Below are 222,475 nucleotides of genomic sequence, written 5' to 3'. Positions count from 1 at the left end.
GTGGCGGTGTCGGAGGAGTGCACGCTCGAGCAGCAGACGGTGATCGCGAGCACCGTGGCCGAGGCGGCGGGGGAGGCGCTCGACGGCGTCCCCGCCTGGCGCACCTCGAGCGAGTACACCCAGCGCGTCGGCGACGACGTGCTCGCGGTCGGCGACGTCCACACCGCGGGGCCGGCGCTCGTCGCCGCGCTCGAGGGCTGGGACGCGCTGCGCCGCGACGTCGACGGGAGCGTGTCGGTGCGGACGTCCGCGGGCGACGCCGCGATCGACGTCGAGCTCGCGGCGACCAGCGACGACACGGCGATCACGGCGCTCGCCCGGCTCCTCGCGAGCGACACGGCGATCACCCGCGGTGTCCCGGAGTGGACCATCGGCCGGCCCGCCGGCGGTGGGCGTCCGTCGTCCGAGGTCGTCGTGCACGACGACCGGCCCGCCGACGAGCTGGTCCGCCTCGCGCAGGAGGTGGAGGCCGCCTTCGTCGGCGCCACCGCGGTCGAGACGGGCCCGTCGGTCCTGAACATCGAGGTGCGGGGCCCGCAGGGTGGCGACGGGGCCCGCTCGCTGGTCGACTCCGCGGTCTGGCCGTCGGTGCTGGCCACCATGACCGCGATGACCGATCGGGGTGCGGGCTACGCGATCGGGGGAGTGATCGACGCCGAGGCGGCGGACGGCTCGGGGCGAGTGGTCGACGACTTCGCGTCGTCGAGCATGATGTGCGCCGCGCCCTCGGGAGGCGGCGCGACGACGCGGGCCGCCTTCGCGCACCTCGACGCGGTGATCCGCCCGGCGCACCCGGGCGAGTCGTTCCCGCACAGCGGTCTGAGCGCCCCGACGTGCCGGTGAGCGCCGGAACGTGCTCACAACTAAGGCTGACAGGCGGATTCCCCTGAATTCTCAGCACTTCCGCCTGGTCAGCCTTGGTTGTGCGGCCCGCTCACCCGAGATGCCGCAGGTACCGTCGCGGATCCTCCAGGAACCCGCGCCACGTGCGCACCAGATCCAGCTCGTCGTACTCGCACCGCCGCATCCCGAAGTCGCCCAGCTCGTACAGGTCGGCGCCCGGCAGAGCGGCGAGGATCGGCGAGTGCGTCGACAGGACCACCTGCGAGCCCACGGCGGCGAGGTCGCGCAGCAGCCCGATCAGCGCGAGGCAGCCCGAGACCGAGAGCGCCGACTCCGGCTCGTCGAGCAGCCAGAGCCCGCGGATGCGCGAGCGATTCGTGACGATGTCGAGGAACGACTCGCCGTGACTCCGCTCGTGGTAGCCGCCGTCGATGCCGACGTCCTCGAGATACGAGAAGAAGCCGTGCATGGTCTCGGCACGGAGGAAGAAGCCGCGCTTCGAGGCGCCGGCTCCGCGCACGAGCTGCAGCTGCTCGGCGAGATCCGACTCCGAGCCGCGCGTCGCGTGCATCGCGCCCGTCGAACCGCCCTCGGCGTTCAGCCCGAAGGCGAGCGCGAGGGCCTCGAGCAGCGTCGACTTGCCCGCGCCGTTCTCGCCGGTCAGCACCGTCACGGTGCCGAGGTCCCAGCCGTCGGCGAGCACCTGGCGCACCGGCGCGAGGGTCGCGGGCCAGACGTCGAGCGGCGCCTCCGATGCCGGATGGCGCTGCACACGGCGCACGGGAAGGCTCGAGAACACTGCACGCCTCCGATGCTCGACCCGGTCAGTCAAGCACCCGAGCGCTCAGACCGCCCAGCCCGCCTCGGCCAGCGCGAGCGCCGCATCGGCGCGGGGCGAGTAGGGGAGGTCGGCGCCGAGCACCACGCGGTAGTCCGTGTCGCCGGGGCCGACCCAGAGGATTGAGTCGTCGGCGCGCGCGTCGCCGAGCGCGGCGCGGACGGCTCGCGCCGGCTCGGCGACCTCGCGCACCTCGCAGCCGCGCCCGAGAGCGCCCTCGAGCAGCGCCCGGCGGATCTGTGCCGGATCCTCGAAGCGCGGGTGGTGGTCGGTGACGATCACGAGGTCGGCGCGGTCGGCGGCGGCGCGGCCCATCGGCGCGCGCTTGCTGGGGTCGCGGTCGCCGTCGGCTCCGAGGATGACGAGCACGCGGCCGGGGGTCACCTCGCGGAGGGCGTCGACGGTGCGGGCGACCGAGTCGGGGGTGTGCGAGAAGTCGACGTAGAGGCGCGGGCCCTCGGCGCCCGAGACGAGCAGCGTGCGGCCGGGCACCGAGACGGCGAGTCCGGAGGCGAGGGCCGCGGCGATCGCGGACCGCGAGTAGCCCGCCTCCACCAGCATCACGATCGCCAGGGCGGCGTTCGAGGCCATGTGCCGCCCGATCAGCGGGACGGCGGTGGTCATCGACCAGCCGTCGGGGGCGACGAGGCGCAGGCGCGTGCCGGTCGCGGTCGACGAGAGGACGTCGACGGTCCAGTCGGCGTCGCGCGTGCCGACGGTGACCACGGGCACCTCCGCCTCGGCCGCGACCGTGCGACCCGCCGCTGTGTCGACGACGACGACTCCGCGGCGGCTCCGATCGGGCCGGAACAGCCGCTGCTTCGCCCGGAGGTAGGTGCTCAGATCGCCGAAGTCGTCGAGGTGGTCGTGGCTGAGATTGGTGAAGCCGGCGACGTCGAAGACGAGGCCCTCGACGCGCGAGCGGACCAGCGCCTGAGCGCTCACCTCGATCGCCGCGGTCTCGACGCCGTCCTCGGTCATGCGCGCGAGGAGCGCGTGCAGCTCGGGCGCCTCCGGAGAGGTGAGCCGGCTCGCGACGACGTGCTCGGCGCTGCGGCGCTCGGCCGTGGAGCTGTAGCCCGAGGGCACGCCGAGCCGGCGGAGGATCGCGTCGAGCAGGTGCACCGTGCTGGTCTTGCCGTTGGTACCGGTCACGCCGAGGAGCGTCGGCCGCGCGCGATCGGTGCCGTAGACCGCCGCCGCGACGGAGCCCAGCGCCGCTCTCGGGTCGGCGGCGAGCAGCACGGGCAGTCCGGAGGCGCGCGCCGCCGCGCTGCCCGCCTCGTCGGTCAGCACCGCGACGGCACCGGCCGCGGCGGCCTGCACGGCGAAGTCGGCCCCGTGCATCCGGCGGCCGGGGAGCGCGGCGAAGAGCGCCTCCGCCCGCACCTCTCGATGCGACACGGTGACGCTCCCGGCCACGACGTCGCCGCGGCCGTCGAGCTCCAGCCCGACGGCGCGCGCGATCACGTCGAGCCGGGCCCCCTCGCAGCGTCGCGGCTCGAGGAGCCGGAACACGGGCACGCGGGGACCCGGTCGTCCGCTACTTCGCGGTCGGCCCGTAGAAGGAGCTGATCTCGTCGAGCTCCATCTCGGCCGTCGTCTGGATGAGCTTGAGCAGATCGGGGTCCAGACCCGGCGCGTACTCCTCGAAGCGCTCGGGGGCGATGACGGAGGGGACGCCCTCGGGCGCCTGCTCCTTCGACTCGAGGTCGGTGCCGTCGTTCGACGGCGAGGCCCCGCGGAAGATCTTGCCCGCCTCGGACGCGCCCTCGAGATCGAAGGTGTACTGCTTGCTCTGCAGGCCCAGGTCGAGGAGCTTCTTGACCTCGGGGAACTTGTCGGCGTTCGTCTTCGGGATCGGCAGGGTCTTCTTCCAGTCGATGCCGAGGGTCTCGAGCGCCTTCGCGTAGGCGTTCTCATGCGCCTGGTCGCGGACGATGAGGTACGCGATGGTCGAGCGGGCCGTCTTGTTGGCCGTCATCTCGTAGATGCGCGACTTCTGCAGGCGACCGGTCGACTCGAGCATGAGGTTGTAGAGCAGGTCGAGCACGAGGTTGCCCGAGTTGTAGACGTAGCTGCCGCTCCACGGGTTGCCCACCGAGTCGACCGGCAGTGCGCCCTGCGCGCCGACGAGGTAGTGGTGGATGTTGCCCGTGTCGAGGGCGATGTTGAGCGGAGTCGCGCCGCCGGCACCGGGCTTGTCGAGCGGGTCGGTCGGCTTGCCCTGGTACTGCGGCGAGCCGTCGAGCAGGCGCGAGATGGTGGTGCCGATCAGCTCGACGTGGCTGATCTCCTCGGTGCCGATGCCCTGGATGAGGTCGCGGTAGGGCTTCGCGTCGGCGCCGCGGAAGTTCATCGCCTGGAAGAGGTACTGCATCATCGTGCGCATCTCGCCGAACTGGCCGCCGAGCCCCTCCTGGAGCGCGTTCGCGGCGGCCGGATCCGGCTCGTCCTGCTCGATGTCGCTGATGAGTCGCTGCACGTGGAAGAACACCATTGCCTCCTGGAAGGATCGGGAGCTTCCAGCGTCCGCCGTGCTCCGCCCACTTGCGAAGGGACTTGCCACGGAGGGGTCGGCTGTGCCCCACAGGTGTCGGCTGCCGGCGTGGCAGGCTGGAGCGATGCGGCCCTACGACGTCCGAGCGATCGCCGCCGCCGTGATCGGAGCCGCGGCGGTGTTCTCGATGCAGGTCCCGATCGTGGCGGCCGTGCTCGCCGTCACCGCGATCGTGCTCGGCCTCGGCGCCCGGCGACGGCTGCGCGACGACGACGCCCTCCGCGGCAGCCGCGCGAGCTTCGCGGGCGTGGTGCTCGGGCTCGGGGCGCTCGCGGTCGGCGTCGCCCCGTCGCTGCTCGGCGGCCTGCTGACGCTCCTCGTCTAGCGCAGCGCGAACGCCTCCCGGTAGAGGTCGCCGAGGGCGGCCGAGTCGGGGCCGCTGAGTCCGCAGGTGAGGATGACGCCTCCGGAGGCTGCGACGAGGTAGCCGACTCCCGGCTCGAAGGTGATCGGGGCGCCGTCGACCGCCGACTCCGGCGACTGCGTGACCTGGACGGTGTCGGCCACCTCGCCGGCGAAGCGGTCGGTGACGCTCAGGGTGACGACGCCCTGGTCGATGCCGGTCACCTCCGCGCGGAACGCGATCTCGGCGGGCTCGAGCGCCGCCGCGTCGACGGGGGCGCACATCGCCATCGGGCCGCCGGTCGAGGGCAGCTCGAGGGTCGACGCCGCTCCGCCCCCGACCCCGAAGGCGAGCGGCAGCAGGAGGGAGGCGGCGGCGCCCGCGCTCAGGGCGCCCACGCCGGCGATCATCCAGCGCGAGCGGCGGGTGGGGGTGTGACGGGGCGCGGGCTCGCCGACCGCCGCGGCGATGTGCGCGCTGAGCTCGTCCGGGGTCAGGGGCGCGAGGGCGCGCGCCGGGTCGGCGGCGCGCATCCGCCAGCGGACCTCGTCGTCGTCGATTCCGGTCATCGGGATCCTCCTGCTCTGGTCTGCTCGAACAGCTCGGCGAAGCGCCGCCGGGCGCGGTGCAGGCGGATCGACGCGGCGTTGGCGGTGATGCCGAGCACCTCCGCGATCGCCCGCGAGTCGAGCTCCTCCCACGCCCAGAGGCGGAGCAGCTCGGCATCCGACTCGCGGAGCCGCGCGAGCACCAGGCGCACCGCCTCGTCCGACTCCGACGGCCCCTGCTCGGCGTCGACGCGCACCTGCGGCGGGTCGACCACGGCGATGCGCTGCGCGAGGAGCACCTGGCGGCGCTGGGTGCGCAGCGCGTTCTGCAGCTGCAGGCGCGCGACTCCGATCGCCCACGGCACGGGATCCTCCGGCACGTCGTCGGGGCGGCGCCAGAGCACCGAGAGGGTGGCGGCGAGGACGTCGTCGGCCGTCGCCTCGTCGGTGCGGCGCCAGAGGTAGCGGCGGACCGGATCGGCGACCGCGGCGGCGACCGCGGCGAACCGGTCGGGGCCCGCGAGGGGAGCTGGCATGTTCCTCATGCTCCCTTGTGTCCGGGAGGCGGGCGCTGCTTTCACCCGGCGCGGCGAGCGGCTCGGAGGCGCGTCGCAGCCGCTGTCGGGGCATGTCCGGCTCGTGGAATCGCGTTCGGCTCGTGGAATCCGCGTGTTTCTGCGAGCCGAGCGTGTTTCTGCGAGCCGGAGGTCGGCTCGGGCGTGCGTGGCGGCGACGGAGGCGCAGCTTCGGCTCGCGGAATCCGGTTCGGCTCGCGGTATCCGCGTGTTCCTGCGAGCCGAACGTGCTTCTGCGAGCCGGAGGTCGGACGACGGCGGCACCCGGCCGGCTCGCTACTCTGGACCGCCCCCACCCGCACCTTCCGCCGAGGAGCCCCATGCCCATCTGGACCCTGCACGGCGACGGTCGCACCGTCGCACCCGGCGCCGTCGTCGCTCCCGGCGAGCGGCTCAGCTGGCCCGCCACGATCGCCATCGGCATCCAGCACGTCGTCGCCATGTTCGGCGCGACCTTCCTCGTGCCCGTGCTCACCGGCTTCCCGGTCGCCACGACCCTGCTGTTCTCGGGCGTCGGCACCCTGCTCTTCCTCGTGATCACGCGCAACAGGCTGCCCAGCTACCTCGGCTCGAGCTTCGCCTTCATCGCCCCGGTCACCGCGGCGACCGCCGTCGGCGGCACGGGGTCGGCGCTCGCCGGAGTCGTCGCCGTCGGTCTCCTGCTCGCCGCGGTCGGCGTCGTGGTGCAGTTCGCGGGCCTCGGCTGGATCGACCGGCTGATGCCTCCGGTCGTGTCGGGTGCGATCGTCGCGCTGATCGGCTTCAACCTGGCGCCGACGGCGTGGCTCTCGTTCCAGCAGGCGCCCGTCACGGGCACCGTCACCCTCGCCGCGATCGTCTTCGGCAGCGTCTTCTTCCGCGGCTTCCTCGGCCGCATCTCGATCTTCGTCGGCGTCGTGATCGGCTACGTCGTGGCGCTCGTCCGCGACGAGATCGACTACTCCGCCGTCTCCGACGCGGCCTGGGTGGGTCTGCCCCCGTTCACGTTCCCCGACTTCGCGAGCGGATCGACGTGGTCGGGCATCGCGATGTTCCTCCCCGTGGTGCTCGTGCTCATCGCCGAGAACGTCGGGCACGTGCGCGGCGTCGCGACGATGACCGACTCCTCCGTCAACGCGCACACCGGCCGCGCGCTCATCGCCGACGGCCTCGCGACCACCGTGTCGGGCGCCTTCGGCGGCTCGGGCACGACCACCTACGGCGAGAACATCGGCGTGATGGCCGCGACCCGCGTCTACTCGACCGCCGCCTACTGGGTCGCCGGCGTCACGGCCGTGCTGCTCAGCCTCTCGCCCAAGGTCGGCGCCGTCTTCAACTCGATCCCGGCCGGGGTCCTCGGAGGCGCGACCACCGCGCTCTACGGCCTCATCGGGGTCATCGGCATCAAGATCTGGATCGACAACCGCGTCGACTTCTCCCGCCCGGTCAACCAGTACACGGCCGCGGTGTCGCTCGTGATCGCGATCGCGGGCTTCGCGTTCTCGTCCGGCGGCTTCGAGCTCGGCGGGATCGTGCTCGGCGCTGCCGCGGCGCTGGTGGTCTACCACCTGGGCAACGCGGTCGCGCGCTGGCGCGGGACGGGCGCGGACGACGGCGGGCCGCTGCCCGCGATCGGGCAGCTGGGCGGGGACGCGCAGGGGCGCTAGGGAACTCGTCGACCGGACGCGAATCGGGTCCTGGGTGCGACCCGGGCCCCGAGAGCCGTCCAGTCGTCACCGGTCTCCCCTCCGACTGGACCCGAACCGGGCTCGGATCGCGATGCGGACACCGGAAGGCGTCCACTCGACCCCCACAGAATCGCACCGCCCTGTGAGGCGCGGTGGACAACGGAAGAGGCGCACATGACCCCCATCGATCCGTTCTCGAGCATCGCGGAGCTGCGGACGGCGCTCGCCGCGGGACAGGTGTCGGCCGTCGAGGTCGCCTCCGATCGGCTGGCGGCCGTCGCCGAGCATCCGACGACGGTGGTGGCACACGATCCGGAGGCGGTGCTGCGCGCGGCGGCGTCGATCGACGAGCGGAGGCGCCGGGGTGAGCCGCTCGGGGCGCTGGCAGGGGTGCCGATCACGGTCAAGGACGCGTTCGAGGTCGAGGGGCTGGTCGGCAGCGTCGGCACGCCCGGGAGCCTGCACCCGTCTCGGAGCGACGCTCCCGCGGTCGCCGCGCTGCGGTCGGCCGACGCGGTGATCCTCGGCAAGACGAACGTGCCCGCTTTCCTCGCCACGCTCGACACGGTCAACGACGTCTACGGTCGCACGCCGAACCCGTGGGGCGCGGGGCTCTCGGCCGGGGGCTCGTCCGGCGGGTCCGCGGCGGCCGTCGCCTCCGGACTGTCGTGGGGCGACCTGGGCAGCGACCTCGTCGGCTCGATCCGGGTGCCCGCGGCGTGGAACGGGGTCTGCGGGCACCGGCCGAGCAACGGGGTGATCTCGAAGCGCGGGCACCTGCCCTGGCGGACGGGCACGCTCCTCGAGCCCTCCTGCTCCGTCGCGGGGCCGATCGCCCGGAGCGCGGACGACCTGGCGGTGCTCTTCGGGGTGCTCGCCGGGACGGCGTCGCCCGGTCCGTGGCGGCTCGCGCTGCCGGCTCCGCGATTCGCGACGCTCGGTGAGCTTCGGGTCGGGCTGTGGCTGTCGGAGGCGTCGGCGCCGGTCGACGACGAGACGGCGGAGGCGCTCGAAGCGCTCGCGGAGCGGCTCGGCACCGCGGGAGTCACGACCCGTGTGATCCGCGACTCGGTTCTGGCGACGCCCGACGCCGAGCAGCTGTTCGACCGGCTCGTGCAGCACGAGATCGCCTACGGCGCGGCGCTCGACGGAACGGCGGAGGGGCTCGACTCCGTCGGCGACCCCGCCGCGGGAGCTCCGGCGGCGCAGGTCTGGGCCGACTGGGACGCTCAGCTGCGCCTCCGCGACCGCTGGAAGGAGGTGTTCGCCGACGTCGACGTCGTGCTGGCCCCGACCGTGCCGTTCGCGGCGCCTGCGGCCCCCGTCGCCCCGGAGGACGAGCGCGCGATCAGCCGCTGGAGCAACGTGGCGAATCTCGCGACGGGTCCGTCGACCGTCCTCCCGATCGGGCTCGGCTCCTCCTCGGGCCTGCCGATCGGCGCCCAGCTCATCGGCGCCCACGGCCACGACCTGTCGACGCTCGCGGCAGCGCGGCTGCTCGCGGAGGAGGGCCTGGTGCCCCGCACGCTCCGACCGTGACCCCCGGGGACGCGAGTGGACGCCGTTCGCGTCCTGCATCCGCATCGGGGCCCCCTAGAGGTCCAGTCGCCGCCGCTGCCGTGAGCGAGTGGACGCGGACCGGTGCTCAGCCGGCACCGAGGCCCCGCTCCGCGCCCGGTCGCGTCGGGCGCGCCTCCGCAGGTCAGGGCGCGTCGAGCCCCGCCAGCGCTAGCTTCGCGTAGAGGTCCTCGAGCAGCAGCCGCGTGTCGACGGCGGTGTACACCCGCACGTCGGGCCCGCCGTTCCCCGGCACGTACTGCCCGCCGGTCGAGATCCCCGGCCGCGGCACGCGCACGCTGCGGCTCGACGAGGTGTCGGGCTCGAACGCCGAGAGCAGCGCGGTCGCGAGCACGAGCGGGCTGTCGCCGAGCGCGTAGGTCTCGCCGAAGCTCAGGCCGTGAGCGGCCCCCATCACCGACACCGCGCCGAGGGCGTCGAAGAGGTGGCGCCCCAGGGCGCCCGCGCCGCGCATCCGCACGCGCAGCTCGGCCGTCGAGGCGAGCACCTGGCGGTAGGAGTCGCGCGCGAACTGCTCGATCGGAAGCTCCGACGCGAAGACCTCGGCGGCGGCGGGCACGTCGATGAGCAGGTTGTACTCGATCGGCATCGCGCCCGGCGGGGGAGAGGCGAGCGACGGATGCTCGGGGCCGCCGATCCAGACGAGCGTCATCCTCGAGGCGATCGCGGGCTCGAGGCGCAGGGCCGCCGCGACCTCGGTGAGGCCGGCGCCGGCGCAGAGGTAGAGCGGGCGCGGATCCTCGCGCAGCGCCTCCGCGACGATCGCGTGGGCGGCGGCGGACGGCTCGGTGGCAGCCGTGTTCGACCCGGCGATCACCGGCACCTCGGAGCGCCCGCAGAGCGCGAGCACCGTGCGCGCCGCCGAGGCCGCGTTGTCGGCCGACCGGCCCGACGGGTCGAAGGGGTCGTCGGGTCGCAGGTGCGAGCCGATGACGAGCGAGAGCTCGACCGAGGGCGACAGCGCGTGCTGCGCCAGCTGCACCAGTCCGTCGGGGTCGCCGGAGTAGTCGTTGTCCGAGATCACGCGGACCCGCGGAGGCACGCCGCTCACGACAGCACCTTCGTCAGCCGGATCGCCATGAACTGCCGCGCCGGCAGCTCGACGCGGAACGATCCCGAGAACACCCCCGGCACGCGCGACACGGTCATGCCCCAGGTGTCGACGACGTCGACGATCCACTCGTCTGCGGGGTCGCGGACGATCGTCCGGAAGCTCGGCCGGTTGAAGCCGAAGTAGACCAGCTGCACGCCACCCGATCCGCCCCAGGGGGCGTCCCAGTCCGAGGGCAGGGGGTCGATCCGCCCGTCCGGCATCTCGGCGGTGAGGCGGCGGAGGAACGCGATCCGCGCGGGGCTGTCGCCGACGAGCTCGCCGCCCTTCGACCACCAGAGCTCTTCGCGATCGTTGAGGTACGTCTCGCCGTGCCCGACGTAGCCGCCGCGCACGGCGCCCTCCCAGAAGCGCCGGGTCATCTCCTCGCCGGTGATGTTGCCCCAGCCCTGGTCGATGTCGCCCTCGTAGGCGCACTCGTCGATGACGACGGGCTTGCCCCACTCCTCGCGCCACGCGTCGGTGTTCTCGGCGGTGCGGTAGACGTCGATCCGCTGCACGCTCGCGTGAGTGATCCACGGGCGCGTGTAGTCGTAGAAGCCGAAGCAGTTGTGGATCGAGAGCAGGTGCCCCACCGGGTCCTCGGCGACGACGATCGCGGCGAGCCGCTCCCAGTCGTCGACCGACTTCGACCAGAGCAGGTCGTACTCGTTGGCCAGCGACCACCAGACGTTCGGATGCGCGGCCAGCCGCCGCACGACGTAGCGGGTGAAGAGGTCGTCGGCGGCGCGCCCCATGTCCGAGAAGCCCCAGCGGTCGTAGGCGTGGAAGAGGATCAGGTCGGCCTGGATCCCGAGGCGGGCGAGGTCGGCGACGCGCTCCTCGAGGTGGCGGAAGAACGCCGGCTCGGGGCGGTCGAAGTCCCACTCGCCGTCCGCACCGCGCGAGAACGGGTACAGGTCGGGCTCGTTCGTGTTGTACAGGTACGCCTTCGGGAAGACGCACATCCGCACCTTGGTGAACGGAGCCTCCGCGAGCGTGGCGAGGGTCGCCTCCTCGAGGGCCGCGCCCTGGTGCGTCCAGGCGTAGGCGGTCGTGCCGAGGGGGACGTGCCGCGTGCCGTCCTCGTGGGCGAAGTGGAAGGTGTCGGCGACGCGGACCGGGCCGTGCGCCTCCGGGAGCGCCGCCTCGACGACGACGGTGCCGCGGAGGCCGTCGAGCGAGCGCGCGGTCGACGCCGTGGTGACGCTCCAGGTGCCCGCCTCGCGGGGCAGGAAGCGGGCGCGGTAGACGCCGTCGCCGTCGTAGAAGCCGCCGGCGCGCACGACGAGATCGCCGAGCCGGAACTCGGCCGAGAACTCGACGTCGACGAACGGGTTGCCGTGCGAGGGGCCGTCGACGACGATCTCGCAGGGCGCCTGCACGGTGCCGGAGACGCTGGAGCGCAGCCGCGCGGAGCCCCGCGGCGCGTCGTCGTAGTCGTCGCGGGGCACGACCGCGACGCGCTCGGGGCGCGGGGCCGCGACTCCGGAGTCGTCGACCGCGCCGAGCGCCGCCCAGAACGACTCCTCGCGGGCCGGGTCGGTCTTCAGCAGCGGGTCCATGCCGACGACCAGGCCGAGCGGGGCGGAGCGCAGCTGCACGAGCAGCGGCGAGTTGACGACTCCGGGCGCGAACCGCCGGACGACGACGGCCGCGTCGGCGTGATCGAGCACGGTGCCCAGGGTCGAGTCGCGGGTGAACGCCATGCTCACACCTCCACGGTGACGAGGGTCTGGACGCTGCGGCGGAACTCGGCCTGCATGTCGAGCGAGTCGCGCTGCAGCAGCCACTGCACCTGCAGGCCGTCCATGGTGGCGACGGTGCGGATGGCGGCGCTGCGCGGGTCGACTCCGGGCACGAGCTGACCCCGGGTGAGCATGTCGCCGAAGGCGGCGGTGAACAGGTCGACGACGTAGCGGTAGCGCTCGGCGAAGTAGTCGTGCGCCGGGTGGTCGGCGTGGGTCGCCTCGGCCGAGAGCACGCACTGCAGCTCGACGAGGCCGGGGATCTGCGTGTTGTAGGCGACCAGCTCGACCAGGGCGCGCACGGTCTCGACTCCCGGAACCGCCTCTCCGCTCGGGACGCGGGTGATCGAGTGGTCGTCGCGGAGGGTGAGCACGGCCGAGAGCAGCTCCCACTTGTTGGCGAAGTGGTGCAGCACGCCGGCCTGGCTGAGCCCGACCTTCTCGGCGATCTCGCGGAGGGAGGCGGCGTGGTAGCCGCTCGCCGAGAACACCTCGAGGCCCGCGCTGACGATCTCGGCACGTCGGGCCGCTGTCTTGGCGTACTGCCCGCGCGGGCGCCGCGGGGGTGAGGTGGGGAGTGCCATGAAGTGCCTCCTGGCGCATCGTTGCGAGGTGGTGGTGCGGGCGCCGTGAGGCGGGGCGGGGAAGCGCTCGTCGTCCCCCCGGTGCGAGAAACCTAACCCGTCGAGGTTTCGTAGTCAAAAAACTGGCGGGTAGTCGGATTTCAGAATCGTCCCCGTCTTCGCGGGACGAAACGGGGTTGCGCTTCCCGTGACCGGTCACGTGGATCACGAAAACCTAACGCCCGGAAGTTTTTTCCCTGAAAACCTAGGGGTCATCTGTTTTTCGTGTTAGCTTCCTCGGCACCGGCTCATGGACGAGTCGGGAGAACCTGGAGACCGAAGATGTTCCGATGGAAGAGGCTGGCGGCCGCTGCGATCGCCATCACCACGATGGTCGGCTTGACCAGCTGCGCTGCCGACTCGGGAGGAGGATCCTCCGAGGGCTCGGGCGGCACGCTCACTCTCGGTGCGATCCAGACCCTGTCGACGTTCGCCGCGGCGAACTCGTACTGGGCCAACGAGTCGCCCTACATGCAGGCCGTCTACGACACGGTCCTCCGGGCCGAGCCCGACGGCACGATCACCGAGGGCCTGGCCACCGCGTGGGAGTACAACGAGGACAGCACCGTCCTCACGCTGACGATCCGCGACGGAGTCACCTTCTCGGACGGCTCGACGCTCGACGCCGACGCTGTCGCCCAGAACCTGATCCGCTTCCGCGACGGCACCTCGCCCGACACGAACAAGATGGCCGACCTCGCCGACGCCGTCGCGACCGATGCCTCGACCGTCACGGTCACGCTCAAGCAGGCCAACCCGACCTTCCTCTTCTACCTGACGCAGAACGCCGGCCTCGTCGAGGCGCCCTCGGCCTTCGAGTCCGCCGACATCCAGACGGTCCCCGTCGGATCCGGCCCCTACGAGCTCGACGCGGCGAAGACCGTCATCGGCACCTCCTACGCCTTCACCAAGCGCGACGGCTACTGGGACGAGGAGTCGCAGCACTACGACGACCTCGTGATCAACGTGTACAGCGACTCCACCGCACTGGTGAACGCGATCAAGGGCGGCCAGGTCAACGCGGCCAACACCGTCGACAACAACGACCTCAAGGAGATCGAGGCGTCGGGCTTCACCGTCAACGCCTTCGAGCTCAACTGGACCGGGCTCCTCCTGCTCGACCGCGACGGCACGCTCGCTCCTGCGCTCAAGGACGTCCGCGTCCGCCAGGCGATCAACTACGCGTTCGACAAGGAGGCGCTGCTCACGGCGATCGGCCAGGGCTACGGCACCCCGACGACGCAGATCTTCCCGACGTCCTCCGAGGGCTACGACGAGTCGCTCGACGACGACTACCCCTACGACCCCGAGAAGGCCAAGGAGCTGCTCGCCGAGGCCGGCTACCCCGACGGCTTCGAGCTGGCCATGCCCACCTCCTCGCTCGTCGGCTCCGCGACCTTCACCCTCATCGAGCAGCAGCTCTCGGAGGTCGGCATCACCGCGAAGTACACCGACGCCGGCAACAACTTCATCGCCGACGTGCTCACGCCCAAGTACCCGGCCACCTGGCTCACGCTGCAGCAGGACCCCGACTGGGCGCTGATCAACTTCGAGCTCAGCGAGAACGCGATCTTCAACCCGTTCAAGAACGCCGACCCCGAGCTGGCGACGCTGATCGAGGCCGTGCGCACCGCCCCCGAGGCCGACTACGCCGCCGCCGTCCAGGCCGTCAACAAGTACACCGTCGACAACGCCTGGTTCGCCCCCTGGTACCGCCAGCAGTCGAGCTTCGTGACGGATGCGAACACGAAGGTCGAGACCCAGACGGGCAACGCCTACCCGTACCTCTGGAACATCACCCCGGCCTGATCCGGTCGTGAAGGGGCCGGCCCTCGGGTCGGCCCCTCCCCTTCTCCGCCCGTCGCCCTCGTGGGCGCTGCGGGCGCCGGCTCTCCTCGATCGAAGGAACCACCGATGACCAGGTTCATCCTGCGACGCGTCATCTCGGGGATCATCCTCGTGGTGCTGATCTCCGTCGTCGCCTACGCACTCCTCTACCTCGGCGGCGGCGACATCGCCCGCCGCATCCTCGGACAGAACGCGACGCCGGAGGCGGTGGCCGCGCGGGCCGCGCAGCTCGGCCTCGACCAGCCGATCTGGACCCAGTACGCCGGCTGGCTCGGCGGCGCTGTCACCGGCGACCTCGGCAACTCGTGGTTCACCGGTCAGCCGGTCGCCACCGCCATCAGCACCCGCGTCAGCGTCACGCTCTCGCTGGTCATCGGCGCCACCCTCATCTCGGCGGTCATCGCCGTGGTGCTCGGAGTCTGGGCCGCGGTCCGCCGCGGCTGGGCCGACAAGCTCGTGCAGCTGGTCTCGGTCCTCGGCTTCGCGATCCCCGGCTTCCTCATCGCGCTGGGCCTCGTGACGGTCTTCGCCATCAACCTCCGCTGGTTCAAGCCGACCGGCTACGTCAACCTCACCGACTCGTTCGCGGGCTGGGTCGCCACCGTCACGCTGCCGATCATCGCCCTCGCGATCGGAGGCATCGCCGGTGTGGCGCAGCAGGTCCGCGGCTCGGTGATCGACGCGCTCCGCCAGGACTACGTGCGGACGCTGCGCTCGCGCGGCATCCCCGCCTCCCGAGTCGTCTTCCAGCACGTGCTCCGCAACGCCGGCGGCCCCGCTCTCGCGGTGCTCGCGGTGCAGTTCATCGGCCTCCTCGGCGGCGCGGTGATCGTGGAGCAGATCTTCGCGATCCCGGGTCTCGGCCAGGTCGCGGTCACCGCGACCACCCAGGGCGACATCCCGCTGGTCATGGGCCTCGTGCTCATCACGGCGATCATCGTCGTCATCGTCAACCTGCTCATCGACCTGCTCCAGGGCTGGCTCAACCCGAAGGTGCGACTCTCATGACCGCCATCTCTCCGCCGCCCGGCCCCGCCCTCGACGTCGCCGTCGAGGAGCGAGCCGCCCGGACGCACCTCTTCCGCCGCCTCCTGCACAACCCGATCGGGCTCGTCTCGCTCGTGTTCCTCGTGCTCGTCGTCCTCTCGGCGGTCCTCGCCCCCCTGCTCGCCCCGGCCGACCCCAACCAGGCGTCGCTCCAGGACGTGCTCGCCGAGCCGGGTGCCGCGCACCTGCTCGGCGCCGACAGCGCCGGCCGCGACGTGCTCTCGCGCCTGCTCTTCGCGACGCAGTTCAGCCTCGCCGGCGCCCTGGTCGCCCTTCTCGTCGCGATGGCCATCGGGGTCACGAGCGGTCTGCTCGCCGGCTACTTCGGCGGCTGGTTCGACTCGGTGTCGTCCTGGACGACCGGCCTCCTGATGGCGCTCCCCGGCATCGTCGTGCTCCTCGCCGCCCGTGCCGTCATCGGCCCGTCGATGTGGCTCTCGATGGCGATCTTCGGCGTCCTGCTGTCGCCCGCGTTCCACCGGCTGGTCTACGCCTCCGTCACCGCGGTGCGCGGCGAGCTGTTCGTCGACGCGGCCCGCGTCTCGGGGCTCGGCAACGGGCGGATCATCGCCCGGCACATCCTCACCGTCGTCCGCGCTCCCGTCATCATCCAGGCGGCGCTCATCGCCGGCATCGCCATCGCGATCCAGGCCGGACTCGAGTTCCTCGGGCTCGGCGACCTGTCGATCCCGACCTGGGGGTCGATGCTCAACGACGGCTTCTCGAACGTGTTCAACGCCCCGATCCTGATGCTCTGGCCGAGCCTCGCGATCGGCCTCACCTCGATCGCGCTGACCCTGCTGGGCAATGCGATGCGGGACGAGCTCGAGCGCAGCGCCTCCGGAGCCAAGCGCTCGAAGAAGCGCAAGTCGGCCTCGGCGCCGGCCACCGTGCCGACCAGCCTCTCGACGATCGGCATCCAGACGATGCTCGACGAGGACGCTGCGACGCCGCAGACCGTCGTGCACGAGGAGACGTCCGCTTCCGGTTCTTCGCAGGCCGGCGCCGCCGAAGTGCTCCGCGTCACCAACCTCTCGGTCGGCTACGGCCAGGGCGACGGATCGACGAAGACCGTCGTGCACGACGTCTCGCTCACGGTCCGCCGCGGCGAGATCCACGGGCTGATCGGCGAGTCGGGCTCGGGCAAGACGCAGACCGCCTGGTCGGTCCTGCGCCTGCTGCCCGAGGGCGGCCGGATCACCGGCGGCTCGATCGTCTTCGACGGACAGGATCTCGCGCACCTCTCCGAGAAGGAGATGACGAAGCTGCGCGGCAAGCGCATCGCGTACATCCCCCAGGAGCCGATGTCGAACCTCGACCCCTCGTTCACCATCGGGACCCAGCTCGTGCAGCCGATGCGCGTGTGCCTGGGCCTCTCGAAGGCGGAGGCGAAGGAGCGGGCGATCGCGCTGCTCACCCGGGTGGGCATCCCGAACCCGCAGCGGACCTTCGACGCGTACCCCCACGAGGTCTCGGGCGGCATGGCCCAGCGCGTGCTCATCGCCGGCGCCGTCTCGTGCGACCCCGACCTGCTGATCGCCGACGAGCCGACCACCGCTCTCGACGTCACGGTGCAGGCCGAGGTGCTCGACCTGCTCCGCGAGCTGCAGTCCGAGCTCGACATGGGCATGATCCTCGTCACGCACAACTTCGGCGTCGTCGCCGACCTGTGCGACCGCGTCTCGGTCATGCGCGACGGACGCATCGTCGAGACCGGGCCGGTGCGCTCGATCTTCGCCGACCCCCGCCACCCGTACACCCGCGCCCTGTTCGACGCGATCCTCGAGGAGGGGCCCGCGCGCGGACCGCTCGTCACGGCCACGAAGGAGACCTCGCGATGAGCGAGACCGTGCCCAACAAGACCCTGCTGGACGTCAAGGACGTCGTCGTCGAGTACCCCGGCAAGGGGTTCCGCGCCGCGCCGTTCAAGGCTCTGAAGGGCGTCTCGCTCGACATCCGGCCCGGCGAGACCGTGGGTCTCGTGGGGGAGTCGGGCTCGGGCAAGACGACGCTCGGCCGCGCGGTGCTGGGGCTCGCCCCGGTCACCGGGGGCGAGATCGTCTACAACGGCCGCGACATCGCGCACCTGAGCCGGCGCGAGCGCCGGGCGCTCTCCTCCGAGATCCAGGTCGTGTTCCAGGACCCGTACACCTCGCTCAACCCGTCGCTGACGATCGAGCAGATCCTGGTCGAGCCGCTCACCGTGCGGAAGGTCGACGGCAAGGTCGCCTCGAAGCGCGTGCGCGAGCTGCTCGACCAGGTGGGCCTGCCGCAGTCGGCCGCCGACCGCCTCCCGCGCGAGTTCTCGGGCGGTCAGCGGCAGCGGATCGCGATCGCCCGGGCGCTCGCCCTCGAGCCGCGGCTGATCGTCTGCGACGAGCCCGTCTCGGCGCTGGACCTCTCGACCCAGGCCCGCGTGCTCGATCTCTTCACCGAGATCCAGGAGCGCACCGGAGTCGCGTACCTCTTCGTCTCGCACGACCTCGCCGTCGTGCGGCACCTCTCGCACCGCGTCGCCGTGATGTACCACGGTGAGATCGTGGAGTGGGGCGACGGCGACCAGGTCACCGCGCGCCCGGAGCACGAGTACACGCAGCGCCTGTTCCTGGCGGCGCCCGTGGCCGACCCCGTGCGCCAGCAGGCGCGTCGCGAGGAGCGCCGCGCGTTCACGGCCGCCCACGCCTGACGGAGTGCCGACCCTCGCGAGGGGGATCGGCACCCTCTGCCGTGAGAAACCAACTACTGCTAGGTTTTGAGCGACGATGCCGTCGCTTCGAAAGAGAGAGAGTCACCGTGACCGACACCTCCACCGCCCCCGTCATCTCGGCCGAAGGGCCCGACGCCGACGCCCGCCTCAGCGAACTGATCGCGCGCCTCGACCTCGAGGAGAAGGTGCAGCTGCTCACCGGCCGCGACTTCTGGACCACCTGGCCGATCGAGAAGATCGGCCTGCGCCGCATGCTCGTCTCCGACGGCCCCTCCGGCGTGCGCGGCGAGGTCTGGGACGAGCGCTCGCCCTCGCTGAACCTGCCCTCGGCGACCGCGCTCTCCTCCTCCTGGGACCGCTCGATCGCCCGGCGCTACGGCGCCGCGGCCGCCGTCGAGGCCCGCCGCAAGGACGTCGACGTCGTCCTCGGCCCGACCATCAACCTGCACCGCTCGCCGCTCGGCGGCCGCCACTTCGAGGGCTTCAGCGAGGACCCGGTGCTCACCGCGGATCTCGCCGCCGCCTACGTGAGCGGCGTGCAGGAGAACGGCGTCGGCGCCACTCCGAAGCACTACATCGCCAACGACTCCGAGACCGACCGCTTCACGGTCGACGTGCGCGTCGGCGACCGTGCTCTGCGCGAGCTCTACCTGCTCGCCTTCGAGCGCGCGATCGTCGAGACCCGCGCCTGGCTCGTGATGAGCTCGTACAACTCGATCAACGGCGTCACCGCGACCGAGAACGACCTGCTCGAGACCCCGCTGAACAGCGAGTGGGGCTTCGACGGAGTCGTCATCAGCGACTGGACCGCCGTGCGATCGGTCGACAGCGCCCGCGCCGCGCAGGACCTCGTCATGCCCGGCCCCGACGGCCCGTGGGGCGCCGCGCTGGTCGCCGCCGTCCGCTCCGGCGAGATCGACGAGTCGGTGATCGACCGCAAGGTCCGCCGCATCCTCCGCCTCGCCGCGCGCGTCGGCGCCCTCGAGGGCTTCGCGCCCGCCGTCGCCGAGCCGGTGCTCGTCGAGGACGGCCGCACCTTCGCCCGCGAGGCCGCCGCGGCGGGCAGCGTGCTGCTGCGCAACACCGGTGAGCTGCCGTGGGACGCGAGCGCCCTCTCCTCCGTCGCCGTGATCGGCCACAACGCCCGCGAGGCCCGCACCCAGGGCGGCGGATCGGCGACCGTGCTCCCCGAGAAGGTCGTCACGCCGCTCGACGGCGTCCGCGCCGCGCTGCCCGACGCCCGGGTCGGCTACGCGCTCGGCGCGGTCGTGCAGGACGGAGTCGCCCCGCTCGTCCTCGAGACCATCACCAATCCGGTCACGGGCGAGCCCGGGCAGCGCGTCCGCTTCCTCGACGCGTCCGGCGCCGAGCTGTTCGTCGAGGACCGCCGCGCCACCTCCCTCGTCTGGTTCGGCGGCACGGCCCCCATCGCCGCCTCGGCCCGCGTCGAGTTCTCGACGATCCTGACTCCCGCGGCCGACGCCACGGTGCGCCTCGGCTTCGCCGTCGCCGGCACTGCCCGCGTCTACGTCGACGGCGAGCTGTTCCTCGAGGAGACGCTGTCGCCCGTCGGCAACGACCTCGGCGCGTCGCTGCTCGCGCCGCCGTCGGTCTCGGCCCCGCTCACGGTCACCGCGGGCACACCCGTCGACATCCGCATCGAGTACGACATCGTGCACGCCGAGGGCGACCTCGACGGCGCGCTCGGCTTCACCTACGGCCTCGAGCCCGACGACACCCCGGCCGACGAGCTCATCGCGGAGGCGGTGGCGCTCGCCCGCGACGCCGACGTCGCCCTCGTGGTCGTCGGCACCAACTCCGCCGTCGAGTCGGAGGGCTACGATCGCAGCTCCCTCGACCTGCCCGGCGAGCAGGATGCGCTCGTGCGCGCCGTCGCCGCCGTCAACCCGCGCACCGTGGTCGTCGTCAACGCCGGAGCCCCCGTGCTGCTGCCGTGGCGCGACGAGGTCGCGGCCGTGCTCGTCGGCTACTTCGGCGGGCAGGAGATGGGCGACGCGGTCGCCGACATCCTCCTCGGCCGCGTCGAGCCCGGCGGACGCCTGCCCACCACCTGGCCGGCCGCCATCGAGGACGTCCCCGTCCTCTCGACGCTCCCCACCGACGGCGAGCTGCACTACGACGAGGGCATCCACATCGGCTACCGCGCGTGGCTCCGGAGCGAGGTCGAGCCGGCCTACGGCTTCGGCCACGGCCTCGGCTACACGTCGTTCGAGCTGCTCTCGGTCGCGACGCCCGCCCCCGCGACGGCGGGCGAGGACGCGGTGCTCCTGGTCGACGTCGCCAACACGGGCGAGCGCGCGGGCAAGGTCGTGCTGCAGGCCTACGCCGAGCGACGCGACTCCGCCGTCGAGCGCCCCGTGCGCTGGCTGGTCGGCTTCGAGAGCGCCAGCGTCGAGGCCGGCGCCACCGCGCAGATCGCGGTGACCGTGCCGACGCGCCTCCTCGCCACCTGGAACGACGGCTGGGAGTACGAGGCGGGAGCGTTCACTCTGCGGATCGGCACCTCGCTCGAAGACGTCCCGCTGGCCACCGAGCTGGAGATCCTGGCATGAGCACCGCTCCTGCCGGTTCTGTGGGCGCCCCGTTCCCCAACCCGCTGATCCCCGGGTTCAACCCCGACCCGAGCGTGGTGCTCGTCGACGGCGTCTACCACCTCGTCACCTCGACGTTCGAGTACCTGCCCGGCATGCCCGTCTACCGCAGCACCGATTTCGAGACGTGGGAGCGGATCGGCAACGTCGCGACGCGCGCCGAGCAGATCGCGGTCGACGAGGTCCCCACGGGTCTCGGAGTCTGGGCGCCGACGATCCGCCACCACGACGGGCTCTTCCACGTGATCGTGACGGTGCCCGCCGGGCGCGGCTGCGTGGTGTTCACGACGGAGGATCCCGCCGGCCCGTGGAGCGACGGCACCGTCCTGCGCTCCCCGGACGGAGAGGGCCTCCAGGGCATCGACCCCGACCTGGCCTGGGACGAGGACGGCACCGCGTACGTCACCTACTCCGGACTGATCCTCGACGGCCCCGACACGGGGCAGCACCTCGGGATCCAGCAGGTGCGGGTCGATCTCGCGACCGGCACGATCCTCGAGGAGCCGCGCTCGCTGTGGTCGGGCACCGGCGGCGGGTTCCCGGAGGCTCCGCACCTGTACCGTCGGGGCTCCACCTGGTACCTGCTCATCGCGGAGGGCGGCACCGAGCGCGGCCACGGCGTCTCGATCGCACGCGGCGATTCGCCGACGGGCCCGTTCGAGACCGCGCCGAGCAATCCGTTCCTGACGGCGCGCGGCACGACGCGGCCGGTGCAGAACACCGGGCACGGCGACCTCGTCGAGGGCCCCGACGGCTCCACGCTCCTGGTGATGCTCGGCGTGCGCCCGCGCGGCGCCACCCGCGCCTTCTCGGCGCTGGGCCGCGAGACGTTCGTCACGCGCGTCGAGTGGGTCGACGGCTGGCCGGTCGCCGAGCCGGTGCAGCTCGCTCCGCGCGGACCGCTGCGCGACGACGTCGACTTCGCGAATCCGCTCGACTCCGGCTGGATCGGGGTGCGGCGCCTGCCCTCCGCGATCTCGGCGGTCGAGGACGGCGCGCTGGTGATCGCGGGGGAGGGGCGGACGCTCCGTCACCCTCAGCCGACCTTTGTGGGACGCAGGCAGCTCACGCAGACGATGACCGCGTCCGTGGTCGTCGACGTGTCCAGCGGAGTCGGCGGACTGGCCGTCCGCTACGACGAGGACTCGTTCTACGCGATCGAGGCCGAGTCGACCGGCTCGGGGACGCGGGTGACCGCCCGCGCGGTGATCCCCTCCTTCGAGCAGGAGTGGACCGCCGAGCTGCCCGAGGGCCCGGTGACGCTGGTGCTCGAGTCGGAGCGCGACGGCGGCGTCGGCTTCGGACCGGGGCAGATGACGAGCGACTTCGTCGTGCTGCGGGCGGAGGCGGGCGGCGTCTCGCGCACGCTCGCCCGGATCGACGGCCGCTCCCTCACCGCCGAGACGGCGACCTCGTTCACCGGCCGCGTGCTCGGCCTGTACGCGGTGACGGGTGCGCCGGCGTTCTCGGCGTACCGCTACTCCGGAACCGACGACTAGAGGGGTACCGACGACGAGAAGTCGTCCGTCTCTACCACGTTTGCTCACGCCCGCAACCCGGTGCACTCCCAGGCGGCTCCCGAATACCGTCGAGGAAGACGACCGCAGCTGCGGATCGCCGCCATCGAAGACAGCAAGGAGCACCACCGTGCCGCAGATCATCGAGACCGTCGACGTCAACGTCCCCGTGTCCGTCGCGTACAACCAGTGGACCCAGTTCGAGGAGTTCCCGAAGTTCCTCGACGAGGTCGAGTCGATCCAGCAGGTCACCGAGACCCTCACCGTCTGGAAGGTCAAGGTCGGCCCCGTCGAGCGCGAGTTCGAAGCCAACATCACCGAGCAGCACCCCGACGAGCGCGTCGCCTGGAACAGCACCGGAGGCGAGACCGACCACGCCGGTGTCGTCACCTTCCACAAGCTCTCGGACGCCGAGACCCGCGTCACCGTGCAGCTCGACTGGGAGCCCAAGGGCTTCCTCGAGACCGTCGGCTCGCTCGTGGGCGCCGGAAGCCACGCCGTGAAGAAGGACCTGAAGAACTTCAAGGAGTACATCGAGTCGAAGGGCTCGCCGGACGGCGCCTGGCGCGGCGACGTGAAGGCCTGAGCCATGAGCGACACCACGAGCGCCACTCCTCCGGAAGAGGACGGCGTCGGCACCGAGGGCACCATCCCGGACTCCGAGGACGGCCTCGCCGTCGGTGTGTCGGGTGACTCGCACTTCAACCCCGAAGAGGACGCCCCCGCGGACAGCGAGAGCGATACCGACGAGAAGTGACTTCTCCGAAGGGCCGGGCGGACTGATCCGCCCGGCCCTTCGTCGTTCTCAGCGCCAGGCGCGGGCGTACTGCGCGGGAGCGATGTCGACTCCGAGCTCGTGCGCCATGCGCGTCGCGGCGTGCGGGTCGCGCAGGAGCTCGCGTGCCAGCAGCACCACGTCGGCGTCACCCGCAGTGATGACTCCCTCGGCCTGCTCGGCCGTGGTGATCAGTCCGACGGCGCCGACCGGGGCACCGGTCGCCCGCCGCAGCTCGCGGGCGAACGGCACCTGGTAGAGGGGTGCGACGGGGATGTGCGTGCCGCCGACGAGCCCGCCGGTCGACACGTCGAAGAGGTCGACGCCCGCCTCGCGCGCCCACTCCGCGACGCGGATGGTCTCCTCGAGCGTCCAGCCGCCCTCGGCCCAGTCGGTGGCCGAGAACCGGACGAGCAACGGCAGCTCGCCGATCTCGGCGCGCACCGCCCGCACGGTCTCGAGGAGGAGGCGCGCCCGGTTCTCGAGCGATCCGCCGTACCCGTCCTCGCGCCGGTTCGAGAGCGGCGAGAGGAACTGGTGCAGCAGGTAGCCGTGCGCGGCGTGCAGCTCGATCACATCGAAGCCCGCCTCGACGGCGCGGCGAGCGGAGGCGCGGAACGCCTCCACGAGGCCCGGCAGCTCCCCGGCGTCGAGCGCCCGCGGCTCCGCGTAGCCGTCGAAGGCCACGGCCGAGGGGGCGACGGTGTCCCAGCCGCCCTCCTCGGCGGGGACGGTGCCGCGCCCGCTCCACTCGCGGTAGGTCGACGCCTTGCGGCCGGCATGCGCCAGCTGCACCCCGGCGAGCGAGCCCTGCTCGTGCACGAAGTCGACGATCGGCGCCCACGCGTCGCGCTGCGCGTCGTCCCAGAGGCCGGTGTCCCAGGGGCTGATGCGGCCCTCGGGAGTGACGGCCGTCGCCTCCGAGATCACGACTCCGACGCCGCCACGGGCGATCGAGCCGAGGTGCACGAGGTGCCAGCCGGTCGGCCGGCCGTCCTGCGCCTCGACCGAGTACTGGCACATCGGCGCCGCCCACAGTCGGTTGCGAGCGGTGCGGGAGCGGAGGGTGAGCGGCCGGAAGAGGGCCGGCCCGGAAGCGTCGTCAGTCATGCAGAGGGGTAACCGGGAACAGAGCCCGGCTATGCCCTGACGGTGCGAACCGGGCCCGCTTCAGCGCGGCCAGGTCGAACCCGGAGCGTCCTGCCAGGCGTCGCTCGACGGCGCGAGCGCGGCGAGCTCGTCGAACAGCGCGTCGGGGATCTCGAGGGCGTCGTCGGCCACGAACGCGTCGTAGTGCTCGGCCGTCGTCGCTCCGACCACCGTCGTCGTCACCCGCGGGTCGCGGGTCGAGAACTGCAGCGCCGCCGCGGCGAGTGGCACCCCGGCGCGCTCGCAGGCTGCTCCCATCGCGGCCACCGCGTCGACGACCTCGGCGGGAGCCGGGCGGTACGCGTAGGTCTTGACCGGCTCCGGCCAGCGGGCGAGAGCGCCCCCGCCGTAGACGGCGGCGTTCACCACGACCACGCCGCGGTCGACGGAGGCGTCCAGCAGCTCCTCGGACGAGCGGTCGACCAGCGTGAACCGGTTGTGCGTGATCACCGCGTCGAAGAGCCCCGTCTCGACGTAGTGCAGCAGCATCGGCGCCGGCCCGCCCGAGATGCCGATCGACAGCGCGACGCCCGCCTCCTTCATGGCGACGAGCGCCTTCACGGGGCCGTCGTCGGCGAACGCCTCGTCGTACGAGATCCGCTCGGGGTCGTGCAGGTACAGCAGGGGCAGCACGTCCATCCCGAGACGCTCGCGGCTCTCGTCGAGGCTGCGCCGCATCCGCTCGGCCGAGAAGCTGCCGGTCTGGGGATCGCGGTCGAGCTTGGTGACCACGGTGATCCCCTCCGGCACGCCGCCGCGCGCCCGCAGAGCCTCGCCGATCAGGCGCTCGCTGTGCCCGAGGGCGTACTCGTTCGACGTGTCGATCACCGAGACGGCGCGGTTGCCCGCTGCGGAGTCGAGGACCCGCTCGAGCGCCGGCACCCGGTCGAGGTCGCGCACGCGCTCGGGATTCCACGAGGTACCGAGGGTGAGCCGGGTGACGGAGGCGCCCGACGGGCCGAACGGACGGAGGCTGGACTGCGATGTCATGCCGCCAGCCTGACAGTGTTCGGGGTTCAGTGCACCAACGTGCTCAGCCAGACCACGACGAAGCCGAGCAGCGTGGTGATCAGCGTGCTGAGGAGGCGCCGCGCGAGCGAACTGCCCCGGCGCGCCGACATCACGTAGCCGAGCACGGCGAGGATCACGACCCCCGAGCCGAGCGCCAGGTAGTAGGCCGTGTACTCCTCGACGAGTCCGAGCGGACCGAGCGCGAGGAAGAGGGCGGGCACGATCATCGCAGCGAGCATGCCGATCGAGTGCCGCGCGGTGTCGCCCACCGCGGCGAGCACGGTTCGCGGGCTGGGCTCGGAATCGGGCAGCCTCGCGATCGTCCCCGCGTACAGATGCGCGATCCAGAACACGGTGACCGAGCCGAGGAGGAAGAGCAGCACTTCGAGATCGGTGTCCTTGTCCCAGCCCACGGCGATCAGCGTGATCGCGAGGACCGTGCCGTAGATCGCTCCCTCGGTGCGCATGACGGCGACGACGGCTCCGACGGTGTCGGTCTTCTGCATGGCGCCCACCCTAGCCAGCCTGCGTTCAGCCCGCGCGCACCGAGACGTTCTCGCCGAGGGCGGTCCAGTCGAGTCCGGGGGAGTCCTCGGGGCCGGCGCCGTCGGGATGCAGGCGGGCCACGAAGGCGCCCGGCATCGAGGTCTCGAGCTCGCCACCGCCGCATCCCGAGAACGGCTCGTACTCGGTGAGGACGATCATGCAGCGGGCGTCGTCGTCGGCCGAGAGAGCGATGTACACCGCCGCTCCGTCGGCGCTGCCCGCGTAGCGCACCGAGTCGAGGTCGATGCTGTCGTCGACGGTGCCGAGGTCGGGGAGCACGTCGCGGTCGTCCCTGGTGCGCTCGAAGTCCGAGTACGGAGTCGGTCCGGCGCAGCCTGCGAGGAGTGCCGCGGTGAGGAGGGCGGCTACCGCCCCGCCGATCCGAGCCGTGCTGCGTGCCATCGAGGCCCCCTTCGTGGTGCCCACCCTAGCGACCGTCCTGTCAGCGCACCCGGCGGTAGGTGTCGATGCTCACGCCGGAGTCGAACCGTCGCGACTCGAGGCGGTGGAACCGCCGAGCGGCGTACGGCGCGCCTCCGAAGAGCGGGACGCCGTCGCAGAGCACGACCGGGTTCACCTTGAGGATCAGCGTGTCGATCTGCTCGACCAGCGCGCCCGCGAGCGCGCCGCCGCCCGCCAGCCAGACGCCGCCTCCGCCGCCGGCGCGCAGCTCGCGGACCGTGGCGACCGGGTCGGCGGTGGTCTCGATCCCCTCGGGGACCGCGTGGCCGCCCCGGGTCGCGACGATCTGCCGCAGGTGCGGGTAGGGGCTGTCGATGCCGGCGTCGAGCGCGGGCGTGTAGGTGCGCCACCCCATGATCACGGTGTCGAAGCGGGAGCCGTCGGCCGTGACTCCGAGGGCCTGCTGCGCGTGGATCGGGAGGGTGTCGCTGTAGTCGGCGAGGATCGCGTCGAAGTGGTCGCCCTCGGCCGGGAACGCGCTCCAGTCGCCGTCGGGCGCGGCGATCAGGCCGTCGAGACTGGTCGCGACGTAGTAGGTCAGCTCGCGCACGGGGCACCTCCGGTCGGGTGGCGCCGAGTCTACGAGTCGCGTCGGATCGGCGGTGGCTCGGTGAATCGCACGGGCGGTGGGCCGCCGGGAAGCGCGGGCGGCCGGGTGGTGACGCGGCGTCCGGTGGGGGTGCTCCACTCGGCCGTGCCGTCGGGCTGGAGGTTGTAGCTCCAGCGATCGCCGTGTCGGACGTGATGGTGGCTGGTGCAGAGACTGAGGAGGTTCTGGAGGCTGGTCTCGCCGCCGTTCCGCCACTCGACGGTGTGGTCGGCCTCGGCCGTGGAGGCGGGGCGGGTGCAGCCCGGGAACCGGCAGGTCTGATCGCGGAGCTGGAGCGCCAATCGCATCTGCGGGGGAGGGACGCGGAGGGTGCGTCCGACGGAGGCGATCATCCCCGTTTCCGGTTCGACGAGGACCCGGGTGAACGTCTCGCCGATGCCGACGAGCTCCCGTGCGGCATCGGCCGGGATCGGCCCGTAGCCGTCGAGGTCGGCAGGATGGTCGTCGAGACCGACCGCCGTGGTGGCGGGGAGGGTGACGCGGATCTCGGCGCGGAGGCCGGGTACGAAGGTCGGCGCGGGGCGGTCGCTCGCGAGCGGAGTGGTGCCGGCGATGTCACCGTCGCAGACGAGATCGGCCATGGCGTCGGCACGCAGCTGCGCGAGCGTCCGCGTGTCGCCGGATTCCTCTGCGGCAGCGCGCAGCGTGCGTGCCATCCGGTCGAGGCGGTTCAATGCTCCGGCCGCGACCGGCGCGGGCAGTAGTGCGCAGAGGGTGGCCATCCCGTCGATCCCGGCCGACATCCACACCGACCGCTCTTCACGAGCGCGCGCGTGCCGCTCGGAGAGGGGTTCCTCGTGCAGCTCCTCTCTCAGTTGCGCGACGGCGCGCCGCAGCTGACCCGGCGTCAGTGAGAGGGCCAGGGCCGCGCCACGTTCGTCGAAGGCGGCGCGGGACTCGACGGGCAGGGTCGCTGCGGCCGCGCAGATCACTCGGCCCGCCTCCCACCGTATGAGCGCGCCGGCCAGGGCGGCCCGGGTGTGCGGCAGATCGTCGACGAGCAGTCGCGCCTGCTCGAGCTCGTTCGACGCCACCCGCTCGGAGACGCCCATCGCGATCGCGAATTCGGCACGGATCGACCGCTCCGCCAGTTCGCTCGACTCGCTGGCCGACGGACCCCTGGCGAAGGACTCCGGAGAGGAGATCGCGGTGCGGTATCCCTCGTACAGCTGCTCGGCCGAGGCGAGGAGGAGCGGCGCGGCGGCGCGGGCGAGCTCACCCGCGCGGTCTCCGCGTTCACGTGCCTCGGCGAGCACCGCTCCAGCCGTTCTCGTCTCTGCCATGCGGGAGAGTCAATCGGTCGGAGGCGCCACGGGACTCGCGGAGACAGCTTCTGTCGACGACTCGCCGCAGCGTCCCCCTGTGGAGGAGCACCCTCAGCGCCTCAGCGCCTCAGCGCCTCAGCGCCTCAGCGCCTCAGCGCCTCAGCGCTTCAGCACCGTCAGTGCTTCAGCGCCAGTGCGCCAGCTCGCTCGCCAGCGTCGCCCGGGCGCGCGCCAGCATTCCGCGCACGGTCGTCAGCGGCAGGCCGAGCTCGGCGCCGATCTCGAGGTAGCTGGCGCCCTCGACGCGCAGCTCCCAGCAGCGGCGCTGCGGTGACGGCATCGTGGCGAGGACGCGGCGGGCGTCCGCGGCGAGGGAGGCGCGGCTCGCCTGGGCGTCGGGTGCGTCGTGCGGCGAGGCGGGCAGCTCGTCGTCGAGCTCGGCGCGCGTGCGCGTCGCCGAGGATCGGAGGCGGTCGTAGCTCCGGCGTCGGACGGTCGTGACGAGCCAGCCGGCGATCGTGTCGCCGTCGATGACGCTGTCGGCGTGGCTCCAGGCGGCGAGGAAGGTGTCCTGCACCACGTCGTCGACGTCGGCGCTGCTGCCGAGCGTGCGTCGGGCGGTCGCGCGCAGCAGCCCGGTGTAGCGGCGCACGATCACGGCGAACGCGTCGCTGTCGCCGGAAGCGGCCCGGATGACCAGGACGCGGTCGGAGTCGGGGTCGAGAGCCGGGACCGGCGGGCGGGCGGTGCTCGGCGGCGCGAGCAGGGTCGGTGCGAGCGGGCCCGCGGGGGCCGTGGCCACGCGGATCTCGGCCCTGGGCGGGACGGACACCGAGGCGCCGCGAGCCGTCGCGACGAGCGAGGGTGCGAGGGCGCGCGCGGGGACGATCGGCGCGGACGTGAGGGCGGGGGGTGCGGTCGAGAGCATGCGGACTCCGGTGGTCAGGTAGATGTATACGCATGATTCGGAGGAGGGGTCGGGGCAGGATTGCGGCGCTACTGCCCCACTACGGGGGACATGTGATCGTCGCGGGGGGCTTCCGCCACGACGATGCAGAAAGGGTGACCCGCCGGATCCGCGAAGACGTGGAGCCTCGTCCGGTCGTCGCTCCGGTCCTCGATCATCACGGCGCCGCGTGAGACGGCCGGCGCTCGCCGCCGCTCGAGCTCGACGGCGTCGGAGACCGTGGAGTCGAAGGTGCGACAGCGCTCAGCGGCGCGTGAGCACGAGGTGCACGACTCCGCTCGGCGAGGGCGTCGCCTCGACGGCGAAGCGCTCCTCGAGGCCCTCGAGTCCGTCCCAGAGGCGCTCGCCGCGGCCGAGGACGATCGGGACGAGCACGAGGTGCAGCTGGTCGATCAGATCGGCCTCGAGGAACTGCCGGACGGTGGCGACGCCGCCGCCGATCCGGACGTCGAGGTCGCCGGCGAGGGCGCGCGCCAGCTCGAGGGCTTCGGCGGGGTCCGCATCGACGAAGTGGAAGCTCGTGCCGCCCGCCATCTCGAGCACCGGCCGCGGGTGATGGGTCAGGACGACGACCGGGGTGTGGAAGACGGGGTCCTCACCCCACCAGCCGCGCCAGTCCTCGTCCTCCCACGGGCCGCGCTGGGGGCCGAACTTGTTGCGGCCCATGATCTCGGCGCCGATGCCGCGCGCCCAGCGGGAGGCGAACGCGTCGTCGACGCCGACCGAGCCGGGCGACTCGCCGGGCACGCCCATCTCGCGGAACGTCCGCGTCCCGACGGCCCACTCGACGAGCCGGTGGCCCGCGTGGCCGAAGGGGGAGTCGAGGGTCTGGCCCTCGCCGGCGCCGTAGCCGTCGAGGGAGACCGAGAAGTTGTGCACGCGGACGAGGCTCATGCCGCCATCGTCCTCTCTCAGGAGGCCGGGCAGTGCAGCTGCGTGCGCTCTCCGGAGCGGTCGATGTCGTGCCGGTCCATCGGCTCGCCGCAGAGGGGGCAGCGCGGGTCGGCGGTCGGGACGAACGGCGCCTCCGGGGAGCCCGTGCCGATGTGCGCCGGGCCGGTGAAGCTGTAGATGATCCGGTTGAACTTGTTGTAGAAGCCGGGCTTCCCGTCGAACGGGTTCATCGGGTTCGGCGTCCTTCGTGTCATAATCCTTAGTATACTAAGCAATCGTGACGATGACCTCGGAGAGCCTGGATCCGCTCGCGCTCGACCGCCAGCTCTGCTTCGCCCTGGCCGTCGCCTCGCGCACGGTCATCGGCGCCTACAAGCCGATCCTCGAGCCGCTCGGCCTGACGCACCCGCAGTACCTCGTGATGCTCGCGCTCTGGGAGCGGGAGCCTCGCTCGCTCTCGGACATCGCCGAAGTGCTGCGCCTCGAGCCCGCGACGCTCTCGCCGCTGATCAAGCGGCTGGAGGCGGCCGGCCTCGCGACCCGCGCGCGCGACCCCCGCGACGAGCGGCTGCTCGCCGTCCGCCTGACGCCCGCGGGGCGCGAGCTGCGCGCCCGTGCCGAGGAGGTGCCTCCGCAGGTCGTCGCCGCGCTCGGGGTCGACCTCGACGAGCTGCTCGAGCTGCAGGCGCGCCTGACGGCGGTCATCGAGCGGATCGCGCCCGTCTGATCAGCTCGCGCCGTCCGCCGCTCCGAGATGCTCGAGGAGCGCGGGGACGAGCAGCGGCCAGGTCTCGGGAGGCGGGAACTGGTGGCCGAGACCGGGGACGGGGAGCAGGTGCGCGCCCGGGATCTCGCGGGCCAGCGCCTCGCCGTGCCCCAGGGGGAACAGCGGATCCTCGGTGCCGTGCACGACGAGTGTGGACGCCGTGATCGTCGCCAGCTGCTCGCGGGTGCCGCTCGCGGACGGGATCGCCCAGTGGTTCGATCCGGCCGAGAGATCGATCGAGCGGTCGAAGGCGCTGTCGCTGATCCGCCGCACCCGCGCCTCGTCGACGGGGATCGAGCCGCCGAACAGCGCCTCCTCGGCGAGAGTCCGCCGGAGGACGGCGTCGCGATCGGTCCAGTCGACGGGCGATTCCTCCACGGCGAACGACGCGGCCAGCGCCGGCGACATCTGGGGCAGCCCCTCGGAGCCGGGCCCGCCGGGACTCGTCGAGAGCAGCGTCAGCGAACTTACCAGCTCCGGCCGCGCGATCGCGAGCTGCTGCGCGAGTCCGCCGCCGAGGGAGAGGCCGATCACGTGCGCGGGCGAGAGACCCGCCTCGGTGATCACTCCGGCCAGATCGTCGACCAGGTCGTCGCCGGTGTAGTCGGCCTCGCCGGGCGGGCGCGTCGTCGACTGGCCGGTGTCGCGGAGGTCGTAGCGCAGCACGCGGTAGCCGCCGGCGGCGATCGCCTCGCAGAGCTCGACGTCCCACCAGTCCGAAGGGGACGAGGCGCCGGGCACCAGGACGACCCCGGGGTGGTCGGGCGACCCGAACTCGCGGACCCAGAGGTCCACTCCGTTCACCGCGAGCAGGCGGCCTGTTCCCTCGTCGGTCATGCACCCACTCTCGCCCGGGTGCGGGCGCGCGACAAGCGGCAGCCCGGATCGATCCGGCGGCCGCCCGGATCGATCCGTCGAGAACGACCCGTCCTGCTCGGTCGCACGGGCCTGCTCCGATGGATCGATCCGCGGAGCACGAGGCGCATCGCGGGACTCTCCGTGAGAATGCCAGCAGCCCTTCCGAGATCCGGGGGCGATCGCGACGGCGAGGGAGCCGAGATGACCGACGACACGCAGCGGACCCGGACGGTCTCGTGGCAGGACCCCTTCGTCGGGGCCGCCGCCGCGCAGACGATGAGCGGGCTGGAGTACCTGCGGGCGATGCTCGACGGCAGCATCCCGCCTCCGCCGATCGTCGCGCTGATGAACATGCGCCTCGAGCGGGTCGAGCAGGGGCTGGTCGAGTTCGCCTGCGCGCCCGACGAGTCGCACTACAACCCGATCGGGCGCGTGCACGGCGGCTTCGCCTGCACTGCCCTCGACTCGGCGGCGGGCTGCGCCGTGCAGTCGACGCTGCCCGCGGGAGTCGGCTACACCTCGCTCGACCTCACTGTCAGCTACCTGCGCGGCGTGCACGCGGGCGGCGGCGAGCTCCGCGCGATCGGCGCCGTGGTGAAGCCCGGCCGCCGCGTCGCCTTCGCGGAGGCGCGCCTCCTCGACGCGCAGGACCGCGTGGTCGCGACGTCGACGCTGCTGGTGTTCCCGCACGGGGAGTAGAGGGGGCGGCGCCTCAGAGGTCGACCACCAGGCGCGCCCCCGCCGCCCGCGACACGCACGGGTACAGCACCGTCGACTCCGGAGTGGTCAGCGAGTCGCGGTGCTCGACCTCGCCGCTGAGCACCCGCACCGCGCACGAGCCGCAGACGCCGCGGAGGCAGGAGCCGGTGACGGGCAGGTCGCGGGCCGCGAGCGCCTGCAGCATCGTGCGGTCGGCGGGCACCTCGACGTCGAGGTCGGAGCGCGCGCAGTGCACGGTGAACGGCGCGTCCGGTCGGGCCGCGACGGGCTTCGGCTCGAAGCGCTCGAGGTGCAGACTGCCGGGTGGCCACGCCGCCATCGCGGCCGTCACCGCATCGAGGAAGCGCGCCGGGCCGCACGCCGACACCGCGACGCCGGGGCGCGGATCGGCGAGCAGCGCGGGGATGTCGAGCCGTCGCGCCGGGGGGTGCAGCGACACTCTGGCTCCGAGTGCCGCGAGCTCCGAGCGGAACGGCACCGCCGAGTCGCCGCGGACGGCGTAGTGCAGCGCCCACTCCGCCCCGTCGCGGTGGAGGCGCTGCGCCATCGGCAGGAGCGCGGTGATGCCGATGCCCGCGGCGAGCAGGAGGTGCTCGTCGGCCGCCGGCTGAGGGAAGAGGTTCCGCGGCGGCAGCACGCGCACGATGCTGCCGACCCGGAGGAACTCGTGCACGTACATCGAGGCGCCGCGCGAGCGCTCCTCGCGCAGCACGGCGATGCGGTACGTCCGTGGATCCGAGTCGAGCAGCGAGTACTGCCGCTGCTGCCGCGTGATCAGCTGCACGTCGAGGTGCGCGCCCGGCTCCCACGGCGGCAGCGGAGCGCCGGAAGGATCGGCGAGCTCGACGCTCACGATGCCATCGGCCTCGGGAGTGATCCGGGTCACCACGAGCCTCAGACGATCGGGCACGATCAGTACAGCGTCCGGTAGCCGTCGACCGACGCCGCGTCGATCTCGCGTGCGACCTCGGCGCCGTACCCCGATGCCTCCGCCCACATCGTCCCGGCGCTCGGCACTTCGTCGGCGAGGTCCTGCATCTCCGGGTCCCACAGTCGCGAGCGGAGCAGCGCCCGCCCGCAGTGCAGGTACACCTGGTCGATCTCGACGACGGTCGCGAGCTCCGGCACCACGTGGTCCTGCTCGAGCATGCGCCGGAGCGGGAGGTCGTCCGTGACGTACGCGGTGCCGTTGATCCGCAGCGTCTCGCTCATCCCCGGCACGAAGCAGACGAGGCCGACGTGGCCGTTGTCGAGGATGTTCGAGAAGGAGTCGGCGAGCCGGTTGCCGAGGCGGTCGGGGATCGCGAGGGTCCGGTCGTCGAGCGCGCGGACGAAGCCGGGGTGGTCGCCGCGCGGCGAGCAGTCGCAGTTCCCGGCGGAGTCGCTGGTCGCGAGGCACAAGAACGGCGAGTGCGCGAGGAACACGCGGCTGCTGCGGTCGAGCCGGTCGAGGATCTTGGCGCTCGTCGGCGGCTCGGGATCGCCCAGTGAGGCGCGGACGTCGGCGGCCGTGAGCCGCCTCATCCGCGCACCAGCCGGTCCCACGCCAGGTCGGCGAGGGTCTCGGCGTGCAGGTCGAGCAGCGAGTCGTCGAAGACCGCGGTCTCGGAGTGCATCGAGGGCGCTCCGGTGGCGTGGACGCCGGCGGGCCGTGTGCCGAGGAAGAGCAGTGTGCCCGGCACCTCCTCGAGCACGTAGGCGAAGTCCTCCGAGGCCATCGACGGCGCGGGGAGGCGGCGCACCCGGTCCGCGCCGTGACGCGCCTCGAGCGCACGCAGCACCTCCTCCGTCTCGGCGGGGTCGTTGTGCGTCACGGGGTAGGAGTCGATGAAGTCGGTGTCGACCGCGCAGCCGTGCGCCTCCCCGATCGAGGCCACCAGCTCGCCGAGCGCCGAGCGGACCAGCGCGAACGTCTCTCGCGAGAGGGTGCGGATGTTGACCAGCAGCTCGACCCGGGTCGCCAGCACGTTGGGCGCGGTCGAGTCGCTGACGATGCTGACGACGGAGACGACGGCGGGGTCGGTCGCGGGAACCCGGCGCGCCACGAAGGTCTGCAGGGCGAGCACGACCGCGGCGGCGGCGGGGATCGGATCGACGGCGAGGTGCGGGAACGCCGCGTGCCCGCCCGTACCGGTCACGGTGATCCGCAGGCCGCTGGCGCTGGCCATCATCGGGCCGGAGCGCGAGACGAACAGCCCGCGGTCGGTGGAGCAGTCGACGTGCATCGCGAAGGAGGCGACCGGGGGCTCGCCCGCGGCCTCGAGGACCCCCTCCTCGAGCATGAGCCGCCCGCCCGCGAAGCCCTCCTCGCCGGGCTGCAGCATGAAGACGACCGTGCCCGGCAGCTCGTCGCGGCGGGCGGCGAGCAGGCGCGCCGCTCCGACGAGGCCCGCCAGGTGCAGGTCGTGGCCGCAGGCGTGCATCGCCCCGTTCGTCGACGCGAAGGGCAGCCCGGTCGCCTCGGTGACGGGCAGCGCGTCCATGTCGGCGCGGAGGAGCACCACCGGTCCCGGCCGCCCGCGCAGCACCGCGGTGATCGACGAGAGCCCCCGCCCGGTCGTGATCTCGAGCCCGAGCGGCGCGAGCGCCTCGAGCACTGCCGCCTGCGTGCGCGGCAGATGGAGTCCGAGCTCGGGGTCGGCGTGCAGGCGGCGACGCAGGCGGACGAGGTCGTCGAGCAGCTCGGCGCCGGCGCCCGAGAAGGTCACGGGCGGGCCCGCCGGATCCGCTCGGCCAGCGCCGGGTGGCGGTAGGGGCCGGGGGCCTCGAGCGCGGTGGTGATCCGCTCGACCACCTCGTCGGGCTTGTCCTGGCTCATCTTCTCCTTGGCCTCCAGGCGCTTGACGCGGAGGCGGAAGCCGACGGTGCCGTGCACTATCCGCTCGGCGTAGGCCGCGTTCTCGGGCGTGATGCGGAGGCGGAACGGGTCGGGCATGGCGTCCTCGAAGTGGTCGACCAGCCGCTCGAGCACGGCGAGGTTCTCGGCGTCCGACAGGATCTCGGGCACCCCGTAGGCGTGCACGGCGGCGAAGTTCCAGGTCGGGACGGCCTGCGCGACTCCGTACCAGCTCGGCGAGACGTAGCCGTGCGGGCCCTGGAAGACGATCGCGATCTCGGACTCGCCGAGGCGGTGCGCGCGCTCGTCGGGGCGGCCGACGTGGCTGACGAGGACGAGCTCGTCGGTGCCCGAGCCCGGAGGAGCCTCCTCGAGCAGGAACGGGTAGTGCGAGACGACGACCCCCGCCTCGGTCGCGCTCACCATCGTCGCCCAGGGGTGCTCGCGGATGAGCGCGCGCACCTCGGCGGGATCGGTCATGGCGTAGTCCGGGTTCTCACGCATGGGCGTCAGCCTTCCTCGCCGTGCGCTCCAGCGCCATCGCGAACTCCGGCCACAGCTCCACGGGGATGTCGTGCCCCATCTCCTCGTAGAGGTGGAGCTCGGCGTGCGGCATCACCCGCGCCGTCTCGAGCGCGGCGCTCCAGTGCAGGCTCTGGTCGCCGCGTCCGTGGATCACGACCGTCGGCACGGTGACCCGCGCCATGTCTTCGCGCCGCTCGAGCGGTCCGCGGAGCAGCGCGTTCCACTGGCGCACGAGCCCCGTCGGCGTGTAGGCGCGGTCGTAGTAGCGGCCGCCGAGCTCGGCGCTCGCCGCGGCGTCGAAGGGGAAGCCGGGCGACTGGTAGTGCCGCTGCCCGCCGACGAACATCTCGACGTAGGCGTCGCGGTCGAGCGCGGGAGGCACCTCCGTCACCGGTTCGCCCGTGTGCTCGCCGACCAGGAACTCGGGGGCCGACGACAGCGACGTCGACATCAGCCCGAGCGAGGCGACTCGCGAGGGGTGCCCGATGGCGACGAGCTGGGCGAGGTAGCCGCCCATCGACATGCCCGCGAGGTGCGCCCGCTCGATGCCGAGGTGATCGAGCACCGCGACCACGTCGAGCGCCATGTCGGCGAGGTCGTAGTCGGCCGCGGTGTCGGCCGGGCCGCCGGTGGCCTGGCTCAGGCCGACGTCGCGGTTGTCGGTGCGGACGACGAAGAAGCCGTGCGCGACGAGCAGCTCGCAGAAGCGCTCGTCCCAGCCGATGAGCTGCGCGCCGCCTCCGTGCAGGAGGACGAGCGGGCGTCCGGAGGGGTCGCCGGTGGTCTCGTAGAAGACGTCGACGCCCGCGGGCGTGGTGATGAGGGGCAACGGACGGTCCTTCAGAGGGTCGAGTGGGTGAGGCGGCCGCCGAGGAGCGTCGCGGCGACCGGGGTGCCGCGCAGCTCCTCCGACGAGGAGGTCGACGGATCCGCGTCGAGGACGACGAGATCCGCTGCGGCTCCGACGCCCACCGTGACTCCGCGGGTGCTCGCCGCGAGGGCGACGTCGAACGGCAGCCGCTCGGCGGGGTGCCAGGCCTCGCGGCCGTCGCGGCGCCGGCTGACGGCGGCCGACATCGAGATCCAGGGGTCGAGCGGAGCGACCGGTGCGTCGGAGCCGAGCGCGAGCGTCGCCCCGGCCGCGTGCAGCGAGCCGAAGGCGAAGGAGCGGTCGGTGCGGCCCGGCCAGTAGCGGTCGGCGACGTCGCGGTCGTCCATCGCATGCTCGGGCTGCACGCTCGCGACGAGCCCGAGGCGGCCGAAGCGCTCGAAGTCCTCGCGCGCCACGAGCTGCGCGTGCTCGATCGTGCCGGCGATCCCCAGGCGCTCGAAGACGTCGAGCACGGCGGTGTTCGCCCGGTCGCCGATGGCGTGCACGGCGGGCGAGATCCCGGCGTCGCGGGCGCGCACCAGCAGCTCCTCCACGTCCTCGGGCGCGACGCTCAGCACGCCGCAGGGGTGCGGATTCTCGGCCGCGACTCCGGGGTACGGGTCCCAGCAGTAGGCGGTCCGCGTGTTCAGCGAGCCGTCGACGACGATCTTGAGCCGGCCCATCCGCACGAGCCCGGCGGAGTCGAGCGCGTCGCCCGTCCGCAGGCCCTCGGCGATCGCCGCGTCGAGCCGATCGGGCCAGACCGCGGCCTCGACCCGCAGCGCCGTGACTCCGGCCGAGACGCGCGCGGGCCAGTCGACGAGGTTGTCGGTGTTCTCGAACTCGACGATCCCGACGACTCCGCGTGCGGCGGCGGCATCGGCGGCCTCGCGGTAGGCGCTCACCGGCGGTCGGCCGACGGCGTCGAGCCGGTCGAGCATCTCGATCCACTCCGTCTCGCGGAGCATCCCGTCCTCGGGCACCGGCACGCCCAGCCGGCGGCCCGCGGCGGTGTTCAGCCAGCCGCAGTGCAGATCGCCGCTGATGAGGACGACGGGGCGGTCGGGAGCGATCGCGTCGAGAGCCGCGAGGGTCGGAGCGTCGGGCCAGAGTCCGTCGCGGAACCCGTAGCCGACGAGCACCTCGTCGGTCCGGACGGCCAGCGCCTCGCGCATGATCGCGACGGCGGCCGCGGCGCTGTCGGCCGGTGCCAGGTCGACCCGCTGCCGCTTGATCACCCACTGGGTGAAGTGCACGTGGGCGTCCCAGAATCCGGGCAGCACGAACCGCCCGTCGAGGTCCAGCGGGTCGGCGCCGGTCAGCGTCCCGGAGGCGCCGATCGCGGCGATCCTCCCGCCCTCCAGCAGCAGGTCGAGTGGTTCGGTGGCGCCGGAGAGCCGGGCGCGGCGCAGGAGCGTCATGCGTCCTCCAGATCGAGCGGCCGGCCCATCACGGGCACGGCGCGCAGCAGTTCACGGGTGTAGGGGTCGCCGGGATCGGTGAGCACCGCGTCCGTCGACCCGTGCTCGACGACCCGGCCGCCGCGCATCACGGTGACCTCGTCGCTGACGTAGCGGACGACGGCGAGATTGTGCGAGATGAAGAGCATCGTCAGCTCGAGGCGCTCCTGCAGCTCGCGCAGCAGGTTCAGCACGACGCCCTGCACCGAGACGTCGAGGGCCGAGGTGATCTCGTCGGCGATCAGCACCTCCGGCTCCGCGGCCAGGGCGCGGGCGATCGTGATCCGCTGGCGCTGACCGCCCGAGAACGCGGTCGGCCGGTCGTCGGTGCGGGCGGGGTCGATGTGCACCAGCTCGAGCAGCTCGCGCACCCGCGAGGCCCGCTCCGCACTCGAGTGCCGCCGGCCGGTCGCGAGCAGCCCCTCGGCGATCGAGGAACCCACACTCATCCGCGGATCGAGCGCCGAGAGCGGATCCTGGAACACCATCTGCACCCGCCGGCGCGCGGCCCGGGCATCGGGCGCCCGACTCGTGATGTCGACCCCGTCCAGGAGTATCCGCCCCGAGTGGATCGGCGACAGCCCCACCGCCACCCGCGCGACGGTCGACTTGCCCGAGCCCGACTCGCCGACGAGCCCGTGGGTCGTGCCAGGGCGCACCGTCAGATCGACGGAGTCGACGGCGGTCATCGCCGATCGCCCGTGGCCGAAGCGCACGGTCACGGCCTCGAATCGCAGCTCGCTCACGCCTGCACCTCCTGCAGCTCCGCGATGACGGGCAGGGCCGCCCCGCGATCGGTGGTCATGTCGGGCACGCAGGCGATGAGCCCGCGCGTGTAGGGGTGCTGCGCCTCGTCGAGGCGGGAGGCGGCGATCTCCTCGACCACGCGGCCGTCGCGCATCACGACGATCCGGTCGCAGAAGCCGCTGACCAGCGCGATGTCGTGCGAGATGAACAGGATCGCGGCGCCCGTCGCCTCCTGGGCCTCGCGGAGCGCCTGCATCACCTGCCGCTGCACGGTCACGTCGAGCGCGGTGGTCGGCTCGTCGGCGATCAGGAGGCGCGGGGCGCCCATCAGGCCCATCGCGATCATCGCGCGCTGGCGCATCCCGCCCGAGAACTCGTGGGGGAGCTGCCCCACCCGCCGCTCGGCGTCGGGGATGCGCACGAGGTTCAGCTTGTCGACAGCGCGGCGGAGCGACTCCGCTCGGCTGGTGCGGGCGTGCACCTCGCTCGCCTCCCGCAGCTGCCGGCCGATGGTGAGGGCCGGGTTCAGCGAGGTCAGCGGATCCTGGAAGATCATCGCCTGCTCGAGCCCGAGCCGGCGGCGCTCGGCCGCGTTCGGCACGGCGGTCATGTCGATCCCGCGGAACGTCAGCTGCGAGCTGGTGACCCGCGCCTCCGGCCCGAGGAGACCCGCGACGGCGCTCGCCGTCACCGACTTGCCCGAGCCGCTCTCGCCGACGATGCCGACGGTCTCGCCCGGCAGGATCGTGAGGTCGACCCCGTGGACTCGCTCGATCATCGCGCCGTCGCGACCGGGGAAGGCCACGCGGAGGTCCGACATCTCGACGACGGGAGTCGCGTCGGTGACGGGCGCGACGACCTCGTCCGAGCGCCGGCGCCGCACGGCCTTGAGCCGCTTCGTGCGCGAGGTCGACTCGCTGAACACCTCGCCGAGCAGCGCGAACACGACTCCGACGAGCACGATCGCGATGCCGGGGCCGATCGCCGCCATCGGGTCGACGTAGATCCGCTTGGCGCCCTCGTTGAGCAGCCGGCCCCAGTCGAACTCGGGGGCCTGCACGCCGAGCCCGAGGAACGACAGGGCGGCGAACGAGAGCAGGGTGACGGAGGCGTGCGCGGCGGTGTTCACGAGCAGCGGCGGCAGGATGTTCGGCACCACATGGCGGACGGTGGTGCGCAGCGATCCGCTCCCGAGCATCCCCGCGGCCCGCACGTAGTCGCTCGACGCGACCGAGGCCGCCAGAGTGCTGGTGAGGCGGGCGAACACCGGGATCCCGGCGAAGCCCACGGCGAGCATGGCGCCGACCGCGGTCGTGCCCCAGATCACCGAGAAGAACAGCGCCAGCAGCAGCCACGGGAACGACAGCAGGATGTCGATGAGCCCCGCGACGAGGCGCTGGAGCACCCGGGGCAGCAGCACCGCGACGACGCCGAGCAGCACGCCGCCGACGACCGAGATGCCGGTCGCGCCGAGGGTGAGCAGCACCGAGACGCGGGTGGCGACGACGACGCGGGCGAACAGATCGCGGCCGAGGTCGTCGGTGCCGAACGGATGCGCGAGGCTGACGCCCTGCTGCCGGTCGGGGATGGAGCGCTCGGTGGCCAGGTCGCCGAAGAGGATCGGGCCGAGCACGGTCGCGAGCACGACGAGCAGCAGGCCGACGGCGGCGGCGAGGCCCTGGGGGGAGCGGAGTCGGTTTCTCATGGTCATGCCTCCGCGATCGCCGAGCGGGGATCGAGCGCCGCGAGCAGCAGGTCGATCACGAGGTTGGCCGCGAGCACCAGGACGGCGTAGGCGAGGACGATGCCCTGGATCAGCGGGTAGTCCTTGGTGGTGATCGACGAGACGATCGTCGATCCGATGCCCGGGATCACGAAGACGGTCTCGATGAGGACCGTGCCGGCGACGAGGCCGGTCAGCACGACACCGCCCGCGGTGAGGGTCGCGGTGACGATGTTGGGCAGCGCGTGCCGCAGGTAGAGGAGGTGCGCCGGCAGCCGCTTGCTGCGCGCGGTGGTGAGGTAGGGCGCCTCCAGCACCCGCACCATCTCGACGTGCACGATGCGCGCGAGGTAGGCGAGCGGTCCGATCGCGAGCGCGAGCACCGGCAGCACCGCGTACTCGGGCCCGCCCCAGCCCGCGGAGGGCGCGAGCGGCACGACGATGCTGAACAGCCAGATCAGCACCACCGCGAGGAGGAAGTTGGGGATCGCGATGATCACGCCCAGCAGGCCCGAGACGCCGAGGTCGAGCGCGCGGTGCCGGCCGGCGCGCGCCGAGACGGCCGTGGCGACTCCGATCGGGAAGGCCCCGAGCGCCGCGACCGCGAACGACACGACCGAGAGCATCAGCGTCGCGGGCAGCCGCTCGGCGAGGGTGGTGCCGACCGGCCGCTGGGTGCTGATCGAGGTGCCGAGGTCGCCGCGGAGGAGGCCGCCGAGGTAGTTCGCGAACTGCTCGCCGATCGGCCGGTCGAGACCGAGGGTCGTGCGCAGCACGTCGACGGTCGCGGCCGGGGCGGTGGGCCCGAGGGCGGCGCGGACCGGGTCGCCTGGCACGAAGTGCACCATGAAGAAGGAGGCGATCAGCACGATCACGAGCGAGACCGCCGCCCGCGCGAGGCGCTTGAGGAGGAAGGCGAGGCGCGGGGATCCGACGAGCAGGAGCAGACGATCCCCCCGACGCACGGCGGCGATCGGCGCGGTCCGCGGGGGCGCCGCGACGGCCGGAGCCGTCGGTCGCGTCGAGGGGATCGTCACGGTGTCAGCCCTCCATCCGGATGGTGGTCGGCGCGACGGTGCCCGGGCGCTCGAGGGTGGCGCCCTTGACGTACATGGGCGACTCCGTCTCGGCGAGCGGGAAGACGTCGACCCGCTCGATCAGCTCGGTCTCGGCCTGCTTCCAGATCCCGCAGGCCTCCTCCGCGGTGCCGGCACTGAGCGCCTCGGTGGCGAGGGCGTTGTACTCGGGGTTCGAGACGCCCATGAAGTTGTAGCCGCCGTTCTCGCTCGTCTCACCGAGGAAGAACAGGCTCAGCACGACCGGGCTCGACGGGGCGAGCTGGATGAAGCCGGTGTCCCAGTCGTAGCTCTGGTACAGGTCGGTCGACCAGCCGGCGGAGTCCTCGGCGACGAGGTCGGTCGTGATGCCGAGCTCGTTCCACTCCTGCTGGACCTCCTCGGCGGCGGCGCCGTGCGAGGGGGTTCCCGCGTCGTAGAGGAAGCGGATGGTGAGCGGTTCGCCGTCCTTCGATCGCAGTCCGTCGGAGCCGACGGTGTAGCCGGCCTCGTCGAGCAGCTCGCCCGCCGCCTCCACGTCGGTGTCGGGCAGCGACCACTCCGGGCCTCCCGCCACGCAGGTCAGCGGGATCTGGTTGACCAGCGACACCGACTCGAGCGCGTTGCCGTCGGTGACCAGCTCGCCCACGGCGTCGCGGTCGAGCGAGAGCGTGAGCGCCTGGCGGACGCGGACGTCGGCGGTGGGGCGGTCGGCGCGCTCGTTGAAGAGCATCTCGCCGATCGGGTTGAGCACGCCCTCGGTGTCGAGACCGGCGGCGTCGAGGCGCTGGCGGTCGGCGCCGATGACGGAGGCGGCGTTCAGCTCGCCCGAGATCAGCAGGTTCGCGGCGGTCGCCTCGTCGGTGATCACGCGCGCCTCGAGGGCGTCGGGGAGGCCCTCGGTGTCGCTCGTCACGTCGTCGGGGCCCCAGGTGTAGCCGTCGCGCTTCGTGTAGGTGTAGTCCGAGCCGGGGTTCGACGCGGTCAGCGCGTAGAGCGAGGTGCCGTTCGTCGTGTCGGTCAGGGTCGTCGGGTCGTCGATGCCCGCCTGGCAGACCATCTCGATGCTGCCGGTGCCCTGGAGGAGGAACGGGTTGTTGGTCGCGGAGGTGATCGTGAGCACGTTGCCCTCGGCCGTGGCGGTCATGTCCTCGGTGACGCTCGAGCCGAACCAGAACGTGCCGTTGGCGGGGTTCGCCTGGTAGGCGATGTTCGCGGCCGCGGTCTCGGCGGTGAAGTCGCTGCCGTCGGCGCAGGTGATGCCGTCCTTCAGCGTGTACGCGATCGAGGTCGGAGTGGTCTCCCAGCTCTCGGCGAGGAACGGCACGACCTCGCCCTCGGGCGTCGTGTAGGCGAGAGAGTCGTAGCCGAACGTGACCAGAGCGCGCTGCACGAGCGAGACGCCGGTGAAGGGATTCAGGCTTCCCGGGTCGTCGTTGATCGCGAGCGAGAAGGTGCCGCCCGAGACGGGGTCGCCGCCTCCGGAGTCGCCCGCGGGAGCGGAGCAGGCGCTGAGGGCCAGCAGCGAGACGAGGGCGCCGGCGGCGAGTGCCGGGGCGCGGAGAGATGCGGTCATGATGCGTCCTTCGGGGAGTGCAGGGCGAATGGTGCAGGACTCCCGATCAGGGCCAGCGGGCCCGCGGCCTTCACGGAGACTTTGAGGGTGGCGTTCGTCGAGTACGAGAGGGGTGTCTCGAGCACGTCGACGATCTCGACCAGGCGCGGGTCGGCTCCGGCCTGGATCGCGCGCTCGATCGCGACGCGACCGGCCGACTCGATCGCGGCGGTGCGGTCGACGTGGTCGCACACCTGGTCGGCGCGGCCGCCGGCGAGGGCGATCGCGGCGCCGACCGCGTTGGCGACGTTGCCGCGGCCGGGCCGCAGCACCTCGCTCGCGCCGTGCACGCGGTCGGGCACGAGGAACCCGCCGCCGCCGACCACCACGAGCGGCAGGCCGACGCGGCCGAGCGACATCCGCTCGACGGCCGACTCGATGCGGTCCTGGGCGACGGCGAGCGCGTTGCCGAGCCCCGAGCGCACGGCGCGGTCGAGGGTCGGGAGGCTGTGCCCCGCGATCATCCCGGGGAGCTGCATCGCGGCCGCATCCGTCAGCGTGGGAGTCGAGCCGCCGAACAGCAGCGCCTCGCGGGCGATGCGGTAGCCGACGGAGTCGCCGGTCGGCACCCCTCGCGCGGTGTCGACGACGGTCCCGCCGCCGATGCCGACGCTGAGGATGTCGGGCATCCGGAAGTTGGTGCGGACGCCGCCGATCTCGCGCGGCAGCGTCGACTCGCGCGGGAAGCGGTCGACGAGCACGCCGAGATCGCTCGTCGTGCCGCCGATGTCGATGATGATCGCGTCGTCGGCGCCCGAGAGGAACGCGGCGCCGCGGATCGAGTTGGCGGGACCCGAGCCGATCGTGAGGACGGGGTAGCGCGCGGCGTACTCGACGGCCATCAGCGTGCCGTCGTTCTGGGCGAAGAAGGTGGCCGCGTCGAGCCGCTCCTCCTCGACGACGGTCAGGAGGCCCTGCGTCACGTCGCGGGCGATGCCGTGCAGCGCCGCGTTCAGCACCGTCGCGTTCTCGCGCTCGAGCAGACCCAGCGCGCCGATCTCGTGGCTGAGCGAGACGGGGACGTCGACCCCGACGTGGTCGGCGACGAGCGCTGCGACCTCGAGCTCCTGCTCCGGGAACGACGGGCTGAAGATGCCGCAGACCGCGACCGCGTCGAACCGGCCCTCGAGCGAGTCGAGGAACCGGCGGATGCCGTCGACGTCGAGCGGTGAGATCGGGTAGCCGTCGATCAGGTGCCCGCCGCCGGCGAGCAGCGCCCCGGCGAGCACGGTCTCGCGGAGGTCGGCGGGCCAGCCCGAGAGCGAGGGGAACTCGGTCGAGGCGGGCGCTCCGAGCCGGATCACAGCCACCCGGCCGAGGTCGCGGCGCCGCACGATCGCGTTGGTGGCGTGCGTGGTGCCGAGCATGACCCGCGAGACGCGCTCGCGGCCCTCGCCCAGCTCGCCCAGCACGACCGAGAGGGCGGCGCGGATGCCTCCGGTGACGTCCTCGGTCGTGGCCTGCTTGGTCCAGGCGATCACGGCGCCGTCGGCGTCGAGCACGACCGCGTCGGTGTTGGTGCCGCCGACGTCGATGCCGACGGAGAGGTCGCGGGCGCTCATCGGGCCACCTCCGTGGCGGCGCCGTCGAACGGCACGTACTCGAAGTCGAAGTCGAACGCCGCCGGCCCCGCCAGCTCGATGCCCCGCGGTGTCCGCCAGAGCGGATCGCACGCCCACGCGAGCACGCTCACCCGCTGCCCGAAGCGGAGCATCTCGGTCGAGATCGCCTCCCCGGTCTCGGAGTCGAGGATCGTCACCAGGTCGGGCACGCTCACCACCACGCCGCCGTCCTCGATGACGACGAGGTTCTCGTTCTGGATCTCGACCCGCACCATGCGGCTCCGATCGGCGCCGACGCCGTCGATGGTGACGGAGCCGCGGGTGAAGCCGCCCTCGGTGCTGCGGTCGATGTCGATCACCTTGCCGCCGATCAGCACGGCGGCGCCGAGCTCCTCGGCGATGTCGACGACCGGGTCGATCGAGCCCAGGAGGCGGCGGCCGACCTGGATCGCGCGGCTCACCGTGCCCTCGATCACCGCGCCGGGCGCCGTCTCGTGGGTGAGGAGGTAGTGGGCGCCGAGCGCGATGCCGCCGGCCGCGACCGTGAAGGCCCGCGCGTGGCGCTCGAGCCAGGCGATGTCGATCGTCCGCAGCACCGTGACATTGCCGACCACGTCGCTCATCACCGCGAACTCGCTGGCCAGGCCCGCGACGTTCATCGAGATCATCGTCGCCTTGGGGAAGGCGCGGCCCATGCCGTCGGCATCGAGCACCGCGAGGCCGAGCTCGGCCGCCCAGCCGACCGGGGCGACTCCGTTGCTGCCGCCGATCTCGGCGGCCATGACGGCGGTGATGGGCCGGCCGACGAGCCGCTCCACCTCGCGGAGCAGCGTGTGCACCTGGCTGCTCGAGCCGAGCATCTCGATGCCGACGGAGGGGGCGCCCATCCCCGACAGGATGATGACCGCGTCCTCGGGTCCGAGATCCTCCACCCCGATCATCCTCACCGGCCCGTTCGCCTCGATCGCGTTCTCGACCGACAGCTGCGAGCCGTGCACGGATCCGCCGCCTCCGGTTCCGAAGACGGCGCAGCCGGCGGCCAGGGGAGCGACGTCGTCGCGGGTGATCAGGCGCACGGCGGTGGTTCCGGCGGAGGGCGTGAAGCTCATGGTTCGAGGCTAATCAGGCCGATGGTCGGACGGAATGTGCCGACAGCATGAGGAAATGCGGCAGATTGTTCTCATGGCACAGACATCGCTCGCCCACGTCCTCGAGCACGGCGAGCAGTTCGACATGGTCTGCCGCGCGGGCGCCGTCGACGGAGTCGCGCTCAGCGGAGTCGAGATGCTCGCGCTCGACGACGTCGGCCGGGCCTCGCCCGGTCACCTGGTGATCGTCCTGCACGGCGCCGAGCAGCCGCGGGCCTACCAGCTCGACATCGTGATCCGCCGCGCGATCGCCGCCGAGGTCGCCGCGCTGCTGTTCGTCGGCGAGATCACGCTCGCCGCGACATCGCGCTCGCTGGCCGACCGCGGTGCGCTGCCCGTGCTCACCGCGAACGCGGCCCCCTCCGAGCTCGCTGTCTCGATCGACCGGCTGCTGCGCGGCGGTGCGGCGGAGGCGCTGGGTCGCGCGGAGCACGCGATCGCCGTGGCCGCCGCCGCGTGCGGCCCCGGATCCGGCGAGGGGGAGCCGCTCGACGCGCGCTCCGCCGTGCTCGACGCCGCGAGCGCCGCGCTCGGGGTCACCCTGCGGATGATCGAGGACCCGGCCGTCACCTGGACCGACTCCGACGCGGTCTGCATCGGCGAGGTCGCGGTCGGCCGCCTCGTCGCCGACCAGGCCGAGACCGCCGTCGCGATCGCCCTGCCCGTCGTCGCCGCGCTGCTCTCGCGCGCCCTGCAGCGCGAGTCGCAGCTGCGCTTCGGCCCCGCCCGCTCCCGCGCCGACCTCGTCGTCGAGCTGCTGCTCGCCGAATCGTCCCGGATCGACGCGCTCGCCGTCGACGCCGCCCGCGCGGGACTGCCCGTCGCCTTCGCGCACGCCGCCGCCTGGATCACCCCGCGCCACCGCGACGACCCCGAGCGGCGCCTGCCCGCCGCCCCCATCGCGGCCCTCGAGCTGAACGCCTTCCAGCTCACCGACGGCCGCGACGAGACCTGGCACCTCGCCGTCTTCCACGACGACCTCGTGGTCGTCGCCTCGGAGGAGTCGGGCGCCCCCGACCACCAGCGGCGGGTCCGCGACGTGGTCGAGCGCCTCGTCGCGCACGGCACAGCCCTCGCGGGTGAGGGCTGGACCTTCACCGTCGGCCTCGGCACCCCGCAGTCCGGTGCCTCCGGCCTCCGCCAGTCGGCCACGGAGGCGCGCATCACCGCCGGCTCGGCCGTCGCCGCGGGCCGCCTCGGCGCGATCGAGGTGACCGACGTGACGGGCCTCCGCCGCGTGCTGCTCGACTTCTACGCCTCTCCCCTCAGCCGCGCCCTGCTCGACGACGTGCTCGCGCCGCTCGACGCGCTCGGCGCCGAGCGCTCCGCCATCTCGGTGCGCACCCTGCTGGCCTACCTCAGCAACCGCAACTCCCTCGCGCGCGCCGGCGAGGTGCTCCTCCTGCACCCGAACGCGGTGAACTACCGCATCCGCCGGATCGAGCAGTCCCTCGCCCTCGACCTCGACGACCCGGACACGCGCTTCGCGCTCGAGCTGGCCTGCCGCCTGCGCCTGATGGCGACGACGCCGTGAGCCGGGTGACCTGCGCTAGGCCGTCGGCTCTGCGGCGAGAGCGTCAGCCAGTCGGCTGTTGCCGCGGAGCCAGGACGCGAGGTCCCTGTCGAGGATCGACGCAAGGGTGAGGCACGCGCGAGAGCCCTGCCCCGCACTGATGCGTCGTCCCTCGCCCGGAAGAGGGATGCCCGTCAGGATCGGCTCGTGGTGCGCCGCCCGATTCCGAAGAGCATGGATGTCCTTGAGGACGCGGAGGGTCCAGGTCCGCGTGTAGTGCGCCCCCTCCGAGGCGGCGACGGCCCGTCCGCCGGGGAACGCGGTGTGCAGATCGTCTCGTAGCTGACCGGCCGTCTGAGTGGCCCTGTGCCGATGTCGCCTCCTGATTCGAGGAGATTCCGCCAGAACCCGAACATGAGCTGCGCGACCACGCGCCCGGGCGTGCGTCGGTTCGCCGGGACGTCCTGCCATGCGCGGGACGGAGCCGCCAGCGAGCGGTTGTCGAGCCCGACGTCCTCGCTGTACCAGTCGGGACGCCCCGCTCGGCGTTCGAGAGCCTCGCTCATCGCGTTCCGCAGGGCGACCTCGAGGATCGCGATGTCCGCCATCGCCGCCGCGGCGACGTCGCGGTCCCAGAGGTACAGCACCAGCGCATCGCGCCCGGATCGCGTGCCCTCCGCGCGGTACGTTCCGAGGCGGTCGGGTGAGATCGCTCGAAGAAGCGCTCTTCGCTCGGACGAGGTCGGGCTCACCGTCGGGTCTCGCCGGTCGGATTCACGAGTGGTAATCTACGAACGAATTCCCCCAGTGTGCCTCTCCGGGCGTGAACCGTGACGCACCGGGGGTTCTTTCGTTTCGGGCGCCGCTCGCTGCCCGCTGCTCATCCCAGCAGCCCCGTCACCCCCGCCGCCAGCTCCACCGCCGCGCGCTCGAAGTCCGCCCGCCGCGCGTGCACGTCCTCCGTGATCCCCACGAGGCACGCCGCCGCGACCACCGCGCCGCTCGCGTCGCGGATCGGTGCCGACACCGAGGTCATGCCGGCAGCGTCGTAGGCCTCCATCGTCAAGACTCCGTCGCGGCGCGCCCGCTGCCTCCGGCGCAGGAGGCGGGCCAGCTCCCGCGGGGTGTGCCGGGCGGGGAAGAGGAGCCCCAGCTCGTCCTCCTCGAGGTCCATCAGCATCGTGGGCCCGCCGTCCGAGCCGACGATCGGATGGGCGCGGCCCAGCCACGGGATCATCGCAAGCCCTGCACCCGGCGGCTGCAGCTCCTCGACGACGGTGAGGCTGCGCATCCCCGCGAGGACGGTGATGAAGCCGCACGCTCCGAGTCGCCGGGCGGTCTCCGCGACGAGCGGCCCGCCTCCGTCGACGAGGAGGGCCGCCGTGGCGGCGCGGGACCAGCCGTGCACGATCCAGCCCAGGCGGTACTCGCCGGCGGTCGACGTGACGAGGCCCGCTCGCACGCACGAGTCGAGCAGCCGCACGGCGCGATCGCGGCGGAGCCCGGCCGCCGCCGACGCTCCGGCCGCCGTGTCCGGCCCGTCGGCGAGGTGCTGCAGGAGGCGCAGGGCCGCCCCGATCGCGGAGGGCGCGGGCACCGCCTCCGCCGCCGCTCGCACGGCGCCCGGCTCACCCAGGCGCGCCTCGATGCTCGTGCGCGCCACGGCGAGGGCGCGCCTGATCCGCGGCCCGTTCTCGGCGAGCCGGTTCGCGGGCAGCCGCGCCGCGAGCACCGCGACGCACTCGCCCGCCGGGGTGAGCAGCGGAGTCGCGATCTCGACGCTCCCGCCCGACGCGGACTCGGACGGCGCACCCCGGCCGTCGCCGGCGAGCGCGATCGCGGAGGACTCGTCGGTGATCGCCTCGCCGACCTCCGCGGGCGCGTGCAGCGTCCACGACGACGTGATGCCGGCGACGACCCGGGGCGACGGCGCGGACCCGGCGGCCAGCACGACGGTCTCACCCGTCTGCTGCGCGGCGAGCGTGAGCGCGAACCGCAGCGTCCGCGCGAACGGCGCGGCGGCGCGACCCGAGAGCCGCACGGCGGCCCGGCCGAGACGGTAGCTGCCGTAGGCCGGTCCGCGCTCGATCAGGCCCGAGCGCTCGAGCTCCGCGCACAGTCGCGAGGTGCCGCTGAGGGGCGCGCCGAGCGCCTCCGCGATCGCACCGACGGCCAGCGGGATCGTCGGGTCGGGACGCTCGCCGAGCAGCCGGACCACCCGGAGGGCGGCCGTCACGCGCATCGTCACCGCTCACTCCGTCCGCAGGATCGGCAATCCACTGCACGGCGGATTGCTCTCAGTGCGCACCCTACCCATCGCGGCTCCCGCACTTCCTACAGTGATCCCACCCCGCACCGACCAGAGAGAGCAGTCACCGCATGGAGCACGTCGATGTCGCCGTCGTCGGCCTGGGCGCGATCGGCAGCGCCGCCGCCTACCACCTCGCCCGGCGCGGAGCCCGCGTCGTGGCCTTCGAGCAGTTCGAGCTCGGCCACGTGCGCGGCGCGTCGCACGACACCTCGCGGATCATCCGCACCTCCTACGGCGCCCCCGAGTACGTGCGCCTCGCCCAGGCGGCCTACCGCGACTGGGCCGAGTTCGAGGCCGTCTCGGGCGAGACCCTCGTCAGCGTCACCGGCGGAGTCGTCTTCTTCCCGCCCGGCAGCCCGTACTCGGCGGAGGCGTTCCGCGCGAGCCTCACCGAGACCGGCGTCCCGTTCGAGCTGCTCACGCCGGCCGAGGTCGCGGCGCGCTGGCCGCAGTTCGTGCTGCCCGCCGCCACGCAGACGGTCTACACCGCCGACTCCGGCATCGTGCACGCCTCGCGCTCGGTCGCCGCGCTGCAGATGCAGGCGCGGCAGCACGGCGCCGAGCTCCGCGACCGCACCCCGGTCGAGCGGCTGACCCCGGTCGACGACGGCGTCGTCGTGCACACGGCTCGCGGCGACGTGCACGCCGGCAAGGTGATCGTGGCGGCGGATGCGTGGACCAACGCCCTGCTCGCCCCGCTCGGCGCCGAGATCCCGCTCGTCGCCATGCAGGAGCAGGTCAGCTACTTCGGTCCGAGCGACCCGGGTGCCTTCGACCGCGAGCGCTTCCCCGTGTGGATCTGGGAGGACGAGCACTGCTTCTACGGCTTCCCGACCTACGGCGAGCCGACGATCAAGGCCGCGCGCGACGTCTCCGACAACCTGATGTCGCCGGACGAGCGCACGTTCGCGCCCTCACCCGGGCTGCTCGACGAGCTGAGGGCCTTCCTGGCCGCGGTCGTGCCCGCGAGCGGCGAGGTCCTCCGGACGCTCACCTGCCAGTACGCGCTGACCCCCGATCGGCGCTTCATCCTCGGCCCGCTCGACGAGCACCCCGACATCCTCGTCGGCCTCGGCGCAGGCCACGCCTTCAAGTTCACGCCGACCCTCGGCCGCGTCCTCGCCGAGCTGGCCCTCGACGGCACGACCACCGAGGACGTGTCGGCGTTCGGCGTCGCTCCGCCCGTGGCCGCGCCGGTCCTCGGCTGAACGCGCGGCCCCGGGCGCGCCGGGCCCGCGGCGGGCGTCCCCGAGCCCTTCGTCGAGTACGTCCCCGCCTGAGCGCTCCCGGCCTCAGAGCACGATGACGCCGTCGATCACGCCCTGCGCGACGTCGGTGACCCGCGCCTGCCGCGAGCGCGCGCGCTCACGGAGGATCGACCACGCCGCCTCCATGTCGACGTTGCGGCTGTGCGCGATGACACCCTTCGCCTGCTCGATGAGCACCCGGGCGTCGAGCGCGTGCTGCAGCTGGTCGCGGGCGAGCGACGCCTCGCGCACGGCGCGCTCCTGGACGAGCCCGATGGTCGCGACGTCGGCGATGGTCTGCGCGGCCGGGACGTCGGCGGGGTCGAGCGTGCCGGGCTTGTCGCGGAAGAAGTTCAGCGATCCGATGGTCTCGCGGCGCAGGCGCAGCGGCACCGCGTGCACCGAGTGGTAGCCGGAGTCGTTCACGCCGTGGGCGAAGGCCGGCCAGCGGGTCATGATCTCGTCGAGCGTCCCGGCCGTCACGACCGATCCCTGCTCGTACGACTCGACGCAGGGTCCCTCGCCCGCCGAGAGCTGCAGCGCCTCGATCAGGCGGAGGCGCTCGCTGGTCGAGGCCATCACGACCAGCTGGCCGTGCCGATCGGCGAGGACGATGCCGACGTCGACGGCGTCGAAGAGGGTGGCGCAGCGATCGACCAGATCGTGCAGGAAGTCGACGACGTCGAAGTCGTCCACCAGGGTGTCGGCGACGATCGTCAGAGTCTCGAGGAGCATCTGCTCGCGCACGGAACCAGCCATGGGGTCATCCTACTTTCGGGTCTGTTCCGCCACGATCCGGAGTGCCGTGATCCGGTCCGCCACGATCCGGAGTGCCGTGATCCGGTCCGCCACGATCCGGCGAGAAGTCGAGCCGGCGCTCCACGATCCGGGCGGCGACCTCGCGCACGCTCAGGCCCGCGGTGTATGCGTGGACGCGGATGGTGAGCAGCGCCTCCTCCGGGGTCGACCCGGTCTGGGCGATCACCATGCCGGTCGCCTGGTGCACCTCGCGGCGCGACAGCGAGGGGTCTCGCACCGCGACTCCGCTGTCGGCTTCGTCGAGCGCCCGGGCGACGACGGAGCGGGCGAGGAGGGTCGACAGGTTCGCGGCGAGGCGCAGCTGCTCGGCCTCGAGCATCACGGCGGAGTCGCTGTAGAGCGAGACCGCACCGATGCTCAGGGTGCCCACGAGGAGGGGGACGGCGAGCACGGAGCACACCCCGACCCGGGTCAGGGTCGAGGCGAAGAACGGCCAGAGCTCGCGGTCGTGATCCACCCGCATGCTGACGGGACGGAGGGTGCGGTAGGCGTTCCAGCTCGGGCCCTCGCCGAGGTCGATCTGCGCTCCGTCGAGGCCCGCCGCGCGCGAGCTGCTCGCGACCAGCGTCTCGATGTCGAAAGGGCGGCCGAGGGCGGACGCGGCGGCGTCCTCGACCGGCAGCAGGGTGACGAAGGATGTCAGCAGCGAGTCGAGGTCCCGCTCGTGGCCGCCTCCGGGAGCGGGGGTGAGTTCGCCGATCACGAGAATCGACGGTAGCGGTCGCGCAGCGGGGGTGTCAGCAGGGTGGACATCACGGGAACCTTCGATCATCGGTCGATGACGTATCTCCGCGGTCTCAGGGCGCGCACGCTGCAGCGAAGCCTACCCCGTGTTCCTCAGGCCGCGATGGCGTGCTCGCGGTTCCGGTCGTCAGAGAGGTTCAGCCCGATTCCACTGTTCGAGCTCGCGACGAGCTGCTCGATCCACTCGCGGTTGAGCGAGGGGATCCGGCTGCCCGAGAACTCGAAGTGCAGCGGCACCCCGGTCGCGATCCAGACCGCCTGGCGCCCGGTCCCGGAGTCGCGGCTGGGCACCCAGGTCAGGTAGAAGCTCTCCGAGCGGCGGAGCTTCAGGCCGACCACCATCTGCAGGTGCGTGAGGATCCGGTCGTCGAACTCGAAGCTGCGGTTGTCGTAGTGCAGGACGCCCATGCGGAAGGCCCTTCGTCGAAGCGGTCTCGCCGAGGGCAAGGGCGGTCAGTCCGGCAAGTGTCGCAGATGGAGGACGCCGAGGGAAAGGGAACGTCCGTCGGAAAAGAAGGGGGTGGCGTTCCGGCCCGTGATCGGCAGGGGTTCCGCCGCCCGGTATCCACCCGTCCTGGGTCTGGTGCAGTGCCGCGCTCCGGGTCTAACGTGTCGGTCGGCGGCCTAGACCCTGTTGCCGACGTCACTGACGACGAGAGACAGGGGACAGGCCGATGTCGCACTTCCGAGGAGCCCCGACCGCTCCCGCTCCGCTCCTCGAGCGACGGTCGAACCGCATCCTCCGAGCCGACGTCCTCGACGACGACTCCGCGACGGGGGAGGCGCTCACCGGGCTCCTCGCCGCGCTGAGCGTCCCGGGTGCCATCGACGGGGGCCTCGCTGCAGCTGTTTCGGCGCACGCCCGAAGTCTCCGAGCCCGCCTCGGCGAGTCCCGCGTCCTCAGAGGTTCGGCCTTCGACGGCCGGGTGATCGTCGTCGAGGGGTTGCCGCTCGCGCCGCTGCCCGGGCGGATCGACTGCGGCTAGCGCCGGTTCGACAGCTCTAGCGCGGCCGGGTCTTCAACGGCACCGTCGGCAGCTCGGCGAGCGAGGGTGCGACGAAGCCGATCACGTCGGAGTAGTGCTCCTCGTCTCCCGAGCGCACGAACGACCAGCACTTCAGCGAGGCGGGCCGGTCGCGCAGCGGCAGAGGGCTCGCCTCGACGGCGATGACGGAGCCGGAGTGGTACACCACCCGGACCGGGACGGTCCGGCGCTTCCCGGCGACGGTGTGCGTGGCGGAGGCGCGGAGCCGGTCGCCCTGGCGGTCGATCCCGATCGCGAGGATCGAGCCGAAGTCCTCCGAGGCGGCGCCCATGCCGATCTGGAAGTCGGCGTCCGGTCGGTCGAGGACGAACACGACGTCGAGGCCGCGGGAGTGGCGGACGGAGTAGGTCGCGGTCAGCACCCCGCGACCGAAGGCGTCCGCCCGGGCGTGCGAGTCGGCGAGGTGCTGCTGCGCGTCGCGCTCCTGCATCCGGTTCCCCTCGACGATCCCGCCCCCCACGTTAGAGGCACTTCTCCGGCTCCGGCGTCCCGGAGGCGACACGAGCGCGTTCTCCGGCCGGGCGGATCCTCTGCTCGGCGCCCGGCCTAGGATCGCCCCGTGACCGCCGACGCCCGCCTCGACTCCCTGCCGACTCCCGCCCTCGTCCTCGACGAGGCCGTCCTCGATCGCAACATCGCCGCGACGGCGGCCTCCGCCCACGCGCGGGGGCTGGCGCTGCGCCCGCACGCCAAGACCCACAAGTCGGTCGAGATCGCGCGGAGGCAGCTCGCCGCCGGCGCGGTCGGCCTCACCGTCGCGACGGTGTCGGAGGCGGAGGTGTTCGCCGCGGGCGGTGCGCGCGACCTCTTCATCGCCTACCCGCTCTGGCTCGACGCCGACCGCACCGCCCGCCTCCGCGGTGTGCTGGCGAGCGCGCGGGTGCGGGTCGGCGTCGACTCCGCCGAGTCGGCCGCCCGTCTCGCCGCCGCGATCCCGGAGGCGGAGCGCTCGGCTCTCGAGGTCGTCGTCGAGATCGACTCGGGGCACCACCGCAGCGGTGTCCTGCCCCTCGACGCCGGCGCCGTCGCTGCCGCGGCAGTGGCGGAGGGTCTCGACGTGGCCGGTGTCTTCACGTTCCCCGGCCACAGCTACGCCCTCGATCACCGGGAGTCCGCGGCGCGCGACGAGGCCGAGGCCCTCGCGGCCGCCGTCGACTCCCTCGCCCGCTCCGGCGTAGCCGCGCGGGTGGTGAGCGGCGGCTCGACCCCCTCCGCCGCCTTCGCCGACGCGGGAGTGCTGACCGAGCTGCGCCCGGGCGTCTCGTCCCTCGGCGACGCTCAGCAGTGGGAGATGGGCACGATCGGCCTCGAGTCGGTCGCCGTCACCGTGCTCACGACGATCGTCTCGCGCCGCCACGACCACCTCATCGCCGACGCGGGGAGCAAGGTGCTCTCCTCCGACCGCGGTGCCGCGTCGACCGGCTTCGGGAGGCTCCCCGCGTTCCCGGAGGCGCGCGTCACCGTGCTCTCGGAGCACCACGCGACGATCACCGGCGTCGACCTGTCCGTCGGCACCCGCGTGCGGATCGTGCCCAACCACGTCTGCACAGCGGTGAACCTCGCCGACGAGTACCGCGTGCTGCTCGCCGGCGGAGGCGTCGCCTCCTGGCCCGTCGACGCCCGCGGGCGCAACACTTGACGATCAGGCCGCGCGGCGCGGGATCGCGAGGCCGACGACGGCGGTGAGCCCGAGCAGCACGAAGGCCGAGGCGAACGCCGCGGTGGGGGAGGCCTGGTCGGCCAGCGCGCCCGCGAGCAGCGGTCCGATCACGCCACCCAGGTCGGAGGCGGCCTGGAACACCGACACGGGCCGACCGCCGCGCTCGCCGGCCGCGTCCCCGACGAGCGCGCCGGGCGCGGTCCCCATGAACGCGGCCGCCGCTCCGTAGACGCAGAGCAGCACGACGAGCAGCCACAGCTCGCCGACCAGCGGCATCGCCAGCATGGCGACCGCGGCGACCGCGAAGCCTCCGATCAGGGCGGGCCGCCGGCCGACCGTGTCGACGAAGCGCCCCGCGGGGGCGAGCGCGAGGGTCTGCACCACCGCGGCGATCGCGAAGGCGATGCCGGTCCAGGCCGGATCGCCGCCCAGCCCTTCGACGACGAGCACGGGCACCAGCGTCGCCCGCACCCCCATCGCCGACCAGCCCAGCGCGAAGTTGGCGAGCACCGCGCTCTGGTAGCGGCGATCGCGGGCGACCTCCCGGAGGGGCTTCGCCGTGACCGGAGCGGCCGCGTCCGCCGCCCGCTCGGGCCGGCGCAGCAGCACCAGGCCGACCACGCCGGCGACGGCCAGGGTGCCGGCGTAGAAGAAGAAGGGAGCGGTCAGCGAGATCGCGCTGAGCACGCCTCCGATCGCCGGCCCCGCCATGCCGCCGAGCAGGAAGCCGCCCTGGTAGAACCCGATCGCGCGTCCGCGCCGCTCCGGAGCGGCCGTGCGCAGCAGGAGCGTCATCGCGGCGACCGAGAACATCGCGGAGCCGACTCCGCCCGCCCCGCGCAGCAGCAGCAGGTGCGGGTAGTCGCCCGCGAGACCGACCAGCGCGCTCGACACCGCGACGATCCCGATGCCGGTCGCGAGCACCACGCGCTCGCCGAAGCGATCGACGAGCGGCCCGACGAACGGATTCGCGACCAGCCGCATCAGCGCGAACGCCGACACGACGGCGCCGACCTCGACGTAGCCGACGCCGAAGCTCCGCACGAACACGGGCAGCACCGGCACGACGACGCCGAAGCCGAGCATCACGAAGAACGCGACGATCCCGAGGACCTTCACCTCGCGGGGGAGTCGCTCCGCCGGGCCACGGGACTTCCACGGAGAACGCACCCATCGACGCTACCCCGTGCGGTGCGCTCGCCCCGTCGCACCGGAGCTGCGCATCCCGCGCCAGCGGTTCCTCTGAACCGCCACAGAGAATACCTTCGTCTCCTGTGAGCAATACTCACTATCAACTGAGTTCGAGAAGTCCGACTGATGCGGCTCGACTCGACGAAGAGGAATGAGGAATCCATGGACGGGATGAAGACACGCACGAGGAACGTGACGCGCTCGCTCGTTGTCTCCCTGCTCATCGCGCTCGGCGCAGCCGGAGGTGCCACGTCGGCATCTGCCGTTCCGAACACCGTGAACAAGATCTGCGCTTACGAGTACCAAGGCCGGTGCGTGAAGTGGTACACCGGAACGTCGACGTGCTACCACATCTACGAGACCAACCAGCCGGAGTATCGGAAGAAAGCCTGCGCAGTCTGGGCCGCGACGGGACACATGTACGTGGAAGGCTAGGTCTCTCGTGGCACTGATGAGGAGGACCGGAGCGGCACTGCTCACCGTTCCGGTGCTCCTCGTCAGCGGGTGTGCACTGCCCGGAGGCAAGCAGGACGAGTCACTCTGCGCTCCTCTAGAGGAGTCCTGGAACGCCTTCGCAGCAGACCCGACGATCGTCAATCGTTCGTCTTTCGAGGACGCTCTGGATTCCTTCGCCTACGACTCCTCCACTTCGACGTCGGCCGATGCGGCGCGGTTGGCCGAGCAGAACCTTCTCGACGGCCTCGCGGGCGACAGGACCACGAGCCGATACTTCTGGAACTCCCTCGATCTCGTCGCGGCCGAGTGCGCCGAGGTGGGTGAGGAGCTCTCCTTCGACCGGCACGGGGAGCCTCTCCAGACCATCGCAGGCAGCGGCGCAGGGGCGTGATCGGCGCCGATACGTCCACGCGGTGTCGGGCTCGACGCGGCTCGATGGGGGATCACCGCGTCCTCTCGACATCGATGACGGGCGCCTGGTCGTGCTCTGGGGTCAGGGGGTCATCGACGCGAGATCCACCGCCCGCCCTCGCGCGGTCAGTGCGCCGCGTAGAACTGCGCGAACGCCTCCGTCTCGTCGCTGTCGCCCCGGAAGACCGCGCCCTGGACGACGACGGTCGGCACCTGCTCGATCGCCGCGATCTCGTCGGTGACCGGCAGCGGTCCGGTGAGCGCCGACCGCGTCAGCTCGGTGACCCAGCCCTGCATCGAGGGGAGCTCGCGCCGCATCGCCTCCTCGTCGCCTCCGAGCAGTGCCGCCAGCGCGAGGAGCTCGTCGTCGCTCAGGCCGGGCGTGTTCTCATCGGGCTGATGGGCGAACAGCGCCTCGAAGTAGCCCTGCGCGTGCTCGGGAGTCGCCGCCGCTACCGCGATGAACGCGGCTGCGGCGCGAGTCGAGTACTGCGTACCCTGTGACAGCCGGTCGAGGACGGCGATCGGATGGATCCGGACTGTCGCCCTCCCGGCCTCCGCCTCGGCGAACAGGAGCGGCGCGGAGCCCTCCTCGAAGATCCTGCAGTAGGGGCAGAGCGGATCCACGTAGAGATCGACGATGCGCGCGCCGTCGCCGAACCGCACGAATCCGCCGTCGAAGTCGACCGCTCCCCGGGTGCCTGTCGGTCCGATCGTCGGACCGCTCGTCACCGCGACGGCCGAGGTCGGGGTGGGACCCGACGCGACCGGGACCGCGGGCGCTGCGGAGCACCCGGCCAGGGTCGCGAGGAGGAGAGCGGTCGGAAGGAACGCCGGACGTCGGCGGAGAAGAACGAGCATCCGACGACGATAGCGAGAAATGCTCGGGTCCGGTTCCCACGCAGCGCCGGATGTCCACCCGGGGTCTCGTGGAATGCCACGGGCTCGGAGGCGTTGTCGTCAACGATGACTTCCGCAGCAGAACAGCCCACTTCCTCCGCTCCGCACGCCCTCGTGGTCGGCGCCACCGGCATCGGAGGCTCCGCCCTCGTCGATCTGCTCACCGAGCGCGGCTGGCCCGTCACCGCCCTCTCGCGCCGGCCGATCGCCGAGCGGCCCGGCGTCACTCCGCTCTCGGCCGACCTGCGCTCGGCCGACGACCTCGCCCGCGTCCTCGCCGACGAGCAGCCGACGCACGTGTTCTTCACCGCGTGGTCGCGCCAGGCGACGGAGGAGGAGAACATCGCCGTCAACGGCGGCATGGTCCGCGATCTGCTCGCCGCGCTCTCGCACGCGCCGCTCGAGCACGTCGCACTCGTCACCGGGCTCAAGCACTACCTCGGCCCCTTCGAGGCCTACGGGCAGGGCGCGATGCCCGACACCCCGTTCCACGAGGAGGAGGCGCGGCTCGACGCGCCCAACTTCTACTACGCGCAGGAGGACGAGCTCTTCGCCGCCGCTGAGCGCGACGACTTCACCTGGTCGGTGCACCGCTCGCACACCGTGATCGGCCACGCCGTCGGCAACGCGATGAACATGGGGCTCACCCTCGCGGTCGCGGCATCGATCCACCGCGCGCAGGGCACCCCCTTCGTCTTCCCCGGCTCGCCCACGCAGTGGAACGGCCTGACCGACATGACCGACTCGACCGTCCTCGCCGAGCAGATGCTCTGGGCGGCGACGTCCGAGGCGGGCCGCGACCAGGCCTTCAACGTGGTCAACGGCGACGTCTTCCGCTGGCGCTGGATGTGGTCGCGGATCGCCGAGCACTTCGGGGTCGAGCCCGTCGGCCCGGGCGAGGAGCCGCAGCCGCTCGAGCAGCAGATGGCCGACGCGGGCGAGACCTGGCGGCGCCTGGTGCGCGAGCACGACCTCGTCGAGCCCGACCTCGAGCGCGTCGCCTCCTGGTGGCACACCGACGCCGACCTCGGCCGCCGCATCGAGGTCGTCACCGACATCAGCAAGTCGCGCCTGGCCGGGTTCACGGTGCACCACCGCACCGTCGACTCGTTCACGGCGCTGTTCGACCGCTACCGGGCGGAGCGGCTGATCCCGTAGCCCGCCGGGTTCCGGCCCCGATCGGTCGCCGAGCCGTCGCCGCTCGTACACCCGGGCGACACCCTGTGTCTCCCGGCGCTGCCTAGCGTCACGGCATGGCGGCGGCGGTGGAGACCAGGTGATCGAGCGGGTGGACCCGTTCCTCGGCACCGAGGCGACCCTCCTGCCGGAGCCGACGGGGCTCGCGGCGACCTGGTGGTCGCCCAAGCCGCAGATCGGCAACACGCATCCGGGTGCGACCTTCCCGCTCGGGATGGTCTCGGCGTGCTCCTACTCCGGGGCCTACCCCACCGGCTACGGCCGCTACGACCTGGCGCTCGAGGGAGTGCCGCCGACGATCCACGACGGCCTCGTCGCCTCGGGATTCACGCACTTCCAGCAGTCGGGCACCGGCGCGATCCGCAAGTACTACAACTACCTCCGCGTCACGCCGATGCTCGAGCCGCTGGACGAGCTCGGGCGCAGCTGGGAGCTCGAGGACGAGGTCGCCGAGCCGGGCTACTACGCCGCGACCCTCTCCTCGGGCATCCGCGCCGAGTTGACGGTCGGGCCCTCCTCGGTGGTGCACCGCTACACCTTCCCGGAGCACCGCAGCGCTCGCGTGGTCGTCGACCTCTCGCTGGGCGGCCTGGCGATCCCCTCCGGGGCGACCGTGCCCCTCCGCTCGCACCTGCACTCGATCTCGCCCGGCGTCGCCGCCGGTGAGGTCGTGATGGAGGGGGCACCGCTCGCCGTCCACCTCGAGTGCGACGCCCTGCCCTGGCGGCAGATGCTCTGGTACGACCGCCGGCTGATGCCCGGCGGCACCCGGCTCGACTTCGACCACATCCGCCCCACGACGCTCCGCCCGTTCGGCCTGATGTGGGCCGGCCCGAGCACGGCCGGCCAGACCGTCGAGCTGCGGATGGGCTTCTCGCTGCGCGGCACCGACCGCGCCCGCGAGAACCTGCACCGCGACGTGCCGCCGACCGGCACCGGCTTCGACCAGCGCCGCGACCGCACCCGCAAGACGTGGCGCAAGCGCCTGCGCGCGGTCGCGGTCGACACCCCGTCGCCCGAGCGTGAGACCGTGTTCGCGACGGCGCTCTACCACTCGCTGATCAAGCCGTGCCTGGCCCCCGACGAGAGCCCGTTCTGGCCGAGCGACGGCCCGTTCGTCTTCGACATCAGCACGATGTGGGACATCTACCGCACTCAGCTGCCGCTGCTCACCGCGCTCGTCCCCGACCGCGCGGTCGAGATCGGAGCCGCGCTGCTCACCATCTGCGAGGAGGAGGGCAACTTCCCGATCGGCTACCGGATGGCCAAGGGCAGCGACCGCTTCTCGCGCCAGGGCAGCGCGCTCGCGCACACGTTCCTCGCCGATCTCTGCCGCCTCGGGCTGCCCGGCATCGACTGGGAGGCGGCGCTCGTGCACATGAGCGAGGACCTCAAGCGCACCTACGGCGAGGAGTTCCTCGCGGTGGGGGAGGCGCACCCGATCAGCCACACCCTCGACCTCGCGCACGGCTACTGGTGCACGGCGGTCGTCGCCCGCCATGTAGGCGATCGCCTGCTCGCCGAGCAGCTCGAGGAGCGGGCGGCCCAGTGGGTCAACGCCTACGACCTCCGCTCGGGACTCCTGAAGGACTCGACCTACTACGAGGGAACGCGCCACAACTACTCGTTCCGGCTGCTGCACGACATGGCCGGCCGCATCGCGCTGAGCGGAGGCGACGACGCCTTCGTCGCCCAGCTCGACGAGTTCTTCGGCTACGGCGCCGAGCCGGTCGTGCAGCCCGGCCTCCGCCCCGACCGCGCCGAGATGCTCGCCGGGGCGGCTCTCGGCCGTTTCGAGGGGCTGAACAACGAGCCCGACATGGAGGCGCCCTGGGCGTACCACTACGCGGGCCGCCCCGATCGCACGGCCGAGATCGTGCACGGCGTCGTGCACCAGCGCTTCGGCACGGGGCGCGGCGGGCTGCCCGGCAACGACGACTCCGGAGGGCTGAGCTCCTGGTACGTCTGGGCGAGCCTCGGGCTGTTCCCCGTCGCCGGCCAGGGGCAGCTGCTGGTCAACGCGCCCGCCTTCGCGCGGGCCTCGCTCGCGGTCGGCGGCGCCGACTTCGAGATCCGGACGACCGGATTCGTCGAGCCCGTGCCCGGCGGACCCGTCCAGTACGTCCAGTCGGCCGAGCTCAACGGCGCCCCGCTCGAGGCGAGTGCGATCAGCGCCGCCGAGCTGCACCGCGGCGGCGAGCTGACGCTCCACCTCGGCGACGAACCCGTCGGCTGGGGGAGCGAGGCGGCCCACCGGCCGCCCTCGTTCCCGCTCCGCTGACGCGCAGCGCCACTGCACTGCGGTACCACCGAACCTCGACACCACTGCACCCCGACCACCGATCATCCCCGAAGGAGCCCCATGGACCAGAGCACGCACGCCCACACCGTGCAGAACAGACTCGTCATCGTGGTCCGCGCCGATCCGGTGATCTGCGGGCACTCGGTCGAGGCCCGCAACCTCGCCGAGACCGCCCGCGAGCGCGGCTTCGACGAGGTGCGCATCGTCACCTGGCCGATCGAGCGGCTCCAGGCCGCGGGCCTCCCGCTCAAGCCGCTGGACGCGGTGCTGCCCTACAGCGACGGCATCATCGTCGAGCGTCCCGAGCCGGTCGGCGACTACAAGGTGCCCGACGGCCGCTTCCTGGCCGGCATGGTCGGCCGCCTCGTCGAGCTCTTCACCGACGGCGTCCCCACCGTCTGCCTGTCGCTCTACCTCAGCCCGCACACCATCGCGGTGTCGGATGCGCTGCGCGCGGCCTGGAGCACGGGACTCCCCGTCGACGTCACCACGGTCGCCGAGGCGGTCGGCTCTGACGTCACGAACGTCGTCCGGCGCGCCGTCGAGGAGGGGCGCCTGGGCGCCGCCGCCCACATCTTCGCGTCGTACCTCTCGCAGGACCACTGCGTCGCCGTCTCGGAGTACACCCGCGACCTGATCGTCGAGGAGGCGGAGCGCATCGACGCCGCCCACGGCACCCGCTTCGCCGAGCAGTGCCGCGCCAGAATCGAGATCTCCTACCCGGCCATCGACTCCGACGCCTACACCCACCTCGACCCCGGAGTGGTCGACGAGGTCGTCCGCGCCCGCGGGCTCCGCACCGACGGCTACGTGCTCTTCCTCTCGCGCCTCACCGAGGCGAAGGGCGTCGAGGACCTCATCGGCGGCTTCGAGCGCAGCCGCGTCCATTCCGACCACGAGCTCGTCATCGCGGGCAGGGGCCCGCAGGAGGCGGAGCTGCGGCGTCTCGCGGCCGCGTCGCCGCTGGCGCACCGCATCCGCTTCCTCGACGACGTCGGCGACGCCGAGAAGCCCTACCTGATGGCCGGCTGCTCCGCATTCGTGCTGCCGAGCAAGCCGCGGCCGGAGTTCGTCGAGACCTTCGGCATCGCCCTCGCCGAGAAGATGCTGGCGGGAGGCGGCCCCGTCATCACGACGCTCACCGGCGGCATCGGCGAGGCCATCGGCGAGCACGCCTTCATCACGCCGGTCGACGACCCCGGCACGATCGCGTCACTGCTCGACCACGTCGTCCTCGACCTGTCGGCGGAGGAGCGGGCGCACCGCGCGCTCGCCGCCCGCGAGTACGCGCTGCAGTTCGACCGCCGCACCGTGTTCGACCGCCTCTTCGCGCGGATCCCGCGCCCGGTGCGCGCCGAGCACGCCCTCTGAGGGCGGGAGTCGTCCGCGATCAGGCGAGGGGCGACGACTCCGGCGCGGCCTGGGCGAGCAGCCACAGGCGGTGCCGGACGAAGCGGAGGGTGAAGCTGCGGCGCTCGCCTCCGTCGACGCGCTCGGCGAGCACTCGGATGCCGAGGACGGCGATCACCCGCCAGTGCTCGAATCCGTCGGACACGACGGCGGTGAACACCTCGCCGGGGACGACCTCGCGCGCCGCTGCACCACCGCCCGCGTCGGTGACGATCTGCGGTTCGCTGGACGTGTCGATGGTCATCGCGCCGACTCCTGAGGGTGGCGGACCTCGCGGTGGGGCTTCGGGGCCCCGGTCGTGTCCGCCCGCCGGATGCGAGAGGGGATCCCGGCATCCGGCGGTCGGTCATGAGTGCGGCCCGGGGGACGAGCCCGCCGAAACGTCCCAGCGCCGCCCTCGAAGTGTAGGGCCGGTGGATCGAGGCTGGCGCGAAATGTCAAGCACTTGCGAGCAAGTTCATATCTGCTGGATCTCGGCCGCGACCGGGCGGAGACGACACGAAGCCCGCCTCCGCTGCGGGAGACGGGCTTCGGGCGGGGCCGACTGCTCGATCGGGAGCCGTCCGGCTCGAGCGGGTCAGGCCGCGGTGTCGGAGCGGCGCATCGGCACGGCACCGGCGCTGGCGGGCTCGGCCACGATTCGCAGGCCGGTGCCGCTGTTGGCGCGCTCCATCAGGGCCTCGACCCACTCGGGGTTGATCGTGGGCTGGCGGCTGCCCTTGAACTCGAACTGGATCGGGATGGTGGGGTGCATCCAGACGCCGCGGCGGCCGGTGCCGGCCTGGGGGCTCGCGTCGAGGGTCAGCAGGAAGCGCTCGTCGCGCCGGAACTTGTTGATGATGACGATCTGGAGGTGGGCGAGCGCCCTGTCCTCGACCTCGATGGCGGCGGGAGGGGTGCCGTACAGGATGGTGCCCATGGTCTTCTCCGATCAGACGAGTGGGTGGTGCGGGACCACTGTATCGCTAGACAGGCTTTCTACTAGTCAAGCTAGTTATCGCTCGTCGGAGAATGACGGAAGTCGCGGCCGTCGACGGCCGGATCGGCCGAGACGACGCTCGCGCACGACGAGGATCAGGCCCGGCGGCGCTGGAACTCGAGGTCGACCAGGTCCGGCTCGGAGTCGTCCGCCGCCGTGTCCGGGACCTCGGCCTCGCCCTGTGCGGGCTTCTCGACGATGTCGCGCATCGTCTCGAGGAAGCGGATCACCGTGATGGCCTCGGCTCCCGAGAGCCGTGCCGCCGCCTCGAGCATCCGGCGGTGCATCTCATCGAGGGTCTCGCGGACCTCGCGGTGCGAGGTCGGGGTCGCCACGATCCGGATCGCGCGTCGATCGCTCGGGTGCGGCTGCCGCTCCACGTGCCCGCTCTTGACGAGGCGGTCGATCAGGACGGTCGTGGAAGCAGAGGAGATGCCGAGGTAGGCGGCCAGGTCCTTCGGGCTGACGTGCTGCCCCGACTGCTGGCGGCGCATGAGGAACTGCACGGCGAGCAGGTCGTTCTCGCCCATGCCCATCGACCCGCGGGTGCGGCGGCGCATGGCGGTCTCGGCGGTGCGGAACGCGCGCATCGCGGCCAGGACCTCGACGGCACCGGGCTCGCTCGTCGCTCCGGGGTACCAGAAGGCCCCGGATCGATTCGTCGAGGCCTCGTCCATGCGCATCAGTTTAGACAGACGTGTAGCAAGAGCGTCTAGTTATGCACAACCCTGCCGTTCTGCTTGCGGAGGGAGGGTGCGCGCGGTACAACTCGAGTAGCTAGTTAGACAAGCTAGCGATTTACCCACCCCGCACCGACAAGGAGGACAGCGATGCTCGCCGCCGCGGACCTCGTCGACCACCTCCTCGGTGCGACCCTCGCCGACCGCTACCTCCTGCTCGAGCGCATCGGGGAGGGCGGCAGCGGAGTCGTCTACCGGGCCCGCGACCTGCGCCTGGCCCGTGGTGTCGCGGTCAAGGTGCACCGCTCGGCCGCGGGAACCCCGAACGAGCGCGCCCGCCGCGAGCGCGAGACGCGCCTCCTGATCGACTCGCGCCACCCGGCGATCGTCGAGGTGCTCGACCAGGGCGAGGTCGGCGAGTCGTCCTTCCTCGTGCTGGAGTACTTCGACTCGGCCGACCCCGCAGCCCAGTGGTTCGTCTCGGCCGACGAGCGCGTCGTCGCCGAGGTCGGCGCGCAGGTCGCCGACGCGCTGGCCCACCTGCACGAGCAGGGCGTGATCCACCGCGACGTGAAGCCCGACAACGTGCTCGTGCGCTCCCGTCCGGTCCCCTCGGCGACGGCCCTCCGCGAGGCGAAGCTGAGCGACTTCGGCATCGCCCGGTCGCTCGACGACGCGCGGCTGACCCGCTCCGATCTCCTGGTGGGCACCGCGGCGTACCTCAGCCCCGAGAGCCTGGGGTCCGGAGCCGTCGGCCCCGCCTCCGACGTCTACTCGCTCGGCCTGGTGCTGCTCGAAGCACTGTCGGGCACCCGTGCCTACAGCGGCACGACCCTCGAGATCTCTCTCCAGCGGATGCACCACTCCCCGGTTATCCCCGCGTCGGTGCCCGAGCGCTGGCGCTCACTCCTCGCGGCGATGACGGCTCTCGACCCCGCCGACCGCCCCGCCGCGCGCGAGGTGGCCCGTCGGCTCTGGGCCCAGGTGCACGGGCGGCCGGCCATCGAGGAGGCGCCCGTGCGGACCGGTCCGCACGCCGCCGTCGCCAGCGCGCTGGCGCTCATCGCCGCGGCGGTCTCGACGATCGCGTTGATCGGCCGTCCCGCCTGAGAGATCTCGCAGGAGGCGTCGAGCCGGGCTGACTACTCTCTCGAGCGTCCCTCGACCGACCCCGACCGTCCGCTGCCGCGGACCTCGAACGGAGCCGATCCCATGAGCCCGCGCCGCCTCTTCAGGATTCTGTCGATCGTCGAGGCGGTGACGTGGACCCTCCTGATCGCGGGCATGCTGCTGAAGTACGTGGCCGACGTCGGCGACTGGCCGGTGAGCGTGGCGGGGCCGATCCACGGTTTCGCGTTCCTGGCGTACGGAGCCGCTGCCCTCGTGCTCGCGGTGAACCAGCGCTGGTCGGCGGGTGCGACGCTCCTCGCAGTGGCGAGTGCCGTCGTCCCCTACGCGACGGTGCCGCTCGAGCGCGGCTTCGAGCGTCGCGGGCTCCTCGAGGGCCCGTGGCGGCGCGAGGCGGGCTCCGACCCGCGCGACCGGGGGATCCTCAGCCGGGTGCTCCGCTGGGCGCTGGGCCGGCCGGTGCTCGCGGGGGTGCTGGTGCTGGCCGCGGTGGCCGCGGTGTTCGCGGCGCTGCTGGTCGTCGGTCCTCCCGGGGGCGGCGAGGCGTGAGCTGGACGGGGACGCGTCTCGATCCTCGCTGATCGAGCAGCCCGCTCAGCGGGCGTATCCAGCGGCGAAGCCGCGATGCGTCTCATTCGAGCGGGGAGGGAGAAGTCGGCGCCCGTCTCCCTCCATGCTGGTCGAGTAGCCCCGCAGGGACGTACCGAGACCCGCCAGCGTCGACAGATCAGCATTCTGACCTGGACTTCTGACGCTGTTGGTTCTCGATACGCCGCCTCCGGCGGCTGCTCGACCAGCATGCCGGTGACGAGCACAGGATCTTCCTCGCCAGTGCTCCGCTACGCCGTCTCGACGTCGATCAGGATCCCGGCGGCCCGGCGCGCGTGCAGCGCCGACTCGGGGGTGCCGGCGATCGCGGCGGTCGTCTGCGCGCCCTCGGCGAGGATCGCGAGCTGCGCCGCGAGCTCGGCGCCGCCGCCCGCCTCCTCGGCGAGCGTGGCGAGGAACTGCTGGAACGACTCCTTGTGATCGCGGGCGAGGCGGGCGACCGCGGGGTTCGAGGAGCCGAGCTCACCGAAGGCGTTGATGAAGCCGCAGCCCCGGAAGGAGTCCTCGGAGAACCAGTCGAAGAGGAAGTCGTAGATGGCGAGGAGCTTCTCGCGAGCGCCCGACTCGGAGTCGACGCGCGCCGTGACTCCGCGGGTCCACTGCTCGTGGCGGCCCTCGAGCACGGCGACGACGACCGCCTCCTTGCTCGGGAACTCCGAGTAGAGGCGCTTGAGCGAGACGCCCGCGGCCGTGCGCAGCTCGTCCATGCCGACCGACTGGATGCCGCGCTCGTAGTAGAGCCGATCGGCGGCGGCGAGGATCGCCTCGCGCGGGGCGAGCTCGAGGGTGGAGGACATCCCCCCATGGTAGGCGCTCAGGGAACGGGCGTTCTCGGGCGGGCTCGGGGGAGGGGCTGCCGTGTCGGACGTCGCTGCTAGCGTCGGCCGCATCAGCGAGAGGTGGAGCGCATGGTCATGGCGATGCAGGCGGACGACTTCGGAGGACCCTCGGCCCTCCGTCCGGTCGAGATCGACCCGGGAGAGCCGGGCCCCGGCCGGGTGCGGCTGCGGGTGCGCGCGGCCGGTGTGAACCCCTCCGACGCGAAGATGCTGGCGGGTGTCTTCGGGGGACGCACGCCCGTGCGGCTCGGCGGCGAGGTCTCGGGAGTGGTCACGGCCGTGGGGCCGGAGGCGGTCGGTCCGCTGGGTGCGGTGGCCGTGGGCGACGAGGTCGTCGGCTTCCGGGTCTCGGGCGGCTTCGCAGAGGAGATCGTCGTGCCCGCGGGCTCCGTGCTGCCCAAGCCGGCGGGGCTCGGCTGGAAGGCGGCGGCGGGCCTCCTGCTCACCGGGACGACCGCGGTGCACCTGCTCGAGGCCACCCGTGTCGCGGAGGGGGACACGGTGCTGGTGCACGGCGCGAGCGGAGCCGTCGGGTCGCTGCTCGTGCAACTGGCGCGCGCCCGCGGTGCCCGGGTCGTCGGGACGGCGGGGGAGCGGGGCGAGGCGGTCGTCCGCCGCTTCGGCGGCGAGCCGGTCCGCTACGGGCCGGGGCTCGAGGAGCGGGTCCGCGCGCTCGCGCCGAGCGGCATCGACGTCGCCCTCGACGCGGCCGGCACCGACGAGGCACTCGACGTGTCGGTGGCGGTCGTCGCCGACCGCTCGCGCATCGCCACGGTCGCGGGCTTCGAGCACGCGGCTCGGCTCGGCGGCATCCTCCTGCTCGGCGGCGGCGACGGAGCCGACCCCGGCACCGAGATCCGGATGGCGGCTCGCGCGCCGCTGCTCGACAGCGCCGGCCGCGGCGAGCTCGAGGTGGTCCTCGGCCGATCGTTCCCGCTGCGCGAGGCGGCGGAGGCGCTCGAGTTCGTCGCCTCCGGTCGCGCGGGCGGCAAGGTGGTGCTTCTCCCCTGACTTCCCCCACCGCGACCGTGCTCGACCTGGAGGCGAACGGCCCGTTCGACCGCGTCGGGGCGGCGAGCCTCCTCCGCGCGCACTCCCTGCCGGGCGTCGACCGGATCGCCGCTGACGGTGGGCGGCTCGAGCGCCTCCTGATGGTACATGGGGCGCCGCAGCCGATCGCGCTCGAGCTCACCGACACGGGAGTCCGCGTCGAGGCCGCCGCCGAGGTCGCGCCCGCCGTTGTCCGGCTCGTGCGTGCCTGGTTCGACCTCGACTCCGACATCGTCTCGATCGGCCGGGCGCTGTCCCGCGACCCGGTCCTCGCCCCGATGATCGCCGCGCGACCCGGGCTCCGCGCGACGCGGTACCCCGCGGCGTTCGAGGCCGCCGTGATGGCCGTGCTCGGTCAGCAGGTGTCCGTCGCCGCCGCCCGCACCTTCGGCGCTCGGGCGGTCGCGGCCTTCGGCGACGCGGGGGTCGGCGGGCTCGGAGCCTTCCCGAGCCCCGAGGCCCTCCTCGCGCCCGATCCCGAGGCGCTGCGCTCGGCGATCGGAGTCACGCGGGCTCGCGCGGCCACGGTGCGGGCGGTGGCCGAGGCCTTCGCGAGCGGTCTCGACCTCGACCCCGGCGGCGACCCTGTCGAGCAGCGCCGCCTCCTGCTCGCCATCCCCGGGATCGGGCCGTGGACGGCCGACTACCTGCGGCTGCGCCTCCTGGGCGATCCCGACGCGTTCCCGGCCGGCGACCTCGTCCTCCGCCGCGCGCTCGGCGGCATCGGCACCGCGGCGGCCGAGGCGGCCTCGCAGCCGTGGCGCCCGCACCGGGCGCACGCCGCCTTCTGGCTCTGGGCGTCGACCGGAGTGGTCTAGCTGAGGTACTCGACGTCGTCGTACACCAGAGGCGAGTCGTCCGCGTCCGGGTCCTCCACGGGGACCTCCTCGTGCTCGAGGATCACCGCGACGCCCGGGGACACCAGCACGCACACCTCGTGTCCGCCGGCGATCATGAAGTTCACCATGTCGCCGTGCGCGCGCACCGCCTCGATCAGGCGCTTCTCGAGCGCCTCCGCGTCGGCGTCGACAGCCAGGAGGAAGCGGCGCCCGTCGACGCTCAGGACGGTGCGCCGGGTGGTCTCCTGGGGAGCGTCGCCGACGCCCGATCCCGAGGTGACCGCCTTCACGCGCAGCGAGGACGTGCGCATCCGGATGACGGCGTTCATCAGGTGCCCGGCCGGGACTCGTGATGGCGGCGACCGCTCGTGCGGCGGTCCTCCTTCATCTCCGACTCGAAGACGTGCCGTCGGCCCTCGGCCAGGCTGTCCCGAGCGGCCTTCTCGTGCTCGCGGAAGGAGCGGTAGTAGTTGTCGTCGTAGTCCTCGACGATCTGGAACGTCCAGCGTCCCTCGATGACGTTGCGTCCGACGAGGTCGGCCTCGAGGGAGTCGGCGATCTCGTCGTGCCCGGCGTCCCGGAAGGCCTGCACCGCGTCGCCGAGCGCGAGGTCGGCGGATCCGGTCAGCCGGTGGAATCCGTAGAGGAGGCCTCGAGCGTGCTCGACGGTCTCGAGCGCCTCCGACAGCTTCCCGAGCGCCGCCACCGTGGCGCTGTCGAGACCGTCCGGACGCAGGTGCGCGGAATCGGGTCTGTCCGGTGAGCGAGTCATCTTCGTGAGCTTAGGCCGACCTCACTTCCAGGGAACCCCCCTTGCGCCGACGCCGCCGAGGGGTGGCGGCTCGCGTCGGTGCGTCCTCAGGAGGGGGTGGTCGGGCGCGGAGGGAGGCGGACGAGTCGCACCTCGTGCAGGGCGCCTCCGTCGGCCGTCGCCGTCAGGAAGGTGCAGGCGGGCTGACGACGGCGGTCCGTCGGCGAGCCCGGATTGAGCAGTCTCATGCCGCGCGGCGAGACCGTGTCCCAGGGGATGTGGCTGTGCCCGAAGACCAGCAGATCGGTGTCGGGATGCGCCGCGTCGGCCCGCGCCTCCCGACCGGCCGCGGCTCCGGTCTCGTGGACGACTCCGATGCGCAGGCCGCCGATCACGGCGTGCGCCACCTCCGGCAGCCGAGCCCTGAGGCCCGCGGGATCGTTGTTGCCCCACACCGCGAGCAGGTGCCGCGACCGCGCCTCGAGCAAATCGAGGGTGGCCTCGTCGACCCAGTCGCCCGCGTGCACGACGAGGTCCGCCGCGTCGACGGCACGCCAGACCTCCTCGGGGAGCGCCTTCGCCCGCTTCGGCAGATGGGTGTCGGCGAGCAGCAGCAGTCTCACCGGGCCGGCCAGCTCGAGCGGCACTAGTGCGCGGGGCCGGGCGTCGGCTCCACGCCGCCGTCGGCACCGGGCTCCTCGGCGGTCGCCGAGTCGCCCAGCCGGGCGTCGAGCGCGTCGAGCGCGGGCACGAACCAGAGGTGGTCGCCCCGGTTCGACTCGACGACGAAGTCGTGCAGCGCGCTCGAGGTCGACACCTGCTCGGTGATGTCGCCGACGATCACGAGGCGCTTGCGGTAGTTGACGAGCTTCTGCACGAACTCGCCGGCGATGCCGGAGCGGAGCCGGAAGAACTCGGGGTCGAGGCGTCCGACGGGCACGACGATCGTCTCGACGTCGCCGCCGTAGGTCTCGGCCACGAGGGCGAGCGCGTCCTCGGAGGTGGACAGTGCGGCGCCCTCCTCGTCGACGAGGAGGAGGGGGACGCCCTGGCGGGTCTCGGTTCGCATCTCCTCAGCCAACCACGTCACTCCGGGAGCCGCTCAGCCGCCCGCGCGGAACGAGCGCAGGCGGAGGCTGTTCAGCACGACGAACACGCTCGAGAACGCCATCGCGGCGCCGGCCACCAGCGGGCCGAGCAGCCCCGCCATCGCGAGGGGGATCGCCGCGACGTTGTAGGCGAAGGCCCAGAAGAGGTTGCCGCGGATGACGCCGAGCGTCCGGCGGCCGAGCCTCAGCGCGTCGGGCACTCGCGAGAGTTCGTCGCCGACCAGCGTGATGTCGCTCGCCTCGATGGCGGCGTCCGAGCCGGCGCCCATCGCGATGCCCACGTCGGCCGCGGCGAGCGCCGCCGCGTCGTTCACGCCGTCGCCGACGAAGGCGACGCTGCGTCCCTCCGCCCGCAGGCCCTCGATCACGGCGAGCTTGCCCTCGGGCAGCACCTCGGCGATGACCTCGTCGATGCCGACGGCCGACGCGACGGAGGCCGCCGCACGGGAGTCGTCGCCGGTGAGCACGAGCACGCGGAGTCCTCGCCGGCGCAGCGCCGTCACGGTCGTCGAGGCGTCGGGGCGGGGCTGGTCGCGCAGCACCGCGATGCCGCGCAGCTCGCCCTCCCAGCCGACTCCGACCACGGTGCCGCCCGACTCGAACGCTCGGTCGGCCTCGGCCGAGAGGGGCCCGGAGGCGTAGCCCCACTGCTCCTCGAGCCAGCGCAGCCGACCGGCGACGACCAGACGCCCGCCCACCTTCGCGCGCACGCCGAACCCGGTGCTCGACCGGAAGCCGGTCGCCTCGGGGACGTCGAGCCCCCTGGCTTCTGCGCCGCGGACGATCGCGGCGGCGAGCGGATGCTCCGAGCCGCGTTCGACGGCGGCCAGCATGAGCAGCGCCTCGTCGTCGACGCCCGGGTCGAGCTCGAAGGCGCCGGTCGTGAGGGTGCCGGTCTTGTCGAAGACGACGGTGTCGACGCGGCGGCTGCTCTCGAGCACCTCGGGACCGCGGATCAGGATGCCCAGCTGCGATCCGCGACCGGTCCCGACCAGCACCGCAGTCGGAGTCGCGAGCCCGAGCGCGCACGGGCACGCCACCACGAGGACGGCGACGGCGGGCGAGACGGCGGCGGCGAGATCGGCGCCCGAGAGGAGCCACCCCGCCAGGGTCCCGAGAGCGAGCACGACGACGACCGGTACGAAGACGGAGGAGACCCGGTCGGCCAGCCGCTGCACGCGGGCCTTGCCGGCCTGCGCCTGCGAGACCAGGCGGCCCATCCGCGCGAGCGTGGTCTCGGAGCCGATCCGCTCGACCCGGACGGTCAGCACGCCGTGCGCGTTGAGCACACCGCCCGTGACGGAGGAGCCCGGACCCACCTCGACCGGCACGCTCTCGCCGGTGAGGAGGCTCGCGTCGACGGCGCTCGCTCCCTCGAGCACGGTGCCGTCGGCGGCCACGACCTCGCCGGGACGTACGCGGAGCAGGTCGCCGACGGCGAGGTAGGCGGCGGGCACCCGCTCCTCGACGCCGTCGGCCGTGAGGCGGGCGGCGTCCTTCGCGCCGAGGCGGAGCAGTGCCCGCAGCGCAGCACCGGCGTCGCGCTTGGAGCGGGCCTCGAGGTAGCGGCCGGCGAGCACGAGGACGGGCACCGCGGCCGCGACCTCGAGGTAGATCTCGTCGTGACCCGAGCGGGAGCCGAGCGGCAACTCGAACGGCATGCTCATGCCCGTCCGGCCCGCATCGCCGAGGAACAGGGCGTACAGCGACCAGAGGAAGGCGGCAGCGACCCCGAGGCTGATCAGGGTGTCCATGGTGGTCGACCCGTGGCGGGCGGCCCGCCAGGCGTTCCGGTGGAACGGCCAGGCCCCCCAGACCGCGACCGGCGCGGCGAGGGTGAGGCAGAGCCACTGCCAGTTCGCGAACTGCAGCGGAGGGATCATCGAGAGCACGACGACCGGAGCGGCCAGCAGGGCCGAGACCAGGAGTCGCGTGCGGAGGGTGCGGCGCTCGTCGTCCTCGGGGTCGTCCCCGGCCTCGGCGCGGGGAGCGCTCGCGGACGGCACCGTCGCCGTGTACCCCGCGGCCTCGACCGCGGCGATCGCGTCGGCCGGGGTGGTTCCGTCGGGCAGCGTCAGCGTCGCGCGCTCGAGGGCCAGGTTGACGCTCGCCGTCACTCCGGGGAGCGCGTCGAGCCTCCGCTCGACCCTCGCGACGCAGGAGGCGCAGGTCATGCCCCCGATGTCGAGCTCGAGGGTCGTGTCGGCCATCAGGCCAGGGGAGCGAGCCGGTAGCCGGCGTCGGCGATCGCGCCTGCGATCTCCTCGCGGCCGAGCGGTCGGGACGAGCCGACGGTCACCCGCGAGACGCCGTCGGGGGCGAGTGAGACGTCGACGCTGTCGACCTCGGGGTAGGCGGCGAGCTCCTCCGTGACGCTGCGGACGCAGTGCTCGCAGGTCATGCCCGCGACGCCGAAGCTGACGGAGGAGGGGCTCTGCGCGGTGCTGCCGTCGTGGGCCGCGTGGGCCGAGGATCCGTGGCCGCCGCAGGCGCAGGCGCCGCCCGAGCCGCAGCCGTCGGCGGCGGTGTCCTTGGCGGCGGTGTCCTTGGCGGTGAGGCCGAGATCGAGGCGCGCGATGCCCATGTGCTTCTCCTTGCCTGGGTTCGGGGGTGGTGGTGGATACCCCCGGGGGGTACCTCCATCCTAGGTCGGGGCGGCGCTCCCGGCAAGGCGGGAGGCGGAGGGGCGAGAATCAGGAGCAGGCACGCCATCGCCCATCGCCCATCGACAGGAGCCGGGACATGACCGCAGCCCCGCCGCCGCACTGGGGAGTCCCGTCGGCGCCCACAGGTCCGCGGGTCCCGATCCCTCCGCGCGCGCGCTTCGAGCCGACCGCGCTCCTGACCTCGGCCGCGCAGGCGCGACGGCTGCGCGCCGCGGTCGGGTCGAAGCTGAGCCAGGCGAGCCCCGAGCGGCAGCGTCGCCTGGCCGAGCTCGCCGAGATCGGCGAGGGCTTCGTGGTGCTCCGCGCCCTCGAGCTCGACCGCACCCTCCAGCGCATCACCGCGCCCGCCGCCTCCGCCACGAGCCGGGGAGCCGTGGTCGTCACCCTCGGCGCAGGTGGGCCGGCGCTCGCCGCCGAGCGCGCCGACTCCCTCGCCATCGCGGAGTGGAGCGACGTCGCGGGAGTCGAGGTCGGCACGGTCGCCCACGGCGCGCACCGCGTCCGCGCCGCCGTGCTGTCGGTGCTGGCGCCGCCGGCGCCCGTCGGCGAGGGCTTCCGCGGTCTGGCGCGCGCCTCGCTCGTCGCGCGCCGCCGCCGGAGCGTGCTCGTCCCCTTCGTCGTCGCCTCCCCGGGCCGGTTCGGCTGGACCGTCGCCGACGACCGGACGTTCCTGTTCGCCCTCGACCGGCTCCGGCGAGCGCACGAGGAGGGCGCGCGGTGAGGGCGCGGCTGCCCTTCGTGCTCGCTGCCGCCGCCGCGCTGGGGCTCGGGCTCGCCCTGCGCTTCCTGCTCACCGGGCTCCTCGCCGATGTCGCGGGCGGCGTCCTCTACGTCGTGCTCGTCGCGCTGCTGGTGTGCGTGCTGCTGCCGCGGGTCCCGGCCGTCACGGCGGCGGGCATCGCGCTCGCCTGGTCGATCGCGATGGAGCAGCTGCAGGCGATCGGAGCCGCGGCGCGCCTCGTCGAGCTGTGGTCGCCGCTGGCGCTCGTGGTCGGCAGCACCTTCTCGTGGCTCGACATCGCGGCGTACGTGCTCGGCGCGGTCGTGGCGGCGGCGGTGCTGTTCGCGGTGCGGCCGCGGGGCGTCGAGGAGGCGCCCGCGCCGCGCACGTAGGGTGGCCCCATGGATGAGGCACCCGGCCCAGCGGCCCGCGCCGACACGGCGGGCGCCGACACCGGCGGCGTGCCCACCCTCCGGCGCGACGTGCTCCGCCGTCCGCGCGACCGCCGGCGCGATCGCCGTGTGCCCGAGCCGGTCGACCGCTTCTCGACCGGCGAGGAGTTCCCCGAGTACCGCGTCGACCTCGAGCGCATCCGCTTCTCCCCGTACTTCGCCCGGCTCTCGGCGGTGACGCAGGTCATCTCGCCGAGCGGAGTCGGCCAGGTCGTGCACAACCGCCTCACCCACTCGATCAAGGTGACCGCCGTCGCCCGCGCGATCGCCATGCAGCTCACCACCACCGACCCGGCCCAGCGCGAGCTGGTCGAGCGGCTCGGAGGCTGCGACCCGGTGGTCGTGCAGGCCGCGGCCAGCGCGCACGACCTCGGTCACCCTCCGTTCGGCCACCTCGGCGAGCAGGCGCTCGACCGCCTCGCCCGCGAGAAGCTCGGGCTCGAGGAGGGCTTCGAGGGCAACGCGCAGTCGTTCCGCATCCTCTCCGAGCTCGACGTCTGCGAGACGGTGGAGGCTGGCCTCAACCTCACCGCCGCCTCCCGGGCCGCGGTGCTCAAGTACCCGTGGGGGCGCGTGGTCTGCCGCCCCGGCATCGACTCCACCGACCCGACCGAGCTGCCGCGCGGCTCGACCGCCAGCCGCTGGGAGACCGCTCCGCCCAAGTTCTCGGCCTACACGCTCGACCTCGACGACCTGCTCGACGCGCGCGCGGGCTTCGAGGCGATCGCTCCGTGGCAGCAGACGCTCGAGTGCTCGGTGATGGACGTCGCCGACGACATCGCCTACTCGCTGCACGACCTCGACGACTTCTACCGGGCGGGCGTGCTGCAGCAGGCTGCGGTCGCGGTGGAGTTCCGGGCGTTCCTCCGCGAGCAGAACGCGCTGGCCGCGCTCGACGCCGGTGAGCTGTGGGCGCGAGCGCCCGGGCACTCCCTCGAGATGCTGCGGCGGAGGCTGGTCGCCCGCGACCCGTGGATCGCCGGCGACGAGCTGTTCCGCGCCTCCGTCGAGCGCGTGTCGACCGAGCTGGTGGAGGGGCTGCTCGCCGTGCCGTTCGACGGCTCGACCCGCACCGAGCGGGCTATCGAGTCCTTCGTGTCCTCCTGGATCGGGCGGCTGCAGCGCTCCGTGCTGGTGCTCGCCGACCCGAACGTGCGCTCGGGGCACGTGTCGCTCCTCCCGGACGCGTGGCACGACGTGGCGGTGCTGAAGTTCGTGCACACCCGCTTCGTGATCGACCGCCCCGACTTCGCGACCTACCAGCGCGGGCAGTCGCAGGTGCTCGAGACACTCGTCACCCACCTCGACGACTGGCTGGCCGACCCGCGCGACAACGCCCGCGCCCCGCAGAAGCTGCTCGATCTGATCGAGCTGGCGACCGACGGCTACTTCCGCCTGCGCGCCGACCGGCCGGAGTGGCTTCCGGCGGGGGAGCGCGGCCGTCCGCGCGCCGACCCGCAGTCGCTCGAGCGCCTGGGCCGCGCCCGCGGCATCGTCGACTACGTCGCCACGCTCACCGACGAGCAGGCGATGGCGCTCGCCGCGCGCCTCCGCGGCGACCGCGAGCCGTGGGCGATGGGCACCTGACGGCTCGTCGCCGAACGTCGGATGCCGCCTCGGCGCACCTCCGGCTCGCGGAATCCGGTTCGGCTCGCAGGATCCGACGATTCCGACGAGCCGAACGTGTTTCCACGAGCCGAGGATCGCCTGCCGGGGCGCCGGCGCGGCAGGTGCTCCTCGGCCGGGGCTGCGGACTCCGGAGTCACCGGCGACTCCCGCGCCAGGACTCGCCGGTCGCGCACCAGGAGCTTCTCGAACAGGTCAGCGCGATCCACCGTCCGAGCCCGGGGCAGAGGGTGGTTGACACGGCGGAGGCGGTATGGCCGCCGCCCGGCATCCCCGCCAACTCGGGGGACAGCTGGTCGCCGGGTGCATTCTGCCGGCATCCAGCGCTCGTCCAGGAAGCAGTGGGTGAACGACAGCGTAAAATCGGTGCGGCACTTGCCAGGATCGACAACTCGACAGGGAGTTCCGTTGGACGGAAACGCAACGACCACGCACCGCAACGTCGCGTTGCTGTCCGTCGCGACCACGATGGCCCCGCGCGTGACCACGTCGGACGAGATCGATGCGCGACTCGCGCCCGCGCTCAAGCGCCTGCGCCTCCCCACCGGGCTCCTCCAGCGGGTCGCCGGCGTCTACGAGCGCCGCAACTGGGACTCCGAGCAGGACTTCGACGGCGCCGCGATCGAGGCGGGCCGGCGCGCGCTCGCCGAGGCGGGCATCCGACCCGACCAGATCGGGCTGATCATCAACACCTCGGTCACCCGCAAGCACCTCGAGCCGTCGGTCGCCGTGCGCCTGCACCACGGGCTGGGGCTGCCCTCCTCCGCCATCAACTTCGACATCGCCAACGCCTGCCTCGGCTTCGTCAACGGCATGACGCTTGCCGCTCAGCTGATCGACGCCGGCCAGATCAAGTACGCGATGATCATCGACGGCGAGGACGCCGACGAGATCCAGGTCAACACCATCGAGCGCCTCAAGCGCGAGGGCATGAGCCGCACCGACTTCATGAGCGAGTTCGCCAGCCTCACCCTCGGCTCCGGCGCGGCCGCGGCCATCCTCGGCCCGGCCGACGCGCATCCGCAGGGTCACCGCCTCCTCGGCGGCATCACCCGCGCGGCCACGCAGTTCAACGAGCTCTGCGTCGGCAGCGTCGACGGCATGTTCACCGACGCGAAGGCCCTGCTCAAGGGCGGGATGGAGCTCGTCGTCTCCGCCTGGAAGGAGGCGAAGCGCGACTGGAACTGGGGCAAGATGGACCGCTACATCACGCACCAGGTCTCCTCCGTGCACACCAACGGCCTCGTCAAGGCGGTCGGCCTCGACAAGACCCGCGTCCCCACGACCTTCGGCACCCTCGGCAACGTGGGGCCCGCGTCGATCCCGATCACGCTCGCCCAGGAGGCGCCGACCCTCAAGCAGGGCGACCGCGTGCTGCTGATGGGTGTCGGCTCCGGCATCAACACCGCGATGCTCGAGATCGCCTGGTGAACGCCGGCGCGCACCCGGCGTCGAGGATCCGCGCCGCACTCGGCCGGTCCGCCCCGGCGCAGGTGCCGCCCGCCGGGCTCGACGGGCTCGACCCCGAGTGGTCGCGCCTGGTCGACGCACCGGACGCCCACGGCGACAGCAGGCGCTGGCACCTCCTCGACACCGGGGACTCCCTCGGCACCGAGCCGGTCGGCACCATCCTCTGCGTGCACGGCAACCCGACCTGGTCGTACCTCTGGCGCCGCCTCGCCGCCGCCTCCCTCGAGGCCGCCCGCCGCGGCGAGCCCGCGTGGCGCGTCGTCGCCGTCGACCAGCTCGAGATGGGCTTCTCGGAGCGCACCGGGGCCCTGCACACCCTCGCCGACCGCGTCCGCGAGCTCTCGAACCTCACCGACGTCCTCGGCCTGACCGACGTGGTGACGCTCGGTCACGACTGGGGCGGAGTCGTATCGCTCGGCTGGGCCGTCGACCACCCCGCCGAGCTGCGGGGCGCGATGCTGCTCAACACGGCCGTGCACCAGCCCGTCGGCTCGCCGATCCCGGCGCCGCTCCGGCTCGCCCTCGCGTCCGGGGTGCTCGGCGCCTCGACGGTCGGCACCCCGGCGTTCCTCGAGACGACCCTCGCGCTCGGCCACCCGGCGCTCCCCGCCCCGGTGAAGGACGGCTACCGCGCGCCCTACGAGGGCGCCGCCCGCCGCGGCGGCATCGGCGGCTTCGTCGCCGACATCCCCGTCGACTCCGCGCACCCGAGCCACCACGAGCTCGTCCGCATCGCCGAGGGCGTCCGCGAGCTCGGCGTCCCCGCGCTGATGCTGTGGGGTCCGCTCGATCCGATCTTCTCGGACCGCTACCTCGACGACCTCGTCGATCGCCTCCCGCACGCGCAGGTGCACCGCTTCGAGGGGGCGGGCCACCTCCTCGCGGAGGACGTCGACTACGCCTCCGCCGTGCTCACCTGGCTGGGCGACGCGACCTCCGAGCGCGGTGCGGCTCCCGATGTCGCGCGACCGACCGCGCCGGTCGAGTCGCTCTGGCGGCACCTCGACACGCACGCCGACGACGACGGCGTCGCCCTCGTCGAGATGGCGCCCCCCGGAGGCGGCGGCCCGCGCACCGTGTCGTGGCGGCTGCTCTCGCAGCGGGTCCGCGAGCTCGCCGCGGGCCTGCGCGCCTCGGGCGTGCAGCGGGGCGACCGCGTCTCGCTGCTGGTGCCCCCGGGCGCCGACCTCACCGCCCTGCTCTACGCCTGCCTGCGCATCGGAGCGATCGTGGTCGTCGCCGACGCGGGCCTCGGCCTCCGCGGCCTGACCCGCGCCGTCCGCGGCACCTGGCCCGACCTCGTGGTCGGCGCCCTCCCGGGGCTGACCGTCGCCCGCGCCCTCGGCTGGCCCGGCGGCCGCATCTCGACGCAGACGCTGCCGCGCGCCTCCGCGAAGGCCCTCGGCGTCGACACGTCCCTCGGCCAGCTGATCGAGCTGGGCCGCGCCGAGCTCGCCGCGAACGCCTGGGCGCTCGGCGAGCCCCCGGCGCCCGACGCGGTCGCGGCGATCCTCTTCACCTCGGGGTCGACCGGCCCCGCCAAGGGAGTCGTCTACACGCACCGCCAGCTGGCAGGAGTGCGCGACACCCTGGCCCGCCAGTACGGCGTCGGCGAGGGGACCGGCCTGGTCGCCGGATTCGCGCCGTTCGCGCTGCTCGGTCCCGCCCTCGGGGCGCGCTCGGTGACCCCCGACATGAACGTCACCGCGCCGCGCACCCTCACCGCTCGCGCCGTCGCCGCGGCCGCCGCGCAGGTGGAGGCGACCGTCCTCTTCCTCTCGCCGGCCGCGCTCGCGAACGTGGTCGCCACCTCCGCCGCCCTCGACGCCGACGACCACCGCGCGCTCGGAGGCGTCCGCACCTTCCTCTCCGCGGGCGCCCCGGTGCCCGAGGCCCTGCTCGCCGAGGCGCAGGCGCTGATGCCGAACGCGTCGGCGCACACGCCCTACGGCATGACCGAGGCGCTGCTGCTGACCGACGCCTCGCTCGAGGGCATCCGCGAGGCCGCCCTCGACGACGACCCGCGCGGAGGCGTCTGCGTCGGCACCCCGGCGGAGGGCGTCCGCCTGCGCCTCGCGCCGCTGGACGAGGCGGGGATCCCCGCCGCCGAGCCCGTCGAGGTCATCGGAGTGACGGGCGAGATCGTCGTCTCGGCCGGACACGTCGAGGACCACTACGAGCGGCTCTGGCTCACCGACCGCGCCGCCCGCGTCGGCGCCGCACCGGGGGAGCGCTGGCACCGCACGGGCGATGTCGGCCGCGTCGACTCCGCGGGCCGGCTGTGGGTCGAGGGTCGTCTGCCGCACGTGATCGTGACTCCGGAGGGGGTCGTCACGCCGGTCGGCCCCGAGCAGCGGGTCGAGGCGCGCGTCGCCTCCGTCGCCCGCGCCGCGATCGTCGGCGTGGGGCCCCGCGGAGTGTCGCAGCTCGTCGCGGTCGTCGAGACGCGCGGTGGTGTCCACAGGACCCAGCTGGCGCCGGACAGGCTCGCCACCGAGATCCGCGCCGCCGTCGGAGCCGCGGTCGCAGCGGTGCTCGTCGTTCCTGCGCTGCCGACCGACATCCGGCACAACTCCAAGATCGACCGGGCCGCGCTCTCGCGCTGGGCCGAGGGGATCCTCGCCGGCGGACGGATGGTCGCGCCGTGAAGGTCCTGGTCACCGGCGCGAGCGGCCTGCTCGGCGGAGCCGTCGCCGCGGGCCTCGTCGCCCAGGGGCACGAGGTGCGCACCTTCCAGCGCCGCGCCTCGGGAGTGGCCGGCGCGACCGACGCCCGCGGCTCGCTGACCGACCCGCGCGCGGTGGAGGAGGCGGTCGCCGGCTCCGACGCGGTGGTGCACCTCGCCGCCAAGGTCTCGCTCGCGGGCGACCCGGGCGACTTCGACCGGGTGAACGTCGACGGCTCCCGTCGCCTGCTGGCGGCCGCCGCCCGCGCGGGCGTCCGGCGCTTCGTGCAGGTCTCGTCCCCCTCGGTCGCGCACGCCGGCTCCTCGATCGCGGGCGCCGACGCCGAGCCGGCCGACCCCGAGCGCGCTCGCGGCGACTACGCCCGCACGAAGGCGCGGGCCGAGCTGCTCGCGCTCGCCGCCGACGCCCCCGGGTTCGCGGTGGTCGCGGTCCGGCCGCACCTGGTCTGGGGCCCCGGAGACACGCAGCTCGTCGCTCGGATCGTCGAGCGGGCGCGCGCCGGTCGCCTCCCGCTGCTCGGCGACGGCCAGGCGCTGATCGACTCGACCTACCTCGACAACGCGGCATCGGCGATCGTCGCCGCCCTCGACCGCGCCGAGGACGTGCACGGGCAGGCCTACGTCGTGACCAACGGCGAGCCGCGGCCGGTGGCCGAGCTGCTCGCCGGGATCTGCCGCGCGGCGGGCGTGGAGCCGCCGAGCTGGTCGGTGCCCGCCTCCGTCGCCCGTACCGCCGGCTCGCTCATCGAGCGCGTCTGGGCGGTGCGCCCGGGAGAGGACGAGCCGCCGATGACGCGCTTCCTCGCCGAGCAGCTCTCGACGGCCCACTGGTTCGACCAGCGCCGCACCCGCGCCGACCTGCAGTGGCGCCCCTCGGTGACGCTCGACGAGGGCCTCGCGCGGCTCGCCGCCTCCTACGGCCGCTGAGAGCGCCGCACACCATCAGCTGAGACTGGTCGTCGCGCACGTTGGTGCGCGAGAGGGCGTCTCAGCTGACGTTGTGCGGCGCACCCACCCCGCAGGCGCGACGAAACGGCCGGGACGCTCAGGGCGTCCCGGCCGTCTCACGATCCGGTGATCAGTCGGCGAGGATCAGGTACAGCGCGCGCCTGGTCTCGTCGAGCTTGGTGGAGGCGGCGGCCCGCTGCTCCGGGGTTGCCCCGCGGAACTGGTGCACGGCCGCCATCAGCTTGCCGACGTTCTCCATGAAGGCGCGGTCGGCGTCGCTCGCTCCGGGAGTCGCCTCCCAGGCGGCGGCGAGCTCGTCGGCGTGCTCGCGGACGTAGGTGCCGCCGGCGTCGGTCAGCTGGTACTCGGTGCCGCGGCCCTCGCCGACGGCCGTGATGAGGCCCTCGTCGACGAGCTGCTGGAGCGTGGGGTAGACCGAGCCGGGGCTGGGGCGCCACGAGCCGTTGGTCTTCTCGGCGATGGCCTTGATCAGGCCGTAGCCGTTCGAGGAGGTCTCGGCGAGGAGGGAGAGGAGGGCGGCGCGGACGTCACCGCGGCGGGCGCGTCCGCCACCGCGGCCGAAGCCGGGCCCGCCGAAGCCGGGGCCGAAGCCCGGGCCGCCGCCGAATCCGGGGCCGAAGCCGAAGCCCGGACCGAAGCCGCGTCCGTGGCCGCCGGGGCCGCGGCGCTCGCGCTGGCCGGGGTGGTCGTGTCCGTGCCCTCGGCGGCCGTCACGGCCGGACGAGGCGCGGTCGGAGAAGAAGTCGTGGGAGTTCATGGTTGTTCCGTTTCTGTCGTTGGAGGATCCCTTTCGATCGGATCCGGTCGCCCGTCTCGAGCGAGTGCTCTTCGATCTGTCGGCGATGTAGTAACGATATATCGGTACTGTTCACCGAGTCAAGCGGAAACCGAAGATCGCTACGCTGACCCCGCCACCGACCCGAGAGGCCCGCATGCCCCCGCTCTCCTCCGCCGCGCTCGCCGCCGTCCTCGACGAGACCCTCCTGACCGGCGCCGTCCTCACCGACCGCTCGAGCAACCTCGGCAACCTCCGCCGCCTCGCCGCCCGCGAGCCCGCCCACCTCTACGGGGTCGACGTCGCCGAGCACTGGGACGTCGAGAGCCTCCTCGCGCTGATGGGGGAGCGGGTCGGCATCAGCACCGATCCCGCCTTCGAGCGCGGGCAGGACCGCATCGACGCGGGCCTCGCGGTCACCGCGCTCGACGCCTACCGCCGGCGCCTCGCCGCGGCGGTCCGCGACGGCGGCCTCCTCCTCTTCGCGACCGCCCACCCCGCCACGCTGATGGACGTCTACCGGCGGTTCGCGGCGGCCGCGACGGAGGCGGGCGCCCGCGTCCTCGACGTGAACGCGCTGCCGCTCGCCCGCCCCGACGGCATCCGCATCGCCTCGGCCGACGAGCACCTGCGGCTGTGGTCGACCGGAGGCGTCACCTGCGCCTACCGCGGCGGCAGCCTCGTGCACACCCACGCGCCCGAGCCGATGAACGCGCTCCTCGACGAGCTCGAGTCCCTCGGCCTCCGCCCCGACCTCGTGATCGCCGACCACGGCTGGGCCGGCGCCGCGGGACGACGCGGCCTCGCGACGATCGCGATCGCCGACTGCAACGATCCGGCCGTCTTCGTCGCCGAGGCGCAGGGCTCGATCGAGGTGGTCGTCCCGCTCGACGACGGCCTCGCCGTGCATCTCTACGACCCCGTGATCGACTACGTCCTCGACGCGCTCGCTGTCCACTCCGAGCGTGGGAGCAGTTCGGGCTCGTAGAATCGCACTCGGCTCGTCAGGATCCGCGGATCCGGCGAGCCGTACGCGTTCCCGCGAGCCCGAGGTCCTCCCTCGCCACCCCCCTCCCAGACGGAGCATCCGTGACTCAGCCCCAGGACGGCCTCCTCCCGCGCTTCGCCGTCGGCGTCGACATCGGCGGGACCTCGATCAAGGCCTCCCTGGTCGACGTCACCACCGGCGAGCGCGCCGCCCGCCGCTTCGCCGTGGCCAACCCGGTCGGCCGCGAGCCGGAGGACTTCGCCGCCGCGATCGCCGGCATCGTCCGCGACGTGTCGCCCATCGCGGGCACCCCCGTCGGAGTCGGGTTCCCGGGCATCGTCCGCGGCGGAGTCGTCCGCCAGACCACCCACGTCTCGCAGCGCTGGGTCGGCCTCGACGCCCAGGCGATGCTGTCGGAGGCGACCGGCGTCGACGTGGTCGTCGTCAACGACGCCGACGCGGCCGGGGTCGCCGAGCGCGAGTTCGGCGCCATGCAGGGCCGCGGAGGCCTGTGCGTCTTCACGACCCTCGGCACCGGCATCGGCACCGCGATGGTCTACGAGGGCGTCGTGATCCCCAACTCCGAGCTCGGCCACGTGCACATCGACGGGCCCGACTTCGAGCCGCGCGTCGGCTTCTCGGCCGTGCGCCGCGAGGGCATCACCCTCGAGGAGTGGGCCGGTCGCCTGAGCGTCTACTACCGCCACCTCGAGATGCTGCTCTCGCCCCAGCTCTTCGTGATCGGAGGCGCCGCGGCGCACGTCTTCGACGAGTTCGCCCGGTTCATCGACATCGGCACCGAGATCGTGCCGGCCCGCTTCGGCAACGACGCGGGCTTCACCGGCGCCGCGATGGTCGCCGTCTCGCCCGACCGCCTGGCCCCCTGGCACCGCTCGACCCACGGCGCCCGCCTCGACCCCGGAGCCCCGGCCCCCGCGATCGCCGACTGAGACCGAGCCGCGGACCCGGCACCGAGGGAACCCCGGACCGTCGACACCGCCTCGACCAGCGGGCTCCCTCGACGGTCCGGGGTTCCCTCGGTCAGCCGAGCAGCCGCCGGTACACCGCGTCGAGGCGCGCCGCCGTCGACGCCCACGAGTGCTCGGCGGCCCACTCCACGCCGCCGCGACCCAGTCGGGCGCGCTCGGCGGGGTCCGCGAGCAGCCGCCGGATCTCCTCCGCCCAGTCGCCCGGGTCGTCGGAGTCGATCAGCACGCCGCTCCGCCCCTCGCTCACCGCGTCGACGAGGCCTGTGGTCCGTCGTGCGAGCACCGGTGTGCCGCTCGCCGCGGCCTCGAGCGCGATCAGCCCGAAGGTCTCTGCCGCCGACGGCACCAGGGCGAGGCGGGCGCTCCGGAGTCGCAGGGCGGCCCCGTCGCGGTCGGCGACTCCGTCGAAGCGCACCGAGTCGGCCACGCCGAGCGTGCGGGCGGCCTCCTCGACCTGGGCGAGGTAGCCCTCCCGGCCCGGCGCGGGCGCGCCCACGATCCGCAGCACCGGACGCTCGCCGACCGGGATCCGCGCGAGCGCCTGCACCGCGAGCAGCTGCCCCTTGAGCGGCTGCACCCGGCCGACCAGCACGATCTCGGGCTCCCGCTCGAGTGCCCATGGACGGAACCGCGACTCCACTCCCGGAGGCACGATCGTCACCTTCCGCGCGTCGACGCCGTAGCCGCGCACCACGTCGTCGTGCTCGGCCCTCCCCGCGACCACGACGGCATCGGCGGAGGCGAGCACCGACTCCTCCGCGCGGATCCGCTCCTCGGGCTCGCGGGCGTCGCCCGGCACGAGCCGCACGTTCTTCGCGAGCGAGTTCGAGTGCATCGAGTGCACGTGGGGAGACCCGGTCAGCATCCCGGCCAGCCCCGACACCCAGTAGTGCGAGTGCACCACGTCGGCGCCGACGGCTGCGCGGGCGAACTCCCCGGCCGAGGAGGCGAGCGCGTACTTGTCAGCGGCCTCGACCGGCACGCCGACCACCTCGACCCCCGGCGCCATCCGGCGCGTCCCGGAGCCGCGGGTCAGCACGCGCACCTTCCAGCCGAGCGCCGCGAGCTCGGGCAGCACCGCCGCGAGGTACACGTTCATGCCTCCCGCGTCGCCGGTCGACGGCTGCTCGAGCGGGGAGGTGTGCGCCGAGACGACGGACAGGCGAGGCATCCCTCCATCGTAGGAGGGGCACGGATCCTGGCCGTCGGCTCGAACCGCGCCCGGAATCGGGTTGAATGGACGGATGCGTTCCGTTCGGGGCGCGGAGAGCTAGAGGTCCATGGCCCGCCAGAGTCCCCCCGGTGACGTGGTGCCGCCGTCGGACGCGCCCGGGACGACGACCCGCGAGCCGTTCTCCGAGCAGGACATCCGGGCTCTGGTCGGCTCCGCCGCCTTCGAGAAGGGCACCGGCTACGCCGACCAGGGCCGGGTCGGCGAGCTGCAGTGGTTCGGCGGCCGCACCCGGCTCTTCGGGCAGGTCCAGGGCTCCGGTCGCTCGCCGTACGCCGTCAGCGTGCAGCTGCGCGACGAGGGCGACCACTCGATCCTGCTCGGCGGCGCCTGCAGCTGCCCGGTCAAGCACGAGTGCAAGCACGTCGCCGCGGTGCTCGTCGAGGCGCTGCGCCGCGAGCGCGACGGCGGCCTCGCAGGCCCCACCGCCGGCGTCGACGCGGTCCCGGAGTGGCGCAGCGCGCTCGCCCCGCTGCTCGCGGGCGCCGAGCGCACCCACTCCGGCATCCCCCTGGGCCTCCAGTTCGAGCTCCTCCCGGGCGAGCCCGTGCGGCGCCCGCCCGGCCGCTACAACAGCTACCGACCGCCGCCCGAGCCCCGCCCGCGTCTGGGCGTCCGGCCGGTGCGGATGGGCGACCGCGACCGCTGGGTGCGCACCGGCACCAGCTGGCGCGACCTCGGCTTCCTGCACTACAGCCACGACTACGACGAGCGCCAGATCGACATCGTCCGCGAGATGCAGGGCATCCTCTCGGGCCACAGCGCCTCCAGCTACTACTCGCCCGACACGTGGCTCTACCTCGACCAGTGCCGGAGCGAGGCCATCTGGGCGGCGCTGCACGGCGCCGTCCGGGCGGGCATCGGCCTGGTCATGGGCGACCGCGACCAGTCGCCGCTGCGCATCCTCGACACCACGGCGACCGCCTCCATCGACGTCACCCGCACGGCGAACGGCCTCGAGCTGCGCTCGCTGGTCGCGATCGGCGACCACCCGGCGCCCGAGGAGTTCGGCTTCATCGGCGACCCCGCCGTCGGCCTCTACACCTGGGCGGCGGGTGACGAGCTGCGCGCCCGCCCCGTGACCCTCGTCCCCTTCGCGGCGCCGCTGGTCTCCTCCGCCCGCACCTTCCTCTGGAGCCGCGAGGCGATCCGCATCCCCGAGCAGGAGGAGTCGGCGTTCCTCACCGAGCACTACCAGCGGCTGCACCGCCTGTTCGCGATCGTCTCGCGCGACGGCTCGTTCGAGGCGCCGCCCGTGCCCGAGCCGCGACTCGGGCTCACCCTCGAGCACACCGACGGCGCCGGTCTCCGCGGCTCCTGGTGGTGGCGCTACGGCGTCGAGGGCGCCCGCGGAGTCGAGGCCGAGCGCCTCCCGCTGCGGCTCGACGACGAGTCCGGCTACCGCGACGCCGAGGCCGAGCAGCGCATCCTCGACTCGCTCACCGGCGCCGGCATCGATCCGGAGTCGACGCCCGCCCTCGTCTCGCGCTCGAGCCGGCGCCTGCGCCCCTCCTTCGACCTGCGCGGCATGCAGACGGTCGGCTTCCTGACCGGCGAGGTCGAGCGGCTCCGCGAGCTCGGGACCGTCGAGATCGAGGAGATCGGCGAGCGCGTCGAGTACCGCGAGGCCGAGACGGCCCCGGTCGTCGCCGTGCAGACGGTCGCGCAGCCCGACAGCCGCGACTGGTTCAACCTCGAGATCTCGGTCACGGTCAACGACGAGGCCGTCCCGCTCGCCGAGATCTTCCTCGCCCTCGCACGCGGCGACGAGTACATGGTGCTGCCGAGCGGCGTCTACTTCGCGCTCGACGACGAGCGCTTCGGGCGCCTCCGCGAGCTGATCGCCGAGGCGCGCGAGCTCTCGGACGACCAGGGCGAGACCCTGCGCATCAGCCGGTTCCAGTCGTCCCTGTGGGACGAGCTCGTCGAGCTCGGCGTCGTCGAGGCGCAGGCGGCGGCATGGCGTCGCGCGGTCGAGGGGCTCTCCGGATTCACGGCCACGGGGGCGCTCGAGTCGCGTCCGCTGCCCGACGGCTTCTCGGTCGAGCTGCGGCCCTACCAGCAGCTCGGCTACGACTGGCTCTCGTTCCTCTACGACAACCAGCTCGGCGGGGTCCTCGCCGACGACATGGGCCTCGGCAAGACGGTGCAGTCGCTCGCGCTGATCGCCCGGGCGATGCAGGAGCAGCGGGCCGAGATCGGTGACGCCGGCACCTCGCCCCGCCCGTTCCTCGTCGTGGCGCCGACGAGCGTGGTGCCCAACTGGGTCGGCGAGGCCAAGCGCTTCGCGCCGGGGCTCACGGTCGTCGGCATCGACGAGACCTCGAAGAAGAAGCGCCGGGCGCTCTCGAGCGTGATCGGCGAGGCCGAGCTGGTGGTCACCTCCTACGCCCTCTTCCGCCTCGACTACGAGTCGTACGCGGGCATCCGCTGGGCGGGCTTCATGCTCGACGAGGCCCAGTTCGTCAAGAACCGGCAGTCGGCCACGCACCAGCTGGCGCGACGCCTCGACGTGCCGTTCAAGCTGGCCATCACGGGTACGCCGATGGAGAACAACGTGATGGAGCTGTGGTCGCTCCTCTCGATCGTCGCGCCGGGTCTGTTCCCCTCGCCGGTCGGATTCGCCGAGTTCTACCAGAAGCCGATCGAGCGCGACGCCGACTCCGAGAAGCTCAGCCAGCTGCGGCGCCGGATCCGCCCGCTCATGCTGCGGCGCACCAAGGAGCTCGTGGCGACGGAGCTGCCGCCCAAGCAGGAGCAGACCCTCCAGGTCGAGCTCGGCACGCGCCAGCGGAAGGTCTACGACACCTATCTCGCCCGCGAGCGGCAGCGGGTGCTCGGCCTCATCGGCGACTTCGAGAAGAACCGCTTCGCCATCTTCCGCGCCCTCACGGTGCTGCGGCAGGTCGCGCTCGACGCCGCCCTCGTCGACGAGGCGCACGCGACCGTCCCGTCGACCAAGCTCGACCTGCTCGACGAGCTCCTCGCCGACGCGCTCGCCGAGGGGCACCGGGTCCTGGTGTTCAGCCAGTTCACCCGCTTCCTCGGCCGAGTGCGCGGGCGTCTCGACGCGGCGGGCGTCGAGTACGCCTACCTCGACGGAGCGACCAAGAAGCGCGACGAGGTGATCGAGCGCTTCCGATCGGGCGACGCCGGCGTGTTCCTGATCTCGCTCAAGGCGGGCGGCTTCGGCCTCAACCTCACCGAGGCCGACTACTGCATCCTGCTCGACCCGTGGTGGAACCCGGCGACGGAGTCGCAGGCCGTCGACCGCGCGCACCGCATCGGGCAGACGCGGTCGGTCATGGTCTACCGCCTCGTCGCGAAGGACACGATCGAGGAGAAGGTGATGGCCCTCAAGGAGGCGAAGGCCGCGCTCTTCGCGGCGGTCATGTCCGACGACGGCGCGGCGGCCGCCGGAGGCATCACCGCGGAGGACGTCCGCGAGCTGCTGGGCTGACCGCGAGCGGGGGCGGCGCTCAGCAGCCCTGCTCGACGAGCACCTTCGCGAAGGCGCCGGTCTGGTACGCGTACTCGTAGGCCCAGTCGCCGAGCGTGAACGGCTCGCCCGAGGACTCCATCAGCACCGTGCCGCCCCAGCAGCGCTCCATCAGGATCCGCGCCCGCGTGATGTGGGGCGTCTGGGTGATCACGAGCACGGTGTCCCAGCCGTTCGCGTCCGCGTAGTCGCGGAGGGCCCGCGCCTCGCCCTGGGTCGTTCCCGGCTCGGCGGTGAAGCAGATCACCGTCATGTCCGGCTCGTCGCAGGCGACCACGTCGCTCTCGTCGGGCGCCGCCGCCAGCTCCGAAGCCCAGACCGAGATGAGGAGCGTGTCGGCCACGCCCTCCTCGACCAGCTCGCGACCGAGGTCGGTGCGGGCCCGCGTGGGCGGACCGAGCACGAGCACCGCGTCGGCGCGAGCGGGAACCGCGTCGGTCGCCGGGAAGACGTAGACGGGGACCCCGACGGCCACCAGCACGACGATGGCGATCAGCGCGACGACCGCGATGCGGCGCGCCGAGCGCAGTGCTCCGCGCATGCGGCCTCCGATCCCCGGCCGTCACGGTACCGCAGACGGGTGACAGCGAGATGACGCCCGGCTGCGCGGAGGCCGTCACCGCAGGCCGCTCTGCCCGCCGGCCCCGGCCGCCGCCCGCTCTGCCCGCCGGCGCCGCCCGCCGGCCGCTCTACCCGCCGGCTCCGGCCTGCTGGTCGAGTAGCCGCCGCAGGCGGCGTATCGAGACCCACCAGCGTCAGCAGATCCTCCGTCAGCCCAGCAGCCCCCGCACGCCCGCCTCGACGTCCGCCCCCAGCCGCCCCGCCCGCCGCGCGAGCCGCACCGCCACCGACCGGTGCGGCTGCAGCAGCCGCCGCGCGGCCGTGCAGGGCAGCGCGAACGCCCCGGTCACGCCCGCGTCGATGCCCTCGAGCCCGCCGTCGTCGCGCCCGTGCACGAGCTCGCGCCCTTCGCGCGCGAGCGGCTCCGGCAGCGTCGCCTCGCCGAGCGGCAGGCGCAGCACGCCGAGCAGCGTCGCCGCCACGATCCGGCCCGCGAGCGGTCGGCCGATCGCACCGGCGGCGAGCTCGCCGAAGAAGTCCGCCTGCCGCTCCAGGATCGCGATCGCCGCCTCCGCCACCCGCTCCATCTCGGGGTGCAGCGACAGCCGCGCGAGCCGTCGGTAGGCGTGGATCGCCACGTGGGTGTCGACGGCGAGCGCAAGCGCCAGGGGCCCCGCGAGCAGACCCGCCGCCCGATCGCGCAGCCCCCGCCGGATCGCGGCCTGCTCGGGCGGGCGCGTGTCCACTCCGCGGATCTGCGGCGACGCGGCGAGCACCTCGCCCAGCGCGTCGGCGATGCGGTGGCGCTCCGCCGCCCAGGTGGGCGCGAACGCCCGCACCCGGCGGTCGGGGTGCACGCGCGCGATCGGCAGCACTCGCGCGATCACCGCGTGCTCGACCGCGCGCAGGTAGGCGGTCGCGACGATCGCCTCCCGGTCGAGCGGAGTGTCCTCGAACTCCCGCAGCGAGAACCGGTCGTGGAGGCTCCCGTGCGCGCTCCGCGTGTAGCTCTCGACGTCGAACGGTTCTGCGATGCCCATGCTGTCCGCCCTTCGCCTCGACCGTACCGCTCATCCTGCGCCCCGGGGCCGCGAGACCCGGATCCGCCCTGGCACACTGGGCAGAGAGCGCCGCTCGGGCGCCGGAACGGGACGGCATGGCGAACCGCGGCTCGGCGATCGGCGCGGTGGTGTTCGCCGCCGTCTGCTTCGGCACCACGGGCACGGCGCAGTCCCTGGGCGCGGCCGGCGTCGATCCGCTCCTGCTCGGTGCCGCGCGGATCGTGCTCGGCGGCGCGCTCCTCGCCGCCCTCCTCGGCCTCGAGGCGGCTCGCGGGCCCCGTCGCACCCCGCGGCGACCCCGGGCGTCGACGATCCTCCTCGTCCTCCTCGGGGCCGTCGGCGTCGCCGCCTACCAGCCGGCCTTCTTCACCGGCACGGCCGAGAACGGCGTCGCGGTCGGCACCATCGTCGCGCTCGGCTCGGCGCCGGCCTTCACGGGCCTGCTCGAGTGGCTGGTGCTGCGCACCGTGCCGGCCGGCCGCTGGTTCGCCTCCACCGCCCTGGCCGCCGTCGGCGTCGTGCTGCTCGCGGGCCTTCTCACGGGCGGTGCGGGCGGAGGCGTCTCGCTGCTGGGTCTCGCCGGCTCCGCCGGCGCGGGCGCCTCCTACGCGCTCTACGCGGTCTGCGGCAAGCTGCTGCTCGAGCGCGGGTTCACCCCGGCGGCCGCGATGGGGGCGCAGTTCGGAGTCGCGGCCGTGCTCGCCCTGCCGATCCTCCTCGGTGGCGCCCCGCAGCAGCTCTCCGGCTCCCTCCCCGCCGTGCTCTGGCTCGGCGTGGTCACCGTCGCCCTCGCCTACACCTTCTTCGCCCGGGGCCTCGAGGTGCTGCCCGCCGCGACCGTCTCGACGCTGACGCTCGTCGAGCCCGCCACCGCGACCCTCCTGGGCGTCGCCGTGCTCGGAGAGCGGCTGACCGCGGAGGCGATCGCCGGCGTCGCCGTCCTCGTCGCCGCCGTGCTCCTCCTCGCCCTGCCCGCGAAGCGCACCGATCGTGAGGCGGCGCCGAGCCTCGCGGAGTAGCCTCGCTCGTGCCGCGGCGCCCTGGCGCCTCACCGATCGACGACGAGGGGCGGAGCGCATGACCAACCCCTGGCTGGCACTTCCCGGGAGCGGTCGTCGGCGCCCGCTCGTCGAGGCCTCCTGGGAGCGCGCGCGGGGGCGCCGCCTCGATCCGGAGCGCCTGACCGCCCCGCTGACCTTCACGAGCTCCGATCTGCGCGAGTACCGGATGGGTCACCCGCTCGCCTCGGTCCTCCCGGTCATCCGGCGCCTCCTGGTGCGCGACGCCGACGAGGACAGCGGCGTGCTCGTCGCGGTCGGCGACGCGCTCGGCCGCCTGCTCTGGATCGACGGCGACCAGCGGCTCAAGGGTCTCGCCGAGGGCATGTCGTTCGTCGAGGGGGCGGCCTGGGCCGAGCCCGACGTCGGCACCTCCGCGCCCGGCACCGCGCTGGTGCTCGATCACGGCGTGCAGATCCACGGCGCCGAGCACTTCGCCTCCCTCGTCCATCCGTGGAGCTGCACCGCCGTCCCGATCCACGACCCCGAGACGCACGAGATCCTCGGAGTCATCGACATCACCGGGGGAGCGGAGGTCGTCGCGCCGCAGACGCTGCCCCTGATGGAGGCGACCGCGGCGGCCGTCGAGAGCGAGCTGCTCATCCAGAGGCTGCGCCGCCCGCCGAGCGCGCGCCGGCCCCGGCCCACCGCGGCGCGGGCGCCGAGCCTCCGCGTGCTCGGGCGCGAGACCGGGCTCGTCACCGCCGACTCCGTCGCGCTCGAGCTGAGCGCGCGCCACGCCGAGATCCTGACCCTGCTCGCCTGGCACCGCGCCGGGCTCTCGGCCGAGCAGCTCGCGCTGCAGCTGCACGGCCGGGAGGAGGCGGTCGTGACGGTCCGTGCCGAGATGGTGCGCCTGCGCAAGGTCCTCGAGCGGGCGCTGCCGCGCCTCGCGCCGCTGTCACGCCCCTACCGGCTGGGCAGCCCGGTCGACCTCGACGCGAGGCAGGTGCTCGGGCTGCTCGACCGCGGCTCGCACCGGCTCGCACTCGACGCCTACGCCGGCCCGCCGCTGCCCGGCTCCGAGGCGCCCGGGATCCGCGCGATCGCCGAGGAGCTGCGCGCCCGGGTGCGCGAGAGCGTCCTGACCAGCGCCGCCGTCGAGACGCTGCTCGCCTACGCGAACGGCCCCGACGGCAGCGAGGACGCCGAGGTCTGGATCGAGCTGCTGCACATCCTGCCCCGGCGATCGCCGCGACGACCCGGAGTGGTGGCCCACCTCGAGGCGCTCGAGCGCGGCTGAGCCCGCGCAACGCTCTGCAACCTCCCTCGACGTAGCGTCGGAGCGGGCGCATCATCCCGCGTCCGCCGACAACGACGTCGATGGAGGTCCACATGACGCTGTACGCCGATCCGGTCGCCGAGCAGGCACCGAAGGAACCGGAGTCCACGGTCTACGCCAACCCGGGCGCGGAGGGATCCGTCGCCTCCTACCGCTCGCGCTACGACCACTTCATCGGAGGCGAGCACGTCGCCCCCGCCAGTGGCCAGTACTTCGAGAACATCACCCCGATCACCGGCAAGCCGTTCTGCGAGATCGCGCGCGGCACGGCCGCCGACGTCGACCGCGCAGTCGAGGCCGGCTGGAAGGCGTTCGCGAGCTGGGGCAAAAGCAGCCCGGCCGAGCGATCGAACATGCTGCTGAAGATCGCCGACCGGATGGAGGCGAACCTCGAGCTCCTCGCGGTCGCCGAGACCTGGGAGAACGGCAAGCCGGTGCGCGAGACCCTCGCCGCCGACATCCCGCTCGCGATCGACCACTTCCGCTACTTCGCCGGAGCGATCCGCGCGCAGGAGGGAGGCGTCTCCGAGATCGACCACGACACCATCGCCTACCACTTCCACGAGCCGCTGGGCGTGGTCGGCCAGATCATCCCCTGGAACTTCCCGATCCTGATGGCGGTGTGGAAGCTCGCCCCCGCCCTCGCGGCCGGCAACTGCGTCGTGCTCAAGCCGGCCGAGCAGACGCCCGCGTCGATCCACGTGCTCCTCGATCTGATCGCCGATCTGATCCCGGCGGGCGTGCTCAACGTCGTGAACGGCTTCGGCATCGAGGCCGGTGCGCCCCTCGCGTCGCACCCGCGCATCCGCAAGATCGCCTTCACCGGAGAGACGACCACCGGCCGCCTGATCATGCAGTACGCGAGCGAGAACCTCATCCCGGTGACGCTGGAGCTCGGGGGTAAGAGCCCCAACGTCTTCTTCGCCGACGTGGCCGCCGAACGCGACTCCTTCTACGACAAGGCGCTCGAGGGCTTCTCGTTCTTCGCCCTCAACCAGGGCGAGGTCTGCACCTGCCCGTCCCGCGCGCTCGTGCAGAAGTCGATCTACGACGACTTCGTCGGCGACGGCCTCGAGAGGGTCCGCCGCATCAAGCAGGGCAACCCGCTCGACACGGCCACGATGATCGGCGCCCAGGCGTCGAACGATCAGCTCGAGAAGATCCTGTCCTACATGGACATCGGCAAGCAGGAGGGCGCGAAGCTGCTCATCGGTGGCGACCGGGCCGACCTCGGCGGCGAGCTCAGCGGCGGCTACTACGTCAATCCGACGGTCTTCGAGGGGCGCAACTCCATGCGCATCTTCCAGGAGGAGATCTTCGGACCCGTGCTCGCCCTGACATCCTTCGACGACTTCGACGACGCCATCGGTATCGCCAACGACACGCTCTACGGCCTCGGCGCCGGCGTCTGGAGCCGCAACGGCGCCCAGCTCTACCGCGCCGGCCGCGCCATCGAAGCGGGCCGCGTCTGGTCGAACACGTATCACCAGTACCCCGCGCACGCGGCCTTCGGCGGCTACAAGCAGTCGGGCATCGGACGCGAGAACCACAAGGTGATGCTCGACCACTACCAGCAGACGAAGAACCTGCTGGTGTCCTACGCGGAAGGGCCGATGGGCTTCTTCTGAGTTGGTCTGCAACGGCTCCTCGTTCCTCGTCGCCGTCGCCGCAGTCGGCTTCTCGAGGTGGTTGCGGTGGGAGGAGCGGGGAGCCTCCGCGCCTAGGCGGATTCGCTGGAACGCGAATCCGCCGTTCGGCGCTCCCACCTTGCGCGGTGCCTGCGGCACCTCGGCACCTCCCGGTCGGGGCGGAAGCATGCTGGTCGAGCCCGAAGCCCTGTAGGGGCGTGTCGAGCTCGAGCGATGACGGAGGAATCCGCGCTGGCGGCCACCCATGCTGGTCGAGTAGCCCCGCAGGGGCGTATCGAGACCCACCAGCGTCAGCAGTCGGGAATTCCGCACCCGGGCCGCCCGGACGCGATACGAACGAGAGAGGCGAGGCCATGACGAGCACGCGAGTCGATGTGACAGCGGACGCGGCGGACATGCTGCGCAGGATGGTGGCGCTGCACGGGCCGCTGATGTTCCACCAGTCGGGCGGATGCTGCGACGGCAGCTCGCCGATGTGCTTCCCGGTCGGGATGTTCCGCACCGGCGCCTCCGACGTGCTGCTCGAGACGCTGCGGATCGAGGGACTCGAGCCGATCGAGTTCTTCATGTCCCGCACGCAGTTCGAGTACTGGAAGCACACGCACCTGACCGTCGACGTGGTCGACGGCCGGGGCAGCGGCTTCAGCGTCGAGGCGCCGGAGGGCAAGCGCTTCCTGATCCGCAGCCGCCTCCTGACCGACGCCGAGCTCGTCGAGTACGGGCTGCTGCCGGCGGCGGCCGTCCAGGCCTGAGGACCCGCCGCGCCCCGGCTATCCGGCGGGAGCCGGGGCGGCCGGAGCAGGAGCCGGAGCAGGAGCCGGAGCAGGAGCCGGCGGCGTCCCCGTGCTGAGCTGGATCGCGATCTCGGAGCCCTTGTCGACCTTCGCGCCGGCCGCGGGAACGGTGGTGGACACCGTTCCGAGCGGCTGCGTCGCGTCGACCTGCGTGGTCGGCCCGACCGAGAAACCGGCGGCGACGAGTGCCTGAGCGGCGCTGTCGGGGCTGCGCCCGGTGACGTCGGGCACGGTGACCTGCGGAGCCGCGATCATCGACGGGTCGGCGGCCGAGAAGTCGGAGCCGCCGTAGCGCGCGTCGATCTCGGTCATCAGCGGCTTCCAGATCCGGTGCCGGGCGCTCGGTGCCCATCCGCTGTCGAAGTCGATCGTGTCGAGGTCCACGCGATCGCCGTCGGCCTGCGCCGAGATGCTGCCGACCCAGACGACGAGCGAGGTCGTGCTGGAGGCGCCGAGGGCCCAGGTGTCGGCCGAGTCGTCCGTCGTGCCGGTCTTGGTGATGTGCTCGATGCCGTCCTTCGGATCGGCGGGGGTGCCCGTGCCCTCGGCGGTGACCTTGAGCATCGCGTACTGCATGGCGTGCGCCACGTCGGTGGGGACCGACCGGGTGCACTCCGACTCCGCGGGCGGTATCGACGCACCGTCGGGCCCGATGATCGCCGAGATGGCGACGGGGGTGCAGGTCGTGCCGTCGTCGGCGATCCCGGCGTAGGCCACGGCCATGGTCAGCGGCGCGATCTCGTTCGTGCCGAGCACCGATGCGGCGCTCTGCACCAGGTCGTCGCCATCGGCGCGGTGGACGCCGAACGCCTCGGCCGTCTTCCTGATCTCGCAGAGGTCGAGCAGGTGCGACATCCCCGTGAACCCCGTGTTGAGCGAGTACACGGTCGAGTCGAGCGCCGTCCCGGTGTCGGCGTAGCCGCCGTCACCGGCGTTCTTGGGGTTGTAACCGGCGTAGTTCTGCGTGCCGTTGCAGCTGTCCGAGAATCCGGTCCAGTTCTGCCGCTTCGTGTCGAACCTCTCGAGCAGCGTGCGCCCGCTGTCCAGCCACTCGGCCAGGGTGAAGACCTTGTAGGCCGATCCGGTCTGGAACCCGTCGCCGCCGCCGAGGGAGGCGTCGACGTTGAGGTTGATCGCCGAGTACTCGGGGCCGCTGGCGATGACCTCCGGATCCTGGCTGTAGCGCTTGTTCTGCACCATTGTGAGCACCCTGCCGGTCCCGGCCTGCACGGCGACGGCGGTGGCTCCGACGTCGAACCGCGGATCGGAGGCGGGGACCTGCTCGTCCATGAGCTTCTGCGCGGTCTCCTGGAGCCCGAGGTCGATGGTCGTGTAGACCTTCAGCCCGCCCCGCTTGACGGCCGCGTAGCGCTCCTCGTCGGTGGCCCCGAGAGCCGGGTCGTTGCGCAGCACGTGCGAGACGTAGTCGCAGAAGTAGGCGGCGCTGCCGGCGGTCTGGCAGCCGGTGGAGGGCGGGGTGATGTCGGGCACGATCGGCTCGGCCGTCGCGGCGTCGTGCGTGGCGGCGTCGATCTTGCCGTACTCGAGCATCCGATCGAGGATGTAGTCGCGGCGCGCGGTCGTCAGGGCGTAGCCGGTGGCCGCCCCGTTCGCGGCGTCGTCGGGCCGGTCGAAGCGGAACTTCTCGGGGTTGTTGACGATGGCCAGCAGTGCCGCGGACTGGCTGACCGACAGATCGGCCGCGGTGGTGCCGAAGTAGTACTCGGCGGCGGCCTCGATGCCGTAGACCGTGCCGCCGAACAGGGCGATGTTGAGGTAGCCGAGGAGGATGTCGTCCTTCGACGACTCCTTCTCGAGGCCGATCGCGAGGCGCATCTCCTTGAGCTTGCGCTCGGGAGTCGTCGCCGTGGCCTCCTTGTAGGCCGCGTCGCGCTCGGCCTCGTCGGTGATCGACTCGGCCTTCTGCACGAGCACGTTCTTGACGTACTGCTGCGTGATGGAGGAGCCGCCCTGGGTGTCGCTGTTCAGGATGTACGTGCTCGCGATCGCCCGCAGCGTGCCCTGGAGGTCGATGCCGCCGTGGTCGTAGAACCGCGGATCCTCGCTCGCGACGAGGGCGTCCTTCACCGAGTCGGCGATCTGGTCGCCCGACACCTCGATCCGGTTCTGGTCGTAGAAGGAGGCGAGGAGCGTCGGGTCGTCGGGGTCGCCCGCGTAGACGTCGGTCTTCTGCATCAGCTCGCCGACCTCGAGGTAGCTCGGGAGGGACTCGAACGCCGAGATCGTGCCCGAGGTCGCCACCGTCGTGAGGGCGACGGCGGGGGCCACGACGACCGTGGCGAGCAGGCCCGCGATCACGCTGACGATCACGAATCCGAACAGCGCGCCGAGAGCTCCGTGGACGGTTCGACGGGGCTGGAAGACGGGGACGTTCGGTCGCTTCAGGGTGGATCCTCTCGCTGCATCAGCACCCTAGGCGAGGCCGCCGACATCCTCGTTCAGGCGCGCCAGGCTCCTCGGCCGAGTCGCCGCGGGCGCCCACCCGAGGGGCGCTGCCGCTACTCGAGGAGCGTGCCCTCGATGTCGGCGATGTCGCCCGTGTTGGCGGGGGCCTCGCCGGTGCTGACCTGCAGCGGCACGACCGCCCCGCGGAGCACGGTCTCTCCGGCGCTCGGAGTCGTCGAGGCGACGGCGCCCTGAGCGACGGCCGACGAGTCGACGGGCTCGGTGATGCCGACGGTGAAGCCCGCCGCGGTCAGCGTCGCGGAGGCCTCGGCGACGGTCTGACCCGTCACGTCGGGGACCTCGGTCGTCGTCGAGCTCCGCGGTGAGGAGGCGAGCATCGAGGTCGGCGGATCGGTGAAGTCGTCGCCGCCGTACTTCGCATCCAGCGCGGTCATGATCGGCTTGAAGATGGCGTGACGGGTCTGCGCGGCCTGGAGGGGTGTCCCCTCGGTGCCGGTCAGCCTGATGTTGCGGAGGTTGATCTTGGTGCCGTCGTCGAACCCGTTGATGCTGCCCACCCAGACCGCCAGGGCGGCCGACTTGCTGGCTCCCGCGGTCCAGACGTCGGCGGCGTCGTCGGTGGTCCCGGTCTTGCCGATGTGCTCGATGCCGTCCCTCGGGTCGGAGGCGTAGCCGGTGCCCGAGGTCATGACACGCTGCATCGCGTACTGCATGCCGTGCGCGACATCTGCGGTGACCGAGGGCGTGCAGGTCGAGGTGGGGGCGGCGACGGCCGCTCCGGAGGCGTCGGTGATCCGGTCGATCACGATCGCCGAGCAGGTGGTGCCGTCGTTGGCGATGCCGGCGTACGCCGTGGCGATGGTGAGCGGCGCGATCTCGTTCGTGCCGAGGACGGAGGCGGGGCCGCTCTGGAGCTCGCGTCCGTCGGCGCGGTGGACCCCGAAGGACTCCGCGGTGGTGCGGATGTCGCAGACGTCGAGCTCGTGGGCCATGCCCATGAATCCGGTGTTGATCGAGTTCGTGGTGGCCTGGAGCGCCGTCATCGAGCCCGCGTCCTCGGAGGAGGAGTCGTTCTTCGGGGTGAACCGGCTCCCGTTGTAGTACCCGTCGCCGTCGAGGTTGCACTTCTGCTGGTACGAGCCGAAGCCCGAGGTCGGAGACGCGAACGACTCGTTGATCGTGTGCCCGGACATGAGCCACCGCGCGAGGGTGAAGACCTTGTAGGTGGAGCCGGTCTGGACGCCGGACCCACCGCCCATGGCGAGGTCGACGTTGAGGTTGATGGCGGTGTAGCCGGGGTTCGCGGCGAGGAACTCCTCGTCCTGGCTGTAGTTCGTGTTCTGCACCATCGACAGCACCCGTCCCGTCCCGGGCTGCACCGTCGCGGCGGTCGCGCCGAGCTCGAAGCGCGAGTCGGTGGCGGGGATGTAGGCGCTGAGGGCCGACTGCGACGAGCCCTGGATGTCGAGGTCGAGCGTCGTCACGACGTCGAAGCCGCCCTGGCGGATCCGCTGGTAGCGCTCGTCGTCGGTCTCGCCGAAGACGGTGTCGTTGCGCAGCACGTTGAGCACGTAGTCGCAGAAGTAGGCGGCGTTCCCCGCGGTCGCGCAGCCCGTGGAGGGCTGGGTGATGGTCGGCGTGATCGGCTCGGCGACGGCGGCGTCGTACTGCTCCTGGCTGATCTTGGCGTACTTCAGCTCCTCCGAGAGGATGTAGTCGCGACGCTCCTTGGTCAGCGCGTAGCCGTTGGCTGCGCCGTTCGCCTCGTCGGCCGGGTCGTCGAAGCGGAACTTCTCGGGGTTGTTCACGATCGCGATGAGCGAGGCGGCCTGCGAGGTCGAGAGCTGGCTCGCGGGGATGCCGTAGTAGTAGTTGGCGGCCGCCTCGATGCCGTAGACGGTGCCTCCGAAGAGGGCGATGTTGAGGTAGCCGAGGAGGATGTCGTCCTTCGATGACTCCTTCTCGAGGCCGATCGCGAGGCGCATCTCCTTGAGCTTGCGCTCGGGGGTCGGATCGATCGCCTCCTTGTACGCCGCGTCGCGCTCTGCCTCGTCGGTGATCGACTCGGCCTTCTGCACGAGCACGTTCTTCACGTACTGCTGGGTGATCGAGGATCCGCCGCCCGAGTCGTTGCCGAGGAGGTACGTCTGGGACACGGCGCGGAGGGTGCCCTGCAGGTCGATGCCGCCGTGCTCGTAGAAGCGGGGGTCCTCGCCCGCGACCGCTGCGTCCTTCGCGGTCTGCGCGACGTCGTCCCAGCCGACCTCGACGCGGTTCTGGTCGTAGACGGAGGCGAGCAGCGTGGTGCCGTCGCCCGCGTAGATGTTGGTGCGCTGCATCAGCTGGCCGACGTCGAGGTAGCCGGGCAGGTTCTGGAAGAGCCCGATCGTGTTGCTCGTCGCGAGACCGGTGAGCGCGAGCGCCGGAGTGACCCCGACCGTGATCAGGACGCCCGCCACGACGCTCATCCCGATGAATCCCATGATCGCCCGCAGCGACATCCCGAGCGGCTCGGCGGAGCGGCGGGATGCGGTGGGAAGTGCCATGGAGCGGTCGTCCTTTCGGCACGGCGGAGCCGTGGCAGTGCAGAGGGGGAGGGGCGAGAGCCCCGCGTCGAACATGCGTCCCCTGAAAGATCGTACGTGACACCCCTGACACGGCCGCGTCCTCCCGCAGGACGACATGCCGATGGCGGGAGATGCACAGGTGCCCTCTCAGGCGGCCGTCGATCGCGCGTCGGCGGGGGCCGCCGCGGACCCTGGGGAAGCCCGTAACGAAGGCCCCTGCGGGGTCGATGCATCCGTATCGTGGAGCCTGCGTCCCTCGCGCAGGACGCGGCACAGCATTCCGCACCATGCGCCGGTCCCGGAGCCCCGGGACAGTCGGATCCGGCAGAAAGCACACCACCATGGCACGCATCTACGACGACGTGACGCAGCTCGTCGGCAACACCCCTCTCGTCCGCGTCAACCGCCTCGAGGGCGCGGAGAGCGCGACGGTTCTCGCCAAGCTCGAGTTCTACAATCCCGCGAACAGCGTGAAGGACCGCATCGGCGTCGCGATCGTCGACGCCGCCGAGGCGTCCGGCGAGCTCCCGCCCGGCGGCACGATCGTGGAGGGCACCAGCGGCAACACCGGCATCGCCCTGGCGCTCGTCGGCGCGGCCCGCGGCTACAAGGTCGTGCTGACGATGCCCGAGACCATGTCGATCGAGCGTCGCGTGCTGCTGCGCGCCTATGGAGCCGAGATCGTGCTGACGCCCGGTGGCGAGGGCATGCGCGGTGCGGTCGAGAAGGCGCAGGCGATCGTCGCCGAGACTCCCGGCGCGATCCTGGCCCGCCAGTTCGAGAACGCCGCCAACCCGGAGGTGCACCGCCGCACCACCGCCGAGGAGATCTGGAACGATACCGACGGCGAGGTCGACGTCTTCGTCGCCGGCATCGGCACGGGCGGCACCATCACCGGTGTCGGCCAGGTCCTCAAGGAGCGCAAGCCCGGCGTGCAGATCATCGGCGTCGAGCCGATCGACTCGCCGCTGCTCACCCAGGGCACCGCCGGCCCGCACAAGATCCAGGGGATCGGCGCCAACTTCGTCCCGGCGATCCTCGACCGCGAGATCTACGACGAGATCATCGACGCCACCCTCGCCGACTCCGTCCGGGTGGCACGCGACCTCGCGGCCCAGGAGGGGATCCTCGGAGGCATCTCCTCCGGCTCGATCATGTGGGCGGCTCTCGAGGTCGCGAAGCGCCCCGAGAACGCCGGCAAGACGATCGTCGCGATCGTCTGCGACTTCGGCGAGCGCTACATCTCGACCGTCCTCTACGAGGACCTCCGCAGCTGAGCGCGAAGCCCCGCCCCGGTCGGGACGCCGCGAGCCCGGCCGGGAGCCGTTCTCTCGGCGCGATCCGGCGCCTGCGCGAGGACGTGCGGACGGCCCGCGTGCGCGACCCCGCGGCCCGGAGCACCGCCGAGGTCGTCCTCGCGTACCCGGGGCTCCACGCCGTGTGGGTGCACCGCGTCGCCCACTCCTGGTGGCGGCGCGGGTTCCGCCTGCCCGCGCGTCTGCTCTCCCAGGCCGCCCGCGCCGCGACCGGCGTCGAGATCCACCCGGGCGCCGTGATCGGCCGCCGCCTCTTCATCGACCACGGCATGGGGGTGGTCATCGGCGAGACCGCGCGGATCGGCGACGACTGCATGCTCTACCACGGCGTGACGCTCGGCGGGAAGTCGGCGCGGCGCGAGCGCCGCCACCCGACGATCGGCGACCGGGTCGTCCTCGGGGCCGGTGCCGTGGTGCTCGGCCCGATCATCCTCGGCTCCGACGTCAGCGTCGGCGCCAATGCGGTCGTCGTGAAGGACGCGCCCGACGGCGCGGTGCTGGTCGGCATCCCCGCGCGCGACCTGCGGGCGATGGGCCGCGCCGACGACGCCCTCGCCGACTCCGGCTTCTTCGTCGACCCCGCGATCTACATCTAGGCACCCGCTCGACGCGCCGTGTCCGCGCGCCGCGACCCCGTCACTCCGGCCCGTCGGATCACCTCCGGCTCGTGAGACCGCGTTCGGCTCGCGGGATGCGCCGATTCCTGCGAGCCGAACGTGATTCCGCGAGCCGGAGGTCCGCCGGGAGTCCCGGGGCGGCCCCTACGACCCGTGCGCGATCGTCCGCGGCGCGCTCTTGATCATCGCGAACGCGTCGAGCGCGTGCGCCCGCGTCTCCTTCAGGTCGAGGATCGGCGCCGGGTAGTCCTCGCCGTCCGGAGTGAGGGTGTCGCCCAGGGTCCACGGCTCGTGGATCGCGGAGCCCTCCACCGAGGCGAGCTCCGCCACGTTCCCGCGGATGTAGCCGCCGTCCGGATCGAACTTCTTCGACTGCGTCACCGGATTGAAGACACGGAAGTACGGCGACGCGTCGGCCCCCGACCCCGCCACCCACTGCCAGTTGGCCGCGTTGCTCGCGGGGTCGGCATCGACGAGCGTGTCCCAGAACCAGCTCTCGCCCACGCGCCAGTCGACGAGCATGTTCTTGATCAGGAACGACGCCGTCACCATCCGCACGCGGTTGTGCATGTAGCCCGTGCGCCACAGCTCGCGCATCCCGGCGTCCACCAGCGGGTAGCCGGTGCGCCCCTGCTGCCACGCCTCGAGCTCGGCGCCGTGCGGCTCGCCCCACGGGAACGAGTCGAAGCGCGTGTCGAAGTTGGCGGTGGCCAGGTCGGGCCAGTGGAAGAGCAGGTGGTAGCAGAACTCGCGCCAGAGCACCTCGGAGGCGAAGCGCTCACCGCCCTCCCCGCGGTGCGTCCCGTCGCGGTGCGCCTCGTCGACCGCGTGCCAGACCTGGAACGGGCTGATCTCGCCCCAGCGCAGGTGCGCCGAGAGGTTCGAGGTCGCGTCCTGCGCCGGCTTGTCGCGGCCGTCGGCGTACTCGTCGAGCTGCTCGGCGATGAAGGCGCGGAGGCGCTTCGCCGCGGCCTTCTCGCCCGGCTCCCAGCGCTCCCGCAGGCCCTCGGCCCAGTCGGGGCGCGTCGGCAGCAGTTCCCAGCCGTCGAGGACGTCCGAGGCGACCTCGCCGGTGAAGCCGTCGATCGAGCGCGGGCGGGCGAGCGGAGCCCGGGGCGTGTCGCGGTTCCGGCAGGCCCGCGCGAAGGGCGTGTAGACGGAGTAGGGGCCGCCGCCTCCCGTCTGCACGGTCCACGGCTCGAAGAGCAGCGAGCCCTGGTGGCTCTCGGCCTCGACGCCGCGCGAGCGCAGGCCCTCCTTGACCGCGGTGTCGACAGCGCGCTCGGCGCCGCCGTAGCGGCGGTTCCAGTGCACGGCGCCGGCACCGATCTCCTCGGCGAGCTGCAGGACGACCGCCTCCGCGGGTCCGCGCCGCAGCAGGAGGGAGGCGCCGTGCTCCTCGAGATCGGCCGACAGCGCGACCAGGCTGCCGTGCAGCCACCAGCGCGCGGCGCCACCCAGCGGACGGATGCCCGGCGACTCGTCGTCGAGCACGTAGAGGACGGCGACCGGAGCGTCGCGGTCGACCGCCGCGCGCAGGGCGGGGTTGTCGGCGAGACGCAGGTCGTCGCGGAGCCAGACGAGGGTGGGGGAGGAGGAGCTCATGGTCCCTCCATGATCCGCGAGGCGGCGGCCGTCGCGAAGAGCTGGCAGCGAGTCGCGGTGGCGTGCTAGCAGCGCACCGCAGGCGCCTCAGGGGAAGGGCAGCGCCGCCTCCTGGCTCGTGAGGGTCCCGTAGCCCGCGACATCGGCCGTGATGCGCACCGCCGAGTAGTCGATCGCGAGCCCGCCGGGGATCGTGCTCGCGAAGAATCCGTTCGCGTCGGTGCTCGGTCGGTACAGCGCCACCCACTCCCCGGACTGCCTGTCGCGCCCCTCGATCGCGAAGCGCTGCTGCAGGGGCGTGCCGTCCGCGGCCTCCAGAGTCACGTTCACGTAGCCGCCGCCGCCGCCCGTCGAGGAGAAGGACACGGTGAGGACCGGAGCCGGGTTCGAGGCCGCTGCAGCGGGGGCGGTGACGGCGGCGAGGACCACCGGCGCGGTCCAGGCGCCGTGCACGACCGAGCGGCGCCGAACGGAGGCGGGTCGTGCGTCGTGAGGGCGGTCGGAGGTGGTCGTCACGGCATGTCCTGTCGGTCGGCGCGTCGGTCCGGCGTCAGGAGCGAGCACCGGCGGGGCCCACCGAGCTTCCCGAGACACGATCCCCGCACGCTAGAGCCGCTTGCGGACATGTCCTCAAGCGGTCTCGGAACGACCGATCGTCGCCGGATCCACCCTCGGAGGAGCGAGGCGCGTCAGGCCGAGTCGACACCGTCGCGGAGCTTGTCGCAGAGCGCGATCAGCTGAGCCAGCTCGTCGTCGTCGAGCGCCGACCCCACCTGGTCCGAGATGGTCTCCATGTGCGTCAGGGCGACCCGGCGGAACAGGTCGTAGCCCTCGTCCGTGATCGCGATGACCGTGCCGCGGGCATCGGTCGGGTCCTCGCTCTTGGTCACGAGACCGCGGCCGACGAGACGGTCGATCAGCCGACTCACGCTCGGCTGGGTCAGCAGCACGTGCCGGTTGAGATCGCGGAGGCGGGCGCGCCGTTCGGGCTGCCGGGTCAGGTTGAAGAGGACGTCGTATTCGTTGAGCGAGATCTCCTTCGAGGGGAACTCGGTGCTCAGCGTCCGCATCACGTGGACCTGGGCCCGGAAGAGCGACTCCCAGGCCGCCACGGCGCGTCTCGATGCCACGCGGCCTCCTCTGTCCTGCTCAGGATACGTCGTCGTGACGCTCAGGTGACGCACCCCGCGGAGCCGGACCGGACGTCCTCGCGCACAGGCGCCGGGAACGACAGAAGGCCGGCCGCTGAGGCGAGCGGCCGGCCTTCATTCCCTTGCACCAAGAGTGTCCTGCAATCACATTCGCGCTTCGCCGCCACAGCAAACGACTAACGCTCTTGAACTATATAACGGATCGATAACGCCGCAAGTGCCGATTTCCTGAGACGTCGCGGGACACCTCCGGGAGGGCTCCTCCGCCGCCGGAACCTGGGGGAGAAGCGAGCCGAGTACGCCTGCCGGTGCGGCGATCGAGCGCCTCCCTCGCTGATCGAGCAGCCCGCGCAGCGGGCGTATCGAGATCCGCCAGCGTCAGGAGTCCGGATCAGAAGCCCGATCTGCTGAAGCGGGTGGGTCTCTCAGGAGAAGTGACCTCTTGCGTGTGGTCCCTTCCTTGCTGATCGAGTAGCCCGCTTGCGGGCGTATCGAGATCCACCAGCGTCAGAAGTCCAGATCAGAAGCAAGAACTGCTGAAGCTGATGGGTCTCGATACGCCCCTGCGGGGCTGCGGGCTCGACCAGCATGCTGGGCGACGGGCGCCGACTTCTCCCTCCCCACTGAGAGGCGAAGCGGCATCGTCGCTCGACACGCCGCCTCCGGCGGCTGCTCGACGAGCATGCCGGCGGCCAGCAGACGAGAGGTGCCGGCGCAGCCGCACACCCCCGGGCGCGGGGCGGACGACCAGCTGCCACCCTCGAGGCGTCCGGTGGGAAACGCGTGCCAGCGTTTCCCACGAGCCGAACGCACCACGCTCTGCGAATCGCAACCACCCTGGGAGCCGACCGCGGCGGAGCGAGCGCTTCGCGCTCGCGCAGCAATCCGACTCAGAAGAGGTCGGGCGACGGCGTCGATGCGTAGCGGATGGCGACGTCGGCGTGGCGGTCGAAGCGGTAGCCGACGCCGCGGACGGTGCGGACGATGTCCTCGTAGCGGCCGAGCTTGGCGCGGAGGCGGCGGACGTGGACGTCGATGGTGCGCTCGTTGGGGGCGTCGTCGTCGGCGGCGCCCCAGAGGGAGGCGATCAGCTCGGCGCGCTCGATGGTGCGGCCCTCGCGGAGGACGAGGTACTGCAGCAGCTCGAACTCCTTGTAGGTGAGCGCGGTGGTCTCGTCGTCGAGGATGACGCGCTTGCGGGAGATGTCGATGACGACTCCTCCGGGGGCGCGGTCGAGGTCGGGCTCGGCGTCAGCGCGGCGGCGGGCGACCGCCGCCGGGTCCTGGAGGGCGAGGCGGACGACGTCGACGTCGCGACCGCCGGCGCCCTGCGGCGCGAGGGCGACGGAGGCGTAGGTCTCGGCGTCGGGGGCGAGCTGGGCGGTGACGCGCTTGAGCTCCTCGACGAGGCGGCCGAGGTCGACTCCGGCGGCGCGGGCCTTCGCCTCGTCGATGCCGACGTAGAGGGCGAAGCCGCGGGCCTCGGTGCCCTGCGGCACAGCGCGGAGGCGGGGCGGAGTGGGGACGCTCTCGGGAGCGGCCTGGAGGCGGGGGGTCTCGGCGGCGGGGGAGACGGTGCGAGCGTGGAGGAGGGTCATGACGAATCCTTGGGGGTGTTCGGATCCGGGACGGGTGTCCGGGGAGCGGATCCGGGTGTGCGCAGAAGCGCCGTCCGCGTGACGCGGCCGGCAGAGACGGATGCGAGCATCCGAGGGATCCACCGCGCCTGCGACGCCAGCCCGATCGGAGAGATCGGCCCGATCGGGAGGATCGGCGCGATCAGAGCGATCGGCGGGCGGAGGACGTACGGGGATCCGGCGAGGTCAGTGCCTCAAGCACACATTCGACAGCACATGACGAGGCCCCCGGCCATCATCATGCTTGCATTCCCGGAGGCCTCGAAGGAGGTCAGGGCGTGCGCGTTGTCAGTCATGGTCAGAAGTAAAGCGGACGATGACGGAGTGCGTCAACAGATTTCCGCAGGTCGGGGATAATGCGCGGGGTCAGCCGGCCAGGCCGTAGAGGCGGTCGCCCGCGTCGCCCAGGCCGGGGACGATGTAGCCGAGCTCGTTGAGGCGCTCGTCGAGCGAGCCGAGCACGATCGTCACGTCGCGGTCGCCGAACGCCTTCTCGACGGCGGCGAGACCCTCCGGAGCCGCCAGGAGGCACACTGCGGTGACGTCGACGGCTCCGCGGTCGAAGAGGAACTGGATCGCGGCGATCAGCGAGCCTCCGGTGGCGAGCATCGGGTCGAGCACGAAGCACTGGCGGTTCGACAGGTCCTCGGGGAGGCGCTCGGCGTAGGTGGTCGGCTCGAGGGTCTCCTCGTTGCGCGCCATCCCGAGGAAGCCGACCTCGGCGGTCGGGATGAGCTTCACCATGCCCTCGAGCATCCCCAGACCCGCGCGGAGGATGGGGACCACGAGCGGCTGCGGGTCGCTGAGGGCGAGGCCCGTCGTCGTCGTGACCGGGGTCTCGATGGTGACCGAGCGGGTGCGGACGCCGCGGGTCGCCTCGTAGGCGAGCAGGGTCATCAGCTCCTCGGCGAGCTGCCGGAAGGTGGGGGAGGGGGTGCGCTTGTCGCGCAGCACGGTGAGCTTGTGCGTGATCAGCGGGTGGTCGGCTACGTGGACGCGCATAAGCTCAATCTACTTGCCGGCCGTGGTCGGCCGAGCCGGGAGGAGTGGCGCGATGCGCGAGAGCGACCTGCGCCTCCCCGCCGGCTCCGATGCGTGGATGGCGCTGGCGCTCGCCGAGGCGAGGCGCGCCTCCGGATGGGGCGACGTACCGGTCGGCGCGGTGGTCGTCGACGCAGACGGTGCCGTCATCGGCCGCGGGCGCAACGAGAAGGAGCTGCGGACGGATCCGACCGCTCACGCCGAGGTCGTCGCCCTGCGCGAGGCCGCCGCGGCGCGCGAGGACTGGCAGCTGACCGGCTGCACGCTCGTCGTCACGCTCGAGCCGTGCACCATGTGCGCGGGCGCCATCCTCGCCTCCCGGATCGAGCGCGTCGTCTTCGGGGCCTGGGACGAGAAGGCGGGAGCGGCGGGATCGCTGCACGACCTCCTCCGCGACCGCCGCCACAACCACGTGGTCGAGGTCTACCCCGGTGTGCGCGCCGAGGAGAGCACTCGGCTGCTCGTCGACTTCTTCACGGCCCGGCGCTGAGCGGAGGTCAGGCCCCGAGCCAGTCCGCCAGCGCGAGCTCGGTCGCCTCGCGCATCCGGGCGAAGCGTCCGGCGTGCACGTCGTCCTCGAGCGCGTCGGCCCGGTAGCCGGCCTCGGCGGCGTACTCGGCGTCGCCCTCCAGCCAGCGCCCGGCCATGGCGCCCGTGAGCTCGGGGTGGAACTGCACGCCGAGGAGCCAGTCGCCGATGCCGAACGCCTCGACCGGATACGCGTCGGAGGTGGCCAGCAGGGTCGCGCCCGTCGGGAGGTCGAAGGTGTCGCCGTGCCACTGCATCACGGGCACGCCGGCGAAGTGCCGCAGCGGCGACCGCAGCCCGGCCTCCGTCGGCTCGATCGTGCGGAAGCCGACCTCGCGGGTCGGGCCCGCGTAGACGCGCTCACCGAGCGCGGCGGCGAGGAGCTGCGCCCCGAAGCAGATGCCGAGGGTGGGCCTGCGGTGGTGCAGGCGGTCCTGCAGCAGCGCGATCTCGGGGGTGATGAAGGGGTGGTGGACGGTCTCGTAGACGCCGGCGCTCGATCCGAGGGTGACGACCAGGTCGGGCTCGACGATGTCGACCGAGCCGAGGTCGGTGCCGGCGACCGCCTCGACCTCGAAGCCCTGCGCGCGGAGGATCGGGTCGAGGACGCCGAGTCCGGCGCCCCGCTCGTTGACGATCGCGAGTGCGCGCCGCATCAGCCGGCGCTCCCGGTGCTCGCCGCGCGGTCGACGTCCGGTTCGAGGTAGATGACGCGGGCGGCCGGCACGGCGTCGCGGATCCGCTGCTCGGTCGCGTCGATGCCCGCGGCGAGCTGCGCGACGGTCTCGGCGGCCGGGAAGGCGAGCTTCGCGGCGACGAGGATCTCGTCGGGCCCGAGGTAGAGGGTCCTCATGTGGATGATGCGCTCGACGTCGTCGCCGGCCTCGATCGCGGAGCGGATCGCCGAGGTGTCGACCGGCGTCGCACCCTCGCCGACCAGGAGGCTCTTCGTCTCGACGCCGAGGACGATCGCGACGACGATCAGCAGGGTGCCGATCATGATCGTGCCGATCGCGTCGAACACCGAGTTGCCGGTGATCACCGAGAGGACGACTCCGAGGAGCGCGAAGGTCAGACCGGTCAGGGCGGCGACGTCCTCGAGCAGCACGACCGGCAGCTCCGGAGCCTTCGCGCGGCGGATGAACTGCGGCCACGACTGCGCGCCCCGGGCGGGGTTCGACTCCTTCACCGCGGTGCGCAGCGAGTAGCTCTCGAGGCCGATCGACACGAGCAGGACGAGGATCGGGAGCCAGACGTTCTCGAGCTCGTGCGGGTGGGTGATCTTGTCGATGCCCTCGTAGAGCGAGAAGACGCCGCCGACCGAGAACAGGATGATCGCGACGACGAAGGCGTAGACGTAGCGCTCGCGGCCGTAGCCGAAGGGGTGCTCGTCGTCGGCCGCCCGGCGGGACTTGCGGCCGCCGAGCAACAGGAGCAGCTGGTTGCCGGAGTCGGCGAGGGAGTGCACGCCCTCGGCCAGCATCGAGGCCGAACCCGAGAAGAACCAGGCGACGAACTTGGTCAGTGCGATGCCGAGATTCGCGGACAGCGCCGCGATGATGGCCCTGCTTCCTCCGGATGCGCTCACGTGGTCTCCTCGAGGATCCGAATGCGGGTGGGGCGGTCGGGCCATCCTAGGGAGTCCGGGGCGGCGCGGCGGACCCGCTCGCCTGCGCTTCGTAGGATGTGCGGGTGACCGACGCTCCCGTGCAGCTCCCGTCCATCGCCGTCCTGGGCCTCGGCTCGATGGGCGGCGCGATCCTCTCGGGGCTCCTCGCGCCGGGGGTGCGGGTCGAGGGCGGAGTCCGGGTCACCAACCGCGACTCGGCCAAGGCCGCGGTGTGGGACGACCACCCCGTCGTGACCGCGCTCGCGACCGGCGATGATCCGGAGGCGAACCGCCGCGCGGTCGAGGGCGCCTCCGTCGTGCTCGTGGCCGTCAAGCCGCACATGGTGACGGCGCTGCTCGACGAGATCGCCGAGGCGCTCGCTCCGGGCACGGTCGTGGTGAGCGTGGCCGCCGGAGTCACGGTCGAGACGTTCGAGCGGCACCTGCCCCCGACGGTCGCCGTGCTGCGCTCGATGCCCAACACCCCGGCCGTCGTCGGCCGCGCCGTCACGGGGCTGAGCGCGGGCACGCGCTCGAGCGCCGATGATCTCGCCCTGGTGCGCCGGCTGTTCGAGACGGTCGGCGAGGTGGTCGAGGTGCCGGAGTCGCAGCTCGACGCGCTCTCCACGATCTCGGGCTCGGGCCCGGCCTACGTCTTCCTCCTGATCGAGCAGCTCACGGCCGCCGCGATCGCCAAGGGCTTCACTCCCGAGCAGGCCGCGACCATGGTCAACGGCACCTTCCTCGGTGCGGCCGAGCTGCTCGTCGACTCCGGCGAGGACCCGGCCGAGCTGCGCCGCCGGGTCACCAGCCCGAACGGCACCACGGAGCGCGCCGTCGCCGTGCTGCAGGAGGCGGACCTCGCCGCGCTCTTCACCCGCGCGACCGACGCGGCCCTGGCCCGCGCCCGCGAGCTCGCCGCCTCCTGACGCCCCGCCTCAGGAGCCGAGGGCCGCGAAGCGCTCGATGTCGCTGGGGGTGCCGCTGACCACGATCAGGTCGTGGTTCGAGACCACGGTCTGCTCGGTGGCGTAGGTGAACGGCTTGCCGGGGCTCTTCACTCCGACGACCGTCACCCGGTGCTTGCGGCGCACCCCCGACTCGGTGAGGGTGAGGCCCCGGATCGGCTTGGGCGGGTACATCTTGGCCAGCACGAAGTCGTCGTCGAACTCGATGAAGTCGAGCATGCGGCCCGAGACGAGGTGCGCGACGCGCTCGCCGGCCTCGGCCTCGGGGTAGATGACGTGGTTGGCGCCGATCCGCTCGAGGATCTTGCCGTGCGAGCGCGAGATCGCCTTGGCCCAGATCTGCGGGATCTTGAGGTCGACGAGGTTCGCGGTGATCAGCACCGACGCCTCGATCGAGGAGCCGACGGCGACGACGGCGACCTGGAAGTCCTGCGCGCCGATCTGCGCGAGGGCGTCGAGCGAGCGCGCGTCGGCCTGGACGGCGTGGGTGACCCGCTCCGACCACTTCTGCACGAGGCCGGCGTCGGCGTCGACGGCGAGCACCTCGCGGTCGAGTCGATCGAGCTGGCCGGCGGTGGCGGCGCCGAAGCGCCCCAGGCCGATCACCAGCACCGGGGCGTCGTACCTGATGCGGTCAACCAACGATGGGCCTCTCTTCGGGTCGTCTGAACAGCTGCCTGCGCTGGCTGGCGGCGAGCGCGGCGGCGAGTGTCACGGTACCAACGCGCCCCATGAACATGGTCAGCGCGAGCACGTAGACGCCGGACGGCGGCAGCTCGGCGGTGAGCCCCGTCGACAGCCCCGACGTCGCGAACGCCGAGATCACGTCGAACAGCACGTAGTCGAGGGAGGCCTTCGTGATGTGCAGGATGATCACCGACGAGACGGCCACGGTGGTCGCCCCCCACAGCACGACCGAGACGCCCAGCCGCAGCACGTCGTTCGGGATGCGGCGGCCGAACGCCTCCATGTCGTTCACGCCGCGCGCCTCGGCGAACGCGGCGAGGAACAGGATCGCCAGCGTCGTGACCTTGATGCCGCCCGCGGTCGAGGCCGAGCCTCCGCCGATGAACATCAGCATGTCGGTGACGAGCAGACTCGAGCCGTTGAGATCGGGGATCGTGATCGTCGAGAAGCCGCCGGAGCGGGTCATCGTCGACAGGAAGAAGGACTGGAACACGGTGTCGCCCGCATCGAGCGTCCCGAAGGTCTTCGGATTGTCGAACTCGAGCACGATGTACAGCGCCGCCCCGGCGACCAGCAGGATCACGGAGGTGAGCAGCGTCAGCTTGACGTGCACCGACCACTTGCTCGGACGGCGCCAGCCCCGCGAGAGGGCGTAGATCACGGGGAAGCCGATCGAGCCGAGGAACACGCCGATCATCAGGATGCCGAGGAACCAGTAGTCGTCCTCGAACGGGGTGAGCCCTGCGGCGTTCGGCGCGAACCCGGTGTTCGTGAACGCCATGGCCGAGTAGTAGAAGGAGTGCCACACGGCCTCGCCGATCGGGATCCCGTCGATCAGCATCCGCGGGAACAGCAGGAGAGCGACGATGATCTCGATCGCGGCGGCGCTGACGGCGACCGTCGTGAGCAGCCCGCCGATCTCGCCGAGCCGGACCGCCTGGCCCTCGGCGACGGGGCCCGAGTGGATCCGGAGCGGGTTCGAGTCGCTCGCGACCATGAGCTTCGCGCGCAGCCCCAGCCGCCGTGACACGGCCATGCCCATGATCGACGCCAGGGTGAGCACGCCGAGGGCGCCGATGTTGACGCCGATGAAGATGATCGAGTGGCCGAACGCCGACCAGTAGGTGGCCATGTCGACCGTCGCGAGGCCGGTGACGCAGATCACCGACATCGCGGTGAAGAAGGCGTCGTGCAGCGGAGTGACGGTGCCGGTCGTGCTCGAGATCGGCAGGGAGAACAGCAGCGTGAAGACGAGGATGAGCGCCGAGAAGATCAGGATCGCGAAGCGCGACGGCGACCGGCCGGCGAAGTCGTCGATGAGATCGCGGGCCCGCTCGAAGCCCGACCACGGCGAGATCGGGGAGACGCCCACGGGGCTCCGGAACTGCTGTCGAACCACCACGGCGATCCTCCACTCGATCGCGGCCATGCTACCCGGCCCGCACCGCCCTCCCGGGCACAGGGAGTGCGGGCGACTCGCCTGGTCGGCGTGGAGCCGCGCTGACTAGCCTGGGCGGTATGGCTGACATCTTCGCGGTGATCGCGGACGGCACGCGTCGCGACATCCTCTCGATCCTGCTGGAGCAGCGGGAGGCGGGCGATGTGGGCGTCGGAGGCATCAGCGTCTCGCGGATCGTCGCGCGGCTCGAGCTCAGTCAGCCGACGGTGTCGAAGCACCTCAAGGTCCTGCGCGAGGCGGGGCTCGTCACCGTCCGCGAGAGCGGGCAGCACCGCTACTACGCGCTGCAGTACTCGCCGCTCGAGGAGGTGGAGGACTGGCTCCTCCCGTTCCTCTCCACCGAGGAGGTCGACGCCGGACCCGTGCTGCTCGACGCTCCGACCGCGGCGCGGGCCGAGTCGCTCGGCCGCGCGCTGGCCGACCGGACCCATCAGGTCAGCACCGTCGTGCAGGACATCCAGCGCGGCGTGAGCGAGGGCGCGACGAAGGTGGCGGAGGCCCTGCGCATCCGCAAGTGACGCCGGACACGGCGGCACCCGGCGTCGTGTAAGCTCGCGGGAGCCAGTTTTTCGTAAGCGGCCGTCCGTCGGGCGGTCGGCCCCCTGAACGTTGTGAGGTCTTCGTGGGTTCTGTCATCAAGAAGCGTCGCAAGCGTATGGCGAAGAAGAAGCACCGCAAGCTGCTTCGCAAGACTCGTCACCAGCGTCGCAACAAGAAGTAGGCTCGCGCCACTTCCCACTCGAGCGTCCGCCCCACACCGGGGTAGGGCGCTCGTCTGCGTTACGGGTCCGATTCGGACGAAACGGCACGGTGCGCGCCCCGGCCCGGCGTACCCGAGGCTCCCTCTACACTGGCCCGATGACCGACGTGCAGCTGACCCTCGTGGGGAAGCCGGGCTGCCATCTCTGCGACGACGCCCGCACGGTGATCCAGGGGGTCCTCTCCGATCTGGGGAGCGTCTCGGGTGCCCCGGCGGTCGCGCTGTCCGAGCTGTCGATCCTCGACGATCCGGAGCTGCACGAGCAGTACGTCGAGGAGATCCCCGTCCTCCTGATCGACGGGCGCGTCCACACCTACTGGCGCATCGACCCTGTCCGTCTCCGCCGAGCCCTCCTGGAGCACGCATGACCATCCGCCACGTCGTCGCCTGGAAGCTGAACGCCGTCGACCCCGCCCAGCGCTCGGAGCACACCGAGCAGATCTCGGACGCCCTGCGCAGCCTGCTGCCGATCATCCCCGAGATCGAGTCGATGACCATCGGCAAGAACGCGCTCTTCCCCAAGGACAACTTCGACATGGTGCTGGTCGCCGACTACGCCGACGCCGACGCGCTGAACGCCTACGTCGAGCACCCCGACCACCGACGGGTCGCCGGCTTCATCCGGCCGCTCGTGCGCGAGCGCGCCTGCGTCGACTTCGAGGTCTGAGCTCATGGCACGGCCCGCGGCCGTCGCGTGGTCTCGGATGGTGTGCGGCCGTCGCGTGAGTCGATGACGGCCTGACCCGAGCGGTTGGGGCCTGAGCCGTGACCGGAATGTTGTAGACGGCACTCGCTCAGGGGACCCGATTTCCTTCGGCTGTCCCCCGAACGCGCATAGTCTCTTCACGGGGAGACAGCTCCCCGTCTCCGGGGTGCACGCCGCGCCTCGGCCGGGGGAGGAACATCCATGTCACGTCAGCGTCGCCGTACAGCGGCCTCCTCGGTCGTCCTCGCGGTGCTCCTCGCCACCCTCGCGCTGCCCTCGGCAGCACAGGCCGGCGAGCTCGTGCCGTCCGACCCCGCGTCGTCGGTCCTGACCGAGCCCGTGGGGCCGATCCAGGAGGAGCAGCCGACGGAGCCTCCGGTCGAGGAGCCGCCCGTCGTCGTGCCGCCGATCGAGGAGGAGCCGCCGGCCCAGCCTCCGGTGGAGGAGCCGCCCGTCGTCGTGCCGCCGATCGAGGAGGAGCCGCCGGCCCAGCCTCCGGTGGAGGAGCCGCCCGTCGTCGTGCCTCCGATCGAGGAGGAGCCGACCGCGCCCACGCAGCCGACTCAGCCGCAGCAGCCGAGCCAGCCCAATCAGCCTGCACAGCCCAATCAGCCCGATCAGCCCGCCCAGCCGTCCAGTGGCACGGGCGGCAACGGAGGCACCACGGGCGGCGGAACCACCGGCGGAGGCACCACGGGCGGCAACGGAGGCAGCACCGGCGGTACCGCGACGACCGAGGCGGGCTCCGCACCGCCCCGCGCGTCGGCTCCGGGCCGCACCCTCCTCTCGACGTCCGCCGCGGACCCGGCAGCGGCGCCCGCGCCAGCGGCCGAGGGCCAGCCCGCCACTGAGGCGAGCACCCCCGCCGTCTCGGTCTACCTCACGCGCGATGCCGGGGTCGATCCCGGAGCGCTCACCGTCGACCTCGCCCGCTTCTACGGCGTCGGCGTCGCCTACGCCGGGTTCCAGCGCGAGGAGACCGCCACCGCGTCGCTCCGTGCGCCCGCCGGCACCGAGACGGCCCTGACCGTCACCCGCGAGGACGGAGCGGCCTTCAGCACCGGTTCGGCCGCCGTGCCCGCGGCGGCGCTCGCCGCGATCGGCGCGTACTCGGTCACCATGACGGGCGACCGTGGATCGAGCGCGACGACGACGTTCACGCTCGTGTCCTCCTCCGGGCCCGGCGTCCTGGTCGAGCCCCGACAGGTGAGCGGCGAGCAGGCGGAGGCGCCGCGCGGCGCCGTCTGGGGCTTCGGCCCTGTCGAGAGCGTCGCCCTCGCGGCGTACACGACGGCGGGCAAGCGCGCCGACCTCGCCGCCGGCGACCTGGCGGTCCGCGTCGACGCGCTCGGCTGGTCCGATCTCGCCCTCGGCGACTCCGTCGTGAAGGACCCGACGGCAGAGCTCTACTGCATCGTCGCCGTCGGCTCGGTGTCGGGACGCACGGCGGCCGTGACCGTCGCCTACCCCGAGGGCGCCTCGGCCGCCGAGGTCCCCGAGGCGTCGCAGGTCTGCGGCATCGCGATCACCGCGGCGAAGACCGGTCTGACCTCCGTGCCCAGCACGGAGGGGACCGGCGGTCTGTCGGCCGGCGTCGGCCTCACCATCGGCGCGGGCGTCCTCGTCGCTGCGCTCGTCGCCGGACTCGTGACCGCGGTCGTGCTCCGCCGTCGCCGCGAGAACGACGACCTCCTCATCGGCGGGCCGCTGCCGCACCCCACGGAGGAGTAGGCGCGTCACCTTCAGTGGTGAGTGAAACGCCTGCAGCGGTGAGTCGTAGGCCTACGGCCGCGGCACTGCATGCTGGTCGAGCTCGCAGCCCCGCAGGGGCGTATCGAGACCCACGAGCGTCAGCAGAGGGGGCTTCTGCCCTTGTCTTCTGACGGACGCGGATCTCGATACGCCCTCTTCGAGGGCTACTCGATCAGCATGGAGGGGGCGAGCTCGCTGGTCGAGTAGCCGCCGCAGGCGGCGTATCGAGACCCGTCTCCCTACGGACGTCCCTCGGCAGTCGGCCTGGGCTCAGCCGAGGGCTGTGAAGCGCAGCAGGATCGTGCGGGCCTCGGGGCGCAGCTGGAAGTCGGGCCAGACGTCGGGGCCGCAGGCGCGCGAGCCGAGGCCGTGCTGGGCCGCGTCGATGGTCAGCACCGAGCGGGTCGACGGCGGGAGCTCGTGCGGGTGCGCGGCCGCCGTCAGCTCGTGCGCCGTGTAGCGGGAGAGCGTGAAGCCGGGGAGTCGGCCGTGCAGGTCGGCGGCGGCCTCGATCCGCAGGCGCGGCGAGCCTCCCTCGCTCAGGATCAGCTCGCGCACCGCGCTGCGGTGCCCGTTCTCCTGCGGCCGGGCGTAGGTCGTCGAGAGCTCGTCGATGCCCGCCGAGAAGCGGCCGACCCGAGCGGCGCGCAGGCTGTCGGGGTACGACTCCCGGGGCCCCGTGCCGAACCACTCCGCGGAGTCGACGGATGCCGGGAGGTCGAGCCGGATCCCGAGCCGCGGCCAGACCGAGCCCCAGCCGCGCGTGGGTGCGAGGTCGACCCGCAGCACGGCGGCGTCGCCGTCGGTGCTCCAGCGCTCCTCGACCAGGAGCGCCGCGTCGAGGTCGGCGGCCGACCAGCGCGTGCGCCGACGGACGCCGTCGGAGGTGTCCACCTCCTCGATCCGGCCGACCAGCCGGTCGAGGCCCGCCCCCCTCCAGAGCGAGGCGGAGGAGGGCGCGTCGGTCCCGCGTCCGTCGCCCGCCCACGGGTCCTCGTCGAGGTAGCCCGGGAATCCGGCGCCCTCGTCGTTGTCGGTCGGCGCCCGCCAGAGCTCGGCGCGCGGACCGTCGACCGCTAGTCCGGCGAGGGAGGCGAGCCGCCCGTGCCGGAAGCGGGCCGGGCCGAGGGCACCGGAGGCGTCGAGCGCTCCTCCGGCCCGCGACCGCGCCCACGAGGGGGTCGCGGCGGGAGCCGAGATGCGGCGCTGCCCCGTGGCGAGGACGTGGCCCTCCTCCGCCCAGGCGGTCGCCGAGGCGAGGACGACGTCGACCGTCAGCCAGGTCTCGCCGCCGATCGGCGCATCGACGGCGGGAAGCGGGAGCCGCGCGGAGTCGCCCGCCGCGATCGCGGAGGTGTCGAGGGTCCCCTCCGCCGTGACCCGCCCCTCGATCTCGAGCCGCCAGGCGAAGCGGAGATCGGCGGTGGAGGCGACGTGCCGGCGGTTCTCGACGACGATGGCGTCCGCCTCGACGCTGACGCGAACGGGCGACACGATCTGCTTCCACTCGAACAGGCCGGGGCTCGGCGTGCCGTCCGAGAGCACCATTCCGTCCATCACGAAGTTGCCGTCGTGCACGACCTCGCCGAAGTCGCCGCCGTAGGCGTAGTACTCGACGCCGTCGGCGGTGCGCGCCCGGAGGCCGTGGTCTCGCCACTCCCAGACGAAGCCGCCGTGCAGGCGCGGGTGGCGGTCGACGAGATCCTCGTACTGGTCGATGGCGCCCGGTCCGTTGCCCATCGCGTGCACGTACTCGCAGAGCAGGAACGGCTTGGTCCGCTGGCGCGCCGACTCGCCGGCCGTGCAGCCCAGGAGGATCGAGCGCGAGTCGTCGCGGCCGATCCGCTCGGTCTCGGGGATCGAGGAGTACATCCGCGAGTACACGTCGGTGTAGGCGCCGGTGTGGTCGCCCTCGTAGTGCACGGGGCGCTCGGGGTCGCGGCCGTGCACCCAGGCCGACATCGCGGCGAGGTTCGCGCCGGTGCCGGCCTCGTTGCCGAGCGACCAGATCACGATGCTCGGATGGTTCTTGTCGCGCTCGAGCGTGCGCTCGATCCGGTCGAGGTACGCCTCGCGCCAGGCGGGGTCGTCGCTCGGGTTGCCGGCCCAGCCGTAGCGCTCGAAGCCGTGGGTCTCGAGATCGCACTCGAGGATCACCCAGAAGCCGAGCTCGTCGGCGAGATCGAGCAGGCGCGGGTGCGGCGGGTAGTGGCTGCTGCGGATCGCGTTGACGTTGAAGCGCTTCATCATCGCGAGGTCGGCGCGGGCGAAGTCCTCGTCGAAGGCGCGACCGCGATCGGGGTGCGTCTCGTGCCGGTTCACGCCGTGGAAGACGACGCGGGAGCCGTTCACGAGGAACCGGTCGCCTCGGATCTCGATCGTGCGGAAGCCGATGCGCAGCGACACCGTCTCGCCCGTGGAGGCGAGCTCGGCGTCGTACAGCCGTGGCACCTCCGCCGACCACGGCTCGACGACGGGCACGTCGATCGGCGCGACCTCGTCGGCCGTGGCCCAGACCGTCTCGATGCCCAGCTCGGGGACGCGCAGCGTGACGGGGAACGCCGATGCCTCGGCCCTGATCTCGGTGTCGAGCCGGCCGGCGCCCGCGGCGTAGGAGGCCCGCACCCAGGCGTCCTCGATCCCGCCGACAGGACGTGCGAGCAGGTGCACCGAGCGGAAGATCCCCGGCAGCCACCACTGGTCCTGGTCCTCGACGTAGCTCGACGCCGACCACTGGTGCACGCGCACGACCACGAGGTTCTCACCCGGCCGCACCGCCGCGGTCACGTCGAACTCCTGCGCGAGGCGGCTGCCGGATCCGATGCCGATCTCGACGCCGTTGACCCACACCCGGTAGCGCGACTCGACCCCGTCGAAGCGCAGGACGACGGCCTCGGCGTCGCCCCACGACTCCGGGACCTCGAACGTGCGCCGGTAGTCGCCCGTCGGGTTCTCGTCGGGCACGAAGGGCGGCTCGGTCGCGAAGGGGAACTGCACGTTCGTGTAGGCGGGGCGGCCGTAACGGCCGTCGCCCTCGAGGACCCAGTGCGCAGGAACCGTCATCAGATCCCAGTCGGAGTCGTCGAAGGACTCGCCCCCGACGTCGTCCACTCCCTCGCCGTCGGGCAGCACCCCGAGACCCCCGAGCGTTCCCGGAGCGGCGGGGAGCAGGCGGAACCGCCACTCCCCGTCGAGCGAGAGCGAGGGAGCATCGGTGTGCAGCCACGACCGGGCGGGCCGGCGGAGGCCGGATCCCGGGGCCGTGTCGGTGAGGTAGTGGGACGTCGTCGGGGGAGTCGTCACTTCACGGAGCCTTCCGTCAGGCCGCCGCGCCAGAAGCGCTGCAGCACGATCATGGCGATGGCGAGCGGGATGATCGACAGCAGCACGCCGCCGGTCGTCAGCTCGTAGAACTCGGGCAGGCGATCGACCTGACTGAGCCAGTTGTTGAGGCCGAGCGTGATCGGGAAGAGCTCGGTGTCCGAGAGCATCACGAGCGGCAGGAAGTAGTTGTTCCAGATCCCGACCAGCTGGAAGAGGAACACGGTCACCAGGGCCGGGGTGAGGATGCGCAGTCCCAGCGTGTGGAAGATCCGCAGCTCGCCCGCCCCGTCGATCCGTGCCGCCTCGATGATCGCCGTGTCGACCGTCGCCTGCGCGTAGATGCGGCAGAGGAAGAGGCCGAACGGCGAGACCAGCGAGGGGATCAGCACGCTCCAGTAGGTGTTCGCGATCCCCATCTGGCTGAAGAGGAGGAACAGGGGGAGCGCCGTCGCGGTCCCCGGGACGAGGACGCCGGCGAGGATCGTGCCGAAGACGAGCTTGCTGCCCTTGAACTCGTACTTCGCCAGCGCGTAGCCGCCGGCGGCCGCGAGGTAGGTGGCGAGCAGGGCGCCGACTCCGGCGTAGAGGACGGAGTTGAGGAACCAGCGGACGAAGATCCCGCCGTCGTAGGTCAGCACCTGGCGGAGGTTGTCCCAGAGCGCGAAGGTCGGCGCGAACCAGAAGCCGTAAGTGGCGAAGAGGTCCTCGGTGGTCTTGGTCGCCGCGACGACGACCCAGTAGACGGGGACGAGGAAGTAGACCGAGACGATGACGAGGATCGCGGTGACGATGATCGTCGAGGCGCGGTTGCGGCCCGCCGATCGGTCGGGGCCGCGGCCGGGCCTCGCCGGGCGGTCGGCGGTGACCACTCCGGTCGTCGTGGTGGGCTGCTCAGTGCGCTCGACCGTGCTCATGAGGACTTCCTGTTCGAGATCGAGAGGAACGTGAACGAGAGGATGAACGCGACCAGCGCGATCAGGACGGCCTGCGCGGCGGCGACGTTGTAGTCGTTGTAGGCGAACGCGGTCGTGTACGCGCTGAGGTTCGGCGTGTACTGGCTGTCGATGGCCGGGGCGACGGTCTTGAGCACCTGCGCCTCGGCGAAGAGCTGCAGCGTGCCGATGATCGAGAAGATCGTCGTGAGCACCAGGGCGGGGCGGATGAGCGGCAGCTGGATGCTGCGCGCGACGCGCCAGGTGGACGCTCCGTCGACCTTCGCGGCCTCGTAGAGCTCGACCGGGATCGCCTTCAGCTGAGCGACGATGATCAGCATGTTGTAGCCGGTGTAGCTCCAGAGCGAGATGTTCGCGATCGACCAGAGCACCGAGTTGGCGCCGAGGAAGTCGGGCTCGAGGCCGACGACGTTCGCCGCGTCGATGATCGGGCTGAGCCCCGGGACGTAGAGGAACGACCAGAGGATCGTCGCGATCACTCCGGGCACCCCGTAGGGCAGGAAGTACGCGGCGCGGAAGAAGCCGGGCATCCGCGCGGACGCCGACTCGAGCATCAGCGCGAGCACTGTGCAGAGCGCGATCATCACCGGGACCTGCACGAGGCCGAAGAGGAACATGCGGCCGATGGAGGCGATGAAGTTGCCGTCGGCGAGGGCCTGCGCGTAGTTGTCGAAGCCCGCGAACCCGCTGGTGACGCCGGCCTCGCCGAAGAGGCCCGAGCGGGTCACCTTCGTGAAGCTGGAGCCGATGGCGACGACGATCGGGATGATGAAGGTGAGGACGAAGAGCGCCAGGAACGGCGCCAGGAGGATCCACGGGGCGCGGCCGACGGCGCGGCTGCGATTCGCCGGTCTTCCCGAGGTGGCCGCGACCGCGGCGGCGGCGGGGGACGTCGTGGTCGTCATGCCGATGCCTTCCTGATGCTGAGGCCCTTGTTCTCGAAGACCGTGATGATCTGGTCCTCGGCCTCCGCGACGGCGTCGACGAGGGACAGCCCCGACGCCTTCTTGCGGAAGCCGTCGCTGAGGATGTTGAACGACTGCTGGGTGACGGGCCACCACGACCAGTCGGGGTTCTGCTCCTCGGAGGCGGGCACGAGGACGTCCTCGTAGTAGTTCTCGCCGCTGAAGAACTCGCTCGGCTCCTGCCGGGTGGTGCCGATCTCGCCGACGGCGGGCGACCAGCCGATGCCGCTGTTCGCGATCATCGCGTCGATGCCCTCCCGGGAGGTGGTCATCCAGACGGCGAACTCGAGCGCCTCCTGCGGATGCTCGCTGCTCGCGAAGATCGCGGCCGTCGAGCCGCCGAGGTAGCTCGAGCCGTAGCCTGTGTCGCCCCAGACCGGCATCGGCGCGACCCGCCACTTGCCGCTGCCTCCGCTGACGCCCTGGATGAGGGCGTCGCCCCAGCTGCCGGTGGTGCAGGAGGCGATCCCGCCGTTCGCGGCGGCCGCGAACCACGCGGGGGAGTAGGCCCCGTACCCGGTCTGCACGAGGTCCTGGTCGATGGCGATGTCGAAGAACTGGGCCACCTTCGTCGTCGCCTTGTCGGTCATGTCGATGACCCAGCCGTCCTCCTCGGCCGTGAGCCACTTGGCTCCGGCCTGCGTCGCGAAGGCGGCGAAGACCGAGGCGTCGGCGAGCGGGAAGCAGTCGATGTAGGAGTCGATGCCGCGGAGCTCGGTCGCGACCGCGGACCACTCGTCCCAGGTGGCGGGAGGCTCCGCACCGACCTGGGCGAAGACCTCTGGCTGGTAGAACATCGCCATGGGGCCGCTGTCCTGCGGGATCCCGTAGACGCCTCCGGTGTAGCTGACCTGCCCCCAGAGGGTGGGGTCGTAGCGGTCGGCGTACTGCTCGGCGCCGTAGCGGTTGAGGTCGACGAGCCCGTTGACGAGCATGAACTCGGGCAGCGAGCGCATCTCGACCTGGCCGATGTCGGGGCCGCCGCCGGCCGCGAGGGCCGAGTAGAGCTTCTGGTAGCCGCCGGCGTTGCCGCCGGGGATCCAGACGGCGTCGACCTGCACGTCGGGGTGCGAGGCGTTCCAGACGTCGCAGACCTTCTGCAGGTCCTTGAGCCAGGCCCAGTACTGCAGCCGGATCGGGCCGCTCGCGGCGGGGATGGCCGCCGCCGAGTTGACCGAGACGGTGCCGGGGGTGGCGCAGGCGGTGAGCCCGGCGAGTGCCGCGGTGCCGAGTCCGGCGGCGATGAGCTGTCTCCGTGTGAACGGTTCCACTGTCCCTCACTTCATCGTGGTGGAGTTCCGGGCCTCTCTGCCGCGGATGATCGGGACGCTATCACAATGTCGAGTACCTGCTCGAAATTCGTTCCGCAACCGTGACGCCCGGTGGGCGGAGCGCGCGCTACGCTGGCGATCCGAGGGAGGCTCACCCCTCCGGTGCACGAGGAGCAGGCGATGACCGAGGCGGTCCCGACCCGCAGTGCGCGCCGCGGCCCCTACGCGAAGTCGGCCGAGCGCCGGCGCAGCATCATCGAGGCGGCGCACGCGGTCTTCGCGGCGCGCGGCTACGCCCGCGGCTCGCTGCAGGACGTCGCCGACCGCGTCGGCCTCAGTCAGACGAGCCTCCTGCACTACTTCCCGACCAAGAACGAGCTGCTGCTCGCCGTGCTGCGGCATCGCGACCTGATCACGGGCGACGGCTCGTCACCGCTCGACCCCGAGGAGGGGCTCGTCGCGGGCATCCTGCGCCAGACCCGCTACAACGAGTCGGCACCCGGAGTGATCGAGCTCTACTCGGTGCTGTGCGGGGAGTCGACGACCGACGAGCATCCGGGGCGCGAGTTCTTCGCCCAGCGCTTCGGGAGGCTCCGCGGCGAGTACGCGCACGAGCTGCGGGCCCTGCGCGACGCCGGCCGGCTGCGCGAGGGCACCGATCCCGACCGAGTCGCGGCGTCGATCATCGCGCTGTGGGACGGCATCCAGCTGCAGTGGCTGCTCGACCACGACGCGGTCGACATGGTGGCGTGCCTGGCCGACTACCTCGACCTGGTGATCCTGCCCGCGCCCTAGGGCGTGTCGAACACGATCCCGCGTGCTCCGCTCGGCCTGATCGCTCGATCTGCGGCGTCGCGGATCTCGTCCCATGCCCGCATGGGTCTTCGATCCGCTCCTTGCAGCTCGCACGATCAGGCCGTGCTCGCGACGGCGGTCTCGTGTTCGACGCGCCCTAGGCTCGGCGCATGACCTCCACCCTGCAGGACTCCAGCTGGATCTGGCTCGCCCTCGCGATCGTCACCGCGGGCCTCGCCGAGCAGAAGGGCCGCTCGCGCTGGCGGTGGTTCGTCATCGCGCTGTTCCTCGGCCCGCTCGCGACCGCGCTCGTCGTGATGTGGCCGAGACCGCAGGCCGGGATGGTGACCGACGTCCGCTGGAACTTCGCCGTCGGCGCCGGTCTCGCCGCGCTGGCGCTGGTGCTCTTCGCGGTGACGTCGAGCCTCTGGCTCCTCCTGATCCCTGCCGTCGTCCTCGCCGCCCTCGCCGGCGTGCTGACCTGGCTGAGCCGCCGGGTGCCGTTCGAGAGCCTCCCGCGCTGACGCGAGGGAACCCCGGAGCGTCGAGGCGTCCCGCGCGTGCGGGTGGTCTCGATGCTCCGGGGTTCCCTCGGTCGTGCGGCGGGGCGGCGCCTAGGGCAGCAGGCGCGTCGGGCCGCGGAAGAGGTAGGTGACCTCGCGGAGGTTGGCCTGGTGCAGCATCAGCATGATGACGCGGGACAGGCCCATGCCGAAGCCTCCGTGCGGGGGCACGCCGTAGCGGAAGAAGTCGAGGTAGAACTCGAGCTCCTCGGGGTCGAGGCCCTTCTCGCGCGCCTGCTCGACGAGCACGTCGACGCGGTGCTCGCGCTGGGCGCCGGTCGAGATCTCGACCCCGTTGTAGATGAGGTCGTAGCTGTTGGTGATCGTCGCGTCGCCCTCGCGGCGCATGTGGTAGAACGGCCGGATGCTCGAGGCGTAGTCGGTCAGGAAGACGAAGTCGTGGCCGAACTCCTCCTGCACGTAGGCCGCGATGCGGCGCTCGCCCTCGGGGTCCATGTCGTCGTCGGCGCGGGGCACCTCGTAGCCGCGCTCGGCGACGATGCGCTTGGCCTCGGCCAGCGGGATGCGCGGGAACGGCGTGGTCGGCACGGTGAGGTCGATGTCGAAGAGCGCCTTGACCTCGGCGCCGTGCTTCGCGACGACCGCGGTGAGGCCCGCGACGATGAGCTGCTCGTGCAGCTCCATGACGTCCTCGTGCGAGTCGATCCAGGACACCTCGGAGTCGACGCTGGTGAACTCGGTCGCGTGCCGCGACGTGAAGCTCGGGTCGGCGCGGAAGGCCGGTCCGACCTCGAAGACCTTGCCGAAGCCGGCGGGCTGCGCCATCTGCTTGAAGAACTGCGGGCTCTGCGCGAGGTAGGCCTTGGTCTCGAAGTACTCGACCTCGAAGAGCTCGGCGCGCGACTCCGAGGCGCTCGCCATCAGCTTCGGGGTGTGGATCTCGATGAAGTCGTTCTCGACCCAGTAGGTGCGCAGGGCGTGCTCGAACGTGGTCTGCACGCGGGCGATCAGGTTCTGCTCGGGGCGGCGCAGGTCGAGGAAGCGCCAGTCCATGCGCTTGTCGATGCCGGAGTCGGGCGCGATGGGCGCCTCGGGGATCGACTCGGACACGATCTCGAGCGCCTCGAGCTTGACCTCGATGCCGCCGAGCTTCACGCGCTCGTCGTGCTTCAGCGCGCCGGTGACCGTGATGAAGGAGCCCTGCGCGAGGCCGGAGATCGCCTCGGTGATCGCGAGCTTCGCCTCCGATGCGGCGTCTCCCTCGACGGCCTCGCGGACGGCGGGGTTCACCAGCTGGACGGCGCCCGACTCGTCGCGGAGGACGACGAACTGCACCTTCTTCTGATCGCGCACGGTCTCGACCCAGCCGGAGACGCGCACCGGCCCGTCTTCGAGGGCGGCGAGCTTCTTGACGGTGGTTCGGGGGAGGCGGGTCGCGTCGGTCACGGTAGGGGAGTCTACTCGCGAGGGGTCGCACGGTCCGCCGCCGTCTTGGCACAGCTAGCTCCGCGCGCTCTCAGCCGTAAAGTGTGTTTCGGTGAGGGCGTGAGCCAAGTACCGGCGTCGATCTGGGCAAGCGGCGACGTAACCCATTACTTGTCTGTGGTCGGGGCGATGAGCGGAGCGGCTGTGCGGTGGTTGAAGGGTCGATCGCTTGCCGCGAATGCACTACGGGCGGCCGATAATGGCGATCCCGACTCCGCTATAGCCCTGGCCAGCGAGATCGTCGCCTTAGCTGAGGGACGTCCGGCTCTCGCGAAGTCGGTTCTCGTTGGCGCTCTCGCTTCGGGGGTGGCAATCATGAAGGCTGAAGAGCCTACTGGCGATCAGATGGATGCCGCCTCCAGCAATATTCAGGCAGCGATTGACTTAATCGAGCATGTCGATCCCGATTTTGCTAAGCAATTATTGCCGAATCTATTCGCAGCCAGAATGGCAATTGATGCGATCACGGCAAACCATTCTCGCCTCACTGCTGACCTCGCGGCTCTCGAAGACGCCTGGGCCGATCTAGTGACTGACCGGGCACTGATGAGCGCGGCAACCGCTTTTTCGCAGGCATGGACGATTTGGTTAGGTTCATTGGCGTCCGCTGGCTGGGCTCTACTAACTCAGCTTAGAATATCGGATGCACGTCGGGTCCTACAGCTAGTTCTCAAAATATCGACGAGCGAGGGCGATGTCAAAATAACCTATATGGCGTCAGTTCTCCTCGCACTAACGGCGATGCTCCTGAATGACAGGGAGGCGGCGTCCGTCAACAGCCAAAGGGCAACCTCGCTAGCTGGCGCGAGAGCGCAATTTCGGACCCCCTTACCGCAAGAGACGGCGGATCTGCTTGTAGTAACTCTCGGTCAAGTGAGGTCTTGGATAGACGAAGAAGCGGGCGAATTGCAACGGGCAGCGCAAGAGCTGAGTGATGTACGCCGAGAGATTGGCGATGGGACCAATATTCGTCGAACAGCCATGCTGCTAGCAACAGGCCTGGAGTTGCGATTTATCTTGAGAACTAGTGACGTGAACCACGCCCGCGACTTCGCGAACGCGGTCGGAGTCGCTGACCTTTACTCGGGTGCGGCCGGCGCCGTACTTGCGGGTCCGCTTGTGCGACTTGCCAACGAGGAAGGTTCCTTCCAATATGCGGCATCGATTGTGGCTCGACTAGAAGTAGACTTTGCGTGGCAAGTGCCATTCTCGCTCATCGCTGAGTTTTTGGGAGATATGGCTATCGCCTGCGCTAGAAACGGTGAAGATCATCGTGCCCTTCAATGCGTGCTCCGCGCCGCGGAGGCAATGTCCGTCTTGGGAGGTGGTGTGCTCACTCCGCATGAGCGCCGCGTTGCAATAGTCGCTCGGAGAAGGTTGCTCGAAACGTGCTTGTTCGCGGTCACGCTCGTATCAGCAGGTTCCGCCTCCGCGCACTCAGCAATCGCCATCATGCAGGCATGGCGTGAGGGTACGTTGCGTGAGTTGGTTCTTTCTTCGTCGATTCCGCTCTCTCCTGTCGCGCAATCGCTCCTCGTGGAACTGCGGAGTTCTCTTAGGGCAGTGGAGTCCTCGCTCGGCGGCTTTGACATCCACGAGCTAACCTCAAGAATTGAGGAACTTCGCCGCAAACTATCGGCAGCGGTAGGAGCCGGTTACGCGTCGGTACTCATGCCGCGGCCCGTCACGCGTCGCGAAGTTCCTGTTCTCCTTGGGAGTTGGACAGTCACTGCGACGGTAATCGACGTTGATGGAAGGGTCAGGTTGGTGTCGGCAATCTCCGAGCCTTCGGGCCGTATGTGGTTGCGATCAACCCGATTGCGAGCGGGGACAGTCAAGCTACTTGGCGTTCTCGCGAGGCGCTTCGATCCTATTCTTTCTTCTATGGTCTCGAGTTTTGAGGAACTTTGGCAGGTGGCGCGTGTTGAGTTAGCCATTGCTTTGGGGGTGGACTTGATGCAGAAGCGGGCTGACGGGGAAAGGGTGCTTTTCGATGTCGACGGCCAACTCCGTAATATTCCAATTGCTGCCTTAGGCAGCAAAGGTGAGCTTCTCATCAAGCGGAGAGAAATTCTTCATGCGCCTTTCGTACCTCCGGCCGATTCCCGACCGGTACAGTCGATGAGGGATGTGCCGATGGTTCTGATGCTCGCTTCCGAAAGCGCTCGCGGTGAGGTAGAAAATTTACGACGCCTCGAGGCGCTGGGCGTATTGCATCTGACACTCGTGGTGGACCCGGCTGCGTTGCGGTTCGCACTGGCGGACGAAACATTCGACTTACTGATTCTAAGCTCCCATGGAGAGGGCGTGGGCATGGGCTACCGGTTTACCGCCGAGGAGGGTGAACCGCTCTTCGTCCACGATCTACTTGGCTTAAGGATTCCTGCCCGCGTGATAGCTGCGTCTTGCTTTTCTGGTTCCGATGGGGAGGTGGATGTCACAGGACTATTAGCAACCCTACATGCACGCGGAGCGCAAGAGGTCCTGAGCAGTCTCTGGGCCGTGCCAGCGAGGGAGACCTCAATGCTCGTTCAAGGCGTGTTGGAACAGTTGCTGGCGAAGTCCTCGCTCGGACAAGCGCTTGCTTATGCTCAGAAGCGCTTCATCGCGGAAAATGCCGGACGTCGAGATATCTACTGGTGGGCAGGGCTCACGGTGAGCTCCGTCGTCGTAGGACTCTCCTCCGACGAGAGTGTTAGTCGATCGGGCGCATTCGCTCTTTAATGATTTGCTCGAGCTCACGCACAGCGGCTTCGGGGTCGTCCGTAAGGCGATGCTCTGTCGTTACTCCTTCGTAGCGGAGCGTCACGACTACAGCCTTTTTCGACTTGCGCCCGATGTGGTTCAGGAGTTTTCTCGAAATGTCACTGATCTCTGAGACCGCAACAACAAGACCAACCGTCGTTGCAACTCCTTCCGCAATATCGAGGGCGAGGCCGATTATGTCTCCGTTTCGGACGTCGACAGATTTCTGCGCAATTTGCTCACCGAGCATCTCCTCAGCGATCGCAGCGGGAAGTGATACTCGAAACGCAGCTAGTTCGCTCATTGATTCCCTCAAATTCATCTTGTTGCCGCAAAGTGCAATTGCTTAATTTGTAGCACGCCGCTCGTCGGATCTCTTCGCCGTCGGCGTGCTTGCGCAAGTCAAGCACGGGGTGTTGCCTGCTACCACTGATACTGGCGGTCAGTTTGGATCGACACGGAAGGCTCCACTGAAATCGACTCCCCGCACTCCTCGACTGTTGCTGCGGAATGTGTCACCGCTGTTGGTTAGCCCGCCGGGCTAGCATCCCGGCATGAGCACCGCACTGATCACCGGCGCGTCCACCGGCATCGGCGCCGCGTTCGCCCGCGCCTTCGCCCGACGGGGCTGGAGCCTCGTGCTGGTCGCGCGGAACGAGCAGCGGCTCGAGGAGGCGGCGGTCGCGTTCCGCGCGCTCGGCGCCCCGCACGTCGAGGTGCTCGCCGCCGACCTCAGCGACCGGGAGCAGGTCGAGCGAGTGCGCGAGCGGGTGGCCGACCCCGTCCGCCCCGTCCGGGTCCTCGTCAACAACGCGGGGTTCGGCATCGACGGCAGCTTCTCCGAGCCCGACATCGCGGCGCAGGACGAGGCACTCGAGGTGATGGTCCGCTCCGTCTCGGTGCTCTCGGGCGCGGCGGCGGAGGCGATGACCGCCCGTCGGGAGGGCGCGATCCTCACCGTCTCGAGCGTCGCCGGCTTCGTGCACCTCGGCCCCTACTCCGCGGTGAAGGCCTGGGCGACCGCGTTCACGCAGTCGCTCGCCGTCGAGCTGCGCGGCACCGGAGTCAGGGCCGCCGCGCTCTGCCCGGGCTGGGTGCGCACCGAGTTCCACGAGCGCGCGGCGATGGACACCTCCTCGATCCCCGCCGCCCTCTGGCTCGACGCCGACGCGGTGGTCGAGGAGTTCCTCCGCGATGTCGCCCGGGGTCGCGTGGTCTCGGTGCCGTCCTGGCGGTTCGGCGTTCCCGTCGCGATCGCGAGGCACCTCCCCGACGCGCTCGTGCGCCGGATCTCATCGGCGGTCCTCGCGCGGCGCTGAGCCTGAGCGCGCCTGCGGCTCAGGCGACCCTGTTCCCGGCGTTCCTCCACCCCGCGTTCCGTACACTTGACGCTCGTGGTTGCCGATCAGATCCATCTCGTGCGGCACGGCGAGGTGTTCAACCCCGACCGGGTCCTCTACGGGCGACTCCCGAACTTCCGGCTCTCCGAGCTCGGCCACCGGATGGCGCGCTCGGCCGCCGACGACCTGCTCGAGCGGCGCCGCCACGTGACCGCGCTGATCGCCTCCCCGCTCCAGCGCACCCGGGAGTCGGCGCAGCCGCTCTCGCAGGCGTTCGAGATCGAGGTCGCCATCGACGAGCGGATCATCGAGCCCACCAACAAGTTCGAGGGCAAGCGGATGGAGGCGCGCGCGTCGGCGCTGCGCGACCCCCGCAGCTGGCCGTCGCTCCGCAACCCCTTCGAGCCCAGCTGGGGCGAGCCCTACCTCTCGATCTCGGCGCGCATGTACGCCGCGATGGAGTCGGCCTGGGAGTCGACCGTCGAGGGCGACGTCGCCCTGGTCAGCCACCAGCTCCCGATCTGGACGGCCCATCGCGCGATCGCGGGGGAGCGGCTCTTCCACGATCCGCGCAAGCGCCGGTGCGCTCTGTCGAGCATCACCACCTTCGAGCGTCGCGGCGACCGGTTCGTCGAGGTCGGCTACTCCGACCCCGCGGCCGGCCTCCAAGGCCTCGCGACCGACGTCGGAGCCGTCTGATGGCGCGGGTCCGCGCCGCGGCGGTGCTGGCGCTCGCCGCCGCGCTCGTGCTGTCGGGCTGCACCGAGGACGAGCTCGCGACGCAGTACCGCAGCGGCGACAACAAGGGCTACATCTCGGGCGACGGGACCGTCACCGAGATCGCGGCCGACGACCGCGACGACCCGATCGTCTTCTCCGGCACCGACGAGAACGGCGAGAGCATGGACTCCGCCGATCTCGCCGGCCGCGTCGTGGTCGTCAACTTCTGGTACGCCAGCTGCGCACCCTGCCGGGCCGAGGCCGCCGACCTCGAGTCGGTGAACACCGAGTTCGCGGGCCAGGAGGTCTCATTCGTCGGGATCAACGTGCGCGACCAGGCTCCGACCGCGGCGGCCTTCGCCCAGACCTACGGCCTCACCTACCCCTCGATCGTCGACGTCGACGGATCGGCGCAGCTCGCCTTCTCGGGCAAGGTTCCGCCGAACGCGGTGCCGACCACGCTCGTCCTCGACAAGGAGGGGCGCGTCGCCTCGCGGATCCTCGGTCAGCTGCAGGAGGCGTCGATCCTGTCGACGCTCGTGAGCGACACGCTCGCGGCACCGGAGTAGCGGCGTGGGCGACATCGTCATCAGCGGACAGCTGCTCCTCGCGGTGCCGATCGCGCTCCTCGCCGGCCTGGTGTCGTTCGCGTCGCCCTGCGTGCTTCCGCTCGTCCCCGGCTACCTCGCCTACGTCGGCGGGTTCACCGATGCCGACGAGCGGGCCGCTCGGGGGCGACGCCGCGTCGTGCTCGGCGTGCTGCTCTTCGTGCTCGGCTTCTCGCTGGTCTTCGTGCTCTACGGGGCGGCGGCGGGGTCGATCGGCTTCTGGATGCAGCGCTACAGCGACGTCATCACCCGCGTGCTCGGCGTGGTCGTCATCGCGATGGGCCTCGTCTTCATCGGGCAGTTCTCGTTCCTGCAGCGGACGCTCCGCCCGAGCATCCGGCCCGCGACCGGCCTGATCGGCGCACCGCTGCTGGGCATCGTCTTCGGGATCGGCTGGACCCCGTGCCTCGGCCCGACCCTCAGCTCGATCCTGGCGCTGGGGCTCGGAGCGGGGTCGCCGTGGCGGGGCGCGCTCCTCGCGCTGATGTACTGCCTCGGACTCGGTCTGCCCTTCCTGCTCGTGGCCTTCGGCTTCAGCTGGGTCACCACCGCCCTCGCCGTCGTGAAGCGCCACATCCGCGCCATCAACATCGCGGGCGGTGTCGCCCTCGTCCTGATCGGAGTCCTCATGGTGACCGGGATCTGGAACACCCTCGTCTACGGATCCCTCGCAGGGGTGATCAATGGCTTCCAGCCCGCGATCTGAGTCCGGCTCGAGGCCCGAGTCCGGCGCGCCGGTCGACGGCGACGAGGCGCAGAAGCGCGCCGACGCGACGTTCCGCCCGGCCGACCACTTCGACTCCGACGCCGACACCGTCACGCAGCCCAAGCTCGGCCTCGTCGGCTGGCTGCGCTGGATGTGGCGCCAGCTCACGAGCATGCGCACGGCGCTGTTCCTCCTGCTGCTGCTCGCGATCGCGGCGGTCCCGGGCTCCCTGGTGCCGCAGCGCTCCTCCGACCCCAACGGCGTCACCCAGTACTTCGTCGACAACCCCGATCTGGCCCCGCTGCTCGACAAGGTGCAGGCGTTCGACACCTACACCTCGGCCTGGTTCTCGAGCATCTACCTGCTGCTGTTCATCTCGCTGATCGGCTGCATCATCCCGCGCACGAAGCACCACTTCGAGGCGATGCGCTCGCGGCCGCCGCGCACCCCCGCGCGCCTGCAGCGCCTCGCCGGGTACACCGTGCGCGAGGTCGACGGGGCGAGCGAGGCCGAGGCGATCGACTCGGCTCACGCCGTGCTGCGCCGCGCGGGCTACCGCGTCGAGCGCTACGCCGACCCGCGCGGGCGCTGGACGAGCGTCTCGGCCGAGCGCGGCTACCTCCGCGAGACCGGCAACCTGGTGTTCCACTCGGCGCTGGTCGGGATCCTCGTGGCCGTCGGAGTCGGCGGCGGTTTCGGCTACAGCGGGCAGCGCGTGCTCGTCGAGGGCGGCCAGGGCTTCGCCAACAACCTCGCGGCCTACGACTCGTTCAACCCGGGCCGGTTCTTCGACAGCAGCCAGCTCGATCCGTACCAGCTGACGCTCGACAGCCTCGACGTGCAGTACGAGGAGCAGAACCAGCAGGCGCTGGGGCAGCCCGTCGACTTCACGGCGAACGTGACCACGACCGAGCGCGGTGGCGGCACGGAGGACCGCACGATCAAGGTCAACGAGCCGCTCTCGATCGGCGGCACCAACGTCTACCTGCTCGGCAACGGCTACGCGCCGACGATCACGGTGCGGGACCCCTCGGGGACGGCGATCTTCACCGACGCCGTGCCCTTCCTCCCGCAGGACGCCAACCTGACCTCGGTCGGAGTCGTGAAGGTCCCCGACGGCCTCGCCGAGCAGATCGGCATGACCGGGTTCTTCTACCCCACCCAGGACGAGCTCGCGTCGGGCGCCTCGACCTCGATCTTCCCCGACCTGCAGTACCCCGTGCTGTCTCTGAACGTCTTCGCGGGCGACCTCGGCCTCGACGCCGGCGTGCCCACCTCCGTCTACGTGCTCAACACCGACTCGCTGACGCGCCTCACCGGCGGGCAGACGGGGGTGGCCTCGATCACGCTCAAGCCGGGGCAGACGGCCGATCTGCCGGACGACCTCGGCACGGTCACCTTCGAGAACGTCGGAGCCGACCCGTCGATCGTCGGGACCGACAGCGTCAAGCGGTTCGCCTCGTTCGACATCCACCACGACGCCACGCAGAGCTGGGTGCTGCTGTTCGCGATCCTGGTGCTCGCCGGACTGCTCACCTCGCTGTTCGTCCCGCGCCGCCGGGTGTGGGTCAAGGCGACGACCGGTGCCGACGGTGGACTGACCCTCGAGTACGCGGGCCTGGCGCGCGGCGAGGACCCGCAGCTGGTCCGCGCGGTGCGCGAGGTGGCCGACCGGCACGCGCCACTCGACGGGTCCTGACGCGCCTCTCGTCGCCCGGAGGAGGAAGGGCATCCTTACCTGTGCGTTCGCGCAGGGGCGGTGGCGGCCCGCAGCGATTACCCTGAGGAGGTGATCGAGACCCTCTCTCAGTACTCCGTGCTGTGCCTCTACTCCGCGATGGGCATCTACGCGCTGGCGTTCATCTTCTTCGCGGTCGACCTCGCCCGCCGCTCCTCGATCGCCGACGGCGAGTCGATCGAGGTCGTGCAGGAGGCGGAGCGCGTCGCCTCGGCGGCCGCCGCCGACCGCGCGGCGAGCGGCAGGGCGACGGAGGCCGGCGGCTCGGGCCGCCCGACGGCGACCCTCTCGCGCCTCGGCAGCCGCGTCGAGGACGAGGTCTACAACGCCCCGGCGCGCTCGAAGGCGATGCGCATCGGCTTCTCGCTCACGCTGCTCGCCTTCGTGCTGCACCTCGGGGCGACCGTGCTCCGCGGCGTGGCGGCCGGGCGCGTGCCGTGGGCCAACATGTACGAGTTCTCGATCACCGGGACCCTGATCATCATCGGCGTGTTCCTCGCCGTGCAGCTGCGCTGGGATCTCCGCTTCCTCGGCGCCTTCATCACCGGGCTCGTCCTGGTGCTGCTCGGAGTCGCGACGGTCAACTACTACGTCGCCGTCGTCCCGCTGCCGCCGGCACTGCAGTCGTACTGGCTCGTGATCCACGTGCTCGTCGCGATCCTCGGCACGGCGTTCTTCGCCCTCGGCTTCGCGCTCTCGGTCACCCAGCTCCTCCAGTCGCGGAGGGAGTCGGAGGGCGAGTCGCCCCGCTCCGTCCTGAAGTTCCTGCGCACCCTGCCCAGCGCGCTGACCCTCGAGAACCTCGCGTACCGCGTCACGATCATCGGCTTCATCCTCTGGACCTTCACCCTCATCGCGGGCGCCGTCTGGGCCGAGAAGGCCTGGGGCCGCTACTGGGGCTGGGACACCAAGGAGGTCTGGACCTTCATCATCTGGACCATCTACGCCGGCTACATCCACGCCCGCGCGACCCGCGGGTGGCGCGGCACCCCCTCGGCCTGGCTCGCGATCATCGGCTTCGCCGCCGTCATGTTCAACTTCGGCGTCGTCAACGTGTTCTTCAAGGGGCTCCACGCCTACTCCGGCCTCGACACCGGCATGTGATCGGCGGGCCCTGGCGGGGCCGCTCGCGGCGTTGTCGTCGGGGCACGTAGCTCCGCTACGAGCCCCTCCTCCGCCTTGCGATCGGCCCCGCCGGGACCCGTCGATGCGAGGCACTCCTCCTCGCTTACGGCTGTCCCCTCCTCGCTGATCGAGTAGCCGCAGAATGCGGCGTGTCGAGATCCACCAGCGTCAGAGGGCCGGATCGACGGCTTTATCTCTTGACGCTGGTGGGTCTCGATACGCCCCTGCGGGGCTACTCGACCAGCATGGGTGACGCGACCGCCGGCGGGGCCGCGGGCTCGACCGGGGCGCCGGCCCGCCCGAGCCGGAGGCGTCAGGCGCCGCCCGTGATGACGTCGATCAGGTGCGGGGCGAAGGGGGCGTCGAGGGCGAGGACGAAGCGGGTCCGCGAGCCCTCGGGGTGCACGTCGCGGTAGATGCCGCGCAGGTCGGGCAGGGTCTGGCCGCGGCCGGGTCCGAACGTCGCGTCGACTTCGACGGGCACGCGCGGGGCGGAGGCGACATCCACGGCATCGAGCGCGATCGCGGCGGCCATCGGGTCGTGCAGCGCGGCGCTGCGGACGCCGAAGTGGCCGACGTAGAAGTCGAAGTAGAAGTCGAGCGCGCGGCCGATCGTCTCGGCGAGCGGGTCGGCCGAGCCGAGCAGCACCGCGCGGTGCTCCTCCGTCATCAGGTGCCGCATCGTCACGTCGAGCGGGACGAGGGTGAGATCCCAGTCGGCGGCGACCACCTCGGCGGCCGCGGCGGGGTCGTGCCAGATGTTCGCCTCCGCCACCGTGCTGACGTTGCCGGGGACGAGTGCCGCACCGCCCATGACGGTGACCGAGTGCAGCAGCGAGGGCAGCTCGGCGTGCTTGCGCAGCGCGTGGGCGATGTTCGTGAGCGGCCCGATCGCCACCAGGCGCAGCTCGCCGGCGTGCTCGCGGGCGAGGCGGAGGAGCAGGTCGGCCGGGTCCTCGTCGACCGGCTCGGCGCCGGCGGGCAGGGTGACGCCTCCGATGCCGTTGTCGCCGTGCACGTACGGCGCGCCGCCGGCGTAGGCCTCTTCGAGGAAGTCGTGCGCGCCGACGGCGACGGGGATGTCGGTGCGACCGGCGAGCGCGAGCAGGCCGAGGGTGTTCACCGCGGCCTGGCGGGCGTCGGTGTTGCCGCTCACGGTGCTGATGCCCACGAGATCGGCGAGCGGCGAGCGCAGCAGGTAGGCGAGGGCGAGCGAGTCGTCGATGCCGGTGTCGCAATCGAGGAAGACGGGAACGGCGGGCACGGGTCTCCGATCAGAGGGGGAAGGAGGGAGCGGCGGGCGTCGGCGACCGGGCAGCTCCATTCTGGCCCCACTGCACCACTCGGTTCACCACGCTTCGGTCCTCCGAACCGCGCCGGTTCCCCTCCCCCCGATGCTCAGAGCAGAGCGAAGGAGTCGCGCAGCCGCGCCCGCCACCAGGCGAGGCGCTCGGGCGACACCGCGAGGCGCTCGAGCAGCTCCTCGGACACGTCGACGCGCTCGACCGCGATCGACCCGTCGACCGGGCGCAGCGGAGCCGCGGTGACGTCGGCGGCGAGGAGGGCGGCCGTCCCCAGCCCGCAGTCGTAGGGCAGCTCGGGCAGAGCGGCCGCGAGCGCCGCACCCATCGCGAGCCCGACCGAGCTGTCGAGGGCGCTCGAGACCACGGCGGGCAGGCCGGCTTCGGCGGTGATCGCGAGGGCGCGGCGCACGCCTCCGAGCGGCTGCGCCTTGACCACCAGCAGATCGGCGGCGCCCGCACGCGCGACGGCGAGCGGATCGACGGCCTTGCGCACGCTCTCGTCGGCCGCGATCGGGATGCCCATGTACTTCACCCGGTAGCGCAGCTCGGCCAGCTCGTCGACGCTCGCGCAGGGCTGCTCGAGGTACTCGAGGTCCACTCCCGCCATCGCGTGCACGGCGTGCTCGGCCTCGTCGACGTTCCACGCCCCGTTCGCGTCGATGCGGATGCGTCCCTCCGGCCCGATTACGCGGCGGACCTCCTCGACGCGAGCGACGTCGTCGGCGAGGGCCTGGCCGCGCTCGGCGACCTTGACCTTGGCGGTCCGGCAGCCGTGGTAGCTCGCGAGGATCGCGGCGACGTCGGCGGGATCGACCGCGGGCACCGTCGCATTGACGGGGATCCGGTCGCGGAGCGCGGCGGGCTGCTCGCTCCAGCCGTAGTCGAGCGCCGCGCGGAGCCAGGCGGCCGACTCCTCGGGGCCGTACTCGAGGAACGGAGAGAACTCCGTCCAGCCCTCCGGCCCGCGCACCAGCGCGATCTCGCGGTGGTCGACCCCGCGGAAGCGCGTCCGCAGCGGCAGCGACACGACGCGCAGGCCCGCGTCGACCTCGGCGAGGGAGGGGAGGGGGGATCCGGGCACGTCATCGTCCATGCGGCCATTCTCCTCCGGAGCGACGGCGTCGAGAACCGGGCCCGCCCCCGCTCGGACCCGCCTGCACCCCGTGCGAGACTGGCGGCGCTGCCGCTCGAGCCCGGAGGAACGCGATGAGTCAGATCCCGATGAGCCTGCCGCCCGCGCCGCAGGCCGCGCCGATTCCCGGGCGCCGCCCGCTCGGCACCGGAGGGTGGATCGCCCTCGCCTCGAGCGCCGCCGTCGGGCTGGTCTACACCGCCGTCCTCGGCGGTCTGCTCGCGTGGACCGTGGGTGCCGCGGTCGACGTGGCGGGCGACGCCGTGCCGACCGGCATCCCCGGCTACTCCGACGACCCGTTCGGCTCGACGGACGACCCCGACGCCGGCGGCGACGCGAGCGATCCGTTCTACGACTACCCGGGCTACCAGGACGGCGACGCGGCGCTCGTGCTCGATCAGCCCTCGGCGGAGGCGGCGATCGCCGCGTCCACCGCCGCCGTGTCCGCCGTCGAGGCCGCCGTGATCGGCGGCTGGGTCTCGGCCGACGACGAGTACTACGAGCGCTCCGACAACGCGTACGGCGGGCCGTCGCTGCTGTACGACTACATCTCGGCCACCGACTACGCCGACGCCGAGCTCGGCACCGCCGCCGACAAGCAGGCCGTCGTCGACCTCTTCACCGCCGCGCTCGCGCCGCTCGGCTTCGACTCCGTCGACATCGCCGACACCCCGGCGGAGTGGTCGCAGGTCGGCTACGACCTCGACGGCGACCTCTCGGACGAGGACGCCTCCGCCTCGCTCTGGATCGTGACGGCCTACTCGAGCACCCAGGCGGTCCCCTCGATCGAGCTCGGCCTCGTCGACCTCGACTCCGACCCGACCGGCGAGGTCGCGACGATGCTCGACGACGTGGGCGTCACTCCGTCCGACAGCGGGGCCTTCCTCGCGGGCTACGCGAACAGCCTCCTCGAGGAGGCCGACCGCGCCGAGTTCACCGAGCGCATGGCCGAGTTCGGCGGAGTCGCAGCGGCCTGATCCGTCGGTACCGGCATCCTCTGGACGCCGCAAGCCCGCGTGGCGCACCGCCCGAGGCGCCTAGCGTGGGGGTATGGCGGAGCACAGAGCGACGAGACCCCTGCGCGACTACGCGGCGATCGGCGACGGCAGGACCGTCGCGCTGATCGCCCGGGACGGCAGCGTCGACTGGATGCCCGTCCCCGACCTCGGCTCGGTCCCCGCGTTCGCCGCCCTCATCGACGGTCGCTCGGGCGGCTGCATCGAGCTCGCACCGGTCGAGCCGGCCGAGGTGACGCGCGAGTACCTCAAGGACACGAACGTCCTGCAGACCACCTTCAGCACGGAGTCGGGCACCGTGCGGGTGACCGACGCCCTCGTGACCGGCATCGCCGGGCGCCTCCCGTGGGCCGAGCTCGCGCGGCGGGTCGACGGCGTCGACGGCGAGGTGCGGATGCGCTGGGCCGTGCGCCCGGGGACCGGCCTGGGCACGATGTCGCCGTGGATCCAGAACGCCGACGGCCGCTCGCTGATCCGCGTCGGCGACATCACGATCGGGGTGACCGGGGACGGCCACGGGCCGGACAGGGACGACGCGCCCTCCGGCGCCGGCGACGAGCTCACCGGATCGTTCGTCGTGACGTCCGAGAAGGACCCGAGCCGCCACGTTCTCGTCGTCTCGGCCACCCACGACGAGCCCCTGCACTTCCCGGACGCGACGAACGTCGACCGCGGCATCGACCGCACCGTCCGCAGCTGGCAGGACTGGTCGGAGGAGTTCTCCTACGACGGCCCCTGGGCCGAAGCCGTCCAGCGCAGTGCGCTCGCGCTCAAGCTGCTGATCTACTCGCCCACCGGGGCGATCGCGGCCGCTGCGACCACGTCGCTCCCGGAGTCGCCCAACGGCGGCAAGAACTGGGACTACCGCTTCGCCTGGGTGCGGGACGCCGCGTACACGGCGCACGCCCTGGTCCGCTTCGGGCTGCGGGAGGAGACGCACGCCGCGCTCTCGTGGCTCCTGCGCACGATCAAGGAGCACGGACCCGACCTGCACATCTTCTACGGGCTCGACGGCTCGCTGCCGACCGGGCTCACCGAGTACGACGTCCCGGGATGGGCGGGCATCGGCCCCGTCGTCTCGGGGAACGGCGCCCAGGACCAGCTGCAGCTCGGCGTGTTCGGCGACCTCTTCGACATCTGCCGCATCTACGTCGACGAGGGCAACGTCCTCGACATCCAGACCGGTCGGCTGCTCTCCCGCGTCGCCGACACCACCTGCGACCTCTGGCGCAACCGCGACGCCGGCATGTGGGAGCTCGAGGAGGAGCAGCACTACACCTCGTCGAAGATGGGCTGCTGGCAGGCGCTCGACGCCGCCGTGCACCTCGCCGAGCTGGGCCAGGTGCCGGGAAGCGCCGACCGCTGGCGCTTCGAGCGCGATCGCATCCGCGACTGGATCGAGGAGAACTGCTGGTCGGACGCCCTCGGCTCGTACGTGATGTACCCGGGCACCGAGGAGCTCGACGCCTCCGTCCTGCTGCACACCACGAGCGGATACGAGCGCGGTGAGCGGATGATCTCGACGATCGACGCCCTGGTCGCCGAGCTCGGCCGGGGATCCCTGATGTTCCGCTACTCCGGGATGGAGGGCGAGGAGCACCCGTTCGTCGCCTGCTCGTTCTGGCTCGCGTCCGCTCTGGCGTGCGTGGGGCGGCACGACGAGGCGATCGCGCTGATGGACGAGCTGGTGGCGACGATCCCGAACGACGTGGGGATCATGTCCGAGATGGTCGCGGTCGACGATCTCGCCTTCTGGGGGAACCTGCCGCAGGGGCTCAGCCACCTCGCCCTGGTCAACGCGGCGATCACGATCGAGGAGCTCGCGCCCGACAAGCTGAGCGAGCGCTCCCGCCGCTAGACCCGCCGCCGTCGGCGCGCAACCCGCTTGAACCAGGCCGCGGGGGAGCGTAGACCGGAACCATCGCCTGAGCACGCCGGTCGCCGCGACGCGCCCGGCCGCCGTCCAGCTCCCGCACCACTCGCGTCCGGGAGTCGCCCAGCAGCATCAGCCACACTCGGAGTCGGAGATCCGCACTCCGGCTCTGCAAGAGAAAGGATCGGTCCATGACCACCACCCTCGAACGCCACACCGAAGCCCCCGCCGGCTCCGGCGCCAAGACCAGCCGCCGCCAGAACGCCGAGAAGGGCTTCAAGGCCTCCAAGGAGCTGCTCGACAGCCTCCAGATCGTCCTCGTCGACCTCATCGAGCTGCACGTCCAGGGCAAGCAGGCCCACTGGAACGTCGTCGGCAAGAACTTCCGCGACCTCCACCTCCAGCTCGACGAGATCATCGAGGCCGCCCGTGAGTTCAGCGACGACATCGCCGAGCGCATGCGCGCGCTGCACGGCATCCCGGACGGACGCAGCGACACCGTCGCGGCGACCACGACGCTGCCCGAGTACCCGCACGGCGAGATCGACACCGCCGAGACGGTCGACCTCGTGACCATCCGCCTCGAGAACACCGCCGCCACCATGCGCGAGGTCCACGACCAGGTCGACGAGGAGGACCCGACCAGCGCGGATCTGCTCCACGCGATCATCCAGAGCCTGGAGCAGTACGCCTGGATGGTATCGGCCGAGAACCGCCGCACCTCCACCGCCAAGTAGGCGAGTGCGCCAAGAGGGACCTCGCGCGAGCGGGGTCCCTCTTCGTGTGCCCGGGGTCCCGGGCGCAGGGTCCTCCCCGCCCCCGACAGTAGGGTCGACGGCATGAGCACGCAGGTTTCCGAGCTGTTCGACGAGCGCCGCTGGGCGCCGGTCGACGGCTTCGACGGTCTCGAGGACATCACCTACCACCACGATCGCTCCGGCCGCATCGCCCGGGTCGCGTTCGACCGGCCGGAGGTGCGCAACGCGTTCCGGCCGCGCACCGTCGACGAGCTGTTCCGCGCCCTCGAGGACGCCCGGATCAACCCGCGGATCGGCGTCGTGATACTCACCGGCAACGGCCCCAGCCCCCGCGACGGCGGCTGGGCGTTCTGCTCGGGAGGCGACCAGCGCATCCGGGGCCGCGACGGCTACCGCTACTCCGACGGCGAGACCGCCGAGGGGATCGACGCGGCGCGCAACGGCCGCCTGCACATCCTCGAGGTGCAGCGCCTCATCCGCTTCATGCCCAAGGTCGTCATCGCGGCGGTCCCCGGCTGGGCCGCCGGCGGCGGTCACTCGCTGCACGTGGTCTGCGACCTCACGATCGCCTCGGCCGAGCACGGGCGCTTCAAGCAGACCGACGCCGACGTCGGCTCGTTCGACGCGGGCTACGGATCGGCGTACTTCGCCCGTCAGATCGGGCAGAAGGCCGCCCGCGAGGTGTTCTTCCTCGCCCGCGAGTACTCGGCGCAGCGCGCCTACGAGATGGGCGCCGTCAACGCCGTCGTCCCGCACGCCGAGCTCGAGCCGACCGCGATCGAGTGGGCCGAGACGATCCTGACCAAGTCGCCCACGGCGATCCGCATGCTCAAGTACGCTTTCAACGCGGTCGACGACGGACTGGTCGGCCAGCAGCTCTTCGCCGGCGAGACCACCCGTCTCGCCTACGGCACCGACGAGGCCGTCGAGGGACGCGACTCCTTCCTCGAGAAGCGCGACCCCGACTGGTCGCCGTTCCCGTGGCAGTTCTGAGCGGCGGGATGCGGAGGTGACCCGCGCGCTGGTCGAGGTCGATCCCGCTCCCGAGGCGGTCCTGATCGCCCTCCGCGCCGCCCTCGACGGCAGCGGCCCCGCCGTGCGCATCGCCGCCCCCGGTGCGCCTCCTGTCGCGAGCGGCACCGTCCCGCAGCGGGTCGCGGTCGTCGTCGAGACCTCGGGATCCTCCGGGCCGCCCAAGCGGGTGGCGCTCGCCACCTCGGCGCTGCTCACGAGCGCGTCGGCGACGCTCGCCGAGCTGGGCGGTCCCGGTCGCTGGCTGCTGTGCCTCCCGACGCACTACGTCGCCGGGGTGCAGGTGCTGGTGCGCTCGCTGACCGCCGACGCCGACCCGGTGGTGCTGAGACAGGGCGGCTTCGACGCCGCCGCGTTCTTCGACGCCGCCCGCACCATGCCGGCGGGGGAGCGCCGCTACACGTCGCTCGTCCCGGTGCAGCTCGCGCGGCTGCTCGAGCGTGCCGAGCGCGACCCGGTGGACGCCGGCACCCTCCGCTCGTTCGACGCCCTGCTGATCGGCGGGCAGTCGACGCCGCAGGCGCTGCGCGACCGGGCCGCGGCGCTCGGCGCGCGCATCCGGCTGACCTACGGCTCGAGCGAGACCGCCGGCGGCTGCGTCTACGACGGTGTCCCGCTGCGCGGCGTGCAGTCCCGCGTCGAGGACGGCCAGGTGCTCCTCGGCGGACCGACCCTCGCCGAGGGCTACCTCGACGAGAGCGGCGCGATCGACCAGGAGCGCACCGCCGCCGCCTTCGTCACACGCGACGGACAGCGCTGGTACCGCACGGGCGACTCTGGAGCGATCAACGACGGGCGGCTGAACGTGACCGGGCGCCTCGACCGCGTCATCGTCTCGGGCGGCGAGAAGGTCTCGCTCGACGCCGTCGAGGCGGTGCTGCGGGAGTGGGGAGTCGACGACGCCGTCGTCGTCCGCCGGTCGGACGGGCGCTGGGGAGAGGTGCCCGTCGTGATCACGGCGGGGACGCCTCCCGAGCCGGCCGACCTGCGCGCCGCGGTCGTCGCGCGCCTCGGGCGGGCGGCGGCACCCGCGGCCGTCCTCGCCGTGCCCGAGATCCCCCTGCTCGCCTCCGGCAAGCCCGACCGCCGAGCGCTCGAGCGCACCGCGGAGGAGTCGGGGCGTTCCTGAGACCGCTCAGCCCGTGCACGCCCCGGCCCCAGGCGGCGGGGAGGGCACTCGGTAGGATTCCCTCCGTGTCGAGTACGAGTCGCAAGAAGAAGCCGCGCAGCGGCCGCCCCGGAGGCAGCCCCCGCAAGGTCGAGGTGAAGCCCGCCGGCCCGCGCGAGTGGATCGGCGGAGCCCGGCTGCGGACCCTCCCGCTGGCCATCGCACCCGTGCTCATCGGCACCGGGGCGACGCAGGTGACGGACGAGGGCTGGCACTGGGTGCGCGCCCTGCTCTGCCTGGCGGTCGCGCTCGCTCTGCAGATCGGCGTCAACTACGCCAACGACTACTCCGACGGCGTCCGGGGCACCGACAAGAACCGGGTCGGCCCCTCGCGGCTCACCGGCTCGGGCGCGGCGAAGCCCAAGACGGTGCTGACCGTCGCCCTCGTCTTCTTCGGTCTGGCGGGTCTGGCGGGTCTGGCCCTGACGATCCTCTCGGGCTACTGGTGGCTCCTCATCGTCGGCGCCGCCGCCATCGCCGCCGGGTGGTTCTACACGGGCGGTCGCCGGCCCTACGGCTACCTGGGCCTCGGCGAGGTCTTCGTCTTCGTCTTCTTCGGGCTCGTCGCCACGGTCGGCACCACGTTCGTGCAGATCGGCCGCACCAATCAGGAGTCGTGGCTCGGCGCGGTCGCGGCCGGCCTGTTCGCCTGCGCGGTGCTGATGGTCAACAACATCCGCGACATCCCGACCGACCGCCTGTCGGGCAAGCGGACGCTCGCCGTCCTGACCGGCCCCACCGTCTCGCGGGCGATCTACAGCGCCTTCGTGCTGGTGCCGTTCGCGATCGCGGTCGTCCTGGCGCTGTTCTACCCGCTGGCGTGGCTGACGCTCTTCGTCCTGCTCGCGATCCTGCCGGCGATCCTCATCACGCTGACGGCGCGCACGGCGAAGGAGCTGATCCTCGCCCTGCAGCTGACGAGCCTCGGCGGCCTCGCCTACGCCGCGATCCTGGGCGCGGCGCTGGCCTTCTGACGCATGCGCGACCGGGCCGGCGCCCGTCGCCACCCCATGCTGGTCGAGTAGCCCCGCAGGGGCGTATCGAGACCCGCCAGCGTCAGCAGATGGGGCTTCTATCTTGTCCTTCCGACGCTGGTGGATCTCGATACGTCGCGCTCCGCGGGCTACTCGATCAGCGGGGGGAGGCGAGCAGCGCGATCGGCCGAACCCGTTGAGACGTGCAGTCGGCAGGCCGGCGGTCAGCGCTCGTCGCGGGCCGCGTCGATCGCGGCGTCCTCGATGTCGTCGTCGGTGGCCTTGCGCGGGACGTCCTTGCGGCGCTCGTAGATCGCCTCCGCGATGCGCTCGCGGGGCTTGCGCAGCACGATGTACGAGAGCGACATGCTCGCGACGGCCGCGACGATGCCGGCGGTGACGGCCGCCGTGAGGTCGGAGTCGAGGAACGTGCGGCCCGGCAGGTACACCAGCACGAACACAGCGGCGAACATCGCCAGGCGCAGGAGCGAGTAGACGATGACGGCACGGCTCAGTTTCACCGCATCAGTGTATGTCGACCCCTGCACACGGTCCCGTATGCACCCCGGGAGCTCCCTGTCCAGCGACCGTGCGCCCCGTCTTCGAGAGTGCGCCGGACGTACACTGAATCCATGATCCGCCTCGTCATCGGCCTGCTCGTGGCCCTCGCCGTCTTCACGGTCTACACCGTGATCGACGTCGCTCTGAGCAATCGCCGTGCGGTGCGCGCCATCCCGAAGTGGTCGTGGCTGATCGTGGTCCTCGTCCTCCCCCTCATCGGGGCCGGGCTGTGGTTCTGGATCGGCCGCCCGCGCAAGCAGCGCGCCGAGACCCGCCGCTTCACGGCACCCGACGACGACCCCGACTTCCTCGGCACTATCCACCGCGAGCGCGACCCCGAGAAGGAGCGCGAGCAGGCCGAGCGCATCGCCCAGCTCGAGCGCGACCTCGCCGACCTCGACGAGCCGGGAGAGACCGACGGCTCCGGTCGCCGGGATGCCTGACCGAGATCCGGTCGCCCCTTCCACTCGCTTCGCGGTCGACCTCCTCACCCGCTTCGTCGCGCTCGGCGTCACCGATCTCGTCGTCGCACCCGGGTCCCGCTCGCAGGCGCTGGCCCTCGTGGCCGCGGAGCTCGAGACGCGGGGGAGCGTCCGCCTGCACGTGCGCGTCGACGAGCGCTCCGCTGGCTTCCTCGCTCTCGGCCTCGCCCTGGAGTCCGGCCGCCCCGCCGTCGTCCTGACCACCTCCGGCACGGCGACGGCGAACCTCCACCCCGCGGTCCTCGAGGCCGATGCCTCGGACGTCCCGCTGATCGTGCTGACCGCCGACCGGCCGGACGAGCTCCGCGGGATCCGCTCCAACCAGACGACCGATCAGCGCGACCTCTTCGGGCGAGCGGTGCGCCACTTCGAGGACGTCCCCGCTCCCGACACCGCGAGCGATCCGGCAGTCGCCGCCGAGCTCGCCGACCGCGCGGTGACCGCGGCGCTGCGTCCCGGCGGGCCGGTGCACCTGAACCTCGCGTTCCGCGATCCGCTCTCCTCGCGACTCCCCGACTTCGCCGATCCCGAGGCCCGCACTCTCGAGCTCCCCGCGGTGGAGCCCGCGTCGACGACGGTCTGCGCCGGTCCCGACGAGCCGCTCACCGTGGTCATCGCCGGAGACAAGGCCGGAGCCGAGGCCGAGGCGATCGCCCGGGCCGGAGACTGGCCCCTGCTCGCCGAGGTCTCCTCCGGAGCCCGCTTCGGACCCCAGCTCGTCGTCGCCTGGCGTCGACTGCTCGCCGATCCCGAGTACGGCGGGAGGATCGGGCGCGCGATCGTGCTCGGGCACCCGACGCTCTCCCGGGAGGTCCCCGAGCTGCTGCGCCGCGACGACGTCGAGGTGCTCGTCGTCGACCACGGTCGCCGCGAGTTCTACAACCCCGGCCGCCGCGCGCGTCGTGTCGGCGGGGTCGAGGTCGCGCGCGCGCCCGAGTCGCCGCGCCCCGAGCGGGCGGAGCGCGCCTGGGCCGGATCCTGGGTGTTCGCGAGCCGGGCGCTGCTCGAGGCGGCCGACCCCGACGCGATCGACGAGGTGCCCGACGGCGGCACGATGTCGGTCGAGGACCGCCGCGGCTACGCCCGCAACGCGCTGACCGCCGTGCGCGCGCCCCTGACCCGCGAGTTCGTCGTGTCGGCGGTGTGGCGGGTCACCTGGCCGCACGACCGCCTCCTGTTCGGTGCGTCCCGTCTGATCCGCGTGGCCGACGGCACGCTGCCCGGCAAGAAGGTGACGGTGCACGCCAACCGCGGTCTCGCGGGGATCGACGGCACCGTCTCGACGGCGGTCGGCATCGCGACGTCGTCGCAGTCGACCGAGCGCGGCCGGGGAGGCGTCACCCGCGTGATCCTGGGCGATCTGACCCTGCTCCACGAGGCGGGCGGCCTGATGCTCGCGCCGGGCGAGCGCCGGCCCCGGGTGCAGCTGGTCGTCGTCAACGACGGAGGAGGCACGATCTTCGACGGCCTCGAGGTCGCGTCGAGCTCGGCGCCCGACGCCTTCGACCGCGTTCAGTTCACCCCGCAGTCGGTCGACCTGGAGGCACTCGCGCGCGCCTACGGCTGGAGCTACCGCCGCGCCACGACGCGCGGCGAGCTCGAGCAGGCACTCACATCGCCCGGCGACGGGCCCGGCATCGTCGAGATCCCGCTGGGGCGCTGAAGCACTGCGTCCTGTGCCCGTGCGAACAAGGTTCGAGGACTGATCCTCTGAAGCTGGTGGGTCTCGATACGCCCCTGCGGGGCTGCGGGCTCGACCAGCATGCCTGGGAGAAGCGACCTCCTCCGTGTCGCCCTGCCCTCGCTGATCGAGTAGCCCGCGCAGCGGGCGTATCGAGATCTCCGTCCGTCAGAAGGTCGGGCTGAAGCCTGATCTGCTGACGCTGGCCCGCCTACGGGCGGGCTGCGCCGCCGAGGGCGTCGATGACCGGGCGGAATTTCATCCGGGTCTCGGCGAGCTCGGAGGCGGGGTCGCTGTCGGCGACGATGCCGGCGCCCGCCCACGCGGTCACGGCGCCGTCGGCCGAGATCGCGGTGCTGCGCAGGCCCACGGCCCACTCGCCGTCGCCGTTGCCGTCGATCCAGCCCACCGGCCCGGCGTAGCGGCCGCGGTCGAAGGGCTCCAGCTCCTCGAGCAGCGCGAGCGCCCGGTCGGTCGGGGTGCCGGCGACGGCGGCCGTCGGGTGCAGCGCGTCGACGAGGTCGAGGGCGGTGGAGGCGTCGTCGAGCGTGCCGCGGACGTCCGTCGCGAGATGCCAGACGTTGGGCAGCTGCAGCGCGAACGGCTCGTCGCTGATCGTCAGTGAACGGGTGTGCGGGCGGAGCTCCCTGACCAGGCTGGCGATGGCGAAGGCGTGCTCGGAGCGGTCCTTCGCGCTGTCGAGGAGGGCCTGCACGATCCGAGCGTCCTCCGCGGCGTCCGCTCCGCGCGCGCTCGTCCCGGCGAGCACGCGCGCGGTGATCGCACCGCGGTCGACTCCGACGAGCGTCTCGGGGCTCGCGCCGAGGAATCCGTCGACCGCGAAGGTCCAGCAGTCGGAGTAGCGCTCGGCGAAGTCGCCCAGGATCCGCCGCAGGTCCCCGTCGCGGGGGAGCCGGCCCACCAGATCGCGCGCGAGGACCACCTTCTCGAGCGACCCGGAGCGGATGGCGGCGACCGCCGAGGCGACGGCGGCGCGGTAGGCGTCGGGAGTCATCGCTCCGGGCTCGAGGTCGACGCGGTAGTCGTCGTCGAGAGCCGCCGCCGGGGGGACGTCCGGGCGTGCACCGCCTCCGGACGTCGAGACGGTCGTGACCCACGAGCGTCCGTCGCGGGTGCCGATGACGGTGCGCGGCACGATCAGGACGCTGCGCTCGGCCGACCGGCTCGAGAACGTGAAGGCGCCGAACGCGACCAGCCCGGTCCCAGGCAGTCCGAGCGGGTCGGAGACCACGGCGGAGGAGGACAGTGCGCGCCAGGACGCGGCCGCGTCGCGCACCCGGTCGGGCCCGGAGAACTCGAGCCGGAGGGCCTCGCCGAGGCCGGTGAGACCGGAGCCGTTCCGCTGCCAGAGCAGCGGGCGCCGCGGATCGGCGTGCGGGACGAGGTCGACGGGGGAGTCGAGCGGCGTCGTGTCCACGTGGAGAGGAGGAGCCCCGGTGCCGATGAGCGTCACGTTCTCAGAGTACGCCGCGCCAGAAGACGGGTCGTCCCACGCCCGGGACGCCTCCGCCCGAGGCGCCCGCATAGCCTGATCCGGTCCGGGGCCGTCGGGCTAGGCGGAGCAGGACGGTCCCGGCACCTCTCCCATCGCTGCACAGGCGTGCGACCGGGGCGGATGCACAGCCGTCCCGCCGCTCCCCGCCCTAGACTCGATCATCGTGACTAAGGCAGACCTCACCAAGCGACCCGACGAGGTCGCAGCCATGTTCGACACGGTGGCGCCCGCTTACGACCTGACGAACACCGTGCTCTCCGTCGGCAACGACCACCTCTGGCGCATCGCCACCACCCGGGCCGTGAACCCGGCTCCGGGCGAGCGGATCCTCGACGTCGCGGCGGGCACCGGCACCTCGAGCGCCTCGCTCGCGCGCTCCGGAGCGAGCGTCGTCGCCGCGGACTTCTCGCGCGGGATGATCTCGGTCGGCCGCCGCCGTCACGCCGACGACGAGCGCATCGAGTTCGTCCACGCCGACGCGATGGACCTCCCCTTCGAGGACGACTCCTTCGACGCCGTCACCATCTCGTTCGGCCTGCGCAACGTCGCCGAGCCCACGACGGCGATCGCCGAGTTCTTCCGCGTGGTGAAGCCGGGCGGGCGCGTCGTGATCTGCGAGTTCTCGACTCCGCAGGCGAAGCCTCTCGCCGCGGCCTACGACCTCTACCTCTCCAAGGTGATGCCCGCCGTCGTGCGCCTCGCCTCCTCGAACGACCCGGCGTATGACTACCTCGGCGAGTCGATCCGGGCCTGGCCCGGGCAGAAGGTCGTCGCCTCCTGGCTCCGCGAGGCGGGCTTCGAGCGAGTCGCGTACCGCGACCTCACTGCGGGCATCGTCGCGCTGCACCGCGGCGTCAAGCCGATCACCGCCGGCCGATGAGCGCCGGAGCCCCGTCGGGGCGAGACGTTAGGGTTTCCCTGTGAACGCCAGTGCGCCCGTCGCCCGCCGCAGCCCGTCCCTGACGGCGCAGCTCGGGCTCTCCGAGCGCATCTTCTCCTCCGCCTCCGATCGCGCGCTCGCCCGCACGATCGACGACGGGCTCGAGCGGGTCGAGGCCGGGATGCTCCACCAGCTCTCGTTCGCCGACGCCGTCGCCGACGTCTCGACGCGCTACCTCCTCGAGGCCGGCGGCAAGCGGGTGCGCCCGATGCTGACCCTGCTCACCGCGCAGCTCGGCCGCGGCAACACCCCCGAGGTGCTCAGCGCCGCGCAGGCGATCGAGATCACCCACCTCGGCTCCCTCTACCACGACGACGTGATGGACGAGGCCGAGAAGCGGCGCGGAGTGCCGTCGGCGCAGACCGTCTGGGGCAACAACGTCGCGATCCTCACCGGTGACCTGCTGTTCGCCCGGGCGAACCAGCTGATGACCGAGCTGGGCGAGCGGGCCATCCGGCTCCAGACCGACACCTTCGAGCGCCTGGTCCTCGGCCAGCTGCACGAGACGGTCGGCCCGAGCGCGGGCGAGGACCCGGTCGAGCACTACCTCGGCGTCCTCGCCGACAAGACCGGCTCGCTCATCGCCGCCGCCGCCCGCACCGGTGTCGTGTTCTCGGAGGCGCCCGCGCCGTTCGAGGAGGCAGTGCGCGTCTTCGGCGAGAAGATCGGCGTCGCGTTCCAGATCGTCGACGACGTCATCGACCTCTCGCCCCAGCCGGAGGAGACGGGCAAGAACCCCGGCACCGACATCCGCGCCGGAGTGTCGACCCTGCCGATCCTGCGACTGCGCGAGCGCGCCTCCTCCGACCGATCGGCCGCCGCGCTGCTCGCTCGGATCGAGAGCTACGTGAGCCGCTCGCACGACGAGATCGCGCACACCGACGAGCAGAGCGCCGACATCACCGACGCCATCGCCGAGCTGCGCGACCACGACGTCACCGCCCAGACGCTCGCCGAGGCCCACCGCTGGGCCGACGACGCCGTCGCCGCACTCGCTCCGCTGCCCGACGGCTCGGTCCGCAAGGCGCTCACGCGCTTCGCCGACACGGTCGTCGACCGCAACGGCTGACCCTTACCGTCGCGACGCACCATGCGCCGCAGTTATGAGACCGGAGGTGCAGCACTGCGCCCCGGCAGGAGGAACGCAATGACCAAGCTCAGGCTGGCCATCGTCGGCGCGGGTCCCGCGGGCATCTACGCCGCCGACCTCATGATCAAGGCCGAGAAGAAGTTCGACGTCTCGATCGATCTGTTCGAGCAGCTCCCGGCGCCCTACGGGCTCGTGAGATACGGAGTCGCTCCCGATCATCCGCGCATCAAGGGCATCATCACGGCGCTCCGCGAGGTCCTCGACCGCGGCGACATCCGGATCTTCGGCAACGTGCACTTCGGCACCGACATCACGCTCGAGGACCTCAAGCGGCACTACCACGCGGTGATCTTCTCGACGGGAGCGATCCGCGACGCGCCTCTCGAGATCCCCGGCGTCGAGCTCGAGGGCTCGTACGGCGCCGCCGACTTCGTCAGCTGGTTCGACGGCCACCCCGACGTCCCGCGCACCTGGCCGCTCGAGGCCTCCTCCGTCGCCGTGATCGGCAACGGCAACGTCGCGCTCGACGTGTCGCGGATGCTCGCGAAGCACGCCGACGACCTCCTCCCGACCGAGGTGCCGCCGAACGTCTACGAGGGTCTCAAGGCCTCGCCCGTCACCGACGTCCACGTGTTCGGGCGCCGGGGGCCGGCCCAGGTGAAGTTCACGCCGCTCGAGCTGCGTGAGCTCGGCGAGCTGCGCGACGTCGACATGATCGTCGCCGACGAGGACTTCGTGATGGACCCCGCCTCGCAGGCGGCCATCGAGACCAACAAGCAAGTAATGGTGATCAACCGGGTGCTGAACCAGTGGCGCACCCGTGAGGTCGGCACCGCGTCGCGCCGACTGCACCTGCACTTCTGGGCCAAGCCGCTCGAGTTCGTCGACGACGGCGAGGGGCGCGTCGCGGCGATCCGCTACGAGCGCACCGAGCCCGACGGCGAGGGCGGCGTCCGCGGCACCGGCGAGATCCGCGAGGTGCCGGTGCAGGCGGTCTATCGCGCCGTCGGCTACTTCGGCTCGCCGCTGGACGGCCTGCCGTTCGACGAGCGCCGCGGAGTGATCCCGAACCGCGAGGGAATGGTCCTGGACGACGAGGACCAGCCGGTCCACGGTGTCTACGCGACCGGCTGGATCAAGCGCGGACCGGTCGGCCTCATCGGCCACACGAAGTCCGACGCGATGGAGACCGTCGGGCACGTGCTCAACGACCAGGCCTCGTGGTGGACGCCGGCGCATCCCGAGGAGTCGGCGGTCGTCGCCCTCCTCGAGGAGCGCGAGGTCCCGTACACCGATCTCGACGGCTGGCACCGCCTCGACGAGCACGAGATGGCGCTCGGTGCGCCCGAGGGCCGGGTGCGCGTCAAGGTCGTGCCGCGCGAGGACATGATCGCGATCTCGCGATCCGAGGTCGTCGCGAGCTGACGCCACTCGATCGAGGGCCCTCCGGAGTGATCCGGGGGCCCTTCGTCGTCGTCGCGCGGATGTCGGCGGCCTCCTGTACCGTTCGGGCAACCACGAGGACGGGGACGCCATGATCACTACCGCAGGCCCGCACGACGTCATCCGGGTGCGCGGCGCCCGGCAGAACAATCTGCGCGGGGTCGACGTCGACATCCCCAAGCGGCGCATCACCGTCTTCACGGGGGTCTCCGGCTCCGGCAAGTCGTCGCTGGTGTTCGGCACGATCGCGGCCGAGTCGCAGCGGCTGATCAACGAGACGTACTCCGCGTTCCTCCAGCAGTTCATGGGGTCGCCCGCGCGCCCCGACGTCGAGTCGCTCGACGGGCTCTCGGCGACGATCGTCGTCGATCAGGAGCGGATGGGCGCCAACGGTCGATCGACGGTCGGCACCGCGACCGACGCGTACACGATGCTCCGCATCCTCTTCAGCCGGATCGGCGACCCGCACGTCGGCACCAGCGGCGCCTTCTCGTTCAACCTGCCCGAGGGGATGTGCCCGCGCTGCGAGGGCACGGGGCGCGTCTCGGACATCGACCTCGACGCGCTGTTCGACCGCACGAAGTCGCTCGAGGGCGGGGCGCTCGACGCGATCCCCAACTTCGTCGTCGGCGGCTGGTACTGGAAGAGCCTCGCCGAGTCGGGCCTGTACCCCGCCGACGTGCCGATCGCCGACTTCACCCCGCAGCAGCTCGAGGACTTCCTCCACCACCCGCCCACCAAGATGGCGATCGCGGGCATGAACCTCACCTACGAGGGGCTGGTGGTGAAGGTGACGCGGCTCTATCTGGCGAAGGAGGCGGCACAGGCGCACATCCGCGCCTTCGCCGAGCGGGTGGCCACCTTCGCCGACTGCCCCGAGTGCGGGGGAGCACGGCTGACGCGGGCGGCGCTCTCCTCCCTGATCGCCGGGCGGAACATCGCGGAGTGCTCGTCGATGCAGGCGACCGACCTCGCCGAGTGGCTCCGCGGGGTCGACGATCCGTCGGTCGCGCCGATCGTCGACACGCTGCTCGGCACCCTCGACTCCCTCGTGCAGGTCGGGCTCGGCTACCTCTCGCTCGACCGCGAGTCGGGCACGCTCTCGGGAGGGGAGGCCCAGCGCGTCAAGATGGTGCGGCACCTCGGCTCGAGCCTCACCGACATCACCTACGTCTTCGACGAGCCGACGGCGGGGCTGCACCCGCACGACGTGTCGCGCGTCGTCGAGCTGCTGCGGCGCCTGCGCGACAAGGGCAACACGGTGCTCGTCGTCGAGCACAAGCCCGAGATCATCCGGATGGCCGATCACGTCGTCGACCTCGGCCCCCGGGCCGGGGCGCACGGAGGCGAGATCCGCTTCGAGGGGTCGGTCGAGGAGCTCCGCGGGTCGGACACGCTGACCGGGCGGCACCTCGAGCACCGGGTGCCGCTCAAGCAGGCGGTGCGCACGGCACGCGGGGTCGCCGAGATCCGCGGCGCCGCGACCCACAACCTCCGCGGGGTCGACGTCGATGTGCCGCTCGGCGTCCTGGCCGTGGTGACGGGGGTCGCGGGGTCGGGCAAGTCGTCGCTCATCCACGGCTCGCTGGCGAAGCGCGAGGGCGTGATCGTCGCCGACCAGTCGCCCATCCGCGGGTCTCGGCGGAGCAACCCCGCCACCTACACGGGCGTGCTCGACGCCATCCGCTCGGCCTTCGCGAAGGCGAACAAGGTCAAGCCCGCCCTCTTCAGCGCCAATTCGGCCGGCGCCTGCCCGGTCTGCAAGGGCGCCGGGCTGATCTTCACCGAGCTCGGGCCCGCGGCGACGGTCTCGTCGGTCTGCGAGGAGTGCGAGGGCAAGCGGTTCACGGCCGAGGTGCTCGAGTACCGGCTCGACGGGAAGAACATCCACGAGGTGCTGTCGATGCCGATCGTCGAGGCGGCCGACTTCTTCGGCTCCGGGCCGGCGCACACGATCCTCGCCCGGCTCGTCGACGTCGGGCTCGGCTACCTGACGCTCGGGCAGCCGCTGAACACGCTCTCGGGCGGCGAGCGGCAGCGCCTCAAGCTCGCCATCAACATGGCGTCGAAGGGCTCGGTCTACATCCTCGACGAGCCGACGACGGGGCTGCACCTGGCCGACGTCGACAACCTGCTCGGTCTGCTCGACCGGCTGGTCGACTCCGGCAACTCGGTGATCGTGATCGAGCACCACCAGGCGCTGATGGCCCACGCCGACTGGATCATCGACGTGGGCCCGGGCGCCGGCCACGAGGGCGGCGCGATCGTCTTCGAGGGGACGCCCGCCTCACTCGTCGCGGACGCCGACACCCTCACCGCGCGGGCCCTGCGCGCGTACGTCGGCTGAGCCCGAGGGAACCCCGGACCGTCGACACCGCCCGCTGCTCCGGGACCCCTCGACGGATCGGGGTTCCCTCGGACCGGTGTCAGCGGGCGAACGGACCGCGCAGAGCCGCCCACTGCAGCAGCATGATCGTCTTGGCGTCGACGATCTGCACGCCGATCTGCGCGAGGGCCTCGTCGAACGAGAGCTCGACCAGCTCGGTGTCCTCGCCCTCGTCGGCGAGGCCCGCATAGGCACCTGCGCGCGAACCGGCGCGGTAGCGGCCGGCGAAGAAATGCAGCTTCTCGGTGATCGAGCCCGGGCTCATGTACGAGTCGAAGACGTGCTCGAGGCGACCGATCTCGAGACCCGTCTCCTCCTGGGCCTCGCGGCGGGCGCCCTCCTCCGGACCGTCCTCGTCGAGGAGGCCGGCGGGCACCTCGAGGAGCATGCCGTCGAGGTTGCCGTTGACGTAGGTCGGGTAGCGGAACTGGCGCACCAGGACCACGGTGCGCGCGTCGAGGTCGTAGAGCAGCACGGCCGCGCCGTTGCCGCGGTCGTACGTCTCGCGGTGCTCGGTGGTCCAGCTCCCGTCGCGGTGCCGGTACTCGAACTCGGTGGTGCGGAGGACGTACCAGTGGCTCGAGAGCAGGGTCACCTGCTTCACGACCACGTCCGGGTTGCCGGTGAGGTCGTAGCCCTCCCGATCGAGACCGGTGCGTCCGCGGCGGTCGGGCACGTCGATGCCGGCGGTCATGAGCTCTCCTGTGTGCGACATCCCTCAGCGGAAGTTGACGAACTGGAGGTCGAGGTCGAGATCGGCCCCGCGCAGCAGCGCCATCGTCGCCTGGAGGTCGTCGCGGCTCTTGGACGAGACGCGGAGCTCGTCGCCCTGGATCTGCGACTTGACCGACTTGGGCGCCTCGTCGCGGATCAGCTTGTTGATCTTCTTCGCGTGCTCCTGGTCGATGCCGTCCTTGAGGGTCGACTCGATGCGGTACTCCTTGCCCGAGGGGAAGGGCTCGCCCGAGTCGAGGCTCTTGAGGCTGATGCCGCGCTTGATGAGCTTCGTCTGGAACACGTCGAGGATGGCGTTCGCGCGCTCCTCGGTGTTGGCCTTGATCAGGATCTTCTCGCCGCTCCAGGCGATCGAGGCGCCGACATTCTTGAAGTCGTAGCGCTGCTCGACCTCCTTGTGGGCCTGGTTCAGGGCGTTGTCCGCCTCCATCTTGTCGACCTTGCTGACGACGTCGAACGTTGAATCTGCCATGCCTCCGAGCTTAGCTTTCGGGCACTGCGCGGCCGGTGCGCAGGCACCCCTGCTACCACTGGAGGGTGCGCCGCCTCCTACTCTTCCTCGTCGTGCCGCTCGTCGGCGCACTGCTCGCCGGCTGCTCGCCCGCCGCCGTCGACTACCGGGACGGCGTCGGCACGGTGCCTCCGACGGTGAGCGCGCCCGCGGCCGCCGATCCGGCGCTCCTCGAGGACGCGGAGGAGACGGCCGCGACTCCGGTGCGCCTGCTCACCAGCGGCGACTGGCTCTCGAGCGCGGCGGAGGGGAGCGGCATTCCCGAGCGCGCGCTCACCGCCTACGCGGGCGCGGCCCTCCTCACCTCCTCCGTCGACCCCGGCTGCCGACTCGACTGGGCCACTCTCGCGGGCATCGGCTACGTCGAGAGCCGGCACGGCACGATCTTCGGCGGCGTGCTCGGCGAGGACGGGCGGCCCTCCGAGCCGATCTACGGCCCCCGCCTCGACGGCACGCAGTTCGACCTCGTCGAGGACAACGACGGCGGCGCGCTCGACGGCGACCCCGAGGTCGACCGCGCCATGGGGCCGCTGCAGATCATCCCGGCGACCTGGATGGCGTGGGCGTCCTCGGGCTGGGACCCGCAGAACGTCGACCAGCAGGCCGTCACCGCGGCCCGCTACCTCTGCGAAGCGGGCGGCGACCTGTCGACCGAGTCGGGCTGGCGCGCGGCGATCGCCGCCTACAACCCCGCGGGCAGCTACGCCGGCAAGGTCGCCGAGGCAGCCTCGCGCTACGCGGCCTCCGCGGAGTGACCGGGCGCGCCCGATTTCCCATCCACCGGCCCCGTGGGTATCCTTGTCCAGCGCCTCCGGTCAGAGCCTGCCTCGCGGCCGGGTGCGCCACGGCGAGTTACCCTAGCGGCCAAAGGGATCTGACTGTAAATCAGACGGCGTAGCCTTCGGGGGTTCGAATCCCTCACTCGCCACTGTGCTTATTAAAGTCGAGCAATTCTGGGGAGCCACCGTTGCTCCGACTCCGTCTCGTTGAGAGGGAGTAGCGACTCGCTCACGGATTGCTGAAGCCCCGCGATCGTCTCCTTGGAGCGGTTGGCGGGGCTCCTTCGTGTCGTCGGCGGCCCGGGAGTGCGGTGTCAGGGCCTATTGCGCCTCACAACTAAGGCTGGATGCCCCTGATCTCCGTATTTTCGAGGTATCGGGTGATTCAGCCTTGGTTGTGCGGGGAATCTGCGCGACAACGAGGCCGGTCAGTCGGATGAGGGGTGGGTCTCGGCGAGGAAACGGGCGAGGGACAGGGGGGCGCGGCCCGTCAGGCGCTCGACGTCGTCGGTGACGCGCTCGAGGGCGCCGGCGGCGACGGAGGTGTAGGTGCTGACCCAGGCGTCGAGCTGCCAGGGCGGCGCGTTCCAGCGGGCGCGGGACGCGTAGGCCTCGTCGAGGGTCTCGTCGACGAAGACGGCGGGGCGGCCGGCCGCGGTCAGAGTCGCCGCGATCTCGGTGAAGGTCAGCGCCTCGGGGCCGGTGAGCTCGTAGGTGGCTCCTCGGTGCGGGAAGGGACCGCGGAGGATCGCCGCGGCGGTCCGCGCCACGTCGGCGCGCGCGACGATCGCCGCTCGACCGGTACCGGCCGGACCGCGGATCGCGCCGTCCTCGCCGAGCATCTCCGACATGAAGTCGAGGTAGAGGTTGTCGCGGACGAAGGTCCAGCCCATCCCCGACGCGCGGATCGCCTCCTCGGTCGCCGCGTGATCGCGGGCGAGGGTGAAGGTCGCCGTCGGCGAGGCGCCGACGAACGAGGTGTAGACGACGTGCTCGACGCCCGCGGCCGCGGCGGCCGCGACCAGCGCGAGGTGCTCCGAGAGGCGGTCCTCCTGCTCCGCGGCCGAGACCATCAGCAGCAGGCGCACGCCGTCGAGGGCGTCGCCGACCTCGGTGAAGGAGGCGCGCACGGTCTCGGCGCCGGGGAGCGCCGGCGCTCGCGACGGGTCGCGGGCGAGCAGACGGAGGGGGAGTCCCTCCTCGGCGAGGAGGCGGGCGACGTGCCCGCCCACGGCTCCCGTCACTCCGGTGACGGCGATCGGGTGCTGAGTGCTCATAGCCACCATGATGCTCCGCGCATCGGTCCCTAGGCTGGATGCATGAGCGCCAACGCCTCCCTCCTCGCCATCGCCCGCTCGATCGCCGTGGAGGCCGCGCATCACGCGCGGCAGCGCCGGCAGGACGGGGTCGAGATCGCCGCATCGAAGTCGTCGCCCGAGGACGTCGTCACGGCGGCCGATCGCGAGGTCGAGCAGCTGATCCGGCGCCGGCTCGCGGAGGCCCGGCCCGACGACGCTTTCCTCGGGGAGGAGTCGGGCGGCGGCGGTGGGACGAGCGGGCTCACCTGGGTGGTCGATCCGATCGACGGGACCGTGAACTACCTCTACGGCATCCCCTCCTACGCGGTGAGCATCGCGGTGGTCGAGGGGGAGCCCGACCCTGCGACGTGGACGGCGCTCGCCGGAGCGGTCGTCAACGGCGCCACCGGCGAGGTCTGGACGGCGGCCGGGGGAGAGGGCGCCGAGCGGGACGGAGTCGCCCTGCGGGCGGTGGCCCCCGCCTCCCTCTCGCTGGCCCTCGTCGGGACGGGCTTCGGCTACGACGCCGGTCGCCGGATGCGGCAGGGAGCCGTGGTGCAGCAGCTGCTGGGCGAGGTGCGCGACATCCGGCGGATCGGCTCGGCGGCGCTCGATCTCTGCGCGGTGGCGACGGGACAGCTCAACGGCTACTACGAGCGCGGACTCAACCCCTGGGATCTCGCGGCGGGCGCTCTGATCGCGCGGGAGGCGGGCGTGCGCGTCGAGGGCTTCGCCGGGCGCGCGGCGAGCTCGGAGCTGCTGATCGCGGCTCCCGACCCGCTGTTCGGCGAGCTCGAGGCGGTCCTGCGCCGCCTGCGCGCCGACGAGGTGTGACGCGGTCGGAGGGGTGCTGCCGCGATCGCCGGGACGGGCGCTGATCGGGGCGAATCGAGCGGGAGCGGGTGCGGTTCGCGCCGCCTCGGAGATCGACAGTGGCCGATTCAAGCCCCTGTGGGTATCCTTTATGAATTCGTGACATTCGCACAGGATGCGATCGCGATGCCCGAGAAGCGCTTCGACCCCGAACCGAGCACTCTCCCTCCCCGACCCCGACGGAAGATCCCGATTTCGTGAGCCCTGATTCGCCCTCCCCCGCTGCGTCCGCATCGACCCCCGGCGAATCGGCCCCACCGCTCTCCCGTCGCGAGACCCGCGAGCGCGAGCGCGCCGCCGTGCTCGCTGCCGAGGTCGCCGCCGAGGGAGTCACCGCGACCGCCGGGGAGCTCCGCGAGGCCGAGCGCCGCATCGCCGCGTCGCGCACCACTCCGCCCGCCCCGGTCGCCGCGCCCCGGGTCGCGACGCTCCGCCCCGTGCGCGGAGGCAGGCGCCTCGGCGGCCTCGTCGCCGTGTCGTTCGCCGCGGCCATCATCGCCGCGACCTCGGTGCCGGCGACCTCGCTGCTGACGGCCGAGGACGTCCAGGCCCAGGGTCTGGCCTCGGTCGCCTCCGCCCAGGAGCGCGGCTCGCAGTCGTTCGTGACCGGCGAGGTCAGCGCCGAGACGGTGGCGCGCGACGGATTCGGCGTGCAGGAGAAGAAGACCCAGACCGACATCACAGCGATCGGCCGCACCTCCGACGCGGGCTTCACGAATGACCCGAACGCCTCGGTGCAGTGGCCGTTCGCGGTCGGAGTGCCGGTGGGCGACCGCTTCGGCTACCGCAACTGCGCCGGCTGCTCCGTGAACCACGGCGGCACCGACTTCAACCCGGGCGACGGCTCGCCGATCCAGTCGATCGCCGACGGAGTCGTCAGGACGGTCATCGACGGCGAGGGGTCGCTCGGCGTGCACGTCATCGTCGACCACGAGATCGACGGGGAGCTCGTCTCGAGCGTCTACGCGCACATGCAGCACGGCTCGGCGGCCGTCAGCGAGGGCGACCCGGTGAAGGTCGGGCAGCTCCTCGGCCTCGTCGGGACGACCGGCATGTCCACCGGACCGCACCTGCACTTCGAGATCCGCCTCGACGGGACGACCAAGGTCGACTCGTACCTCTGGCTGAAGGCCAACGCGAACCGCTGACCGCGGGGTGCCGTCGCAGGCGCTCGTACGATCTGCAGGAATCGGTGCCGTCCGCAGGAGCTCGTGCGATCCGAAGGTGATCCCGCGCGGAGAGTGCTTCCTGCCGCGTCGAGGGCGCAGGCGAGGGGCTGACCTCCTGCGAATCGCACCTGCTCGTGCAGAGGGCGCGTCCTCCTGCAGATCGCACCGGCGCCTCCGAATCGCGCGCCGCGCGCGCCCGCCTCAGCTCGCGCGCAGCCAGACCGTCGTGTCGCCCGGGAGCGCCGGCTCGTGCAGCTCCTCGGAGGCCAGCAGGATCGTGCCCGCCGACGGCAGCTCGACCGGCGCCGACCCGGTGTTCGCGATCACGGTGACGCCTCCGTTGCGGAAAGCGACGACCTCCTCCGGATAGCCGTCGAGCCACTCGATCGCGCCCTCGCCCAGGCGCTCGTCCGCCCGCGTCGCGAGCAGCGAGCGGTAGAGCTCGAGGGTCGATCCCGCGACTCCGCGCTGTGCGTCGCGGGCGAAGGGCGCCCAGTCGGCCGGCTGCGGCAGCCACGAGGCTCCGGAGTCGTTGAAGCCGTAGGCGGGCTCCGTCGCCTCCCAGGGCAGGGGCACCCGGCAGCCGTCGCGCCCGTAGCGCTCACCGTGGGTGCGGAACCACGTCGGGTCCTGGCGCGCGGCGTCGGGCAGGTCGATGGCCTCGGGCAGGCCGAGCTCCTCGCCCTGGTAGACGTAGGCCGATCCGGGCAGCGCCAGCATCAGCGCTGTCGCGGCACGGGCGCGGCGCAGTCCCAGCACGGGATCGGGCAGCCCGGGGGTGCGCGGGCCGATGCCGTAGCCCTGCGGGTTGTCGGAGGTCAGTGCGAGCCTGCTCGCGTGGCGGACGACGTCGTGGTTCGAGAGCACCCAGGTCGAAGGGGCGCCGACGCGCGCGAAGGCGGTGAGGGACGAGTCGATGATGTCGCGCAGCGACGGTCCGCTCCAGGGCGTCTCGAGGTAGGCGAAGTTGAACGCCTGGTGCATCTCGTCGGGGCGCACCCAGCGGGCGAGCTTCGACAGCGGCTGCACCCACGCCTCGGCGCAGAGCACCCGGTCGTCGGGGTACTCGGCGAGCAGCGCGTGCCAGTCGCGGTAGATCTCGTGCACGCCGTCCTGGGCCCAGTAGGGCGCGGTCACCGGATCCTCGCCGTCGGCTGGTGCGACGCCGCCCATCGAGCCGCTGTCGGCGGGCGGGGTGTAGTCGGGCAGTCCGGCGGCCTTGATCATGCCGTGCGCGACGTCGACGCGGAAGCCGTCGACACCGCGGTCGAGCCAGAAGCGCAGGACCTCGCGGAAGCGCTCGCGCACCCACTCGTTCGTCCAGTCGAAGTCGGGCTGCGACGTGTCGAAGAGGTGCAGGTACCACTGCCCGGCGGTGCCGTCGGCCTCGGTCACGCGAGTCCAGGCCGGGCCGCCGAAGACCGACTCCCAGTTGTTCGGCGGCAGCTCTCCCGTCGCGCCGCGTCCGTCGCGGAACAGGTAGCGCGCCCGCTCGGCGCTGCCCGCCGGCGCCGCCAGCGCCTCCTGGAACCACCGGTGCGCGCTCGAGGAGTGGTTCGGGACGAGGTCGACGATGATGCGGATGCCGAGAGCGTGCGCCCGAGCGAGCATGGCGTCGAAGTCGGCGAGGGTGCCGAAGAGCGGATCGACGTCGCAGTAGTCGGCGACGTCGTAGCCGGCGTCCTTCTGCGGCGAGGTCATGAAGGGCGAGAGCCAGATCGCGTCGACTCCCAGCTCGGCCAGGCTCTCGAGGCGGGAGGTGATGCCCGGCAGATCGCCGATGCCGTCGCCGTTCGCGTCGGCGAAGGAGCGCGGGTAGATCTGGTAGATGACCGCCGTGCGCCACCACTCCGAGCCGGTGGTCGAGGGGGAGTTCTCGGGCGCGCCGGAGAGAGCGGAGTCCAGGGTCATGGGCTCAAGGGTATCGGGAGCCGTCCCGCCGCTGAGCCGTGCGGAGCCGAGGGGGAGAGCGCCCCCGAGCCCGTCTGCGGGCCGAGGGAGCGTCTCGACCTCGGTTCTCCGGCTGCCCTAGGGTCGTCGGGTGAGCGATGAGACCCCCGACCAGGCCCGCGCCCGACGCCGGAGGGCCCTGCTCTGGGTCGTGCCGCTGCTCGTCCTGCTGATCGGCGGGATGGTCGCCGTGACCCTCGCGGTCGGCGGGTTCGCCGCGCAGACGATGACCGGAGCGCAGCCGCTCAGCCGACTCCTGACGCTCTAGGCCTTCGCGGCCGGCCCGTCCTCGTCCTCGGGCTGCGGCGACGTCGATCGCTCCGCGGCCTCCTCGGAGGAGTGCCCCGACTCCGGCCCCGTGCGCGCCTCCTCGTCGGCCCTGGTGACCGCGTCGGCGAGCTCGTCGGCGACGAGGTGCCCCATCGAGACGGCCTCGGCGCGGTAGGCGGCGCGGCCGACCATGTGCGCCGAGACGGGGACGGTCAGCAGCTGGAAGCCGATGACCAGCACGACGGTGCCCGCGGCGGCGAAGCCCGGGTTGCGGATGGCGACCGCCAGCATCACGCAGATCAGGCCGAGCACCTGCGGCTTGGTGCCCGCGTGCATCCGCGAGAGCAGGTCGTCGAAACGCAGCAGCCCGATCGCCGCGACGAGCGACAGGAGGGCGCCCGAAGTGACGAGGATCGCGGTCACGATGTCCCAGAAGAGGTCCATGTCAGTCCTCCTCGCGATTGGCCATGAACTTCGCGACGCTGATCGATCCGAAGACGGCGAACAGGGCGAGGCCGAGCGCGACCGGCAGCGTCGTCGCGTGCTGGTTGACCGCCATCTCGGCGCCGAGCCCGCAGATGATGGTCGCGACGAGCACGTCGGCGGCCACCACGCGGTCGAGGATCGAGGGTCCGCGGAGGATGCGGACGAGGGAGAGCAGGGTCGCCGCGCCGAACACGGGCACGAGGATCCAGGCGAGCCAGTTGATCATCGGACGGCCCCCGCTCCCTCGCCGAGAGGCCGGTTGACGCGCTGCACGTCCTCGCGGGAGCCGATCGCACGGACGATGCGCGCCTCCGTCTCCAGCACCGTGCGGCGCACCTCCTCGATCCGTCGGGCCTCGTCGTGGGTGACGCCGAGCACGTGCAGGTAGAGCACGTTCTGCAGCGGGTCGACGTCGATCACGAGGGAGCCGGGGACGAGCGAGACGGCCTCGGTGGTCCAGACCAGCATCCCCTCGGAGCGGCTGCGCAGGTGCACCGCGACGATCGCGTTGTGCACCGGCACGGGCAGCGTCAGGATCTGCCACGACACGCGCACCGAGGCGATCGCGATGTCGGCGGCGAGGCGCAGGAGGAACACGAGCAGGCACCAGGGGTTCACGCGGTTCGAGAACTCGACCGGGGGCAGGTAGAACACCCGCGTGATCAGGAGGGCGACGAGGAAGCCCGAGACGATGGAGAGCACCGAGACGTCGTCCCAGAGCAGCACCCAGATGCCCACCAGGGTGACGAACATCGCGAAGCGGTTCCAGAAGTCGACGCGGCGGCGGGGGCTCATCGCGGACCCTCCTCACCGAAGGACGAGTCGCGGTACACGGTGGCGATGTAGGTCGTCGGGTCGGCGATCGCCTCGGCGGCGTGCTCGCTCGCGTCGTAGAGCGGTCCGGCGCCGACGGTCAGGACCACGCTGACGAGCACCATCCCGGCGGTCGCGAGCACCATCATGGGTGGCGAGTGGCGCGTGCGCACCGTGCCCGTGTCGTGCGGATCCTCCTGGAGCTGGTCGATCAGGGGCGACTCGTAGCCGGGCACCTCCTCCTGGCGGCGCCAGAACGCCATGTTCCAGACGCGTGCGACGGCGTAGAGGGTGAGCAGCGAGGTGACCGCTCCGGCGCCGATCACGGCCCAGATCAGCCAGTCCGGCTGCTCGACCGCCGACTCGGTGCCCGCGACGAACAGGCCGACCTTGCCGAGGAACCCGGTGAACGGAGGGATGCCGCCGAGGTTCATCGCGGGGATGAAGTAGAGCAGCGCGAGCAGCGGCGAGGCCTTGAGCAGCCCGCCGAGCCGGAGGATCGAGGTCGTCCCGCCGACGCGCTCGATGAGCCCCGTCGCGAGGAACAGCGTGGTCTGCACGGTGATGTGGTGGATCACGTAGAAGATCGTCGCCGCGTAGCCCGCCTGGGTGCCGATCGCGATGCCGAAGACCATGTATCCGATGTGCGAGACCAGCGTGAACGAGAGCATCCGCTTGATGTCGGCCTGGGCGACGGCGCCGAGGATGCCGACGATCAGCGTGAGCAGGGCGACCACCAGCAGCACCTCGGTGAGCGCACCTCCGGGGAACAGCAGCGTCTCGGTGCGGATCAGCGCGTAGACGCCGACCTTGGTCAGCAGGCCCGCGAACACCGCGGTGACGGGGGCCGGCGCCGTCGGGTACGAGTCCGGCAGCCAGAACGACAGCGGGAACACGGCCGCCTTGATCCCGAAGCCCAGCAGCAGCACCACGTGCAGCACCAGCTGCACGTCGGCGGGCAGCTCGGCGATGCGGATCGAGAGCTGCGCCATGTTGACCGTGCCGGTCGCGCCGTAGAGCAGGCCGATCGCCGAGAGGAAGAAGACGCTCGAGACGAGGCTGACGACCACGTAGGTCGTGCCCGCCCGGATGCGCGGCGCGGTGCCGCCGAGCGTGATCAGCACGTAGCTCGCTGCGAGGAGGATCTCGAAGCCGACGTAGAGGTTGAAGAGGTCGCCCGCGACGAAGGCGTTGAGGATGCCCGCCGAGAGGATCAGGTAGGTCGGGTGGAAGATCGTGACCGGCGTCTCGCGGTTGCCGTCGACGAGGCCCTGGCCGACCGAGAAGAGCAGGACGCCGAGCAGAGTGATCGAGGTGATCACGAGCATCAGCGCGGCCAGCGGATCGACGACGAGCACGATGCCCCACGGCGGCTCCCAGCCGCCCACGTAGACCGCCTCGCCGCCTCCGTCGCCCGAGAGCACGATCACGAGCATCACGCACGAGATCACCAGGACGGCCGACAGCGTGACGATGTTGACCAGGATCTGCGCGCGACGGTGGCGGCCGAGGATCAGCGCGAGCGCGGCTCCCAGGAGGGGAAGGGTGACGACGAGGGGGATCAGGGCGGTCATCGGTCCTCCTTCCTGTCGTCGGTCATGGCGCTCTCGCCGTGGCGGGCCGCGGTGCCCTCGTCACTCGCCTCGAGCAGATCGTCGAGGGCCTTGTCGTCGGCGGTGGTCTGCGCCGAGATGCCCGCCGCGTCGGCGCGGACCGAGGTGTCGGTCTCGTCGTCCTCGACCTGGTCGGCGTTGGCGAGGCGCCAGCGCCGGTAGATCATCGCGAGGAGGAACGACGAGACTCCGAAGGTGATCACGATCGCCGTCAGGATCAGGGCCTGGGGGAGCGGGTCGGCCATCTCGTCGGCGATCTGCTCGTACGAGCGGCCGTCGTCGGTCACGAACGGCGCGACTCCGGACCGCCCCGCCATGAGCAGGATCAGGATGTTGGTCGCGTTGCCGATCAGGAGGAACCCGATCAGGATCCGGGTGAGGCTGCGCTCGAGCATCTGGTAGACGCCCGCCGCGTACAGCACCGCCATCACGACGACGAGGACGAGGGTGATGCTCATGCGTCCCCCCGCCCGGGGCCGCCGACGACCGTGGCGCCGGTGGGCAGCTTCGTCTCGAGTCCATCGACGGTTCCGGCGCCGGGGCCCGGGGTGTCGCCGTCGGTCGTGTGCGTGACGCCGTCGCCCGAGGAGTCGCCGCGCTCGGCCTCCTCGCCGTGGCGGTCGACCTCGCCGCCGAGGCTTCGGAGGATGTCGAGGGCCAGGCCGATCACGATGAGGTAGACCCCGATGTCGAAGAGGGTGGAGGTGCCCAGGTGCAGCTCGCCGAGGATCGGCACCTCGAGGTCGAGCCAGCTCGACTCGAGCACCTGCAGTCCGAAGACCAGCGAGGAGACCGCGGTGCCGACGGCGAAGAGGAGCCCCAGGCCGAGCACCTTGCCGGCGTCGATCGGGGCGGCCTCGCCGAGCTCGAAGCGGCCTCCGGCGAGGTAGCGCGCGACCAGGGCGAGGCCGGCGAGCAGGCCGCCCGCGAAGCCTCCGCCCGGGGTGTTGTGACCGGTGAAGAGCAGGTAGACCGAGACGATCATCGCGGGGTGGAACAGGAGGCGCACCAGCACCTCGAGCACGATCGAGCGGTTCTCGGGTCGCAGTGTCCGCCCGGCGACGAGCCACGAGCCGCGGTCGCCGTTCTTCTCGGCGTCCTTCGAGGGAGCGGTGAGGTCGAGGGCGCGCTCGGCGCGGTCGGCCGCGCTCTGCGACTCGAGGCGGGGCGCTCCTCCGGCCCTGCTCGAGAGGAAGATCAGGCTCGCGACACCCGTGGCGACGACGACGAGGACCGAGATCTCGCCCATCGTGTCCCAGGCGCGGATGTCGACGAGCAGGACGTTGACGATGTTGCGGCCCTTGCCCTCCTCGTAGGCGAGGCGGGGCAGGTCGACCGAGATCGGCAGGGCGGTGCGGGCGCCGAGGGCGATCGTCGCGACGACGGCCATCGCTGCGCCGACCGCGATGCCGATGATCGCGCGCAGGCGCTTGCGCATCGGCTGGTGCTTCTGCGCGATCCGGGTGGGGAGGCGGCGCAGGACGAGCACGAAGACGACCAGGGTCACCGTCTCGATGAGCGCCTGGGTGAGGGCGAGGTCGGGCGCGCCCTGCAGGGAGAAGAGGGCGACCATCCCGTAGCCCGTCGCGCCGGCGAGCAGGACCGCGGCGACGCGGTTGCGGGCGATCGCGCAGAGGATCGCGGCGACGATCATCACGGCGGCGACGGCCAGCTGCCCGGGGCTGTCCCAGAACACGAGGGTGTCGGGCCAGGTGCGGTTGAAGACCGCGGCACCGCCCGCTCCGACGACGAAGACCGCGAAGATCACCGTCAGGTAGCGGGGGAGGGAGCCGCGCTGCACGAACTCGGTGACGGTGCTCGCCACGCGGTCGAGCCAGCGCACCGTCGCCCAGTAGCCCTCGGCGGAGTCGATGCGGTTCGGCAGCAGCGACTGCACCCGGGCGACCGTCACGCGCTTGGCGAAGAGGAGGAGGCCGATCGCGATGACCACGGCGCTCAGCCCGAGCGCCGGCTCGAGGCCGTGCCAGAGGGCCAGGTGGTAGGTGCCGTGCTCGGCGAGGGCCTCGGCCGCGAGGGCGGCGTCGGCGTCGGCGGCCGCGAGCGGCAGGGTGTCCGCATAGACGGCGACGAGCGGATCGAGGACCGAGGCGGCGACTCCTCCGACGACCGTGGCCGCGGCGAGCACGACGGGAGCCGCCGTGAAGGTCCACGGCTCGGCGTGCAGGTGCGTGTCCTCGAGGCCCTCCTTGCGGGCGAAGGCGCCCCAGAAGAACCGCGCCGAGTAGGCGACGGTGAGGATCGAGCCGAGCACCAGGCCGACCAGGGCGACCCAGGCCCAGACGGAGCCCTGCTCGCCGGCCTCGAGGAGGCTGGTGAAGACGGCCTCCTTCGCGACGAAGCCGAGCAGCGGTGGGATCCCCGCCATCGAGAGCACGCCGATCAGCGCGGCGGCCGCGAGCACGGGCGCCTGACGGCCGATCCCGCTCAGCTTGCGCAGATCGCGCGTGCCCGCACGGTGGTCGACGATGCCGACCACGAGGAAGAGCAGCGCCTTGAACAGCGCGTGACCGAGGAGGAGGGTCAGGCCGGCCAGGGCGGCGTCGCGCGAGCCGAAGCCCACGGCGACGGTGAGGAAGCCGAGCTGGCTGACGGTTCCGTACGCCAGGACGAGCTTGAGGTCGTACTGCCGGAGCGAGCGCCAGCCGCCGACGAGCATCGTCCACACCCCGACGCAGACGATCACGGGCAGCCAGACGGAGTCGTCGGCGAAGCCGGGCGCGAGGCGGGCGACGAGGTAGATGCCGGCCTTGACCATCGCGGCGGCGTGCAGGTAGGCGCTGACCGGCGTCGGCGCGGCCATCGCGGCGGGGAGCCAGAAGTGGAACGGCACGAGGGCCGACTTCGAGAACGCGCCGAGCAGCACCAGCACCAGGGCGACCGAGACGATCGGGCCGGAGGGCGCGGCGGCGACGATCCCCTCGATGCTGGTCGTGCCCGCCTGCACGATCAGGATCACGACGCCGACGAGCATCGCGAGACCGCCGAGGGTGGTGACCAGCAGCGCCTGCAGGCCGGCTCCGCGGCTCTCCTTGCGGCCGCTGTAGTGCCCGATCAGGAGGTAGGAGAGGACGCTCGTCGCCTCCCAGAAGACGAAGAGGATGATGACGTCGTCGGCGGTGACGAGTCCGTACATCACTCCCGCGAAGGCGAAGAGCAGCGCGGCGAAGCGCCCGAGCGAGGGCTCGTCGCGGCTGAAGTAGCTCGCGCAGTAGGCGAGGACGAGGGCGCCGACTCCGCTCACCACGAGGGCGAGCACCATCGAGAGAGCGTCGAGGCGGAACGACAGCGCGATGTCGAGCGAGGGGATCCACTCGATCCTCTCGCGGATCTCGCCGCCCGCGAGGATCGTCGGGAGCGACGCGAGGGTCGCGACGAAGGTGCCGGCCGGCACGAGGGCGAGGCCGTAGAACGCCCGGGGGCCGACGCGATCGACGATCCAGGGGGTGACGACGGCGAGGGCGAACGTGATCGAGAGGATGAGGAGCATCACATGGTCCTCTCGAGTCGCACTCAGCACAGTCGTCCATCCAGGGTACTGGAGAGGCCGAGGGGCGAAGCTGAGTGCCGGAAGGCTTGACCCTTCCCCGTACTTTGGGTGCATGGCCCGATCGCTCCTGCCCCGTCAGCTCTGCCGCATCCGAGTGCACGACGTCGCGACCGGAGTCGCCACGACCGTGTTCGAGTCGGACTCCGTGCTCGTGGAGGCGCCGAACTGGTCGCCCGACGGCTCCTTCCTCGTGGTGAACGGCGACGGCGGACTCTTCCGGCTGCCGCTCGACGGAGGAGGACTCGAGTCGATCCCACTCGACGGCGTCCCCGACGAGCTCAACAACGACCACGTCCTCGCGCCCGAGGGAGGCATCGCCTACGTCTCCGCCCGCGACGGGCACCTGTACGCGGTCGCACTCGACGGGTCGGCGCCGGCCCGCCGCCTCACCGCGACGCCGGAGGGCGCGCGCTTCAAGCACTACCTGCACGGCGTCTCGCCCGACGGCTCGCTGCTCGCGCTGATCGGCGGCGGCGAGGACGCCTCCGGCGCGTGGCGGACCAACGTCTACACGATGCCGGCGGGCGGCGGACCGCTCACCGCCCTGACCGACGACGAGCACCCCGACGACGGGGTCGACTTCGCGCCCGACGGGCGGAGCGTGTACTTCAACTCCGAGCGCGGCGGCTCCGGGGCGCAGATCTTCCGGATGTCCGTGGACGGCTCCGGGCTCGAGCGCGTCGTCGAGTCCGACACCGTGGACTGGTTCCCGCACGTGTCGCCGGACGGCGCGCAGCTGCTCTATCTCGCGTACCCGGCCGGCACTGCCGGGCACCCCGAGAACCTGCCGGTGGAGCTGCGGCTGCGCGAGGTCGCCTCCGGCACCGCACCCGGCCGAGTGGTGCAGCGCCTGTTCGGCGGGCAGGGGACGATCAACGTCGCGGGGTGGGCGCCCGACTCGACGCGGTTCGCGTACGCCGACTACCCGATGGCCGACTGACGCGCCTCCGACGACCTCCGGCTCGTCGCATCTCGTCGCGGAGGTGCACCTGAGTGCTTGCCGCGCATGAGCGGCAGGGGGGTCTCGCCTGCGGACGGGCGGGGGTTGAATCGGAGGATGACGATCGACAGCGCAGCCCCGGCCCACGCCTCCTCCACCCGTGCACCGCTCGGCGACTCCGGGATCGAGGTGTTCCCGCTCTCGCTCGGCGGCAACGTCTTCGGCTGGACGTCGGGGCGGCAGACCTCGTTCGACGTTCTCGACGGCTACGTCGCCGCCGGCGGCGACTTCATCGACACCGCCGACTCCTACTCGGCGTGGGTGCCCGGCAACAAGGGCGGCGAGTCCGAGACGATCATCGGCGAGTGGCTGAGCCGCCGGGGCGCGTCGCGCGACGACGTCGTCATCGCGACCAAGGTGAGCCGCCACCCGCAGTTCACGGGCCTCGCCCCCGACACCGTGCGCGCCGCGGCCCGGGCCTCGCTCGAGCGCCTGCGCACCGACCGCATCGACCTCTACTACGCGCACTTCGACGACGACGCCGTCGCTCTCGAGGACATCGCGCGGGTCTTCTCCGACCTCGTGGACGAGGGCCTCGTGCGGGCCATCGGAGTCTCGAACTTCAGCGCCGAGCGCATCGCCGGATGGCTGCGCATCGCGAAGGAGGAGGGGCTGCACGCCCCCGTCGCGCTCCAGCCGCACTACAACCTGGTCGAGCGCGGCATCGAGGCCGATCTCCTGCCGCTCGCCCGCGAGGCGGGTCTCGCGGTCGTGCCGTACTACGCGCTCGCGTCGGGGTTCCTGACCGGCAAGTACCGCGACGGAGCGACTCCAGACAGTCCCCGCGCCTCCGGAGCCGCGCAGTACCTCGACGCCCGCGGGCGCCGGGTGCTCGCCGCGCTCGACACCGCGGCCGAGGCGCACGGGGTCGAGGTCGCGACCGTCGCGCTCGCCTGGCTCCGCTCGCAGCCGGGCGTCGTGGCTCCGATCGCCAGCGCGCGCGTGATGGAGCAGCTGCCCGCGCTCGTCGCCTCGGCGTCGCTCGAGCTCGGCGCGGACGAGCTCGCAGCGCTCGACACGGCGAGCCGCTCGTAGCGTCGCTTGAGACGGGGTCGCGGACGCCGTCAGCAGCGTGCCCGGCTCTCGTTGCGTCTCTCCTTGCTGATCGAGTAGCCCGCGCAGCGGGCGTATCGAGATCCACCACCATCAGAAGTTGGGGCCAGAAGCCCGATCTGCTGGAGCAAAGGGGTCTCGATACGCCCCTGCGGAGCTACTCGACCAGCATGGGCGGTGATGTCCCGCACCCCGCCCGAGCGCGGTCGGTGACGCGCTCGGGGGGTGCTATTGTCTAACGGTGCCAAATCGCGGGCACGCTCCGAGAGGGGCGACGAAGACCCGCAGGTGCGCCCCCTTAGCTCATTGGTAGAGCACTTCCTTGGTAAGGAAGAGGTAGTGGGTCCGATTCCCACAGGGGGCTCCGTTCCCGGCAGGTCGAGCCTCCGGAGACGCGCGGCGGGGTAGCTCAGGTGGTTAGAGCACACGGCTCATAATCGTGGTGTCGCGGGTTCAAGTCCCGCTCCCGCTACGTTCACGAAGGACCCCGTCTCGCGAGTCGAGCCGGGGTCCTTCGGTTTTTCACAGGGTTTCCGGGATGCTTCGTCGCCTCGCGCCCCAGCGCCCGCCGCGACCCGAGTAAGGGTAGGCTAACCGAACTCGTCGCGCCCCGCGGCCCGTTCCGGAGGTCTCGCATGTCCCGCTCCTTCACTCCGACCCGGCCCACCGATCCGCAGGTGGTCACCGTCGAGGTCGTGCGGACGGCGCGGGTGACGCCGAGCATGCAGCGGGTCACCTTCGGTGGTCCGGGAGTGGCGCTCCTGCACCCGCTCGGGCACGACCAGTGGTTCCGGCTCTTCCTCCCGCGCCCGGGCCAGGAGGAGCTGCGACTCCCCACCCGCGCGAGCGCGCTCTGGTACGCGCAGTACCTCGCGATGCCGAGGGCTCGGCGTCCGTTCGTCCGCAACTACACGGTGCGCCGCTACCGCGCGAAGGGCGCCGACGGCGGCCCCGAGCTCGACGTCGACTTCGTGGTGCACGGCGAAGCGGGGGAGGCGGGGCCCGCCGTGACCTTCGCGCTCACCGCGACTCCGGGCGACCGGGTCGGCATCCTCGATCAGGGCCTCGGCTACCGGCGGGCGGAGGGCACCGACTGGTGCCTCCTCGTCGCCGACGAGACGGGTCTCCCCGCGGTCGCCGGCATCCTGGGCTCGCTGCCCGCCGACCGGCGCGCCGAGGTGTTCCTCGAGCTGCCCTGCGACGACGATCGCCAGCCGATCCCCGCCTCCGACGCCGTGACACTGCACTGGCTGCCGCGCACCGACGAGCACGCCCGCCCGGGAGAGCGTGCTCTCGACGTGCTCCGCAACGCCGCCCTGCCGGCCGGACGCCCCTCCGTCTTCGCGGTCGGCGAGTCGGCCCTCGCGACCGGCGCTCGTCGTCACCTCGTCGCCGAGCGCGGCGTCGACAAGCGCGACGTCACCTTCGTCGGCTACTGGCGCCAGGGAGTCGCCTCACCCTGACCTCGGCCGGCCGGTCACGCAGGCGGCGAGTGGCCTCTCGCGGTGGCTGTCAGACGTCGCAGCCCGCGAAGAGCACGTCGTCGGAGGCGACGAGGTCGTCGAGGGTCAGCAGCCGGTCGAGGTCGTGGCCGGCCGCGAGGGCGTTCGTGCGCTCGAGAGCGGTCTGCGGGGCGAGCCGACCCTCCATCACGCCGCCGAGGGCGCGGACGGCGCAGGCGGCGACGACTCCCTCCGGGGTGCCGCCGATGCCGAGCACCAGGTCGACGCGGCCGGCCGGGTCCGCCGCCTCGATCGCGACCGAGACGTCGCCCTCCCCGCGCAGCTCGAGAGCGACGCCCGCCTCGCGCAGCTCCGCGACCAGCCCGGTGTGCCGTGGCTTGTCGAGCACCACGACCACGAGCTCGCCTGGAGGCTTGTCGAGCGCGAGAGCCAGCCGCCTCGCGTTCTCGGCCGGGGCCAGGTCGAGCGACACGACTCCGGCGCCCGCGGCCGAGCAGACCAGCTTGTCCATGTAGAAGACGTCGCGCGGGTCGAGCATCGTGCCGCGCGGCGCGAGCGCGATGACGCAGACCGAGCCCGGGATCCCCTCCGCGGTCAGCCGGGTGCCGTCGAGCGGGTCGACCGCCACGTCGCAGGAGGGGGCGCTCGCCCGGCCGAGTCGCTCGCCGTTCGCGAGCATGGGGGCGTCGTCCTTCTCGCCCTCGCCGATGACGACGACGCCGTCGAACGGCGCCTCGGCGAGCACGTCGCGCATCGCCGCGACCGAGGCCGCATCGGCAGCGAGCTTGTCGCCGCGCCCGTACCAGCCGCGCGCCGCCTCGGCCGCCGCCCGCACGCTCCCGGCGACCGCCTCCCGCAGCTCGGGCGAGTACGAGGGCGACGCGATCAGCCGGACGTCGCTCACGCGCGGGCCGGCTGCGACGTCGCGGTGCGCACCAGCCGCTCGAGCGTGCGCAGCCCGTCGGACGAGAGCACCGACTCGAGGTGCCCCTGCACCGACGCGATCCGCTCTCCGCGGAGCGCGTTGACGACTCCTGTCGCCGCGTCGCCCGAGACCTCGAGGTCGAGCAGCGGCGTGCGCGTCGTGCCCTCGGCCGCAACGGAGGAGAAGGTGTTGTAGAAGCCGATCGCCGCGTCCTCGCCGAACACGTCGACCGCGAGGCGCACACCCTGGCGGGGCGCCGGCAGCGGCTCGACCGGGAGACCGGCGAGCAGCGAGAGCATCTGGTGGCTGAGGCAGACGGCCAGCATCGGGCGCTCGGAGCCGAGTCGCTCGGTCATCAGGGCGCGGAGGCGCGCGATCCGCGGCTCGGAGTCGTCGCGCGGATCGCCGGGGCCGGGGCCGAACACGACGAGGTCGTCCGTGAGCACGTCCTCGACACTCGACCAGCGCTCGACCCTGGCGTCCATGCCGAGGTGGCGCAGCTGGTGCGCGAGCATCGTCGTGAACTGGTCCTCGTTGTCGACGATGAGGGCGGTGTGCCCGGCGAGACCCTCGATGTGCTCGGGGGCCTGCGGCCGCAGCCAGAACGACGCGAGCCGCTCATTGCGCGCCTCGAGCGCCTCCTGGACGCCGGGCTGCGCGTTGAGGTCGATCGCCGGCGGGACGTCGCGGTGGGGCAGGAGCCCGAGCGCCGAGAGGACGCCCGACGCCTTGGCGCGCGTCTCGGCGACCTCGCCCTCGGGCGTCGAATGGCGCACGAGGGTGGCGCCGGCCGGCACGGTCAGCCGGCCGTCCGCGCGCAGGTAGGCGGTGCGGATGAGGATGGGCGCGTCGACCGTGTAGCCGTGCTCCTCCGGCTCGAACAGGGCGAGCACACCGGAGTAGTAGCCGCGCGGCTCCTTCTCGTACTCGGCGATGACGGCGCAGGCGTTCTCCATCGGCGAGCCGGTGACGGTCGGCGCGAACATGGTGAGGCGCAGCACCTCTCGCACGTCGAGGTCGGTGTGCCCCTCGAGCAGGTACTCGGTGTGGCTCAGCCGCGACATCTGCTTGAGGAAGGGTCCGAGGATGCGTCCGCCGTTCGGGCAGACCGCGCTCATCATCTTCATCTCCTCGTCGACGACCATGAAGAGCTCCTCGCTCTCCTTCACATCGGCGAGGAACGCGAGCACTCCCTCGCCGGTCGGGCCGGTCGCGGGGTGGCGGAAGGTGCCGCTGATCGGGTTCATCATCGCCACTCCGTCGCGCACCGAGACGTGCCGCTCGGGGGTGGCGCCCACGGCCGTGACCGTCGGAGCGCCGTCGACGCCCGGCGTGTGGATCGCGAAGGTCCAGTAGGCGCCCGACTCGTCGGTGAGCAGCCGGCGGAACCAGGCCAGCACCGCTTCGACCGCGGGGGCGTCGGTCTGCGCGACGAACGCGCGGTTGATGACGAAGTTGGCGCCCTCTCCGCGGCCGATCTCGTCGTCGATCACGCGCCGGACGATCTCGGCGTACTCCTCGTCGGGCACGTCGAAGCCGCGCTCCTCGACGGGGATCTCGCGCTCGGGGAGCAGCGCCAGCACCTCGGCCAGGGGGACGCTCTCGCGCTCGCGCACGATCAGGTTGCGCAGCGGCGCTCCGTCGTCCTTCGCCGCGAAGCCGCGCTCGCGCACCTGGCGGTAGGGCACGAGGGTGAGCACGTCGTCGCCGTCGAGCGGGATGTCGGCGAGCCCGTCGACGTCGACCACGTCGCCGGTGAAGACATCGACCTCGGAGCGTCCCTGACGGAGGACGACCGCGAACGGCAGTGAGCCGTCGGAGGCGAGGATGCGGGAGAGGAGCGAGGTCATCGTGGTCCTTGGGTCGGGGTGTCCCTCACCCGGGCCCCGACATGCAGAACGACCGCCCGGTCGAGGCGGTCGTGTGCGAGAGGAGTCTGCGCGTCGGCCTGCCTAGGAGGCGGGCCACCAGGAACGGCGGAGGGTCGACGAGCGCATGGGGGGAGTCTAGGGGACCACCGGCGGGGCGGCCAAGGTCGGCGGGACCCGCTCGGTCGACTCGCCGCGCAGGGTCCGGAGGAGGAGGGTCGCGCCGGCCGTCGCGGCGGGGGTCGCGACCACCGCGCCTCCCGGCACCAGGAACGCGAGGTACACCGCGATGCCGAAGCCGAGCGACACGGCGCGGTGCTCGCCGAGTAGACGGCGGCGCTCGCCGAGGGTCATCCCGCGCGCATCCCCGGCGAACCCGGTGAGCTCGAGCGCGAGCGCCCGGCCGCCGACGAGCGCGCCGGCGATCAGGCCGATGATCTGACCGATCACGGGGATGAAGCCGAGCAGCACGAGGACGACGCCGATCGCGAGCGACGTGGCGACGAGGACCCCGGAGTCGCGGATGCTCCGCCCGACCCCGCGCCAGAACCCGGTCTCGTGCTCGTCGGGGACGCCCCCGAGCTCGTTCTCGACACCGCGCCAGATCCGCTCGTAGAAGGGGTCGCCGACGAGGAGGGTGACCGCCGCGAAGAGGACGACGCCGAGTGCGACGACCGCGCCGACCACCGCGATCGCGAGCAGGAGGCGAGCGGTCGAGGCCCCGGCGTCGCTCCAGCCGTCGAGGAAGGGGGTCAGCGCCGTCACCACCCCGTCGACGCGGCTGACGACGAGGACGAGGACCCCTGCGAACACGAGCCCGACGATCAGCGGCGGGATCGCCCCCAGGAGCATCGAGCGAGGCGAGCGCACCCAGGTGCCGAACCCCCGCCCGAACAGCCGTGCGCCGAGGGCCATGTCGCGGAGGATCGCCATCCACTGATCCTCCCAGACCCCGGCTCCCGTCCCGTGACGCGATCGAGACGGAGAGTGGCCGCACGGAGGATGTGCTCGCGTACAGCAGACATGAGCCAGGTGCCACGGGGCGGCTTCGGCACCGATTCCGCTTCCGCATTCTCGAGAAGGAACACATCGATGCCACTCCGGGGGAACGCTCTCCGCTCTCGCACACGTCTCGCGTGCTTCACGCTCCTCGTCGGCCTCGCCGCCGGCGCGCTCGCACTGGTGTCCGCCGCGAGCACGCTGGTCCCCGGACCGTCGCCCACCATCGAGGCCGCCGCGGAGCCGAGGTCGGCTCCGCACTCCGAGCCCTCCGCGACTCCCGCGACTCAGCCGACCGCCGACCCCGCCGTCGAGCCGGCTCCCGTCGCGTCCGGCCTCCCGACCGCGGTTCCGGAGTCCCCCGCACCTGCCGCGGTCGGAGACACCGACCCGTCGTGCCCGGACGGCGAGCGAGCGGTCGACATCGACTTCGACGCGATCACGATCGACTGGACAGCATCGCCCGGCTGCGCGACCGTCGGTCTGCCGGCGGCGTCGTTCCCCGACTGCGCGCACTCGGCCGACATCACCCTCGTGGTGGAGGGTCCGAACGGCGAGTACGCGGGCGGCATCGGCACGACCGTCGCCGTCGAGCGCCAGGGCAGCGAGCCGCAGACGGCGCTGGTCCTCGCACCGAGCGGCATCCGCACCGTCGTCGTCGTCACGAAGCTCTACGGCATGAAGGACGGCTCCTACACCGACCTCGCGACGGAGCGCTGGCGCTCCGAGCCCGGCGTCTCGGCCGTCGACGAGTGGGAGACCTGCTACTACTCGACCGTCGGTGCGCTCGACAGCTCGTGGGCGCCGCCTCGGTTCACCGTGGTCGGCGACGCCGGCACCGTGGGAGTGGGCGTCGGTGCGGTCGTCGTCCCGGACTGCTTCGACAGCCAGCACATCGCCGTGCAGGAGTACCAGGGCTGGTCGCACACCAGGGACATCCTGTCCGGCACGGGCTTCGCGCTCGGATCGGCCGAGCCTCCCACCGATCTCTCCGAGGTCCCGACCGACCCCGGCACCTACAGCTATCTCCTCCAGGTCGACGGGACCGTCGGCGGGATCACCCGCACCCTGTGGACGGTCGGGCCGATCGAGGACGTCGTCGTGACCGCGCGCGCCGCTCCGGCCGCGACCCCCTCCGCCCTGCCCACCGCGGTCGCCCTGCCGACCCCGGCGAAGCCCGGGCACAGCGGACGGACGCTCGCCGACACCGGCGTCGAGACGGCGGGCTCCGCGACAGCGGCTGCGGCCCTGCTCGCCCTGGGGCTGGTCGGCGTGATGACGGCGCGCCGTCGCCGGAGCGCGCAGCAGTAGCGGGATCCCGACGCACGAAGGGCCCGGGAGTCGCTGCTCCCGGGCCCTTCGTGCGTCGTGGCTCAGGCGAGCTCGAACGGAGCGAGCAGGCCGCTCATCGCCTTGGTACGCGGGAGGGCGAACTCGTCGCGGCGCGAGGTCGTGACTCCCATCGCCACGAGGCCCTCGACCAGGCGCACGGCCGAGACGACGCCGTCGACCACGGGCACGCCGAGCTCGCGCGAGAGGTCGCGGCAGAGGTCGGCCATCCCCGCGCAGCCGAGCACGATCGAGTCGGAGCCGTCGGCCGCGAGCGCGTCGCGGCACGCCTCGAGGATCACGCGGCGCGCGTCGGAGCGCGGGTCCTCGAGCTCGAGCACGGGGATGTCGCAGGCGTGCACGTCGCGGCACGCCTCGCCGAAGCCCGCTCGCCGCGCGATGTCCCACGCGCGTCCACTGGTGCGCGACAGGGTGGTGACCACGCTGAAGCCCCGGCCGACCAGGGTCGCCATGTGCATCGCCGCCTCGGCGATGCCGATCACGGGGCCGCCGGCGATCTCGCGCGCGGCGTCGACGCCCGGGTCGCCGAAGCAGGCGATGACCGCTCCGTCGCTCCCCGCCGCCTCCGCCCGCGCGATCTCGTGGAGCACGCCGGGCACGGCGAGGGCCTCGTCGTAGTGGCTCTCGATCGAGGCCGGGCCCATCGGAGGCGTCACCGCGGCGATCTCGGTGCCGACGGAGGCGACCGAGCGCGCGGCACGGCCGATCGTCTCGGTCATCGAGGCGCTGGTGTTCGGGTTGATGACGGTGATGAGCACGGGGTCCTCGATCGGTGGAAGGGGAGGGAGGAGGGGCGGCCGCGTCGGGCCGCCCCTCCGGGGGTCAGACGAGCGAGCCGTCGCTGACGTTCTCGAGGTCGTCCTCGAGGCGTCCGATCCGGGGCGACCGGCGCTCGAGCATCGCCATGGCGACGAAGCCGAGCCCGCAGCCGATGAACCAGCTGTAGTCGCCGAGCCAGGTGAAGGAGGCGCCGCCCGCCTCCTCGATCCAGCGCGGCACGAGCACCGAGAGGACGGAGGGGACGCCGCCGATCGCGGTCGCCCAGACGGCGTTGGGGTTGAACCCCTTCGAGAACCAGTAGCGGCCCTTCTCGCTCATCGAGTAGAGGTCGTCGACCCAGACCCGCTGGCGGCTGATCAGGTAGTAGCCGGCGATGAGCACGCCGAACAGCGGGCCGATCAGGGCGCCGAGGATGCCGAGCGTGTAGTGGATGGCGGTGTCGTTCGAGTACCAGTTCCACGGGGTGAGCAGCACCGAGCCGACGGCGGCGATCATGCCGCCCATCCGCCAGCTGATCTTCTTCGGGTTCACGTTCGAGAAGTCGAACGCCGGTGAGATGAAGTTGGCGACGATGTTGATGCCGATCGTGGCGATGACGAAGGTGAGCCCGCCCAGCAGGACGGCGAACCAGGTGTCGATCCGCTCGACCGTCTCGATCGGGTCGGTGATCAGCTCGCCGAAGACCGGCACCGTCGCGGAGGCGGTGATCACGGTGAGCAGGGAGAAGAAGAGGAAGTTGATCGGCAGACCGAGGAAGTTGCCCTTCTTGACGGCCTTGTAGCTGCGGGCGTAGCGCGAGAAGTCGCCGAAGTTGAGCATCGGGCCCGAGAAGTAGGCGACGACGAGCGCGACGGCCGAGATCATCACGGGGATCGACGCGGCGAAGTCGAGGGGCTCGCCCGAGCCGAGGTTGAGCGAGATGTTCTCCCAGCCGGCCTGCGAGACGAGGTAGACCGCGAGGATCAGCATCACGACGTACACCGCGGGGCCCGCCCAGTCGATGAAGCGGCGGATCGACTCCATGCCGCGCCAGAACAGGGCGGCCTGGGCGACCCAGAGGATCGCGTAGGAGACGTAGCCGAGGGCGGAGAGTCCGAGGAAGGAGGCCTCGGGGGTGTTCCACGAGGCGAGATCGGGGAAGAACTTCAGGAAGACGATGTTCAGCGACTGGGCGGCGAGGTAGGTCTGCACTCCGTACCAGGCGATCGCGATGAGACCGCGGATGATGCCGGGGATGTTCGCCCCGCGGATCCCGAAGATCGCGCGGTTGATCACCGGGTAGGGGACGCCGGTGACCTGGCTCGGCTTCGCGACCAGGTTGCAGAAGATCTGGACGATCACGATGCCGACCACGAGCGCGACGAGCACCTGCCAGCCGGCGAGGCCGAGCGCGAACAGCGAGCCGGCGGTGACGTAGCCGCCGACGCTGTGCACGTCCGACATCCAGAACGCGAAGATGTTGTAGCTCGACCACCGCTGCTTGGCGAGGGGAGCGAGATCGTCGTTGGCGAGGCGGTCGTCGTAGCCCGGCTTGATCAGCGGGGCGCCGGCGGGGAGGTCGTCGTCGATCGACACCGAGGAGTGCGGGTCGGTGCGGGCGGCGGTGGCGCGGTCGGTCATGGTGGATCCACCTCTCGGGCGGTCGTGCGGCAGTCGCACGGACGGGATGTGTCAGGGTGGTCGCGGCGGCGGGCCGACGAGGCCGGTCGTCACCGCGGGGCTCGGGGAGCAGTGGACATCGCGTGAAGTGATCGCTTCACTCGAGGTCAACCTACGGCTCCGCCTCCCGCGGTTCGTTTCGGCTCCGTTACGGGTGCGTGACGATCGCTGAGGGAAGGACGACCCGTGGTGCTCTCCGACAGTTCGACCGGCGGCGGAGGTGCGGCCCTGCCCGCGGATCCGGCGGACGAGCGGGCGATCGCCGCGGCGGTCGGCGACCGCGAGCGTCTCGGAGCGCGCCTGCGCGAGCTGCGTCTCGCGTCGGGGATGTCGCTGCGGGCCCTGGCCGCCGAGCTCGGGATATCGGCCAGCGCGGTCTCGCAGATCGAGCGCGGGGCGATGCAGCCGTCGGTCGGCCGGCTGATCGCGATGGTCGGCGCGCTCGGCGTCCCGCTCTCCTCGGTCTTCGACGAGTCGGTCGCCCGCCCGGCCGTGATCGAGACAGCGGTCGTCCGCGCGGGCGATGTTGCGCCGGTCACCCTCGACGGCGGAGTCCTCTTCCGTCGCCTCGCACCGGGGCCGGTCGATGCGGTCGACTTCTTCGAGTCGACCTACCCGCCCGGGTCGACCTCGACCGCGCACCGGCAGTTCCTCCGGCACGACGGGTTCGAGGTCGGCACCGTGACGAGGGGCGAGCTGACGGTCGAGTTCGAGGACGAGACCGTCGTGCTCGCCGCCGGCGACGCCATCACGTTCCCGTGCGAGCGCCCGCACCGCATGATCAACCGCGGCGAGGCGACCGCCGTCGCCACCTGGCTGATCGTGCACCGCTGAGCCCTGCGCGGTTCGCGCCGACCCTCCGCAGGCGCCATCCCGGTATGGGATCCTGATCGCGCTCCTCCACAGCGGGGGCGAGGGGGGTTCTTGTCCACACCCCGCCCGGAATGAGGCGGGAGACCCGCCTCGATGTCGGTGCCGCCTGATGGGCTGTGCACCTCGAGCGATTGGTGCGGAACGTGGATGGATTCAAGGACGACGGGCGCGGCGACGGATGCCCGCGGTGGTGCGAGCGGGAGCACGACGAGCTCTCGGAGACCCAGGAGCGGCTGCACCGCTCCGCGGCACGGTCGCTGCCGGTGGTGCTCTGGCCGCGGGCCGGCGAGGAGCCGTCGGCGGTGACGGCGCACGTCTCGCTGTGCCGTCCGGGATCGGCGGGTGAGGACCGACTGCGCGTCGAGGCCGACGGGCTGGGCACCGTCGATCTCGACCTCAGCTCGGCCGCGCGCCTCGCGCGAGGGGTCGAGTCGACGCTCGCCCTACTCGGACACGCCTCGTGAGGCCTGGGGCGGGTTCGGCGGCAGCAGCTCCGTCAGCTCGAGGTCGAGCGCCTCGCAGAGGGCGAAAAGGGTGCGCAGCGTGGGGTTCGCGGGCGAGCCCGGCTTCGACTCCCCCTTCTCGAACTTCTGGTAGGTGTAGCCGGCGAGCCCCGCCGCGTGGGCGATGCGCTCCTGGCTCTCTCCCTTCGCGATGCGGGCGCGGTGCAGGTTGGTGCCGAGCTCGCGCGCGTAGGCGGCCCAGTCGCGTTCGGGGGAGGGAGTCGACATCCGGCCAGCTTCCGAGAAGAACCCTCGCGGGTCAGCCATATGCAGATGGGAAATTCGCTGTGGGCATACTCGGATGAACGGATCGCGGCTGAGTCCGGTCAATCGGGGGACAGACGCACAGCGCCTAGGATGGCCGGGTGCCAGTGAACCCCGAACTCGTCGGGCGTGCGTTCGCCCCCACCGAGCCCTACCAGGTGGGCCGCGAGAAGGTGCGCGAGTTCGCCCGCGCCGTCTCCGCCACGTCCCCCCTCCACCACGACGCGGAGGCCGCCCGGAGCGCCGGGTACGCCGATGTGATCGCCCCGCCGACATTCGCGGTCGTGGTGCAGGAGTACACGCTGGCGCAGCTGCTAGCCGAGCCCGACGCGGGCATCGACTTCAGTCGCGTCGTGCACGGAGACCAGCGCTTCAGCTACTCGCGCCCCATCGTCGCCGGCGACGAGCTCACCGCGACCCTCGCCGTCGCCTCCATCAAGAGGCTCGGCGCGCACTCGATGGTGACCACCGAGTCGACGATGGTCGACGCCGACGGCGCGCACGTCGTGACCGCCCTCTCCACCCTCGTCGTCAGGGGAGACGAATGACCGGCCCCCGCCCCGTCCTGTCCGAGCTCACCGTCGGCGACGTGGTCGCCGAGAGCAGCTTCCACTTCGAGCGCGGCACCCTGGTGCGCTACGCCGGAGCCTCGGGCGACTTCAACCCGATCCACTACCGCGACGACGTCGCGGCCGAGGTGGGGCTCCCCGGTGTGCTGGCGCACGGCATGCTCACGATGGGGACGGCCGTCCAGGTCGTCGTCGACTGGGTCGGCGACCCCGGACTCGTCGTCGACTACCAGGTCCGCTTCACCCGACCCGTCGTGGTCGACCCCGCGACGGGCGCCGACATCGAGGTCGTCGCGAAGGTCGGCGCCCTCGCGCCCGACGAGGGCTGGGCGCGCATCGACCTCGCCGTCACCGTCGCGGGTCAGGCCGTCCTCGGCAAGGCCCAGGCGCGGGTCGCCCTCGCGTGATCGGCCCCCGATGACCGCGGTCGACCTCTCCGAGCTGACCACCCTCCGCGTCGGCGGCCCCGCCGAAAGCGTTCTGGAGGCGCGGACCGAGGCCGAGCTCGTCGAGGTGCTCGCGCAGGTCTGGGCCGACGACGAGCCCTGGCTCCTGATCGGCGGAGGCTCCAACCTGCTCATCGGCGACGACGGGTTCGAGGGAGCGGTCGTCCTCGTGCGCACCACGGGGATCGAGCGCCTCGAGTCGTCCCGGCCGGGCGCCGTCCACCTCCGCGTACAGGCGGGGGAGTCGTGGGACGGCCTCGTCGCGACGACGGTCGAGCGCGGCTGGGCGGGTCTCGAGGCCCTGAGCGGCATCCCCGGCACCGTCGGCGCCTCACCCGTCCAGAACATCGGCGCCTACGGTCAGGAGCTGTCCGACACGCTCGTCGCCGTGACCTTCCTCGACGAGGGCGCCCGCGAGCCGATCCGTCTCACGGCCGAGGAGCTCGGGCTCGGCTACCGGACCTCCGTCATCAAGCAGGGTCGTCGCGGCGCAGTCCTCGCGGTCGAGCTGCTCCTCGAGGAGGCGGAGGACGGCACCGGCGGCTCGCCGGTCGCCTACGCCCAGCTCGCCTCGGCGCTCGGAGTCGCTCTCGGCGACCGCGTGCCGCTCGCCGCCGTGCGCGAGACCGTGCTGCGGCTGCGGGCCTCGAAGGGCATGGTGCTCGATGCGGCCGACCCCGACACGGCCAGCGCCGGCTCCTTCTTCACCAACCCGCTCGTCACGACGGCGTTCGCGGGCGGACTCCCGCCGGCCGCACCGCGCTGGACGGTCGAGCCGGTGCACGAGGCCGAGGTCGTCACTCCGCTGTCGGCCGTCGAGGCGGGAGAGCCGATCGGCGTCCCCGCGCCCTCTGCGCCCGGCGAGCTCGTCAAGCTCAGCGCCGCGTGGCTGATCGAGCACGCCGGCGTCTCGCGGGGCTTCGCCCTGCCCGGTTCGCGCGCCGCCGTGTCGAGCAAGCACACGCTCGCCCTCACCAACCGCGGAGGCGCTCGCGCCGAGGAGGTCGCCGAGCTCGCCCGCTACGTGCAGGGCCGCGTCCTCGCCGAGTTCGGCGTGCTCCTGCACCCCGAGCCCGTCGTCGTCGGCACCACGGTCTGACCCGACTCGCGGAGCAGGTCAGGAGTCGCGGCGGATCCAGCGGAACGTCAGGCGGCAGGCGACGAGGCCCACCACGAGCCAGACGGCCAGCACGAGCGCGACGCCGCCGAGATCCCACGAGCCGCCGACCTCGAGCCCCTCGAAGTCGGAGGGGAGGAACACTGCGCGCATGCCCTGCGCGATCCACTTCAGCGGGAAGACGCTCGCGACGTTCTGCAGCCAGTCCGGCAGCGTCGTGAACGACAGGTACGAGCCCGAGATGAACTGCAGCACCAGCAGCGGCGGCACGATCACGGCCGTGGCGCTCTTGCCCGAGCGGGGGAGCGCGGAGACGGCGATGCCGAGGATGGCCGAGGTCGCCACTCCGCCGAGGTACACCCACGCGAAGGTCGCCCAGCGCCCGCTGTCGCTCGGCAGCTCGACCGAGAAGACGGTGGCCGCGACGACCAGGAGGAGCGCCGTCTGCGCGAGGCTCGTCACGAGCACCTGCCCGAACTTGCCCAGGAAGTAGCTCAGCACGGGCAGCGGCGCCCCCGCGAGGCGCTTGAGGGTGCCGTCGCTGCGCTCGACCGCGATGTCGACTCCGAGGTTCTGCACACCCGAGAGCAGGATGCCCGCCGCGGCGAGCCCCGGCACGTAGTACTCGGCCATCGTGATGCCCGGGTCCTGCGGGTTCGCCTGCATGATCGCGTTCTCGCCGAAAGCGACCGAGAAGATCGTCAGCAGCAGCACGGGGAAGAGGAAGGTGAAGAAGACCTGGTCGGGGGCGCGGAAGTAGGAGCGGACCTCGTAGCGCGCCCTCGCGGCGCCGAGGCGCAGCGTCCGTCCCGGACCGTAGCGGACCGATCGGGGGCGGATCGGGCGGTCGATCACGGCGCTCATGCGGGCTCTCCGATGCGGTCGAGGGTGTCTCCGGAGCGGTCGTCGCGGATGAGGTCGAGGTAGATGTCCTCGAGACTCGGCCGGACCACCTCGAGAGCGGCGGGCTCGCCGAGGCGGTCGTTGAGCTCGGCGACGACGCGCGCCGGCTCGGCGGAGCGGACGCGGTTCAGCACCCCGCCCTCCTCCCACTGCACGATCGGCACACGGGCCTCGTCGCCGCCGATCTCGCTGACCGGGCCGATCGCGAGCAGGCGGCCGCCGGCGATGACCGCCGCGCGATCGCCGAGGCGCGCGGCCTCGTCGAGGTAGTGGGTGGTCAGCAGGATCGTCGTGCCCTCGCTCTTGAGGAGCGCGACCAGGTCCCAGAAGGAGTGCCGCGCCTCCGGGTCGAAGCCGGTCGTCGGCTCGTCGAGGAAGACGAGCTCGGGGCGGCCGATGATGCCGAGGGCGACGTCGACCCGGCGGCGCTGGCCGCCCGAGAGCTTGCCGATGCGCGAGCGCGCCTTCGCGGTGAGCCCGACGGCCTCGATCGTCTCGTCGACGTCGCGAGGGTGCGGGTAGAGGCCGGCGAAGTGCGCGATCTGCTCGCGCACGGTCGCGTTGCCGGACTCGCCGCTGGACTGCAGGACGATGCCGAGGCGCGACTTCCAGGCGAGGTCGCCGTGCCGCGGGTCGACGCCGAGCACCGACACCTCGCCTCCGGAGCGGTCGCGATAGCCCTCGAGGATCTCGATGGTGGTCGACTTGCCCGCGCCGTTCGGCCCGAGGAGGGCGAAGGTCTCGCCGCGGTGGATGTCGAACGTGATGCCGACGACGGCCGGGGCGCCGCCGTAGTCCTTCCGCAGATCGCGGACTCGGACGGCGGGGTCATCGGTCATCGCACCAGCGTGCCCTGTCCTGGCCGCAGAAGACAGTACTGGCGCTCTCCGTTCTCGCCCACTGCGGAATGTCGCGATCGCGTCGGGACGACTCTCCTGCTGACCCCCGCCTGCAGACGCCGGTCGATCCACTCGGAAGAGACCCCCGCAAGCTGGCTGGCGGCCTCCTCCCTCGTTGGTCGAGTAGCCCGGCAGGGCGTATCGAGACCCACCAGTGTCAGCAGTGCGGCCCTGAGCGTGGGACTTCCGACGGTGGTGGATCTCGATACGCCCGCTGCGCGGGCTACTCGATCAGCAGGGGGAGGGCGCCCCCGGCGACGCGCTCGCCTGGCAGGGGAGAGCGCAAGGCCGAGCGCAACCGGCGAATCGCGTGTCAGCGATTCGTCGTGCGCGGACGCAGGACGCTCTGCGGAACGCGACCCCGCTACCGAGCCGACCGCGGCCGATCGACGACGAAGGAGGAGAGAGGCTCAGAAGCATCGCCGTGCGCGGACGCAGGACGCTCTGCGGAACGCGACCGCGCTACCGAGCCGACCGCGGCCGATCGACGACGAAGGAGGAGAGAGGCCTAACGGAACAGCTCCTGCAGGCGCTTCACGCCTTCGAGGAGCGCGTCGTCGCCCAGGGCGTAGGAGAGCCGCAGGTAGCCGCTGGGACCGAAGGCCTCGCCGGGCACCGTGGCCACCTCGGCCTGCTCGAGGATGAGGTCGGCGAGCTCGAGCGAGGTCGTCGGGGTGGTGCCGCGCCAGTCGCGGTTCAGCAGGCCCCGGACGTCGGGGTAGACGTAGAAGGCGCCGCCGGGGGTCGGGCACTCGACTCCGTCGATGGCGTTCAGCTCGGCGACGATCGTGCGGCGGCGGCGGTCGAAGGCGCGGCGCATCTCCTCCGCGGGCTCCTGCGGCCCGGTGAGGGCGGCGATCGCGGCGCGCTGCGAGATGTTCGAGACGTTGCTCGAGAGGTGCGACTGCAGGTTGGCGGCGCCCTTGATCGCGTCGGCGGGGCCGACCATCCATCCCACGCGCCAGCCGGTCATGGCGTAGGTCTTCGCGACTCCGTTGACGAGGATGGTGCGGTCGCGCAGCGCGGGCACGGCCTCGACGATCGAGGTGGCGCTCTCGAGGGGAGCCGCGTCGTCCTGGCCCTCGGTCGCGTAGACGAGGTTCTGGTAGATCTCGTCGGCGATGACCCAGAGCCCGTGCTCCTCGGCCCACTCGCCGATCGCGGCGGTCTGCTCCGCCGAGTAGACGGCGCCGGTGGGGTTCGACGGCGAGACGAAGAGGAGGACCTTGGTGCGCTCGGTGCGCGCCGCCTCCAGCTGCTCGACCGTCACGAGGTAGCCCTGGTCGGCGCCGGCGAAGACATCGACCTGCACGCCTCCGGCGAGCTTGATGGCCTCGGGGTAGGTGGTCCAGTACGGAGTGGGGACGAGCACCTCGTCGCCCTCGTCGAGGAGTGTCTGGAACGCCTGGTAGACGGCCTGCTTGCCGCCGTTGGTCACCACGACCTGCGAGGGCTCGACCGCCCAGCCGGAGTCGCGCGCCGTCTTGTCCGCGATGGCACGGCGGAGGTCGGGGAGGCCGGCGGCGGGCGTGTAGCGGTAGTTCTTCGGGTCGAGCACCGCCGCCGACGCCGCCTCGACGATGTGCTGCGGCGTCTGGAAGTCGGGCTCGCCCGCGGCGTACGAGATGACGGGGCGCCCCTCGGCCTGGAGCGCCTTCGCCTTCGCGTCGACCTTCAGGGTCGCGGACTCGGCGATGGCGGCGATGCGGGCGGAGATGCGAGTGGGGGAGGGCACGATCGCCAGCGTATCCTCTGCGCGCGAGAGGCTCCATCCGACGCCCGCCGCTCAGCTGGACACGCCCCACAGGGCCACGTACACTCGTCCGAGGTAGTCGAACTCTGCCCCGATTCGCAGCGCCCGAGAGGGTCCGCCGCCGGGTGCAGCAGGGTCCGATTCCTCCTCGGATGCCCGCAACGGCATCCATAGGGCGGTGGCTCAATTGGTAGAGCAGCGGTCTCCAAAACCGCAGGTTGCAGGTTCGAGCCCTGTCCGCCCTGCACATCGATGCCCGTCGCACGCGGTCCCCGCGATGCAGCGGACATCGGTCCAGGGCCGCCCCATGGGCGGCCGGCCACACCGGAGGTTCCGGTGCGGGAAAGGTGCGTGCAGGTGGCCGGGAAAGCAGTCGACGAGCCGAGCGAGGACGTCGTCGCGATCGCGAATCAGCAGCGAGCCGCGCGGCGCAATCCGTTCGCGAGAATCGCCCTCTTCATCCGGCAGGTCATCGCCGAGCTGAAGAAGGTCGTCACGCCGACCCGCAAGGAGCTGGGCAACTACGTCGTGGTGGTGCTGATCTTCGTCGTCATCATGATGGCGCTGGTCTCGTTCCTCGACTGGGTGTTCGCGCTGGCCGTGACCTACGTGTTCGGCACACCCGCCACCTGAGCCCGGAGGCGTCCGCGATCGCGAGAGCGGCGGACGCCGGCGACAGCGGTGCGCGACCCGACGGGTGCGCACCGGATCGAACGAGAGAGAGTTACGAGTGTCTGACAGAAACCGCGACGACGTCGACTGGGCGACGGCTGCCGAGCAGTCGTCGGAGGTCGACGAGGCGCAGGAGGGCGGGACCCTCGCCCAGGCTGAGGACGCCATCGAGCCTGCCGAGGAGGGCGCCCTGAGCGTCATCGACGAGAACGAGTCCGAGGACGACCTCGCCTCCGACCTGGAGGCGGCGCTCGACGCGATCGGCTCGGTCGACGACCCCGAGGCCGACGAGGCCGTCGACGAGGCCGCGCACATCGACACCGTCGAGGAGGCCGAAGCGGCCCTCGAGGCCGTCGAGGACGAGGCCGAGGTCGCTGCGGAGGACGCTGAGGACTCGGGCGAGGACGTCGCCGACATCGACCCCTACGAGGCGTTCCGCACCGAGCTCCGCGGCAAGATGGGCAAGTGGTACGTCATCCACTCCTACGCGGGCTTCGAGAAGCGCGTGAAGTCGAACATCGAGAACCGCAAGGTCTCGCTCGAGGCCGAGGACTACATCTTCGAGGTCCAGGTGCCGATGGAGGACGTGGTCGAGATCAAGAACGGCCAGCGCAAGATGGTCACCCGCGTGCGCATCCCGGGCTACGTGCTGGTGCGCATGGACCTCAACGAGGACTCGTGGTCGGTCGTCCGCCACACCCCCGGCGTGACCGGCTTCGTGGGCAACGCCCACAACCCGACTCCGCTGCGCTTCGAGGAGGCCTTCACGATGCTGAAGAGCCTCGTCGAGATCAAGGAGGTCGCGCCGTCCAAGGCGTCCGGCGTCAAGGGCCAGAAGCAGACGCAGCGCGTGCTGCCCGCCGAGGTCGACTTCGAGATCGGCGAGACCATCACGATCAAGGAGGGCTCGTTCGCGGGTCTGCCCGGATCGATCAGCGAGATCAAGCCCGAGAGCGGCAAGCTCACGGTGCTGGTGTCGCTCTTCGAGCGCGAGACCCCCGTCGAGCTGTCGTTCGACCAGGTCACCAAGCTCTGACGCTCGCCGTCGCGCTCGAACGCCCCCTCCGCAGTGCCGGAGGGGGCGTTCTGCGTTCCGGCTCCTCCTCAGCCCTGTCGGGGGAGGGCTGCGACGTGTAGGCTCGTGTGGGTTTTCGTGTCGGCGCCCCGTTCGTGCGCGCCGTCCGACCCTCCTCCACCGCGATCCGACTCCGTCGGGTGCGCGGGAGAGCGGCCGGGAACCCCCACCGCTCGAACCCTGAGAAAAGGAATCCTGAATGGCCCCCAAGAAGAAGGTCACCGGCCTGATCAAGCTCCAGATCAAGGCCGGCGCGGCGAACCCCGCGCCCCCGATCGGTCCGGCGCTCGGTCAGCACGGCGTCAACATCATGGAGTTCTGCAAGGCGTACAACGCGCAGACCGAGTCGCAGCGCGGCAACGTCATCCCCGTCGAGATCACCGTCTACGAGGACCGTTCGTTCACGTTCATCCTCAAGACCCCGCCCGCCGCGGAGCTCATCAAGAAGGCTGCCGGCGTCGCTAAGGGCTCGTCGACCCCGCACACCGTGAAGGTCGCCAAGCTCACCCGCGCGCAGGTCCGCGAGATCGCCGAGGCGAAGCAGGCCGACCTGAACGCCAACGACATCGAGGCCGCGGCGAAGATCATCGCGGGCACGGCTCGCAGCATGGGCATCACTGTCGAATAGCGCGAAGCGCTATTCACAGGCGGCAGCCCCGCGCTCACGAGCGCGGACTCACCGCGGAAGCCTCGTGAACGCAACGGCGACCCCTCAATGGGGTCGCATCACGCGCCTCGAGAACCCTCCCCGCGGGCTCTCTGCCTCCCGTGAGCAGCACTCCCGGCCGTGATCACGGCACACACAGAACTCCAACATCCCGTGGGAGAGCCCGCCAGGCTCTAGAACCACATTCTCGTTTCAAGGAGAAACAACATGGCACAGAAGTCGAAGGCCTACCGGGCCGCCGCGGCCAAGCTCGAAGAGGGCAAGTTCTACACGGCCGATGAGGCCGTCGCGCTCGCTCGCGAGACCGGTTCCGCCAAGTTCAACAGCACCGTCGAGGTCGCCCTCAAGCTCGGTGTCGACCCGCGCAAGGCCGACCAGATGGTCCGCGGCACGGTCATCCTCCCGCACGGCACGGGCAAGACCGCCCGCGTCATCGTGTTCGCGACCGGCCCCGCGGCCGAGGCCGCGATCGCTGCGGGCGCCGACGAGGTCGGCGGCGCCGAGCTCATCGAGAAGGTCGCCGGCGGATACGTCGCGTTCGACTCCGCCGTCTCGACGCCGGAGCTCATGGGCCAGGTCGGTCGTCTCGGCAAGGTGCTCGGCCCCCGCGGCCTCATGCCCAACCCGAAGACCGGCACCGTGACCCCGGACGTGGCCAAGGCCGTGAACGAGATCAAGGGCGGAAAGATCGAGTTCCGCGTCGACAAGCACGCCAACGTGCACCTCGTCGTCGGCAAGGCCGCGTTCACCGAGGAGCAGCTCCAGGAGAACTTCAAGACGGCTCTCGACGAGATCAACCGCCTCAAGCCCTCCTCCTCGAAGGGTCGCTACATCCAGAAGGCCGCCGTCTCGACGACCTTCGGCCCCGGCATCCCGCTGGACGTGAACGTCCTCTCCTGAGCCTCGGCTCGGCAGTGACAGGGAGGGGGTCCGCTTCGGCGGGCCCCCTCCTTCGTCGTCTCCGGGGGTGCTCCCCGCGGCGGGCATACTGGTCGGCGTGTCCGATCCCTCCCCCTCGTCCGTGACGATCCGCCGCGCCGTCGCCTCCGATGCCACCGCACTGTCGTCCGTCGCGGCGATCACCTTCCCGCTCGCCTGCCCGCCGCACACGACGGAGGAGGCGAAGGCCGACTTCATCCGCACGGTGCTGTCGGTCGAGCGGTTCCGCGAGTACCTGGCCGATGAGGCCCGGGTGCTGTTCGTCGCCGAGGACGAGACCGGGGCGCTCGGGTACACCATGCTCCTCCGCGGCGAGCCGGCCGACGCGGACGCCGCCTCCGCGCTCACCCACCGGCCGAGCGTCGAGCTGAGCAAGTGCTACGCCCTGCCCGCCCGGCACGGCTCGGGCGTCGCCGCCCGGCTGATGACCGCCAGTATCGAGAACGCACGGCAGAGCGGTGCTCGCGGGGTCTGGCTCGGCGTGAACCAGGAGAACGAGCGGGCCCGCCGCTTCTACGCGAAGCACGGCTTCGAGGTCGTGGGGACGAAGCGGTTCCTCGTGGGTGGGCGCTACGAGGAGGATTTCGTGCTGGAGCGCGGCCTCTGAGCGATGGTGGGTCTCGATACGCCCCACCAGCAGGCAGCAGGCAGCAGGCAGCAGGCAGCAGGCAGCGAGTGAGGGAACCCCTGGGCGAGGGGCGGCGGGTCAGCCCTCGGCGACGGTGAGGACGATCTTGCCGCGGGTGTGGCCGGTCTCGAGCTGCTCGTGCGCCTCGCAGGCGCGGGCGAGGGGGAAGATGCCGTCGATGAAGACGCGGACGTCGCCCGACTCGAGCAGGCGCGAGATCACCGCGAGCGTGGCGCCGTCGGGCGCGACCTTGTAGGTCGAGGCCCGCACGCCGGCGACCGCCGCCTCCTGGAAGAACTCGGGCCAGCTGCCCGTCGGCGCATTGACGATGAGACCGCCGGGTCGCAGCACCTTCAGCGAGCGCGAGCCGGTGCTGTCGTGCACGTTGCCGACCAGGTCGATCACGACGTCGACGCCGTCGAGGATCTCGTCGAACCGCTCCGCCGTGTGGTCGATCACCTGGGCGGCGCCGAGCTCGCGCAGCCACTGCAGGTTGCGCGTGGATCCGGTCGCGATGACGGAGGCGCCGAAGTAGGCGGCGAACTGCACCGCGAAGTGGCCGACTCCGCCCGACCCCGCGTGGATCAGGATCCGCTGGCCCTCGTGCGCCTTCGCCAGCTCGACGACCATGCCCCAGGCCGTGAGCGCGGCGAGGGGGACGCCCGCCGCCTCGACGTGCGAGAGGGTCGTCGGCTTCCGGGCGATCGAGACGCTCGGCACGCTCACGTACTCGGCGTACGAGCCGGAGTAGCGGGGCACCATCACGAAGCCGTACACCTCGTCGCCCGGCCGTAGCGAGTGGGCCGGATAGGGGCTCGAGACGACGACACCCGAGAAGTCGTGGCCCAGCACGGCCGGGTACGAGGCGATCTGCGAGGCGACCCCGCGACCCGCGCGCGTCTTCGCGTCGAGCGGGTTCACTCCGGCCGCGATCACCTTGACGGTGAACTCGGCGTTGATGGCCGTGGGGGTGGGCACCGTCGCGAGGTGGAGGACGGAGGCGTCGCCGGGTGCGTCGATGACGGCCGCCGTCATGGTGTCCGGAAGGACGACCTCCTCCGGGATCTCCCCGATCGTGAGGCCGTGCCCGAGTGCACTGCTGTGCATCATCACCCTTCCTGTCGCGCCCCGGTGGTGCTTCGAGCGGGAGGGGACGACGGAATCCGCCCCCGGACCCCGCTTCCGAGTGCCGCGCCCAGTCAATCGAGGTAATGAGTCCGGGCTGTTACGGCGGTGTCACCCGCCGGAGAAGATTGCCGGTGTGACCCCCGGAGGGGAGGTGGAGCACTCGCTCAGCGGCCGTCTGGCACGATGAGGGGGTGCAGCGACGACGAGCCAGGATCTCACTCCTCACGGCCGGCTCGCTGCTCGTCCTGGCGGGGCTGGCACTGCTCCTCGCGGCACGGGTGAGCATCGGAACCAGTCGCTGGGTTTACGTCAGCGAGATGGGCGCGCCCGACATGGCGACCGCCGGGACCTTCCGCGTGGCGCTCCTCCTGGTGGCGGCCGGCGGCACCCTGACTGCGATCGGCGCGTGGAGCGTGCGGACGCGGCTCCTGCGCGCTCTGCCGCCCGCCGTGGTGGTCCTCCTGGCGTCGGGCTGCTTCGCCCTCGCCTCGCAGGTGACGTGCACCGCGGGCTGCCCGCTTCCGGTCGGCCCGACCTTCAGCTGGCAGGACCTCGTGCACACCTCGGCGGCCGTCCTCGGCTTCGCGGCGGCCTGTCTGGCGATGCTGCAGCTGTCGACGGCGCGCGAGCGGCCGGGAGTCGCGCGGCTGTCGCTCGTCGCCGGCATCACGGTCGCGGTGGTGGCGGGCATCGGGGCGATGCTCTCGCTCCTCCGGGTCTGGATGGGCGTCGGAGGCACGCTCGAGTTCGTGGCGACCGCGATCGCGGTGCTATGGCTGGCGATCGTGGGGAGCGTGCTGGCGCTCGAGGAGCTCAGCGCTGCGCGAGCCAGCCGCGCACGTGCCCGCGGATCTGCTCCTGCTGACGGGCGAGACCCTCGTCGCGGGCCGGGACCCGCTCGAATGCCGCATCCGGAAGAGATCTAGCCCACTGCTCCGCGACCGCGATCGGGTGCACCGGATCGCTCTCGGCCGCGATCACCAGCGTGCGCGCGATCACGCCGGCGAGCTCGCCCGAGTCGCGGTAGGCGGAGTTGCGGGGGATCTCGGCGAGGCGGACGGCGCGCTCTGCGGCGCGGTCGGCGCGGAACTGGCCGACCAGTGCCTCCGCGGAGGCCGGCGAGACGTCGGCGGCGCGCTGGAACAGGCCGGAGGCGCGGAACATCCGCTCGCCGCGCTTGGCGCCGTGGTCGTGCAGGAGCTGCGCGATGACGGGGAACACCGAGAGGTTCTCGGGCAGCGGCTCGGCGGTGAAGGCGGGGCGCACGAAGACGGCGCGGTCGATCGGGAGCACCTTGCGGCTGGCCAGCCGCAGCGCGATCGCGGCCCCCATCGAGATGCCGAGGACGGTGAGCGGCTTGTGCGCGGCTCCGGCGCGGACGACCTCTTCTGTGACCTCGTCGGCGAGGGAGTCGAGCGAGAAGTCGCCGGCCGAGCCGAGCAGGTCGGAGGCGCCGTGCGCGCGCACGTCGGGCGCGATCACCTCGACTCCGGCCGGCAGCGCCGCGCGCAGGAGTCCGAGCGGCTGGGAGCGGTCGCCGCCCAGGCCGTGGAGGAGCAGGACGGTCACCGTCGGCCTGCGCGCGTTCTCTCGTGCAGCTCGGCCATCAGCATCCCGGCGAGACGGACGAGCATGTGGATCTCGTCCTCGTCGCGGTCGACCCAGCGGCACTCGGGCTCGGCGTCGACGGGGACGAAGTCGCGGTGCTGCTCCCAGACGACCAGGGTGCGCTCGGCGCCGAGGACGTACTGCTGCCAGAAGACCTGGCGCAGGTAGTGGCGCGGGATGCTCTTCCACGGCTTGGAGGTCGTCTTGATCTCGCAGAGCTCGAGACGCCCGTCGTCACGGAGGCCGATGCCGTCGGGCGTGGCCAGGTGGCGCCGCTCCTGGCTCGCGTGGAAGAGGGCGCTACTGGGCTCGATGAGGTGCTCGCGGCGGACCCAGGCGGCGATCTCGGGTTCGCGCGCCCGGCCGTGATCGGTGAAGGCGTTGCCTCCGAAGCCCGTGCCGTAGAGCTTGTCGAGCGCCGCCTTGTCGATGGCGGCGGGGGAGGAGAGGCGGGCGACGTCGGTCGCGGTGATGCCGCGGGAGCGGGCACGGAGCCAGGCGACGCGGTCGGTCGAGTTCGCGACGACGCGCTTCAGGTGCGGCGGCTCGGCGTCCACGAAGACGGGCTGCGTCTCCCAGGGGAACGAGAGCTGCAGATCGGGCACCGATCAAGTCTGCGCCGGTTCTGTCGCCGAGCCCAATCGGCACGCCGAGGACGGGCGTTCGCCGACCGCGAGACGGGGCCGCCGCTGGACGGCCCCGTCTCCTGGTCAGAACGCGGCGGCGCCGGCCTCGGCGACGGTCTGGTCCTGCTCGATCGAGCCGGTCGAGACTCCGATCGCGCCGACGATGCGGCCGTCGCGGACCAGGGGGATCCCGCCGGGGAAGACGACCAGACGGCCACCGTGGGCGTCGTTCAGGCCGAACAGGTCTCCGGTGGGCCGGGTGGCCTCGGTGAGATCCCGCGTCTGCGTCTGGAACGCGATCGAGGTGTAGGCCTTGTTGATCGAGATCGAGATGCTGCCGATGTTCGCGGTGTCCATCCGCACGTGCGCCTTCAGATGGCCGCCGGCGTCCACGACGGCGATGTCCTGGGGCTGGCCGATCTCCTCCGCCTTGGCGACCGCGGCGTCGATGACGCGGCGGGCGTCGGCGAGGCTCAGGGAGTCGCCGATCCTCTCGGTGCTCATGGTGGTGTCCCCCTGCTCAGAAGGTGCGGATCGGGATCTCGGCGGGAGCCGCGAGCAGCTCCTTGATCTCGTCGTCGAGCTTGACGAGGGTGATCGAGGCGCCGGCCATGTCGAGCGAGGTGCAGTACTCGCCGACGTAGCTGCGCACGGGCCTGATGCCGAGCGCGGTGAGCTTCTCGTGGGCGATGCCGTAGAGGAGGTAGAGCTCCGAGATCGGGGTGCCGCCGAGGCCGTTGATCATCAGCGCGACCTCGTCGCCGTCGGAGTAGGGCAGATCGGAGATGATCGGGTCGAGCAGGAGGTCGACGATCTCGTTCGCGGGCACGATCTTCTGGCGGGCGCGGCCGGGCTCGCCGTGGATGCCGACTCCCAGCTCGATCTCGTCGTCACCGAGCTCGAACAGGGGCGAGCCCTTCGACGGCGGAGTGCAGGCGGTGAGCGCGACGCCCATCGTGCGGGTGACCGAGTTGACCTTCTCGCCGACGCGGACGACCTCGTCGAGCTCGGCGCCCGCCTCGGACGCGGCTCCGACCGCCTTGATCACGAAGAAGTTGCCGGCCACTCCGCGGCGGCCGATCGTGTAGGTCGAGTCCTTCACCGCGACGTCGTCGTCGATGAACAGCGTCCTGACCTTGATGCCCTCGGCGTCGGCGATCTCCTCCGCCATCTCGAAGGCCATCTTGTCGCCGGTGTAGTTGTTGACGAGCAGCAGCACGCCCTTCGCGCTGTTCACCCGCCGCGCGGCCTCGGTGACGTAGTCGGTCGGAGGCGCGGCGAACACGTCGCCGGGGCAGGCCGCGTCGAGCATGCCCTTGCCGACGATCATGACGTGGGCGGGCTCGTGACCCGAGCCGGAGCCCTGCACGATCGAGACCTTCGCGTCGCTGGGCGCATCGGCGCGGAGCACGAGGTTGTACTGCGGGTCGTAGACGAGCGTGTCCGGGTTCGCGAGGGCGAGACCCTTCAGCATCTCGGGGACGAACGCCTGGGGGTCGTTGACGAACTTCTTCATGGGTGGTTCCTCACTTCATCGTGGGTCTGGGAGTCGGGAGGGGTGGTCGGGTTCGGAGGGTCACCAGGTGTCGGCGATGCGCTCGGCCAGCACGGCCATCGCGATCGCGCCGGGGTCGGGCGAGCCGATGCTCCGCTCGCCGGTGTAGGAAGCGCGGCCGCGGCGGGCCTCGAGCGACGAGGTCGCCTCGGCGGCGGAGCGGCCGACCTCGGCGGCGTGGCGGGCGATCTCGGCGGAGGGCGCGCCCTCGGCGGCGTCGGCCTCGATCGCGTCGGTCATCGGCACGAGCGCGTCGAGGAGGGTCTTGTCGCCGAGGTCGGCGCCTCCGCGCTTCTTGATGCCCTCGATCGCGGCCCGGAGCATGGCGACGACGTCGGCCGCCTCCAGCTCGTGCCTGCCCTTGATCGTGATCGCGGCGCGGAGGAACGCGGTGCCCCAGATGGGACCCGAAGTGCCGCCGATCCGCCCGCTCATGGTCGTGGCGACCTTCTGCAGGAAGGCGCCGAGATCGGAGCGGTCGAAGGTGTCGAACTCGGCGAGCACCTTCTCGAACCCGCGGGCGAGGGAGTAGCCGAAGTCGCCGTCACCGGCGACGGCGTCGAGGTCGCAGAAGTACTTCTCGTTGTCGACGCAGGTCTGCGCGATCAGTCGGACGGTGGATTCGAGCCGGGTCTCGGTGTCGGTGCTCATGAGGGGTCCTCGTATCGGAGTGGTCAGCGGGTGAGGAGGGTGGTCAGGGTGCCGAGGTCGACGCGGTCGCCGACCTCGATGCCGCTGGGGTTCTGCAGCACGTGGGCCGGCTGCGTCGGAGGGTCGCCGAGGCTGTCGACGACCAGCGCGGCGCCGGAGAAGTCCTCCTCGGCGGTGAAGCTGCTGACCGTGACGACCGTGGTGAGGCCGGCCGCGACGGCCGCCCGCAGCCCGTTGGCGCTGTCCTCGACGACGACGGCGTCGGCCCGGTCGACCCCGAGCGACGTCAGCGCGAGCTCGTAGATGTCGGGCGCCGGCTTCTTGCGGGGCACGACGTCGCCCGCGAAGACCGCGAAGCGCGAGGCGGTGCTGTCGCCGACGGCGTGCTCGAGCACCGCGCGCACCGATGCCTCGGCCGACGTGGAGGCGACGGCGAGGAGCCAGCCCGCGTCGAGCGCCTCGGCGACGATCCGGGCGATCCCGGGCCGTCCGGGCATCGCTCCGGAGCGGACCATGGCGGTGTAGCGGCGGGTCTTCTCCGCATGCCAGTCCTTGATCAGCGCCTGCTGCTCCTCCTGGCCCTCCGGCAGACCGGCCCGCTCGACGAACTCGGGGGTGAGCAGGGAGGCGAGCCGCTCCTTGCCGCCGCCGATGCGGAGCACCTCGGCGTAGTCGCTCTCGCTCCACCGGACGGGCAGTCCCGCGTGCTCGAAGGTCTCGTTGAAGGCGGGCAGGTGGCCGTCGCGCTCCGTGTCGGCGAGGACGCCGTCGCAGTCGAAGATCAGCGCACGGGTCATCGCGCGCTCGCCCGGCCCTCGGCACCGAACCACGCGATGTGCTCGGCGATCGTGTCGGTCACCGCGGCTGAGATGTCGACGATCAGCTTGGGCGGGTCCCAGGAGTCGGAGTCGCGCGCTCTCTCGAGGTGCGCGAGCGACGCCTGCATGTAGGCGTGCTTGACCGCGGTCGAGATGTTGATCTTCGAGACGCCCGCGTCGATGAACGCGCGGAAGTCGGCCTCGGCGAGGCCGGTTCCTCCGTGCAGCACGATCGGCCGGTCGGTCAGGGCCGCCAGCGCGGCGGCGCGCTCGGGGAGGATCTCGGGGTCGGCCTTGTAGAGCCCGTGGCTCGTGCCGAGCTGCGGGGCGAGCAGGTCGGCACCGGTCCGCTCGCCGACCTCGGCCAGCTGCTCCACGGAGTAGGCGTGCTGGGCGTCGTCGCTCCCGACGCCGTCCTCGACTCCGAGGATGTTCTCGATCTCGGACTCGACGTCGACCCCGGCGGCGTGCGCCTGCTCGACGACCTCCTCCGTCTCGCGGACGGCGTCGTCGAAGCCGCGGTCGGAGGCGTCGAAGAGGACGGAGGACCAGCCCGCGGCCACGACCTCGTCGATCACCGCCCGGTCGGGGCAGTGATCGAGGTGGAGGGCGATCGGCACGGTCGCGTCGCGGCTGAGAGCCGCGAACAGGGCGGTGATGAAGGAGCAGCCCGCCGTGCGGACGGTCTTTGTCGAGATCTGGACGATCAGCGGCGCGCTCGTGCGCTCGGCGGCCGCGATGACGGCGCGCATGCTGATCTCGTCGAAGACGTTGACCGCGGGAACGGCGTAGCCGTCGCCCCGGGCAGCGCGGGTGAGAGTGCGGGTGGAGACGTCCACGGGGGCGTGCCTCACTTCCTCGTGAGTCGTACTGCACCGCATCGTTGCGGCGCACGGTTACGGACTGTACCTGCCTATACCGCCCTATACAAGTAGGATTGCGCTTGACTGGCTGGGCAACGACCGAGAGGAGACGGAGCATGGCCGAGGTCATCGATCGGAACTCCGCCGTCCCGATCTACCAGCAGCTCGAGGACATCCTGCAGGCGCGGATCGCGAGCGGTGAATGGGCGGACGGCGGGCGCGTCCCCTCCGAGAACGAGCTCAACCGCGAGTACGGGCTGAGTCGCATGACCGTGCGGGGAGTGCTCAACAAGCTCGCAGCGGACGGGCTCGTCGTGCGGGTCCCGGGCAAGGGCACCTTCGTCGCGCCCGAGAAGATCAGCGCGGTCTCGCCGGCGTACCGCGGCATCCGCGAGCAGCTCGAGGTGCTCGGCTACTCCATCTCGACGCGGCTCGTCTCGCTCGCGCGCGGAGTCGCTCCGGGCCGAGTGCAGAAGCGGCTCGGGCTCACCGCGGCCGACGAGGTCTTCGCGATCGTGCGCCTCCGCTCGGTCGACGGCAAACCCCTCAGCGTGCACCGCTCGTTCGTGCCGGCCGCGCTCGCTCCGACGCTCGACGGGCTCGACGTCGTCGGCGAGCAGCTGTGCGTGGTGCTCGAGGATCACTTCGCGCTCGACATGCACGACGTGTCGGAGGGGCTCGAGGCCGTGGCCGTGGGGGAGGCGGACGCGCAGCTCCTGGGCCTGCACCGCGGAGATCCGGCGCTCCAGCTCACCGATGTCATCTCGAGTCGGGCCGGCGTCGCGTTCGAGTACTCGACGATCGTGTTCCGCGGCGACCGGATGCGCCTGCAGTTCGACTACACCCGGCCCTGAGCGGCCAGGAACGCGTCCACCTGCGCGGGGGAGAGCAGGTGGCGGCGCACCATCAGGGCGGCGCCGCGGGCTCCGGAGGCGCCGCGGGCGGAGGAGGGGAGGATGTCGAGTGAGCGGGTCGCCAGCGGCAGGGAGCGGCGGTAGACCACCTCGCGGACGCCGGCGAGGATCTCGAGGCTCGCCTCCGCGATGCTGCCGCCGATCACGATGACGGAGGGGTTCAGCAGATTGACGCAGATCGCCAGCACCTCGCCGATGTCGCGGCCGGCGGCGCGGGTGAGCTCGACCGCGGAGGCGTCTCCCGCCTGCAGCAGGGCGACCACGTCGGAGGTGCTCGAGACGGAGAGGCGGCGCGCGAGGGCGGAGCCGCTCGCGATCGCCTCGAGGTCGGCCTCGCCGCGGTCGCCGGGCACCTTCACGTAACCGAGGTCGCCGGCCGCGCCGAGCGCGCCGCGCTGGAGCACGCCTCCGCTGACGATGCCGGCACCGATGCCCGTCGACACCTTCAGGTAGAGGAGGTCGTCGACGTCGCGGAAGCGGTCGGCGTGCTCGCCGAGGGCCAGGAGGTTCACGTCGTTGTCGACCAGGACGGGCACGGGGAGGCGGCCGCCGACGAAGGCGGGGATGTCGAAGCGGTCCCAGCCCGGCATGATCGGCGGCTTCACCGGCCGGCCGGTCGCGTGCTCGACGGGGCCGGGGACGCCGACGCCTACTCCTGCCAGTGGCGCGTCTCCGGGGATCCCGGCGAGCAGCGCGTCGGCGACGTCGAGGGCGTGTTCGAGGACGACGTGCGGACCGTCGGCGATGGCGATGGCCTCCCGCCGCTCGGCCAGGACGCTCCCGTCGAGATCGGTGACGGCGATCGTCGCGTGCGCCGCGCCGAGGTCGATCGCGAGCAGGTGCCGGGCTCCCGGGTCGAGGGCGACGCGCGCGGCGGGGCGGCCGCCGGAGGAGGGGGCGTCGTCGCGGCGGACGACGAGACCCGCGTCGGTGAGGGCGTCGAGCTGCGCCGAGACGGCGGCGCGGTGGGCGCCGGTCTCGGCGGCGACGTCGGCGCGGGTGCGGGCGACTCCGTCGGAGAGGAGCAGCAGCAGCTCGCCGGCCGCGCTCACGGGTCGACGGCGGGGTGGCATGGCGAGAGTCAACCACAGGGGCGGGCCTTCTGCTCATAACTCGAGGACTTCTAAGCCCTTGCCGGTCAAGTTCTGCTTGTCCACCGACAGAAGTCGCCGTAGGGTCGGACCACCATCCTTTCGACGTCGAATCAGGAGCACTCCCGGTGGCATCACCTACAGACCTCTCCGTCCAGCTCTACTCGGTCCGCGAGCCTCTCGCCGCCGACCTGCCCGCCACCCTCGACCGGCTCGCCGGCATCGGACTCGCGAAGGTCGAGCTCTTCGACTTCGTGAACCTCGCGGAGGGCTACCGCACCGCCCTCCCCGCCAGCGGGCTCACCGCCCCGAGCGCCCACGCGCGCCTCCTCGGACCGCAGGAGGGCACCTCCGTCGACGAGATCCTCGACGTCGCCGCCTCGCTCGGCGTGCAGACCGTCATCGACCCCCACGTCGACCCGGCCCGCTGGACCAGCGCCGACGACGTGAAGTCGATCGCCGACGACCTCAACGCGCTCGTCGACTCCGCCGCCTCGCGCGGGCTGACGCTCGGCTACCACAACCACTGGTTCGAGTTCGAGAACCGCGTCGACGGCACGAGCGCCTACGAGCACCTGGCGACCCTGCTCGATCCGCGCGTGCTCCTCGAGCTCGACACCTACTGGGCGGCCGTGGGCGGTGACGACCCGGTCGAGGTGCTCGGCCGCCTCGGCGACAAGGTCCGCTTCCTGCACATCAAGGACGGGCCGGTCTCGAGGGACACGGAGGCGCAGCTGCCCGCCGGCTCCGGCGCGATGGACATCCCCGCGGTGCTCGCCGCGGCCCCGCAGGCGCTCCCCGTGCTCGAGTTCGACGCCTACGCCGGCGACGTCTTCGAGGGCCTCACCACCGCCTACGCCTACGTCACCGGGATCGACGCATGAGCGGCTCGGGCCGCGCCGGCGTCGGCGTCATCGGTGCGGGCAACATCAGCACCCAGTACCTCACCAACCTCACCACCTTCCCCGACCTCGAGGTGCTGTTCGTCGCCGACATCGACCTCGAGCGCGCGAAGGCGCAGGCCGAGGCGTTCGGTGTCCCCGGGTCGGGATCGGTCGACGAGCTCCTCGCGCACCCCGGCATCGAGATCGTCGTCAACCTGACGATCCCGGCCGCGCACGTCGAGGTCGCCCGCCGCGCCGTCGAGGCCGGCAAGCACGTCTGGACCGAGAAGCCCTTCTCGCTCGACCGCGACAGCGGAGTCGAGCTGCTCGCCCTCGCGAAGGAGAAGGGACTGCGCGTCGCCACGGCGCCCGACACCTTCCTCGGTGCCGGTCTGCAGACCGCGCAGCGCATCATCGAGAGCGGAGCGATCGGCACGCCGCTCTCGGCGATCACGCTGTTCCAGGGCCCCGGCCCCGAGGGCTGGCACCCGAGTCCCGAGTTCTTCTTCACCGAGGGCGGCGGCCCGCTGCTCGACATGGGGCCGTACTACATCACGACCCTCGTGCAGAACCTCGGACCGGTCGAGAGCGTCACGGCGGTCTCGTCGCAGGCGCGCGCGACCCGCGTCGTCGGCTCCGGACCCAAGGAGGGCACCGAGTTCCCGGTGACCATCCCGACCCACATCGGCGGGCTGCTCCGCTTCGAGTCGGGCGCCTCGGCGCAGGGCGTCTGGAGCTTCGAGTCGAGCATGCTGCGGATGGGCTTCGTCGAGATCAACGGCTCGGAGGGCACCCTCGTCCTGCCCGACCCGAACATGCACGACGGCGAGATCACCCTCTACCGCCGCGGCACGAAGGAGCCCGAGGTCATCCAGGCCACGGGATCCACCGCCTCGCGCGGCACGGGGGTGCTCGAGCTGGCGCGCGCGATCCGCGCCGACCGGCCCGAGGCCGCCTCCGGTGACCTCGCCTACCACGTCACCGATGTGATGCTCTCGCTCCTCGAGGCCGCCGAGACCGGCGAGAAGGTGCTCGTAGAGAGCACCGTCGCGCCGCGTCCCGCGCTGCCGGAGGGCTGGGATCCGACCGAAGCGACGCTGGTCTGATGGCCGCCCTGCGCGTCGGGGTGCTCGGCGGCGGCTTCATGGCCGCCGTGCACAGCCGCGCGGCGCGCAGTGCCGGAGCGGTGCTCGCGGGCATCGCCTCCTCGAGCCCCGAGGAGGGCGAGCGGGCGGCGGGCGAGCTCGGCTTCGAGCGCTCCCACTCCGACGCGCGGGCACTGATCGAGGACGACGACATCGACCTCGTGCACGTCTGCACGCCGAACGCCTCGCACGCCGAGCTCGCGCTCGCGGCGATCGCGGCGGGCAAGCACGTCGTCTGCGAGAAGCCGCTGGCGGCGTCGGTGCAGGAGGCGCGCTCGCTCGCGCGGGCCGCCGCCTCCGCCGGCATCGTCGCCGCGGTCCCGTTCGCCTACCGGTTCCACCCGATGGTCCGCGAGGCGCGGGCCCGGGTCGCCGCGGGCGAGACCGGGCGCCTGGTGACCGTGCGCGGCAGCTACCTGCAGGACTGGCTGCTGGGCGCCTCAGACGACGACTGGCGGGTCGACCCGGCCTCGGGCGGGCGCTCGCGCGCCTTCGGCGACATCGGCTCGCACCTTGTCGATCTGCTGGAGTTCGTGACGGGAGAGCGCATCGAATCGCTCGCCTCGGTCACGAGCACGATCCACGCCGAGCGGGGCGGCAGGCCGGTCGAGACGGAGGACGTGGCGGGCGCGATCGTCCGGCTCTCCGGCGGTGCCGTGGGCACCCTCCTGGTCTCGCAGGTGACCGCCGGGCACCGCAACGAGCTCGTGCTCGAGGTCTCGGGGCTCGACGAGTCGCTGCGCTTCGAGCAGGAGCTCCCCGAGACGCTCTGGGTGGGTCGGCGCGACAGCGCAGCGCTCGTCCCGCGCGACGCGGCGATCCTCGCTCCGGACGCCGCGCGGCTCTCGATCGTGCCCAGCGGGCACCCGATGGGCTACCAGGACGCCTTCAACGCCTTCGCCCGCGACACCTACGCTGCCGTGGCCGGAGCCGAGGTCGAGGGTCTGCCGACCTTCGACGACGGACTCCGCGCGGCTCTGATCACCGAGGCCGTGCTCGACGCGGCCGCGACCGGCTCCTGGGTCGGCGTGCCCGGCGCCGCGGACGAGCAGTCCGGCGCGTGAGCGAGCATCCCGTAGGGCGGATCAGGGGGTGACGGGGGTGGGGGCGATGACTCGGATGACGGCGGAGTCGTCGGCGGCGGCGAGGCCGTGCGCGGCGCCGAGGAGGAAGAGCTGCTCGGCGGCGGCGGCGACCGGAGTCGACAGTCCGGAGTCGCGCGCGGCCGAGGTCACGATGCCCATGTCCTTGACGAAGATGTCGAGGCGGCTCAGCACCTCGGCGCCCTCCTCGTCGTAGGCCTGCAGCATCCGCGGGCCGCGGTTGCCGAGCATGAACGAGCCGGCCGCTCCGGCGGAGAGGGTCTCGAGCGTCGCGGCGGCGTCGAGCCCGAGCGCCTCGGCCAGGGCGAGCGCCTCGGCGCCCGCGGCGATGTGGACGCCGCAGAGCAGCTGGTTCACGGTCTTGAAGGCCTGACCGTCGCCCGCACGGTCGCCGATGACCGAGAGGGTCGAAGCGAGCAGGTCGAGCACGGGCTGCGCCTTCTCGCGCGCCTCGGGAGCGGCGCCGACGACGATCAGCAGGTCTCCGGCTCCGGCGCGCACCGGCCCGCCCGAGAGCGGGGCGTCGACGAGGTGCACGCCGCTCAGCTCGAGTCGGGTCGCCACGTCGACCACATCGGCGATGCCGACGGTGCTGGTCATGACGACGACGGCGCCGGGGGTGAGCGCCTCGGCGACGCCGGCCTCGCCGAAGAGCACCTCGCGCAGCTGCTCGCCGTTGCGCACGGCGAGGAGGACGGCGTCGACTCCCTCGACGGCTCCGCGGGCGGAGTCGAAGGGCGTGATGCCGGCATCGGCCGCCAGCTCGAGGCGGGCCGGCGCGATGTCGAAGCCGTGCACGGTGAGTTCGCCGGCGAGGCGGGTGGCCATGGGGAGTCCCATCGCGCCGAGTCCGAGGACGGCGACGCGGTACGGGGATGCTGACGTCATGAGGAGTGTCCGTTCGAGAGAGTGATGGTCGGAGCGGTGAGGACGGCGACGACGTCGGCGAGCGACTCGTCGCCTCCGACGTTGCCCGCGAACACGATGTAGGGGATCCCCGCCGCGGGTCCGTCGACGGGCTCCCAGAGCGAGACGATCCCGGGAAGCATCGGTCCGCGCACGATCGCGCGACGGATCCGCAGGCCCGCGGAGGCGACGTCGCTCGAGGTGATGCCGCCCTTCGCGATCACGAAGCGGGGGCGAGTGCGCTCGAGGATCCCCTGGACGACGCTCACCACCGCGGCCGAGACGCGGCGCGAGATGTCGAGGCTCTCGTCGGCGTCGTCGGTGCGGCGGAGTGTGCGGCTGGTGTGCACCGCGACGTCGCCGGCCGAGAGACCCGCGACCGCCTCCGCGACGACCTCGCCCAGGTGGGCCTCGGCCCGCAGGGGGTCGAGCACGGCGTCGATGTCGATCTCGAGCGTGGCCACCAGCCCGCCTCGCGCTGTGAGCACGCCCAGCTGGCGCGAGGTGAGGCCGACGTGCGAGCCGACCACGACCAGGCCGCCGCGGGCGAGATCGCCGGAGGGGTCGCCGGGGAAGATCTCCGCGGCGGTGAGGGGCGCGCGCACCTCCTGGCCGATGCGGGCCCGGACGAACGGCGGGCCGACGCGGTAGAGGAGGGTCTTCCCCGCCTCCTCCGCGCGCGAGAGGCCGAGGGCCAGGAGGCGCAGGTCGTCCTCGACGAGGGCGTCCACGACTACGGGCCGCGCGTCACCGAGGGGGAGGAGCGCCTCGACGATGCCGTCGACGCCTCCGCGCAGGGTGGCCAGATCGAGGCGGAGGACATCGGCGGCGGCCCAGCGCCCGCCGGTCTTCTCCTCGACCCAGTCGGCGAGGTCGGAGGAGCGGTAGCCGAAGGTCGCGTCGCGCGCGAACTCGGTCTCGGCGATCGGAGTCAGCCCGTCGTCGCCGCGCATGTAGTGGACGCCGCCGATGGTCACCCGGCCCGCGTCGGGGAACGCGGGGACGATGACGACGCCGTCGTAGCCGCGACCGGTGACGGAGCGGAGGGTCTCCTCGATGACGTCGGTCTCGAGCGGGTAGTGGCCGCGCAGGGTGGAGTCGCCCCGGCTGACGAAGCCGATCGCCAGGTCGAGCTCGGCGGCGGCGGCGCTCGCGTGCGCCACGACCTCGCGGTTGCGGGCGGCGGCGGAGCCGGGGTCGAGGCTCCGCGTGTTGGTGAGGACGTAGACGGCGGCGGCGTCGCGCTCGAAGGCCCAGAGGAAGTCGTCGGTGTCCCAGGAGGTCAGCACGGGGAGGTCGGAGACCGACTGCGTGCCGGTCGGATCGTCATCGAGCACCACGAGCACTCGGCGCGACCGGGCGACCTCGGCGGCGACCGTCCGCGCCTCGACCTCGATGCGATCGGGCCAGCCCTCGATCACGCGTGCCTCTTCCACCATCATCACTCCCTTGTAGCTGATAGCAGATATCTTACAAGCCGCGACCGAGCCGTCAAGCGTCGTCGATGACGGTCATCGGAGGGTCGGCAGCACGAGGGTGCGGAAGTCCTCGGCCGTCTGCGCCATGTGCGCGGCCATCGCCCGACGGGACTCCTCGGCGTCGCCGGTGCGCAGAGCCGCGACGATCGCCGCGTGCTGCTCGATCGCATGGCGCTGGATCCGCGGGATCGCCGAGGTCTGCTCCCGCTTCTCGCGCAGGACGCGGGAGAGGGGGGCGAAGACGACTCCGACGAAGGCGTTGGCCGTCGCCGCGAGGATCACGTCGTGGAACGCGATGTCGGCCTCGACGAACGCGGCGACGTCCTCGTGCTCGTGCGCTCCCCGCATCCGCTCGACGAGGACATCGAGCCGCTGGAGGTCGGACTCGGTGCGCCGCGTCGCCGCGAGGGCGCAGGCCCCGCACTCGAGCATCTCGCGCACCTCGATGAGCTGCAGCTCGGCCGCTCCTACGTCGGCGCCGTGCGCGATCGCGCGGAGCACCGGGCCGACGTCCGTCCAGAGCGTCGTCGGATTCACAACGCCGCGCTTGCCCCGGCGCGCGTCGAGCACGCCCAGGCCCTGCAGGCGCTTGAGCGCCTCGCGCATCGTGACCCGGCTCACATCGTGCCGCTCGGCGAGGTCGGCCTCGCTCGGCAGCTCGGAGCCGACGGGCAGCGCGCCGCTGACGATCTCGTCGAGGAGAGCGTCGGCGACGGTCGTGACGAGGGAGGCGCGCACCACGGCCCTCGGCCCCGCTAGTCGGCGGTCTTGGCGGCGCGCTCGGCCTTGATGCGCGCCTGCTCGCGGCGCACCTCCGCGTAGCGGTTCTGCTCGACCCGCAGCCACTCGGGCACCTCGTCGAGCAGCGCCTGGATCTCGGTGGTCGTGAGGGCCTCGGTGACGCCGCCGCGGGCCAGACCCGAGATCGAGACGTTCAGCCGCGAGGCGATGACGGGGCGCGGGTGCGGCCCGTTCTCGCGCAGCTCGGTCAGCCAGGCCGGCGGGCTCTCGACCAGCGCGTCGTACTGCTCGCGCGTGATCGCGGACTGCTGGAACTCCTCCGGGGTCGCGGGGAGGAAGATCTGGAGCTTCTTCGCCGCGGTCGCAGCCTTCATCGTCTGTGTCGCCTTGGCCATGCGGCAACCCTACCGGCGCCCGGTCGACCGCCTACCCTGGAGCGATGAGCGACGAGCCGGAGACCACCGATCACGAGGCGGCTCCGGAGGATCTCGACACCGTCGTGGACACCGGGCCGGTCCTCGCCGTCTCGCTGGTCCCCGGGGTGACGCCGACCAAGTGGACCCGGGTGTGGGGCCAGCGCCGCCCCGAGCTGCCGCTGCGCATCACGGTGATCGGCGAGCACGAGCAGGAGGAGGTGCTCCGCGACGGCCGCGCGATCCTCGCGTTCGTCCGCGGCGACGTCGTCTCTCCCGCCGTCAGCTCGATCCACCTCTACGACGAGCAGCCCGTCGCGGTGCTCTGGCGCGAGCACGCGCTCGCCGACGCCGAGGCCGTCGAGGTCGCCGACCTGGCCGAGGAGCACCTGCTCCAGGAGCCGTCGCAGGTGCCGGAGTGGGCGGCGCTCGCCGTCGAGATCGCCGACGGCTCGCGTCGGCCGCTCCCGGTGCTGCGCACGCTCGACGATGCGGTCGAGCAGGTCGCGGCGGGCGTGGGCGTGCTGATCCTGCCCCAGTCGGTCGCGCGGGTGCACAGCCGCAAGGACGTCGTCGCGGTGCCTGTGGAGGGAGTCGCGCCGACCTCGGTCCGCCTGGCCTGGCTGACGGAGGAGAAGAGCGACGACATCGAGGACTTCATCGGTGTCGTCCGAGGCCGCAGCGCCACCACCACGCGCGGCACCGCCGCCACCCCGCGCGTGGAGTCGCGCGCGAAGGCCGCCAAGGCGAAGGCCCGGGAGGCGCGCGAGGCGGCCGAGAAGGCGGGCGGCGGCAAGAAGAAGCCGAGCCGTCCCGGTGCTCCGAAGGCGGTCGTGCGGCGGACGCGGAAGCCCCGTGGGCGCTGAGTTCTCGCTGCGGCCGGGCGACGGTGCGGACGCGGACTGGATCGCCGAGCTGCGCGCCGTCGTGATGCGGCCCGATCTCGAGCGGCTCGACCGCTACGACGCCGACCGGGTGCGACGGCGCTTCACCGACGGGTACCGGCCCGAGCACACCCGCATCGTCGAGCTCGACGGCGTCTCGGTCGGCTGCATCGCGGCGCGGGTCGAGGAGGACGCGGTGTGGATCGAGCACTTCTACCTCGACCCGTCGGTGCAGGGGCGCGGGATCGGCGGCGCCGTGCTGCGCCGGGTGATGGCCGAAGAGGCGCTGGGCGACCGTCCGTTCCGCCTCGATGTGCTGCGGGGGAGCGCCGCGCGCCGGCTCTACGAGCGGCACGGGTTCCGTTGGGAGCGGCCCGAGGGGGAGTGGGACGAGATCCTGGTGACGGCGGGCGGGGAGTAGCGCGTGGGGGATCATCGCGAGATCGTCGTCGACCTCGACGTCGCGAGCGGCGAGGTCGCGGAGGCGCGATCGGCGCTCGAGGGGCTGCTCTCCTCCTCCGGATGGACGGATGAGGGAGGGACCTCCACCGACCGGATGCACGAGGGGCAGCGCGCGCTCGTGTTCGGGGCGGCCGCACGGGCGCGGTTCGCGCTCCTCACCGGGGGCACGCTCGTGATCCTCGCGACCCGCGAGGTGCACGGAATCGGCGACGGCACCACCGACCCGGCCTGCCCGTCGTGCGGCCTCCGCGTCGACGCCGGCGCGGCCGAACCCGCTCTCCGCTCCTGGTGGGAGGGAGCGGAGCCGACCCTGACGTGCGCTTCCTGTGGATTCCGCTCGCCGATGGGCGACTGGGACCTCCGCGACTCGGTCGCCATCGGCGGGCTCGCGATCGTGCTGGACGTGGCCGGGCCGGCCGCACTGGACCCCGCCGATGTCGCGGCGGCGCTCGCCGAGGATCTCCGCGCGGCGACGGGGCGACGGTGGGCGAGCACCCACCTGCACCTCTGACACCACTCGCACGGCCCGGTCGGCCCGGCCCTAGCATGGGCGAGCACCCCTCCGCCTCCCGCTCGCCCGGGACCGTTCGAAAGGGCACTCCGCCGTGTCCCAGCTCTCGCTCCGATCGGCCGCGGCCGCGGTCCTCGCTCTCGTCCTCGCCGTCTCCGCGAGCCCCGCCGCGTCGGCCGAGCCGCTGCCGGAGGCGCCGGTGGTCGCCTCCGCCGACGAGCTGTCGGCCCCCGCGCAGGCGATCGTGCCCGCGGGCGAGCACGCCTGGGAGCCGAGCGCGACGACTCCGCTGCCCGACTCTCCGCCGAGCGCCGCCGCCCGCACGCAGGCGGAGGCGAGCAGCCTCGCGAGCGCCACCGCGTCGATCACGGGCACGGTGCTCCTCGAGGAGGCGGACGGATCCTTCACCACGACCCTCCCGCGCGACACGTTCCTCTCGGTCGAGGTCTGGACCGCCGCCGACGGTGCGATCGGGACGTACGAGGTCGCGAACGACCTGACCTTCACCGCGGGCGGGCTGACCGCCGGTCGCACCTACTTCCTCCTCGTCCGCGACAACTACCCGACCTACGCGTCCCTCTGGTACGGCGGGAGCGCGATCGCCGTCGGCGCGCAGCCGCTGGAGGCGCCCGCGTCGGGCATCGAGCTGCGCACGTCGCGGCTCGGGACGCTCTCGGGCACCGTCGGCGGCCTCTCGGGCGACCGCCGGGTCGACCTCTGGTACCGCGAGCCCTCCAACGGCGCCTTCTACCGGACGGACTCGCAGGACCTCCGCGTGTACGGCGGTGATCCCTACTCCTTCCCCTCGGTCGTCGCCGGCGAGTACCTGGTCAGGGCGTCGACGCAGTACGGAGTCGTGGACGACACGTACTGGGAGCACGTGCGCCGCTCGGGCGACGCGAGCACCGTCGCCGTCGCGATCGGCGGCAGCACCGGGGGGATCGGTCTCGAGCTCGACGACGACTACCTCTGGTACACCGGGCGCCTGGCGGGGTCCGACCGGTACGCGACCTCGGTCGCGGCGACCAGCGCGGTCTTCTCGCCCGGCATCCCCGTCCTCTACCTCGCCAGCGGGGCGAAGTGGCCGGACGCGCTCAGCGCGGCTCCGGCTGCCGCGGCGCAGGGTGGCGCGCTGCTGCTCACCGATCCCGACCGTCTCCCCGCCGTCGTCGCCGACGAGATCCGGCGCCTCGACCCGGCGCGGGTCATCGTCGTGGGCAGCGATCTGAGCGTCGGCCCCGGCGTCCTCGGCGCCGTCCGCTCCCTCGTGTCCGACACGACGCGCATCGGCGGCAGCGACCGCTACGACACGTCCCGCAGGGTCGTCGCGGACGCCTTCGGCACGGGGCCCTACGACGAGGTGTTCCTGGCGACGGGGACGAACTTCCCCGATGCTCTGTCGGCCGCTCCGATCGCCGGCTGGCGCGGCGAGCCCGTGCTCCTCGTCGACGGCGCGACTTCCACAGTCGACACCCCGACCGAGGCGGCGCTGCAGGATCTCGACCCCGGGCACGCGGAGTTCATCGGCGGCGGACCCTCGATCTCCGAGGCGTACCAGGACGACTTCACCCGCCGCGGCCTCGCCGAGACGGTGTCGCGGATCGCGGGCTCGAACCGCCACGACACCAGCGTCCGGCTCAACCGCGCCTACCCGCAGTCGCTGCTGCAGGACACGGTGTTCTTCGCGGCCGGCGACTCGTTCGCCGACGCCCTGTCCGGCGCGACGAGCGCGGCCGCTCTCGGCTCGTCCGTGCTGCTGACGGAGCGCGACTGCGTCCACGACTACACGACCGACTTCATGGCCACGAACTCGAAGAACTACGCGTTCCTCCTGGGCGGCGAGCCGACGCTCACCCGCGACGTCGAGAACCTCGTCGTCTGCGAGTACCGCTGACCGGCGCTCAGGCCGCCGTCGGACGGCGAGGCTAGGTTTCTCCCATGCCCACGAGCGATGAGACCTGGACCCTGGCCGACCACGACGTACCCGTCTACCGGAGTGGGGACGGCGAGCACGCGCTCATCGTGATCCACGAGGTGTGGGGAGTGGACGGGCACATCCGCTCGGTCGCCGACCGGTACGCGGCCGAGGGGTTCCGCGTCGTCGCGCCCGAGCTGCTGGCCGAGAGCGGGCTGCTCGAGCAGCTCGACACCGAGCAGCGCGCCGACTACGACCACCCTGTGCGCAGGCTCCCGCGCCAGGTCGAGCTGCGGACGTTCTTCGCCCCCGTCTTCACGCCCGAGCACGCCAAGCGCTCGGTCGCGATCCTCCAGGCGCTGGTCAGCCGGCTGCTGAGCGAGGAGGGCGTGCTGAGCGTCTCGGTGACCGGCTTCTGCTACGGCGGGACCTTCAGCTACGCGCTGGCGCTGGCCGAGCCGCGCCTCGCCTCCGCGGTGCCCTTCTACGGGCACACGACCGCCTCCGACGAGGAGCTCGCCGCCCTCGAGGTCGCGGTGCTCGCCTTCTACGGCGACCAGGACGCGCCGCTGATGGAGCAGGTGCCGCGGATCCGCGAGGCCACCGCCGGTGAGGACGTCGAGCTCGTCGTCTACCCGGGCGCCGGCCACGCGTTCTTCAACGACTCCAACGACGGCACCTACGACGAGGCCGCGGCGACCGACGCCTGGCCGCGCGCGCTCGCGTTCCTCCGCGCCCACGCGATCTGACCCGCGCGGTCCGTCGGGGCACGGCCGCACGCAGGAGGTCTGTTCTGCCGGGCGCGGTGAAGGCGCTTCGCGTGTCGCTGGTGAGGGAGAAGCCTGAGCCGTCGCCCCTTATCAGCTGGTAGAGTAGCCCCGCAGGGGCGTATCGAGACCCACCAGCGTCAGCGGATGAGGCTTCTGCCCTCGACTTCTGACGCAGGGGGATCTCGATACGCCCGCTGCGCGGGCTACTCGATCAGCATGGGGAGGCCGCACGCGGGAGGTCTGCTCTACCGGTCGCGGTGAAGCCGCTTCGCGTCTCGCTGGTGAGGGGGAAGTCTGAGGCGTCGCCCTCCCCTGCTGGTCGAGTAGCCCCGTAGGGGCGTATCGAGACCCACCAGCTTCAGCAGATCAGGCTTCTGATCTGGGCTGCTGACGGTGGTGGATCTCGATACGCCCGCTGCGCGGGCTACTCGATCAGCGAGGCAGGGGACCGCACGCAGGAGGTTACTTTTCCTCCGAGACCCACCAGCGACAGCGGATCAGGCTTCTGCGCTGATCTTCTGACGATGGTGGATCTCGATACGCCCGCTGCGCGGGCTGCGGGCTCGATCAGCGAGGAGGAGTGGCGGGGCCGTAGACGTCCGCGTCAGGCGACGTCCTTCACGTGGCCTGCCTTGATGTGGAGGCGGCGCTGGGCGCGCCTGGCCACGGCGGAGTCGTGCGTCACAATCACCAGGGTGAGGCCGAGGTCCTTCCAGAGCGTCTCGAGCAGCGTCATGATGTCGTCGCGCGTGTCCTCGTCGAGGGCGCCCGTCGGCTCGTCGGCCAGCAGCACCTTCGGGTTCTTCACCAGTGCCCGGGCGATCGCGACGCGCTGCTGCTGACCGCCCGAGAGCTCGGCGGGCAGGTGGTCCAGGCGGTCCGCGAGACCGACGGAGGCGAGGGCCTCCTTCGCCCGCGAGGCGCGCTCGGCCGACGGAATCCGCTGCGGAGCGAGCGCCGTCTCGACGTTCTCGAGCGCCGTGAGCGTCGGGATCAGGTTGAAGCTCTGGAAGACGATGCCCACCTCCGTCGCCCTGACCGCCGCCAGACGTCCGTCACCGGCCGAGGAGATCTCGTTGTCGCCGAGCACGACGGTGCCCGAGGTCGGGCGGTCGAGCGCGCCGAGCATCTGCAGCAGCGTCGACTTCCCGCCGCCGGTCGGCCCCTGGATGGCGACCATCTGGCCGTCCGGGATGGAGAGGGTGACGTTCTTCAGCGCGGTGACCTCGGTCTTCGCTCCGTCGTAGCTCTTGCTGACGTTCGTGAGGGTGTACATGGCGATGTCCTTCGTCTCGGGGGTGGGCCGGCTCAGCCGACGGAGCGCAGGGCCGCGGCGGGGCGGAGGCGGGCAGCGCGCCAGCCTCCGACGGCTCCGGCGAGGAGGCCGCCGAGGACGGCGAGGCCGACGGCGAGCAGGATCACGGGGACGGTGATCGGGAGCGACAGGGCCACCTCGGTGGCGGCGGTCGCCGTCTGCGCGGCACCGGGGCCACCGCCTCCGAACCCGCCGCCGCCGGGGCCGGCCGCCGCGGTCGTCGTCGCGGAGCTGCCCGAGAGGGTGGGCGCGATCAGGTTCACGATCGCGACGCCGACGAGTCCGAGCACGATGCCCGCTGCGCCTCCGATCAGGCCCTGCACCACCGACTCGCCGGCCACCTGGCGGACGATCGAGCCGTTGGTCCAGCCGATGGCCTTGAGGGTGCCGAACTCGCGGGTGCGGCGGGTGACGCCCGAGATGGTGAACAGCGTCGCGATGAGGAACGCGGCGGCGAGGACGAGCAGCGAGAGCCAGGTGCCGAGATTCGCGACCAGGTCGCCCGCGGTCGAGAGCGAGCCCGAGACCGAGGAGGCGAGGTCGGACTGGGTCGAGACGGTGCTGTCGGGCAGCGCGGTCTGGATGTCGGACTGGATCTGCGCGATGTCCTCGGAGGACGCGGCCTGCACGTAGACGGACGAGATCATGCCGTCCTGGCCGGACAGGGTCTGTGCCACGTCGAGCGGGATGTAGGTGTCGGAGGCGGTGCTCGCGTCGGTCGAGTCGGAGGTGACGATGCCGATCACGCTGAACTCGGTGCCGCCGATGTCGAGGGTCGAGCCGACCGAGAGCTCGGCGGTCGTGGCGTAGGACGAGTCGATCAGGACCACGTTCTGTCCCGCGTCCTCGGCGGTGAAGGTGCGGCCGTCGGTGAGGCTCACGTCGGCCAGGGGGCCGATCGCGGAGCCGGCCGGGTCGAGGCCGAGCACCGAGAACGAGTCGACGTCGAACGAGGAGCCGCCCGCGCCGTCGGGGCCGCCGGTCGGGGCCTCGCCCGTCGTGCCCTGGCCGGGCGCCGTGCCGGTGCCCGCCTGGCTCATGTCGGGCAGCTCGCCGTCGAAGGTCGTGTTGTTCAGCGAGAGCACGCCGATGGCGTTCTGCACGTCGTCGACTCCGAGGACGGTGTCGAGAGCGGTCGCGTCGAAGGTGGTCGTGCCGCGGTCGGCCTCGAGGCGCGACTGGCTGACCGAGGTCGTGCCGTCCTCGGTGGTGCCGTCGGCCTCGCCGAAGTCGAACTGCTGGCCCGCCCCGCCCCCCTCGGCGGGGGCCTCGGCTGCCCGGGTCACGGTGATGTCGGTGCCGACTCCGTAGACGGACTCGAGGACCGAGGCCTGGGCGTTCTGCACGCCGGCCGAGAAAGCGTTGACGAGGATCACCAGGGCGATGGCGAGCGCCATCCCGGCCGAGATGATGACGGTCTGCCGTCGCCGGTTGGTGAGCTCTCGCCTGAGATAGGTGGCGAACATGGGTTCCTTCGGTCGGGGAGGGATCGAGCGGTGAGGTCCGCTCGGCGACCCGACCCTAGGAACGCCGGCTATGCCGGTTGTCGCGGTCGGCTATGAGGAGCCGATGACGCCGGCGGAGTGCCGTCGCGTGCCGGCCGCGGCCGACAGGGGCGCGCGCATCCGCGACACCTCCTCGGGGGTCACGGCGCGCCTGGGCGGGGGGCTTCCACGTCGGCGGAGCTCGGCGCTGTCGCGAAAGTGTCGGCTCGCGCCGCGGAACGGCGCGGATCCGTCCCTCCTCTCGGATCTCGGATGTCCAGCCCGTTCCCAGCGGGCGAGGATGTCGAGAGATCCTCGCCCGTTCCGGCCGTGTGGATCGGACGGGCGACGGCTCCCTACGTTTCCCCTATCCGGACGTGGCCCCACAGCACGAACGGCCCTCCGACCTCCTCCTCCGAAAGGGAACACGTGCCCGAGAACAACATCTCCCGCCGCACTCTCGCCAAGTCCGCTGCCTGGAGCGTCCCGGTCGTCGCCGTGGCCGTCGCCGCTCCCATGGCCGCCGCCTCCAACACGACCGACTACATCGTCAGCCGCAACTGCGCCCTCCTCGGCGTTCTCGGCAGCCTCCCGACCTTCACGCTCTCGGCGAGCACGGGCACCATCCCGGTCGGCACCGTGCTGACGCTGACTGCTCCGGCGGTCGCCAACGTCAATCTCACGACCTCGGGACTGAGCGCCGGGGTTCTCACGGGCACGACTCGCACCTTCACTGTGACGACGGCAGCGACCACGGTCTCGGTCGCCTTCACCGGCATCAACACTGCGTTCCTGCTGCAGAACTTCACCTTCGCGCTCGTCAGCCTGCCCACCGGCTCGGTCGACACGAACCTCGGCAACAACATCGCCACGGCGAACGTCTCGGGCACCTCGCGTTCCCCGCTCCCCGGATTCACCGGCGTCTGCCTCTGACTCACCCGGGTACGAAGGGCGGAGGCGCGAGCCTCCGCCCTTCTGGCGTTCCCGCCCTCTGAGGGGTTACGCAGGCGTCCCCCTCGGCCCTAGGCTCGCGCCACCTGGGAACGAGCTGACGGAGGCGCCGATCATGACTGCGACGAGCGACACGAAGACCGCCCCGCCCGAGCTGAAGCGGGTCCTCGGCCCCAAGCTCCTGCTCCTGTTCGTCGTCGGCGACATCCTCGGCACCGGCATCTACGCCCTCACCGGCCAGGTGGCGGCCGAGGTCGGCGGGGCCGCCTGGCTCCCGTTCCTCATCGCGTTCGTCGTCGCGACGCTCACCGCGTGCTCCTACCTCGAGCTCGTGACGAAGTTCCCGCAGGCCGCGGGTGCCGCCCTCTAGGCGCACAAGGCGTTCGGGATCCACTTCGTCACCTTCCTGGTCTGCTTCACCGTGATGGCGAGCGGCATCACCTCGGCGAGCGCCGCCTCCGGTGCCTTCGCGAGCAACTTCGCGATCGGCTTCGGCCTGGGCGACGGCGCAGGGACCCGCCTGAGCATCGCGCTGATCTTCATGCTCTGCATCGCGCTGGTGAACCTGCGCGGCGTCGCCGAGAGCGTCGGCCTCAACGTCGTCCTCACGCTGATCGAGCTCTCGGGTCTGCTGCTGGTGATCTTCGTCTGCTTCTTCGCGGTCTTCGGAGGCGACGCCGACTTCTCGCGCGTCGTCGCCTTCGAGAGCCCCGAGGACAAGTCGCTGCTGCTCGCGGTCAGCACGGCGACCTCGCTCGCCTTCTTCGCGATGGTCGGCTTCGAGGACTCGGTCAACATGGCGGAGGAGACCAAGGAGCCCAGCCGCATCTTCCCGAAGGTGATGCTCACCGGCCTCGGCATCACCGCCGTCGTCTACGTGCTGGTCTCGACCCTCGCCGTCGCGATCGTGCCGGTCGGCGAGCTCGCGGGCAACGACACTCCGCTCGTCACGGTCGTCGAGACCGCGGCGCCCGACTTCCCGATCTCGACGCTGCTGCCGTTCATCTCGCTCTTCGCCGTCGCGAACAGCGCGCTGATCAACATGATGATGGCCAGCCGGCTGCTCTACGGGATGAGCAGGCAGGGCGTGCTCCCGCCGTTCCTCAGCAACGTGCTGCCCGGTCGCCGCACGCCGTGGGCCGCCATCCTCTTCACCACCGTCATCGCGCTCCTGCTCACCGCGTACGTGTCGCGCGACCCGTCCGACCCCATCGCGGTGCTCCTGGGAGGCACCACGTCGCTCCTGCTCCTCGCCGTCTTCGCGGTCGTGAACGTGTCGGTGCTCGTGCTGCGGAAGCAGCCGGTCGACCACCAGCACTTCCGGACTCCGACGGTGCTGCCGATCCTCGGCGCTGTCGCGTGCCTCTACCTGGTGCTGCCCATCACCTCCGGGCGCGACATCGCGCAGTACGAGATCGCCGGGGTGCTGCTCGTGATCGGCGTCCTGCTGTGGTTCGCGACGTTCATCGACCGGCGGGTGCGGGGCTACGCGCGGTCGGCGAAGGTCGACGACATGGAGTCGGCGGACCCGACGAAGGAGGGCTGACGCCTCCGCTCTCCCGAGACACAGGGAGGGCATCGGGCGCGCATAGCGTGCTCATAGGAATCTGCCGATACTTGTGAGACATGAGCATCCCGGCCCCCTCGAAGCACGTCGCCTCCGCGCAGCGCACCCGCCTCAAGCGCGCAGACGGATCCCCGATCCGCGTCCTCGTCGTCGACGACGAGAGCACCCTCACCGACCTGCTGCAGATGGCGCTCCGCTACGAGGGCTGGGAGGTGCGCACCGCGGCGGAGGGACGCGCCGCGATCACGATCACCCGCGAGTTCCGCCCCGACGTGATCGTGCTCGACGTGATGCTCCCCGACATCGACGGACTCCAGGTGCTCCAGCGCGTCCGCGCCGATGGCAGCGAGACCCCAGTGCTCTTCCTCACCGCGAAGGACGCCCTCGACGACCGCATCGCCGGACTCACCGCGGGCGGCGACGACTACGTCACCAAGCCGTTCTCGCTCGAGGAGCTCGTCGCCCGGATGCGCGGGCTCATCCGCCGCTCGACCCTGCTCGCGAACGACGTCGACGACCCCGAGGTCGTCGTCGGCGACCTGGTGCTCAACGAGGACAGCCACGAGGTGCGCCGCGGCGACACCGACGTCGAGCTCACGGCCACCGAGTTCGAGCTGCTGCGCTTTCTGATGCGCAACCCGCGCCGCGTGCTGAGCAAGGCCCAGATCCTCGATCGGGTCTGGTCGTACGACTTCGGCGGCAAGTCGAGCGTGGTCGAGATCTACATCTCCTACCTCCGCAAGAAGATCGACGCCGGCCGCTCGCCGATGATCCACACGGTGCGCGGCGCCGGCTACATGCTGAAGCCCGCGGAGTAGTGGCGACCGATCGCGGGCGCCCCACCTGGGGCGACTTCGCCACCCGCTCGGCACTCCGCGCCTCCCGATCGGGACGGCGTGCGCCCTGGACCCTGCGGCGCCGCATGGTGGTGGCCGTCGTCGCCATGGTCGCGATCACCGCCGGCATCGTCGGGGCGGTGAGCGTGCTGTCGCTGCGGGGGATCCTGTACGAGAACACCGATACGCAGCTCTCCGACTCGCTCGATCGCCTCCGCGATTTCAACGGTCCCAGCCAGTTCGCCGGCTCGTCGGCCGTCGAGCGGGCCACGACCTGTCCGACCGGCGCGTTCGGCAACGGTCCCAGCCAGAACCTCAGCACGATCACCGCCGTGCAGACCACCGACGGCGGGTACACGGGGGCCTACATCGACGGCGACGGCATGTGCAGGCAGTTCGCCGAGGAGGCGGACTCGGTGCTCACCGAGGCTGTCGCTGCGGGCGGCGACGCCGTGACGATCGATCTCGGAGGCGTGCTCGGCGAGTACCGCGCGCAGGCGACGATCGCCGATGACTCCGTCGTGGTCGTCGGAGTGCCCTTGGGGGACGTGACCGAGACCATCGCCTCCCTCGCCTGGATCGTCGTCATCGTCGTGCTGGCCGCGATGCTGCTCGTGGCGCTGATCGCGACCAGGATCATCCGCGTGGCACTGCGCCCGCTCGAGCGCGTCGAGGAGACGGCGACCCGTGTGGCCGAGCTGCCCCTCGAGCGCGGCGAGGTCGAGCTGGTCGAGCGGGTCCCGGAGGAGGATGCGGACACCCGCACCGAGGTCGGCCGGGTGGGCGCCGCGTTCAACCGTATGCTCGACCACGTCGGCGGTGCTCTGGAGGCGCGCCAGGCGAGCGAGAACAAGGTGCGCCAGTTCGTGGCCGACGCCTCGCACGAGCTGCGGACGCCGCTCGCCGCGATCCGCGGCTACGCCGAGCTCCCGCGTCGAGGAGACACCGAGCTGCCCGAGGCGGCCGTGTACTCGCTCGACCGGATCGAGTCGGCGGCGACCCGGATGACCTCGCTGGTCGAGGACCTCCTCCTGCTCGCGCGGCTCGACGAGGGCCGCGACCTCGAGAAGGAGCCCGTCGACCTGACGATGGTGCTGATCGAGGCGGTGTCGGACGCGCACGTCGCGGGCCCCGACCACGAGTGGGACCTGGAGCTGCCGGAGGAGCCCGTCGAGATCCGCGGAGACGGCTTCCGCCTGCACCAGGTGGTCGCGAACCTGCTGCGGAACGCGTCGGTGCACACGCCTCCCGGCACCCGCGTCGTCGCGGCGCTGTCGGAGGGTCGGGACGAGCGCGGCAGGCCCATCGCGGTCGTCGAGATCACCGACTCCGGCCCGGGGATCGACCCGGCCCTCGTGCCGGTGCTGTTCGAGCGCTTCGCGCGCGGCGACTCCTCCCGCGCGCGCACGACCGGCTCGACCGGGCTGGGGCTGGCGATCGTGGCCGCGGTGGTCGACGCGCACGGCGGGCGGGTGCTGGTCGAGTCGGCGCCGGGGCGGACGCTGTTCCGCGTGGAGCTGCCGGCGGGCTGAGGCCGCTAGACGGACACCCCGAGTCGCCGGCGCGCGTCGTCGAGCGTCCGCACGACCTGCACGACCTCGTCGAGCGGGTGCAGCGGCGACTCCGTGCGCCCCTCCGTCACGTACTGCGCCAGGTGCAGCGCCTCCCAGGCGAGCCCCTCGCCGCCCCGGAGCGGCGACTCGTCGACCCACGTCCCGCTCTCGGAGCCGCGCGTCAGCGTCACGGCGCTCGGGCTCCAGAACGGCGAGTGCACGTCGATCCGCCCCTCGCGCCCGGCCACCCAGGCCGCCTGCGGAGTGTCGGCCAGCACGGTGGACGTCGCGATCGACTGCACACCGTCGGCGTGCCGCCCCACGATCGTCGCGGTCGCGTCGACTCCGGTCTCGGTGAGGCTCCCCGACACCTCCGAGCTCTGCGGGGTGCCGGCGACCATCGAGACGAACGACGACGCGTACACGCCGACGTCGAGCAGCCCGCCGCCCGCGAGCGCAGGGTCGAAGATGCGGCTCGCCGGATCGAAGGGGAACGCCCCGCCGAAGTCGGCCGACACCAGGGCGAGCGGGCCGACAGCACCGTCGGCGACCAGTCGGCGCACCACGTCGGTGTGCGGGAGGTAGCGCATCCACATCGCCTCCATCGCGAAGACCCCGGCATCGCGCGCCGCGTGCACGATCATCTCCGCCTCGCCGGGAGTGGGCGCGAACGGCTTCTCGACCAGGATGTGCTTGCCCGCCGCGATCGCGAGCAGGGCCTGGCGCGCGTGCTCGGAGTGGGGCGACGCGATGTAGACGACATCCACCTCCGGATCGTTCACGACCGCGTCGTAGCCGGCCGAGGCGCGCTCGATGCCGAAGCGCTGCGCGAACTGCTGCGCGCGCTCGAGTGAGCGGGAGCCGACGGCGACGACGCGCTGCCGCGTGTGCTTCTGCAGAGCGCCGACGAAGCTCCCGGCGATCGAGCCCGGGGCGACGACCCCCCAGCGCAGGACGGGCGAATCGAGGAGGGAGGGGAGCCGTGGTTCCGGGAGCGTCAGTGCCATTCGTCCACGCTATCCCGCGCTCCCCGGCCCGCCCCGCTCGAGAGTCGTCGTACTCGGTGATCGAGTACGACGACTTCCGCGTTCTCGCGGCGTCCCGACGCTCTAGTGTGTGACCGCACGCGGAGCGGCGGCGGAGGAGGACACATGCCCGAGTGGTACACCCTGGGTGTCGTCGGCGCGGTCATCGTGGTCGTGGTGGTGGCGATCGTCCGCTTCCGCCAGAACCCGGTGCTCGTGCTCGCGGTCGGCGCCGCGGCGATCGGGCTCCTGACCGGGCTCGGACCGGTCGACACCGTCTCGACGATGACCCGCGGTTTCGGCGAGGTGATGATGGAGGCGGGCCTCCTCATCGGCTGGGGAGTGCTGATCGGCGCGATGCTCAACGAGATGGGCGCCGTGGTGCGCCTCGTCGAGGGCCTGATGCGCATCTTCGGGCGCCGCGGAATCCCGTACGCACTGGGCCTCTCGTTCGCCACCTACCTGCAGACGATCTTCGTCGACGCGCTCATCGTCATCGCGGCGCCCCTCGCGCGGAAGATCGCGCCCCGGCTCGGCCGCGCGGGCACCGGCATCGTCGCCGTCACCTTCGCCGTGGGGCTCGAGATGGGGATCGTGATGATGGTCCCGGGTTTCGCCGCGGTGGCCCTCGCCGGGCTTCTGGGCGTGCCGCTCGGCGTGATGATGCTCGGCGGATTCGCGGTCGTGGCACCGACGGTCGTGGTCACGATCCTCCTCATGTCGCTCGCGTTCCGGATGGGGTTCTGGGACCCGGCTCGCGACGAGCAGGTCCTGCTGCGCGAGGAGGTCCCGGTGCTGGCGGCGGCGGAGGCGAGCGGCTCGGACCGTCCCGCGAGCCCCGACTTCTCGGTGCCCGGCCGCGCCGATCCCGGTACTGGAGGCGACACCGACGCCCCGCACGAGCGTCCCCTCCTCCTGCTCTTCGCCCCGATGCTCGTCGCGCTCCTGCTCATCGCCTCCGAGGCCGTGCTCACGGTGGCCGGAGCCGAGGTGCCGGTGCTGCAGTTCCTGGGCGACCCCGTGATCGCCCTGCTGATCGCCGTGATCGCGACCGGAGCGATCGGCCGCTCGGTGGTCGGGGCGAAGCGGATCGAGAAGGCGGTCGCGAAGGGCTTCCAGGACGGCGGCCAGATCTTCCTGCTCACCGGCGTCGGCGGCAGCCTCGCGGCCGTCATAGCGGAGGGCGACCTCGGCGAGCTGCTGAAGGGCTACTTCTCGGCGTCGGCGACCGCGCCGCTGCTGCTCGTCTGGCTGATGGCGGCCGTCCTGCACATCGCGGTCGGCTCGGTGACGCTCTCGGCGATCACGGCCGCCGGAGTCGTGGCACCGGTCGCGGCGACGCTCGGCCTCGATCCGCTCCTGGTGGCACTCGCCGCCGGCTCGGGCGCCCTGTTCTGCATCCACGTCACGTCGAACACCTTCTGGCTGCTGCAGAGCTTCCTCGGCCAGTCGGTGCGCGGCGCCCTCAAATCGGTGACGGTCGGCGTCTCGCTCGCCTCCGTCCTCGCCCTGGGCATGACGCTGCTGCTCTCCCTGTTCCTGCGCTGACGCCTCCTCGTGCAGAAGTCGGTGGCGGGTGGGGCTGCGCGGAGGGTCGCTCCATGAGCGCGCGGTCGGAGCGGGGCGTCCGCCGGGGATGGATCGCCGTCGCGGTGGTCCTCGCCGCGGGAGTCCTCGTCTTCCTGGCCGGCTTCGGATCGGGCAGCTGCACCGACTACGGGAACGCGCCCGGTGTCTGCACGGGCGACTCGCCCGTCGACTCCGTGGCGCGCTGGATCGTGGTCGCGATCGGCGGCGCCGCTGTCGTCTACGCGCTCGTGCGCGCGTTCCGCCGTCGCTGAGCGGGGTGGGCGCCCTGCGCCGTTCCTCCACAGGTGCGCGCCGGGGTCGGTCGTCCCCTGCCGGGTCGTCGAGGCGAGTCCGATGTCGGTGGTCCCTGATTCAATACTCGTATGCAGGAATCGAGCGGGACCAGAGCGGCGGAGGTGACGACCGACACGGTCGGTGAGCTCGGCGATCTCGCGGCGCGCCTCGGGTTCGCGTCCGCGCAGGTGCTCCTCGCGCGGGCCGCGGCGCTGCACGCGGCGTATCGGGCGGCCCTCAGCGTCCCGGAGGCGTTCGCGGGCGGTCGTCACCTGTCTCGGAGCGAGTCCCACGACCTGGTCGAGCGATCGATCCGTGCCGAGCTGGCCGTCGCGCTGCGGCTGTCGGAGCGGGCGCTGTCGCACGCACTCGAGCACGCGCTGCTGCTCGTGGAGGATCTCCCGCGCACCCGTGAGGCTCTCGCGGCCGGCCTCATCCTGTGGGAGGCGAGTGAGGTCGTCTGCGCTGCCGCGAGCACTCTGCCGATCGAGTCGCGGGCAGCGCTGGACGCGCGCGCCGCGGCAGCGGCCCTCACCACGACGCCGACGCAGCTGCGACGAGCGGTGGGCCGCATCCGGGACGACGTGCACGGGGAGCCTCTCGCGAAGCGGCACGCGCGCGCCCGCGCGGATCGGACGGTGTGGGTGAGTCCCGAGTACGACGGGATGGCCACGCTCTGCGCGGTACTGCCCGCGCCGGTCGCGATGGGCGTGTACGGCCGCCTCGACCGGATCGCCCGCACCCTCCGCGACGGCGCGAGCGAGGAGCCCGGCGGCAGGCGTGACGAGCGCACGCTCGCGCAGCTGCGGGCGGACGCGCTCGCCGATCTGCTGACCGACGGCGACATCGCCGGCACGTCCCCGGCCATCGGCCCGGACGACGCGCCGGCGACCTTCGTGTCCGGGGTGCGGGCCGAGGTGCGGCTCACCGTCTCCGCGAGCACCGCCGCCGGCGTCGACGATGCGCCCGCCGACCTCGACGGCTACGGACTCGTCCCCGCCGACATCGCCCGAGAGCTCGTGGGCACCGCTGCGTCCTTCACCCGGGTCCTGATCGAGCCGGAGACCGGGAGGGTCGTCTCCG

Annotated in this window: 211 protein-coding genes, 4 tRNA genes and 2 pseudogenes (2 of these 217 only partly in view); 109 read left to right on the top strand and 108 right to left on the bottom strand. The window is 72.0% G+C overall.

Annotation, left to right across the window (positions count from 1 at the left end; translation table 11 throughout):
- A protein-coding gene (locus tag GRS92_RS07100; protein ID WP_159854639.1) for a hypothetical protein crosses the window boundary here: on the top strand, window positions 1–843 show its 3' portion. Its footprint begins 246 nt before the window's first position; 843 of the gene's 1,089 nt are visible here — the last part of the coding sequence; the start codon falls outside the window, past its left edge; it ends in the stop codon at window positions 841–843.
- 91 nt (window positions 844–934) lie between these two features.
- Here GRS92_RS07100 and GRS92_RS07095 read toward each other — a convergent pair whose 3' ends face one another.
- The 3 genes from GRS92_RS07095 to GRS92_RS07085 are packed head-to-tail and all read right to left on the bottom strand — an operon-like array spanning window position 935 to window position 4,178.
- Window positions 935–1,642: an AAA family ATPase gene (locus GRS92_RS07095; protein WP_235021858.1), complete on the bottom strand. Its 708-nt coding sequence runs from the start codon at window positions 1,640–1,642 to the stop codon at window positions 935–937.
- Between the two features lie 45 nt (window positions 1,643–1,687).
- A complete protein-coding gene (locus tag GRS92_RS07090; protein WP_235021857.1) occupies window positions 1,688–3,205 on the bottom strand; it encodes a Mur ligase family protein in 1,518 nt (505 codons plus the stop codon).
- 19 nt (window positions 3,206–3,224) lie between these two features.
- Window positions 3,225–4,178 (bottom strand): manganese catalase family protein, encoded by a 954-nt coding sequence (locus GRS92_RS07085; protein WP_159854874.1) that lies wholly within the window; start codon window positions 4,176–4,178, stop codon window positions 3,225–3,227.
- 127 nt (window positions 4,179–4,305) lie between these two features.
- Between GRS92_RS07085 and GRS92_RS07080 the strand changes: the two genes are divergently transcribed.
- Window positions 4,306–4,566 (top strand): hypothetical protein, encoded by a 261-nt coding sequence (locus GRS92_RS07080; protein ID WP_159854637.1) that lies wholly within the window; start codon window positions 4,306–4,308, stop codon window positions 4,564–4,566.
- Here the strand turns inward: GRS92_RS07080 and GRS92_RS07075 are convergent.
- Window positions 4,563–5,153, bottom strand: coding sequence for a hypothetical protein (locus GRS92_RS07075; protein ID WP_159854635.1), 591 nt, complete (start codon window positions 5,151–5,153; stop codon window positions 4,563–4,565). The two genes, GRS92_RS07080 and GRS92_RS07075, sit on opposite strands and share 4 nt — an antisense overlap.
- A complete protein-coding gene (locus GRS92_RS07070) occupies window positions 5,150–5,668 on the bottom strand; it encodes an RNA polymerase sigma factor (RefSeq protein WP_159854633.1) in 519 nt (172 codons plus the stop codon). Before GRS92_RS07070 ends, GRS92_RS07075 begins: the two co-directional genes overlap by 4 nt.
- A 359-nt stretch (window positions 5,669–6,027) precedes the next feature.
- Between GRS92_RS07070 and GRS92_RS07065 the strand changes: the two genes are divergently transcribed.
- The gene (locus GRS92_RS07065; RefSeq protein WP_159854631.1) at window positions 6,028–7,353 is read left to right on the top strand and encodes a uracil-xanthine permease family protein; all 1,326 of its coding nucleotides are present in this window, start codon (window positions 6,028–6,030) and stop codon (window positions 7,351–7,353) included.
- A 195-nt stretch (window positions 7,354–7,548) separates the two neighbouring features.
- Complete coding sequence (locus GRS92_RS07060) at window positions 7,549–8,913, top strand: amidase (protein ID WP_159854629.1); 1,365 nt, start codon at window positions 7,549–7,551, stop codon at window positions 8,911–8,913.
- Window positions 8,914–9,076: 163 nt separating this feature from the next.
- Here GRS92_RS07060 and GRS92_RS07055 read toward each other — a convergent pair whose 3' ends face one another.
- Genes GRS92_RS07055 through GRS92_RS07045 form a run of 3 tightly spaced genes read right to left on the bottom strand, consistent with a single transcriptional unit; the run spans window position 9,077 to window position 12,374 of the window.
- Window positions 9,077–10,003 carry a nucleoside hydrolase gene (locus GRS92_RS07055; protein WP_204162045.1) on the bottom strand — a complete coding sequence of 309 codons (927 nt, stop codon included), beginning with the start codon at window positions 10,001–10,003 and terminating at the stop codon, window positions 9,077–9,079.
- Complete coding sequence (locus tag GRS92_RS07050; RefSeq protein ID WP_159854627.1) at window positions 10,000–11,751, bottom strand: DUF5605 domain-containing protein; 1,752 nt, start codon at window positions 11,749–11,751, stop codon at window positions 10,000–10,002. The genes GRS92_RS07055 and GRS92_RS07050 overlap by 4 nt, the downstream gene beginning before the upstream one ends.
- Window positions 11,752–11,753: 2 nt before the next feature.
- Window positions 11,754–12,374: a TetR/AcrR family transcriptional regulator gene (locus GRS92_RS07045; RefSeq protein ID WP_159854625.1), complete on the bottom strand. Its 621-nt coding sequence runs from the start codon at window positions 12,372–12,374 to the stop codon at window positions 11,754–11,756.
- Window positions 12,375–12,695: 321 nt separating this feature from the next.
- On the opposite strand from GRS92_RS07045, the gene GRS92_RS07040 reads away from it, so the two are divergent.
- The 8 genes from GRS92_RS07040 to GRS92_RS18835 all read left to right on the top strand — a co-directional run bounded on the left by GRS92_RS07040 (window position 12,696) and on the right by GRS92_RS18835 (window position 22,901).
- Window positions 12,696–14,222, top strand: a complete 1,527-nt coding sequence (locus GRS92_RS07040; protein ID WP_159854623.1) for an ABC transporter substrate-binding protein — start codon at window positions 12,696–12,698, stop codon at window positions 14,220–14,222.
- A gap of 105 nt (window positions 14,223–14,327) precedes the next feature.
- Window positions 14,328–15,269, top strand: a complete 942-nt coding sequence (locus GRS92_RS07035) for an ABC transporter permease (protein WP_159854621.1) — start codon at window positions 14,328–14,330, stop codon at window positions 15,267–15,269.
- Window positions 15,266–17,149 (top strand): dipeptide/oligopeptide/nickel ABC transporter permease/ATP-binding protein, encoded by a 1,884-nt coding sequence (locus GRS92_RS07030; RefSeq protein ID WP_159854619.1) that lies wholly within the window; start codon window positions 15,266–15,268, stop codon window positions 17,147–17,149. The genes GRS92_RS07035 and GRS92_RS07030 overlap by 4 nt, the downstream gene beginning before the upstream one ends.
- On the top strand, window positions 17,146–17,994 hold the full coding sequence (locus GRS92_RS07025; protein ID WP_159854617.1) for an ATP-binding cassette domain-containing protein: 849 nt from the start codon (window positions 17,146–17,148) through the stop codon (window positions 17,992–17,994). The genes GRS92_RS07030 and GRS92_RS07025 overlap by 4 nt, the downstream gene beginning before the upstream one ends.
- 107 nt (window positions 17,995–18,101) lie before the next feature.
- Window positions 18,102–20,588: a glycoside hydrolase family 3 C-terminal domain-containing protein gene (locus GRS92_RS07020; RefSeq protein ID WP_159854615.1), complete on the top strand. Its 2,487-nt coding sequence runs from the start codon at window positions 18,102–18,104 to the stop codon at window positions 20,586–20,588.
- Complete coding sequence (locus tag GRS92_RS07015) at window positions 20,585–22,126, top strand: glycoside hydrolase family 43 protein (RefSeq protein ID WP_159854613.1); 1,542 nt, start codon at window positions 20,585–20,587, stop codon at window positions 22,124–22,126. Before GRS92_RS07020 ends, GRS92_RS07015 begins: the two co-directional genes overlap by 4 nt.
- A 148-nt stretch (window positions 22,127–22,274) precedes the next feature.
- Window positions 22,275–22,730 (top strand): SRPBCC family protein, encoded by a 456-nt coding sequence (locus tag GRS92_RS07010; protein WP_159854611.1) that lies wholly within the window; start codon window positions 22,275–22,277, stop codon window positions 22,728–22,730.
- Between the two features lie 3 nt (window positions 22,731–22,733).
- Entirely contained in the window at window positions 22,734–22,901 is a 168-nt protein-coding gene (locus GRS92_RS18835; protein WP_204162046.1) for a hypothetical protein, read from the top strand.
- 48 nt (window positions 22,902–22,949) lie between these two features.
- Here GRS92_RS18835 and GRS92_RS07005 read toward each other — a convergent pair whose 3' ends face one another.
- From GRS92_RS07005 to GRS92_RS06960, 10 genes and pseudogenes are all read right to left on the bottom strand, one after another.
- Window positions 22,950–24,029: an NADH:flavin oxidoreductase/NADH oxidase gene (locus GRS92_RS07005; protein WP_159854609.1), complete on the bottom strand. Its 1,080-nt coding sequence runs from the start codon at window positions 24,027–24,029 to the stop codon at window positions 22,950–22,952.
- A gap of 60 nt (window positions 24,030–24,089) precedes the next feature.
- The gene (locus tag GRS92_RS07000; RefSeq protein WP_159854607.1) at window positions 24,090–25,058 is read right to left on the bottom strand and encodes an aldo/keto reductase; all 969 of its coding nucleotides are present in this window, start codon (window positions 25,056–25,058) and stop codon (window positions 24,090–24,092) included.
- Window positions 25,059–25,084: 26 nt separating this feature from the next.
- On the bottom strand, window positions 25,085–25,585 hold the full coding sequence (locus tag GRS92_RS06995) for a hypothetical protein (protein WP_159854605.1): 501 nt from the start codon (window positions 25,583–25,585) through the stop codon (window positions 25,085–25,087).
- Between the two features lie 25 nt (window positions 25,586–25,610).
- Window positions 25,611–26,027 (bottom strand): hypothetical protein, encoded by a 417-nt coding sequence (locus GRS92_RS06990; RefSeq protein ID WP_159854603.1) that lies wholly within the window; start codon window positions 26,025–26,027, stop codon window positions 25,611–25,613.
- 40 nt (window positions 26,028–26,067) lie between these two features.
- A complete protein-coding gene (locus GRS92_RS06985) occupies window positions 26,068–26,637 on the bottom strand; it encodes a dihydrofolate reductase family protein (RefSeq protein WP_159854601.1) in 570 nt (189 codons plus the stop codon).
- A gap of 29 nt (window positions 26,638–26,666) precedes the next feature.
- Complete coding sequence (locus GRS92_RS06980; RefSeq protein WP_159854599.1) at window positions 26,667–27,980, bottom strand: HNH endonuclease signature motif containing protein; 1,314 nt, start codon at window positions 27,978–27,980, stop codon at window positions 26,667–26,669.
- A 166-nt stretch (window positions 27,981–28,146) separates the two neighbouring features.
- Window positions 28,147–28,890, bottom strand: coding sequence for an RNA polymerase sigma factor (locus GRS92_RS06975; protein WP_159854597.1), 744 nt, complete (start codon window positions 28,888–28,890; stop codon window positions 28,147–28,149).
- A gap of 68 nt (window positions 28,891–28,958) precedes the next feature.
- Window positions 28,959–29,147 (bottom strand): annotated as a pseudogene (locus tag GRS92_RS19215) (VOC family protein); the annotation flags it as partial.
- A gap of 25 nt (window positions 29,148–29,172) precedes the next feature.
- A complete protein-coding gene (locus GRS92_RS06965; RefSeq protein ID WP_159854595.1) occupies window positions 29,173–29,823 on the bottom strand; it encodes a dihydrofolate reductase family protein in 651 nt (216 codons plus the stop codon).
- A gap of 17 nt (window positions 29,824–29,840) precedes the next feature.
- The gene (locus GRS92_RS06960) at window positions 29,841–30,077 is read right to left on the bottom strand and encodes a hypothetical protein (RefSeq protein WP_159854593.1); all 237 of its coding nucleotides are present in this window, start codon (window positions 30,075–30,077) and stop codon (window positions 29,841–29,843) included.
- Between the two features lie 29 nt (window positions 30,078–30,106).
- Here GRS92_RS06960 and GRS92_RS06955 point away from each other — a divergent pair, with 29 nt between their 5' ends.
- The gene (locus GRS92_RS06955) at window positions 30,107–30,550 is read left to right on the top strand and encodes a MarR family winged helix-turn-helix transcriptional regulator (RefSeq protein ID WP_159854870.1); all 444 of its coding nucleotides are present in this window, start codon (window positions 30,107–30,109) and stop codon (window positions 30,548–30,550) included.
- Here GRS92_RS06955 and GRS92_RS06950 read toward each other — a convergent pair whose 3' ends face one another.
- Window positions 30,551–31,426 (bottom strand): alpha/beta fold hydrolase, encoded by an 876-nt coding sequence (locus tag GRS92_RS06950; protein WP_159854591.1) that lies wholly within the window; start codon window positions 31,424–31,426, stop codon window positions 30,551–30,553.
- Between the two features lie 222 nt (window positions 31,427–31,648).
- Between GRS92_RS06950 and GRS92_RS06945 the strand changes: the two genes are divergently transcribed.
- Complete coding sequence (locus tag GRS92_RS06945) at window positions 31,649–32,146, top strand: PaaI family thioesterase (RefSeq protein WP_159854589.1); 498 nt, start codon at window positions 31,649–31,651, stop codon at window positions 32,144–32,146.
- Window positions 32,147–32,159: 13 nt separating this feature from the next.
- Here GRS92_RS06945 and GRS92_RS06940 read toward each other — a convergent pair whose 3' ends face one another.
- From GRS92_RS06940 to GRS92_RS06885, 12 genes are read right to left on the bottom strand one after another with little or no spacing between them, the layout of a single operon-like run.
- A complete protein-coding gene (locus GRS92_RS06940; protein ID WP_235021856.1) occupies window positions 32,160–33,053 on the bottom strand; it encodes a PDR/VanB family oxidoreductase in 894 nt (297 codons plus the stop codon).
- Between the two features lie 26 nt (window positions 33,054–33,079).
- Window positions 33,080–33,691: an MSMEG_1061 family FMN-dependent PPOX-type flavoprotein gene (locus GRS92_RS06935; protein WP_159854585.1), complete on the bottom strand. Its 612-nt coding sequence runs from the start codon at window positions 33,689–33,691 to the stop codon at window positions 33,080–33,082.
- Complete coding sequence (locus GRS92_RS06930) at window positions 33,688–34,875, bottom strand: M20 metallopeptidase family protein (protein WP_159854583.1); 1,188 nt, start codon at window positions 34,873–34,875, stop codon at window positions 33,688–33,690. The genes GRS92_RS06935 and GRS92_RS06930 overlap by 4 nt, the downstream gene beginning before the upstream one ends.
- Window positions 34,872–35,507, bottom strand: coding sequence for an FMN-binding negative transcriptional regulator (locus GRS92_RS06925; protein ID WP_159854581.1), 636 nt, complete (start codon window positions 35,505–35,507; stop codon window positions 34,872–34,874). The genes GRS92_RS06930 and GRS92_RS06925 overlap by 4 nt, the downstream gene beginning before the upstream one ends.
- Window positions 35,500–36,357: an alpha/beta fold hydrolase gene (locus GRS92_RS06920; RefSeq protein ID WP_159854579.1), complete on the bottom strand. Its 858-nt coding sequence runs from the start codon at window positions 36,355–36,357 to the stop codon at window positions 35,500–35,502. Before GRS92_RS06920 ends, GRS92_RS06925 begins: the two co-directional genes overlap by 8 nt.
- 11 nt (window positions 36,358–36,368) lie before the next feature.
- Entirely contained in the window at window positions 36,369–37,820 is a 1,452-nt protein-coding gene (locus GRS92_RS06915) for an amidohydrolase (RefSeq protein WP_159854577.1), read from the bottom strand.
- Complete coding sequence (locus GRS92_RS06910; protein ID WP_159854575.1) at window positions 37,817–38,605, bottom strand: ABC transporter ATP-binding protein; 789 nt, start codon at window positions 38,603–38,605, stop codon at window positions 37,817–37,819. The genes GRS92_RS06915 and GRS92_RS06910 overlap by 4 nt, the downstream gene beginning before the upstream one ends.
- On the bottom strand, window positions 38,602–40,311 hold the full coding sequence (locus GRS92_RS06905) for a dipeptide/oligopeptide/nickel ABC transporter permease/ATP-binding protein (RefSeq protein WP_159854573.1): 1,710 nt from the start codon (window positions 40,309–40,311) through the stop codon (window positions 38,602–38,604). The genes GRS92_RS06910 and GRS92_RS06905 overlap by 4 nt, the downstream gene beginning before the upstream one ends.
- Window positions 40,312–40,313: 2 nt before the next feature.
- Window positions 40,314–41,366 carry an ABC transporter permease gene (locus GRS92_RS06900; protein ID WP_204162047.1) on the bottom strand — a complete coding sequence of 351 codons (1,053 nt, stop codon included), beginning with the start codon at window positions 41,364–41,366 and terminating at the stop codon, window positions 40,314–40,316.
- A 4-nt stretch (window positions 41,367–41,370) separates the two neighbouring features.
- Window positions 41,371–42,960, bottom strand: a complete 1,590-nt coding sequence (locus GRS92_RS06895) for an ABC transporter substrate-binding protein (protein WP_159854571.1) — start codon at window positions 42,958–42,960, stop codon at window positions 41,371–41,373.
- Window positions 42,957–44,561, bottom strand: a complete 1,605-nt coding sequence (locus tag GRS92_RS06890; protein WP_159854569.1) for a hydantoinase/oxoprolinase N-terminal domain-containing protein — start codon at window positions 44,559–44,561, stop codon at window positions 42,957–42,959. The genes GRS92_RS06895 and GRS92_RS06890 overlap by 4 nt, the downstream gene beginning before the upstream one ends.
- A complete protein-coding gene (locus GRS92_RS06885) occupies window positions 44,558–45,670 on the bottom strand; it encodes a DUF917 domain-containing protein (RefSeq protein WP_204162361.1) in 1,113 nt (370 codons plus the stop codon). The genes GRS92_RS06890 and GRS92_RS06885 overlap by 4 nt, the downstream gene beginning before the upstream one ends.
- Window positions 45,671–45,743: 73 nt before the next feature.
- On the opposite strand from GRS92_RS06885, the gene GRS92_RS06880 reads away from it, so the two are divergent.
- Window positions 45,744–47,243: a PucR family transcriptional regulator gene (locus GRS92_RS06880; RefSeq protein WP_204162049.1), complete on the top strand. Its 1,500-nt coding sequence runs from the start codon at window positions 45,744–45,746 to the stop codon at window positions 47,241–47,243.
- 859 nt (window positions 47,244–48,102) lie between these two features.
- On the opposite strand, the gene GRS92_RS06875 is transcribed toward GRS92_RS06880, so the two are convergent.
- A complete protein-coding gene (locus tag GRS92_RS06875) occupies window positions 48,103–49,464 on the bottom strand; it encodes a MarR family transcriptional regulator (RefSeq protein ID WP_235021873.1) in 1,362 nt (453 codons plus the stop codon).
- A gap of 137 nt (window positions 49,465–49,601) precedes the next feature.
- On the opposite strand from GRS92_RS06875, the gene solA reads away from it, so the two are divergent.
- Window positions 49,602–50,741 carry an N-methyl-L-tryptophan oxidase gene (gene solA, locus GRS92_RS06870; RefSeq protein ID WP_159854565.1) on the top strand — a complete coding sequence of 380 codons (1,140 nt, stop codon included), beginning with the start codon at window positions 49,602–49,604 and terminating at the stop codon, window positions 50,739–50,741.
- A gap of 84 nt (window positions 50,742–50,825) precedes the next feature.
- On the opposite strand, the gene GRS92_RS06865 is transcribed toward solA, so the two are convergent.
- The 3 genes from GRS92_RS06865 to GRS92_RS06855 all read right to left on the bottom strand — a co-directional run bounded on the left by GRS92_RS06865 (window position 50,826) and on the right by GRS92_RS06855 (window position 52,751).
- On the bottom strand, window positions 50,826–51,539 hold the full coding sequence (locus GRS92_RS06865; RefSeq protein ID WP_159854563.1) for a GAF and ANTAR domain-containing protein: 714 nt from the start codon (window positions 51,537–51,539) through the stop codon (window positions 50,826–50,828).
- A 4-nt stretch (window positions 51,540–51,543) separates the two neighbouring features.
- Window positions 51,544–52,302, bottom strand: coding sequence for a GAF and ANTAR domain-containing protein (locus tag GRS92_RS06860; RefSeq protein WP_159854561.1), 759 nt, complete (start codon window positions 52,300–52,302; stop codon window positions 51,544–51,546).
- Between the two features lie 134 nt (window positions 52,303–52,436).
- A complete protein-coding gene (locus GRS92_RS06855) occupies window positions 52,437–52,751 on the bottom strand; it encodes a DUF7882 family protein (protein WP_159854559.1) in 315 nt (104 codons plus the stop codon).
- Between the two features lie 266 nt (window positions 52,752–53,017).
- Between GRS92_RS06855 and GRS92_RS06850 the strand changes: the two genes are divergently transcribed.
- Window positions 53,018–53,329, top strand: coding sequence for a hypothetical protein (locus GRS92_RS06850; RefSeq protein WP_159854557.1), 312 nt, complete (start codon window positions 53,018–53,020; stop codon window positions 53,327–53,329).
- A gap of 16 nt (window positions 53,330–53,345) precedes the next feature.
- On the opposite strand, the gene GRS92_RS06845 is transcribed toward GRS92_RS06850, so the two are convergent.
- Window positions 53,346–53,819: a hypothetical protein gene (locus GRS92_RS06845; RefSeq protein WP_159854555.1), complete on the bottom strand. Its 474-nt coding sequence runs from the start codon at window positions 53,817–53,819 to the stop codon at window positions 53,346–53,348.
- A gap of 129 nt (window positions 53,820–53,948) precedes the next feature.
- On the opposite strand from GRS92_RS06845, the gene GRS92_RS06840 reads away from it, so the two are divergent.
- On the top strand, window positions 53,949–55,028 hold the full coding sequence (locus tag GRS92_RS06840; protein WP_204162050.1) for an alanine racemase: 1,080 nt from the start codon (window positions 53,949–53,951) through the stop codon (window positions 55,026–55,028).
- A 3-nt stretch (window positions 55,029–55,031) separates the two neighbouring features.
- On the opposite strand, the gene GRS92_RS06835 is transcribed toward GRS92_RS06840, so the two are convergent.
- Complete coding sequence (locus GRS92_RS06835) at window positions 55,032–56,219, bottom strand: MFS transporter (protein WP_235021855.1); 1,188 nt, start codon at window positions 56,217–56,219, stop codon at window positions 55,032–55,034.
- Window positions 56,220–56,366: 147 nt separating this feature from the next.
- Between GRS92_RS06835 and GRS92_RS06830 the strand changes: the two genes are divergently transcribed.
- Together GRS92_RS06830 and GRS92_RS06825 are read left to right on the top strand one after the other, a co-directional pair.
- Window positions 56,367–56,675 carry a hypothetical protein gene (locus tag GRS92_RS06830; RefSeq protein ID WP_159854553.1) on the top strand — a complete coding sequence of 103 codons (309 nt, stop codon included), beginning with the start codon at window positions 56,367–56,369 and terminating at the stop codon, window positions 56,673–56,675.
- 16 nt (window positions 56,676–56,691) lie between these two features.
- On the top strand, window positions 56,692–57,087 hold the full coding sequence (locus GRS92_RS06825; RefSeq protein ID WP_159854551.1) for a hypothetical protein: 396 nt from the start codon (window positions 56,692–56,694) through the stop codon (window positions 57,085–57,087).
- 146 nt (window positions 57,088–57,233) lie between these two features.
- Here the strand turns inward: GRS92_RS06825 and GRS92_RS06820 are convergent, their stop codons facing one another.
- Window positions 57,234–57,968 carry a DsbA family protein gene (locus GRS92_RS06820; RefSeq protein ID WP_159854550.1) on the bottom strand — a complete coding sequence of 245 codons (735 nt, stop codon included), beginning with the start codon at window positions 57,966–57,968 and terminating at the stop codon, window positions 57,234–57,236.
- A 105-nt stretch (window positions 57,969–58,073) separates the two neighbouring features.
- On the opposite strand from GRS92_RS06820, the gene GRS92_RS06815 reads away from it, so the two are divergent.
- The 3 genes from GRS92_RS06815 to GRS92_RS06805 all read left to right on the top strand — a co-directional run bounded on the left by GRS92_RS06815 (window position 58,074) and on the right by GRS92_RS06805 (window position 62,877).
- Complete coding sequence (locus GRS92_RS06815; RefSeq protein ID WP_159854548.1) at window positions 58,074–59,165, top strand: SDR family oxidoreductase; 1,092 nt, start codon at window positions 58,074–58,076, stop codon at window positions 59,163–59,165.
- A 118-nt stretch (window positions 59,166–59,283) separates the two neighbouring features.
- The gene (locus tag GRS92_RS06810) at window positions 59,284–61,485 is read left to right on the top strand and encodes a glycoside hydrolase domain-containing protein (RefSeq protein WP_159854546.1); all 2,202 of its coding nucleotides are present in this window, start codon (window positions 59,284–59,286) and stop codon (window positions 61,483–61,485) included.
- Window positions 61,486–61,566: 81 nt separating this feature from the next.
- Window positions 61,567–62,877: a glycosyltransferase family 4 protein gene (locus tag GRS92_RS06805; RefSeq protein WP_159854544.1), complete on the top strand. Its 1,311-nt coding sequence runs from the start codon at window positions 61,567–61,569 to the stop codon at window positions 62,875–62,877.
- A gap of 19 nt (window positions 62,878–62,896) precedes the next feature.
- On the opposite strand, the gene GRS92_RS06800 is transcribed toward GRS92_RS06805, so the two are convergent.
- The 3 genes from GRS92_RS06800 to GRS92_RS06790 form a co-directional block, all read right to left on the bottom strand.
- A complete protein-coding gene (locus GRS92_RS06800; RefSeq protein WP_159854542.1) occupies window positions 62,897–63,160 on the bottom strand; it encodes a hypothetical protein in 264 nt (87 codons plus the stop codon).
- Window positions 63,161–63,493: 333 nt separating this feature from the next.
- A complete protein-coding gene (locus GRS92_RS06795) occupies window positions 63,494–63,835 on the bottom strand; it encodes a DUF7882 family protein (RefSeq protein ID WP_159854540.1) in 342 nt (113 codons plus the stop codon).
- A 155-nt stretch (window positions 63,836–63,990) separates the two neighbouring features.
- Window positions 63,991–64,572 (bottom strand): MarR family winged helix-turn-helix transcriptional regulator, encoded by a 582-nt coding sequence (locus GRS92_RS06790; protein ID WP_159854538.1) that lies wholly within the window; start codon window positions 64,570–64,572, stop codon window positions 63,991–63,993.
- 153 nt (window positions 64,573–64,725) lie between these two features.
- On the opposite strand from GRS92_RS06790, the gene GRS92_RS06785 reads away from it, so the two are divergent.
- Both GRS92_RS06785 and GRS92_RS06780 read left to right on the top strand, forming a co-directional pair.
- Window positions 64,726–65,685, top strand: a complete 960-nt coding sequence (locus GRS92_RS06785; protein WP_159854536.1) for a serine/threonine-protein kinase — start codon at window positions 64,726–64,728, stop codon at window positions 65,683–65,685.
- Window positions 65,686–65,787: 102 nt separating this feature from the next.
- A complete protein-coding gene (locus tag GRS92_RS06780; protein WP_159854534.1) occupies window positions 65,788–66,252 on the top strand; it encodes a DUF3817 domain-containing protein in 465 nt (154 codons plus the stop codon).
- Between the two features lie 290 nt (window positions 66,253–66,542).
- Here the strand turns inward: GRS92_RS06780 and GRS92_RS06775 are convergent, their stop codons facing one another.
- On the bottom strand, window positions 66,543–67,109 hold the full coding sequence (locus GRS92_RS06775) for a TetR/AcrR family transcriptional regulator (RefSeq protein WP_159854532.1): 567 nt from the start codon (window positions 67,107–67,109) through the stop codon (window positions 66,543–66,545).
- A 111-nt stretch (window positions 67,110–67,220) separates the two neighbouring features.
- Between GRS92_RS06775 and GRS92_RS06770 the strand changes: the two genes are divergently transcribed.
- Window positions 67,221–68,162, top strand: coding sequence for a quinone oxidoreductase family protein (locus GRS92_RS06770; protein WP_159854530.1), 942 nt, complete (start codon window positions 67,221–67,223; stop codon window positions 68,160–68,162).
- 17 nt (window positions 68,163–68,179) lie between these two features.
- Entirely contained in the window at window positions 68,180–69,019 is an 840-nt protein-coding gene (locus GRS92_RS06765) for a DNA-3-methyladenine glycosylase family protein (protein ID WP_204162051.1), read from the top strand.
- On the opposite strand, the gene GRS92_RS06760 is transcribed toward GRS92_RS06765, so the two are convergent.
- From GRS92_RS06760 to GRS92_RS06735, 6 genes are all read right to left on the bottom strand, one after another.
- A complete protein-coding gene (locus GRS92_RS06760) occupies window positions 69,016–69,369 on the bottom strand; it encodes a hypothetical protein (protein ID WP_159854528.1) in 354 nt (117 codons plus the stop codon). The two genes, GRS92_RS06765 and GRS92_RS06760, sit on opposite strands and share 4 nt — an antisense overlap.
- Window positions 69,369–69,812: a hypothetical protein gene (locus tag GRS92_RS06755; RefSeq protein ID WP_159854526.1), complete on the bottom strand. Its 444-nt coding sequence runs from the start codon at window positions 69,810–69,812 to the stop codon at window positions 69,369–69,371. The genes GRS92_RS06760 and GRS92_RS06755 overlap by 1 nt, the downstream gene beginning before the upstream one ends.
- An 86-nt stretch (window positions 69,813–69,898) precedes the next feature.
- A complete protein-coding gene (locus tag GRS92_RS06750; RefSeq protein WP_159854524.1) occupies window positions 69,899–70,414 on the bottom strand; it encodes a metallophosphoesterase family protein in 516 nt (171 codons plus the stop codon).
- Window positions 70,415–70,437: 23 nt separating this feature from the next.
- Entirely contained in the window at window positions 70,438–70,860 is a 423-nt protein-coding gene (locus tag GRS92_RS06745; RefSeq protein WP_159854522.1) for a DUF4180 domain-containing protein, read from the bottom strand.
- A gap of 33 nt (window positions 70,861–70,893) precedes the next feature.
- On the bottom strand, window positions 70,894–73,110 hold the full coding sequence (locus GRS92_RS06740; RefSeq protein ID WP_159854520.1) for a heavy metal translocating P-type ATPase: 2,217 nt from the start codon (window positions 73,108–73,110) through the stop codon (window positions 70,894–70,896).
- Complete coding sequence (locus GRS92_RS06735; RefSeq protein WP_159854518.1) at window positions 73,110–73,484, bottom strand: heavy-metal-associated domain-containing protein; 375 nt, start codon at window positions 73,482–73,484, stop codon at window positions 73,110–73,112. Before GRS92_RS06735 ends, GRS92_RS06740 begins: the two co-directional genes overlap by 1 nt.
- 158 nt (window positions 73,485–73,642) lie before the next feature.
- On the opposite strand from GRS92_RS06735, the gene GRS92_RS06730 reads away from it, so the two are divergent.
- From GRS92_RS06730 to GRS92_RS06705, 6 genes are all read left to right on the top strand, one after another.
- Window positions 73,643–74,287, top strand: coding sequence for a hypothetical protein (locus tag GRS92_RS06730; protein ID WP_159854516.1), 645 nt, complete (start codon window positions 73,643–73,645; stop codon window positions 74,285–74,287).
- Window positions 74,284–74,679, top strand: coding sequence for a DUF2809 domain-containing protein (locus tag GRS92_RS06725; RefSeq protein ID WP_159854514.1), 396 nt, complete (start codon window positions 74,284–74,286; stop codon window positions 74,677–74,679). The genes GRS92_RS06730 and GRS92_RS06725 overlap by 4 nt, the downstream gene beginning before the upstream one ends.
- 9 nt (window positions 74,680–74,688) lie before the next feature.
- Window positions 74,689–76,326, top strand: coding sequence for a deoxyguanosinetriphosphate triphosphohydrolase family protein (locus tag GRS92_RS06720; RefSeq protein ID WP_159854512.1), 1,638 nt, complete (start codon window positions 74,689–74,691; stop codon window positions 76,324–76,326).
- Window positions 76,327–76,773: 447 nt separating this feature from the next.
- On the top strand, window positions 76,774–77,796 hold the full coding sequence (locus tag GRS92_RS06715) for a 3-oxoacyl-ACP synthase III (protein WP_235021854.1): 1,023 nt from the start codon (window positions 76,774–76,776) through the stop codon (window positions 77,794–77,796).
- A complete protein-coding gene (locus tag GRS92_RS06710) occupies window positions 77,793–80,483 on the top strand; it encodes an alpha/beta fold hydrolase (RefSeq protein WP_235021853.1) in 2,691 nt (896 codons plus the stop codon). Before GRS92_RS06715 ends, GRS92_RS06710 begins: the two co-directional genes overlap by 4 nt.
- The gene (locus GRS92_RS06705) at window positions 80,480–81,448 is read left to right on the top strand and encodes an NAD-dependent epimerase/dehydratase family protein (RefSeq protein WP_159854508.1); all 969 of its coding nucleotides are present in this window, start codon (window positions 80,480–80,482) and stop codon (window positions 81,446–81,448) included. The genes GRS92_RS06710 and GRS92_RS06705 overlap by 4 nt, the downstream gene beginning before the upstream one ends.
- Window positions 81,449–81,599: 151 nt before the next feature.
- On the opposite strand, the gene GRS92_RS06700 is transcribed toward GRS92_RS06705, so the two are convergent.
- A complete protein-coding gene (locus tag GRS92_RS06700) occupies window positions 81,600–82,247 on the bottom strand; it encodes a PadR family transcriptional regulator (protein ID WP_159854506.1) in 648 nt (215 codons plus the stop codon).
- 175 nt (window positions 82,248–82,422) lie between these two features.
- Here GRS92_RS06700 and GRS92_RS06695 point away from each other — a divergent pair, with 175 nt between their 5' ends.
- Window positions 82,423–83,253: a phosphatase gene (locus GRS92_RS06695; protein WP_159854504.1), complete on the top strand. Its 831-nt coding sequence runs from the start codon at window positions 82,423–82,425 to the stop codon at window positions 83,251–83,253.
- Between the two features lie 101 nt (window positions 83,254–83,354).
- Complete coding sequence (locus GRS92_RS06690; protein ID WP_235021852.1) at window positions 83,355–84,203, top strand: ROK family protein; 849 nt, start codon at window positions 83,355–83,357, stop codon at window positions 84,201–84,203.
- A 91-nt stretch (window positions 84,204–84,294) separates the two neighbouring features.
- Here GRS92_RS06690 and GRS92_RS06685 read toward each other — a convergent pair whose 3' ends face one another.
- Window positions 84,295–85,413 (bottom strand): glycosyltransferase, encoded by a 1,119-nt coding sequence (locus tag GRS92_RS06685; protein WP_159854502.1) that lies wholly within the window; start codon window positions 85,411–85,413, stop codon window positions 84,295–84,297.
- Between the two features lie 109 nt (window positions 85,414–85,522).
- Between GRS92_RS06685 and GRS92_RS06680 the strand changes: the two genes are divergently transcribed.
- Entirely contained in the window at window positions 85,523–88,933 is a 3,411-nt protein-coding gene (locus GRS92_RS06680; RefSeq protein WP_159854500.1) for a DEAD/DEAH box helicase, read from the top strand.
- A gap of 19 nt (window positions 88,934–88,952) precedes the next feature.
- On the opposite strand, the gene GRS92_RS06675 is transcribed toward GRS92_RS06680, so the two are convergent.
- Window positions 88,953–89,513: an ElyC/SanA/YdcF family protein gene (locus tag GRS92_RS06675; protein ID WP_159854498.1), complete on the bottom strand. Its 561-nt coding sequence runs from the start codon at window positions 89,511–89,513 to the stop codon at window positions 88,953–88,955.
- Window positions 89,514–89,742: 229 nt separating this feature from the next.
- Complete coding sequence (locus tag GRS92_RS06670) at window positions 89,743–90,573, bottom strand: hypothetical protein (protein ID WP_159854496.1); 831 nt, start codon at window positions 90,571–90,573, stop codon at window positions 89,743–89,745.
- Between the two features lie 116 nt (window positions 90,574–90,689).
- On the opposite strand from GRS92_RS06670, the gene GRS92_RS06665 reads away from it, so the two are divergent.
- From GRS92_RS06665 to GRS92_RS06650, 4 genes are all read left to right on the top strand, one after another.
- Complete coding sequence (locus GRS92_RS06665; RefSeq protein WP_159854494.1) at window positions 90,690–91,613, top strand: DMT family transporter; 924 nt, start codon at window positions 90,690–90,692, stop codon at window positions 91,611–91,613.
- A gap of 58 nt (window positions 91,614–91,671) precedes the next feature.
- On the top strand, window positions 91,672–92,895 hold the full coding sequence (locus GRS92_RS06660) for a GAF domain-containing protein (RefSeq protein WP_235021851.1): 1,224 nt from the start codon (window positions 91,672–91,674) through the stop codon (window positions 92,893–92,895).
- 92 nt (window positions 92,896–92,987) lie between these two features.
- The gene (exaC, locus tag GRS92_RS06655) at window positions 92,988–94,562 is read left to right on the top strand and encodes an acetaldehyde dehydrogenase ExaC (protein WP_159854492.1); all 1,575 of its coding nucleotides are present in this window, start codon (window positions 92,988–92,990) and stop codon (window positions 94,560–94,562) included.
- Between the two features lie 374 nt (window positions 94,563–94,936).
- On the top strand, window positions 94,937–95,335 hold the full coding sequence (locus tag GRS92_RS06650) for a DUF779 domain-containing protein (RefSeq protein WP_159854490.1): 399 nt from the start codon (window positions 94,937–94,939) through the stop codon (window positions 95,333–95,335).
- An 18-nt stretch (window positions 95,336–95,353) separates the two neighbouring features.
- Here the strand turns inward: GRS92_RS06650 and GRS92_RS06645 are convergent, their stop codons facing one another.
- Both GRS92_RS06645 and GRS92_RS06640 read right to left on the bottom strand, forming a co-directional pair.
- A complete protein-coding gene (locus tag GRS92_RS06645; protein WP_159854488.1) occupies window positions 95,354–97,708 on the bottom strand; it encodes a penicillin-binding protein in 2,355 nt (784 codons plus the stop codon).
- A gap of 188 nt (window positions 97,709–97,896) precedes the next feature.
- A complete protein-coding gene (locus GRS92_RS06640) occupies window positions 97,897–100,350 on the bottom strand; it encodes a penicillin-binding protein (RefSeq protein WP_159854486.1) in 2,454 nt (817 codons plus the stop codon).
- A 362-nt stretch (window positions 100,351–100,712) separates the two neighbouring features.
- Here GRS92_RS06640 and cysK point away from each other — a divergent pair, with 362 nt between their 5' ends.
- Together cysK and epsC are read left to right on the top strand one after the other, a co-directional pair.
- Window positions 100,713–101,648: a cysteine synthase A gene (gene cysK, locus GRS92_RS06635; protein WP_159854484.1), complete on the top strand. Its 936-nt coding sequence runs from the start codon at window positions 100,713–100,715 to the stop codon at window positions 101,646–101,648.
- Window positions 101,649–101,710: 62 nt separating this feature from the next.
- Window positions 101,711–102,283: a serine O-acetyltransferase EpsC gene (epsC, locus tag GRS92_RS06630; RefSeq protein WP_268817139.1), complete on the top strand. Its 573-nt coding sequence runs from the start codon at window positions 101,711–101,713 to the stop codon at window positions 102,281–102,283.
- A 165-nt stretch (window positions 102,284–102,448) separates the two neighbouring features.
- Here epsC and GRS92_RS06625 read toward each other — a convergent pair whose 3' ends face one another.
- From GRS92_RS06625 to upp, 5 genes are all read right to left on the bottom strand, one after another.
- Window positions 102,449–103,909, bottom strand: a complete 1,461-nt coding sequence (locus GRS92_RS06625) for a cryptochrome/photolyase family protein (protein ID WP_159854482.1) — start codon at window positions 103,907–103,909, stop codon at window positions 102,449–102,451.
- An 87-nt stretch (window positions 103,910–103,996) separates the two neighbouring features.
- Window positions 103,997–104,425: a hypothetical protein gene (locus tag GRS92_RS06620; protein WP_159854480.1), complete on the bottom strand. Its 429-nt coding sequence runs from the start codon at window positions 104,423–104,425 to the stop codon at window positions 103,997–103,999.
- 173 nt (window positions 104,426–104,598) lie between these two features.
- Window positions 104,599–104,979 (bottom strand): MarR family winged helix-turn-helix transcriptional regulator, encoded by a 381-nt coding sequence (locus GRS92_RS06615; RefSeq protein ID WP_159854852.1) that lies wholly within the window; start codon window positions 104,977–104,979, stop codon window positions 104,599–104,601.
- 971 nt (window positions 104,980–105,950) lie between these two features.
- Window positions 105,951–106,658 carry a winged helix-turn-helix domain-containing protein gene (locus GRS92_RS06610; RefSeq protein ID WP_159854478.1) on the bottom strand — a complete coding sequence of 236 codons (708 nt, stop codon included), beginning with the start codon at window positions 106,656–106,658 and terminating at the stop codon, window positions 105,951–105,953.
- 405 nt (window positions 106,659–107,063) lie between these two features.
- Window positions 107,064–107,699: a uracil phosphoribosyltransferase gene (upp, locus tag GRS92_RS06605; RefSeq protein ID WP_056041421.1), complete on the bottom strand. Its 636-nt coding sequence runs from the start codon at window positions 107,697–107,699 to the stop codon at window positions 107,064–107,066.
- A 52-nt stretch (window positions 107,700–107,751) separates the two neighbouring features.
- Here upp and tadA point away from each other — a divergent pair, with 52 nt between their 5' ends.
- Complete coding sequence (tadA, locus tag GRS92_RS06600) at window positions 107,752–108,228, top strand: tRNA adenosine(34) deaminase TadA (protein WP_235021848.1); 477 nt, start codon at window positions 107,752–107,754, stop codon at window positions 108,226–108,228.
- Between the two features lie 7 nt (window positions 108,229–108,235).
- Here the strand turns inward: tadA and GRS92_RS06595 are convergent, their stop codons facing one another.
- Together GRS92_RS06595 and GRS92_RS06590 are read right to left on the bottom strand one after the other, a co-directional pair.
- The gene (locus tag GRS92_RS06595) at window positions 108,236–108,922 is read right to left on the bottom strand and encodes a glutamine amidotransferase-related protein (protein WP_159854476.1); all 687 of its coding nucleotides are present in this window, start codon (window positions 108,920–108,922) and stop codon (window positions 108,236–108,238) included.
- Window positions 108,922–109,854, bottom strand: a complete 933-nt coding sequence (locus GRS92_RS06590; RefSeq protein ID WP_159854474.1) for a cation diffusion facilitator family transporter — start codon at window positions 109,852–109,854, stop codon at window positions 108,922–108,924. Before GRS92_RS06590 ends, GRS92_RS06595 begins: the two co-directional genes overlap by 1 nt.
- 104 nt (window positions 109,855–109,958) lie before the next feature.
- Between GRS92_RS06590 and proC the strand changes: the two genes are divergently transcribed.
- Window positions 109,959–110,804, top strand: coding sequence for a pyrroline-5-carboxylate reductase (gene proC / locus GRS92_RS06585; RefSeq protein WP_159854472.1), 846 nt, complete (start codon window positions 109,959–109,961; stop codon window positions 110,802–110,804).
- A gap of 9 nt (window positions 110,805–110,813) precedes the next feature.
- Here the strand turns inward: proC and GRS92_RS06580 are convergent, their stop codons facing one another.
- Entirely contained in the window at window positions 110,814–111,485 is a 672-nt protein-coding gene (locus GRS92_RS06580) for a potassium channel family protein (protein WP_055790397.1), read from the bottom strand.
- A complete protein-coding gene (locus GRS92_RS06575) occupies window positions 111,478–112,959 on the bottom strand; it encodes a potassium transporter TrkG (protein WP_159854470.1) in 1,482 nt (493 codons plus the stop codon). The genes GRS92_RS06580 and GRS92_RS06575 overlap by 8 nt, the downstream gene beginning before the upstream one ends.
- Window positions 112,960–113,048: 89 nt before the next feature.
- Here GRS92_RS06575 and GRS92_RS06570 point away from each other — a divergent pair, with 89 nt between their 5' ends.
- The 5 genes from GRS92_RS06570 (at window position 113,049) to GRS92_RS06550 (ending at window position 116,186) form a co-directional block, all read left to right on the top strand.
- Window positions 113,049–113,507: an ArsR/SmtB family transcription factor gene (locus tag GRS92_RS06570; protein ID WP_159854468.1), complete on the top strand. Its 459-nt coding sequence runs from the start codon at window positions 113,049–113,051 to the stop codon at window positions 113,505–113,507.
- Window positions 113,508–113,611: 104 nt separating this feature from the next.
- Window positions 113,612–113,710, top strand: coding sequence for a 30S ribosomal protein bS22 (locus tag GRS92_RS06565; protein WP_003792170.1), 99 nt, complete (start codon window positions 113,612–113,614; stop codon window positions 113,708–113,710).
- 137 nt (window positions 113,711–113,847) lie between these two features.
- Window positions 113,848–114,117: a glutaredoxin family protein gene (locus tag GRS92_RS06560; protein ID WP_159854466.1), complete on the top strand. Its 270-nt coding sequence runs from the start codon at window positions 113,848–113,850 to the stop codon at window positions 114,115–114,117.
- The gene (locus GRS92_RS06555; protein WP_159854464.1) at window positions 114,114–114,416 is read left to right on the top strand and encodes a Dabb family protein; all 303 of its coding nucleotides are present in this window, start codon (window positions 114,114–114,116) and stop codon (window positions 114,414–114,416) included. Before GRS92_RS06560 ends, GRS92_RS06555 begins: the two co-directional genes overlap by 4 nt.
- A 240-nt stretch (window positions 114,417–114,656) precedes the next feature.
- Window positions 114,657–116,186, top strand: coding sequence for a hypothetical protein (locus GRS92_RS06550; RefSeq protein ID WP_159854462.1), 1,530 nt, complete (start codon window positions 114,657–114,659; stop codon window positions 116,184–116,186).
- 291 nt (window positions 116,187–116,477) lie between these two features.
- Here the strand turns inward: GRS92_RS06550 and GRS92_RS06545 are convergent, their stop codons facing one another.
- The 4 genes from GRS92_RS06545 to GRS92_RS06530 are packed head-to-tail and all read right to left on the bottom strand — an operon-like array spanning window position 116,478 to window position 122,720.
- Complete coding sequence (locus tag GRS92_RS06545) at window positions 116,478–119,510, bottom strand: glycoside hydrolase family 2 TIM barrel-domain containing protein (RefSeq protein WP_159854460.1); 3,033 nt, start codon at window positions 119,508–119,510, stop codon at window positions 116,478–116,480.
- Complete coding sequence (locus GRS92_RS06540) at window positions 119,507–120,445, bottom strand: carbohydrate ABC transporter permease (RefSeq protein WP_159854458.1); 939 nt, start codon at window positions 120,443–120,445, stop codon at window positions 119,507–119,509. The genes GRS92_RS06545 and GRS92_RS06540 overlap by 4 nt, the downstream gene beginning before the upstream one ends.
- Window positions 120,442–121,389, bottom strand: coding sequence for a carbohydrate ABC transporter permease (locus GRS92_RS06535; protein WP_159854456.1), 948 nt, complete (start codon window positions 121,387–121,389; stop codon window positions 120,442–120,444). Before GRS92_RS06535 ends, GRS92_RS06540 begins: the two co-directional genes overlap by 4 nt.
- Window positions 121,386–122,720: an extracellular solute-binding protein gene (locus GRS92_RS06530; protein WP_159854454.1), complete on the bottom strand. Its 1,335-nt coding sequence runs from the start codon at window positions 122,718–122,720 to the stop codon at window positions 121,386–121,388. The genes GRS92_RS06535 and GRS92_RS06530 overlap by 4 nt, the downstream gene beginning before the upstream one ends.
- Before the next feature lie 180 nt (window positions 122,721–122,900).
- On the opposite strand from GRS92_RS06530, the gene GRS92_RS06525 reads away from it, so the two are divergent.
- Window positions 122,901–123,515 carry a TetR/AcrR family transcriptional regulator gene (locus GRS92_RS06525; protein ID WP_159854452.1) on the top strand — a complete coding sequence of 205 codons (615 nt, stop codon included), beginning with the start codon at window positions 122,901–122,903 and terminating at the stop codon, window positions 123,513–123,515.
- Window positions 123,516–123,685: 170 nt separating this feature from the next.
- The gene (locus GRS92_RS06520; RefSeq protein ID WP_159854450.1) at window positions 123,686–124,039 is read left to right on the top strand and encodes a hypothetical protein; all 354 of its coding nucleotides are present in this window, start codon (window positions 123,686–123,688) and stop codon (window positions 124,037–124,039) included.
- Between the two features lie 90 nt (window positions 124,040–124,129).
- Here the strand turns inward: GRS92_RS06520 and aspS are convergent, their stop codons facing one another.
- On the bottom strand, window positions 124,130–125,485 hold the full coding sequence (aspS, locus tag GRS92_RS06515) for an aspartate--tRNA(Asn) ligase (protein WP_235021847.1): 1,356 nt from the start codon (window positions 125,483–125,485) through the stop codon (window positions 124,130–124,132).
- 99 nt (window positions 125,486–125,584) lie between these two features.
- Here aspS and GRS92_RS06510 point away from each other — a divergent pair, with 99 nt between their 5' ends.
- Window positions 125,585–128,248: a CHAT domain-containing protein gene (locus GRS92_RS06510; RefSeq protein WP_159854448.1), complete on the top strand. Its 2,664-nt coding sequence runs from the start codon at window positions 125,585–125,587 to the stop codon at window positions 128,246–128,248.
- On the opposite strand, the gene GRS92_RS06505 is transcribed toward GRS92_RS06510, so the two are convergent.
- The gene (locus tag GRS92_RS06505; RefSeq protein ID WP_159854446.1) at window positions 128,220–128,573 is read right to left on the bottom strand and encodes a hypothetical protein; all 354 of its coding nucleotides are present in this window, start codon (window positions 128,571–128,573) and stop codon (window positions 128,220–128,222) included. The genes GRS92_RS06510 and GRS92_RS06505 overlap by 29 nt on opposite strands.
- A 250-nt stretch (window positions 128,574–128,823) precedes the next feature.
- On the opposite strand from GRS92_RS06505, the gene GRS92_RS06500 reads away from it, so the two are divergent.
- The 6 genes from GRS92_RS06500 (at window position 128,824) to ccsB (ending at window position 134,485) form a co-directional block, all read left to right on the top strand.
- Window positions 128,824–129,588 (top strand): SDR family NAD(P)-dependent oxidoreductase, encoded by a 765-nt coding sequence (locus tag GRS92_RS06500; RefSeq protein WP_159854444.1) that lies wholly within the window; start codon window positions 128,824–128,826, stop codon window positions 129,586–129,588.
- 75 nt (window positions 129,589–129,663) lie between these two features.
- Complete coding sequence (locus tag GRS92_RS06495; protein WP_159854442.1) at window positions 129,664–130,308, top strand: histidine phosphatase family protein; 645 nt, start codon at window positions 129,664–129,666, stop codon at window positions 130,306–130,308.
- Window positions 130,308–130,898 (top strand): TlpA family protein disulfide reductase, encoded by a 591-nt coding sequence (locus GRS92_RS06490; protein WP_159854440.1) that lies wholly within the window; start codon window positions 130,308–130,310, stop codon window positions 130,896–130,898. Before GRS92_RS06495 ends, GRS92_RS06490 begins: the two co-directional genes overlap by 1 nt.
- A 4-nt stretch (window positions 130,899–130,902) precedes the next feature.
- Window positions 130,903–131,643, top strand: coding sequence for a cytochrome c biogenesis CcdA family protein (locus GRS92_RS06485; protein WP_159854438.1), 741 nt, complete (start codon window positions 130,903–130,905; stop codon window positions 131,641–131,643).
- Window positions 131,621–133,342 carry a cytochrome c biogenesis protein ResB gene (gene resB, locus GRS92_RS06480; RefSeq protein WP_159854436.1) on the top strand — a complete coding sequence of 574 codons (1,722 nt, stop codon included), beginning with the start codon at window positions 131,621–131,623 and terminating at the stop codon, window positions 133,340–133,342. The genes GRS92_RS06485 and resB overlap by 23 nt, the downstream gene beginning before the upstream one ends.
- A 90-nt stretch (window positions 133,343–133,432) precedes the next feature.
- Window positions 133,433–134,485 carry a c-type cytochrome biogenesis protein CcsB gene (gene ccsB / locus GRS92_RS06475; RefSeq protein ID WP_442966223.1) on the top strand — a complete coding sequence of 351 codons (1,053 nt, stop codon included), beginning with the start codon at window positions 133,433–133,435 and terminating at the stop codon, window positions 134,483–134,485.
- 334 nt (window positions 134,486–134,819) lie between these two features.
- Here the strand turns inward: ccsB and GRS92_RS06470 are convergent, their stop codons facing one another.
- Together GRS92_RS06470 and GRS92_RS06465 are read right to left on the bottom strand one after the other, a co-directional pair.
- Complete coding sequence (locus GRS92_RS06470; protein WP_235021846.1) at window positions 134,820–135,770, bottom strand: nucleoside hydrolase; 951 nt, start codon at window positions 135,768–135,770, stop codon at window positions 134,820–134,822.
- A 134-nt stretch (window positions 135,771–135,904) separates the two neighbouring features.
- Window positions 135,905–136,903 (bottom strand): o-succinylbenzoate synthase, encoded by a 999-nt coding sequence (locus GRS92_RS06465; protein WP_159854432.1) that lies wholly within the window; start codon window positions 136,901–136,903, stop codon window positions 135,905–135,907.
- A gap of 113 nt (window positions 136,904–137,016) precedes the next feature.
- On the opposite strand from GRS92_RS06465, the gene GRS92_RS06460 reads away from it, so the two are divergent.
- The 6 genes from GRS92_RS06460 to GRS92_RS06435 all read left to right on the top strand — a co-directional run bounded on the left by GRS92_RS06460 (window position 137,017) and on the right by GRS92_RS06435 (window position 143,763).
- The gene (locus GRS92_RS06460; RefSeq protein ID WP_159854430.1) at window positions 137,017–137,919 is read left to right on the top strand and encodes a hypothetical protein; all 903 of its coding nucleotides are present in this window, start codon (window positions 137,017–137,019) and stop codon (window positions 137,917–137,919) included.
- A gap of 73 nt (window positions 137,920–137,992) precedes the next feature.
- Complete coding sequence (locus tag GRS92_RS06455; protein WP_159854428.1) at window positions 137,993–139,816, top strand: glycoside hydrolase family 15 protein; 1,824 nt, start codon at window positions 137,993–137,995, stop codon at window positions 139,814–139,816.
- Between the two features lie 206 nt (window positions 139,817–140,022).
- Window positions 140,023–140,568, top strand: a complete 546-nt coding sequence (locus GRS92_RS06450; RefSeq protein ID WP_085476900.1) for a Dps family protein — start codon at window positions 140,023–140,025, stop codon at window positions 140,566–140,568.
- A gap of 102 nt (window positions 140,569–140,670) precedes the next feature.
- Window positions 140,671–141,582, top strand: coding sequence for a 1,4-dihydroxy-2-naphthoyl-CoA synthase (locus tag GRS92_RS06445; RefSeq protein ID WP_159854426.1), 912 nt, complete (start codon window positions 140,671–140,673; stop codon window positions 141,580–141,582).
- A gap of 16 nt (window positions 141,583–141,598) precedes the next feature.
- Window positions 141,599–142,750, top strand: a complete 1,152-nt coding sequence (locus GRS92_RS06440) for an AMP-binding protein (protein WP_235021845.1) — start codon at window positions 141,599–141,601, stop codon at window positions 142,748–142,750.
- Window positions 142,751–142,815: 65 nt separating this feature from the next.
- Window positions 142,816–143,763 (top strand): 1,4-dihydroxy-2-naphthoate polyprenyltransferase, encoded by a 948-nt coding sequence (locus tag GRS92_RS06435; protein ID WP_159854424.1) that lies wholly within the window; start codon window positions 142,816–142,818, stop codon window positions 143,761–143,763.
- A 224-nt stretch (window positions 143,764–143,987) separates the two neighbouring features.
- On the opposite strand, the gene GRS92_RS06430 is transcribed toward GRS92_RS06435, so the two are convergent.
- Complete coding sequence (locus GRS92_RS06430; RefSeq protein WP_159854422.1) at window positions 143,988–144,284, bottom strand: DUF4229 domain-containing protein; 297 nt, start codon at window positions 144,282–144,284, stop codon at window positions 143,988–143,990.
- A 111-nt stretch (window positions 144,285–144,395) separates the two neighbouring features.
- Between GRS92_RS06430 and GRS92_RS06425 the strand changes: the two genes are divergently transcribed.
- Window positions 144,396–144,767 carry a PLD nuclease N-terminal domain-containing protein gene (locus GRS92_RS06425; RefSeq protein ID WP_159854420.1) on the top strand — a complete coding sequence of 124 codons (372 nt, stop codon included), beginning with the start codon at window positions 144,396–144,398 and terminating at the stop codon, window positions 144,765–144,767.
- Window positions 144,760–146,469 carry a 2-succinyl-5-enolpyruvyl-6-hydroxy-3-cyclohexene-1-carboxylic-acid synthase gene (gene menD / locus GRS92_RS06420; protein WP_159854418.1) on the top strand — a complete coding sequence of 570 codons (1,710 nt, stop codon included), beginning with the start codon at window positions 144,760–144,762 and terminating at the stop codon, window positions 146,467–146,469. The genes GRS92_RS06425 and menD overlap by 8 nt, the downstream gene beginning before the upstream one ends.
- A 229-nt stretch (window positions 146,470–146,698) precedes the next feature.
- Here the strand turns inward: menD and GRS92_RS06415 are convergent, their stop codons facing one another.
- Window positions 146,699–147,961 (bottom strand): isochorismate synthase, encoded by a 1,263-nt coding sequence (locus GRS92_RS06415; protein ID WP_235021844.1) that lies wholly within the window; start codon window positions 147,959–147,961, stop codon window positions 146,699–146,701.
- 205 nt (window positions 147,962–148,166) lie between these two features.
- Here GRS92_RS06415 and ubiE point away from each other — a divergent pair, with 205 nt between their 5' ends.
- The 4 genes from ubiE to GRS92_RS06395 all read left to right on the top strand — a co-directional run bounded on the left by ubiE (window position 148,167) and on the right by GRS92_RS06395 (window position 153,823).
- On the top strand, window positions 148,167–148,883 hold the full coding sequence (gene ubiE / locus GRS92_RS06410; RefSeq protein WP_204162360.1) for a bifunctional demethylmenaquinone methyltransferase/2-methoxy-6-polyprenyl-1,4-benzoquinol methylase UbiE: 717 nt from the start codon (window positions 148,167–148,169) through the stop codon (window positions 148,881–148,883).
- A gap of 40 nt (window positions 148,884–148,923) precedes the next feature.
- On the top strand, window positions 148,924–150,012 hold the full coding sequence (locus GRS92_RS06405; protein ID WP_159854414.1) for a polyprenyl synthetase family protein: 1,089 nt from the start codon (window positions 148,924–148,926) through the stop codon (window positions 150,010–150,012).
- 78 nt (window positions 150,013–150,090) lie between these two features.
- Window positions 150,091–151,458 carry an FAD-dependent oxidoreductase gene (locus GRS92_RS06400; RefSeq protein WP_159854412.1) on the top strand — a complete coding sequence of 456 codons (1,368 nt, stop codon included), beginning with the start codon at window positions 150,091–150,093 and terminating at the stop codon, window positions 151,456–151,458.
- Between the two features lie 109 nt (window positions 151,459–151,567).
- The gene (locus GRS92_RS06395; RefSeq protein ID WP_159854410.1) at window positions 151,568–153,823 is read left to right on the top strand and encodes an ATP-binding cassette domain-containing protein; all 2,256 of its coding nucleotides are present in this window, start codon (window positions 151,568–151,570) and stop codon (window positions 153,821–153,823) included.
- Between the two features lie 79 nt (window positions 153,824–153,902).
- On the opposite strand, the gene GRS92_RS06390 is transcribed toward GRS92_RS06395, so the two are convergent.
- Window positions 153,903–154,556 carry an NUDIX domain-containing protein gene (locus GRS92_RS06390; protein ID WP_159854408.1) on the bottom strand — a complete coding sequence of 218 codons (654 nt, stop codon included), beginning with the start codon at window positions 154,554–154,556 and terminating at the stop codon, window positions 153,903–153,905.
- Window positions 154,557–154,580: 24 nt separating this feature from the next.
- Window positions 154,581–155,069, bottom strand: a complete 489-nt coding sequence (locus GRS92_RS06385) for a YajQ family cyclic di-GMP-binding protein (RefSeq protein ID WP_159854406.1) — start codon at window positions 155,067–155,069, stop codon at window positions 154,581–154,583.
- Between the two features lie 65 nt (window positions 155,070–155,134).
- On the opposite strand from GRS92_RS06385, the gene GRS92_RS06380 reads away from it, so the two are divergent.
- Window positions 155,135–155,863 carry a hypothetical protein gene (locus tag GRS92_RS06380; protein WP_235021843.1) on the top strand — a complete coding sequence of 243 codons (729 nt, stop codon included), beginning with the start codon at window positions 155,135–155,137 and terminating at the stop codon, window positions 155,861–155,863.
- A 91-nt stretch (window positions 155,864–155,954) separates the two neighbouring features.
- Window positions 155,955–156,036, top strand: a tRNA-Tyr gene (locus GRS92_RS06375).
- A gap of 279 nt (window positions 156,037–156,315) precedes the next feature.
- On the opposite strand, the gene GRS92_RS06370 is transcribed toward GRS92_RS06375, so the two are convergent.
- Window positions 156,316–157,164 (bottom strand): NAD(P)H-binding protein, encoded by an 849-nt coding sequence (locus GRS92_RS06370; RefSeq protein ID WP_159854402.1) that lies wholly within the window; start codon window positions 157,162–157,164, stop codon window positions 156,316–156,318.
- A gap of 42 nt (window positions 157,165–157,206) precedes the next feature.
- On the opposite strand from GRS92_RS06370, the gene GRS92_RS06365 reads away from it, so the two are divergent.
- A complete protein-coding gene (locus GRS92_RS06365) occupies window positions 157,207–158,019 on the top strand; it encodes an inositol monophosphatase family protein (RefSeq protein WP_159854400.1) in 813 nt (270 codons plus the stop codon).
- A 236-nt stretch (window positions 158,020–158,255) separates the two neighbouring features.
- Complete coding sequence (locus GRS92_RS19175; RefSeq protein ID WP_159854398.1) at window positions 158,256–159,206, top strand: peptidoglycan DD-metalloendopeptidase family protein; 951 nt, start codon at window positions 158,256–158,258, stop codon at window positions 159,204–159,206.
- A gap of 222 nt (window positions 159,207–159,428) precedes the next feature.
- On the opposite strand, the gene GRS92_RS06355 is transcribed toward GRS92_RS19175, so the two are convergent.
- Window positions 159,429–161,138, bottom strand: a complete 1,710-nt coding sequence (locus GRS92_RS06355) for a glycoside hydrolase family 13 protein (RefSeq protein WP_159854396.1) — start codon at window positions 161,136–161,138, stop codon at window positions 159,429–159,431.
- A gap of 130 nt (window positions 161,139–161,268) precedes the next feature.
- Here GRS92_RS06355 and GRS92_RS06350 point away from each other — a divergent pair, with 130 nt between their 5' ends.
- Window positions 161,269–161,445 (top strand): hypothetical protein, encoded by a 177-nt coding sequence (locus tag GRS92_RS06350; protein ID WP_159854394.1) that lies wholly within the window; start codon window positions 161,269–161,271, stop codon window positions 161,443–161,445.
- Here the strand turns inward: GRS92_RS06350 and mnhG are convergent.
- Genes mnhG through GRS92_RS06320 form a run of 6 tightly spaced genes read right to left on the bottom strand, consistent with a single transcriptional unit; the run spans window position 161,442 to window position 167,867 of the window.
- Complete coding sequence (gene mnhG / locus GRS92_RS06345; protein ID WP_159854392.1) at window positions 161,442–161,891, bottom strand: monovalent cation/H(+) antiporter subunit G; 450 nt, start codon at window positions 161,889–161,891, stop codon at window positions 161,442–161,444. The two genes, GRS92_RS06350 and mnhG, sit on opposite strands and share 4 nt — an antisense overlap.
- Window position 161,892: 1 nt before the next feature.
- On the bottom strand, window positions 161,893–162,159 hold the full coding sequence (locus GRS92_RS06340; protein WP_159854390.1) for a monovalent cation/H+ antiporter complex subunit F: 267 nt from the start codon (window positions 162,157–162,159) through the stop codon (window positions 161,893–161,895).
- The gene (locus GRS92_RS06335; protein ID WP_159854388.1) at window positions 162,156–162,728 is read right to left on the bottom strand and encodes a Na+/H+ antiporter subunit E; all 573 of its coding nucleotides are present in this window, start codon (window positions 162,726–162,728) and stop codon (window positions 162,156–162,158) included. The genes GRS92_RS06340 and GRS92_RS06335 overlap by 4 nt, the downstream gene beginning before the upstream one ends.
- Entirely contained in the window at window positions 162,725–164,320 is a 1,596-nt protein-coding gene (locus GRS92_RS06330; RefSeq protein WP_159854386.1) for a Na+/H+ antiporter subunit D, read from the bottom strand. Before GRS92_RS06330 ends, GRS92_RS06335 begins: the two co-directional genes overlap by 4 nt.
- On the bottom strand, window positions 164,317–164,817 hold the full coding sequence (locus GRS92_RS06325) for a Na(+)/H(+) antiporter subunit C (RefSeq protein ID WP_159854384.1): 501 nt from the start codon (window positions 164,815–164,817) through the stop codon (window positions 164,317–164,319). The genes GRS92_RS06330 and GRS92_RS06325 overlap by 4 nt, the downstream gene beginning before the upstream one ends.
- Window positions 164,814–167,867 carry a Na+/H+ antiporter subunit A gene (locus GRS92_RS06320; RefSeq protein WP_159854382.1) on the bottom strand — a complete coding sequence of 1,018 codons (3,054 nt, stop codon included), beginning with the start codon at window positions 167,865–167,867 and terminating at the stop codon, window positions 164,814–164,816. The genes GRS92_RS06325 and GRS92_RS06320 overlap by 4 nt, the downstream gene beginning before the upstream one ends.
- A 112-nt stretch (window positions 167,868–167,979) precedes the next feature.
- Here GRS92_RS06320 and GRS92_RS06315 point away from each other — a divergent pair, with 112 nt between their 5' ends.
- The 5 genes from GRS92_RS06315 to GRS92_RS06295 all read left to right on the top strand — a co-directional run bounded on the left by GRS92_RS06315 (window position 167,980) and on the right by GRS92_RS06295 (window position 171,443).
- Entirely contained in the window at window positions 167,980–168,867 is an 888-nt protein-coding gene (locus tag GRS92_RS06315; protein WP_159854380.1) for a TolB family protein, read from the top strand.
- Between the two features lie 117 nt (window positions 168,868–168,984).
- On the top strand, window positions 168,985–169,962 hold the full coding sequence (locus tag GRS92_RS06310) for an aldo/keto reductase (protein ID WP_159854378.1): 978 nt from the start codon (window positions 168,985–168,987) through the stop codon (window positions 169,960–169,962).
- A gap of 310 nt (window positions 169,963–170,272) precedes the next feature.
- Window positions 170,273–170,344, top strand: a tRNA-Thr gene (locus GRS92_RS06305).
- Window positions 170,345–170,378: 34 nt separating this feature from the next.
- Window positions 170,379–170,452: transfer RNA gene (locus GRS92_RS06300), tRNA-Met, on the top strand.
- Window positions 170,453–170,615: 163 nt separating this feature from the next.
- Entirely contained in the window at window positions 170,616–171,443 is an 828-nt protein-coding gene (locus GRS92_RS06295; protein ID WP_159854376.1) for a siderophore-interacting protein, read from the top strand.
- Window positions 171,444–171,492: 49 nt separating this feature from the next.
- Here GRS92_RS06295 and GRS92_RS06290 read toward each other — a convergent pair whose 3' ends face one another.
- The 3 genes from GRS92_RS06290 to GRS92_RS06280 all read right to left on the bottom strand — a co-directional run bounded on the left by GRS92_RS06290 (window position 171,493) and on the right by GRS92_RS06280 (window position 175,169).
- Entirely contained in the window at window positions 171,493–172,347 is an 855-nt protein-coding gene (locus GRS92_RS06290; protein ID WP_159854374.1) for a fructose-bisphosphatase class II family protein, read from the bottom strand.
- A complete protein-coding gene (locus GRS92_RS06285) occupies window positions 172,344–174,218 on the bottom strand; it encodes an anthranilate synthase family protein (RefSeq protein WP_159854372.1) in 1,875 nt (624 codons plus the stop codon). Before GRS92_RS06285 ends, GRS92_RS06290 begins: the two co-directional genes overlap by 4 nt.
- A 156-nt stretch (window positions 174,219–174,374) precedes the next feature.
- Window positions 174,375–175,169 carry an EI24 domain-containing protein gene (locus tag GRS92_RS06280; RefSeq protein ID WP_159854370.1) on the bottom strand — a complete coding sequence of 265 codons (795 nt, stop codon included), beginning with the start codon at window positions 175,167–175,169 and terminating at the stop codon, window positions 174,375–174,377.
- A 159-nt stretch (window positions 175,170–175,328) separates the two neighbouring features.
- On the opposite strand from GRS92_RS06280, the gene GRS92_RS06275 reads away from it, so the two are divergent.
- Window positions 175,329–176,546 carry an LPXTG cell wall anchor domain-containing protein gene (locus GRS92_RS06275; protein WP_159854368.1) on the top strand — a complete coding sequence of 406 codons (1,218 nt, stop codon included), beginning with the start codon at window positions 175,329–175,331 and terminating at the stop codon, window positions 176,544–176,546.
- Window positions 176,547–176,608: 62 nt separating this feature from the next.
- Here the strand turns inward: GRS92_RS06275 and GRS92_RS06270 are convergent, their stop codons facing one another.
- Together GRS92_RS06270 and GRS92_RS06265 are read right to left on the bottom strand one after the other, a co-directional pair.
- On the bottom strand, window positions 176,609–177,343 hold the full coding sequence (locus GRS92_RS06270) for an aspartate/glutamate racemase family protein (RefSeq protein WP_159854366.1): 735 nt from the start codon (window positions 177,341–177,343) through the stop codon (window positions 176,609–176,611).
- A 64-nt stretch (window positions 177,344–177,407) separates the two neighbouring features.
- Window positions 177,408–178,985: an NCS1 family nucleobase:cation symporter-1 gene (locus GRS92_RS06265; protein ID WP_159854364.1), complete on the bottom strand. Its 1,578-nt coding sequence runs from the start codon at window positions 178,983–178,985 to the stop codon at window positions 177,408–177,410.
- A gap of 228 nt (window positions 178,986–179,213) precedes the next feature.
- Here GRS92_RS06265 and GRS92_RS06260 point away from each other — a divergent pair, with 228 nt between their 5' ends.
- On the top strand, window positions 179,214–179,858 hold the full coding sequence (locus tag GRS92_RS06260) for a helix-turn-helix domain-containing protein (RefSeq protein ID WP_204162053.1): 645 nt from the start codon (window positions 179,214–179,216) through the stop codon (window positions 179,856–179,858).
- Window positions 179,859–180,040: 182 nt separating this feature from the next.
- Window positions 180,041–180,361: a DUF6907 domain-containing protein gene (locus GRS92_RS06255; protein WP_159854362.1), complete on the top strand. Its 321-nt coding sequence runs from the start codon at window positions 180,041–180,043 to the stop codon at window positions 180,359–180,361.
- Here the strand turns inward: GRS92_RS06255 and GRS92_RS06250 are convergent.
- Window positions 180,341–180,628: a helix-turn-helix domain-containing protein gene (locus tag GRS92_RS06250; protein ID WP_159854360.1), complete on the bottom strand. Its 288-nt coding sequence runs from the start codon at window positions 180,626–180,628 to the stop codon at window positions 180,341–180,343. The genes GRS92_RS06255 and GRS92_RS06250 overlap by 21 nt on opposite strands.
- 137 nt (window positions 180,629–180,765) lie before the next feature.
- Here GRS92_RS06250 and GRS92_RS06245 point away from each other — a divergent pair, with 137 nt between their 5' ends.
- Genes GRS92_RS06245 through GRS92_RS06235 form a run of 3 tightly spaced genes read left to right on the top strand, consistent with a single transcriptional unit; the run spans window position 180,766 to window position 182,778 of the window.
- Entirely contained in the window at window positions 180,766–181,212 is a 447-nt protein-coding gene (locus tag GRS92_RS06245; protein ID WP_159854358.1) for a MaoC family dehydratase N-terminal domain-containing protein, read from the top strand.
- On the top strand, window positions 181,209–181,640 hold the full coding sequence (locus GRS92_RS06240; protein ID WP_159854356.1) for a MaoC/PaaZ C-terminal domain-containing protein: 432 nt from the start codon (window positions 181,209–181,211) through the stop codon (window positions 181,638–181,640). The genes GRS92_RS06245 and GRS92_RS06240 overlap by 4 nt, the downstream gene beginning before the upstream one ends.
- Window positions 181,641–181,650: 10 nt before the next feature.
- Window positions 181,651–182,778, top strand: a complete 1,128-nt coding sequence (locus GRS92_RS06235; RefSeq protein WP_159854354.1) for a UDP-N-acetylmuramate dehydrogenase — start codon at window positions 181,651–181,653, stop codon at window positions 182,776–182,778.
- An 18-nt stretch (window positions 182,779–182,796) separates the two neighbouring features.
- Here GRS92_RS06235 and GRS92_RS06230 read toward each other — a convergent pair whose 3' ends face one another.
- From GRS92_RS06230 to GRS92_RS06220, 3 genes are all read right to left on the bottom strand, one after another.
- Complete coding sequence (locus GRS92_RS06230; protein ID WP_159854352.1) at window positions 182,797–183,660, bottom strand: ABC transporter permease; 864 nt, start codon at window positions 183,658–183,660, stop codon at window positions 182,797–182,799.
- A complete protein-coding gene (locus tag GRS92_RS06225) occupies window positions 183,657–184,538 on the bottom strand; it encodes an ABC transporter ATP-binding protein (protein WP_159854350.1) in 882 nt (293 codons plus the stop codon). The genes GRS92_RS06230 and GRS92_RS06225 overlap by 4 nt, the downstream gene beginning before the upstream one ends.
- Before the next feature lie 568 nt (window positions 184,539–185,106).
- Window positions 185,107–186,333 carry a pyridoxal phosphate-dependent aminotransferase gene (locus GRS92_RS06220; protein WP_159854348.1) on the bottom strand — a complete coding sequence of 409 codons (1,227 nt, stop codon included), beginning with the start codon at window positions 186,331–186,333 and terminating at the stop codon, window positions 185,107–185,109.
- Window positions 186,334–186,523: 190 nt separating this feature from the next.
- Here GRS92_RS06220 and GRS92_RS06215 point away from each other — a divergent pair.
- From GRS92_RS06215 to GRS92_RS06190, 6 genes are all read left to right on the top strand, one after another.
- Window positions 186,524–186,596 (top strand) — tRNA-Trp (locus GRS92_RS06215).
- 112 nt (window positions 186,597–186,708) lie between these two features.
- Window positions 186,709–186,984: a preprotein translocase subunit SecE gene (gene secE / locus GRS92_RS06210; protein ID WP_056041554.1), complete on the top strand. Its 276-nt coding sequence runs from the start codon at window positions 186,709–186,711 to the stop codon at window positions 186,982–186,984.
- A gap of 97 nt (window positions 186,985–187,081) precedes the next feature.
- Window positions 187,082–188,059: a transcription termination/antitermination protein NusG gene (gene nusG / locus GRS92_RS06205; RefSeq protein ID WP_159854346.1), complete on the top strand. Its 978-nt coding sequence runs from the start codon at window positions 187,082–187,084 to the stop codon at window positions 188,057–188,059.
- 238 nt (window positions 188,060–188,297) lie between these two features.
- Window positions 188,298–188,726, top strand: a complete 429-nt coding sequence (rplK, locus tag GRS92_RS06200) for a 50S ribosomal protein L11 (RefSeq protein ID WP_159854344.1) — start codon at window positions 188,298–188,300, stop codon at window positions 188,724–188,726.
- 246 nt (window positions 188,727–188,972) lie between these two features.
- The gene (gene rplA, locus GRS92_RS06195) at window positions 188,973–189,665 is read left to right on the top strand and encodes a 50S ribosomal protein L1 (RefSeq protein ID WP_159854342.1); all 693 of its coding nucleotides are present in this window, start codon (window positions 188,973–188,975) and stop codon (window positions 189,663–189,665) included.
- 97 nt (window positions 189,666–189,762) lie between these two features.
- Window positions 189,763–190,311, top strand: coding sequence for a GNAT family N-acetyltransferase (locus GRS92_RS06190; protein WP_159854340.1), 549 nt, complete (start codon window positions 189,763–189,765; stop codon window positions 190,309–190,311).
- 99 nt (window positions 190,312–190,410) lie between these two features.
- Here GRS92_RS06190 and GRS92_RS06185 read toward each other — a convergent pair whose 3' ends face one another.
- Entirely contained in the window at window positions 190,411–191,439 is a 1,029-nt protein-coding gene (locus GRS92_RS06185; protein WP_442966229.1) for an NADP-dependent oxidoreductase, read from the bottom strand.
- A 212-nt stretch (window positions 191,440–191,651) separates the two neighbouring features.
- Between GRS92_RS06185 and GRS92_RS06180 the strand changes: the two genes are divergently transcribed.
- Window positions 191,652–192,386 (top strand): DUF998 domain-containing protein, encoded by a 735-nt coding sequence (locus tag GRS92_RS06180; RefSeq protein WP_159854338.1) that lies wholly within the window; start codon window positions 191,652–191,654, stop codon window positions 192,384–192,386.
- Here GRS92_RS06180 and GRS92_RS06175 read toward each other — a convergent pair.
- The 7 genes from GRS92_RS06175 to GRS92_RS06145 all read right to left on the bottom strand — a co-directional run bounded on the left by GRS92_RS06175 (window position 192,274) and on the right by GRS92_RS06145 (window position 197,557).
- A complete protein-coding gene (locus GRS92_RS06175; protein WP_159854327.1) occupies window positions 192,274–193,029 on the bottom strand; it encodes an alpha/beta hydrolase in 756 nt (251 codons plus the stop codon). The genes GRS92_RS06180 and GRS92_RS06175 overlap by 113 nt on opposite strands.
- The gene (locus GRS92_RS06170) at window positions 193,026–193,664 is read right to left on the bottom strand and encodes a YqaJ viral recombinase family protein (RefSeq protein ID WP_442966228.1); all 639 of its coding nucleotides are present in this window, start codon (window positions 193,662–193,664) and stop codon (window positions 193,026–193,028) included. Before GRS92_RS06170 ends, GRS92_RS06175 begins: the two co-directional genes overlap by 4 nt.
- A gap of 114 nt (window positions 193,665–193,778) precedes the next feature.
- Entirely contained in the window at window positions 193,779–194,198 is a 420-nt protein-coding gene (locus GRS92_RS06165; RefSeq protein WP_159854323.1) for a GlcG/HbpS family heme-binding protein, read from the bottom strand.
- 16 nt (window positions 194,199–194,214) lie between these two features.
- Window positions 194,215–195,210 (bottom strand): dihydroxyacetone kinase subunit DhaK, encoded by a 996-nt coding sequence (dhaK, locus tag GRS92_RS06160; protein WP_159854321.1) that lies wholly within the window; start codon window positions 195,208–195,210, stop codon window positions 194,215–194,217.
- Between the two features lie 60 nt (window positions 195,211–195,270).
- Window positions 195,271–195,900 carry a dihydroxyacetone kinase subunit DhaL gene (gene dhaL, locus GRS92_RS06155; RefSeq protein WP_159854319.1) on the bottom strand — a complete coding sequence of 210 codons (630 nt, stop codon included), beginning with the start codon at window positions 195,898–195,900 and terminating at the stop codon, window positions 195,271–195,273.
- Window positions 195,901–195,923: 23 nt separating this feature from the next.
- Window positions 195,924–196,697: an HAD-IA family hydrolase gene (locus tag GRS92_RS06150; RefSeq protein ID WP_159854317.1), complete on the bottom strand. Its 774-nt coding sequence runs from the start codon at window positions 196,695–196,697 to the stop codon at window positions 195,924–195,926.
- Complete coding sequence (locus GRS92_RS06145) at window positions 196,694–197,557, bottom strand: class II fructose-bisphosphate aldolase (RefSeq protein WP_204162054.1); 864 nt, start codon at window positions 197,555–197,557, stop codon at window positions 196,694–196,696. The genes GRS92_RS06150 and GRS92_RS06145 overlap by 4 nt, the downstream gene beginning before the upstream one ends.
- A 140-nt stretch (window positions 197,558–197,697) precedes the next feature.
- Between GRS92_RS06145 and GRS92_RS06140 the strand changes: the two genes are divergently transcribed.
- Window positions 197,698–198,435 carry a GntR family transcriptional regulator gene (locus GRS92_RS06140; RefSeq protein WP_159854313.1) on the top strand — a complete coding sequence of 246 codons (738 nt, stop codon included), beginning with the start codon at window positions 197,698–197,700 and terminating at the stop codon, window positions 198,433–198,435.
- On the opposite strand, the gene GRS92_RS06135 is transcribed toward GRS92_RS06140, so the two are convergent.
- Window positions 198,420–199,568 (bottom strand): ROK family transcriptional regulator, encoded by a 1,149-nt coding sequence (locus tag GRS92_RS06135; RefSeq protein WP_159854311.1) that lies wholly within the window; start codon window positions 199,566–199,568, stop codon window positions 198,420–198,422. The genes GRS92_RS06140 and GRS92_RS06135 overlap by 16 nt on opposite strands.
- 146 nt (window positions 199,569–199,714) lie before the next feature.
- On the opposite strand from GRS92_RS06135, the gene GRS92_RS06130 reads away from it, so the two are divergent.
- From GRS92_RS06130 to GRS92_RS06120, 3 genes are read left to right on the top strand one after another with little or no spacing between them, the layout of a single operon-like run.
- Entirely contained in the window at window positions 199,715–200,470 is a 756-nt protein-coding gene (locus GRS92_RS06130; RefSeq protein WP_159854309.1) for a sugar phosphate isomerase/epimerase family protein, read from the top strand.
- Window positions 200,467–201,576 carry a Gfo/Idh/MocA family protein gene (locus tag GRS92_RS06125; protein ID WP_159854307.1) on the top strand — a complete coding sequence of 370 codons (1,110 nt, stop codon included), beginning with the start codon at window positions 200,467–200,469 and terminating at the stop codon, window positions 201,574–201,576. Before GRS92_RS06130 ends, GRS92_RS06125 begins: the two co-directional genes overlap by 4 nt.
- Window positions 201,576–202,679, top strand: coding sequence for a Gfo/Idh/MocA family protein (locus tag GRS92_RS06120; RefSeq protein WP_159854305.1), 1,104 nt, complete (start codon window positions 201,576–201,578; stop codon window positions 202,677–202,679). The genes GRS92_RS06125 and GRS92_RS06120 overlap by 1 nt, the downstream gene beginning before the upstream one ends.
- A 21-nt stretch (window positions 202,680–202,700) precedes the next feature.
- Here the strand turns inward: GRS92_RS06120 and GRS92_RS06115 are convergent, their stop codons facing one another.
- The 4 genes from GRS92_RS06115 to GRS92_RS06100 form a co-directional block, all read right to left on the bottom strand.
- Entirely contained in the window at window positions 202,701–203,606 is a 906-nt protein-coding gene (locus GRS92_RS06115) for an NAD(P)-dependent oxidoreductase (RefSeq protein WP_159854303.1), read from the bottom strand.
- Window positions 203,603–205,063 (bottom strand): four-carbon acid sugar kinase family protein, encoded by a 1,461-nt coding sequence (locus GRS92_RS06110; protein WP_159854301.1) that lies wholly within the window; start codon window positions 205,061–205,063, stop codon window positions 203,603–203,605. Before GRS92_RS06110 ends, GRS92_RS06115 begins: the two co-directional genes overlap by 4 nt.
- 72 nt (window positions 205,064–205,135) lie before the next feature.
- The gene (locus tag GRS92_RS06105; protein WP_327437426.1) at window positions 205,136–205,840 is read right to left on the bottom strand and encodes a FadR/GntR family transcriptional regulator; all 705 of its coding nucleotides are present in this window, start codon (window positions 205,838–205,840) and stop codon (window positions 205,136–205,138) included.
- 17 nt (window positions 205,841–205,857) lie between these two features.
- Window positions 205,858–206,238, bottom strand: coding sequence for a DUF5997 family protein (locus GRS92_RS06100; RefSeq protein ID WP_159854297.1), 381 nt, complete (start codon window positions 206,236–206,238; stop codon window positions 205,858–205,860).
- Between the two features lie 44 nt (window positions 206,239–206,282).
- Between GRS92_RS06100 and GRS92_RS06095 the strand changes: the two genes are divergently transcribed.
- From GRS92_RS06095 to GRS92_RS06075, 5 genes are all read left to right on the top strand, one after another.
- On the top strand, window positions 206,283–207,122 hold the full coding sequence (locus GRS92_RS06095; RefSeq protein ID WP_159854295.1) for a LysR substrate-binding domain-containing protein: 840 nt from the start codon (window positions 206,283–206,285) through the stop codon (window positions 207,120–207,122).
- Window positions 207,112–207,561, top strand: a complete 450-nt coding sequence (locus GRS92_RS06090) for a GNAT family N-acetyltransferase (RefSeq protein WP_235021842.1) — start codon at window positions 207,112–207,114, stop codon at window positions 207,559–207,561. Before GRS92_RS06095 ends, GRS92_RS06090 begins: the two co-directional genes overlap by 11 nt.
- A gap of 3 nt (window positions 207,562–207,564) precedes the next feature.
- Window positions 207,565–208,113 (top strand): hypothetical protein, encoded by a 549-nt coding sequence (locus GRS92_RS06085; RefSeq protein ID WP_159854293.1) that lies wholly within the window; start codon window positions 207,565–207,567, stop codon window positions 208,111–208,113.
- Window positions 208,114–208,207: 94 nt separating this feature from the next.
- Window positions 208,208–210,007, top strand: coding sequence for a cell wall-binding repeat-containing protein (locus tag GRS92_RS06080; protein WP_159854291.1), 1,800 nt, complete (start codon window positions 208,208–208,210; stop codon window positions 210,005–210,007).
- 44 nt (window positions 210,008–210,051) lie between these two features.
- Window positions 210,052–210,777: a dienelactone hydrolase family protein gene (locus tag GRS92_RS06075; RefSeq protein ID WP_159854289.1), complete on the top strand. Its 726-nt coding sequence runs from the start codon at window positions 210,052–210,054 to the stop codon at window positions 210,775–210,777.
- Window positions 210,778–211,402: 625 nt separating this feature from the next.
- Here the strand turns inward: GRS92_RS06075 and GRS92_RS06070 are convergent.
- Complete coding sequence (locus tag GRS92_RS06070; RefSeq protein WP_159854287.1) at window positions 211,403–212,074, bottom strand: ABC transporter ATP-binding protein; 672 nt, start codon at window positions 212,072–212,074, stop codon at window positions 211,403–211,405.
- A 32-nt stretch (window positions 212,075–212,106) separates the two neighbouring features.
- A complete protein-coding gene (locus GRS92_RS06065) occupies window positions 212,107–213,579 on the bottom strand; it encodes an ABC transporter permease (RefSeq protein ID WP_159854285.1) in 1,473 nt (490 codons plus the stop codon).
- Window positions 213,580–214,026: 447 nt separating this feature from the next.
- Between GRS92_RS06065 and GRS92_RS06060 the strand changes: the two genes are divergently transcribed.
- The 4 genes and pseudogenes from GRS92_RS06060 (at window position 214,027) to GRS92_RS06045 (ending at window position 218,483) form a co-directional block, all read left to right on the top strand.
- A complete protein-coding gene (locus tag GRS92_RS06060) occupies window positions 214,027–214,530 on the top strand; it encodes a hypothetical protein (RefSeq protein ID WP_159854283.1) in 504 nt (167 codons plus the stop codon).
- 133 nt (window positions 214,531–214,663) lie between these two features.
- A pseudogene (locus tag GRS92_RS06055) lies at window positions 214,664–216,094 on the top strand (APC family permease).
- Window positions 216,095–216,174: 80 nt separating this feature from the next.
- The gene (locus GRS92_RS06050; protein WP_159854281.1) at window positions 216,175–216,933 is read left to right on the top strand and encodes a response regulator transcription factor; all 759 of its coding nucleotides are present in this window, start codon (window positions 216,175–216,177) and stop codon (window positions 216,931–216,933) included.
- On the top strand, window positions 216,933–218,483 hold the full coding sequence (locus tag GRS92_RS06045) for a sensor histidine kinase (RefSeq protein WP_235021841.1): 1,551 nt from the start codon (window positions 216,933–216,935) through the stop codon (window positions 218,481–218,483). Before GRS92_RS06050 ends, GRS92_RS06045 begins: the two co-directional genes overlap by 1 nt.
- 5 nt (window positions 218,484–218,488) lie before the next feature.
- Here GRS92_RS06045 and GRS92_RS06040 read toward each other — a convergent pair whose 3' ends face one another.
- Window positions 218,489–219,511, bottom strand: a complete 1,023-nt coding sequence (locus GRS92_RS06040; RefSeq protein ID WP_159854279.1) for a Gfo/Idh/MocA family protein — start codon at window positions 219,509–219,511, stop codon at window positions 218,489–218,491.
- 144 nt (window positions 219,512–219,655) lie between these two features.
- Here GRS92_RS06040 and GRS92_RS06035 point away from each other — a divergent pair, with 144 nt between their 5' ends.
- The 3 genes from GRS92_RS06035 to GRS92_RS06025 form a co-directional block, all read left to right on the top strand.
- Window positions 219,656–221,077, top strand: a complete 1,422-nt coding sequence (locus GRS92_RS06035) for a GntP family permease (RefSeq protein WP_159854277.1) — start codon at window positions 219,656–219,658, stop codon at window positions 221,075–221,077.
- A gap of 53 nt (window positions 221,078–221,130) precedes the next feature.
- A complete protein-coding gene (locus tag GRS92_RS06030) occupies window positions 221,131–221,370 on the top strand; it encodes a hypothetical protein (protein ID WP_159854275.1) in 240 nt (79 codons plus the stop codon).
- Between the two features lie 111 nt (window positions 221,371–221,481).
- Window positions 221,482–222,475: the 5' portion of an HNH endonuclease gene (locus GRS92_RS06025; protein ID WP_159854273.1), read on the top strand. 353 nt of this gene lie beyond the right edge of the window; the window shows 994 of its 1,347 coding nt (coding positions 1–994); the start codon lies at window positions 221,482–221,484; its stop codon lies off the right edge, out of view.

It is taken from the genome of Rathayibacter sp. VKM Ac-2754 (assembly GCF_009807095.1).
Taxonomy (GTDB): domain Bacteria; phylum Actinomycetota; class Actinomycetes; order Actinomycetales; family Microbacteriaceae; genus Rathayibacter.
Note: the sequence above shows the minus strand (reverse complement) of the source record. Positions and strands in the feature narration are given on the sequence as shown.

Excerpts from the sequence above, each read along its gene's own strand:
- GRS92_RS06320 (WP_159854382.1), bottom strand. The coding sequence starts at position 167,867 with ATGCTCCTCATCCTCTCGATCACGTTCGCCCTCGCCGTCGTCACCCCC.
- GRS92_RS06800 (WP_159854542.1), bottom strand. The coding sequence starts at position 63,160 with ATGACCATCGACACGTCCAGCGAACCGCAGATCGTCACCGACGCGGGC.
- GRS92_RS07025 (WP_159854617.1), top strand. The coding sequence starts at position 17,146 with ATGAGCGAGACCGTGCCCAACAAGACCCTGCTGGACGTCAAGGACGTC.
- GRS92_RS06895 (WP_159854571.1), bottom strand. The coding sequence starts at position 42,960 with ATGACCGCATCTCTCCGCGCCCCGGCACTCGCCGCCGGCGCCCTCGTC.
- GRS92_RS06460 (WP_159854430.1), top strand. The coding sequence starts at position 137,017 with ATGAGTCAGATCCCGATGAGCCTGCCGCCCGCGCCGCAGGCCGCGCCG.
- GRS92_RS06355 (WP_159854396.1), bottom strand. The coding sequence starts at position 161,138 with ATGACCCTGGACTCCGCTCTCTCCGGCGCGCCCGAGAACTCCCCCTCG.
- GRS92_RS06365 (WP_159854400.1), top strand. The coding sequence starts at position 157,207 with ATGAGCGCCAACGCCTCCCTCCTCGCCATCGCCCGCTCGATCGCCGTG.
- GRS92_RS06465 (WP_159854432.1), bottom strand. The coding sequence starts at position 136,903 with ATGGACGATGACGTGCCCGGATCCCCCCTCCCCTCCCTCGCCGAGGTC.
- GRS92_RS06340 (WP_159854390.1), bottom strand. The coding sequence starts at position 162,159 with ATGATCAACTGGCTCGCCTGGATCCTCGTGCCCGTGTTCGGCGCGGCG.
- GRS92_RS06660 (WP_235021851.1), top strand. The coding sequence starts at position 91,672 with ATGACCAACCCCTGGCTGGCACTTCCCGGGAGCGGTCGTCGGCGCCCG.
- menD (WP_159854418.1), top strand. The coding sequence starts at position 144,760 with ATGCCTGACCGAGATCCGGTCGCCCCTTCCACTCGCTTCGCGGTCGAC.
- GRS92_RS06335 (WP_159854388.1), bottom strand. The coding sequence starts at position 162,728 with ATGAGCCCCCGCCGCCGCGTCGACTTCTGGAACCGCTTCGCGATGTTC.
- GRS92_RS07035 (WP_159854621.1), top strand. The coding sequence starts at position 14,328 with ATGACCAGGTTCATCCTGCGACGCGTCATCTCGGGGATCATCCTCGTG.
- GRS92_RS06935 (WP_159854585.1), bottom strand. The coding sequence starts at position 33,691 with ATGAGGCGGCTCACGGCCGCCGACGTCCGCGCCTCACTGGGCGATCCC.
- GRS92_RS06165 (WP_159854323.1), bottom strand. The coding sequence starts at position 194,198 with ATGAGCACCGAGAGGATCGGCGACTCCCTGAGCCTCGCCGACGCCCGC.
- GRS92_RS06275 (WP_159854368.1), top strand. The coding sequence starts at position 175,329 with ATGCCACTCCGGGGGAACGCTCTCCGCTCTCGCACACGTCTCGCGTGC.
- GRS92_RS06035 (WP_159854277.1), top strand. The coding sequence starts at position 219,656 with ATGCCCGAGTGGTACACCCTGGGTGTCGTCGGCGCGGTCATCGTGGTC.
- GRS92_RS06905 (WP_159854573.1), bottom strand. The coding sequence starts at position 40,311 with ATGAGAAACCGACTCCGCTCCCCCCAGGGCCTCGCCGCCGCCGTCGGC.
- GRS92_RS06770 (WP_159854530.1), top strand. The coding sequence starts at position 67,221 with ATGGTCATGGCGATGCAGGCGGACGACTTCGGAGGACCCTCGGCCCTC.
- GRS92_RS06595 (WP_159854476.1), bottom strand. The coding sequence starts at position 108,922 with ATGCGGCGCGCACTCGCGATCGTCAACGAGCGGGGCGCCGGACTCGGC.
- GRS92_RS06490 (WP_159854440.1), top strand. The coding sequence starts at position 130,308 with ATGGCGCGGGTCCGCGCCGCGGCGGTGCTGGCGCTCGCCGCCGCGCTC.
- GRS92_RS07070 (WP_159854633.1), bottom strand. The coding sequence starts at position 5,668 with ATGCCAGCTCCCCTCGCGGGCCCCGACCGGTTCGCCGCGGTCGCCGCC.
- GRS92_RS06695 (WP_159854504.1), top strand. The coding sequence starts at position 82,423 with ATGCCCCCGCTCTCCTCCGCCGCGCTCGCCGCCGTCCTCGACGAGACC.
- GRS92_RS06040 (WP_159854279.1), bottom strand. The coding sequence starts at position 219,511 with ATGGCACTGACGCTCCCGGAACCACGGCTCCCCTCCCTCCTCGATTCG.
- GRS92_RS06650 (WP_159854490.1), top strand. The coding sequence starts at position 94,937 with ATGACGAGCACGCGAGTCGATGTGACAGCGGACGCGGCGGACATGCTG.
- GRS92_RS06945 (WP_159854589.1), top strand. The coding sequence starts at position 31,649 with ATGACCGACGACACGCAGCGGACCCGGACGGTCTCGTGGCAGGACCCC.
- GRS92_RS06790 (WP_159854538.1), bottom strand. The coding sequence starts at position 64,572 with ATGGACGAGGCCTCGACGAATCGATCCGGGGCCTTCTGGTACCCCGGA.
- GRS92_RS06325 (WP_159854384.1), bottom strand. The coding sequence starts at position 164,817 with ATGAGCATCACCCTCGTCCTCGTCGTCGTGATGGCGGTGCTGTACGCG.
- GRS92_RS06315 (WP_159854380.1), top strand. The coding sequence starts at position 167,980 with ATGGCCCGATCGCTCCTGCCCCGTCAGCTCTGCCGCATCCGAGTGCAC.
- GRS92_RS07050 (WP_159854627.1), bottom strand. The coding sequence starts at position 11,751 with ATGGCGTTCACCCGCGACTCGACCCTGGGCACCGTGCTCGATCACGCC.
- GRS92_RS06535 (WP_159854456.1), bottom strand. The coding sequence starts at position 121,389 with ATGACGACCACGACGTCCCCCGCCGCCGCCGCGGTCGCGGCCACCTCG.
- GRS92_RS06890 (WP_159854569.1), bottom strand. The coding sequence starts at position 44,561 with ATGAGCGCCCGCGACCTCTCCGTCGGCATCGACGTCGGCGGCACCAAC.
- GRS92_RS06330 (WP_159854386.1), bottom strand. The coding sequence starts at position 164,320 with ATGACCGCCCTGATCCCCCTCGTCGTCACCCTTCCCCTCCTGGGAGCC.
- GRS92_RS06625 (WP_159854482.1), bottom strand. The coding sequence starts at position 103,909 with ATGAGCTCCTCCTCCCCCACCCTCGTCTGGCTCCGCGACGACCTGCGT.
- GRS92_RS06065 (WP_159854285.1), bottom strand. The coding sequence starts at position 213,579 with ATGTTCGCCACCTATCTCAGGCGAGAGCTCACCAACCGGCGACGGCAG.
- GRS92_RS06665 (WP_159854494.1), top strand. The coding sequence starts at position 90,690 with ATGGCGAACCGCGGCTCGGCGATCGGCGCGGTGGTGTTCGCCGCCGTC.
- GRS92_RS07005 (WP_159854609.1), bottom strand. The coding sequence starts at position 24,029 with ATGACTGACGACGCTTCCGGGCCGGCCCTCTTCCGGCCGCTCACCCTC.
- GRS92_RS06520 (WP_159854450.1), top strand. The coding sequence starts at position 123,686 with ATGACCTCCACCCTGCAGGACTCCAGCTGGATCTGGCTCGCCCTCGCG.
- GRS92_RS06570 (WP_159854468.1), top strand. The coding sequence starts at position 113,049 with ATGGCTGACATCTTCGCGGTGATCGCGGACGGCACGCGTCGCGACATC.
- GRS92_RS06125 (WP_159854307.1), top strand. The coding sequence starts at position 200,467 with ATGAGCGGCTCGGGCCGCGCCGGCGTCGGCGTCATCGGTGCGGGCAAC.
- GRS92_RS07045 (WP_159854625.1), bottom strand. The coding sequence starts at position 12,374 with ATGGCACTCCCCACCTCACCCCCGCGGCGCCCGCGCGGGCAGTACGCC.
- GRS92_RS06680 (WP_159854500.1), top strand. The coding sequence starts at position 85,523 with ATGGCCCGCCAGAGTCCCCCCGGTGACGTGGTGCCGCCGTCGGACGCG.
- GRS92_RS06980 (WP_159854599.1), bottom strand. The coding sequence starts at position 27,980 with ATGGCAGAGACGAGAACGGCTGGAGCGGTGCTCGCCGAGGCACGTGAA.
- GRS92_RS07030 (WP_159854619.1), top strand. The coding sequence starts at position 15,266 with ATGACCGCCATCTCTCCGCCGCCCGGCCCCGCCCTCGACGTCGCCGTC.
- GRS92_RS06745 (WP_159854522.1), bottom strand. The coding sequence starts at position 70,860 with ATGCGAACCGAGACCCGCCAGGGCGTCCCCCTCCTCCTCGTCGACGAG.
- GRS92_RS06845 (WP_159854555.1), bottom strand. The coding sequence starts at position 53,819 with ATGCAGGAGCGCGACGCGCAGCAGCACCTCGCCGACTCGCACGCCCGG.
- rplK (WP_159854344.1), top strand. The coding sequence starts at position 188,298 with ATGGCCCCCAAGAAGAAGGTCACCGGCCTGATCAAGCTCCAGATCAAG.
- mnhG (WP_159854392.1), bottom strand. The coding sequence starts at position 161,891 with ATGGACCTCTTCTGGGACATCGTGACCGCGATCCTCGTCACTTCGGGC.
- GRS92_RS06885 (WP_204162361.1), bottom strand. The coding sequence starts at position 45,670 with ATGAGCTTCACGCCCTCCGCCGGAACCACCGCCGTGCGCCTGATCACC.
- GRS92_RS06120 (WP_159854305.1), top strand. The coding sequence starts at position 201,576 with ATGGCCGCCCTGCGCGTCGGGGTGCTCGGCGGCGGCTTCATGGCCGCC.
- GRS92_RS06310 (WP_159854378.1), top strand. The coding sequence starts at position 168,985 with ATGACGATCGACAGCGCAGCCCCGGCCCACGCCTCCTCCACCCGTGCA.
- GRS92_RS06455 (WP_159854428.1), top strand. The coding sequence starts at position 137,993 with ATGGCGGAGCACAGAGCGACGAGACCCCTGCGCGACTACGCGGCGATC.
- GRS92_RS06735 (WP_159854518.1), bottom strand. The coding sequence starts at position 73,484 with ATGGGCATCGCGCGCCTCGATCTCGGCCTCACCGCCAAGGACACCGCC.
- GRS92_RS06965 (WP_159854595.1), bottom strand. The coding sequence starts at position 29,823 with ATGAGCCTCGTCCGCGTGCACAACTTCTCGGTCTCCCTCGACGGCTAC.
- dhaK (WP_159854321.1), bottom strand. The coding sequence starts at position 195,210 with ATGAAGAAGTTCGTCAACGACCCCCAGGCGTTCGTCCCCGAGATGCTG.
- GRS92_RS06815 (WP_159854548.1), top strand. The coding sequence starts at position 58,074 with ATGACTTCCGCAGCAGAACAGCCCACTTCCTCCGCTCCGCACGCCCTC.
- GRS92_RS06235 (WP_159854354.1), top strand. The coding sequence starts at position 181,651 with ATGACCGCGGTCGACCTCTCCGAGCTGACCACCCTCCGCGTCGGCGGC.
- GRS92_RS06240 (WP_159854356.1), top strand. The coding sequence starts at position 181,209 with ATGACCGGCCCCCGCCCCGTCCTGTCCGAGCTCACCGTCGGCGACGTG.
- GRS92_RS06140 (WP_159854313.1), top strand. The coding sequence starts at position 197,698 with ATGGCCGAGGTCATCGATCGGAACTCCGCCGTCCCGATCTACCAGCAG.
- GRS92_RS06865 (WP_159854563.1), bottom strand. The coding sequence starts at position 51,539 with ATGGCTGGTTCCGTGCGCGAGCAGATGCTCCTCGAGACTCTGACGATC.
- GRS92_RS06950 (WP_159854591.1), bottom strand. The coding sequence starts at position 31,426 with ATGACCGACGAGGGAACAGGCCGCCTGCTCGCGGTGAACGGAGTGGAC.
- GRS92_RS06560 (WP_159854466.1), top strand. The coding sequence starts at position 113,848 with ATGACCGACGTGCAGCTGACCCTCGTGGGGAAGCCGGGCTGCCATCTC.
- cysK (WP_159854484.1), top strand. The coding sequence starts at position 100,713 with ATGGCACGCATCTACGACGACGTGACGCAGCTCGTCGGCAACACCCCT.
- GRS92_RS06150 (WP_159854317.1), bottom strand. The coding sequence starts at position 196,697 with ATGACCCGTGCGCTGATCTTCGACTGCGACGGCGTCCTCGCCGACACG.
- GRS92_RS06100 (WP_159854297.1), bottom strand. The coding sequence starts at position 206,238 with ATGGCCAAGGCGACACAGACGATGAAGGCTGCGACCGCGGCGAAGAAG.
- GRS92_RS06230 (WP_159854352.1), bottom strand. The coding sequence starts at position 183,660 with ATGAGCGCCGTGATCGACCGCCCGATCCGCCCCCGATCGGTCCGCTAC.
- GRS92_RS06575 (WP_159854470.1), bottom strand. The coding sequence starts at position 112,959 with ATGGCCGCGATCGAGTGGAGGATCGCCGTGGTGGTTCGACAGCAGTTC.
- GRS92_RS06610 (WP_159854478.1), bottom strand. The coding sequence starts at position 106,658 with ATGACCCTCCTCCACGCTCGCACCGTCTCCCCCGCCGCCGAGACCCCC.
- GRS92_RS06525 (WP_159854452.1), top strand. The coding sequence starts at position 122,901 with ATGACCGAGGCGGTCCCGACCCGCAGTGCGCGCCGCGGCCCCTACGCG.
- GRS92_RS06700 (WP_159854506.1), bottom strand. The coding sequence starts at position 82,247 with ATGAACTCCCACGACTTCTTCTCCGACCGCGCCTCGTCCGGCCGTGAC.
- GRS92_RS06730 (WP_159854516.1), top strand. The coding sequence starts at position 73,643 with ATGACCGCAGCCCCGCCGCCGCACTGGGGAGTCCCGTCGGCGCCCACA.
- GRS92_RS06500 (WP_159854444.1), top strand. The coding sequence starts at position 128,824 with ATGAGCACCGCACTGATCACCGGCGCGTCCACCGGCATCGGCGCCGCG.
- GRS92_RS06755 (WP_159854526.1), bottom strand. The coding sequence starts at position 69,812 with ATGACTCGCTCACCGGACAGACCCGATTCCGCGCACCTGCGTCCGGAC.
- GRS92_RS06285 (WP_159854372.1), bottom strand. The coding sequence starts at position 174,218 with ATGACCTCGCTCCTCTCCCGCATCCTCGCCTCCGACGGCTCACTGCCG.
- GRS92_RS06785 (WP_159854536.1), top strand. The coding sequence starts at position 64,726 with ATGCTCGCCGCCGCGGACCTCGTCGACCACCTCCTCGGTGCGACCCTC.
- GRS92_RS06780 (WP_159854534.1), top strand. The coding sequence starts at position 65,788 with ATGAGCCCGCGCCGCCTCTTCAGGATTCTGTCGATCGTCGAGGCGGTG.
- GRS92_RS06850 (WP_159854557.1), top strand. The coding sequence starts at position 53,018 with ATGTCGCACTTCCGAGGAGCCCCGACCGCTCCCGCTCCGCTCCTCGAG.
- upp (WP_056041421.1), bottom strand. The coding sequence starts at position 107,699 with ATGCGCGTCCACGTAGCCGACCACCCGCTGATCACGCACAAGCTCACC.
- GRS92_RS06805 (WP_159854544.1), top strand. The coding sequence starts at position 61,567 with ATGGACCAGAGCACGCACGCCCACACCGTGCAGAACAGACTCGTCATC.
- GRS92_RS06425 (WP_159854420.1), top strand. The coding sequence starts at position 144,396 with ATGATCCGCCTCGTCATCGGCCTGCTCGTGGCCCTCGCCGTCTTCACG.
- GRS92_RS06450 (WP_085476900.1), top strand. The coding sequence starts at position 140,023 with ATGACCACCACCCTCGAACGCCACACCGAAGCCCCCGCCGGCTCCGGC.
- GRS92_RS06075 (WP_159854289.1), top strand. The coding sequence starts at position 210,052 with ATGCCCACGAGCGATGAGACCTGGACCCTGGCCGACCACGACGTACCC.
- GRS92_RS06185 (WP_442966229.1), bottom strand. The coding sequence starts at position 191,439 with ATGCACAGCAGTGCACTCGGGCACGGCCTCACGATCGGGGAGATCCCG.
- GRS92_RS07000 (WP_159854607.1), bottom strand. The coding sequence starts at position 25,058 with ATGACATCGCAGTCCAGCCTCCGTCCGTTCGGCCCGTCGGGCGCCTCC.
- GRS92_RS06955 (WP_159854870.1), top strand. The coding sequence starts at position 30,107 with ATGACCTCGGAGAGCCTGGATCCGCTCGCGCTCGACCGCCAGCTCTGC.
- GRS92_RS06370 (WP_159854402.1), bottom strand. The coding sequence starts at position 157,164 with ATGAGCACTCAGCACCCGATCGCCGTCACCGGAGTGACGGGAGCCGTG.
- GRS92_RS07040 (WP_159854623.1), top strand. The coding sequence starts at position 12,696 with ATGTTCCGATGGAAGAGGCTGGCGGCCGCTGCGATCGCCATCACCACG.
- GRS92_RS06555 (WP_159854464.1), top strand. The coding sequence starts at position 114,114 with ATGACCATCCGCCACGTCGTCGCCTGGAAGCTGAACGCCGTCGACCCC.
- GRS92_RS07075 (WP_159854635.1), bottom strand. The coding sequence starts at position 5,153 with ATGACCGGAATCGACGACGACGAGGTCCGCTGGCGGATGCGCGCCGCC.
- GRS92_RS06445 (WP_159854426.1), top strand. The coding sequence starts at position 140,671 with ATGAGCACGCAGGTTTCCGAGCTGTTCGACGAGCGCCGCTGGGCGCCG.
- GRS92_RS06400 (WP_159854412.1), top strand. The coding sequence starts at position 150,091 with ATGACCAAGCTCAGGCTGGCCATCGTCGGCGCGGGTCCCGCGGGCATC.
- GRS92_RS06830 (WP_159854553.1), top strand. The coding sequence starts at position 56,367 with ATGCGGCTCGACTCGACGAAGAGGAATGAGGAATCCATGGACGGGATG.
- GRS92_RS06110 (WP_159854301.1), bottom strand. The coding sequence starts at position 205,063 with ATGGTGGAAGAGGCACGCGTGATCGAGGGCTGGCCCGATCGCATCGAG.
- GRS92_RS07080 (WP_159854637.1), top strand. The coding sequence starts at position 4,306 with ATGCGGCCCTACGACGTCCGAGCGATCGCCGCCGCCGTGATCGGAGCC.
- GRS92_RS06795 (WP_159854540.1), bottom strand. The coding sequence starts at position 63,835 with ATGGGCACCATCCTGTACGGCACCCCTCCCGCCGCCATCGAGGTCGAG.
- GRS92_RS06995 (WP_159854605.1), bottom strand. The coding sequence starts at position 25,585 with ATGCAGAAGACCGACACCGTCGGAGCCGTCGTCGCCGTCATGCGCACC.
- GRS92_RS07060 (WP_159854629.1), top strand. The coding sequence starts at position 7,549 with ATGACCCCCATCGATCCGTTCTCGAGCATCGCGGAGCTGCGGACGGCG.
- GRS92_RS06960 (WP_159854593.1), bottom strand. The coding sequence starts at position 30,077 with ATGACACGAAGGACGCCGAACCCGATGAACCCGTTCGACGGGAAGCCC.
- GRS92_RS07065 (WP_159854631.1), top strand. The coding sequence starts at position 6,028 with ATGCCCATCTGGACCCTGCACGGCGACGGTCGCACCGTCGCACCCGGC.
- GRS92_RS06265 (WP_159854364.1), bottom strand. The coding sequence starts at position 178,985 with ATGACCGACCGCGCCACCGCCGCCCGCACCGACCCGCACTCCTCGGTG.
- GRS92_RS06975 (WP_159854597.1), bottom strand. The coding sequence starts at position 28,890 with ATGCTCTCGACCGCACCCCCCGCCCTCACGTCCGCGCCGATCGTCCCC.
- solA (WP_159854565.1), top strand. The coding sequence starts at position 49,602 with ATGGAGCACGTCGATGTCGCCGTCGTCGGCCTGGGCGCGATCGGCAGC.
- GRS92_RS06385 (WP_159854406.1), bottom strand. The coding sequence starts at position 155,069 with ATGGCAGATTCAACGTTCGACGTCGTCAGCAAGGTCGACAAGATGGAG.
- GRS92_RS06390 (WP_159854408.1), bottom strand. The coding sequence starts at position 154,556 with ATGACCGCCGGCATCGACGTGCCCGACCGCCGCGGACGCACCGGTCTC.
- resB (WP_159854436.1), top strand. The coding sequence starts at position 131,621 with ATGGCTTCCAGCCCGCGATCTGAGTCCGGCTCGAGGCCCGAGTCCGGC.
- GRS92_RS06675 (WP_159854498.1), bottom strand. The coding sequence starts at position 89,513 with ATGCGCGGAGCACTGCGCTCGGCGCGCCGCATCGCGGTCGTCGCGCTG.
- GRS92_RS06295 (WP_159854376.1), top strand. The coding sequence starts at position 170,616 with ATGTCCCGCTCCTTCACTCCGACCCGGCCCACCGATCCGCAGGTGGTC.
- GRS92_RS06550 (WP_159854462.1), top strand. The coding sequence starts at position 114,657 with ATGTCACGTCAGCGTCGCCGTACAGCGGCCTCCTCGGTCGTCCTCGCG.
- dhaL (WP_159854319.1), bottom strand. The coding sequence starts at position 195,900 with ATGAGCACCGACACCGAGACCCGGCTCGAATCCACCGTCCGACTGATC.
- GRS92_RS06820 (WP_159854550.1), bottom strand. The coding sequence starts at position 57,968 with ATGCTCGTTCTTCTCCGCCGACGTCCGGCGTTCCTTCCGACCGCTCTC.
- GRS92_RS06855 (WP_159854559.1), bottom strand. The coding sequence starts at position 52,751 with ATGGGCGTCCTGCACTACGACAACCGCAGCTTCGAGTTCGACGACCGG.
- GRS92_RS06685 (WP_159854502.1), bottom strand. The coding sequence starts at position 85,413 with ATGCCTCGCCTGTCCGTCGTCTCGGCGCACACCTCCCCGCTCGAGCAG.
- GRS92_RS06070 (WP_159854287.1), bottom strand. The coding sequence starts at position 212,074 with ATGTACACCCTCACGAACGTCAGCAAGAGCTACGACGGAGCGAAGACC.
- GRS92_RS06280 (WP_159854370.1), bottom strand. The coding sequence starts at position 175,169 with ATGGCGATCCTCCGCGACATGGCCCTCGGCGCACGGCTGTTCGGGCGG.
- GRS92_RS06225 (WP_159854350.1), bottom strand. The coding sequence starts at position 184,538 with ATGACCGATGACCCCGCCGTCCGAGTCCGCGATCTGCGGAAGGACTAC.
- GRS92_RS06615 (WP_159854852.1), bottom strand. The coding sequence starts at position 104,979 with ATGCGGACGCTGAGCACCGAGTTCCCCTCGAAGGAGATCTCGCTCAAC.
- GRS92_RS06640 (WP_159854486.1), bottom strand. The coding sequence starts at position 100,350 with ATGGCACTTCCCACCGCATCCCGCCGCTCCGCCGAGCCGCTCGGGATG.
- GRS92_RS07015 (WP_159854613.1), top strand. The coding sequence starts at position 20,585 with ATGAGCACCGCTCCTGCCGGTTCTGTGGGCGCCCCGTTCCCCAACCCG.
- GRS92_RS06095 (WP_159854295.1), top strand. The coding sequence starts at position 206,283 with ATGAGCGACGAGCCGGAGACCACCGATCACGAGGCGGCTCCGGAGGAT.
- GRS92_RS06990 (WP_159854603.1), bottom strand. The coding sequence starts at position 26,027 with ATGGCACGCAGCACGGCTCGGATCGGCGGGGCGGTAGCCGCCCTCCTC.
- GRS92_RS06880 (WP_204162049.1), top strand. The coding sequence starts at position 45,744 with ATGGCACAGACATCGCTCGCCCACGTCCTCGAGCACGGCGAGCAGTTC.
- GRS92_RS18835 (WP_204162046.1), top strand. The coding sequence starts at position 22,734 with ATGAGCGACACCACGAGCGCCACTCCTCCGGAAGAGGACGGCGTCGGC.
- GRS92_RS06825 (WP_159854551.1), top strand. The coding sequence starts at position 56,692 with ATGAGGAGGACCGGAGCGGCACTGCTCACCGTTCCGGTGCTCCTCGTC.
- GRS92_RS06250 (WP_159854360.1), bottom strand. The coding sequence starts at position 180,628 with ATGTCGACTCCCTCCCCCGAACGCGACTGGGCCGCCTACGCGCGCGAG.
- GRS92_RS06115 (WP_159854303.1), bottom strand. The coding sequence starts at position 203,606 with ATGACGTCAGCATCCCCGTACCGCGTCGCCGTCCTCGGACTCGGCGCG.
- GRS92_RS06670 (WP_159854496.1), bottom strand. The coding sequence starts at position 90,573 with ATGGGCATCGCAGAACCGTTCGACGTCGAGAGCTACACGCGGAGCGCG.
- GRS92_RS06050 (WP_159854281.1), top strand. The coding sequence starts at position 216,175 with ATGAGCATCCCGGCCCCCTCGAAGCACGTCGCCTCCGCGCAGCGCACC.
- GRS92_RS06875 (WP_235021873.1), bottom strand. The coding sequence starts at position 49,464 with ATGCGCGTGACGGCCGCCCTCCGGGTGGTCCGGCTGCTCGGCGAGCGT.
- exaC (WP_159854492.1), top strand. The coding sequence starts at position 92,988 with ATGACGCTGTACGCCGATCCGGTCGCCGAGCAGGCACCGAAGGAACCG.
- GRS92_RS06720 (WP_159854512.1), top strand. The coding sequence starts at position 74,689 with ATGGATGAGGCACCCGGCCCAGCGGCCCGCGCCGACACGGCGGGCGCC.
- GRS92_RS06925 (WP_159854581.1), bottom strand. The coding sequence starts at position 35,507 with ATGCGTGAGAACCCGGACTACGCCATGACCGATCCCGCCGAGGTGCGC.
- GRS92_RS06505 (WP_159854446.1), bottom strand. The coding sequence starts at position 128,573 with ATGAGCGAACTAGCTGCGTTTCGAGTATCACTTCCCGCTGCGATCGCT.
- GRS92_RS06135 (WP_159854311.1), bottom strand. The coding sequence starts at position 199,568 with ATGCCACCCCGCCGTCGACCCGTGAGCGCGGCCGGCGAGCTGCTGCTG.
- tadA (WP_235021848.1), top strand. The coding sequence starts at position 107,752 with ATGCGCGAGAGCGACCTGCGCCTCCCCGCCGGCTCCGATGCGTGGATG.
- GRS92_RS06915 (WP_159854577.1), bottom strand. The coding sequence starts at position 37,820 with ATGACGCTCCTGCGCCGCGCCCGGCTCTCCGGCGCCACCGAACCACTC.
- GRS92_RS06030 (WP_159854275.1), top strand. The coding sequence starts at position 221,131 with ATGAGCGCGCGGTCGGAGCGGGGCGTCCGCCGGGGATGGATCGCCGTC.
- GRS92_RS06395 (WP_159854410.1), top strand. The coding sequence starts at position 151,568 with ATGATCACTACCGCAGGCCCGCACGACGTCATCCGGGTGCGCGGCGCC.
- GRS92_RS06540 (WP_159854458.1), bottom strand. The coding sequence starts at position 120,445 with ATGAGCACGGTCGAGCGCACTGAGCAGCCCACCACGACGACCGGAGTG.
- GRS92_RS06740 (WP_159854520.1), bottom strand. The coding sequence starts at position 73,110 with ATGGCCGACACGACCCTCGAGCTCGACATCGGGGGCATGACCTGCGCC.
- GRS92_RS06760 (WP_159854528.1), bottom strand. The coding sequence starts at position 69,369 with ATGAACGCCGTCATCCGGATGCGCACGTCCTCGCTGCGCGTGAAGGCG.
- GRS92_RS06775 (WP_159854532.1), bottom strand. The coding sequence starts at position 67,109 with ATGTCCTCCACCCTCGAGCTCGCCCCGCGCGAGGCGATCCTCGCCGCC.
- rplA (WP_159854342.1), top strand. The coding sequence starts at position 188,973 with ATGGCACAGAAGTCGAAGGCCTACCGGGCCGCCGCGGCCAAGCTCGAA.